This is a genomic window from Nonomuraea recticatena, from assembly GCF_039533245.1.
GTDB classification, from domain to species: domain Bacteria; phylum Actinomycetota; class Actinomycetes; order Streptosporangiales; family Streptosporangiaceae; genus Nonomuraea; species Nonomuraea roseola.
The window spans coordinates 109,096-337,260 of record NZ_BAAATE010000008.1; the positions used below are offsets into that span (position 1 = coordinate 109,096).

The window sequence follows — 228,165 nt, forward strand, 5'->3', positions numbered from 1 at the left end:
ACGCCGACACCATCCTCGACATCCAGCGCGTCACGGGCGTGCGGGAGATCGTGATCGACGCCGCAGGACCTGCCGCGGCAGCCGTTCCGATCGAGGATCTCCAGCGCTTCCTGGCATCCACACGGACTGGACCCCAGCCCGTGCTGTCAGGGGCGATGCCCACGGCGTACGCGACGGGCGCCATGGCCGCGGTCTCGCAGGGAGCGGCGGTGATGCACGGCGCGCCGCCGGCGCCGCCACCCGTGCGCTCCGTGCCTGCCGCGCCGCAGTCGTGGATCCCCGCGCCCCGTCCCCATCTGTCGGGCCCCATGCAGCAGGTGGATCCCGGCTACCGCCGCTGCACCCATCCGATCCTGCCCGCGCTGCGCGGGGCGATCGCGCTCCTGCTCGTCGACTATCCGCTGGTCCATCACGTGTGGATCTCCGAGGCGCGCACGGCCTCGGGGGCTCCAGGGATCATGCTGCACGTCAAGGTGCACATGTCGGCGGCCGAGGACGTGGTCCGCGACCTGCACCGAGGGGTCAGGGCCAGGCTGCCGCAGCTGGCGGCCAGCGAGGCGCCGATCCTCATGGCGAGGGTGGCCGACGCGCGCAGCGAGCGCAGGATGGTGGAGCTCGGCGCGCACGTGGTGTGCGCGGACGTCACCGACTGAGATCTGGGCCTGTCCGGACGGAGCACGCTCCGATTCAATGGGCCCATGATCGTCCCCAGGGGCGTGCGCCTCGGTTACGGTGTCGGCTCGTTCTGCACGGCGACGTTCGGCGCCGTGCCAGGACTGCTGCTGCTGTACTACATGACCAACTTCCTGGCCGTGCCCGCGTGGTTGGCAGGGGTGGTGGTGGCCGCGCCCAAGATCTGGGACCTGGTCGTCAACCCGCTGGTGGGCCGGTGGTCGGACCGTACGGTCTCCCGCATGGGCCCGCGCAGGCCGTGGATGCTGGCCGGGGCCTGCACGCTGCCGCTCGCCTTCGCCGCCCTGTTCGCGGGCCCACCCCTCACAGGGACACCCGCCGCGATCTACGTGGGCGTCGTCTTCCTGCTCGCCGCCACCGCCTACGCGCTGTTCGAGGTGCCCTACAAGGCGATGCCCGCCGAGATGACCGGCGACTACCACGAGCGGACCGCGCTGCTGCAGTGGCGCATGGTCTTCATCGGCGCCGCGACCGTGATCAGCGGCGTCGTCGCCCCCGCGATCGTCAACAGCCAGGGCGAGGGCGGCACGCTGTCCAGCTACCGGCTGATGGGCGTGACGATCGCGGTCGTGATGCTGGCCTCCATGCTGGGAGCCTTCTTCGGTACGGCCCGCGCCCCCATGACCGGCGCCCCCGACCCTGACGGCGGCACGCTGTGGTCGCAGTTCGCCGTGGTGCGCTCGAACCCGCCGTACATGTGGCTGCTGGCGCTGGGCTGCACCCAGTTCCTCGCGGTCGGCGTCATGCTGGCGGCGGCGCCGTACTTCGCCTCGTACGTCCTGGGTGACCCCAAGGCCACGAGCACGCTCTTCGCCGCGCTGATCGGCCCGATCCTGCTGACGATGCCGCTGTGGGTGAGGCTGTCCAAGCGCTACGAGAAGCGCGGCGCGATGCTCCTCGCGGGGCTGCTGTTCGGCGGCGGCACGGCCGCGGCGACGGCGACACCTCTCCTCGGCGCCCTCTACGCGCACCTCATGCTGTTCGTGGTGGGAGTCGGCTTCGCCGGCGTGCAGCTCCTGCAGTTCTCGATGCTCGCCGACGTGATCGCCCTCGACGCGGCCTCGACGGGCAAGCGGCGCGCCGGAGTGTTCACCGGGTTGTGGACCGCCATCGAGAGCGCGGTCAGCTCGTTCGGCGCGCTGACCTTCGGCGCCGTGCTCTCGATGGGCGGGTTCGTGTCGTCTGATCCGGGAAGGCCGGTGGTGCAGCCCGACTCGGCGATCACCGCCGTGCTGCTCGGTCAAACCGCCGTGCCCGCATTCATTATTTTTCTTGCCGTGCTCATGACGTTCCGTTACCGATTGACGGCGGAACATGTTCTGCATGACCCGCAACAGCCTTCTGCATCAGGCGAGATACGCCCTGCGGCACCCTGACAGAGTCATCCCCCACGCCCGGCGGCTCACCAGAGACCTGTGGTTCAGGCTCCAGACCCGCGACCACGTGGACTACTACCGGGCGGTGATGCGCTCCGACACCGAGCGCAACCCCGACCGTGCGGTCGGCTCCAAGAGCAGGGAGCGGTGGCTCAAGCTCGGCAAGACCCAGTTCGACTACCTCGTGAACCACGGCCTGCTCCCCGAGCACCGGATGCTCGAGATCGGCTGTGGCAACCTGCGGGCGGGGCGGCTGTTCATCGACTACCTCCACAGCGGCCACTACTACGGGATCGACATCTCCCCCGACATCCTCTTCGCCGCCCAGCAGACGCTGGCCGACTTCGACCTGCGCGACAAGCTCCCGCACCTGACCCCCGTCCACGACCTGCGCTTCGACTTCCTGCCCGACGAGTACTTCGACGTCGTGCACGCGCACAGCGTCTTCTCCCACTCGCCCCCACGAGTGATCGAGGAGTGCTTCGCGCACGTGGGCCGCGTCATGAAGCCCGGAGGCTGGTTCGACTTCACCTTCGACAGGACCCAGGGCAGGGAGCACCAGGTCCTGCGCGAAGACTTCTACTACCGCACCGAGACGCTCGCCGAGATGGCCGAGCGGCACGGGTTCAAGGCGATGTTCATGGACGACTGGGAGCGGCTGCCGCACAAGCAGTCCAAGATGCGCCTGGTCAAGTAAGGCGACGGGTGAGAGGGAGCGCTCGCGTCCGCGCGAACGCTCCCGCCACCAGGGCGGCCAGCAGCGGCAGTCCGACCACGATCGCGCCCACCAGCTCCCACGGCACCGCCACCGTCGTCGTCTCGATCCGGTCGGCCAGACCCACCGGATTCAACGTGGCGTAGTAGCCGGTCCTCGACGTCATGGCCCAGGCGAGCGCGACACCGGGGACCGCGCCCGCGATCGCGCCGACCAGCGCGCCGAGCCCCGCGATGTAGCCGGCCTGCCCTGCGAGGATCAGCCGCCCCGTCCTGGACGGCGCGCCCACCGCCGAGATCGTCGCCAGGTCGGGCCGCAGGTCGGCGGCGGCCAGGGCGGTGGCGACGAACGTACCGCCGAGCACCAGAATCAGCGCCCCACCCATCAGCACGAGCAGGACGCTTGCGATGTCCGTCTGGAAGCCGTCCTCCAACTGGACGCTCACCTGGGCGCTGGCCGCCTGGAGATCCTTTCGGAACAGCTCCACGTCCTGCGGCCAGTGCCGCGCGAAGATCAGGCGTTCCTTCAGCTTGAACCCCTTGGCCTTCATCGCGGCGGGTGAGAGCAGGATGCCGATCACCTGAGGGTCGGCCGCCTTCGCCACGACGGCCGGCACCTCGAACTTTCCGGCGTCAGAGGAGGATCCTTCGAAGCCGGCGCGGAGGGAGAGCCTGCCGTGCCGCACCATCGAGGGGTTGAAGACGACTGCCTTGCCCTCGGCGAGCGCCGCGGCCGCCCTGGGGTCGTTCCCGCCCTGTATCAGCGAGAGCAGCCGCTGGTCTCCGACGAGCACCTCGCTGAGGTGGTAGGTCGTCGGACCGCAGGAGGTGCACTCGAGCGTGACGTCGGGGAACAAGGGAATCATTCTGCCTCTGGAGTTCACCGGCACGAACCCCTCGACCGGCTGGACGCCGGGCAACCGCTCCTGGGCTGCCTGGCGGATCCGCGCCCATTCCGCGTCGCCCACTTCGCGCGCGCCGATCGACAGCGTGCCGATCGGCGTCAGGGAGCGGAAAGACTCGCGGGCCTCGACGTACTGGCTGTTGACCCCGATGCCGGCCGCGACCGCTCCGGCCGTCGCCGCCATCACGGCCGCGACGGCCGAGGCCGTACGCATCCGGTGGCGAACGGCGTCGCGGACGCCCAGCCGCGGCGCCAGCGGCAGCCGTACGGCGAGCCGCCCCGTGAGCGCGACCAGTAGGGGCACCAGCGCCACCAGCCCCAGCAGCCCGAGCACAGCGGCGGCGAAGATCCATACCTCCTGAGTTCTGGAGGCAAGCAGCGTGGCGACCACGCCCGCCACCACCAGCACCAGTCCCAGCACGGGCCGTCCAGGCCCGCCGCGGGCCGCACCCGAGCGTCCGGCCAGCACGGCGGCGGGATCCTGGCGTCCGGCCAGCACGGCAGGCGCCATGGCCGCCGCCACCCCGCTGACCAGCCCGAGCGCCATCACGCCGGCCACCGGCCACCACGGAACCTCGAGCGGTCCCATTGAGTCCGACAGCACCGGGACCAGCAACAACCCGCCAGAGACTCCCGCGACGGCGGCCACCAGCGCCGCGGCCCCACCCATCACGAGCCCGTCAGCCAGCACGATCATCCGCAGGTGCGCCTTCGATCCCCCCTGCGCGGCGATCACCGCCAGCTCCGTCGCGCGCCGCCGCAGCCCGATCGCGAACGCGGGCCCCGCCAGCAGGACCGTCTCCATCCCCACCATGAACACCGCGACACCGATGCCCACCACGGTGGTGGTGCTCATTGAGGTCGCGGGCTCGCGGGCGAGACTGGCAGCTGAGAGGCCGACCAGTCCCACCTGGTTGAGGCTGCGGGTGTCCTCCCACGTCGCGGGTGCGGGGGTGTCGGCCAGCCAGCCGGTGCCGCGGCCATCACGCTTGTCCTTCAGAAGGACGCCTCTGAAGCCGACGACCTCTTTGTACGCCGAGTCGAACGGGAACTCCACCACGCCGACCACCGTCACCCTGCGGTCGGCGCGGGTGACCTCGATCGTGTCGCCGGGGCCTCGGCCCATCCTGGGCGTCACGGCGACCTCGTCGGCGGCGGCGGGATAGCGGCCCTCGATCAGCGGCCGCATGCCCTTGGTCAGAGGATCTCGCAGGTCGATCTCGATGGCGCTGACGTGGTCGTAGCCGCGCTCGGTCCTGACGTCGACGCTGCCCTCGTCGAAGCCGATCAGCCTGGAGCCGGGCTGGAGCCGCGCGGCCGCCTCGGCTGTGGTGGTGGGGACTCCGTCATTGGCGCGTCCCTTGCCGCTTGGCACACCATGGTCGTCGTGCTGCTCGTCCACCTGGGCGTAATTGCTGGTCTTGATCCTCAGATCGGCCGCGCCCAGCTTCCTGACGAGACCTTCCCCGAACGTCACGTCGGCCGTCTCCCAGAAGGTGAGGACGCCCGTGATCACCAGCACCGGCAGGCCGATCATCATCATGATCAGCGCGGTGCGTCCCTTGGCCCTCAGGGCGTCGCGGCGGGAGATCCGCAGCAGCGCTCTCATCGGGCGCTCACCACCGGCGCGGTCGAGTCGACGATCTGCCCGTCGCGCAGGAACACCACCCTGTCCGCCCATCCCGCGTAGCGCGACTCGTGGGTGACGAGCAGCACCGCGGCGCCCGCCTCGCAGCGGCTTCTGAGCAGTTCGAGGATCTCGTCGCCCGTCGGGGTGTCCAGCGCGCCCGTCGGCTCGTCGGCCAGGATCAGCCTCCGCTCGCCCAGCAGCGACCTGGCGATCGCCACCCGCTGGCGCTGCCCTCCCGAGAGCTCGTCGGGGAACCTGTCGGCGACCGCCGCGAGCCCCATCTCCTCCAGGACGGCCAGCGCCTCGGCCCTGGCCTCGCGCGTCCGCACGCCGTCCAGCTCGCGGGGCAGCATGACGTTCTCCGCCCCGGTCAGCGAGGGGATCAGGTTGAGGTCCTGGAAGACGTAGCCGATGCTCCTTCGCCGCAGCGCGGCCAGATCCTTGACCGTCGAGAGGGGCACGCCCTCCACGGTGACCTCGCCGCTCGTGGGCCTGTCGAGGCCGCCTGCGAGGTTGAGCAGCGTGGACTTGCCCGAGCCCGAAGGACCCATCACGGCCACGAGCTCACCTGCCCGCACGTCGAGGCTGATCCCCCGCAGAGCGTGGACCGCCGCCTCACCCTCGCCGTGGACCCGCGCCACGTCCGTGAGTGTCACCACACTCGTCATTCCCCTGCCTCCTTGAGCACTGCCTCGCAGTGGTCGAGCCATCGCTGCTCGGCCTCCGCCTGAAAGATCATGGAATCCAGCACGAGGCGCTGCGCGGCGCCGTCGGTGCCGGTGCGCTTGGCCCTGGTCAGCTCCTGCAGGGCGCGCATCGTCGCGGTCCTCTGCCGCTGGATGACCGCGCCGACGTCGACGTCCTTCGCCGCGACGGCCATCGCCAACTTGATGACCAGCTCGTCCCTCGGCCGGTCGGACTGGGCGACGGGGGTGCTGAACCATCGCTCCACCTCCGCCCGACCGGCCTCGGTGATCGTGTAGCCGACCCTGCCCTGCTCGTCCTGCTCGCCCGAGGAGACCAGGCCGTCGCGCTCCATGCGGGAGAGCGTCGTGTAGACCTGGCCGATGTTCAGCGGCCAGGTCGCCCCTGTGGACGACTCGAACTCCGCGCGCAGCTGGTAGCCGTACCTGGTCCCCTTACTGAGCAAGGTCAACAGGCTCTGTCTGATCGACATGAATACTCAGTATGCATACTCAGTATGGTCGACTCAAGGGATTCGCGAATTCTGGACAGGAAACGCCGTTCGGGCCGATACTCAGGGGCATGAGCTCGACGCAACCCCCATTTCGTGCCTCCGATGGGGAACGTGATCGCGCCATCGACGAGCTCCGCGACCGCGCCGTCGAGGGGCGCCTGTCCCACGACACCTTCGTGGGCCGGGTCGACCAGGCACTACGCGCGCGCAGCCGCTACGAACTCGACGATCTGGTCGCCGACCTGCCGCCGCGCAACACGGTCCGCCAGAGGCTGACCGACATGGTCGCCTCCGTCTCGGAGTTCACCACCCGCGTACAGTCGGCATGGCGCAAGCCCCGGCTGCCCAGGCTGGCGCTGCCCAACGACAGCAGGCTCAGGTACGTCGTGGGCCGCGGCTCGGCCTGTGACCTGATCCTGGCCGACCTCACCGTCTCGCGGGTCCACGCCGAGCTGCGCAAGGAGGACGACGGCTCCTGGCTGCTGGTCGACCTCGGCTCGCTGAACGGCACCAGGCTGAACGGCTGGCGCCTGGTCGGTCCCGCGCGGGTCCGCTCAGGTGACGAGATCTCCTTCGGCGACGTGGGGTTCCTGGTCTCCGCCGGCGCGGCGCCTGCCTCCTGATCCGCCCGGCCCTCCCCTTTGCCAGGCGGTTGTGGAACGCTCCCGAGCAGGGGCTCGCGAAAGATACGGATATTTGCGGATTGCGGCGAGGGGTGGGCGCTCCCATGATCCCTCCGAGACCTCGTACGCACCCTGGAGACCTCCATGCGTCGCACACCAGCTTCACTCGTCGCGGGCGCGCTCGTCGTCGCCCTCGCGTGGGCGTCAAGTCCTGTCTCTCCCGCCACCGCCGCCGACCCCTCCCCCGGCATCGCCGACCTGACCCAGGATCTCAACCAGATCCTCAGCGACTCCCGCCTGACCATCGCCCGAGCGGGCGTCGTGGTGAAGAGCGCGGCCACCGGCGAGGAGCTCTACTCCATCGACTCGGGCAAGCTCATGACCCCCGCGTCCAACACCAAGCTGTTCACCTCCGCCGCCGCGGCCGAGGTGCTCGGGCTCGACTACCGCTTCACCACCAGCGCGCTGGCCGCCGGCCGTACGGTGGGGTCGATCCTGAAGGGTGACCTGGTGCTGCGCGGCACCGGCGACCCGACCATGCTCGCCGCCGACTACGACGCGCTGGCGGCGGCCGTCGCCGCCAAGGGCGTCAAGGTCGTCACAGGAAGGCTGGTCACCGACGACAGCTGGTTCGACACCGTACGGCTCGGCCAGGACTGGGCCTGGGACGACGAGACCGCCTACTACGCCGCACAGATCTCCGCACTGACCGCCTCGCCCGACAGGGACTACGACGCGGGCTCGGTGATCGTCTCGGTGGCCGCCGACGGGGACAAGGTCAAGGTCACGACCACCCCCGAGACCGACTACCTGAAGATCGTCAACAACGCGACGGTCGGCGCGTCGACCGACGTGCTCATCGAACGCCGCCACGGCACCAACACCGTGGTCATCACGGGCACCGTCGCGGGCCCCTACGACGAGTGGGTGGCCGTCGACGACCCCACCCGCTACGCCGCCTCGCTGTTCCGCAAGGCGCTGAACGCCCACGGCGTCAGGGTCCTCGGCTCCACCGTCTCGGGCGCTCCCGAGGGCGCGAGCGAGCTGGCCAAGCACGAGTCGATGCCGCTGAGCGAGCTGCTGGTGCCGTTCATGAAGCTCAGCAACAACATGCACGCCGAGATCCTCACCAAGGCCATGGGCCGCAAGGTGGCGGGCCAGGGCACCTGGGCCGCCGGGCTCAAGGCCACCTCCGACTTCGCCAAGGCCAACGGTGTCCAGATCCTGAACCTTCGCGACGGCTCAGGCCTGTCCCGCCGCGACGGCGTCACCGCGGGCTCCATCGCCCAGCTGCTGCTGTCGGTGCGGAGCAAGCCGTGGTTCACGACCTGGTACAACGCCCTGCCCATCGCCGGCAACGCCGACCGCTTCACCGGCGGCACGCTGCGCAGCCGCATGCGCGGCACCCCCGCCGCCAACAACGTCCACGCCAAGACCGGCTCGCTGACCAGCGTCACGTCCCTGTCGGGCTACGTCACCAGCGCCGAAGGGGAGCCGCTGGTCTTCTCCATCATGCTCAACCAGTACCTGTCAGGCTCTCCCAAGGACATCGAGGACAAGATCGCCGTACGGCTGGCGAAGTTCAGCCGCACCACGCCCGACGCCGCCGCCCAGCTCAGGAGCGACGGCCCCGCCTCCCAGGAGGGCGGCGACCTGGAGTGCTCGTGGCTCAAGCCTGTCCAGTGCTAGCGCTCTGACCTGCGCACACTCACGGCCCGCCCCGTCCAGGGGCGGGCCGTCCGCGTTCGCGGGGCGCATGTCTCGTATGGTGAATTTCAGTCGTAGTGACGGCGTGCCGCGCAGTCACGGATCACCCTGGTCCACTCGGCCAGCGCGGGGTCCGACGCCGTCGCCTCGTGCAGGTTCCGCCACAGCTCAGCCCTGCTCCAGCGGGCGAACCAGCGGTGAGCCGTGGGCACCGTGACGCCGAAGGAGTGCGGCAGGTGCTGCCAGGCGCAGCCGCTCGTGACCACGTAGACGACCGCCACCATGACCTGGCGCGCGTCGGCCGCGGCCCTGCCGCCGCCCTGGGGCCGGGGACGTGGCTCGGGCACGAGTGTGCTGGCCACCGCCCACAAGTCGTCGGGAACCAGTCGTCGCGCGAGCGCCTCCACGCATGTGATCCTCTCGCATGGGCTCTGACCTGCCAAATGAGACATCGGCCCATGTGCGGCGAGGGTCCCTGCGGGGTTAGCGTCGGCCCCTCACCGACGAAGGGAGAAGATCCATGAGGATCCTCGTAACCGGCGCGACGGGCGTGGTCGGCCGCATCGTGGTCGACCGCCTGCTCGAGGCGGGACAGCAGGTGCGGGCACTGACCAGGAACCCGGCCGCCGCGGGCCTGCCGGACGCCGCCGAGGTCGTCGCGGGCGACCTCACCATCCCCTCCACACTCGCCGGCGTGCTCGACGGCGTGGAGCGGGCCTACCTCCTGCCCGGCGTCCTCGATCCGGGCCGCGCCGCCGAGCAGGCCCAGTCCTTCGTGAAGCCGGCCGCCGAGGCAGGCGTCGACCGGGTCGTCGACATGTCGACCTCCGCAGTCACCGAACGCCGGCCCGGCAGCTACGAGATGTTCCTCGAGGTCGAGCAGGTCATCGAGGCGTCGGGGCTGGGGTGGACCCACGTGCGGCCAGGCGAGTTCGCCGTCAACAAGCTCGACATGTGGGGCGAGTCGATCCGCACTGAGGGCGTGGTGCGCAGCGCCTTCCCCGACGCGCTGGGGGTGCCCATCCACGAGGCCGACATCGCCGAGGTGATCGTGGCCGCCCTCCTTGAGGACGGCCACCAGGGGCGCGCCTACTCGCTGACCGGGCCGCAGGCCCTCAGCCACCGCCGGCAGGCCGAGGCCATCGGTGAGGGGCTGGGCAGGCGGCTGCGCTTCGAGGCGCTGACGTACGGGCAGGCGCGGACGGCCTACATCAGGGCCGGATTTCCTGGAGGCAGCGCGGAGTACATCCTCGGGTACCAGGCCGAGTACGCGGAGGAGCCGCCGCAGGTCTCGCCCGACGTGGAAAGGGTCCTCGGCAGACCTGGCCGCACCCTGTCCCGCTGGGCCGCCGACCACGCCGCGGACCTGACCTGACCAGGGGCGCCTCCACCCTCCCGCAGCGTCGCAGGGTCGGTCTCGATCGTGTCAGCCCCGTCGTACGGCTGTCCGCGGCGCGTCTCCGCCATCCTCTCCTCCTCCATCTGGACGGTGAACCGATCGCGCCCAGCCCGCCCTCGTAGACGGGTCCTGCCGTACCGCGCCGGGTCCTCAGGAGGCCCGGAGGCAGCGATGTTGATGGGGCGCAGACGCACAGGTGGGGATGGGGGTTTACATGGGGTCTAAGCGACCTATATTACGAATGGGACACATGGAGCCCCAGATTTCGCTGGTTTTTGCGTGACATGACCGTTGTGTGCAGACCAGAATGCGTGCTCGAACCAGCGTCTAAACCCCATCGGAGGACATCGTGCGCAGACAGCTCCAGGCACTCGCCTGCCTCGGAAGTCTGGCGGCATTGAGCACTCCGCTCGCCGCCGCGCATGCGGAGACCAAGCAGGACTCCTGTCGCGTGGTCGCGGCCAAGCCCTACCTCGACGCCAACGGCACGGTCAGGGGTGGCGCCACGCGGGCGGGCTGTGACGACCAGGCGCGGCTGCGCGTCCGCATTGTCCAGCTGCGTCCTGGTCCCGACCGCACCCTCAAGAGCGGGTCCAAGCTGATCGGCAACGGCAGCGTCGTGGCCGGGGTCCGGTGCACCGACATGCCGCGGCGGCTCTACGTCACGGCGACGGACTACCGGGGCAACCAGCACCGCTCAGGTGTGGTCGCCCTGTCCTGCGACACCGCTCCGACCCCCACCCCCACCCCCACGGCCACGCCCACCGCGACTCCTACGACGTCCGCGACCCCCACGCCGTCTCCTTCGGGTTCGCCCTCAGGTGGCTCGACCGTGGAGGAGGAGGTCGTCAAGCTGACGAACGAGGCACGGGCCACGTCTGGGTGCAAGCCGCTCACCCACGACCCGAAGCTGCACGCCGCCGCCGAGGGCCACTCGGCCGACATGGCCGCCAAGGGCTACTTCGACCACACCTCCCCCGACGGCCGTAACCCGGGCGACCGCATCAAGGCCTCGGGCTTCTCGCCCATCAGCGCGTGGGGCGAGAACATCGCCAAGGGCCAGCGCACTGCAGCCGATGTTGTGCGCGGCTGGCTGAACAGCCCCGGCCACAAGGCCAACATCATGAACTGCAACTACACCCACATCGGGGTCGGCCACGACGCCAGGGGCCCGGTCTGGACCCAGGTCTTCGCCCGCCACTGACACCAACCGGCTGGAGCCAACCCGCCGAAGCCAACCCGCTCAAGCTGGACCCGCTGAAGCCAACTCGCGTCGGGTACCCCCAACCGCCCCCACCCGGCGCTCCCCCGCGGGCCCGTCCGCGCCTCCTCCTCCGCACGGAGAGCCGCAGGACGGGCCCGCCCCTCAGCCCCATCCGATTCACCAACCCACACATACGGCCCCACGAGTCAGCGCTCCGCCGAGGTAGCCTCCTGAATCAGCGCCTCACCGAGGCTGTCTCGTGAACTCCGGGAAGCCCGCGCCGCTCACACCGCCACCGGCTGGGCGCTGCCCTGTGCGAACTCCTCGAGGAAGGCCGCCTCGTCGAGGGTCTGCCTGCACCGCGCGATGACGCGGTCGACATCGCCCCGCTCGGCCGCCGGGAGCGGCCTGCCCACCGACTCGCGGGCCGCCGAGGCCGCCCCCAGCAGCCGCGCCGCACCCCGGTGGTCGCCCGCAAGCGACACCGCCCCCGCCATCCCCTCGAGGGCGAGCGCCAGTGCCCGGGGGTCGGAGGTCGCCGCCGCATGGGCGTGCCCCTCCCTGTGCAGCGCCAGCGCCTGCTCGGCGTCGCCACGCAACTCGGCGATGAACCCCAGCTCGGCCAGCAGCAGCGCGGCCCCCGCCTCGCCCTCCATCTTCATGATCCAGTCGAGCCAGGTGCGCAGGTGCTTCTCCGCCGCCTCGAACCTGCCCTGCCGCCGCGCGCTCAGCGCCAGCCCGATCTCGGCGTACTGCTCGGCGTAGGGGTGCGCCTGCTCGGCCGCCAGCCGCCTGGCCCGTTCGTGCAGCTCGTCGGCCCTGGCGTAGTCGCCGGCCAGCAGCGCGATCCTGCCCAGCCCCGACAGGCTGCGGGAGACCTCGAACCACAGCTCGAGCTCCTCGGCCATGGCCAGCGCCCGCCGGTGGAAGCCCGCGGCCCTTTCGTAGTCGCCGTCGATCTCGGCCAGCATGGCCAGCGGCTCGACCGCCTGGAGCACGCCCCAGTGGTCGCCCAGCTCCTCGAAGAGCCTGAGGCTGCGCCCGCCCTCGCGTTCGACGGCGGCGAAGTCGCCTCTGATGGTGGCCTGGAAGGCCCTGCCGGTGAGCGCCGCCGCGGTGCCCCAGCGGTCGCCGAGCTCCTCGAAGGTGGCGAGTGACCGGCTGAGCAGCTCGGCGCTGGCCGACAGCTCGCCCTGGCCCCACTGGACGAAGCCGAGCAGCCACTGCGCCGTGGCCAGCTGCACGGCGTCGCCCTCCGCCTCGAGCACCGCGAGCGCGTTCCTGGCCTGGCCCACGACGTCGTCGCAGCCGCCCAGGCGGAGCGTGAGCCCCGCGTGCCAGATCTCGGCGACCGCCCTGAGGCTCCGCTTCGCCTCGCCTGGCACCGACAGCGCCGTGACCAGCGCTCTGCGGCCCTCGTCGAACCGGCATCGCAGCATGAGGTGCCAGGCCATCGCGCTGGCCAGGCGCAGCGCCGTGTCGGCCGCGCCCTGGTGGGCGGCTGTGTCGAGGGCGGTGCGGATGTTGGCGCTCTCGGCGTCGAGCATGGCCAGCCATCGCGTTTGGCCCGCGACCCGCAGGTCGGCCCGCTCAGCCAGAGCCAGGTAGTGGTGGGCGTGGCGCAGCTTCACGCAGTGGAGCTCGCCCGCCTCTGCGAGACGTTCGACGCAGTAGGCGGCCACCGACTCGAGCAGGCGGTAGCGGATGCCGCTCGCCCCCGCGACGGTGACAACCAGCGAGCGGTCGACCAGCCTGGCCAGCAGGTCGAGCACGTCGGCGGGGCGCACACCCTCTCCTGAACAGACCGCCTCGGCCGCCTCGAGCGTGCAGCCGTCGGCATGGACGGCCAGGCGGCGCAGCACGACGCGCTCGGCCTCGGTCAGCAGCTCCCAGCTCCAGTCGATCATCGCGCGCAGCGTCTGCTGCCTGGCCGGAGCGTCGCGCCTGCCGCCGGCCAGCAGGCGGAACCTGTCGTCGAGGCGCTCGGCGAGCTGGGCGGGGCTGAGCACCCGCATGCGGGAGGCCGCCAGCTCCAGCGCCAGCGGGATGCCGTCGAGCCGCCTGCAGATCGCGGCGACGGCCTCGGCGTTGCCGTCGTCGAGGGTGAAGCCGGGCGCGGCGGCCGTCGCCCTCGCGGCGAAGAGCTGGACCGCGCTGGAGGCGGTCGGCTCTCCAGCGCCGTCGGGCAGGTCGAGTGGCTGGACGGCGAACAGCATCTCGCCCTCGATGGCCAGCGCCTCCTGGCTGGTGGTCAGGACGCGCAGCGAAGGGGCGGCGCGCAGCAGGAGCTCGGCGACGGCCGCCACCTGCTCGACCACGTGCTCACAGTTGTCGAGCACCAGCAGCATCCGCTTGCCGCGCAGCACCTCGACCAGCCGCTCGTCCGCGCCCGCGCCCCGCCGTCCGGCCGCCCTGTCGTCGCGGACGCCCACGACGGCGGCGATGGCGTCGACCACGCAGCCCGCGGAGGGATGGGCGGCCAGCTCCACCAGATAGACCCCGTCGGGGCCGACCCCGTCGAGGCCGGCCGCCGCCTCGAGCGCCAGCCTGGTCTTGCCGACCCCGCCGGGCCCTGTCAGCGTGACCAGGCGGTGAGCGGCGACGAGCGAGCGCACCTCGGCCGCCGCCGCCTCCCTGCCGATCAGGCCGGTCATCGGCACGGGCAGGTTGGTGCGCGCCCTGGCGGGCGCGGGCGCGAGGGCGGGGTCCTGCTCCAGGATCGCCCTGTGCAGCGCGACCAGGTCGGGGCCTGGATCGACGCCGAGCTCCTCGCGCAGCCGGTCGCGCAGGTCGGCGTAGCTGTCGAGCGCCTCGCTCTGCCGCCCTGCCCCGTAGAGGGCGCGCAGGTGCGCCGCGCGCAGCCGCTCGCGCAGCGGATGGGCGGCCACCAGGTCGGCGAGCTCGGCCGCCAGCTGCCCGTGCTGGCCGAGCTCCAGCCTGGCCTCGGCGTGCTCCTCCAGCGCCACGAGCCGCTGTTCGGCCAGCCTGGCGATCACCGGCCTGACGAACTCCTCGTCGGCGACGTCGGCGTAGGGCGCGCCTCTCCACAGCTCGAGCGCCTCGGTCAGCAGCGCGCACCTCGTCGAGGGGTCGTCGCTCTCGCTCGCCCGCGCGACGAGCTCCTCGAACCTGTGGGTGTCGAGCGTGCCTGGATCCACCCGCAGCACGTAGCCCGAGGGGGCGAAGGCGAGCCGCTGCCTGCCGCCAGGCTCGGCCTCCTCCAGCACTCTGCGCAGCTGCGACACCTTGACCCGCAACGCGGCGGCCGGCTTGCCCGGCGGCGCGTCACCCCACAGGTCGTCGATGAGGCGGTCGGCGGAGACCGGCCGCCCCGCGTGGGCGAGCAGGTCGGCCAGCAGGGCGCGCACCTTCGCCTCGGGTATGCGCAGCGACCTTCCCTCCACCGACCAGACCGCCAGCGGGCCGAGCACCCCGAATCGCATGTCGCTCAAGCTAACAAAGGCCTCCGACAATTTCGCTGCCACCATAAGCGCTCCCAAATCCATCCATAACCACCCGCCAGCAGAGTGACTGCCCATGAGTAAGAACACCGGCGGGTCATGGTCGGGGGCGCGGTCATGACCACTGCCTCCACGAGCCGCTGGGCGCTGCCCGTCCTGCTCGTCGCCGCGTTCGTCACCACGCTCGACTTCTTCGTCGCCAACGTCGCCCTGCCCGCCATCAGGGCCGACCTGGGCGCGGGAGAGTCGGCGACCCAGTTGGTGATCGCGGGCTACGGCCTGGCCTACGCGGCGGGCGTCATCGTCGCGGGAAGGCTCGGCGACATCCACGGTCCTCGCAGGATCTTCGTCATCGGCCTCGCCCTGTTCACGCTGGCGTCCGCGGCCTGCGGCCTCGCGCCGGACCCGGTGTTCCTGGTCTCGGCGCGCGTGCTGCAGGGCTGCGCGGCGGCGCTCATGGCGCCGCAGGTGCTGACGCTGCTCACGGCTCTCTACTCAGGCCCCGAGCGGGCCAGGGCCTTCGGCTGGTACGGCACGGCGGTCGGCCTCGCGGGCGTCGGCGGCCAGGCGATCGGCGGCGCCGTGGTCGCGCTCGACCTCGCGGGCCTCGGATGGCGCGCCTGCTTCCTCATCAACGTCCCGGTCGGCCTGCTCGCCCTGGCCTTCGTCCACCGCCTCGTCCCCGACGCGGGAAGGACGGCCGGCCCTGGCGGTCGTTCCGCGGGCAGGCTCGACGTCCTGAGCGCCGCCCTTCTCGCCGCCGCCCTCGTGGCGGTCGTCTTCCCTCTCGCCCACGGCAGGCAGGCGGGCTGGCCCGCATGGGCGTGGGCGTCGCTGGCGGCCTCGGTCCCGCTCGTGACCGCCTTCGTCGCCAGGCAGCGGCGGCTGGAGGAGCCCCTTCTCGACCTGGGCGTCTTCCGCCAGCGCAGGTTCGTGACCGGCCTCGCCGCCGTGGCGCTGCTGTTCGGCGGCTCGTCGGGGCTGTCGTTCGTGCTGGCCCTCTACCTCCAGGACGGGCGCGGGCTCGGCCCGCTCGCCTCGGGCGCGGTGTTCACGGCCGTCAACGCCGGCTTCCTGGCCGCCTCGTTCGGCGCTCGGCGCGCCGCCGGCGAACGCCTGGGCGGGCGGCTCCCCTTCGCGGGCGCGCTGGCGCTGGCCGCCGGGCTGCTGTGGACCTTCATGGCGGTGGGCGGCGCGCCCGGCGCCCTGGTTCCCGGACTGCTCCTGGCGGGGGCCGGGATGGGGCTGGTGATGTCGCCGCTGCTGTCCATGGTCCTCGCCTCCGTACGGCAGGCGCACGCGGGCGCGGCGGCGGGCGTGCTCGGCACGGTGCAGGAGGTCGGCGGCGTGCTGGGTGTCACGGTCGTCGGGCCCATCGTCTTCGGCGTGCTCGACGCCGCCGACTGGACGGGCGCGGCGCGGGCCGGGCTCGCGGTGCTGGTGATCGCGGCGCTGGCGGCCTCGGTGCTGGTCTGGCGGCTGGCGCGGACAGGGGAGGCCGTCCGTGACGGCGAGCGGCCACGCGTCCCCGAGGAGCGTCCCCTGGACGGGGGCGCGCCGGTGACCGCGCAGGCGGGCGGAGCGGCGTGCCGTACGGGCGGGAGGACGGAGAGCGGCGCGCAACTGGTGGACGCGGCCCGGTGACCACGCGGGCCGGAGGAACAAGGCGGGACGCCCCGGACTGCGGGGCGCCCCTGAGGGATCAGCCCTCGGCCTTGAGCCAGCTCATCATCGGGCGCAGCTTGGCGCCGGTCTTCTCGATCGGGTGCTCGGCCAGCTCCTCGCGGTAGCGGGTGAACTCCTTCTGCCCGCCCTCGAACTCCTCGACCAGCTGGCGAGCGAAGGTGCCGTCCTGGATCTCGGCCAGGATGCGCTTCATCTCCTTCTTCGTCTCCTCGGTGACGACGCGCGGGCCGCGGGTGTAGCCGCCGTACTCGGCGGTGTCGGACACCGACCAGTACATCTTGGAGACGCCGCCCTCGTACATGAGGTCGACGATCAGCTTCATCTCGTGCAGGCACTCGAAGTAGGCGACCTCGGGCTGGTAACCGGCCTCGATCAGCGTCTCGAAACCGGCCTTGATCAGCTCGGACACGCCACCGCAGAGGACCGCCTGCTCACCGAACAGGTCGGTCTCGGTCTCCTCGGTGAAGGTGGTCTTCAGCGCGCCCGCGCGGGTGCCGCCGATGCCCTTGGCGTAGGACAGGGCCAGGTCCTGGGCCGTGCCCGAGGCGTCCTTCTCGACCGCGATGAGGCACGGCACGCCGCGACCCGCCTGGTACTGGCGGCGGACCAGGTGGCCGGGGCCCTTGGGGGCGACCATGGCGACGTCGACGCCCTCGGGCGCCTCGATGAGGCCGTAGCGGATGTTGAGGCCGTGGCCGAAGAAGAGCGCGTCGCCCTCCTGCAGGTTCGGCTGGATGTCCTTCTCGTAGATGCCGCGCTGGAGGTGGTCGGGCGCGAGGATCATGATCAGGTCGGCCTCGGCGGCGGCCTCGGCGGGGGTGACGACACGCAGGCCCTCGGCCTCGGCCAGCTCACGGCTCTTGGAGGTCTCGGGCAGGCCCACGCGGACGTCCACACCGGAGTCGCGCAGGGACAGAGCGTGGGCGTGGCCCTGGCTGCCGTACCCGATGACGGCCACGACCCGCCCCTGGATGATCGACAGGTCGGCGTGGTCGTCGTAGAAGATCTCGGTCACTTACATAAACCTTTCAGGCGGTACGGTCCAGTGCCCTGAGGGACCGGTCGGTAATGGAACGGGCTCCGCGGCCGATGGCCACCATGCCCGACTGGACGAGCTCCTTGATGCCGAAAGGCTCCAGCACCTTGATGAAGGCCTCGAGCTTGTCCGGCGTGCCGGTGACCTCGATGGTCACCGCGTCGGACGCCACGTCCACGCAGCGGGCCCTGAAGAGCTGGACCAGTTCGAGGACGTGCGAGCGGCTGTCGGCGTCGGCCTTCACCTTGATCAGCATCAGCTCGCGCTGCACCGACTGCGAGGTGTCGAGCTCGACGATCTTCAGGACGTTCACCAGCTTGTTGAGCTGCTTGGTCACCTGCTCGAGCGGGAGCTCCTCGACGCTGACGACGATGGTCATGCGGGAGATGTCGGCGTGCTCGGTCGGCCCGACCGCCAGCGAGTCGATGTTGAACCCGCGCCGGCTGAACAGCGAGGAGACCCGGGCGAGGACACCCGGCTTGTTCTCCACGAGCACCGACAGAGTGTGCTTGCTCATTCTTCGCTCTCCCACTTCGGCGCCATGTCCCGGGCGATCTTGATGTCGTCGTTGCTGGTCCCCGCGGCGACCATCGGCCACACCATGGCGTCCTGGTGGACCACGAAGTCGACGACCACGGGACGGTCGTTGATCTCCATGGCCTCCTTGATGACCGCGTCGACGTCCTCGGGCCGCTCGCAGCGCAGGCCCGCACAACCATAGGCCTCGGCCAGCTTGACGAAGTCGGGGATCCTGAGTTTCGCCTGCAGGTTGGTGTTGGAGTAGCGCTGGTCGTAGAAGAGCGTCTGCCACTGCCTGACCATGCCGAGGTTGCCGTTGTTGATGATCGCGATCTTGACGGGCACGCCCTCGATCGCGCAGGTGGCCAGCTCCTGGTTGGTCATCTGGAAGCAGCCGTCGCCGTCGATCGCCCACACCGTGGCGTCGGGGCGGCCCATCTTGGCGCCCATCGCGGCGGGGACGGCGAAGCCCATCGTGCCGAGACCGCCCGAGTTGATGAACGTGCCGGGGTTCTCGTAGTCGATGAACTGCGCGGCCCACATCTGGTGCTGGCCGACGCCCGCGACGAAGTAGGTGTCGGGTCCCGCGATGGCACTCAGCCGCTCCATGACGTACTGCGGGGCCAGCGAGCCGTCGGAGAACTCCTCGTAGCCGAGCGGGTAGGTCTCCTTGTAGCCGTTGAGCGTCTTCCACCAGTCGGTGTACTCGCCCTTGCGGGGCTCGGCCTCGACCGCGTTGATCATCTCGGCGATGACCTCGCGGCAGTCGCCGACGATCGGCACGTCCGCGTGGCGGTTCTTGGAGATCTCGGCGGGGTCGATGTCCGCGTGGACGATCTTGGCGTAGGGGGCGAAGCTGGCCAGCTGGCCGGTGACCCTGTCGTCGAACCGCACGCCCAGACCGATGATCAGGTCGGCCTGCTGGAGCGCGCCGACCGCCGAGACGCTGCCGTGCATGCCGGGCATGCCCATGTGCTGGGGGTGGCTGTCGGGAAAGGTGCCGCGGGCCATCAGCGTGGTGACGACGGGGATGCCGGTCAGCTCGGCCAGCCTCATCAGCTCACCCGACGCGCCCGACTTGTGGACACCGCCGCCGACGTAGAGGACGGGCCGCTTCGACTCGACGATGAGCTTGGCCGCCTCGCGGATCTGCTTGGAGTGCGGCCTGGTGACGGGGCGGTAGCCGGGCAGCTGCATGACAGGCGGCCAGACGAAGGTGGTGTCGGCCTGCAGCGCGTCCTTGGAGATGTCGACCAGAACGGGGCCCGGACGGCCGGTGGAGGCGATGTGGAAGGCCTCGGCGATCGTGCGGGGGATCTCTGCGGCGTCGGTGACCAGGAAGCTGTGCTTGGTGATCGGCATGGTGATGCCGGAGATGTCGGCCTCCTGGAAGGCGTCCGTGCCGATCAGGCTGCTCGTCACCTGCCCGGTGATCGCCACGATCGGCACAGAGTCCATGTAGGCGTCGGCGATGGGGGTCACCAGGTTCGTCGCGCCAGGGCCGCTGGTCGCCATGCACACCCCGACCTTGCCCGTCGCCTGGGCGTATCCCTCAGCGGCGTGACCGGCACCCTGCTCGTGCCGTACAAGCACGTGACGAACCTTGGTCGAGTCGTAGAGGGGATCGTAGGCGGGAAGGATGGCGCCGCCAGGGATCCCGAACACGGTGTCGACTCCGACGTGCTCCAGTGCCCTCACGAGGGCCTGTGCACCTGTCATCCGTTCGGTCATCGCTCGTTCCTTGCGTGGCTTTGAGCACTGAGGACATAAAAAATGCCCCTCTCCCACGGATCTGTGGGACTCGGGGCGGCGCGCAGGTCGAAGTGCTTCGCTTAACGGCCTGCGCGCCGGCGAAGTACTACGAGAATCTCACTGCGAAGCATGAGGTCCACCATAGCCGCTCCCGGGCAGTGCATGTCAACCTGGTGAAACGCGAGTCTCACGATCCGAGACTGGTCAGGTTGGTCCGCATGAGGGAGTCGACCCCGCGCGCCGCCATCGGCCTGGCCACGAGGTAGCCCTGACCTCGGGTGCAGCCCATCTCCCTCAGCAGCTCGAGCTGCTCGGGCCGCTCGATGCCCTCGGCCACCACGATCAACCCGAGATCGCCGCCGAGCCGCACGATGGTGCGGGTGAGCAGCGTGAGCGTCTCGTCGCGTCCGAGCCCTGAGACGAACGACGGATCTATCTTGATCATGTCCACGGGGAGCTGGCGGAGGAACGCCAGCGAGGCGTAGCCGGTGCCGAAGTCGTCGATGGCCAGCCGTACGCCGAGGGAGCGCAGCTCCGACAGCCTGCTGATCGTCTCCTCGGCGTCCTCGACCAGCATCTCCTCGATCACCTCGAGGGTGAGCGCCGAGGCGGGAAGGCCGCTCTCCTCCAGCGCCTCGGCGACCGTCTCGACGAACCTGGGCGCGGTGATCTGCCTGGCCGACAGGTTGAGCGAGAGCCCGATGTCCCAGGAGGAGGCGCGCCATGCGGCCACCTCGCGGCAGGCCTCGCGCAGGATCCACTCGCTCAGCGGCACGATCAGCCCGGTGTCCTCGGCGGGGCCGAGGAACTGCTCGGGCGGCACGAACACCGAACCGCGCCACCACCGCACCAGCGCCTCGACCGCGGTCACCCGCGAGGTGGCGAGGTCGACGACGGGCTGGTACTCGATGGCGAACTGGTTCTCCATGAGCGCCCGCTGCAGGTCGGCGGCCAGCTCCAGCCTGCGAACCACGTCGGCGTGCATGTGCGCGGCGAACACCTCGACCCTGCGGCCGCCGAGCTCCTTGGCCCTGGCCATCGCCACGTCGGCGTTGCGGATCAGGTCGCCGGCGGGGACGCCGTCCTCGGCGAAGGCCACGCCCACGCTGGCCGTCAGCGCCACGTCGCGGTCGGCCACCCTGAACGGCTCCTGCGAGACCGCCCGCACCAGCCGCTCGGCGACGTCGACCGCCACCTGGGCGGCCTCCGGCCCTGTCTCCACCAGCACGGCGAACTCGTCGCCGCCCCAGCGCGCCAGCGTGTCGTCGGGCCGTACGGCCCCGCGAAGCCGCCTGGCGGCCTGCCCGAGGAGGTAGTCGCCGCTGGCGTGGCCCACCGAGTCGTTGACCGAGGTGAAACCGTCGAGGTCCAGGAAGATGACCGCGGTGCGCCCGGACAGCCTGCCCTCGAGCACCTCGCGGGTGCGCTCCTCGAAGTAGGAGCGGTTGGGCAGCCCGGTGACGCCGTCGTGGAAGGTCAGGTGCGCGACCTGGTTGCGCAGCGCCTCCTGGTCGCTGATGTCGCGCGTGGTGACGAGCAGCAGCTCCTCGCCGCGGACGTGGCGGGTGGCCACGGACTCGGTCGGCCGCCAGGTGCCGTCGGCGGCCCTGACCCTGCAGGCGATCAGGCAGGCGCCGGGCGCGGCGGGGTCCTCGTCGAGGCCCATCTGGCGCAGCGCGAGCTGGATGCCCGGCACGTCCTCGGGGTGGATGTAGTCGAAGATCGAGCCGCCGACCAGCTCGTCGGGGTGGTAGCCGTAGGTCACCTCCACCCCGCTGCCGATCTCGTGGACCACGCCCTCGTAGTCGCACAGCAGGACCACGTCGCCCGTGCTCTCGGCCAGCTCTCTCAGCTGGCGGTCGCCCAGTGACACCAGGTGGCGCATGCGGGCGTTGGCGGTGATCAGCACGAACACGCGGATGACCAGGATGACCACCACGGAGGCGGCGACCAGCGCGACGCCCGTCACCGGCCTGCCGTGCAGGTTGACGACCAGCGCGCCGGCGGCGATCACCACCAGGACGAGCGGCACCGCGGAGATCAGGGTGGCGGTCACGTGGCCCGCGCGCGGCCTGGACTCCTCGGGGCTCGCGTGGACGACCCTGCTCGTCCTGCCGCTCCAGGGCAGGGCGGCGAGCAGGAGGAAGGCGACGGGCGCCAGCAGCAGGCTCCACCTCGGCGGATCGACGCCGCCGAGCCTCGCCACCGCCGCGGCCAGCTCGCCCGCCGAGGCGGCGGCCAGGACGGCGAAGCCGGCCAGGCCCAGCGGCCGGATCGGCGATCTGGCCGTGACGACCACGGGGCCGACCGCGCAGGTCACCATGAGGCTGACCAGCGCGGGCAACAGCACGATCATGAAGGTCGACGAGTCGCCGACGTCGGCGTAGAGCGGTCTGAGCGCCACCACCCAGCTGATCAGGAACAGGGCGGCGGCGCACAGGTAGGCGTCGGTGAGATGGCGCAGCACGGCGCGGGCGTGCAGGGGCCTGCCCGCCGCCAGCACGCATCCGCCGGCCAGCAGCACGATCGACACGAGCACGAGCAGGTCGGCGAAGTTGACCACCAGGCTGGAGCCCTCGGCGACGGGACGCAGCACCACGCCGAGGAGCCAGACGACCGCGCCCGAGCCGAGCCAGCGCGCGGCCGGCCGGTGCGCGGGCGCCGTCCTGACCGAGGCGAGCAGGAGCGAGAGCGCGGCAAGCAGCGCGGCGATCCCGCCCGCGACCGCGCCGGTCGCCAGGGCCGGCGCGCCCGCGAGGAGCGCAGCGGCGAGCCCCGCCACGCCTGTCGCGGCTGCGACGGCGAGCGGCGCCCGTGGATCACGCCAGCGGATCAATGTCGTTGCCCATCCCGTGTCGAGTCAGCTCACGTGACTGCCGGAGGTCGGCAGTCGCACATCGCCAGTGTGTGCGCTCCGGGGTACGCGGGTGGTGACAACCCGGGAGTCGTCACCGATCTGATAACCATGAGGACCACTTCACTCGAAGATCTCCTTGACAACGGGTCAGCGATTGCTGTCGTGGTTTCCTCGATGACGCCCACCGTACGCACCGAAGGTCACGGGGCAGACACGTTCCGGATTCCCTTTGTCCGTACTGGCGGGAAACGCGCGGCGCTCCCACCTGCGCGTTTCCGGTCAGTACGACTCGGTGATCACGTTGTTCAGCGGCTCGCCGGCCAGATGGCGCAGCAGCTGGGAGCGGATCAGCCGCAGCGACCTGCGGGTGGAGGCCGGCGTGCTGCCCGCCACGTGCGGGGTGATGAGCACTCCTGGCGCGTTCCACAACGGGTGTCCCTCGGGCAGCGGCTCTGGGTCACTCACGTCGAGGGCGGCGCGCAGCCGTCCCGACTCGAGCTCGGCCACCAGCGCGTCGGTGACGACCACCGCGCCCCTGGCGGCGTTGACCAGCAGCGCGCCGTCCTTCATCTTCTCCAGGAAGGCCGCGTCGACCATGCCCGTCGTCTCGGGGGTGGCGGGCACGAGCAGCACCACGACGTCGGCCTCGGGCAGCAGTCCTTCGAGCTCCTCCATCGGGTGGACGCCCTCGCGGGCCGTCCTGGCCACCCTGACCACCTCGACCTCGAACCCCTCGAGCCTGCGTTCGAGGGCGGCGCCGATGGAGCCGTACCCGACGATCAGCACCTTCGCGTCGGCCAGCACACCGGTGTGGTGGTAGGTCCACTCCCCCCTGCGCTGGGCGTCGACGAAGCCGGGGAACTCCCTCAGCACCGCGATCATCGCGCCGACCGCCCACTCGGCGGTTCCCGCGTCGTGCACGCCGCGGGCGTTGCACAGTGTCACACCGTGCGGCAGGTGCGGCCGGTACGGCTCCACGCCCGCGGTCACGGTCTGCACCAGCTTCAGCCGCTTCATCGCCGCCATCAGCCCGGGGATGTCGGGAACGGGGATCAGCGGCGGGATCCACACCTCGACCTCGTCGGCTCCGTCGGGGGCAGGACCCCTGCCGTCGTAGACGACGCACTCGACGTCGGGCAGGTCGGTCAGCACGTCGGCAGCCGCCTCGGAGGGCACCCAGATCTTCATACGCCGAACTTTATGGGCAGAGGGTCAGTATGGGACACATGAGGGTCTGGCTTGTGATCATGATGACGGTGGTCGTGACCGTGGGGTGCGCGGCGGCGCCCGTGGAGGTCGGCGGTGGCGCGAACCCCGTGGGCACGGCTCGGCCCGCGACCACGCCGGGTGGTCCCCGCACCGTCACCGAGGGGTTGTCGGTGCCGTGGGCGATCGCCTTCACCGAGGGCGGCGACGCGCTGGTGACCGAGCGCGACAGCGCGAGGCTGCTGAGGGTGACGGCCGCGGGGCGGGTCACCTCGCTGGGAGAGGTCGAAGGCGTCGAGCCCGACGGCGAGGGCGGCCTGATGGGCGTGGCCGTGCGGGGTGAGCAGGTCTTCCTCTACTACACCGCCGCCTCGGACAACAGGATCGTCCGTTACCGCCTGTCCGGTGAGAAGCTCTCGGACAGGAAGGTGATCGTAGACGGCATCCCGAAGGGCGGCATCCACAACGGCGGCAGGCTCGCCTTCGGCCCCGACGGCTTCCTCTACGCCACGACGGGCGAGACCGGCGAGAGTCGTCTGGCCCAGGACCGCGACTCGCTGGCGGGCAAGATCCTGAGGATGACCACCGACGGCGCGCCCGCGCCTGGCAACCCGTTCGGCTCCCTCGTCCACAGCTACGGTCACCGCAACGTGCAGGGCCTGGCGTGGGACGCCTCCGGGCGGCTGTACGCCTCGGAGTTCGGCGCCAACTCCTTCGACGAGGTCAACCTCATCAAGCCTGGAGGCAACTACGGCTGGCCCGAAGTGGAGGGCGTCGGCGACGACTCCCGCTACGTCGACCCGATCGTCACGTGGAGCACCTCGGAGGCCTCCCCCTCGGGCATGGCGTACGCGGAGGGCTCGCTGTGGGTGGGCGCGCTGCGGGGCGAGCGGCTGTGGCAGGTGCCGCTCGACGCCGACGGCTCGGCGGGCCGTCCCGCCGACCGTCTACAGGGGGAACATGGCAGGCTGCGCGCGGTCACCCTCGCCCCCGACGGCTCGCTCTGGGTCGGCACGAGCAACAAGGACGGCAGGGGCGACGCCCGTCAGGGCGACGACCGGATCATGTCGGTGCCCGTCGGCTGACTACTCGAGGTCGTCGGAGGGCGGCTTCACGCAGGTGATGAGCTTCTCCATGCGGTAGGTCGTGGTCTTCCTCTCCCGCCTGACCTCCGCGCCCTCGTCGGTGATCACGCGGGTCACGTCGATCGTGAACCCCTCGTGTCCCTCGGTCGGCTTGCAGTCGGGGCTGTCGTCCTGCTCACGGACCACCGGCACGACGTTCCGCTTCGGCCCCGTGATCGACTCGACCTTGTCGTAGCGCTTGGTGCTCCACAGCGTCACGGTGATCGACGAGCCCGTGTAGGAGGTCTTGACCAGCACGCCGTACTCGGAGTCGTTCTTCCACTTCAGGTCCACCGTGGGCCAGAAGACCGTGGCCTCGCGTCCCGGGGGGTATCGGGAGATCCAGAACATGTGCGCCAGGTGCTCGACGTCCTGGAAGCCGCCGAAGTAGGCCGCGTTGTACATCGTGGTCGCGAACTGTGAGACGCCGCCGCCGACGCCGTCCTCCATCTTGCCCGCGACGATCTGCCCTGCGGGCAGGTAGCCCTTGGCGGCGGTGCGCTCGCCCACGAGGCCGTTGATGGAGAAGGTCTCTCCTGGCTTGACGATGTGGCCGTCGACCGCGTCGGCCATCAGGTGGATGTTGGTCACCCTGTTCTGGCAGCAGGGGTGCTGGGTGGTGAAGGAGGCGACCTTCTCCTTGATGCCCATCTGGCGCAGCTCGCTGTCCGTCAGCCGCGGCGCGACGACCGCCAGCTCCACGGGGATCGTACGGCTGCCGCCCGACTGCAGCGCCTTGGCCACGTCCGTGGCGAGCCTCTTGTCGTCCACGCCCTTGCCCTTGCGCGCGGAGATGAGCTTGAGCTTGTCGCCGACCACGTCGTAGGTGGCGTCGCGCGGCGCCTGGGCCGCGTCGATCAGCTGGTTCTCGATGCCGCTCAGCGCCTTCCTGGCGTCGAAGCGGGGCTCGAGCCCGCCCTCTCCGTCGGAGACGAAGGTGAGGTTGGCGGCGATGACGGCGACGGGGATCTGCGCCTGCTTGCCGTCCCTGGTCAGGGTGATCGGCGCGGACACCGCCTCGGCGGCGGTGGCGGCGGCCGCCTTGACCGCGGCGGGCGTGGTCTTGGGCTGGTCGACCTTGACGGGGAGGGACACGGTCTCACGCGACTTGAGGAAGCCCTCGCTGATCAGCTTGACCGCGGCCTCCTGGTCGAGGACGACGCCGTCGCGCGGGGTCACCGAGACGGGCTGGGTCCCCTTGAAGGCGACGCGTCCCTCTCTGGCCTTCTGGTCGACCTTGGCGGCCAGCGTCTCGACGGTCCTGGCGAGCTGGGCGGACTCCACGGAGACCTTCGGGTCGATCTCGGTCGTGCCCGTCAGCGCCCGCCACACCTCGACGGGGTTGGGGAAGCCGCTGGGCGCCTGCTCGATCGTGCCGACGACGTCGAGCTCGACGCCCGCCTCGTCGGACTCGATGGTCTCCTTGCGGCCGTTCACCTCGACGGCGAGCGGCAGCTCGACCTTGGGAGCCAGTTCGTCCCTGAGCCTGTCGGCCGCCTCGGTCACGGTGAGGCCGCCGATGTCGACGCCGCCGACCTTGGTGCCGCGCAGCACGGAGCCCGACATGATCACCGCGGGGACGACGTAGGCCAGCACCACCAGCACGCCCAGCACGACGGCGATCGTGGGAAGCAGGCGGCGTCCCTGCCGCTGCCGCGGGGGCGGCGGCTCCGAAGGCCCGTCCTGGTGGCCGAAGACGGGAGGGGGAGGCGGCGGCGCGTCGTGGCGCTGCGTCTCGTTCATGGGCCACGGCTGGGGCGTGTGCGCCACGGGCGGCAGTGCGCCGGGCCCGAGAGGGGCCGGTCCGCGCTGGGCTCCCGGGCCGTAGATGTCGGGTGAGACGCCAGGCGGCAGCCCGCCCATCCTGGGCTTCCTGCCGTTACCCGGAGGTGGCGTGGGCACCGAGGCGAACGGGTCGGTCGGTGGATCGATCGGTCGGGCGTTCGCCACGCCTCAAACTCCTCCCCATCGCTGCTCTCCCAGAGGAAACAGTAAGGCACTCCTGGTGCGATATGTACCTTGAATCAGGACATCCAGCGGTAACGGTGTTCGGGGCGGCCCGTCGTGCCGTACCTGGGTCTGAGCTCGGCCCGGCCGGCCGCGCACAGGTATTCGAGGTAGCGGCGGGCGCTGACCCGCGACAGCCCGGTCAGCGTGGCGGCCTCGGTGGCCGAGAGATCGCCGGCCGCCTGGCGCAGCGCGTCGGCGACGAGGGCGCACGTGGCCGAGGACAGGCCCTTGGGCAGGGGCGCCCTGACCACGCCGAAGAGGCGGTCGATGTCGTCCTGCCGTACCTCGGGACCGATGGTGGTGAGCTGCCTGCGGGTGTCGGCGTACTGCGTGAGCCGCTCGGCCAGCGCGGCGGCGGTGAAGGGCTTGATCAGGTAGCTGATCGCGCCGCCGCGCATGGCCTCCCTGACCGTGGGCAGGTCGCGGGCCGCGCTGATCATGAGGACGTCCACGCCGCGCAGCCTGTTCAGCACCTCGAGCCCCGACATGTCAGGCAGGTAGATGTCGAGCAGCACCAGGTCGGGGCGCTGCTCGGCCACCGCCTCCAGGGCGGCGGCGCCGGTGTGGGCGGTGCCGACGACCTCGAAGCCCGGCACCTTGGCCACGTAGCCGCTGTGGATGCGGGCCACCATGAAGTCGTCGTCGACGACGAGCACGCGGAAGGTCATGGCAGCAACGCCGTGAACACGGCGCCCCCCGCGTTGTGGACGCGCACCCAGCCGCCCCTGCGCATGCACGCCTGCCTGGTGAGCGCCAGCCCGAGCCCGCGCGGCCCCGAGTGCGCCGCCTTGGTGGTGAACCCCTCCCTGAACACCTCTTCGACCAGGTCGGGGGTGATGCCGGGGCCGGAGTCGCCGACCCGCACGCTCAGCCCCTCCTCCGTCGCGCGCACCGAGACCTCGATCGTGCCCTGCGCGCCGTCGAGCGCGTCGAGCGCGTTGGCGACCAGGTTGCCGACCACGAGCACGGCGTCCTGCGGGTCGTCGATCACGCCCTCGGGAACACACGTGTCGTCGGACAGCACCAGGGTCGCCCCTCGCTCGGCGGCCTCCGCCGACTTGGCCAGCAGCAGCGCGGCCAGCGTGGGGTCGGCCACCCGGTCGCGGATGCCTGTCGCGTAGGTGTTGCGGGTGGTCCTGGTGATGAAGCTGACCGCGGCGTCGTGCTCGCCCAGCTCCAGCAGGCCGACCACGGTGTGCATGCGGTTGGCGAACTCGTGGGCCTGGGCGCGCAGCGCCTCGGTGGTGGAGCTGGCCGAGTCGAGTTCGCGGGCCAGCCGTACCAGCTCGGTGCGGTCGCGCAGGGTGATCACCCAGCCGCGCTGCTTCCCGCGCACGGACACGGGGGTGCGGTTGAGCACCAGCACCCGCTCGCCCTGCAGGACGATCCTGTCCTCGCCGGGGTCGGCCCCGCTCAGCACGTCGCGCATGCGCTCGGAGACCGGCATCGCGGTCAGGTCGGCGCCGACCCCGCCGAGCAGCTCGCGGGCGGCGTCGTTGACCAGCGTCACCCTGCCCTCCATGTCGAGGGCGAGCAGGCCCTCCTTGACCCCGTGCAGCACGCCCTCGCGCTGCTCCAGCAGTTTGGCGATCTCTCCCGGCTCGAGGCCGAAGGTCTGCCTGCGCACCCTGCGCACGATGAGCGCGGCCGCCGCCGAGCCCGCCACCAGGACGGCGAGCGCCGTGTAGAGCAGGGGTGCCAGCACCGCCCCCACCTGGGCGTCGACCTTCTCCACGAGCACGCCGACCGAGGTGAGGCCGATGACGGTGCCGTACTCGTCGTAGATCGGCGCCTTGCCCCTGACGGTGGTGCCGATCGTCCCCGTCTGCACGCCGACCCACTTCTGCCCCGTCAGCAACACCTCCGAGCCGTCGGTGGACAGCCGTTTGCCGATGAGCGAGGGATTGGGGTGGGCGTAGCGTTTCTGCTCCCTGTTGGCGATCACCACGTAGTCGGCGCCGGTCTCCAGCTGCACGCCCGCGGCGATGGGCTGCAGGAGCGCGGCCGGATCCTGGACGGCGAAGGCGGCGCGCACCTGAGGCATCCCCGCCACCGCCTCGGCGATCGCCAGCGCCCGCTGCTGGTACTGCGAATCGAGCTGGGTGCGGGTGTGCTGGGCCCACACGACAGCGGTGCCGCTGACGGCGAGGACGACGATCACCATCTGCAGCACGAAGAGTTGCGTGCCGAGTCTCACACGGCCCATGGAAGCACCAGGAGGTCACGCGGGGGTCGCGACCAATACGACCTTTACGACGGCAAACGCGTAAACACTCGACGTGGGGGGATGTCCGTTTCACCATCCAGTATTCGAGATTGTGACCCCCCGCTTTGGAGTGATCATGCAACTCCGCATACTTGCCACAATTGCCGCCCTCTCCATCGCGGCCCTGACCGGCTGCGGCGACCAGGGCACGGGCGGCAGTGGCGGAACAAGCGCGCTGCGCATCATGGCGCCCGCGGCGGTCGGCGGCGGCTGGGACCAGACCTCCCGTACGGCCGAGCAGGCGCTCAAGTCCGTCGACCCGCAGCGCAAGGTCGAGGTCTTCAACGTGCCCGGCGCCGGCGGCACGATCGGCCTGGCCCAGCTCGCGGGTGAGAAGGGCAACGGCAACATGCTCATGACCATGGGCCTGGTCATGGTCGGCGCGATCGAGCAGAACAAGTCCAAGGTCACACTGGCGGACACCACGCCCATCGCCAAGCTGACCGAGGAGTACGAGATCGTCGTCGTGCCCGCCGACTCGCCGCTGAAGACGCTGGCCGACCTGGTCGCGGCGTGGAAGGCCGACCCCGCCAAGGTGTCGGTCGCGGGCGGCTCTGCCGGAGGCACCGACCACATCCTGGCCGGGCTGATGGCCAAGGCAGGCGGCGTCGACCCCAAGCAGGTCAACTACATCGCCCACTCGGGCGGCGGAGAGGCGCTCAACGCGCTGCTCGGCAACAAGGTCACCATCGGCGTCTCGGGCGTCGGCGAGTTCGCCGAGCACGTGAAGTCCGGCAAGCTGCGGGCGCTGGGCGTCTCCTCGCCCTCCCGCATCGACTCGGTGGACGCGCCCACGCTGAAGGAGGGCGGCCTCAATGTCGAGCTGGCCAACTGGCGCGGGTTCGTCGCGCCCGGCGGGCTGAGCGACGCCGACAAGAAGTCGCTGACCGACCTGGTGACCAAGATGCACGACTCGCAGGCGTGGAAGGACGCGGTGGCCAAGAACGGCTGGATCGACGCCTTCCAGACCGGCCAGCAGTTCACCGACTACCTGAACGCCGAGCAGGCGCGCGTCAAGGCGGTCATCGCCGAGATGGGGCTCGTTTCCTGATGTCCTCGCCGTACGATGACGGCGCCGCTCCCGGCGGCGCCGTCCCTCCACCCGCAGGCGGCCCGTCCGCGGGCGGCCCAGGGGAGGCGAAGCGGCACGCCTGGTGGCGGCCCGAGCTCGGCCTCTCCCTGGTCGTCTTTGCCCTGGGCGTGCTCGTCATCGTCGGCACTCTCGACGTCAGCGCCGCCAGCTCGGCGCTCGGCCTCGGCCCGAGGTTCTTCCCGATCCTGGTCGGGAGCGCCCTCATCGTCATCGGCGCCTTCTACACCCTCGACGTCCTGCGCGGCGGCAGGGGCGACCCCGAGGAGAGCGAGGACATCGACGCCGACGCCCCCGCGGACTGGAGGAGTGTCGGCCTGGTCAGCGGCGTCTTCCTGGCCTTCACCGCGCTGCTCACCACCCTCGGCTGGATCATCGCCTCCTCGCTGCTCTTCTTCGGCCTCTCCGTCACCCTGGGCGCGGACAACAAGGTCAAGGCCGCGATCGTGGCCGTGGTCCTCGGCGTGGTCACCTACGTGGCCTTCGTCAGGGGCCTCGGCGTCACCCTGCCGGGCGGCCTCCTGCAGGGGGTGATCTGAGTGGAGTCGTTCCAGCTGCTCCTCGAGGGCTTCAGCACCGCGCTGACCCCCGTCAACCTGCTGTACGCGCTCGTCGGCGTCACGCTCGGCACGCTGGTCGGCGTCCTGCCAGGCATCGGCCCCGCCATGACCGTCGCCCTGCTGCTGCCGATCACCTTCACCGTGCCTCCCGCCAGCGCGTTCATCATGTTCGCCGGCATCTACTACGGCGGCATGTACGGCGGGTCCACCACCTCCATCCTGCTCAACACGCCCGGCGAGTCGTCCTCGATGATCACGGCGCTCGAGGGCAACAAGATGGCCAGGAGGGGCAGGGCGGCCCAGGCTCTCGCGACGGCCGCCATCGGCTCGTTCGTGGCGGGCACGATCGCCACGGCGCTGCTGGTCGTCGCCGCTCCGCTGGTGGTCGACTTCGCGATCTCCTTCGGCCCCGAGGACTATTTCGCGCTGGCGATCCTGGCCTTCACCGCGATCTCCTCCGTGCTGTCGCGCTCGATGGTCCGCGGCCTGGCCTCACTCGGCCTCGGCCTGGTCATCGGCCTGGTCGGCATCGACGAGCAGACCGGGCAGGCCCGCCTCACCCTCGGCATCGATCAGCTGCTCGACGGCATCGACGTGGTGGTCGTCGCGGTCGGCCTGTTCGCGCTGGGCGAGGCGCTCTACGTCGCCTCCAGGCTGCGTCACGCCACCCCCGAGGTGGTCCCCGTGGGCGCGGCGTGGATGGGCCGCTCGGACTGGGGCCGCTCGTGGAAGCCGTGGCTGCGCGGCACCGCGTTCGGCTTCCCCTTCGGCGCGCTGCCAGGCGGCGGCGCCGAGATCCCCACCTTCCTGTCCTACGCCACGGAGAAGAAGCTCGCCAAGGGCGTGGCCAAGGAGGAGTACGGCAAGGGCGCCATCGAGGGGGTGGCGGGCCCCGAGGCCGCCAACAACGCCTCGGCGGCGGGCACGCTGGTGCCGCTGCTCACCCTCGGCCTGCCCACCTCCGCCACCGCCGCGATCATGCTGGCCGCCTTCCAGCAGTACGGCCTGCAGCCGGGTCCCCAGCTGTTCGACCACAACCCCGCCCTGGTGTGGGGCATGATCGCCTCGCTCTTCATCGGCAACGCGATGCTGCTGGTGCTGAACCTGCCGCTGGCCCCGCTTTGGGCGAGGGTCCTGCGCATCCCGAGGCCCTACCTCTACGCGGGCATCGTCATGTTCGCCGCGCTGGGCGTCTACGCGCTGAAGAGCTCGATCGTGGACCTCGTGGTGCTGTTCGTGCTGGGCCTGCTCGGCTACGCCATGCGCCGCTTCGGTCTGCCGATCGCCCCCGCGGTGATCGGCATGATCCTCGGCCCGATGGCCGAGATCCAGCTGCGCCGCGCGCTGGCGATCGGCGCGGGTGACGTGACGGTCCTGGTGAAGAGCCCGATCGCGGCCACCCTGCTCGCCCTGGCGGCTCTCGCCCTGCTGACGCCGCTGTTCAGGCGGCTGTGGGCACGGCGTCACGTCGAAGCGGTCACACCTGGGTCACGGGTGGAGTAAAGGGAGGTCCGCCAGGGCATCTCCCCTGTGGTTCTTGGGACAAGACGTCGAGGCCCCGCCGGCCCGTCCATCCGGCGGGGCCTCCGTGACGTCCGGACCGCTTCGTCAGCGGATCCCCGAGGGGAAGGCCACCGAGCCGTCACGACTCCGGACGGTCACCGTCCCGCCGTCGCAGCTCACCCGCGCCCTTCCCGGCACGATCACCGTCAGCAGCGACCTGGCGGCGGGCGAGGTGATCGTGACGGTCTTGACCCGCTTGAGGTAGCCGGGCGAGATCTCCCCCACGCCCTCCCGCTGACCGCCGATCCGGCGGCACGTGGGCATCTCGAACTGGACCAGCGTGGGCCGCTGCCCCGGAGCCAGGTGCCACAGGTTGCGCAGCCGGTGGCCCTCGGGCACCTCGTCCAGGACGGCGAGCACGTCCGTGCCGTGGTTGACCAGCACCTTCCTGGTACGGCTCACGCCGTACGCGTCGTCGGTGAGCTCGTAGGTCTGCCTCGTGGGGGTGATGGAGGAGCCGGTGAGGCGCGTCGCCGTGCCCGGGCGGAAGGCGGCGCCCTCGACCACGGGGACGTTGTGCGCCTCGGGCGTGACGGTCCAGCGGGGGTAGGCCGCCCTCTCGTAGGAGTGGAAGCCTGCCTCCACCAGCACGTCGCGCCCCTTGGCCTGGTAGGTGACGCTCAGGTGGTCCTCGTGGCCGTGGTAGCGGCGCGGCGGGCCGAACCTGATCGAGTAGAAGGCGGCCTCGCGCGACCAGTCGCTCCTGCCGAAGACGTAGCCGCCGTCGAACACCCCGACCGTGGAGTCAGGACGGCGGAAGCCGCTGGGACGCATGTCGGCGGGGCCGTCCCCGATGGCGGTGAGGCGGCCGTCGGGCTGGATGGCGTGCCCCACGTACGACTCGAGCGCCCTCCGCCTGGTGGACAGCTCCTTCGGGATGCGCAGACCGCACTCCTTCATGGCGGCGAAGGCGACGCCCAGCCGCTGGTGGACGTAGACGCCGTAGCGCGGGGCCTGCTCCTGGAGGGTGCCCTGCCCGTCGATGGCGCGCCTGGCCGACTCCGTCATCCTGCGCAGCGCGAGGTCGCGCCACTTCGCCACGTCGAGCCTGCAGCCGATGCCCAGCAGCGCGATGTCCTGGTCGAGGCCGTGGTTGTGGCCGCCCTCGTAGAGTGAGGCGTCGGCCAGGACCACGGCGTGCTCGACCAGCGTGTCCGACAGCCATTCGGCCTTCACATGGGTGCTGAGGCAGACCAGCGCGGGGGCGCGCAGGGCGATGGGATGCTCGGCCCACGCCCACTCGCTGATCCCCGTCCCGCCGCGGGGGTTGTCGCGCACCCAGTCATGGGCGGTCCCCTCCGCGCGTCTGAGCGCGTCGGCGGCGCCCGTGGTCTCGTAGGCGACGACGAGGCGGCCGACCCAGCGCAACGCGTGCAGGTTCAGCGCCCAGGAGCGGTTGCGGTAGGGGTCCATCCGCCAGTCGACGTCCACGCCGAGTTCCACGGGCGGCAGGCCGACGAAGGAGATGGGCCCTCGCATCACGTCGGCGGCGGCGAACTGGGTTTTGTCGCACATCGGCCGTCCTCTCGCCGCCGCCAGGCTGGGTTCGTCCGGCCTGACCAGGCAGCCGACCGCGAGCACGCAAACAACGATCAACACGAGCGCGCGCTTCACGGCTTGACGTCCGTCCATCCCGCTTCGAGCACGGCCTCGGTGGCCTGGCCCGTGGTCGCGCGCAGGACCTGGCCGCTGCGCCGGTCGATGACCAGCTCGCGGCGCACCCCTCGCACGTCGTAGCTGAAGGTCCCCTTGCCCAGGTACCGCACGTTGGACAGACCGGCCAGGGCCCGGTAGGCGGCGGCGCGGACGTCGGGAGGGGCCGGCTTGCTCCACAGCAGGCCGGTGATCGCGTCGGCGACCACCCCTTCGCGCTCGTCCTCGGAGACGTCCCCGAGGATGGCGTGCACCTTCGCCAGCAGCGGCCCGACCTCGTCGGGCAGCGCCTCGATCTGGGCGATCGTCAGCTCGTGGCCGTCCATCGTGAAGGGGCCCTTGCCGGTGAAGGGGACGGGCCTGCCCGCCCCCTGGCTGGTCCAGGCGCGGCCGTCCCTCGCCACCCACAGGTGCCTGACGTCCGACCCGTTGAGCACCCGCTTGACGTGCCAGTAGGCGCCCTTCGTCGCGGGCCTGGTCTCCACCACGCCGGCGGCGGCCAGCAGGACGCTCTCCCCCTCGTCTGTCACGAGTCTGGGCCCGACGAAGGCCACCGCGGCCATGACGACGATCGCGGCCCCCGCCGCGATCGGCGCCCACCAGGACCTCGCCGCCCTGGCCGCCCGCCCGGTCCTGGCCGTCCCCGCCCTGCCGGGCGCGCGGTCGTCCCGTGGCCGGCCGGCGGGCGGCGCGGACCTGCGCCACCCTCTCCTCCTGGCGGGCGCGGCGCGCTCGGCGTCGAGCCTGGCGGCCACCCGCGCCCTGACGTCGGGATCCAGGGCCGGCTCCCCGTACAGCTCGCGCACCTTCTTCAGCTCATCCATGCTCGCCCTCCATCGGGTTGGTGCCGCCAAGGGCCTTGCGGAGCTTCTTCCTCGCGCGGTTCAGCCGGGAGCCGACCGTGCCGTAGGGAATGCCGAGCGCTGAGGCGATCTCCTCGTGGGAGAGCCCGGCGAGCGCGACGAGCAGCAGCACGTCCCTGTCGCCCTTGCCCAGCCTGGAGATCGCGCCTGCCAGGCTCGGCCCGAGGCTCTGCGCGCTCACCCGCACGGCCACGCCCTCCGCGAGCCCGTGCACGTCGCGGTCGCGGGGCAGGCGGTCGAGGGCTCTGAGCGCGCGTGTCTCCGAGCGCCTGTGCTTGCCGACGAGATTGGTGGCGATGCCGTACAGCCAGGTCCTCGCGCTGGCGCGGGAGGGGTCGTACTGGCCGCGTTTGCGGAAGGCGGTGAGAAAGGTCTCGGCGACCACGTCCTCGGCGTCATCGGGGCCGAGTCGCTGGGCGACGTACCGGTGGATCTCCCCGAAGTGGGCGTCGAAGATCTCGCCGAAGCCCTCGGGGTCGGCGAGATCCGGTTGGTGCACCGCGGCTGCGGTCATGGGTGGCCTTCCGTGTGCGAAGCGGTCGATAGGTATCACCCGATCAACCGGTTCACTTTCACGGTCTTTTCAGCGCGGATCGCGGGCCGGCCGCCTGCCCGTGTGCCGCTGGGCGACGGTGGCGATCGTCCCCCTCATCGCCCAGCGCATGGCGGAAATCATGACATATGAGCAACCGCCGGAGCGGCGACTCGTGCCGTCTGGAAGCGGGGCGCGACCCAGAGCCCGGCCAGCGCCATGAGCAGCGTGGCCGCGTAGACCGCCCAGTAGCCCGAGTCCGCCGCGACGAACAGCGCACTGGTGATCGCGACCGCCACTACCGAGAAGACCGACTCGCCGACCTGCAGGGCGGAGCTGTTCACGCCCTCCTCACCGGGGCTCGACAGTTCGAGTGTCAGCACCGACAGCGTCGGATAGACCAGTCCCATGCCGAATCCCGTGACGATCCACGCCGGGTAGGCGAGGGCGACGGGCACGCCGTCGAAGGTGACCGCGCCCATGAACATGATGCCGAGGGCGATGGCCACCGAGCCGCCGAACAGGTTCGTCCTCCTGCTGAACACCTCGCGGCCCTGCAGCCATGAGGCGAACGACCAGGTGAGCGCGCCGCCGGTCAGCGCGAACCCGGCCAGCAGAGGAGACAGGCCGCGCTCGTTGATCAGCATCAGCGGGATGATCACCTCGGCGGCGAAGAACGCGCCGGTGGCCAGGCCGCGCAGGGCCACGACCGAGGGCAGCCCCCTGGCGGCGCGCAGCGTGCCCGCGGGCAGCAGCCTCGGAAGCGCCACCAGCAGCACGACGAGCCCCACGACCAGGAGGAGGAACCTGCCGTCGCTGCCGTACTGCATGAGGCCCGCGCCCACGGCCGTCAGCATCGCCCAGCCGACCTTCCTCGCCAGCCCCGGCGCGGGCTCGGCCTGCCCGCCGGTGACCGGCTGCCCCGCCAGCCCGCGCAGCAGCATCAGCCCCGCGATCACGGTGAGCACCGGCACCGAGAGGAAGACCCACCGCCAGCCCAGCGTGTCGACCACGAGGCCGACGATCGCGGGGCCGACCATGGAGGGCACCACCCACGCCGTGGCGAACAGGGAGAAGATCTTCGGATGTGACTCCTCGGGATAGACCCTGGCCACCACCACGTAGAGCGCCACGCTGACCAGCGCTCCGCCGAAACCCTGGACGAGCCGGCCGGCGATCAACATCTCCATGGACTGAGCCGCCCCCGCCAGCACGAGGCCGGCGATGAAGGCGGCCGCTCCGGACCACAAAGGGGCGCTCGGCCCTCTCAGGTCGGCCCATCGGCCGCCGAGGACCGTGCCGACGACGGCGGCGGCCATCGCGCCGCTGAAGGCCAGGCCGTACAGGTGCAATCCGCCCAGCTCACGTGCCACGACCGGCATGGCGATGGCCACGGCGATGTACTCGAAGGCCACCAGCGACACCAGTGCCACCAGGCCTGCGGTCAAAGATGTACGCGTCATGGATGCGACGCTACGGCGGGGCGCCGCGAAGCACATCGGGCCGAAGTCCTAGGCACCGGCCTAGGACTTCGGCCCCCCGCTTCGCGACGGCGCCTACTCGGAGACGCCGAGCTTCTCCAGGATCAGCTCGCGGGCCCGCGCGGCGTCGGCCTTGCCTCGGCTGGCCTTCATGACGCCGCCGACCAGCGCGCCCACCGCGGCGATCTTGCCGGAGCGGACCTTCTCCACGGCGTCGGCGTTGCCGGCGAGCACCTGCTCGACGATCGTCGCCAGCTCGCCCTCGTCGGCGATCTGCAGCCCCCTGGAGGCGACGACCTCGTCGGGGCTGCCCTCGCCCGCCAGCACGCCGTCGAGCGCCTCACGGGCCAGCTTGTCGTTGAGCGTGCCGGAGGCCACCAGCTCGGTCACCCTGGCGACCTGCGCGGGGGTGATGGGCAGGTCGGCCAGGGCCTTGCCCGACTCGTTGGCCCTGCGGGCCAGCTCGCCCATCCACCACTTGCGGGCGTCGGCGGCGGGCGCGCCCGCCGCGATCGTGGCCTCCACGATCTCGATGGCGTCGGCGTTGTGCATCGACTCCATGTCGTGGTCGCTCACGCCCCACTCGGCCTGCAGCCGCTTACGCCGTACGGCGGGCAGCTCGGGCAGCGCGGACTTGAGCGTGGCCACCCACGCGGGGTCGGGCGCGATCGGCACCAGGTCGGGCTCGGGGAAGTAGCGGTAGTCCTGCGCCTCCTCCTTGGACCTGCCCGACGTGGTCATGCCGGTGTCCTCGTGGAAGTGGCGCGTCTCCTGGATGATCCTGCCGCCCTCGGCGAGGATCGCCGCCTGCCGCTGGATCTCGCTGCGCACCGAGCGCTCGACGCTGCGCAGCGAGTTGACGTTCTTGGTCTCGGTGCGGGTGCCCCACTCGGAGGAGCCGCGCGGCATGAGCGAGACGTTGACGTCGCAGCGCATGGAGCCCTCCTCCATGCGCACGTCGGAGACGCCGAGCGAGCGCATGAGCTCACGCAGCTCGGTGGCGTAGGCGCGGGCGACCTCGGGGGCGAGCCTGTCGGTGCCGGGGATCGGCTTGGTGACGATCTCGACCAGCGGGATGCCCGCGCGGTTGTAGTCGACGATGGAGTAGTCGGCGCCCTGGATGCGGCCCGTCGCGCCACCCACGTGGGTGGACTTGCCGGTGTCCTCCTCGAGGTGGACGCGCTCGATCTCGATGCGCACGGTCCTGCCGTCGACCTCGACGTCGAGGTAGCCGTCGAAGCAGAGCGGCTCGTCGTACTGCGAGATCTGGTAGTTCTTCGGCATGTCCGGATAGAAGTAGTTCTTCCGGGCGAAGCGGCACCACTCGGCGATCGAGCAGTTCAGCGCCAGGCCGATGCGGATCGTCGACTCGATCGCCATCTCGTTGGCCACCGGCAGGGAGCCGGGCAGCGCGAGGCAGGTCGGGCAGACATGGGTGTTGGGCGGCGCGCCGAAGGTGGTCGAGCAGCCGCAGAACATCTTCGAGTGGGTGCCCAACTCGACGTGGGTCTCCAGGCCGAGGACCGGCTCGTACCGCTCCAGGGCCTCGTCGTACGCCATGACGCTCACAGTGCGGGAGCCTCCTTCAGCAACGGGCCGCCCCAGCGGCTCTCCAGGGCCTTCTCAACGGCGGCGCCGACCCTGTAGCAGCGGTCGTCGCCGAGGACCGGGGCCATGATCTGCAGGCCGACCGGCAGGTTGTCCTCGTCGGCCAGGCCGATCGGGACCGACATGGCCGCGTTGCCCGACAGGTTGGACGGGATCGTGCACAGGTCGGCGAGGTACATCGCCATCGGGTCGTCGGCGCGCTCGCCGATCGGGAAGGCAGTGGTCGGCGTGGTCGGCGAGATCAGCACGTCGACCTGGTGGAAGGCGGCCTCGAAGTCGCGCGAGATGAGCGTGCGGACCTTCTGCGCCTGGCCGTAGTAGGCGTCGTAGTAGCCGCTCGACAGCGCGTAGGTGCCGAGCATGATGCGCCGCTTGACCTCGGGGCCGAAGCCCGCGGCCCTGGTGAGCGCCATGACCTCCTCGGCGCTCCTGGTGCCGTCGTCGCCGACGCGCAGGCCGTAGCGCATGGCGTCGAAGCGGGCCAGGTTCGAGGAGCACTCCGACGGCGCGATCAGGTAGTAGGCGGGCAGCGCCGTGGTGAAGGAGGGGCAGGAGAGCTCGACGACCTTCGCGCCCAGCGACTCGAGCAGCTCGACGGCGTCGTGGAAGCGGTTGAGCACGCCCTGCTGGTAGCCCTCGCCGCCGAACTCCTTGACGACGCCGATGCGCATGCCCGCGATGTCGGCGTTGCTCGCCGCCTCGACGACGTCGGGCACGGCCGCGTCGATGGAGGTGGAGTCCATCGGGTCGTGTCCTGAGAAGGCCGCGTGGAGCAGCGCCGCGTCCATGACGTTGCGGGCGAAGGGCCCGGGGGTGTCGAGGGAGCTGGCGAAGGCGATCAGGCCGTAGCGGGAGGAGCCGCCGTAGGTCGGCTTCATGCCCACGATGCCGGTGACGGCGGCCGGCTGCCTGATGGAGCCGCCGGTGTCGGTGCCCGTCGACAGCGGCGCCTGGTAGGCGGCGACCGCCGCGCTGGAGCCGCCGGAGGAGCCGCCGGGAACCCTGGTGAGGTCCCACGGGTTGTGCGTGGCGTGGTAGGCGGAGTTCTCCGTGGAGGAGCCCATCGCGAACTCGTCGAGGTTGGTCTTGCCGAGGATGACCAGCCCGGCCTTGCGCAGCCGCGCGGTGACGGTCGCGTCGTACGGCGGGCGCCACCCCTCGAGGATCTTCGAGGCGGCGGTGGTGGGCATGTCGCGCGTGGCGAAGATGTCCTTGTGCGCGATCGGCACCCCGGCCAGGGGGCCGAGCTTCTCACCCTGCCTGATGCGCTCGTCGACGGCGCGGGCCTGCTCCAGCGTGACCTCGCGGTCCACGTGGAGGAACGCGCGCACCTTGGGCTCGACCTGCTCGATGCGGTCGAGGTGGGCCTCGGCGACCTCGGCGGCGCTCGCCTGGCCCGAGGCGATCAGCGCGCCCAGCTCGGCGGCGGTCTTGTGGATCAGACTCATGCTTCCTCCCCGAGAATGCGCGGAACCCGGAAGCGGTCGTCCTCGACGGCCGGGGCGCCCGAGAGCGCCAGCTCGGGCGTGAGGGACTGTCGCACCTCGTCGGCACGGAAGACATTGGTCAGCGGGAGCGCGTGCGACGAAGGCGGAACGTCCTCGGCGGCGACCTCTGCCACCTTCGCGACCGCGGCGATGATGTCATCGAGCTGGGTCGCGTAGTGGTCGAGTTCGTCGTCGGAGATCGCCAGCCGGGACAACCGGGCCAGGTGCGCGACCTCGTCGCGGGTTATGGCGGACATGAGTCGTTGAACCCGTTTCGTGGATGGAGTTTGGACACTGTCATCCTAGGGCTCTTGACGGAGGGTGGCCGAACCATTAGCGCCGCCTCCAGGCATCGCTCTCAGATCTCGACGTACTCGGCTTCCTGCACGCCGACGCGCTCCCTGAGCCAGACGGTCGCGTCGGCGGGCGCCATCGGCCTGCCGAACAGCCAGCCCTGGCCCATGTCGCAGCCCATGCCGGTGAGCTTGAGCGCAACCTCCTCGGTCTCGACCCCCTCGGCCACCGACCGCAGGCCGAGAGAGCGGACCAGGTCGACGATCGAGCGGACGATGCGCTCGTCGTCCTCCGACGACGACAGCCGCTGCACGAACGAGGCGTCGATCTTCACCTCGGAGGCGGCCAGCCGCTGCAGGCGGATGAAGGAGGAGTAGCCGGTACCGAAGTCGTCGAGCGCCAGCGGCACGCCGAGCGCGGCCAGCGCCTTGATGGTCTCGTGGGTGTAGGCCTGGTCGCCCATCAGGATCCGCTCGGTGACCTCCAGCTGGATCGCCTCGGGCGGCAGCCTGAAGCGGGAGAGCCCGGCCTCCAGCTGGTCGGGGAGGGCGGAGTCGAGCAGGTCGCGGGCCGAGACGTTGACCGAGATCTGCACCTGCAGCCCGGTGTGCCACCAGCGGGCCGCCTGCTCCATCACCGCGTCGATGACGTACTCGGTCAGCTGCCGCATCAGGTAGGACTGCTCGGCCAGCGGGATGAAGTCGTCAGGGGGGATCGGCCCGCGCACCGGATGGCGCCAGCGCAGCAGCGCCTCCATCCCCCGCACCTCGCCGGTGGCGAGATCGACCTTGGGCTGGTAGTGCAGCCGCAGCTCGCGGTTGTCGACCGCGCGCCGCAGGTCGCCCAGCAGGCCGAGGCGCTCGGGCGAGTTGCGGTCCTTGTCCTGCTGGTAGAGCTCGACCCCCGTACGCCCCTCCTTGGCCAGGTACATCGCCACGTCCGCGCGCTGCAGCAGCAGCTCGAAGTCGGGGGCGTGGTCGGGGAAGAGCGCGATGCCGACCGAGCCGTCCATGTCGAACGTCATGCCCTCAAGGCGGACGGGCTCGGTCAGCGCGGCCCTGAGCCTGGCCGCGACCTCCCTCGCCGCGTGCGAGTCCCTGATGGACGGCAGCAGCACCGCGAACTCGTCGCCGCCGAGGCGTGCGACGACGTCGCCGGGCCGTACGGAGTGGGTGAGCCTGTGGGCGACCATCTGCAGCAGCCGGTCGCCGACCGGGTGCCCCATGGTGTCGTTGACCTCTTTGAACCTGTCGAGGTCGATGAGGAACAGCCCCACCCGCTCGTCGTGGCGCGCCTCGGCCAGCGCCTCCTCGGTGGAGACGATGAGCATCTTGCGGTTGGGCAGCCCCGTGAGCTCGTCGTGCATCGCCTGGTGGTCGCGGCGCATGGAGAGCGTGGCGGTGAAGTAGACCGCGGCCAGCGGCGCCACGAACAGCGGCACCAGCCCCGGTGAGTCCTCCATGACCACGACGACCAGCGGCGCGAGGCCGAGCAGCGCCGTGTAGACCAGCGCCTGCGGGCCCACGGTCGCCCGCAGCACCCTGCTCAGCGAGCGCCGCTCGTGCAGCGCCACGGCGCCGCAGACCAGCATCGCCCGCGCGGCGAAGTAGGCCAGGCCCGACAGCGCGACGGCCGTCAGGGTGGGCCCTGAGGGCACCCACGGCGACGACGGGCTCGGCACGATGCCGAACAGGCCGAGCACGACCGCCGCCGCGGTGAACGCCAGAGTGGCCTGGGCGACGTTGAAGCTCACCCTGTGCCAGGCCTTGCGGGTGACGACGCCGTTGACCACGATGCCGACGACCTGCATGAGCACCGCCACCGCGAGCCCGTAGTGCAGGAGCACGGCGAAGGTGAACATGGTCGCCGGATAGGTGCCGCCCACCGCGGTGGCCGACGACACCATCACGGGACGCAGCTCGCCGAGCACCACCAGGACGGCCAGCACCCAGAAGAGCGGCGCCCTGGCCAGCTCGGCCAGTTCGAACACGTCGAGGCGCAGCTCGGCCACGATCAGCGCGGTGCAGCCGATCACGGAGACGCCTGCGAGGAAGGCCCACAACGGGGTGCCTACGCGTGGTCCCGTGTCGCGCGTGTCATTCGGGTCGGTCATCGGTAACAGAACCCCCATGAGGTCACTATGGGAGGGTACGACCTTTACCCCACTTCCCGAAACCACCCGCCTACGTTCCGTCACCCCACTTGCCCACATTTCCCGGCAAAACGCGGCATTTATCCGTTTTGCCGGGAAGACTGATCTCAGCCGAGGAGACGGACGAACTCCTCGAAGGAGATCCGGCCGTCCCCGTCGGCGTCGGCGGTCTGCTCCAGCGACCCGAGCGCTTCGGCGGGCAGGCCGGGGAAGTGCTTCAGGAACTCCTCCTGGCTGATGAAACCGTCGCCGCTGACGTCGATCGAGGCGAAGGTCTGACGGAGCTCCGCCAACCGCTCACCGCTGAGCTCGGACATATGACCACCTTTCCGTAGGGAAGGCCTATTCTTCCGGCTTGACGGCGACCTCCGCAGCGGCTTCGGGGCCCTGATCCAGCAGCACCCCGAACCCGGCCTCGTTGAGGATGGGCACTCCCAGGCTGACCGCCTTGTCGTACTTGGAACCCGCGTTCTCGCCCACCACCACGAAGGCGGTCTTCTTCGAGACCGACCCCGCGACCTTGCCGCCGCGCGAGGTGATGGCCTCGGCGGCCGAATCGCGGGTGAAGCCCTCCAGGGTGCCTGTGACGACGAACGTGAGGCCCTCGAGGGTCTGCGGGCCCTTCTCCGGGGCGGGCTCGTCCTCCATGCGGACGCCCGCCGCCTTCCAGCGCTCGACGATCTCGCGGTGCCAGTCGACGGCGAACCACTCGCGGATCGTCGCGGCGACGCGAGGACCGATGCCCTCGACCGCGGCCAGCTCCTCCTCGGAGGCGTTCATGACCGCGTCGATCGAGCGCAGGGCGCCGGCCAGCTCCTGGGCGGTGGGCGGCCCCACGTGGCGGATGGAGAGCGCGACCAGCACCCGCCAGAGCGGCACCTTCTTGGCCTCCTCGAGCTCCGCCAGGAGCTTCAGCGCGTTCTGGCTCGGCGCGCCGCTGACGTTGGAGAAGAACGAGACCACCTTCGGCTCGCCGGTCTTCGGGTCGATCTTGGGCAGACCCGTCTCCTGGTCGCGCACCACCGACCTGATCGGGATGAGCTGCTCCAGCGTGAGGTCGAACAGGTCGGCCTCGGTGCGCAGCACCGGCTCCTGACCCTCGACCGGCTGGGTCAGCGCCGTGGCGGCGACGTAGCCGAGGCCCTCGATGTCGAGGGCGCGCCGCCCCGCCGCGAAGTAGAGGCGCTCACGGATCTGCGCGGGACACGAGCGGGCGTTGGGGCAGCGCAGGTCGGCGTCGCCCTCCTTCTCGTAGGCCAGCTCGGTGCCGCACTCGGGGCAGTGGGTCGGCATGACGAACTCGCGCTCGGAGCCGTCGCGCAGCGCCGTGACGGGGGCGACGATCTCGGGGATGACGTCGCCCGCCTTGCGCAGCACGACGGTGTCGCCGATGAGCACGCCCTTCTTGACGACGATCGCCGCGTTGTGGAGCGTGGCTCTCTCGACCGTGGACCCCGCCACGAGCACGGGCTCCATCACCGCGTAGGGCGTGACCCTGCCGGTGCGGCCGACGCCCACCTCGATGTCGAGGAGCTTGGTGTTGACCTCCTCGGGCGGGTACTTGAAGGCGATCGCCCAGCGTGGCGCCCTCGAGGTGGAGCCGAGCTCGCGCTGGGTCCTGATCTTGTCGACCTTGACGACCACGCCGTCGATCTCGTAGGCGGGGTCGTGGCGGTGGACCCTGTAGTGCTCGATGAAGTCGTTGATGCCGGTGAGGTCGGGCACGACCTGGTAGAGGTCGCTCACGGGCAGCCCGAACTCGCGCAGCCTGTCGTAGACCTGCGACTGGGTCCGCGGCTCGGCCGCGCCCTCCCAGACGCCGACCCCGTGGACCAGCATCCGCAGCGGCCGCTGCGCGGTGATGCGGGAGTCCTTCTGCCGCAGCGTGCCCGCCGCGGCGTTGCGCGGGTTGGCGAAGGGCGCCTTGCCCTGCTCGACCAGCTGCTCGTTGAGCTTCCCGAACTCCGCGACGGGGATGTAGACCTCGCCGCGCACCTCGACGAGCGAGGGCACGTCGTCGCCCTCGAGCTTGTGCGGGATGCCCTTGATGGTGCGGACGTTGGGCGTCACGTCGTCGCCGGTGCGCCCGTCGCCCCTGGTGGCGCCGCGTTCCAGCCTGCCGTTGCGGTAGACCAGCGCGATGGCGAGGCCGTCGATCTTCAGCTCGCACAGGTAGGGCCCAGGGTCGTGCTCGGCCAGGCGCTCGGCCCTGACCTGCCAGGCGGCCATGTCGGCGTCGTTGAAGGCGTTGTCGAGGCTCTCCATCTTCTGCAGGTGCTGCACCTTGGCGAAGTCGCCCCTGACGGGCGCGCCCACCTTCTGCGTCGGCGAGTCGGGCGTCTGCAGCGTGGGATGGGCCTGCTCGAGCTGGAGAAGCTCGTTGAACCACGCGTCGAACTGCGCGTCGCTCACGGTGGGCTCGTCGAGGACGTAGTAGCGCTCACGCGCCTCCTCGACCAGCTCGCTCAGCTCGGCGTGCCGCTTCAGCGCGTCCACCGGCACACCCTCGACCTCGGCGCTCATCAGGAAACTCCCTCCGTCAACCCTGGGAGAACGCTATCTCGCGGCACCGACAACCCGGTCCTCCCGGGGACGCCGTTCACCTGTTCAGACCAGCCTCGTCCACGACCTGGAGCACGGTCTCGTGGGCGCGGATCGTGAGACGCACAGCTGCGCCCATGCCCGGCTGACGTCGCCCCTGGTGAAGGTGGGCAGGCCGACCGTCCTGTTGGTGCAGTTGCGGTTGGTGGCCGATCTCCACTTGGGCACCGCCCTCCTGTGCCCGTCCGTACGGCGCACGAGCAGGACCACCCAGGTGCACCTGCTCCTGTGCCTGTCCGTGACCGAGGGAAGCAGGACCGTCAGCTTGTGGTGTCCGTCGATCGAGGCGCGGATCGTGGCCCTGTTGCCGTCCGGTCCTGTGACGAGCGTGGCCGCGTGCGCGGAAGCGGGGAGTAGGGCGGTGACGAGCAGGGCTGTGGCGGCGATTCTCATGATCATGGCTGTCTCCTCAAGGACACGAACGTCGGTAGGCGAGCCCCTCGGTCAGTCGCATCCACTCCTTCTCGTCGAGCCCTCCACGGGCGATCTCGCAGGCCGCCGCGACCGGGTCGCGCAGCACCCGTGCCGGCCGCGACAGGTCCCACACCACGGCCCCCGCCGGGTGGCCGTTGGCGAACATGCGCGTCCCGTCCGCGCTGAGCGTCACCTCGTCGGCTGAGGGGAGCGTCGCGTACCTGCGCGTCTCCCCCTCCCCCGTCACGTGCCACAGGCTCACCGGGCCCCCGCCCGCCCCCGTGTACGCCAGGGACGATCCCAGCGCGAACCCGACCGAGGCCACCACCCTGAAGTCGTTGTCCAGGTCAGCCAGGCGAACGGGTTTGGCAGGGTCGCCGACGTCCCACAGCCTGGCGAGCTTGTCGCTCCCGCCGACGAGCAGCCTGCGCCCGTCGGCGGACAGCGCGGCCGAGACGATCCCATCAAGAGCGGCGGGGAAGTCCGCCACCACCGCAGGGCGCCCGGGGTCGGCCAGGCTCCACAGCCGGACCCTGCCCGACGCGTCACCCGTCGCCGCGAGCCTGCCGTTCGCGCTGACGGCGACCGCGTCCACCGACCCGAGCGCGGGCGGCAGCCGTACCGGGTCCCGGGAGGAGAGCGGCCACAGCGCCGCGCTGCCGTCGGCGGCGCCGGCGAGCGCCCAGCCACCCGCCGAGGCGACCGCGGTGATCCGCGAGGACAGCCGCGCGGTCACCGAGGTGTCGTGCCGCGAGGGCCGCCACAGCGCGGCCGTGCCGTCCTCGCCGCCCGTGACGGCCACGCCGTCGCCTGCGGCGAGCGCGGAGACCTGGCCCGCGTCCTCGGCGAGGAGCGCGCGCCGCGGCAGGTCGCCGCCCAGCTCCCAGAGGGTGAGGGCGTGCTCGGCCGTCACCGTGACCAGCCGCCTGCCGTCCGCGGCCAGCGCGCCCCGCCCCACCGCCTCCTGCGGCACCTTCGTCAGTACGGCGGGCGGCCCCAGCCTGGAGGTCTCCCACAGCACGGTCCGGCCCCCGGCGTCAGCGGTCACGAGGTCTCCGGTGACGGGGTCGAACGAGACGGAGCGCATCTCCGCCGCCCGGCCGCCGACGACGGCCCGCTGGACGGGGGCGCCCTGCGACACCTCCCACACGATCGCCCGCCCGTCGGCCCCCGCCGTGGCCAGCAGCCGTCCGTCGCCGCTGAAGGCCACCGCCCTGATCGCCGAGGCGTGGCCCGCGAGGTCGGCCAGCAGCCTCGGCCTGGTCCCCTCGATGTTCCAGAGGTAGGCGCGTGACCTGTTCCCGCTGGTGGCGATCGTCCTGCCGTCGGGGCTGAGCGCGAGCGCCCAGGTGACGTGCGCCTGCTCCCCCTCCACGGTCGACGGCGTGGAGAAGCGCACGGCCGCCCCGCCTGACGGACTCCACAGCGCGCAGTCGGTGAACCTGCCGCACGTGACCACCCGCCGCCCGTCCACCGTGAAGGCCACGGACCGGACGGGGTCGTCCCGCCCCGTCCCGCGCACCGCCTCCGCCCGGTCGCCGCCCAGGGGCCACACCAGCGCGGCCGCGTCGGCGCCCACCGCGAGCCGCCTGCCGTCCGGGCTGAAGTCCAGCGCGTGGATCCCGCCGCGGCCCGGTTCGACGGTGGCGGTCCTGGCCCAGTCGGAGCTCCGCCAGACGATCACGCTGCCGTCCTCGCCGCCGGTGGCGAGGGTCGCGCCGTCCGGCGTGAACGCCGCGGCCCGCACGGCTCCTCCGTGGCCGTCGAGCACGGCGACCCGGGCGGGCGCGTGCCGGTCGGTGGTGTCCCAGACCTCGGCCGAGCCGTCGAGGCCGACGGCCGCCACCAGCCCGCCCCGAGGGCTGTGGGCCAGGGTCAGCGTCGCCTCGCCCACCACCGCGGCGGCGGCGTACAGCGAGCCCGCCAGCAGCCCGACCAGGGCGCCCCTGTGCCGCTCTCCCGGCTCGACGGCCAGGGCGGCCAGCGCCAGGCGGAGGGCGTGCGCGGGGTCGGCCTGGCTCTGGGCGCCGGCCTGCTGGACGAGGGCGCGGGCGGTGGCGCTCCTGCGGGCGGACTCGGCGCTGCCGTACAGGGTGAAGGCGACGCCGCCCGCGGCCAAGGACAGCAGCAACAGCACGCCAAGCACGCCGGACAGCAGGACCCTGCGCCTGGCGCGGCGGCGCGCGGCCCTCGCCCGCCCCTCCTCGTGCGCGATGGAGGCGGCGAGGAAGCGCTCGGCCGCCTGCGGCAACGGCCTGCCGAGCGCCCACTCTCTCGCCAGCGCCAGCCTGTGGCCCCGGTAGAGCCCTTCGGTCTCGCCCTCCCATGCCGCGGCGGCCTCCAGCAGGTGCTGCTCGACGAGCAGGCCCGCGCGATCGGAGTCGAGCCAGCCGCGCAGGACGGGCCAGGCCGTCAGCAGCGCCTCGTGGGTGATCGCGACCGCCTCCCCTTCGAGGGTGATCAGCCTGGCGGTGTCGGCGGCGAAGGCGTCGACCACCTCGCAGGCGGCCAACGGGTCGGGGACCTCGGCCAGCAGCCGGTCCAGCTCCACCCTCCGCCTGGTGTCGTCGCTGCCCTCCCCCACGTGGACCAGCCGCCTGAAGACCGCCCTCGCCGCCTCGTGCGAGGGCAGCGAGGCCAGCACGCCGTCGGCGGTGGCGGCCAGAGCGCCGTGGATGCCGCCTGTGGCCCGGTAGCCCGCCACGGTGAGCGTGGCGCCGCCGCGCCGCCGCCAGGTGACCAGCAGGGCGTGGGAGAGCAGGGGGAGCCGTCCCGGCTCGCTGCCCAGCTCGCTGAGCAGCAGCTCGACCAGGCCGGGTTCGAGGGTGAGCCCGGCCGCGAGCGCGGGCCGCTCGACGGCGGAGCGCAGTTCCGAGTGGCTCATCGGGCCGACGACGACGGGCCCGCGTTCGAGACCCGCCTGCAACGCGGGTACGGCGGCGCACCTGCCGAGGAAGTCGGCCCGCACGCCGATCACGGTCTGGCAGGGAAGGTCCGGGACGGCGCCGCCGGTGAACGCCTCCTCGAACTGGTCGAGCACCAGCACGTCCACGCCCTGGGGGATCGGCTCGCCCGGCGTGATCACCGCGACGGTGAGGCCGGCCGACCGCTGCCGCAGCGCGGGAACGAGCCCTGCGCGTAACAGCGAGGACTTCCCCGAGCCCGAGACCCCTGTGACGATCAGCGGCGCGGGGTCGTCCAGGCGCCGCACGAGGGTCTCCACCAGGCGCTCCCTGCCGAAGAACAGCGCCGCGTCCGCCGTGCCGAACGCCTCGAGCCCCTTGTAGGGCGGCCCTGCGAAGGCGGGAGCGGGCGGCGGCCGCACCTCGCCGTGGCCCGCGGAGGGGGCGCGGAGCAGCGCGAGCTCGCCCACCCTGCCCGTCGAGCGGACGCGGGGCCTCGGGAAGCCCGCGGCCGGGAGCGTCCTGCTCAGGTGGCGGTGCACGTCGGACAGCGTCAGCTCGGGCGGCCCCTCGGTCAGCAGCCGCAGCAGCGCCCCGCTGAAGGCGGTCTGCGCCATGCCGTCGGGCGCGAAGGAGGGCTCGCTGCGCCCCGCCGAGGTGAGCACGTACGCCCCCGAGATCTCCGCCACGTCCCACGGGTCGGACATGCCCTCGATGGCCCTGCCGGAGAAGCAGCAGTCGAGGACCACGACGAGCGGCCCGCCGGCGTTGTCGAGCAGGTAGCGGCGCATCAGGTCGTACGGCAGCGCCGTGTGCTCCAGCGCCAGCGGCCCCGAGACCGTCTCAGCCGCCGCCAGATGGAGCGCTCCACGCCTGCTGACCAGGCCGTGCCCGACGTAGTAGACGATCAGCGGCCCCTCCGTGGAGGCCGCGGAGGCGATCGCGTCACCCAGCTCGCGCGGCGAGGGAGGGTCGAGGACCGTCCGCACCCACGCGAGGCCGCACCTGTCGAGCAGCACGGAGCGCAGATCGTCGAGCGTGCGCGCGACGGACGGCAGGTCGGGCAGGTCGGAGCCCTGCGCGTGCGAGCCGGTGCCCAGCAGCAGCGCGCCGGCCCCCGCGAAGTCGCCCGCCGTCACGCGTCGAGTCCATCACTCCTGTCGCGGCCGTCAAGACCCGCGCGGGGAATCAGTCTCCGCGAAGCGCCTTCGCCGTCTCCCTGAGTCTGCCGAGCGCCGCCTTGGCGTAGGCGGGCGAGGCGCCGGCCAGCCCGCACGTGGGCGTGAGCACCACCCTGTTCTGGAGGTCCTCGGCGGCGAAGCCGAGCCGCTGCCACAGGTCGGTGGCGGTCTTGGCGATCATTTTCACGTCGGGCAGGCTGCTGTCGAGGCCGGGCAGCACGCCGAGGAAGAAGTTCACGCCCGCCTCGATCGCCTCGCCGATCGGCTCCTCGTCGCGTCTCGACAGCATCGAGGCGTCCAGCGAGACCGCCCGCACCCCCGCCCTGCGCAGCATGGCGATCGGCACCCTGGGGGCGCAGCAGTGGACGACGGGGTCGGGGAAGAGCCGCAGCGCCTCCTCCGCCCGCCACTCCTCCACAGGGGCGAGCCTGCCGAAGCCCGAGGCCGTCGGCACGGTGCCCGTCAGCACCCCCGGCAGCCCGGGCTCGTCGAGCTGAAGGACGATCTCGGTGACGCCTGGCACCCGCCTGCGCACCGACTCCACGTGGTCGGTCACCCCCTGCACGAGCGAGGCGGTCAGATCGCGCACGGCCCCCTGGTCGGAGAGCATCTTGTCGCCGTGGCGCAGCTCGATCGCGGCCGCCAGGGTCCACGGCCCGCACACCTGCAGCTTGAGCGGCCCCTCGTAGCCGTCGGCGACCTCCTCGAGCCCGTCGAGGTCGCGGGCGAGGTGGTCGACCGCCCTGCGGTGGTCGCGGCCCGGCCGCGAGGCCAGGCGCCAGCCTGAGGGCTGCACCTCCACAGGCAGCTCGACCAGCAGCGCCGCCGTCCTGCCGACCAGGTCGGCGCCGACGCCCCTCGCCGGGAGCTCCGGCAGGTACGGCAGGTCGGGCAGCTCGCCGAACACCACCCTGAGGGCCTCGAAGTGATCCTCGCCTGGATGTGATCCGACACCGCTCGCGCCAAAGGACATGGGCCTTAGCTTACTGATGAGAGACGTCCGCGAAGGATCGCGTCCATATGCCGTCTGACCTGGTCCGACAGCGTTTGTCATCAGTGGAGGGGCAGGCGGGCCACTATCTCCGTGCCGCCGCCCTCGCGCCGCCTGGCCGTGCAGGTGCCACCCGTCTCGGCCGCGCGCTCCCTCATGGAGGTCAGCCCCACGCCCGCGGGAGGGCGGGGCGGCAGGCCCACGCCGTCGTCGCAGACCGCCACGCGCAGCTCCTGGTCCGTGCGTGCCAGGCTCACCAGGCAGGCGGTGGCGCCCGCGTGCCTGCGGACGTTCGTCAGCGCCTCCTGGACGATCCGGTAGACCGCCACCTCCACCGCCGCGGGCAGCCCGTCGAGCGAGCCCTCGGCCACGACGTCCACGCGCGGCCCAGGGGCCTGGCCGAACAGGCGCAGCGCCCCTTCGAGTCCGAGGTCGTCGAGGGCGGGCGGGCGCAGGCCGTAGACCAGCTCGCGCACCGACACGATCGTCGAGGTCATCTCCTCGCGCACGCGCGCCAGCAGCGGCGCCACCGACTCGGGGTCGCGCGCGAGCCGCCTGCGAGCCTCGTCGATCGTCATCGTGACGCTGGTCAGCGCGGGGCCGAGCCCGTCGTGCAGCTCCCTGCCGAGCCGCCGCCGCTCCTCGTCGCGGGTGGTCCTGATGCTCTCGCGCGAGCGCCGCAGATCGGTGGTCAGGCGTACGGCGTGCGCCAGCTCGGCCAGGTGCTTGGCCAGCACGGCCAGCGGCTCCCTGCCCTGCCTGACGCCGTTGAGCAGCAGCCGTCCCACGGGCTCGCCGTGCCAGTCGAGCGGCACCGCCTTCGGCTCCTCGCCCAGCTCGCCGTCCACGATCGTGACCGTCCCCTCGATCTCGACGGCGGCTCCCCTCGCGCCGAGCGCCCACCTGACCACCGAGGTCGCGGTGGCCAGCGCCTCGGCGGGGTCGCCCGCCTCCTGCACGGTACGGCTGAGCCTGTCGGCCGCCCTGTAGGGGTCGCGCTCGACGTCGAACAGGCGGTCGGCGGCCTGCTGGAGGCGCAGCCTCACCGGATGGAAGAGCGCGCCCGCCAGCATCGCCGCCACCAGGCCCGCGACAGGGCCGTAGGAGCCGACCAGGTGGTCGCCCAGCCAGATCAGCGCGGCGTAGATGACGCCGACGACGACCGCGAGCCCGCCGTACACCAGGGTCCTGTTGAGGATGATCTGGATGCCGTAGAGCCGGTGGCGCAGCACGGCGGCGATGATCGAGATCGGGATGCCGCCGGCCAGGACCAGCTGCACGGCCCCCAGCACCGGGTCGTCGCCGCGCACCAGCCAGAAGCCGACGAACACGCCCATGGTGGCGGCGTACCAGGCGATCTGCCTGCGCAGCTCAGGACCGGCCGCCAGATAGCGGGAGACCAGCGAGAGCAGGCCGAGCACCGACAGGCCCATCATCGGCGGGGTGATCCACCTCTCGACGGTCTCGGGGATCGTGCCCAGCGCCTCGACGCCGAAGGGGTTGTCGAAGCCCTCCATCTCCAGCTCGAAGCCGGCGTCGGGGCTCAGCCCGAGCAGGAGCGAGTGGCCGACCATCAGGAACAGGTTGCCGTAGAGCACCCACCGCCACCGCCTGGACGGCAGGCGCCCGTCGGGGAAGAGCAGCGGCATGATCCCGATGAAGGTCGGCACCGCCCACAGCCACAGCCACAGCGCCAGCCAGCCCAGATAGGGGACGTACGGTCCTGGCGCGTGGGCGGTCAGCCAGTGCGTGCCGGAGAAGGCGAGGCTGTAGACCGCCCACACGACGCCGGTGCCCCACATGATCCACAGGAACGGCAGCCTGGGCCTGCGGTCGATCAGGAAGGCCGCGGCGACGGGGAAGAGCAGCGCGATGGGGTCGACGCCCTCCATCGAGGTGGGCCACGGCACCTGCTCGGTCATCCACCACGACAGCAACGCCGCCGCGGGCGAGAACACCGCGCCCGCCCACGCGATCCCGCGCATCACCGCGCCCCCTCCTCAGCCTTCAGCGGCAGCCGCACGACCACCTCGGTGCCTCCGCCGGGTCTGCCGGTGACCACGCAGTCGCCGCCCGCCTCCGCCGCGCGCTCACGCATCGAGGCCAGGCCCACGCCGTTGCGCCGCTCCTCCTGCAGCCCGATCCCGTCGTCCGAGACGGTCAGCCACAGCTCCTCCCGGCGTTCGAGCCTGATCAGGGCCGTGGTGGCGTGGGCGTGCCTGCGCACGTTCGTCACCGCCTCCTGCGCGATCCTGTACGCGGCCACGCCCACCTCAGGGGGAAGGTCCTTCAGCCGGCCTGTCACCACCACGACCACCCTCGGCCCAGGCCCTTCGGCCAGCGATCTCAGCGCGCCCTCCAGGCCCAGCTCGTCGAGCGCGGGCGGGCGCAGGCCGTAGACCAGGTCGCGCACGTCCCCTATCGCCGTGGCCATCTGGCTGCGCACCCTGTGCAGCAGCGGGTCGACCGCCGCCGGATCCTTCGAAAGGCGCAGCCGCGCCTCGTCGACGGTCATCGCCAGGCTGGCCAGCGTGGGGCCGAGCCCGTCGTGCAGGTCCCTGCGCAGCCTGCGGCGCTCCTCCTCGCGGGTGGCCAGGATGCGCTCCCTGGAACGCTGCAGATCGGCGGTCAGCCGTACGGCGTGGGCCACCTCGGCCAGATGCCTGACCAGCATGTCGAGCAGACCAGGATCGGGCGGCTCGCCCGCCAGCAGCAGCCGGCCCACCGGACGGCCGTGCCAGATCAGCGGCGTGGCCTGCTCGCCAGGCTCGCCGTCGCCCACCCTGCGCAGGCTGCCGTCGGACAGCAGCACCTCGACCGCCACCCCGTCGGCCTGGAGCGCCTGCCTGATCGCGGTCGCCGCCGACTCCAGCGCCTCGACGGGGCCGCTGGCCCGCTGGACGCTCTGGTTGAGCCGGTCGGCCACCCTGTAGGGGTCGCGCTCGACCTTGAACAGGCGGTCCGCGACCTCCTGGAGGCGTTGCCTCACTGGGTGGAACAGGGCCCCCGCCGCCAGCGCGGCGACCAGGCCGGCCCACGAGCCGAGGCCCGCCGCCACGGCGATGATCCCGAAGTAGACGGCTCCGACGACCGCGGTGAGGACGGCGTAGACGAGCGCGCGGTTGACGACCAGGGCGAGGTGCCTGCGACGGTCGCGCGGGAACGCTCCAAAGGAGAGGACGCCGGACCGGCCCGCCGCGACCCCCTGCGGCAGGCCCTGCGCCCCCAGTAATTTTCTCCCCATATGTCGCGGATCCTAGGGGCGAGATGTCCCGTCGTCACGGGACTCAGGCCCTGTCCTATCGTGGGACAGGTGAAGCTCACCAAATTCGGTCACGCCTGCGTCCGGCTCGAGAAGGACGGCAAGGTCCTGGTCATCGATCCTGGAACACTCACCGACGCGGCCGCCCTCGACGGCGCCGACGCCGTGCTGATCACGCACAACCACTTCGACCACGCCGACCGCGACAAGCTGCTGACCCTGTCCGCCGAGGTCGAGGTGTGGACCTGCCAGGGTGTCGCCTCCGGCGCCGCCGAGGGACTGCCCGCGAAGGTCCAGACCGTACGGCACGGCGACGCCTTCGACACGGCGGGCTTCGGCGTGAAGGTGTTCGGCGAATGGCACGCCGCCAACCACCCCGACATGCCGATCGTCGACAACGTCGGCTTCCTGCTGGACGAGGAGGTGTTCTACCCGGGCGACGCCTTCACCGTGCCCGACGCCTCCGTCGGGACGCTCATGGTGCCCACGGGCGCGCCCTGGCTGAAGATGTCGGAGGTCATCGGGTACCTGCGCACGGTGAAGCCCGCTCGCGCCTACTCCACCCACGACGCGCTCTACAGCGAGGCCGGCCTCGGCCTGGTGGACGGCTGGCTGCAGATGGAGTCGGAGAAGCAGGGCGCCGACATGCGCCGCATCGCCGTCGGCGACTCGGTCACGCTCGCCTGATCCCGCCCCTCGGCCGACCTGGTGGAGAGGGTCAGGCGGCGGTGGCGATGGTGGCCGAGCCGATCACGGTGTCACCGGAGTAGAGCACGGCCGCCTGACCCGCCGCCACGCCCGTGGCGGGCTGGTCGAGCGTGATGACGACCTCGCCGTCGCGCGTCTCGAAGCGGCAGCCGTAGACCTCGCCGTGGGCGCGCAGCTGCACCGACAGCTCCCCTGTGGCCTCGGGGCCGTTCCAGACGGGCCGGACGCAGGTGATCTCGGTGACCTGCAGCGCCTCGCGTGGGCCCACGGTCACCGTGTTGGAGACGGGCTCGATCGACAGCACGTAGCGCGGCCTGCCGTCGGCGGTCGGGCGGTCGATGTGCAGGCCCTTGCGCTGGCCGACGGTGAAGGCGTAGGCCCCGTGGTGGGAGCCGACGACCTCGCCCTCCTGGTCGACGATGCTGCCGGGCTCCTGGCCCAGGCGCTTGGCGAGGAAGCCCCTGGTGTCGCCGTCGGCGATGAAGCAGATGTCGTGGCTGTCGGGCTTGTCGGCGACGGTCAGGCCGCGCCTGGCCGCCTCCTCGCGCACCTCGGCCTTGGTGGAGTCGCCGAGCGGGAAGATCGCGTGGCTGAGCTGCTGCCTGGTGAGCACGCCCAGCACGTACGACTGGTCCTTGCCCTGGTCGACGCTCCTGGACAGCACGCCGTCGGTGAGCCTGGCGTGGTGACCCGTGGCCACCGCGTCGAAGCCCAGCGCCAGCGCCCTGTCGAGCACCGCCTCGAACTTGATCTTCTCGTTGCAGCGCAGGCAGGGGTTGGGCGTGCGGCCGGCGGCGTACTCGGCGACGAAGTCCTCCACCACGTCGCGCTGGAAGCGCTCGGCCATGTCCCAGATGTAGAACGGGATGCCGATGACGTCGGCGGCGCGGCGGGCGTCGCGGGAGTCCTCGATCGTGCAGCAGCCCCTGGCCCCCGTACGGTGGGATTGGGGATTGGCCGAGAGCGCCAGATGCACACCGGTGACATCGTGGCCCGCCTCGGCGATCCGAGCAGCGGCCACGGCGGAATCGACGCCGCCCGACATGGCGGCAAGCACACGCAGTCCCATGACGTTTCGAGACTACCGTCTCGCCGGCGCCCGCTCGGCCCTCAGGGCCGCCGGCGTGGGCCGCCTCACCACGCCGCCGCGCCCATGGGACGCGGAGCGGCTCGCCGTACGGGACGAGAACGGGGAGCCTCGCGCCCGCGCGGTGCGAGAATGCTGGGTTATGCGACTGTTCGGGCGCAAGGACGAAGAAGAAGAAGAGGTCGCCGAGGACACCGGCGACGGGCTGGCCGAGTTCTGGGAGTGGTGGCAGCAGGCCAGACCGGGGATCGACGCGATGGTCGAGGCGGGCGAGGCCGAGCGGCTCTCGGAGCTGATCGCGCCTGCCGTCAGCGCGGTCCATCCCGGCCTGGTCTGGGAGGTCGCGCCCGGGGGGAAGGCACAGCAGGCGCTGGTGGTGACCGCGGCGGGCGACCCCGAGCTGCGGTCGCTGGCGCACCGGTGGGCCAGGGCCGCGCCCGAGAGCGACGCGCTGTGGGAGTACCACCCCTCGCGCCAGGCCAACCCCGAGGCGATGGAGCTCACGCTGGACGTGGGCGGCTACGAGTTCGCCCTCGACAAGCTGCTGCTCGGCCTGCGCGTGCCCAGGGGCGTCCCGCGCATGGACATCGCCGCCTTCCACCCCGTCTTCGTCATGCTCGACGAGGAGACGAGGATGGAGGCGACGTTGCTCTCCCTCGACTGGCTGCTCGGCGAGGACGACGTGGCCAGATGGGTCGGCGAGATCACGCCTGCCACGTTCCAGCCGATCGACTCCGTCGAGGCCGTGCACCTGCCCTCGGTGATCGCCGACCTGGCCTCCGAGTACGCCGAGGAGCAGTGGGCGCTGCTGGAGGGCCAGACCGCGGGCGGCGCGCCGCTCGTCGCCACGGCCCGCTATCCGCTGAGGCCCGTCGACTACCCGCTCTACGACCAGCACATCCAGATCACGCTGCCCTACGCCCACGCCGACGAGAACGGCCTGCCCGTGGACGGGTCACTGGCCTCGCTCAGGGAGTTCGAGGAACGGCTGGCGGCCCGCCTGGGCAGGCTGCACGCCGACGGGGTGCTGGCCGCGCACCTCAGCGCCGAGGGCACGAGGGTCATCCATGTCTACGCCGACCCCACAGGCGAGGCGGCCATCCACGCCAAGGAGCTGATCGTGAGCTGGGAGGAGGGCCAGCCGCTCGTCGACGTGGTCAGCGATCCCGGCTGGACCTCGGTCGCGCCGTTCCTGTCCTAGCCCGGCCGGTCCGGCCCGCCGTGCGCTCAGCTGAGGCCCGCGCGGCGGGCTCGCTCGACGGCGGCGGGCAAAACCTCGATCAGGCGGTCGACGTCGTCCTGCGTGGAGGTGTGGCCCAGGGTGAAGCGGAGCGAGCCGCGGGCGGCCGCGGCGGGCGCGCCCATCGCCAGCAGCACGTGGGACGGCTGAGCCACCCCGGCCGAGCAGGCCGAGCCCGTCGAGCACTCCACACCCTTGGCGTCGAGAAGCATCAGCAGCGCGTCGCCCTCACAGCCGGGGAAGGAGAAGTGGGCGTTGCCGGGCAGCCGGTCGACGGGGTCGCCGTTGAGAATCACGTCGGGCACGGCCTGCCGTACGCGGCGGATGAGGTCGTCGCGCAGCGCGCTGAGGCGGATCGCCTGCGCCTGCTGACCCTTCGCCGCCGCCTCGACGGCCGCGGCCAGACCGGCGATGGCGGGAGCGTCGAGGGTGCCCGAGCGCACGTCGCGCTCCTGGCCTCCGCCGTGCAGGACGGAGACGGGCGTGACACCCCGCTCCAGCAGCAGCGCGCCCACCCCCATGGGCCCGCCGACCTTGTGGCCGCTCAGCGTTAGCGCCTGCGCGCCCGAGTCGGCGAAGGAGACCGGCAGCACGCCGACCGCCTGCACGGCGTCGGTGTGGAAGGGGATGCCGTGGTCGCGCGCGATCGACGCCAGGACGCGGATCGGCTGGACCGTGCCGACCTCGTTGTTCGCCCACATGACGCTGACCAGGGCCACGCTCTCGGGATCGCGCTCGATGGCGGCGCGCAGAGTGTCGGGGTGGACCCTGCCGTGGGAGTCGACCTCGAGCAGCTCGACCTCGGCGCCCTGCCGGTCGGCCAGCCACCTGGCGGGGTCGAGCGCGCCGTGGTGCTCGATCGCGCTGATCAGGATGCGCCTGCGCGGCTCGCGGGCCCAGTAGAGGCCCTTGATCGCGAGGTTGTCGGCCTCGGTGCCGCCCGCGGTGAAGACCACCTCGCTGGGCCGGGCGCCCATGGCGTCGGCGATCGCCTCACGCGACTCCTCGACCACCCGGCGGGCCTGCCGTCCGGCGGCGTGGAGCGACGATGCGTTTCCGACGCGGCCGAGCTGTTGGGTCATCGCCTCGATGGCCTCAGGAAGCATCGGAGTGGTCGCCGCGTGATCTAGGTAGGCCGGGCTCACCCGATCAGCGTATCTCGTTTGCCACTGTACCGTCCGGACGGTACAGTGGACCCTATGAGGCGAGACGAGTTGCTTGACGCCGCGGAGGAGCTCCTCTGCGACCAGGGCTCGGCCGCGCTCACCCTCGCCGCCGTCGCCGACAGGGCCGGCGTGAGCAAGGGCGGGCTCCTCTACCACTTCAGCAGCAAGGAAGCCCTGATCAAGGGCATGGTCGAGCGGCTCATCGGGGATTTCGACGACCTGATGGCGGCCCAGCCGCACGACACCTACACCAAACGCTACCTGGGCGCCACGCTCGCCGCCGTCCGCTCGGGCCGGCTGCGACGATGGGCCGTCGTGACGGGGGCCTCGGGCAACCTGTTCCTCCTCGCGCCGCTCCGCGACGCGATGACCAGGTGGCACCGTGAGGCCCTGGCCGAGGAGGCCGACCCCGTCGCCTCCCAGATCGTCCGGCTGGCGTGTGAAGGGCTGTGGGACGTGGCCAGCCACGACCCCGGGCTCCACTCGGAGAGCGACCTCGTCGCGCTCGAGGCCAGGCTCCTGGCTCTGCTCTAGCGCCCGCGGCACGCCTCCTTCCAGAAGAGCCGCACGCCGCGCGTGGTCGCCACGTTCCCGTTTCCCCCGTTTCCCCCGTTTCCCCCGTTTCCCGGACGAACAGCGCCCGACCGGGCGCCGCCGCTCCTGGCTGCCATTTCCCTGACCAGCGGCGCCCCCGTGGGGCGCCGTTCACTGACTGAGCGGCGCCCCACGAGGGCGCCCACCTGACGATCCGAGAGGTGTTGACGATGACCCGCGACCTGAGGACTGCCCGTTATGGGTCGATCCTCACTTTTGTCCTGGCTGGCTTGATGGTGGGCACGATGACCGTGCGCATCCCGGCACTGACCGACAAACTCGGCCTGTCCGAGGCGACGGTCGGCGTGATCCTGCTCGTGTGGGGTCTGGGTGCGCTCGTGACCATGCAGTCCATGCGCGGGATCATGCAGCGCGCGGGCAGCCGGACGGTCCTGCGGGTCGGTGGCCCTGCCACCGCGCTGTCGCTGCTCGGCATCGGCTGCGCGCCGAACCTGCCGTCGCTGCTGGTGGCTGTGGCCGTCTTCGGCATGGCCTTCGGCACCGTCGACATCGCCATGAACGCCCAGGGCTCGACGGTCGAGCAGGCCTACGGCAGGCCGCTGATGAACGGCATGCACGCGGGCTGGTGCGTCGGCGCCATCGCGGCAGGCGGCATCGGCAGCCTCGCGATCGCCCTCGGCCTGTCCTACACCGCCAACCTCTCGCTGGTAGCGCTGATCTCGCTTCCCCTCGTCATGGTCATCGGTCGTACCTACCTGCCCGAGCCTCCCGTCGTGCGGAACACGGCCAAGGCGCGCAAGAGGCTGCCCGCGGTCGTCTACCTGCTGGGCGCGATCATGTTCTTCGCGTTCATGGTGGAGGGCACCGTCGCCGACTGGAACGGCCTGTTCATGCGTGACGAGCTCGGCGCGCCCGAGGCGATCGCCGCGCTCGGCTACCCGGTCTTCGAGGTCGGCATGCTGCTGGCCAGGCTGGGCGGTGACCGGCTGCGCGGGCGGTTCGGCGTGCGAGGCATCATGACCGTCTCCGGTGTGGCCACGGCCGCGACGTTCGCGATCGTGCTGACCGCCGCCACTCCGCTGATCGCGGTCTTCGCGATGTTCTTCGTCGGGCTCGGCGTCGCCACCATTTCGCCGATGACGCTGTCGCTGGCAGGCACCGCCACCGACAACCCCGGCCCCGCGATCGCCCAGGCGGGCGCGATGGGCTACGCGGGTCTGCTGCTCGGCCCTGTGGCGATCGGCCTGATCAGCGACTTCACCTCGCTGCGCATGGCCCTCGGCATCGCGGTCGTGCTCGGCGTGCTCATCGCCGTCGCGGCACGGTTCCTGCCCCGCCACGAGACGACCACGATCACCCCCGCCCACGTCGAGGAGCGCACCCCCGCAGGAGTCGCCGCCTGACCCGGCGGCCCCTTGGGGGCCGCCCGCACGCGTGAGAGGCTCGGTCGATGACCGCCCGCTCCGAACGGATGGACCTGGACGCCTACGTCGAACGCGTCAGGAACGGCCCCTGCTTCGTCTGCGCCATCGTGTCAGGCGACCCCGCCCACGACCTCGAGGAGATCCTCTACGAGGACGACAGGCACCTGGCCTTCCTCGCCCGCTATCCCACCGTCCCCGGCTACGCGCTCGTCTGCCCGAAGGCGCACGTCGAGCACGCGGTCAGGGACCTGGACGAGGAGGACTACCTCGCGCTGATGGCCGTGGTGCGCAGGGTCGCGCTGGCCGTGGAGGCGGCGGTGCCCTCCGAGCGGACCTACCTGCTCACGCTGGGCAGTCAGCAGGGCAACGCGCACCTGCACTGGCACATCGCGCCGCTGCCGCCGGGCACGCCGTACCACGAGCAGCAGTTCTACGCGCTGATGAGCGAGAACGGCCTCATCCCGTGGGACACCGGGCGGGCGGCCGCCCTGGCCGCCCGCATCCGCGCCGCGCTCGCCGGCTGACCGTCCGCCACGACACGAGAACGGCGGCCCCCTGAGGCAGGGGGCCGCCGTTCTCGTGCTGTGCTACTTGCGCTTGCTGACCTCGTCCGCCAGCTGCGGGACGATCTGGTGCAGGTCGCCCACGACACCGAAGTCGGCGAGCTCGAAGATCGGCGCCTCCGGGTCCTTGTTGATCGCGACGATGGTCTTCGCCGTCTGCATGCCCGCCCGGTGCTGGATCGCACCCGAGATGCCCGCGGCGATGTAGAGCTGCGGCGAGACCGTCTTGCCCGTCTGGCCGACCTGGAACTGGTGCGGGTACCAGCCCGCGTCGGTGGCCGCGCGGGAGGCGCCGACAGCGGCGCCCAGGACGTCGGCCAGCCCCTCGATGATCGAGAAGTTCTCCGCCGAGCCCACGCCACGGCCGCCGGAGACGACGATCGCCGCCTCGGTGAGCTCGGGGCGAGCGCCCTTCTCCTGCTTGACGCGCTCGACGATCTTCGAGGCCTTCGCGGAGTCCGACAGCGCGACCGACACCTCCTCCTCGGCGCCCGCGGCGGGCGCGGGAGCGGGGGCGGTGGAGTTCGGGCGGACCGCGATGATCGGCGTGCCCTTGGTCACGCGCGAGTGGACGTTGACGCCGCCACCGAAGATGGACTGGTCGGCGACGAAGCCCTCGCCCAGGCCGACCGCGTCGGTGATGACGCCCGAGTCGGTCTTGACGGCCAGCCGACCGGCGACCTCCTTGCCCTCCGCCGTGGCGGCGACGAGGACGGCCGCGGGCGTGGCGGAGCCGACCAGCTGCGCCAGCAGCTCGGCCTTGGGGGCGACGACGTAGTCGACCACGTCGGCGGAGCCCGCGACGTAGATCTTCTCCGCGCCGTACTCGGCCAGCTTGGCCTTGGCGTCGGCGCCGAAGCCAGGCCCCGCCCACACGGCCGACGGGGTGCCGAGCGAACGGGCCAGGGTCAGCAGCTCGAGCGTGACCTTCTTGACCTCGCCGTCGACCTGCTCAACGAGAACGAGAATCTCCGACATATCTGCTGTTCTCTCCCGTGCTCAGATGAACTTCTTGGACGCGAGGAACTCGGCGGCCTTGACGCCACCGTCGCCCTCGTCCTTGACGATCGTGCCCGCCGCGCGCGGAGGGGCGGCGGCGAAGTCGACGACCTCGGACCAGGCGGCGCCGAGGCCGACCTGCGCGGCGTCGATGGAGGCGTCGCCCACGGAGAGGGTCTCGACCGGCTTCTTCTTGGCCGCCATGATGCCCTTGAAGGACGGGTAGCGCGGCTCGTTGATCTTCTCGACCACGGAGACGACGGCCGGCAGCGTGGCCTCGACCTTGTCGTAGCCGTAGTCGGTCAGACGCTGGATGGAGATCGAGGAGCCCTCGACGTCCACCTTGTTGGCCAGCGTCAGCTGGGCGGCGCCGAGGCGCTCGGCCAGCATGGCGGCCAGCACGCCGGTGCGCGCGTCGGTCGACTCCGAGCCGAGGATGACCAGGTCGAACCCGATCTTCTTCAGCGTCTGGGCCATCGCGTAGGAGGTCGAGAGGGCGTCCGAGCCGTGCAGGGCGTCGTCGCTCAGGTGGACCGCCTTGTCCGCGCCCATCGCCAGGGCCTTGCGGATGGTCTCGGTGGCCTTGCCGGGGCCCATGGTGAGGACGGTCACTTCACCGCCGTGGGCCTCCTTGAGCTTCAGGGCCTCCTCGACCGCGTACTCGTCAAGCTCGTTGACGACGCCGTCGGCGGCGTCGCGGTCGAGCGTCTTGTCATCGGACCGGAGCTTGCGCTCGGTCGCCGTGTCGGGGACCTGCTTCACGCAGACGACGATGTTCATGGCCGGTGGCCGACCTCCCGTAATCGCATGCTCGGATGAGTGCTGTCCAGACTGCCAGACTGCCCAGGGCCCCTACTCCACGGCCCTCGGGTCGCCATGTTACCCATGAGTAGCTTTGACGCAAACCCGCAGGTAGCCTCACCTTACCGAACTTTGTTCCGGAATCCTGCTATCACCCCCCTCGCACATCGCGATCAGGCGTTGAGCAGGAAGACCACTCCGACGACCAGCGCCGTGCCCGCGAAGAGCGCCAGCGTGAACGGGCTGAACAGCGTGCTGAGCACCAGCCACAGCGCCACGACCCCCGCCACGGACGACAGGTCGGTCACCATGCGGCGGCTCCTGAACAGGCCACGCGAGAGCAGCGCGACGCCCGCGTCGACGACCACGATGAGCGAGTAGGAGGCCAGCAGGAGCAGCGACGCCTCGGGCAACGGGGTCCTGGCCGCGGCCGCCAGCAGGGCGACGAAGATGCCCGAGCCGACCACCCACCGCCTGCGGATCTTCTCCCTGTGGCGGGCTCGCGCCTCGTCCACCGCCGCCACGCCTGGACGCCACTCGCGGGTGGACAGGTCGTGCAGGTCGGGCGGCTCCAGGCCGGCCCTCCTGCCCGTCGAGAAGACGGCGCCAGGCCCTGCCTCCGTGGAGCGGTAGCTGCCCTGCTCGTGGCCGGCCGAGCCCGGCACCCCCATCGCGCTCGGCGCGGGACGGCGGGCCGTACCGCTGAGGCCTCGCACGCCGTGGCGTCCGCGAGCGGGCGCGTCGACACCCAGCCTGGCGCAGACCTGGGCGGCCGTCGGCCGCGCGGCGGGGTCGCGCACCAGGCAGTCGCGCAGCAGGGGCTCCAGCCAGGCGGGCACGCCCTCCAGGTCGGGCTCGTGATGGACGACCCGGTAGGCGACCGCCGACAGCGGGCCCGTGCCGTACGGCTGGCGCCCCGTGGCCGCGTAGGCCAGCGTGGCGGCGAAGGAGAACACGTCGGCGGGGGCGCCGGCCTCCTGTCCCTCCAGCACCTCGGGCGCCAGATAGCCCGGCGTGCCGACCACCGCTCCTGAAGCGGTGACCGACAGCGAGTCGAGCGCCGAGGCGATGCCGAAGTCGATCACGACGGGCTCGCCGTCGGCCATCATGACGTTGGCGGGCTTGAGGTCCCTGTGCACCACGCCCGCCTCGTGGATGGACATCAGCGCCTGGGCCAGCCCCCTGGCCAGGCGGTGCAGATCGTCGACGGGCACCGGCACGACGCTGAGCGCCCGCCCCTGGACGTAACGGGTCACGAGGTAGGGGCTGTCGCCCGACATCGAGGCGTCCAGCACCTCGGCCACGTGCGCCCCCTCGACCAGGCGCATCGTCTCGACCTCGCGTTCGAGCCTGGTCAGGGCGGAGGCGTCGGCGGCGACGTGCGGGTGCAGCACCTTGACCGCCACCGTGCGGCCCTCGGGGTCGAGCGCGAGGTGGACCTCGCCGAACCCGCCGGACCCCAGAGGAGAGAGAAGGCGGTAGGGGCCCAGGTGCTCACCGTCAGGCTCGCTCATGTCTCCATAGTGCCCCGCGGAGGGGCGCCGGAGAACACGTCATGACCAGGGTGTGAGGAAGCCGAGACCGAGGCTCGTCATGAGGGAGTCGATGAGCCCTCCGATGAGCCCCGTCACGCTCTCCCTGGCGCTGCGGGTCAGCTCCCTCACCACGTCGGAGGGCTGCTCCCACGGGTGCCATGTGGGCGCCTGGCCCATCGCGAACAGCACCGCGAGCAGCGCCGCCGTGCCGACGACCAGCGCGACCACCAGCCCGGCTCCAGGGCTGCGGATGACGCCGGTCAGCGTGCGGGTGACGGCCTTGCGCGGCGCGCCCCCTCCAGGCAGCAGGAACAGCCCGGCCGCGAAGGCGCCTGCCGCGTAGGCCACCGCCTGGTCGCTCTCGATCTTCAACCCGTAGTGCAGCACGCCCCAGACGCACACGCCCCACAGGATCGACAGCGGCACCTGCACCAGCGACACCAGCGCCGCCTTGATCAGCGCCCATGGCGTGCCGAGCAGGATCAACGCGGGATCGGCCGCGCTGCTGCCGCGCAGCTGGCGGCGCGCGACCAGGTCACCGAAGAGGTACTCGCCCACGCGCAGCACCAACGCGATCACCACGGCGGCCGCGCCGACCATCACCGGCATCATGACCGCCAGCGCGACCAGCAGCGTCAGCAGCAGCGCCGCGATGAGCGGATGCCCCACGCGGTACTTCGGCCGGTCGGCCCGCGGCGGCGTGTAGGGCCTCGGCTGAGTGGCGGGCTGCGGCGGCCGCACGGCCGCCGCCTGCTGCGGCGCGGGGTAGCCCGCGACCCGCTGGTCGGGGTACGGCGCGGGCGGCCGGTAGGGCGGCACGTTCGCCGGCACGTACGGCGGCGGCTTCGGCTCCTTGCGGGGCTTGGCCTCCTTGCGCGGCTGCGGCGCGGGCCTCGGCGGCTTGGCGTACTCGACCGGCGGCAGCAGGTCGGAGTAGCTGTCGTCGCGCGCGAGCGTCTTGGTCCTGTTGACCGGCGGTGGCGGCGACGACTCCAGGACCCGCGTGCCGCTCGGCGGGGTCTCGTTGAAGGCCGTCACCGAGGGGTCGAGCCTGCGCGCCATGCGCAGCAGATCCTGCGCCGCGGGCCTTGCGCGGGGGTCGACCGCCAGCGCCTTGCCGAGCCAGCCGCGCAGCCACGCGGGCGCCTTGTCGAGCTGCGCCCGGCCTTCCATGATGTTGAAGCAGATGACCTCGAACGTCCCCGTGCCGAACGGCGGAGCGCCCACGGCGGCGAAGAACACCGTGGAGGCCAGCGCGTGCACGTCGGCCGCCTGGGTGATCTCCGTGTCGCGGATGATCTCGGGCGCGAGGTAGCCGGGCGTGCCGACGAACATGCCGGTCTGGGTCAACCTGGTGGCGTTGACCAGGTGCGCGATGCCGAAGTCGATGACCAGCGGCTCGCCGTCGACCAGCATGACGTTGGACGGCTTGAAGTCGCGGTGGATGACGTCGGCGGCGTGGATGGAGACCAGCGCCGAACACAGCCCCTGCGCCAGCCTGATCAGCTGCGCCGCCGGCAGCGGGCCCTCGGCGAGGACGGTCTCCTCGAGCGTGCGCCCCGGAGCGAACCTCGTCACGACGTACGGCTGCCCGCCGACGAGCTCGGCGTCGAGCACCTCGGCGACGTGCCGGCTGCGCACCCTGCGCATGGTCTCGACCTCGCGGGTCAGCCGGTCTCGCGCCTTGAGGTCGGCGGCGACGTGGGGGTGCAGCACCTTGATGGCGACCTCGCGCCCCTCTTCGTCGATCCCGAGGTGGACAACCCCCATGCCACCCTCGCCGATCTTCCTGACCAGTCTGTAGGGACCGAGACGCTCGGGCGCCTGGGTGTTGCCGGTGCTCATCTACTCATCCCCCTCCTTGGCCCGCCTTCCCCCGCAGGTCCGTCAGCCTGTCCGTGAGCGGACTCACGTCGACGGGCACCCATACCGACTTTCTACCCATTTCGGGCACTGTGCCGAGCGCCAGGACCAGCGAGAGCGCGGCTCCGACGGCGAGCACGCCGGCGGTCACCATGGCCACCGTACGCGACGGAACCAAGGAGGCGAGCGTCCTGCGCATCTGCCGTCCCGGAGCCTCGACGCCAGGACCCGCGCAGACGGTCCACAGGGCGATCGCTCCACCCCAGGCCAGCGCGTTGGCCAGCGGCATCGAGTGCACGAGCACGGTGAGCAGCAGGGTGACGGGCAGGCCCAGGATCAGCGCGTACGGCACCAGCGCGACCGTGATGCCGATCGACTTCAGCAGCGCGGCGGGCTGGGCGAACACGCGCAGCACGTCGGCAGCGGCCGAACCCGTCGAACGCCTGACGTTGAGCTGCGGCTGAGCCAGGTCGGCCGCGCGCAGCAGCACGGCGAACGGGATCGCCACCGCGCTGACGATCAGCGGCGCCAGCACGGCGAGCACGATCATGACGACGAGCAGCATGGCGCCCGCGACGCCGTACGCCTTGGAACGCTGCAGCGCCAGGCCGGGGCGCGCCCCGGGGATGCGCGGCTCGCGCCAGGTCTCGGGGTCGGGCGCGGGATGACCGGCCTGCGGGTACTGGTGGCCGTAGGGCTGCGGGGCACCGCGAGGGTAGTCGGGCGCGTCGGGGCGCACCCTGCGCGTGGGGATGTCACCGTCGCGCGGGTACGGCGGTGCGCCAGGATAGCCGCCTGCCTGCCCGCCCTGGGCGGGGAAGCCCGACGAAGGCCCGCCCTGCGCGGGGAAGGCAGGCGCCTGGCCGCTCTGTGCGGGGAAGCCCGGCGCCTGGCCTCCGGGCGCGGGGAAGGCGCCTGCGTGGCCCGCCGAAGGGAAGGCGCCGGGCGGGTTGGGCGCGCCAGGAGGGGTGTGCGGGGCGCTGTGGTCGGCCTGGTTGCCCGGCCATGGGCGGCTTGCGGGCGGCTCGGTGGAGGCCCTGGTCGCCACATCCCATGGGTGGGCGGGCACGCCGCCCTCCTCGCGCATCTGCCGCAACTCCTCGGGCGTCACGCGTCTGGTCGGCCACGGGTCGCCGCCGGTCGTGGCGTGCTCGCCCGCCTGCCCTGGACCCGAGGGCCCATGACCGCCCGAACCCGGGCCCGTCGCCCCGTGCCCGCCGGTGCCGGGACCCGTGGGGCCGCCGCCGGCGGGGCCCGCCTGGCCGTGACCGCCCGTCGAGGGACCCACGTGGCCGCCCGTCGAGGGCCCCACAGGGCCGTGGCCGCCGGTCGAGGGGCCCGAGGGGGCCTGGTTGCCGAGGAGGGAGACGAACTCCTGGCTGCCGGGGGCGCCGGCGCCGGACATGGGCGCGGCGCCGCCGTACGGGCCTGACAGGGACGGCTGACCGAGCGGAGGCCTGGCGGGCGGGATCGCCGGCGTGGGCACGTCGGCGGGGTCGGTCACAGGACGCGAGCCCGGACGGTCGGGCCTGGGCACGGTGGAGATCTCGTCGGCCACCCTGGCGGACTTGGGCAGCAGCCTGGCGGTCTGCTCGGCCAGGTCGGCCGCCTTGGGCCGCTTGGAGGGGTTGCGCTGGAAGGCCGCCTTGAGCAGCGGCTGCAGCTCGCGCGGCGCCGCCGACACCTCGGCCTTGCCCGCCGTGATGTTGTAGAAGATCATCTCCAGCGTGCCCTTGCCGAAGGGCGGCTGGCCGGTCGCGCCGAACAGCAGCGTGCCCGCCCACGCGTGGATGTCGACCTCGGGGCCCGCCTCGTGACCCTCGATGATCTCGGGCGCGAGGTAGCCGGGCGTGCCGATGAACATGCCGGTCTGGGTCAGCCTGGTCGCGTCGACCGCCTGGGCGATGCCGAAGTCGATCAGGACGGGGTCGCCGTCGAGGATCAGCACGTTGCCCGGCTTGAGGTCGCGATGGATCACCCCGACGGAGTGGACGGCGGCCAGCGCCGAGGCCACCCCGTGCGCGACCCTGACCAGCGCGGGCAGCTCGAGCGGACCGTCCTGCTTGACGACCTCGTCGAGCGGACGGCCTGCGACGTAGCGGGTGACGATGTACGGGCGGTGTCCCGTGACGTCGGCGTCGAGCACCTCGGCGATGTACTTGCTGCGCACCCGCCGCATCGTGTCGACCTCACGCGAGAGCCGCCGCCTGGCGACGTCGTCGCCGGCGACCTCGGCCCTGAGGACCTTGACCGCCACCTGCCGTCCCTGCGGGTCGACAGCGAGGTGGACAACGCCCATGCCCCCTTCACCGAGCCGCCTGAGCAGCCGGTAAGGGCCTAGTCGGTCATCGTTCATGGCATGAAGCACCATACCGGCTCAAACCCCGCCCACGAGATGAACCACAAGGTCACATTCCCACTCGTGTAACGTCTGAAGTGACCCCATAGGTTTCCCAATCATCGGTCTCGCATTGGTCTCAATTCGCCAGATCGAGGACCTCCGCGGTCTTCAATCCGGCCAGAGCGGCCCCCGGCAGGGCGAGCTTCGAACGCCGCACACCACTGCCGATGACCACCTCGGGATGGGCCGCCACCCTGCTGTCGACCAGAATCGGCCAGCCCTCGGGCAGGCCCAGCGGGGTGATGCCGCCGTACTCCATGCCGGTCAGCGAGACCGCGTCGTCCATGGAGGCGAAGCTGATCTTGCGTGCGTCGAGATGTCTCCTGATCACACCGTTGACGTCGGCCCTCGTCGTGGCCAGCACCATGCAGGCGGCGTAGCGCACCTCGCCGCCCCGCCTGCCCGCCACCACCACGCAGTTGGCGGAGGCGTCCATCGCCACGCCGTACCGGTCGCAGAAGGCGGCGGTGTCGGCCAGCTCGGCGTCGATCTCGGCCACGCGCACCTCCTCCTTCAGCTCACGTACGGCTCTCGCCACCGGTTCGGCGAGCAGGTCCATCCGGTCGAGGGCGGGCACCCATCTGAGGTCCATGCGCAGGACCCTACGCCGACGCTGTGACACGCCGGTGCAGCTGGGTGACCGTACTCCTCGCCGACTCCATGGCACCCGCCTGCCATGCGACTAGGTGGGTGAGCCAGTCGCCCGCGAAGTACACCCTCCCCGACGGACGTTGCAGGAGAGTGAAGGACGAATCAAAGGCCGGCCAGCGCACCCATCCGCCCTGGAGATGAGGCTGGCGCTCCCACGCGATCGAGACGCTCGACAGCAGCTCGGCGCGGTACTTCTCGCCGTGGATCTTCTTGCCCTGGGTGAGCGCGCGGCGCCTGCGGTCCTCGGGGGTGAGCGCCCCGTACAGCTCGGCGGGCTCGCCCGAGTTGTAGTAGCCGACGAGCAGGCCGCGCTCGGAGTGGTAGCCGTAGGAGGGATACCAGATGTGCGTGATGTCGAGATCGGCCTCGGTGACGCCGCCGTAGATACGGTCCTCGAGCTCCCACCAGCGCCTGCCGTACTCCAGGCCGATCTTGCCTGCGGCCACGGGGACGGGCGTGCGGAGCGCCGCGGTGACGGGGGCGCCCAGGTTGTGCGGGATCTTCGCCAGGATGTGCGGGGGCAGCGTGGCGACGCAGTAGTCGGCGGTGAGCTCGCCGCCTTCCCAGGCGACGGTGACGGACCCGGCCTGGTCGGTGATCTTCGTGACCCTGGCTCCGGTCCTGACGCGGTCGCGGCCGACCGCCTCGACCAGCCTGGTGACGATCGCGTCCATGCCGCCGACCGGCTGGAACATCGGGGTCGCCTGGTCGTAGCCGAAGTCGTTGGTGATCGCGCGGCCGACTCCCGCGGCGAGCACCTCGTGCAGGCCGGCGGGTGAGGTCAGCGCTGTTCCGCCGTCCATGCCCGGATATCTCGTGAAACCGCGGCGCTCGGAGCCTTCGTAGGTGAGCTTGGGCCCCAGGTCTCCGAACCTGCGCAGGAACTCCAGGAGGCGCTCGCGGTCCTCGCCCGTGAGCCTGCGGTCGAGCGCGCGGTTGTGGGTGGCCTTGGCCAGCAGCTCCGCGACATAGCCGTACATGTCGGCGCGGGCGGTCTTGTTGCGGACCGTCCTTCCCTCGGTGTGCACGTACGCCGAGGCGTTGGAGTTGACGAAGGTCTCGATGGGGACGCCGAGCTCGCGGCAGTAGTCCATCGTCACCATCCACGGCGCGATCCTGCCCGGGCCCGCGTTGAAGTAGACGCCCTCGCCGAAACGGGCGTCCTGGGCGGCCCCGTTGAGCTCGGTGAGCCTGTCGCCGCCGCGCAGGGTGAGGTTGCGCCCGCCGATCCTGTCGCTCGCCTCGAGCAGCGTGCAGTCGTAGCCCGCCTTGCCCAGCTCGTAGGCGACCGTCAGCCCCGCGACGCCCGCGCCGAGGATGACGACCTTGGCGGCGCCCCTGCCCTTGAGCGTGAAATCACCCTGCCTGGGCGGGGTGAACGTCTTGTCCTGCTCGGAGGGGGCCAGCCCCAGCGCGCCCATCGCCGCGTACATCGCGCCGGCGCCGCCGGCCGCTCCGATGCCGACCAGCAGTCCGCGCCTGGTCAGCGTGCCCCTGTCAGCCATAGGGCCCGCTGCCGCAGGCCACCTGCCCACCGATGGTCGCGAACAGCCCCATCAACGCCATGATCTGGGTGAAGTCGTCGGTGGCGAACTCGATCTCCCGCGCGCCCGTCTGCTTCACGCCCGGCACCAGCCCGCAGGCCGCCGCGATGGCCGTGGAGTTCCACTCCACGGCCAGCGTGTACGGCCGGTCCGTCTCGTAAGGTGTGAACGCGCTCAACCTGCCGAGCGCTCGCGCCGCCCCCTCACGGATCCGCGCCTGAGCCACGCTCGGCGGCAGCAGTTCGGCCGAGAACTTGTCGATGCCCTTCTTGACCGCGACGGTCTCGACCTCGCCCAGCAGCTCCGCCGCCTCCTGGCCGACCGCCTCGTCGCCGGTGACCAGCGCGACGGGCACGCCGTGGAAGCCCGCGCACGCCGCGACCAGCCGCGTCTCGCCGCAGGGCTCGCCGTTCAGGAAGACGTTCTGGATCTCCTTGCCCATCCACGTGTGGTTGAGCACGCCGTGCTGCACGCCCGCCCTCGCGTGGTAGCCGACGAACATCGCGGCGTCGAAGGAGGCGTCGAGCCCCTGGGCCATGCGCTGCGACTTGCCGGGGCCGCGGATCAGCGTCGCGCGGGGGTCGAGCAGGTCGATCCTGAGGTTCTTGGTGGAGCCGTGCGCGTCGTTGACCAGCACGCTGGTGGCGCCCGCGTCGAAGGCGCCCTCGATGGCGGCGTTGGCGTCGGCGGTCATGAGCTCGCAGCCGCGCTCGTAGCCGCGCTTGCCCGCGTGCATCTCCTCCGGGTCGGTCAACCCGGTCACGCCCTCCATGTCCACCGACAGGTAGACCTTCATGCCGCGCCACCCCATGTCTCGACTCGCCGCGCCTGGGCCTCGTCCATGAACCCGACGTTCTCCGCCATGAACCGCTCCGCCCGCTCCCGCCACGGCTCGGGGATCTCCTCGATCGCCGGCCTGTAGCAGTGGTCGAGCCAGGCGGTGGACTCCTCGGTGGCCTCGAGGTACCCGGCCGCCCTGGCGAAGGGCGTCTTCTCGATGCCGGGAACCCTCGCGCAGCCGTACTCGATCATCTCCTGCCCGCCGTACGGCGGGGGCTCCTGCCACTTGCGCGCCACGGGACGGTCCGCGGTGATCGGCGTGTCCATCGGACGCCGCTCCACCGCGGCCTGGATGAGCTCCTTGTACAGGCACTTGCCGCACGTACGGCAGGGCCCCGAGGTGCCGCGCAGGCACCAGCGCACCTGCGCCTTGAGCGGGGAGTCGAGCGCGATCCTCATCGTGATCGCCTCGCTCACGCCGCCCACGGGCAGCACGATCCGCAGCCCCGCTGCGGCGAACAGCCGCCCCCACATGCCGTGGGGCGCCCACATCGGGTTGTCGGGGGTGAAGCGGTGCACGTACCGCCCTCCGCCGAGCCAGCGCGAGCCGATCTCGTACCCGAGGCCGACGCCGCCCAGCCCCAGCCTGTCGGCGTTCAGCAGGGCCCCCACCATGACGGCGTGGTGCTCGGGATAGCCGGGACGCGGCTCGGCCAGCGTGAACTCCAGGTCCGACTCGACCGTGGTCACCTCGCGGCCGGTCTGCGCGGCCAGCTTGGCCAGCACGTCGGAGCGGTAGTGCGGCCAGCGGTTCGGCACCCTGCTGTGCGGTACCCGCCTGAAGTGCACGAACGGCGCGTCGGGGAAGACTGCCGCGGCGGCCACCGAGTCGGCGCCGCCGCTGTAGGAGATCGCCAGCGTGGGGCCGGGGTCGCGCGGCGGGCCTCCCACGGGGCCCGCCTCGATCCCCCAGCCGTCGTGGAGCGCGGCGGCCAGCGCGCTCGACACGGGACGGTCGAAGGTGATGCGCCTCCTGGTCCAGGGCGCGACGACCGTCCAGGCGGCGACGGCCCAGAGGTCGTTGTGCGCGTCGGAGGGGACGCCCTTGACCTCGCAGGAGTTGACCGCCAGCTTCACGGGGTAACCGTCGGACACGGTGCCGGTGATCTCGTCCTCGGGGTCGAGCCTGAAGGTGAGCTCGCCGCCCTTCCAGCTCACGCGCACGACTGCCCCCCGCCCACGGCGCCCTCGTTCGCGGCCCTGAGTTCGTCGACCGCCTGCCAGAGCAGGACCTCGTTCTGCAGGATCCTGTCGAGCGCCTGGGCCGTCTCGTGGGCCAGCCTGTGCGCCTCGGCCGCCTTCTCCGCGACCGCCGTGGCGGCCGCCGCCTGCGCCGCGGGCTGCGGGCCCTGCTGCCTGACCGCCCTGAGCCGCCTGACCTCCTCCTGCAGAGTGGTCACCTCACGGCGCAGCGTCTGAACCTCCCACAGCGCGTCCTTGATGTCCTGCCGATGGTCGGCGACCGAGATGTAACGGGAGTCGAACCACGAACGGACGGCCTTCTTCAGCCGCGCGGGGACGGGGACGCGCATCATGAAACGCCACGATAGCGGCAAACCACCTGCCTCCTGAGCCGCTCTCCGAACCCCGTCCCGGTCATCCCAGGATCCGCGAAAAGCGTGCGGCGCCGCTCCGGATAGGGTCCAGGACATGGTCGACTGGGTACGCCTCGAACTGCACGTGGACACCTTCGACGACGCGGCCTTCGAGCCCCGCCTCGATCGAGCCCGCGAGTCGGGCATCTCGTTCACGACCATGGCCGAACTCGGCGACACCCCCGCCCACCGGCGCGCCCTCTACGACCTCAACAGGACCTGCTCGGCAGACATCCCGAACAGGGGCGCGTTCTACACCTACGACGAGTACCTCGCCCAGCGCATCGAGGTGCCCACCTTCTCCGCCGAGGGCGTCGTGCTGGCGACCCTCGAAGGAGAGTGGATCGGCATGTCCACGACCTCCCTGCATCCGGACGAGGGGTACGCCTTCAGCGAGATGACCGGCGTCCTCGCGCCCCATCGCGGGCGGGGGCTGTCGCTGGCGCTGAAACTGCTGGCGATCCGGTTCGTGCGATCGGCCGGGTACGAGCGCCTGATCACCTTCCACCACCCCCGCAACACCTCCGCGATCGCCATGAACCGCCGCCTCGGCTTCGTCGACCCACCCGCCGAGCGGCAGCCCGGCTGACGATCGCCCGGCGCCGAGGCACAACGTCTGCCGTCGCGTCCGGGGTCAGCGACCGGTGAACTTGGGCTTGCTCTTCTCCGTGAAGGCGCGCATGCCGATCTTGGCGTCGTCCGTGGCGAACAGCCCGGAGAACTGCAGGCGCTCGACCTCGAGCCCTGTGTCCAGGTCCACCTCGAGCCCCTGGTCGATCGCCTGCTTGGCGGCGCGCAGCGCGACCGTGGGGCCGCCGACGAAGGTGGCCGCCCATTCCAGCGCCGCCGTGTAGACGTCGACGTCAGGCACGACCCTGTCGACCAGGCCGATCTCCAGCGCCTCGGCCGCGCTGACGTGCCGTCCGCTGAAGATGAGGTCCTTGGCCCTGGCGGGGCCGACCAGGCGGGACAGCCGCTGGGTGCCGCCGGCTCCGGGGATGATGCCGAGCTGGATCTCCGGCTGGCCGAGCTTGGCGCTCTCGCCCGCCACCCTGAAGTCCGCGCAGAGTGCGAGTTCGCAGCCGCCGCCCAGCGCGTAACCGGTGATCGCGGCGATGACCGGCTTGCCGACCCGGGCCAGCGCGGTGAAGCAGTCCTGCAGGGTCCTCGAGTGGGCGGCCATGTCCGCGTAGGACATGTCGGCCATTTCCTTGATGTCGGCGCCCGCCGCGAAGACGCGCTCCCCTCCGTAGACGACGACCGCGTGGACGTCCTGGTCGGCGTCCGCGGCTCGCGCGCACTCGGCGATCTCGCGCTGGACCTGCCCGTTGAGGGCGTTCATCTTCGGACGATCGAGCCTGATCGTGGCGATCTGGTCGGAAACCTCGACGCGTGCAAACTCACCCATGGAGCGACCCTATCCGCGAACAGGGCGAGAGCCGCTGTCCGAAACGGCGAGAATGTGGGCACACGGAAGGCGGACACGATGGACGCTCAAGCGTTAAGGCTCGCCCAACTGGTCGCCGTGGTGGCCAGCGCGGGCTTCTCCTTCGGCGGCTTCATCGGCGTCCTCTACTCCGAAGACCCTCCTGCCGCCAAGGCGGTGGCCTTCGCCCTGCTGGCCGTCCTGCTGGGGCTGCACCTGCGCAACTGCGTACGGCGGGCCGATGGGCGCAGGCCGCGAGGCTGGCGGTGGACGCTCGCCGTCCAGGCGGTCCTGACAGGGGCGGGCCTGGTGTGGTTCGCGAGCACCTGGTACGGCAACACCGGTTTCCTGGCCGCCGCCGTCCTGTTGCTGATCAGGAGGCCGGGGCCGAGGTGGGGCGCGTTCTCGCTGGTGCTGCTCGCCCAGTTCCTGTCAGGGCTCACCGTGCGGCCCACGGTGAGCGAGGCGCTCTACCTCGTGGTGGGGCAGGCCGCCTTCGTCGGGATCGCCCTGTACGGCGTGGTGCGGCTGGCCGACCTCATCGCCGACCTGCGCAGCACCCAGGCGAGCCTGGCGGCGGCCGAGGTGGCCCGTGAGCGGCTGGCCTTCGCCGAGCAGCTCAACGAGCGGGTGGGTTCGAGCCTGAAGCAGGTGGCCCTGGTGCTCCAGCGTCCTGGCCTGTCGCGGGACGAGCTCGAGGCGAGCCTCGCGACGGCGCGCACGGCCCTCACCGAGGTGCGGTCGGTCTCGCACGCCCACCGCGACGGGGTCACCGCCAGGCCGGTGGTGGCGGGAGACCTGACCACGAGGGTCGTGAACGTCCTCGTCGTCACGACGCTGCTGCTGATGATCGTGCCGCACGAGGTCCGCCACCTGTTCCAGATCGGCCTGTCCGGCCTCCCCCTGCTGGTCTTCGTCGTGGCGCTGCTCGGCTTCGTCGCGCTCTACCTGCGAGCGTGCCTGCCGGGCGGACGGCACGAGGGCTGGACGCTCGCGGGGCTGGTGCTGCTCACCTACGCGCCGACGGCGCTGCTCGGCGCGAAGCTCTGGTACGTCGCCACGCTGCTGCCAGGCGCCGTCGTCGTGCTGCTGCGCGGGCCGGTCCGGTGGGCCGCCGCGGGCGCGGTGCTGACGGTCGACGTCGTCTTCCACCTGACCCAGACCGGCCTGGCGGGCAACGTCCTGGACGCCGTCTACGGGGTGGTGTACGTGATCGAGCGGGCGATCATCGTCTACGCCCTGTGGCGCATGGCCAGGCTGACGGTCGAGCTGCGGGAGGCGCGGGCGGAGCTGGCCAGGGTCCAGGTGGCGCGTGAGCGGCTGCGCTTCGCCCGCGACCTGCACGACCTGCTGGGCTACGGCCTGTCGGTGGTGGTGCTCAAGGCCGAGCTGGCCTTCCGCCTGCTGGAGCGCGATCCCGACGCTGCCGCGCGGCAGCTCGGCGACGGCCTGGAGGCGGCCCGCCAGGTGCTCGCCGACATCGACTCGGTGGCCTCGGGCCGCACGGAGATCTCGCTGGCCGCCGAGGTCGAGTCGGCCCGCGCGGTGCTGGAGGCGATGGGCGTCGAGGTGAGCTGGTCCCGCACCGCGGCGGCGCTGCCCGCCGGCGTGGACGAGGCGCTGGCGGCGGTGCTGCGCGAGGGCGTGACCAACGTGCTCAGGCACAGCGCGGCCCGCCACTGCTCGCTGGAGATCGTGGCCGACGACAGGCAGGTACGGCTCAGCCTGACCAACGACGGCGTGACCGCCGCCTCACCCGATCACCGGCAGGGCTCGGGCGTCGGCAACCTCACCCACCGCCTGGACGCCCTGGGCGGGCGGCTGAGCGCCGAACGCACGGGTGAGACCCACACCCTCACCGCGACGGCTCCGCTAGAGCCAGCCCTCGTCGGCGGCGATGCGGATCGCGTCGACCCTGTTCCTCGCGTTGAGCTTCATGACCGCTGACGACAGGTAGTTGCGGACGGTGCCCCTGCTGAGCGAGAGCCGTACCGCGATCTCGTCGGCCTCGGCGCCCGTGGCGGCCATCCTGAGCACGTCGACCTCGCGGGCGGCCAGCGGGTTGTCGGCCTTGCGGAGGGCGGCCATGGCCAGCTGCGGATCGACGACCTGCTCTCCCGCGACCACCTTCCTGATGGCCTCGACGAGATCGCCGGGCGGTGAGTGCTTGAGCAGGAAGCCGCTCACCCCCGAGGCCATGGCGCGCCGCAGGTAGCCGGGCCTGGCGAAGCCGGTGAGCACCACGACGCGGCACTCGGGCAGGCGCTCGGTCAGCAGCGCGGCGGCGCTGAGGCCGTCCAGCCCTGGCAGTTCGATGTCCAGGACAGCCGCGTCGGGACGCGACTCCAGCGCGGCGGGCACGATCTGGTCGCCGCGCTCCACGGCGGCCACGACCTCGAGATCGTCCTCCAGCTCGAGCACGGCGGCCAGCGTCTCGCGCAGGATGCGCACATCCTCCGCGATCAGAACTCGGATCACTGTGAATCCTTCACACGGTGTTGGTGAACGAGGCACTACTGGCGGTCCAGCGGGATTGCGACTATAGCGAGCAGAGAGAGGAGCACATCATGCAGAAGATCACCACGTACCTCTGGTTCGACAACCAGGCGGAGGAGGCGGCCAACCACTACGTCTCCATCTTCCCGAACTCGCGCGTCGTCGAGGTCACTCCCATGATCGTGACGTTCGAGATCGAGGGGCAGCGCTTCATCGCGCTCAACGGCGGGCCGCAGTTCACCTTCACCGAGGCGATCTCGCTCTACGTCGACTGCGACACCCAGGAGGAGGTCGACGAGCTGTGGGCCAAGCTCGTCGAGGGCGGCGAGGAGAGCCAGTGCGGCTGGCTCAAGGACAAGTACGGACTGTCCTGGCAGATCATCCCCAAGGCGCTGCCGAAGCTGCTCAGCGACCCCGACCCGGCCAGGGCCGAGCGCGCCATGCAGGCGATGCTCAAGATGTCGAAGATCAACGTCAAGGAGCTTGAAGAGGCCGCCAACGGCTGACCGGACTCCGGGGAGGCGGGGGCCTCCCCGATGAAGTCCTGAAAAAATCCTTCTCAATCCTCTTCTAGAGGAAGGAAAATGTTGAGACGCTGACTCCTGAACGACCCCCCAGTCAAGGAGTCACCCATGCGCAGAGCGTTGGCGGTCGCCTGCTTCTTACCGCTGCTGATACCCACCGCGATCGCGCACGCCGAGGCCGCGCCCGAGGACAGGCAGCAGGCGTTCGCGAAGGCGGCCGAGACCTACCAGGTGCCGGAGAGCGTCCTGCTGGGCGTCTCCTACCTGGGGTCGAGGTGGGACTCCCACGCGGGCCAGCCCAGCAACGACGCGGGATTCGGGCCGATGCACCTGACCGACGCGGCCGCCTTCACCGGCTCCAACCACCACGCCGAGGGCGAGGAGGACCCGCGGGGCGACGAGACGCGCCCGCTGGCCCTGCCGTCCGAGGCGCCGGAGACGCCGGAGGAGATCCCCGTCTCGCTCAGGACGATGGAGAAGGCCGCGGCGCTGACGGGCGAGTCGCACGAGACGCTGAAGACCGACCCCGCGGCCAACATCCGCGGCGGCGCGGCGCTGCTGGCCGACTACCAGAAGCAGCTCGGCGCGCCGCTCAGCGACGATCCCGGCCAGTGGTACGGCGCGGTCGCGCGCTACTCCGGTGCCACCGAGTACGAGGCGGCCAAGTTCTTCGCCGACGAGGTCTTCTCGGTGATCGCCTCGGGGATGACGCGCACCACCGACGACGGGCAGCGGGTCACCCTGAAGCCGGTGCCCGACCTCGGCAAGATCGAGTCGTGGCTGGAGAAGCTCGGGCTCTCGCTGCCGCGCCGCGACGGCGTGGAGTGCCCGCGCTCGATCTCCTGCGAGTGGATCCCCGCGGGATACGCGCAGCTGCCGAACAACAACTACGGCCACTACGACCTGTCCGACAGGCCGAACAACCAGAAGATCGACTACATCGTCATCCACGACATGGAGGGCTACTGGGCGCCCTCCGTGCGGCTGAACCAGGACCCGAGGTGGCCCGGTAGCTGGCACTACTCGGTCAGGTCCAGCGACGGGCACATCGCCCAGCAGATCAAGACCAAGGACGTCGGCTGGCAGGCCGGCAACTGGTACATCAACGCCAAGTCCATCGGCATCGAGCACGAGGGCTTCCTGGCCGAGGGCAGCACCTGGTACACCGAGGCGATGTACCGCACGTCGGCCAAGCTCGTGCGCTACCTGGCCATGCGCCACGGCGTGCCGCTCGACCGCGCCCACATCATCGGCCACGACAACGTGCCAGGCACGCTGCCGACCACGGTCAGGGGCATGCACGAGGACCCCGGCCCCTTCTGGGACTGGGCGCACTACTTCGAACTCATGGGCGCTCCGCTGCACCAGTTCGGCGGCCCGAGGTCGGGCTCCATCATGATCAAGCCGGATTTTGAGACGAACAAGCCGTACTTCTACGGCTGTGACCGCAAGAACCCCTCGGCCGCGTGCCCGCCGCTGCCCGCCTCCACGGTGTGGCTGCGCACCGAGCCGCGCCCCGACGCTCCGCTGGTCAAGGACATCGGCAAGCACCCCACGGGCGACTCGCTCTACAGCGTCTACGACCACAGCGCCCGCGCCACCACCGGGCAGCGCTACGCCGTGGCCGACCGCGACGGCGACTGGACCGCGATCTGGTACCTCGGTCAGAAGGCGTGGTTCCACAACCCCGCCGCCAACCCGACCGCGGTGCCGTCCATGGGGCTCGTCGTGACCCCCCGTCCAGGGCTCAAGACCGTCCCCGTGTACGGCAGGGCCTACCCGGAGCAGGAGGCCTACCCCGCGGGCATCCCGTACCAGGCCGTGACGCCGCTGCAGTACACCTTCTCCGAAGGGGAGAAGTACACGCTGGCAGGGCCCGCGGCGGCCGAGTACTACAGGGCGGTGACCTTCGACCCCGCCCCGCACACCGTCGTGCGCGGCAAGACGAAGTACTGGCAGATCCAGTTCGGTCACCGGGTGATGTTCGTCAAGGCCGACGACGTGCGGGTGACCTTCCAGTAGGCGCTGTTCGACGGGACCTCGCCCTCACAGGGCGGGGTCCCTCAGCGTTTGCGGGTGAACTCGGCGACGGCGCGCCTGGTGCTCTGCAGCGCCTCCTGCGAGGAGTCGAAGGTGCGCTGGGCCACGCCCACGAAGACGCAGTCGACGACGAGCAGCTGGCTGATGCGGCTGGCCAGCGCGCCGGGGCGGAACTCGGTCTCCCTGCCCGCGGAGATCAGCACGTGCTCGGCCATCGCGGCGAGGGAGGAGCGCGGATTGTTGGTGATGGCGACCGTGGTGGCACCCGCCTCCCCCGCCAGGCGCAGCGGCTCGAGGACGTCGGGCGTCTCGCCCGAGGTGCTGATGCCGATCGCCACGTCGCCCGCCTTGAGCAGCACCGCGCTGGTGAGCGCCAGGTGCGCGTCCTGGAAGGCGTGGCTCGACAGGCCGATGCGCATGAGCTTCTGCGCCACGTCCTCGGCCACCAGCCCCGAGGCGCCCACGCCGTAGGAGTCGATCCTGCGGGCGCCCACGATGGCGTCCACGACCAGGCCGAGCCGCTCGGAGGTGAGCTGGGCGACGGTGTCGTTGATCGCCTCGGACTCGGCTCGCGAGACTTTGAGGATGACCTCCGACAGCGGGTCGTCGGGGGCCAGGTCGCCGGGCACCAGCCGGTCGGGCTGCGCGGCCGCGGCCGCGAGAGCCAGCCTGAGCTGTGGGTATCCGGCGAAGCCGAGCAGGCGGGCGGTGCGGACGATCGTCGCCTCGCTGGTGCCCGAGGCGGCCGAGAGCTCGGTGATGGTGCTGCGGGCGACGGTCGCGGGGTCCTCGAGTATCAGACGGGCGACGGTCTGCGCGGCGGGGGTGAGCGAAGGAAGGACACCGCGGACGGTGGCCACGAGTGTGTCTGCCCTCAGACCGTTCATGGTGTCTTCCACATACCGATTATGGGGCCTGGACGGGAGGAAGGACTGCTCCAGGGCGTCATGACCGCAAACCGGCATCTCTTCGGCGTCCCGAGGTCGACCACGGGTCGCGCGGCCGGAGGCCACGGGACGGGCCCCGGAGACGGCGCTCCGGGGCCCGCGTGGTCAGCGGAGGGTGCCGTTGGTCATTCCCACGGGCTCCTCCGGGAGGGCGAGCAGGCCGAGCTCGGCGGGAGCGGCCATGAGCGGGTGGTTGGGCACCACCCGCACCGTGTAGCCGAACGCCCCCGTACTGTCGAGCGGCACCTTGCCCACGTAGTGGGCCTTGCCGTCGTCGGTCGTCCCTTCGAGCGTCATGGCCAGGTAGCGGGGGCTCAGCAGCTCGTCGTGCGGGCCGACCTTGCCGTAGGCGGCCTGGACCAGCAGGTCGTGGGGCTCCAGCTCGCCCAGGGCGATAGTCGCGCGCAGGTCGAGCGCCGCGCCCACCTCCGGCGTGTCGCCGACGCCCGACGCCTCCACGTGCTCCACGCGCACGCCCGGCCACGCCTTGGTGACGCGCACCCGCCAGGCGGCGAACGCCTTGGCCGGGGCGTAGGAGTCGGTCGACAGGGCCCTCGCCGAGGCCGCGGCGGGCAGGTAGAGACCCACGACGTAGTCGCGCAGCATCCGGCCGGCCAGCACCTTGGGCCCGAGGGAGGTCAGCGTGTGGCGCACCATCTCCAGCCACCGCCTGGGCAGCCCGTCGGGCGCCCTGTCGTAGAAGCGGTCGGAGACCTCGTGCTCGATGAGGTCGTAGAGCGCGGCCGCCTCGAGCTCGTCGCGCCTGTCGGCGTCGGCGACACCGTCGGCGGTGGGGATGGCCCAGCCGTTGGTGCCGTCGTACCACTCGTCCCACCAGCCGTCGCGGATCGACAGGTTGAGCCCGCCGTTCAGCGCCGACTTCATGCCCGAGGTGCCCGACGCCTCGAGGGGACGCAGCGGGTTGTTCAGCCAGACGTCGCAGCCCTGGACGAGCAGCTGGCCGAGGGCCATGTCGTAGTCGGGCAGGAAGACGATGCGGTGCCGCACGTCCTCGGAGTCGGCGAACCTGACGATCTGCTGGATGAGCTTCTTGCCGCCCTCGTCGGCCGGGTGGGCCTTGCCCGCGATGAGGATCTGCACCGGCTTGTCGGGAGACAGCAGCAGCTCGCGCAGCCGCACGGGGTCGCGCAGCATCAGGGTGAGCCGCTTGTAGGACGGCACCCTGCGGGCGAAGCCGATCGTCAGCACGTCGGGGTCGAGGGCGTCGTCGACCCAGGTGAGCTCGGCGTCGGAGGCGCCGCGGTCGCGCCACGAGCGGCGCAGCCGTACTCTCGCCGCCTCGACCAGGCGCTCGCGCAGCCTGCCGCGGATGCCCCAGATCTCGGGGTCGGAGATCTTCTGGACGCCCTCCCAGCCCTGCCCCTTCTCGATGAGCTCGGGCAGCTCGCGACCGGCCAGCTCCATGATCTCGCGGCCCACCCAGGTGGGCGCGTGGACGCCGTTGGTGATCGAGCCGATCGGCACCTCGTGCAGGTCGAAGCCGGGCCACAGCTCCTGGAACATCCCCCTGCTGACCTCGCCGTGCAGCTCGGAGACGCCGTTGACGCGCTGGGCCAGGCGCATGCCCATGATGGCCATGTTGAAGCGCCCTGGCTCCTGCTCGGCGCCCAGCGCGAGGACGCGCTCGACAGGGACGGTCGGCCACGCGTTGTCGCCGCCGAACTGGCGCTCGATCATGTCCGAGGGGAAGCGGTCGATGCCCGCGGGGACCGGCGTGTGGGTGGTGAAGACGGTGCCGGCGCGAACCGCCTCGATCGCCTCGTCGAAGGAGAGCCGCGCCTCGGTGAGCTCGCGGATGCGCTCCAGGCCGAGGAAGCCCGCGTGGCCCTCGTTGGTGTGGAAGACCTCGGGCTCGGCGTGTCCCGTGATCCGGCAGTAGGCGCGGATGGCCCGCACGCCGCCGACGCCGAGCAGCAGCTCCTGCATGAGCCTGTGGTCGGTGCCCCCGCCGTACAGGCGGTCGGTGACGTCGCGGGCGGCGTTGTCGTTGTCGGCCACGTCGGAGTCGAGCAGCAGCAGCGGCACCCTGCCGACCTGCGCCACCCACACCTGCGCGTGCAGGGCGCGCTGGTTCGGCAGGCCGATCCTGATGTGTACGGGCGTGCCCTCCTCGTCCTTCAGCAGGCTCAGCGGAAGGCCGCCGGGGTCGAGGCTGGGGTAGTGCTCCAGCTGCCAGCCCTCTGGCGACAGCGACTGAGTGAAGTAGCCGTGGCGATAGAGCAGTCCGACCGCCAGGATCGGCACGCCGAGATCGCTGGCCGCCTTGAGGTGGTCACCCGCCAGGATGCCGAGGCCGCCGGAGTACTGCGGCAGCGCCGCGGCGATGCCGTACTCGGGCGAGAAGTAGGCGATCGCGCCCGCGGCCTCGGGCAACGTCTGATACCAGCGGGGCGCGGTCATGTACTCGCGCAGATCGTCGGCGGCGTCGGCGAGACGGCGCAGGAAGCGGCGGTCGGTGGCCAGCTCGCGCAACCTGGCGGGGTCGACGGCGCCCAGCAGCGCGACGGGATCGTGCCCGACTCGCTCCCAGACGGCCGGATCGACCTCGGCGAACAGGTCCGTGGTCTCTGGATGCCAGGACCATCGGAGGTTGTGCACAAGCTCGCCGAGGGCGGCCAGCTCCGTGGGCAGGACGGTGCGGACGGTAAACCTGCGGATAGCTCTCACGAATTCGACCCTAGGGGCTGAGGAGCGGTGTTCAGGCGGGAGTGGATCACTTCCGTTTCACAACCCTTCCATGTAGAGGCATCAAGAGGGACTATTAGGGCACTCCCCACATTGAGCTTTGACGCACCGTCGCGGGACGGTGCCAGCTGCTGCACGCGTGAAGGTGCGAGGATCGTCATTGCCACAGACGCCCGCTCGACACATGAGAACAGGACGCGATGATCGGTCGAATTCCCATCACGGACATCTACCCCGTCGTTGACGGTGGGCAGTGGCCCGCCAAGGCGGTCGCCGGAGAGACCTTCGAGATCGCGGCGACCGTGTTCAGAGAAGGGCACGACGCGGTCGCCGCCGGTGTCGTGCTCACCGCTCCCGACGGGCGGCGCGGCCACCTGAAACACATGCGAGAACAGGGCAAGGGCACCGACCGCTGGGCGGTGTCCGTGTGCCTGCCCGACGAGGGCGACTGGCAGTTCAGGATCGAGGCCTGGGGCGACCCGATCGGGACGTGGCTGCACGACGCGGAGATCAAGATCCCGCGCGGCATGGACGTGGAACTGATGTGCGAGGAGGGCGCCAGGCTCTTCGAGCGGGCCGCCCGCGCCGTCAGGGCGACCGACTGCCCCGCCCCCCACGCGGGTAACGGCACGACGCGCAACGGCAACGGCACGCTCAAGACAGGTCAGCAGAAGAACGGCCAGCTCATGACCGACACGGTCAAACCGGGCGCGCTCAAGGCCGGCACCGAGCTCAAGCCGTCGGAGACGTGCGGGCACAGGGCGGCGCTGCTGGCAGTGGCCTCCACGCTGCGCGACGACGCCCTCGACCCCCGTGCCAGGCTGTCGATCGCCCAGCTGCCCGAGACCACGGCGCTGCTGGAGGCGCATCCGCTACGCGACCTGCTGACCAGGAGCAAGCAGCAGAAGGTCAGGGTGGAGCGCCGCAGGGCCCTGTTCGGCTCGTGGTACGAGTTCTTCCCCAGGTCCGAGGGCGCGATCGTCGACGGCGAGGGCGTGTCGAAGTCGGGCAACTTCCAGACCGCCGCCAAGCGGCTGCCCGCCATCGCCCGCATGGGCTTCGACGTGGTCTACCTGCCGCCGATCCACCCGATCGGCACGACCTTCCGCAAGGGCCGTAACAACACGCTCACGCCCGGCCCCGACGACCCGGGCTCGCCCTGGGCGATCGGCTCCGAGGACGGCGGGCACGACGCCGTCCACCCCGACCTCGGCACGATCGACGACTTCGACGACTTCGTGGGCAGGACCAGGGAGCTGGGCATGGAGGTGGCGCTCGACTTCGCGCTGCAGTGCTCTCCCGACCACCCGTGGGTCACGGAGCACCCCGAGTGGTTCACGATCCGCGCCGACGGGAGCATCGCCTACGCGGAGAACCCGCCGAAGAAGTACCAGGACATCTACCCGCTCAACTTCGACAAGGATCCCGAGGGCATCTACGCCGAGGTCAAACGGGTCGTCAGGCACTGGATGGACCACGGTGTGCGGATTTTCAGGGTGGACAACCCGCACACCAAGCCGGTCGGCTTCTGGGAGCGCCTGCTGGCCGACATCCGCGCCACGGACCCGGATGTGATCTTCCTGGCCGAGGCGTTCACCAGGCCTCCGATGCTGCAGACCCTGGCGAAGATCGGTTATCACCAGTCATATACGTACTTCACATGGAAGAACTCCAAATATGACGTTGAAACGTACTTTTCGGAGCTATCTCATGAGACGTCGCACTTTCTGAGGCCGAACCTCTTCGTCAACACGCCCGACATCCTGCACGAATATCTTCAGCACGGCGGGGTCCCCGCCTTCAAGATCCGCGCGGTCCTGGCCGCGCTCACCTCCCCCACCTGGGGCGTCTACTCGGGCTACGAACTCGCCGAGCACGTCGCGGTACGCCCTGGCAGCGAGGAGTACCTCGACAGCGAGAAGTACCAGTACCGGCCGAGGGACTGGGTGGCCGCCGAGAGGGAAGGGCGGACTCTCGCCCCCTTCATCACCCACCTCAATTTGTTCCGAAGAGCTCACCCGGCCCTCCAGGAATTGCGTAACCTGAAGTTCCACAGGGTCGACCACCCGGACCTGGTCTGCTTCTCCAAGCGGCTCCCTGGCGCCTACGACACGGCCACACGACGGCACGGCCTCGGCGACGTGGTCCTGGCGGTCGTCAACTTGGACCCGCACAATACTCATGAGGCGACAGTCGATCTCGACCTGCCGGCCCTCGGTCTCGACTGGAATGCCGAGTTCGTCGTCGACGACGAGGTGTCGGGCGAGTCGTACCGCTGGCGGCAGAGCAACTACGTGCGCCTCGACCCACACATTCACCCGGCGCACGTCTTCACCGTGCGAGCGGCTCATCGGTAACACAGCGATCGGGGAGTCCAACTTTGTCCGACATCGTGAACTCCGCTGCCATCCCGAACACCTTTGACGAGGACAAACCCCGCGATCCCTACTGGTACAAGCGGGCGGTCTTCTACGAGGTGCTCATCAGGGGCTTCGCCGACTCAAACGGCGACGGCACCGGCGACATCAAGGGGCTCATCAGCAGGCTCGACTACCTGCAATGGCTCGGCGTCGACTGCCTGTGGCTGTTGCCGCTCTATGAGTCGCCGCTGCGTGACGGCGGCTACGACATCGCCGACTTCATGAAGATCCTTCCGGACTTCGGCGACCTCGGTGACTTCGTCAAGCTCGTCGACGAGGCGCACAAGCGCGGCATGCGGGTGATCGCCGACCTGGTGATGAACCACACCAGCGACGCCCACCCGTGGTTCCAGGCCTCGCGCCACGACCCCGAGGGGCCCTTCGGCGACTTCTACGTCTGGTCGGACACCGACGAGAAGTACAAGGACGCCAGGATCATCTTCATCGACACCGAGACCTCCAACTGGACCTACGACCCGGTCAGGGGCCAGTACTACTGGCACCGCTTCTTCCACCACCAGCCCGATCTCAACTACGAGAACCCGGCGGTACAGGAGGCCATGCTCGAGGTGCTGAGGTTCTGGCTCGACCTGGGCATCGACGGGTTCCGCATGGACGCCATCCCCTACCTGTTCGAGGAGGACGGCACCAACTGCGAGAACCTCCCCAGGACCCACGCCTACCTCAAGCGGGTCAGGGCCGAGGTCGACCGCCTCTTCCCCGACAGGGTGCTGCTGGCCGAGGCCAACCAGTGGCCGAGCGACGTGGTCGAGTACTTCGGCGACAGCGTGGGCGGCGGCGACGAGTGCCACATGGCCTTCCACTTCCCGCTCATGCCGCGCATCTTCATGGCCGTGCGCAGGGAGTCGCGCTACCCGATCTCCGAGATCCTGGCCCAGACGCCCAAGATCCCCGAGAACTGCCAGTGGGGCATCTTCCTGAGGAACCACGACGAGCTGACGCTCGAGATGGTCACCGACGAAGAGCGCGACTACATGTACTCCGAGTACGCCAAGGACCCGCGCATGCGCGCCAACGTCGGCATCCGCCGCCGGCTGGCGCCCCTGCTGGAGAACGACCGCAACCAGATCGAACTGTTCACCGCTCTGCTGCTGTCGCTGCCAGGCTCGCCGGTGCTCTACTACGGCGACGAGATCGGCATGGGCGACAACATCTGGCTGGGCGACCGCGACGGCGTCCGCACGCCCATGCAGTGGACCCCCGACCGCAACGCCGGGTTCTCCGACTGTGACCCCGGCCGCCTCTACCTGCCGATCATCATGGATCCGATTTACGGATATCAGGCGATCAACGTCGAGGCGCAGCAGAAAAACGCCGGATCTCTGCTTCACTGGACCAAGCGGATGATCGAGATTCGTAAGCGTCACCCGGTCTTCGGGCTGGGCGACTTCATCGAACTCAACTCGTCCAACCCCAGCGTGCTGGCATTCGTCCGCGAGCTGGGCGATGATCGCATGCTATGCGTCAACAACCTCTCGCGGTTCCCGCAGCCCGTGGAGCTGGACCTGAGGCGGTTCGTCGGCGTATCGCCCGTGGAGACGATGGGTGGGGTTCCATTTCCACCGATTGGCGAACTTCCGTATCTTTTGACGCTCCCGGGGCATGGGTTCTACTGGTTCACCCTTCCACCCGCCGCGCCACAGGAGGAGTAGGCCGTGCTTGAGGACCTCCTTGCCCGCTGGATCACCCACCAACGCTGGTTCGCGGGCAAGGGGCGTCCTCTCGACGGCCTTTCCATCGACTCCGACACCTCTCTCGGCGACGGACTGCGCCACCTGATCCTGTCGGTACGGCAGGCGGGCGCCCGCGACCGCTACCAGCTCCTGCTCGGCGTCAGCCCCGAGCTGCCCGACAGGCTCAAACACGCTCTCATCGGCGTGTCGGACGAAGGCCACCTCTTCGACGCCGCCCACGACTCCTCGCTCACCAGCCTCCTGCTGGAGGGCATGGCCACCGGCCGCGACCACGGGCCGATCAGGTTCCGCACCGCGCCAGGGGTGGAGATCGACACCTCGCAGCGCAGCCTGGTGCTGGGGGCCGAGCAGTCCAACACCTCCCTGGTGTTCGGCGACGCCTACATCTGCAAGCTGTTCCGCAGGCTCATCCCGGGGGTGAACCCCGAGCTCGAGGTGGTCACCGCGCTGGCCGCCCGAGGGGCCGCGCACATCGCCCAGCCGTACGGGTGGATCGAGACCGACGTCGACGGCATATCGACGACGCTGGCCTTCACCCAGGAGTATCTGACCACCTCCAACGACGGGTGGGACCTCGCCCTCGCCAGCGTCCGCGACCTCTACGGCTCGCTGCCCGAGGTCAGCGCGGCCGAGGCGGGCGGCGACTTCGCCGCCGAGGCCCATCGCCTCGGCATCGCCACCGCCGAGATCCACAGGGAGCTGGCCGCCGCCTTCCCGACGGACGTCGTGAGCCCGTCGGAGGTCAAGCGCATGGTGGAGGGCTTCCGCCGCCGCCTCGCCAGGGCCCTGGAGGAGGTGCCCGCGCTCGCCGAGCACGCCGACCTGGTCGAGCGCGCCTTCCACCAGGTGGAGGAGCTGACCGGCAAGGTGCGCGTGCAGCGCGTGCACGGCGACTACCACCTCGGCCAGGTCATGCGCACGCCCGTCGACTGGATCGTCCTCGACTTCGAGGGCGAGCCAGGACAGCCGATCGAGGAGCGCAGGGCGCTCGCCTCGCCCCTGAGGGACGTGGCGGGGATGCTGCGCTCCTTCGACTACGCGGCCGGTCACCTGCTGGCCGACCACCCCGACGGCGCCGCGCTGCGCCCCAGGGCGGCCGAGTGGGCCATCCGCAACCGCGCGGCGTTCCTGGACGGCTACGCCGACGTGTGCGGCGACGACGCGGCGCTGCTGAGGGCGCTGGAGTACGACAAGGCGGTCTACGAGGTGGTCTACGAGGCCCGCAACAGGCCGACCTGGCTGCCCATCCCACTGGCGGCCTTCCGCTGAGCCTCCGCGCAGGTCCACCCGAGCCGCCCTGAGTCCGCCGTTTCTCCACGGGCAGCGTAGCAAACGCATTACTCTTCGCATGCAAACATGAGCGAAGAGTAAAGGGGGCGGCATGCGGCGACGTCTTGTGATCGCGGCCGCGGGGTTGGGCGCCGTGCTCGTCAGCGGCACTCTCCTGCTGGCGACCAGTGGAGAGGCGCCCCAGGCCGCGCAGGGCGTGCGGGAGACTCCCTCTCAGGGAGACCCGCTGACGCCCGAGGAGATCGCCCGCGCGGGTGAGATCGCCACCGCCAAGAACCATCTCAAGTCGGGGCAGACCGAGCTCCTGTACGTCGAGCGCGACGACGACAAGGACGCCGAGCAGGCACGCAGGGCAGAGGCCTACATCTACGACTACTCGACCGACACGCTGATCGTCAGGACGGTCGACCTCGGCAGCAGCAAGGTGATCGAGGAGACCAAGGGCAGAGGGGTCCAGCCGCCGCCGTCCAAGCGGGAGGAGCTGCGCGCCGCCGAGCTGCTGCTGGCCGATCCGAAGCTGGGCGCAGGCGTGCGCCAGTCGTTCAGGAAGGCGGCGGGGCGCGAGCTGGCCTCCCCCTCCGACCTGGCGTTGCGCGGGCTGATCTTCTCCCCCGAGCGGGGCAGGTGCGCCCAGCACCGCTGCCTGCGGCTGTTCGTGCGGCTGCCCGACGGCACCTTCCTCGACACCAGCCGCATCGTCATCGACCTGTCCGCCAAGAGGGTTCACACGCTGGAGTGGTGAGTTTGTTCCTCCGTCTGATGCTCGCGGGGCTGCTCATCGCGCCCGCCGCTCCCCCCGCGCCGGCGCGGGCCGCCCAGGCGTGCAGCTCGCCCTACCTCATCGACAAGACGCTCCCCAACGGCGCGCGCTGGCGGCTGTGCTGGGAGATGCGCACGATCGAGGGCCTGACCGTCACCAAGGTCGCCTACACGCCGAAGGGCAACAGGCCGATCAGCGTGCTGCGCAGCGCCGCGCTGGCGCAGATCCACGTGCCCTACGACAGCGGCGAGCCGCGCTACCACGACATCGGCTCGCTGGGCTCGGCCGTGGTGGCGCTGACGGAGGCCGACTGTCCCGGCGGTGAGCGCGCCAAGGGCAAGGTGTGCGTGACGACGCGCCCGCGGGGCCACGCCTACCTCAAGGACGGCTGGGGCGACCCCGACGCCCGCGAGTCCGCCCAGGGGCAGGAGCTCGTCGTGCTGGCCGCCTATCAGGTCGGCTGGTACACCTACATCTCCGAATGGGTCTTCGGCGACGACGGCTCGATCTCCCCGAGGGTCGGGGCGACCGGCTCGCTGGCGGGCACCACGACGGCGCCGAAGCACGGCTGGCCGATCGGGGTGGGCCGCAAGCACTTCGAGGAGTCGCACAGCCACAACGTCTTCTGGCGGATGGACTTCGACATCCAGGGCAAGGCGCACGACGTGGTCGAGCAGTACGACTTCTCGGGCAGCGGCACCAAGAAGCGGTCGATGACCAAGCGCACGCTGAAGCGGGAGACGAAGGCGGTCAACGGGCGGATGCGCTGGTGGCGGGTGGTGGACCCGCGCGTGAGGAACGGCGACAGGCACCCGGTCTCCTGGGAGATCAACAACTCCGACAGCGCGGAGTACCGGGGCCCCTCCGACGAGGCGTTCACGCACGCCGACGTCTACGTGACGCAGTACCGCGCCTGCGAGCGGCTGGCCAGCGAGAACGTCTCCCCCAGGTGCAGGAGGTCCGTCGACCGCTACGCGAACGGCGAGCGGGTGACCGACCCCGTGCTGTGGGTCAACGTCGGCTTCCACCACGTCGCCAGGGACGAGGACGCCGACCCGATGCCGATCCACTGGCAGGGCTTCCGCATCACCCCCCGCGACGTCACCGCCACCAACCCGCACTGACCCCTCGAAACGGCCCGCCGTCCCGCGGCCCGGTCCCGGCCCCCTTGGCACGCGTCAGGGGGGCCGATTCACGCGGTGTGGGCGTGATGTAAAGCGATCGTGATAGTTAAGCCCGTATTTCCACATACCGCTCGTGTGAATTCGCATGGCGACAGCGGGCAAGGGCATGGGTTGGAAGGTCGCTATAGGGCAGGGTTAGGGGCATGCCGATGAGGACAGAGCTCGACCGACTCGCGGGTGGCGCACACCACGACCCGCACTCGATTCTCGGAGCGCACCTGGAGCCGCGCGGAGTCACGTTCAGGGCGTTGCGTCCACTGGCCGAACAGGTCGAGGTGGTCTTCGACGACGAGGCCCGCCCGTTGAAACACGTCGCGCACGGGGTGTTCGAGACGACGGTCGCGGGTCTGGACAAGGTGCCCGACTACCGGCTGCGCGTGCGCTACGCGGGCGGCGAGCCGTACGAGATGCAGGATCCCTACCGGCACTGGCCCACGCTCGGGGAGGTGGACCTGCACCTGATCGGCGAGGGCAGGCACGAGCGGCTGTGGGAGGCGCTGGGCGCCAGGGTGATGCGCCACGAGGACGTCGACGGCACGGCGTTCGCGGTGTGGGCGCCGAACGCGCGGGGCGTCAGGGTCGTCGGCGACTTCAACCACTGGGACGGCGTGGCCCACCCCATGCGCTCGCTCGGCAGGTCGGGGGTCTGGGAGCTGTTCGTGCCCGGCATGGGCGAGGGCGAGCGCTACAAGTACCAGGTCCTCGGCGCCGACGGGATGTGGCGCGACAAGGCCGACCCGATGGCCAGGCGCACCGAGGTGCCGCCGCAGACCGCCTCGGTGGTCGAGCGCTCCGACTACGCGTGGAACGACGCCGACTGGATGGACTCCCGCCACGCGACCGTGCCGCAGCAGGCGCCGATGAGCACCTACGAGGTGCACCTCGGGTCGTGGCGGCCGGGGCTCGGCTATCTGGAGCTGGCCGAGCAGCTGACCGACTACGTCAGCGAGATGGGATTCACCCACGTGGAGCTGCTGCCCGTGGCCGAGCACCCGTTCGGCGGCTCGTGGGGCTACCAGGTGACCTCCTACTACGCGCCGACCTCGCGTTTCGGCAAGCCCGACGAGTTCCGCCACCTCGTCGACGCCCTCCACCAGCGGGGCATCGGGGTGATCCTCGACTGGGTGCCTGCGCACTTCCCGATGGACGACTGGGCGCTTGCCCGCTTCGACGGCACCCCGCTCTACGAGCACGCCGACCCCGCGCGGGGCGAGCACCCCGACTGGGGCACCTACGTCTTCGACTTCGGCCGCAACGAGGTGCGCAACTTCCTGGTCGCCAACGCCCTCTACTGGATGAAGGAGTTCCACATCGACGGGCTGCGGGTCGACGCGGTCGCCTCGATGCTCTACCTCGACTACTCCAGGCGAGAGGGCGAGTGGACGCCCAACGTCTACGGCGGGCGCGAGAACCTCGACGCGGTGGAGTTCCTGAAGGAGATGAACTCCGTCTGCTACAGGGAGGAGCCGGGCATCATCACGATCGCCGAGGAGTCGACCGCGTGGCCGGGCGTCTCGCGGCCCGTGCACCTGGGCGGGCTGGGGTTCGGGTTCAAATGGAACATGGGCTGGATGCACGACACCCTGGCCTACCTGCGCCACGAGCCGATCTTCCGGCAGTACCACCACCACCAGATGACCTTCTCGCTGATGTACGCCTACAGCGAGAACTTCGTGCTGCCGCTCTCCCACGACGAGGTCGTCCACGGCAAGGGCTCGCTGCTGGGCAAGATGCCGGGTGACGAGTGGCAGCGCTTCGCGCAGCTCAGGGCGCTGTTCGCGTTCATGTGGGCGCATCCGGGCAAGCAGCTGCTGTTCATGGGAGGGGAGTTCGGCCAGGGCTCGGAGTGGTCGGAGGAGCGCGGGCTCGACTGGTGGGTGCTCGACTTCGACGGGCACCGCGGCGTGCAGAAGCTGGTGCGCGACCTCAACAGGATGTACCGCGAGACCCCGGCCCTGTGGGAGCTCGACAGCACCCCCGACGGCTTCAGGTGGATCGACGCCGACGACGCCCAGGGCAACGTCTTCTCCTTCCTCCGGGTGAGCGAGGACGGGTCCGCGGTGGCGTGCGTGGTCAACTTCAGCGGCGGTCCGCACGAGAACTTCAGGCTGGGCCTGCCGTACGGCGGGCGGTGGGAGGAGATGCTCAACACCGACGCCTACGACTACTGGGGCAGCGGGGTCGGCAATCTCGGAGCGGTGGAGGCGGTGGAGGAGTCGTGGCACGGCCTGCCGTACTCGACCACCCTGGTGGTGCCGCCGCTGGGCGCAGTCTGGCTCAAGGGGACGCCGCCCGCGACAACGTGAGCGTTTACTGAGAAACCCCGACAGCCCCTGTGCTGTCGGGACAAATCTCTCTACACTCCGAGATCATCACCCCTCGGAGGACGTGTGCGATTTCGACGCCTGATCGTGTGCTCGATCCTGCTGGCCTTATTGCCCGCCGCTCCGGCCCTCGCCGGAGAGCCTCCGTCGACACCGGCCCCCACCGCCTCCGCACCCCCCGAGAGCACGCCTCCGGCAGAACAGCCCTCCTCAGAGCAGCCCCCTCCAGAGCAGCCTTCCCCAGGCCGGCCTGAGGAGAAGCTCGAGGAGGGGCTGGCGGTCGCCGAGGGGACCAGCCGCGTCATCGTCGAGCTCACCGACGCCGCGCAGACCGCGCCCGTCGCCGCCCAGGCCGCCGCCCAGGACGCGCAGGTCGTGCTCCAGCCCGAGGCACAGCCGGCCGCGCAGCCCTTCATCGTCGTCGAGGGCACCGCGGAGGAGCTGGCCAAGCTGGCCGAGGACCCGAGGGTGGCCTCCATCCACCGCGACCGCGCCTACCCGCCGACCGCGATCTCCAGCCTCCCCGTGATCGGCGCCGACAAGGCGCACGCCGAGGGCAGGACGGGCGCGGGACAGGCCGTCGCCATCCTCGACACCGGCATCGACCGCGACCACCCCTTCTTCGGCGGCAGGATCGTCGCCGAGGCGTGCTTCTCCTCCACCGAGTACGACGGAGTGGAGTCCCTGTGCCCCAACGGCCAGAGCCAGATGACGGGCACGGGCGCGGCCGACTCCGAGTACGCCAAGTGCCTGGTCGGCGGCGAGAACCTCTGCGAGCACGGCACCCACGTGGCCGGCATCGCGGCGGGCCAGGGCGGCGTCGCGCCGGGCGCGAGCATCGTGGCCGTGCAGGTGTTCAGCCGGGTCAACGACGAGGACGCCTGCGGCGCCGCCGCCTGCCTGATGGCCTTCGAGTCGTCGCTGCGCCTGGCCGTCGACCACGTCGCCTCGCTGGCGCCCGCCACCCCCATCGCGGCCATGAACCTCAGCCTCGGCGGGCAGCTGTCCGACACCTCCTGCGACACCTCGGAGGAGGGGCAGGTCTTCAAGCCGAAGATCGACGACCTGCTGGCCAAGGGCGTGGCGACCGTGGTCGCCGCGGGCAACGAGTACTTCGAGGGCACCACGTTCCCCGCCTGCGTCTCCTCGGCCGTCGCCGTGGGCGCGAGCGACAACGGCGACCACATCGCCGACTTCTCCAACACCGGCCCGCTGCTGGACCTGTTCGCGCCGGGGGTGGACATCGAGTCCTCTGTGCCCGACGACGCCATGGCCACCCACAGCGGCACCTCGATGGCGGCCCCGCACGTCGCCGGGGCGCTGGCCGTGCTCAAGGCGGCCTTCCCCGACCAGGCGATCGGCGCGCTGGTCGAGAAGCTGAAGACCTCGGGCAGACCGTTCTCCTACCAGGCGGGAGGCGTCCAGGTGACCACGCCGCGCCTCGACCTGGCGGCCGCCGCGAGCGGCGCCGCGCCGCAGCCGACGGTCAGCCAGAGCGGGCCCGCGCCCGCGCCCTCGGAGAGCGGCCCCTCCCCCGAGCCCACGGACGAGGACCCCCAGTCCGAGGATCCCCGCTCCGAGGACCCGGGCGGGAGCGACGAGCCCGATCCGACCCCCATCCCCCTGCCGACCGTGACCGTGACGGTGACCGTCACCGCGACACCTCCCGCCGCTCCCTCGTCCGTGTGCACCCGCGGTACGGCCGGCACCCGCATGACGGCCAAGGAGTGGGCCGTGGAGGTCTACCGCGGCACGGGACAGCTGTCGGACGAGACGCTCACCTGCTACCTGAAGCTCGCCCACAAGACGAGCAAGGTCTTCCCCGAGCTGACCAAGGCCTCCTCGCTCGGCAAGGCCTACAGGGTGCTGAAGGCCCCCAAGGGCGCGCGGGCGAAGCTGGACCGCGCCCTGCTGGCCGCCTGGCTCAACTGGGCGCACGGGGCCACCTCCACACTGGCGCCGGTCCAGGCCGCGGAGAAGGTCCGGCTGACCGCCAAGGCAAGCAGCGCGAGCCTGAAGAAGGCCACCGCCGCACTCGGCAAGTAGCGCGCGGCACGCAGCCGAGAGGCCGGTCCCCCCACGGGACCGGCCTCCTTCGCGTTACCCAAAAGACACTTTGCTTCGCTTCTGACATCAAATTTCACATCTGTACACTCAGCCTCACAAATTGGATCACCCCCCTCGGAGGCACAGTGAGACTGCGGTCTCTCCTGGCCGGTGCGGCCACCCTCGCCGCCCTCTCGGCCGGGCTCGTCACAGCCCCCGCGCAAGCCGCCGCGGACGACCCGCTCAAGAAACTCGACCCCGCCGTGCGGATCAGCGGCACGCACAGGGCCATCGTCCAGGTGCAGAGCCCCGCGCAGGCCAAGTCCCTCGCCGCCACCGCCGAGGCGGTCACCCCAAGCGTCGAGAACGTCGCGCCCACCCCCGAAGCGCTCGCGGGCAAGCTCGACTTCTTCGTCTACGAGGGCACCGTCGAGGAGTTCAAGAAGATCGCGGGCCAGGCGAACGTCGTCTCCATCCGCGAGGACCGCCTCAACTCCCCCAACCTGGTCAGGAGCCTGCCGATCATCGGCGCCGACAAGGCGCAGGCCGCGGGCGTCACCGGGGCGGGCAAGGCCGTGGCCGTCCTCGACACGGGCATCGACGGCGACCACCCGTTCTTCGGCGGCCGCATCGCCGCCGAGGCGTGCTTCTCCGCCGAGAACGCCGCCGACACCGCCACCTCCCTGTGCCCGAGCGGCGCGCCGTTCCAGATCGGCGCGGGCGCGGCCAGCGCCACCACCGACGCCTGCATGAAGAACGTCGCCCCCGGCGACGCCACCTTCGGGATCTGCGCGCACGGCTCCCACGTCGCCGGCATCGTCGCGGGCAAGGCGCACTCCTCGCAGCGCGAGCCCTCCAACGGCGTCGCCCCCGGCGCGACCATCGTGCCGGTGCAGGTGTTCAGCAGGTTCACCAACCCCGAGTACTGCGGCGGGCCCGCCAACACGCCCTGCGCCCTGGCCTACGACTCCTCCATCCTCACCGGGATGTCGTACGTCAACCTGATCGCCAAGCAGTTCGGCATCGTCTCGGTCAACCTCAGCCTCGGCGGCGGCAAGTACGACACCGCCTGCGACACCGGCGACGGCGCCGACTTCAAGGCCCAGGTCGACCAGCTGATCGCACAGAACGTCGCCACCGTCGTCGCGGCGGGCAACGAGGCCTTCGACGCCTCGGTCTCCTGGCCCGCCTGCGTCTCCAACGTGGTGACCGTCGGCTCGACCGACGTGGAGTACCCGCAGGTCGGCACCCGTACCGACGACGTGTCGTCCTTCAGCAACCGCGGCGAGATGCTCGACCTGTTCGCCCCCGGCTGGCCGATCTTCTCCTCCGTGCCCGACGACAGGTACGCGGGCTTCGGCGGCACCTCGATGGCCGCCCCGCACGTCGCGGGCGCCTTCGCGCTGATGAGGGAGAAGCTGCCCGACGCCTCGGTGGAGGAGATCCTCGCCAGGTTCAAGGCCGCGGGCAAGCCGATCACCTACACCAGCGCGGGCAAGCAGCTGACCACGCCGCGCCTGGACGTCTGGAAGGCGCTGCCGCGCATCGAGTGCGCCGCCACCTACGCCACCAAGGCGTCGTGGCCCGGCGGGTTCCAGGCCTCGGTCACGGTGAAGAACACCGGCACGCTGCCGATCAAGAGCTGGAAGGTGACCTGGACCTTCCCCGACCGCCAGAGGGTGCAGACTCTCTGGAACGGCAGGGTCTCCCAGAGCGGCGCGGACGTCACGGTGACGAACGCCCGCTGGAACGGCTCCCTGGCTCCCGAGGCCTCGGCGCAGTTCGGGTTCAACGGGCAGCTGCGCGGCGGGGCGAACAACCCGCCTGCGACGCTGACCTGCACGGCCGCCTGACCTGTCAGTTCGCATCACGGCCACGCCCTCCTTCGGGCGTGGCCGTTTCGCTTGCGGGCGCCGTTGCGGCGGCCGGCCGGAGTCCCGCTGGGCGGCGCGCCTTCGGCGGAGGGGACCACGCGCCTGCGGAGGAGCATGGCGGGCTTGCCGTACGAGATGGTTGGGTTGGGGGCGCTCGCGGGCGCCGGGGCGTCGCTTAAGGTGACATTTATGGACGCGACCAAGGCGATCGTTGACACCGTTGACCGATTCCGCCAGCGGCGTACCGCCCCGCTGGTGCTGGAGCTGGACCTCACCGAGGGGCTGACCGCGGGTCCTCCCGCCGATCCGCTCAACGCGATTCTCACCATGCGCAAGCCGCGCCTGGCCGACGTCCTGTCGGGCCTCAAGCGCGCCAGGAAGGACTCCCGCGTCAAGGCTCTCATCGTCAAGATCGGCGGAAACCCGCTCGGACTGGCGATGGTGCAGGAGCTGCGCCAGGCCGTCACCCACTTCCGCGCCTCGGGCAGGCTGACGGTCGCCTACGGTGAGACGTTCGGCGAGTTCGGCCAGGGCACGATCCCCTACTACCTGGCCAGCGCCTTCGAACGCGTCTACCTCCAGCCCAGCGGCGACGTCGGCCTCACCGGCATCGCCCTCGAGCAGCGCTTCCTCAAGGGCGCGCTCGAGAAGCTCGACATCGCCTACGAGGTGGGGCAGCGGCACGAGTACAAGACCGCCGCCAACACCTTCACCCAGGACCACATGACCGACGCGCACAGGGAGTCGTACGGCAGGCTCGCCGAGTCGATCCTCGAGCACGTGGTCGCGGGCATCGCCGAAGGCAGGCGGCTCGACCCCGGCAAGGTTCGCGAGCTGGTCGACAGGGGTCCCTTCATCGGCGCCGAGGCCGTCGACGCGGGTCTCGTCGACAGGCTCGCCTACAGGGACGAGGTGTACGACGAGGTCAAGAAGGCCGCGGGCGACCACGCGCACCTGCAGTTCGTCTCCCGCTACGCGCGCGGCGCGGCCGTGAGGAAGCTGCCGAACCCGACGGCGGACAGCGTCGCCCTCATCCACGGCCACGGCATGATCAAGCTGGGCCGCAGCGGGCGCAGCCCGCTGGGCGGCGGCGGTTCGATGGGCTCCGACACGATCAGCGCCGCCATCCGCGCGGCCAGGCGCGACCCGCACGTCAAGGCCGTGGTGTTCAGGGTGGACAGCCCCGGAGGCTCCTATGTCGCCTCCGACACGGTGTGGCGCGAGGTCGTGCTCACCCGCAAGGTCAAGCCGGTCATCGTCTCCATGGGCGACGTCGCGGCCTCCGGCGGCTACTTCGTCGCGATGGCGGCCGACGTCATCATCGCCCAGCCCGGCACCCTGACCGGCTCCATCGGCGTGCTCGGCGGCAAGGCCGTGCTCGGCGGGCTGATGCAGAGGGCGGGCGTCACCACCGACATGATCACAGAGGGGGCCAACGCGGCGATGTTCTCCTCGGCTCGGTCCTTCTCCACGGAGGAGTGGGACAGGGTCAACGCCTGGCTCGACCGCATCTACGACGACTTCGTGGGCAAGGTCGCCGAGGGACGCCATCTGACCAGGGAGCGCGCGCACGAGCTGGCCCGCGGCCGCGTCTGGACCGGCGCCGACGCTCGCGAGCGCGGGCTCGTCGACGAGCTCGGCGGGCTGGAGGACGCGCTCGGCCTGGCCCGCAAGCGGGCAGGCCTCGCCGACGACGCTCCCGTGCGCACCTATCCGCGGCTCAACCCGCTGGAGCGGTTGAAGGGGCCCGAGTCGAGCGAGGACAAGGCGGCGGCCCTGGCCAGGGTGCGGCTGGAGGCCTGGGGCCCGTTCGCGAGGATCGCGGGCGAGCTCGGCCTTCCCTCCTACGGCCCGCTCCTGCTGCCGGGCGAGATCGTCATCCGCTAGGCGTCCTACTCACCGGTGACCCCGTCGATGCGCTCGCGCATCAGGTCGGCGTGGCCGTTGTGCCGGGCGTACTCCTCGATCATGTGGATGAGGATGTAGCGGTGCGAGTAGTGGGCTCCACGCCTGGCGACCTCGGCGAGAGCGTCGATGGGCGTGTTCGCCGAGACCTTGCGGCACTCGTCCACCTCGGCGCGCCACACGGCCAGCGCCTCGTCGGCCGGGACGTCCGCGACGTCGAACTCGACGTCGTCGACGTCACTCCAGTACAGGGCGGGCAGGTCGGCGCCTTCGAGGACGCGGCGGAACCAGTAGCGCTCGACGTCGGTGAGATGGCGGACCAGGCCGAGCAGCGACATGGCGGAGGGAGGGACCGCCCGCTCGCGCAACTGCTCGTCGGTCAGCGCCGCGCACTTGACGGCCAGGGTCTCGCGATGCCAGTCGAGGAAGGCGGTGAGGAGCTCACGCTCGTCACCGGCGGCCGGGGGATCGATTCTCGGATCAGTCACCCGGCCTATTCTCCTGGGTGATCCTTGTTCATGGTGAAATATGCCAGATGTGGCCCCAGCAGAGGCTGGTGGGCGAGATGCTCGTCTACTGCTTCGTCATCGTCCTGCTCACCGGCGCCTTTCTCACCTTCTTCTACACGCCGAGCGCCGAGGAGGTGGTCTACGACGGCTCCTACGACCTGCTCAAGGGCATCGCCATGAGCACGGCCTACGCCTCGGTGCTGGACCTCAGCTTCGACGTCCGCGGCGGCCTGTTCATCCGGCACCTCCACCAGTGGTCGTCGGTGATCTTCCTGGTGGGCGTCGCTCTGCGCCTGACGGCCTGCCGCGCCTTCCTCCAGGCGCTGCCGGTGATCGCACTCCTCGTGCTGGCCACGCTCAACGCGATCGTCGGCTACACGCTGACCGACGACCTGTTCGCGGGGAGGATCCTGGGCGAGGCGCCGATCGCCTGGTGGTACGGCGCGCACCTGCTGCTCGCCTTCGTCGTCGCGGCCGCCCTGGTGGTCGCGTGGCGGCGGGCGGGGGGCCGGCGGCCCAGAGCGCTCTACTTCGTGGTGATCTGCCTCAGCCTGACGCTGCTGGCGGTCCTCTTCCCCCTCAACCAGATCTGGCTGCACGGCCCCTCGATGTGACCGGCCCTGATGATCCTCATTCATGGTGAAATATTCGGAATGAGGCACTTGAACCGGCCGGCGGACGCGGTGCTCGTCACCTGCTTCGTGATCGTGGTGCTCACCGGCGCCTACCTCGCCTTCTTCGACACGACCGGCCAGGTGGTCTATGACGGCCCCTACGAGCCGCTGAGAGGCGTCGAGATGAGCGAGGCGTACGCCTCGGCGCTGGAGATCAGTTCCGAGACGCCCGGCGGCCTGCTCGTCCGGCACCTCCACCAGGTGGCGTCGTGGACCTTCCTGCTCGTGATCGTCCTGCGCCTGGTGGCCTGCCGCTCCCTCCTCCAGCTCCTGCCATGGGTCACGTTGCTCGGGCTCGGCGGTCTCAACGTGGCCGTCGGTCACAGGGTGGTCGACGGCCACGCGTGGAGCGGCTGGGAGGGTCTGTCGTGGCAGCACGGCGCGCACCTGCTGCTCGCGTCCGGCACAGCGGTCGTGCTGGTGGTCGCCTGGCGACGGGCGGGCATCCAGCGTCCAGGACCGCTCTCCTTCGCGGTGGTCTGCCTCGGCGTCACGCTGGCGGCTCTCCACACCCTCAGCCAGGTGGGACCGCACGGCCGCTGGATGTGAAGGCGACGGCGGTCAGCCGGTCGCTCGCGCGGTGAAGAAGGTCTTGGCCCTCGTCAGCGCGTCGTGGTCGGTCGCCATGTCGCCCGGACGGTTGGCGAAGCCGAGCAGCGCGCCGCCCCACCGTCCGCCGAAGTACTGCGCGCACAGCCGCAAGGTGCCCACCAGCGGCTCGGCCACCGCCATGTCGTCGTCACTCACGGCGCTGATCGCCCAGGTCGTCTTGCCGGCCATGCGCCTGCGGAAGTCGACGCCGGGCACGCGCATCCAGGCCGACCAGTAGTCGAGGTAGAGCTTGGTGGAGGCCGACACGCTGTACCAGTAGAGCGGCGAGGCGATCACCAGGTCGGTCGCGTCGAGCGTGGCCTCCAGGAGCACCCGCTCGTTCCCCACGGGCGCCCGGTAGACGCCGTCGTCGACGTGCCGTACGTCCCTGAACGGCGGGAGCGGCAGGTCGTCGAGGTGCAGCCAGCGCTGCTCCGCCCCTTCGGGCAGGTGCTCGGCGGCCGTCCTCGCCAGGGCCTCGGTGTTGCCACCCGGCCGCGCACTGCCCATCAGGAAGAGGAACCTACGCTCGGCCATTCGCTGTCTCCGATCGAGATGTATGCACGTGCATATTACACGTCATTTCTTGACCGGATGCGCCGTCTTCCTCCCGGCTGTCACTCGGAGAGCAGATCGTCCGGAGTCGAGCGGGCGAGGCCGGCGAGCGTGGCCAGGGCTCGGGCGAGGATGTCGGTGGGCGGGGAGGCCAGGCCCAGGCGGATGGCGTTCGGGGCGCGGTAGTGGCCCACGGCGAAGGCCGCCGCGGGGGTGACCGCGATGCCCTGGCGCGCGGCGGCGGCGACGAAGGTGTCGGCCCGCCACGGCGGCGGGAGCTCCCACCAGCAGTAGAAGGAATGCGGATCGCTGTGCACCGCGAACTCCCCCAGGTGCCGGGCGGCGAGCTCCTGCCGGGCGGCGGCCTCCGCCTGCTTGGCGCGGGTCACCTTGCCGACCACGCCGTCGCTCAGCCATCGGGTGGCGGCGTCCAGCGCGAAACGCATCGGCGTCCAACCACCGGAGCGCAGGGCGGTCGAGACGTTGGCCCCGAGGGCCTCGGGGACGACGGCGAACCCGAGCGTCAGGCCGGGAGCCAGCCGCTTGGAGAGGCTGTCGACGAGGATGGTGCGTTCGGGGGCGAGCGCGGCGAGAGGCGGCAGGTCGTGGCGCAGGAAGGACCAGATCGCGTCCTCGATCGCGTGCAGGTCCAGCCGCCTCAGCAGGCCTGCCAGCTCGATCCTGCGCTCCACCGGCATGGTCAGCGACAGCGGGTTGTGCAGCGTCGGCTGAAGGTAGACGGCGTCGAGCGGGGTCTTGCGCATGGCGGCCTCGACGGCTTCGGGAACCAGTCCTGCCGCGTCGACGGCCAGCGGCACGAGAGTGACCCCGAGGCGGCTCGCGATCGCCTTGACGACGGGATAGGTGAGCTCCTCCACGCCGATCCTGGCGCCGGGGGACGCCAGCGCGGTCATGGCCGCGGCGATCGCCTGACGACCGTTGCCCGCGAACAGCACCCGCTCCTGGTCCGGCCGCCAGTCCTCGCGGGCGAGCAGATCGGCGACGCTGCCGCGCGCAGGGAGCGTCCCCGCCGCGCCCACCGGGCGCATGGACGCCTCCAGCACGTCGGGACGCAACAGAGCGCCCATGCTCTCGGCCAGAAGGCTCGCCTGCTCGGGCACGAAGGCGTAGGTGAGCTCCAGATCGACCCTGCTGTCGGCCGGCTCGGCGAGAGCGGGCTGCGGGCGTGGAGCAGCGGCCCTGACGAACGTGCCGCGTCCGACCTCGCCGACCGTCAGACCACGCAGGACCAGTTCCTTGTAGACGCGGGCGGCGGTGGAGTTGGCGATGGCGCGCTGCCGCGCGAACTCCCGCTGCGGCGGCAGGCGATCGCCGGGCCGTAGCCGCCCAGCCGCGATGTCCGCCGCCACCTCGTCAGCCACCCGCCGGAAGTCGTCCATGGCCGTCTCCTCTCCGAGGGGAGTCAAGCACAGAATTGCTCCGAGTTCAATTTCTGATATTGCACTGACAATGAACTGAGCGATAGCTTCGCCATGTCGGCGCAATCGGTGGCCTGCGGCGATCCCATGGCTCGAACGCAGAAGGTGGACGGTGGCGATGATCGAACAGAGCGCACTGCTCGGCGTGGTGTCGATTGCGCTGGGCATGGTGCTGTCGCCGGGCCCGAACATGATGTACCTGGTGTCGAGAAGCATCAGCCAGGGACGCCGAGCTGGAATCATCTCCCTGGGCGGGGTCGCGGCCGGCTTCCTGGTCTACCTGGTGGGCGCGAACCTGGGGCTGGCGGTGCTGTTCGCCGCCGTGCCCGAACTGCTCACCGTCATCAGGATCGCCGGGGCGTGCTACCTGCTGTGGCTCGCCTGGAAGACCATCAAGCCCGGCGGCGTATCGGTCTTCACCGTTCAGGACGTGCCCGCCGACTCCCCCCGCCGGCTCTTCACCATGGGGCTGCTGACGAACCTGCTCAACCCGAAGATCGCCATCCTGTACGTCGCGATCATTCCGCAGTTCGTCGACCTCGCCAAGGGCGATGTGCTGCTCCAAGGCATCATCCTCGGCGGCTTCCAGATCATGGTGGCCGTCTCGGTGAACCTGTCGATCGTGCTGGCCGCCGGAGCCGTCGCGGGGTTTCTCGCCCGCCGTCCCTCCTGGCTGCGGACCCAGCGGATCACCATGGGGAGCCTGCTCGGAGTCCTGGCCGTCATGCTCGCCCTCGGCACCTCCGGGAACGTGACCACACCTCTGACATAGCGCACGTCCAGGCGCCCCTGACGGTGCCGCCCTACACCGGCCGGTAGCGTCCGCGCAGCCGTACCAGAGGGAGGGGCGCGGAGTCCACGTAATCGACGGCGAGCACCCCCGCCACGAACAGAGCATGGTCTCCCGCGGGCACGACCTGCGTCGTCTCCACCTCCAGCGCCGCCACCCCACCCTCGATGATCAGCGCGTCGGTGTGCGGGCCCCGGTGGTGCGGCGCGCCGGAGACCAGGTGACGGGCGCTCGGACGGCCGGCGACCGCGAACCTGCTGGCGATCGCCGCCTGCCCCGAGGAGAGCAGCGAGGCGGCCCAGCGATCCTGCCTGAGCAACACCTCGGCGAGATAGCCGCCGCTGGACAGACTGGCCAGGATGAGCGGCGGATCGACGGAGACGGACATCAGCGCGGACACCGTCACGCCCACGTCGTCACGGCCGTCCCTCACAGTGATCACGGCCACGCCCGCCGCCAGCTGTGCCATCGCCTCGGTGAACTCACTCACTCGATCACTCTGGCACATGACGGGACGTACACCCCACCCCGCCGAAACGACAGGACGACCTTCACACCCGACCCGCCCGAGGGTGTCGTCCCCCCCTTGGTGCGGGGCCGCCGCCATGATCGAGAAGCGTCGACGCTTCAGTCCAGGCACCACACCCGAGCGCCGACGCTCAGGTCCTGGCCACGAATCGGACTGGAGGCCGAGTTCGTGCGTGGGGTACTCGCCGAACCGGTTGACGGGAGTGCGCCAAGGGCTCAGCAGCAGCGCATGTCCGCCTCGGCCTCGCTGAAGTCCCCCGCCATGAACGCCTTCACCGGGATCGTGAAGTACATCGTGCCGGCGTCACCCCACCCCCATCCGAGCTCCGCGTCCTCTGCGAGCTGGAGCAGATGGATCGCCGAGCCGTCGGCGTCGCGGTTGGTCACACGGGACGCGTAGGAGGTGTCGGGCCAGCCGAAGGCACAGTGACTGCCAGCGGTGTTCGCGTCGAGGCCGTCCATCTTGTCGAGGATGAGCGCCGACGCGCCCCAGTATTCGTCCGTGTCGAACTCGACGTCGGTGTCCTCGACGTCCCAACAGTCCGGGAGCATGCTCACCTGAAGCGCGTGGACGGGTGTGGCCGGATAGCTCCTCGCCGGTTCGGGCGCGGCTGTCTCGACCGCCCGTGCCGGATCGGCGGGAATCACGCGGCACGCCTCGGGCCCGGACATGTCCAGCTCCCGATACTCCTCATATGGCACGTCGGGATCGAGGTAGAAGAAGTTGAGCAGGCCAGGTCGTGTGGGCAGGTCGTCCCCGAGCCACGGAGCGAGGGCGTCGGTGTCGAGCACGGCGTGCAGGGACAGGGGGAAGCCGCCCAGTTCGGGCCAGGAAGTGCCAGGTTCGAGCAGTGCGGGGCCGCCGAGTCGGCATCGGCCGGTGGCCTGGGCGGCGTCTGCCGAAGGGTCCAGCCGGAAGCCGCGGCGGGCCATGGCCGCGAACTGCCTGCCGGCCTTCTCTCCGAGTCGTTCGGTACACATGTGGAGCATGCTGGCTGGGTCGTTGAATTCCATGCCGAGATCTTCGCAACTGCCGCTTGCCGGCAAGGAGCCTGGAGTGCTGCGGCGCTGGAACGGGTCGAAGGACGTGCGTTACGACCGGGGAGTGCGAGGGGCCGGAAGGCCCCTCACCGGGGTTTCAGGGGCGTGGCCCCTGAAAAGCGCCGCCCGAGCCGCAGGCGAGGACCTTGCCTTTGGCTCGGGCATCGGGGTTTCCGTTACAGCAGGCCGTTGGTGGTCAGCCAGTCCTTGGCGACCGTGGCGGGGTCGTCCTTGTCGACGGAGATCTTCTGCATCATCTGCGTGAGGTTCTCGGTCGTCAGCTTGGCCGACACGGCGTTCAGAGTGGTCTTGATCGTCTCCGTCGTGGCCGCCTTGTTCACCAGCGGCGTGACGTTCTGGGCGCTGAAGACGTTCTTGGGGTCCTGCAGCGAGACCATGTTGTTGATGATGATCTTCGGGTCGGTCGTGAAGACGTTGCCCGCCTGGACCGTGCCGTCCTTGATCGCGTCCGCGGTGGTGTCGCCCGTCGGCTTCCACTCCTTGAACTCAAGGCCGTAGACGTCCTTGAACTGCTGCTCACGGCGCTTCTTGAACTCGGGAGGACCGCCGACCGCCATCTGCTTCGAGACCTTGGCCAGGTCCTCGATGGTCGTCAGCTTGTACTTCTCAGCGGTCTCCTTGGTGACCGTCAGAGAGTCGTTGTCCTGCGCGGGAGAGGACTCGAGGATCTCGAGCTCGGCCGGCAGCTTGCTGGCAAGCTCGCTGTTGACCTCCTCCTTCGAGGCGGCGGTCGACTTGGGGTCGACGAAGAACAGCAGCGCGCCGTTGTACTCGGGCAGGATGGTCAGCCCGCCGCTCTTGACCTGGTTGTAGATGACCTCGCGGCTGCCGATGTTCGGCTTCTCCTCGACCGTCACGCCCTTGGCCTTGAGCGCCTGGGCGTAGATGGAGCCCAGCAGCACGCTCTCGGGGAAGTTGAACGAACCGACGACGGCCGTGCCCCCGCCCGGCGCCGACGCGGACCCCGTGGGGGCCGCGCTCGCGGAGGTGGTGTCCAGCGGGTTGCTGCCGCTGCCGCCGCCACCGCAGGCCGACAGGGTGAGCATCGCCGAGAACAGGACCGCCGCGGTGCCGAATATGCGTCTCATGCTTATTTCCCTTCTAAACGGGGGGTAATGGAGAGATTAGCGGACCCTCAGTCGCTGGCTCACCCCCGGGGAGACCATCACCTTCTGCGCGAGGGTGAACAGACCCTGTACGGCGAGCGCGAAGCCCACGATCAGCACCGAGCCGCCGACCACGCTCTCGTAGTCCTGTGTCGCCAAACCGTCGATGATGTAACGTCCGAGCCCGCCGAGCCCGACGTAGGCGGCCACCGCCGCGGTCGCCACGACCTGCACCGCCGCCAGCCTGAGGCCGAGCATGACGAGCGGCAGCGCGACCGGCACGAGCACCTTGAACAGCACCTGCGGGCCGCGCAGTCCCATGCCGTAGGCCGCGTCGCGCAGCTCGGGATCGACCCCCCTGATGCCCTCGAAGGTGTTGACCAGGATCGGCGGCACGGCCAGCGCCACCAGGGGGATCAGCACGGGCCAGATCGAGGCGGTGCCGAGCAGCAGCACGATGAGCACCAGCAGGCCGAGAGTCGGCAGCGCCCTGGCCAGGTTGGCGCTGACCACCACGATCACCGAGCCCTTGCCCGTGTGCCCGATGAGCAGGCCGAGCGGGATCCCGATGAGCGCGGCCAGCACCAGCGCGGCGGCCGAGAAGCCGAGGTGTTCGAGGAGCCTGATGGGGATGGCGCCGGGGCCCGACCAGTTGTCCGGGTTCCCGAAGAAGTCGATCAACCAGTTCACGACGCCCTCCTCGCTCGCATCCAGGGCGTGAGCAGGCGCTGGGCGGCGAGCACGATCCCGTCGCCGACCAGCGCCAGCAGCACGATGAGCACGATGCCCGCGATGGCGGGGGTGTAGAAGTCGCGCTGGAAGGCGTCGGTGAACAGGTTGCCGAGGCCGCCCTGCCCGATGAGCGCGCCGACGCTGACCAGGCTGATGCTGGATACGGTGACGACGCGCAGCCCTGCCAGCACGACGGGAACCGCGATCGGCAGCTCCACCTGGACCAGGCGGCGCAGCGGCGTGAAGCCCATGGCCACCGCCGACTGCCTCACGTGGTCGGGCACCGAGCCCATGCCGTCGACGACGGCGGGCACCAGCACCGCGAGGGCGTAGAAGGTCAGCGGGATGATCACGGTCATCCTGGTGAGGCCGGTCTGGGGGATCAGCAGCATGAACAGCGGCAGCGACGGCAGCGCGTAGATCACGTTCATGACCGCGGAGGTCGGCTGGTAGAGGAAGCGCCACCGCACGCAGGCCAGCCCCAGCGGCAGCGAGACGAGCAGGCCGAGCACGACCGGGACGAGCGACATCACGACGTGCGCCTCGAGCAGGTTGACGATGCTGTTGGGCGAGTCGGAGTTCCAGTTGCTCTCGACCCAGCTCCATCTGAACAGCGGCTGCTCGTCATCCATCGGCGGCCTCCGAGAGAGCCTCGTCGAGGGCCTTCCTGGTGGCGACGCCGACGACCCTGCCCGACTCGTCGAGCGCCACGGCCTGCCCCGAGGAGGACAGCAGGGCCGCGTCGAGCGCCGCGCGCAGGGAGTCCTTGCCGTGGACGTAGGTGCCGAAGGGCTCGTCGCGATCGAGCCACCCGACCGGCTTGCCGTCCTCGGACACGACCATCAGCCACGCGTCGTCCGAGGGGCCGGCGGCGGAGGACGAGGTGACGGTCAGGTCCGTGCGGAGCTTCAGGTACGAGCTGGAGACGAACGACAGCCGCCTGATGCCGCGGTCCCTGCCAAGGAACTCCCGCACGAAGTCGTCGGCGGGCTCCGACAGCAGCGTCTTGGGGGCGGCGAACTGGGCCAGCTTGCCCCCGACCCGCAGCACCGCGACCTTGTCGCCGAGCTTGATCGCCTCGTCGATGTCGTGGGTGACGAAGACGATCGTCTTGTTCAGCTCGGCCTGCAGCCTGAGCAGCTCCTCCTGCAGCGAGGTGCGCACGATCGGGTCGACGGCGCTGAACGGCTCGTCCATCAGCAGGACGGGCGGGTCGGCGGCCAGCGCGCGGGCCACGCCGACGCGCTGCTGCTGCCCGCCCGAGAGCTGGAAGGGGTAGCGCTGGGCCATCTTGGGGTCGAGCCCGACCCGCTCCAGCAGCTCCATGGCGCGGTCGCGGGCCTTCTTCTTCTCCCAGCCCAGCAGGTACGGCACGGTCGCCACGTTGTCGACGATCTTGCGATGGGGGAAGAGACCCGCCTGCTGGATGACGTACCCGATGCCCCTGCGCAGCGTCGGCGGGTCGATCTGCCTGACGTCGGAGCCGTCGAGCAGGATCTGGCCCTCCGTGGCGTCGATCATCCTGTTGATCATCCTGAGCGTGGTGGTCTTGCCGCATCCCGACGGCCCCACCAGCACGGTGATCTGTCCCGTCTCCGCTTCGAGAGACAGGTTGTCCACGGCCACGAAGCCATCCGGATAGCGCTTCGTGACGGAGTCGAATGTGATCATGCGCGACCTCTCGCTCGAGCGGCGGGGCCGCGGCCCGCCCCATGATCTCTGCGAGACAGACTACGGCGACCGATCCCCGTCTGTCCCGTTGGCCCCCAGGTGAAACGGTTCACGGGGCTACCAAATGAGCATCCAGTGGTGCATTCCAAGACCACAACCGGCATGATTGCCTGCAACACTCCGACGCCGCCCCCTCATCCCCCGCGTCCGATCTTTCTGACAGAGGAATCCGGCCCCGTGACCCTTCCGCTCACCGATCAGCGCTCTCGCGAGGATCTGATCGCCGAGCTCTACGACCGTCACGCCGCCGGGCTGTTCGCCTACTGCGCGGACCAGCTCGGCGACACGGGCTCCGCCTCCGACGCGCTGGACGCCGTGCTGTCCAGCGCGCTCTCCGTGGAGCCGCCGCGTGCCGCGCTGTACGCGCTCGCGCGGCGGGAGATCTTCCGCCGCGACATCGTCTACGCGCCTCCCGTCATCGACCCTCTGGTCGACCCCGCCACCGCCCTGGTCGAGCGCGTCCTGCGCGAGCTGCGCCCGCACCAGCGCGAGGTGCTCGTGCTGTCCGTCGTCATCGGGCTCACCGACGCCGAGCTGGCCTGGGTGCTCGACGTGGCCAACGACACCGCCGTCGAGCTGATCCAGAACGCCGCGCTCCGTTTCCGCCAGTCGCTGCTGTCGGCGCTGGGCACCGCGGGGCCGCGGCTGTCCCAGCCGGTGGCCGAGGTGTACGGCGCGCTGGGCGTCGCGCCGCTGCGCGATGTGCTCGGCCGTCTGCCGTGGCGCCCTCCGCCGGCCGCGATCAGGATCCGCCTGCTCGGCCCGCGTCCCGCCGCCCCCGCTCCGGCCGCGCGCACGACCTCGCTGTTCGTGAGGCCGCTGTGGCCGACCGCGCCGTCCTGGCCGCAACCGCTGGGCGTCACCGACCCCGCGACCAGCACGGGCATCTTCCCGACCGAGCTGCTGACCCCTCCCGACCCTTCGCGCGTCTCACCGCACGAGGCGGCGACCGCGCCGATGCCGAAGCTGCGAGAGGGCCGCTCCCCCCGCCATCCCCTCATGCGCGACAGACCCCTGCCGCGCTCGTCGGCCGCGCGCGGGCCCGTGCTCTCGGCTCCGACGCCCGGCGACGTGCTCGACGCTCCCTCGGCGTGGGACGCCTTCAGCAAGCCCGCCGTCCAGGAGCGGCCCGCCGATCCGCCCGCCGGTGACATCCTCGACGACCACTGGACCGCGGCGCCCCCTGACCACACCCCCGACACGGCCGCCGACTCCACGGACGTGCCGATGCGAGCACGTGACCGGAGGGCGCTGGCCGACCTGCTCGTGCACAAGGGCGAGCCCCGCCCCGAGCCCTCCCTGTTCGCGCCGCGCCGTCCCCCCAGGGAGCCGGTCTACGTGCTGCCTCCCGACCCGGCCGGGACGCCGGTGCAGGAGGAGCCGAAGGCCGAGGAGCAGGTGCGGGAGGCCAGGGCGTCCACGGAGGCGACCTCGGCGCCGCTCGCCCCTGAGCCGGCGCGGCCCGGCCCGCCCGAGCAGCCGAAGAGACCCGCCCCGCAGAAGAGCACGTCCCCGAAGAGCGCGCCCCTGAAGAGCGCTCCGCAGAAGAGCCCTGCTCAGAAGCGCCCGGCCAAGAAGGCGGCCACGGGCAAGGCCGCCAAGGGGAAGGCCGCGGCGAAGAGGAAGGGCAAGCGGCGCAACCGTCACCACGACTGGGCGTGGGAGGTGGCAGGCTTCCTCATCTGCGTGGCGATCGCGATGCTGGTCTTCTTCTGGGTTCCGAGGTAGGCGAAGGCTTCCGGGTTCCGAGGTAGGAAGAAGACTTCCTGGTGCCGGGGCAGGGAGAAGGAGGCAGGCCTGCGGCCCGCTAGCCGCAGGGCCTCCTCAGCCCCGCGTCAGGACCAGGCCGCTGGTCGGCACCCCTGTCCCCGCGGTGACCAGGACGTTCTCGACACCGCCCACCTGGTTGACCGAGGTGCCCCTGATCTGCCGGACGGCCTCGGCGATGCCGTTCATCCCGTGGATGTAGGCCTCGCCGAGCTGGCCGCCGTGCGGGTTGACCGGCAGCCTGCCGCCGAGCTCGATGCCGCCGTCCTTGACGTAGTCCTTCGCCTCCCCCCTGCCGCAGAAGCCGAGCTCCTCCAGCTGGTTGAGGACGAAGGGCGTGAAGTGGTCGTACAGGATGGCGGTCTGGATGTCGGAGGGCGACAGTCCCGACATCTCCCACAGCCTCGTCCCGACCACTGACATCTCGGGCAGGCCCGCCATGTCGTCGCGGTAGTAGCTGGTCATCATCATCTGTCCCGCGCCCGAGCCCTGGGCCGCCGCGGCGATCACCGCGGGGGACCTGCGCAGGTCACGCGCGCGCTCGGCCGTGGTGACCACCAGCGCCACCCCGCCGTCGCTCTCCTGGCAGCAGTCGAGCAGGTGCAGCGGCTCCGCGATCCAGCGTGACGCCTGGTGCTCCTCCAGCGTGATCGGCCTGCCGTGGAACCACGCGGCGGGGTTGGTGGCGGCGTGCCTGCGCATCGCCACCGCGACCCTGCCGAAGTCCTCGGAGGTGGCCCCCGAGACGTGCATGTACCTGCGGGCGAACATCGCCACCCAGGCCGCGGGGGTCATCAGCCCGTACGGCACGTGCCAGCTCATCTCGAGCCCCTGGGAGGAAGGCTCGCCGCCCACCCTCGCGTCGGGCTGGCCGAACCTGCGTCCCGAGCGCTCGTTGAAGGCCCGGTAGCAGACCACGGTCCGCGCGGCCCCTGTGGCGACCGCCATGGCCGCGTGCATCACCGTGCCGCAGGCGGCGCCCCCGCCGTAGTGGACGCGGGAGAAGAAGGTGAGGTCGCCGATGCCCACCTCGCGGGCGACGGCGATCTCCTGGTTGGTGTCCTGGGTGTAGGTGACCATGCCGTCCACGTCGGAGGGGGTCAGGCCCGCGTCGTCGAGGGCGGCGAGCACCGCCTCCGCGGCCAGCCGCAGCTCCGAGCGTCCCGACTCCTTGCTGAACTCCGTGGCGCCGATCCCGGCGATCGCGGCCTCGGACCTCATGGCGCCGCCGTGCCGTCGCCGGGGGCGGGCAGGCGGAAGGCCACGGTGGCGGTGGCGTGGTCGCCGAGGCTGACCTTGCCGCGCACCTCCACGGTGTACTCCCCCTCCTCGCAGTCCACGACCGCGCCGGTGAAGGTCAGCCGGTCGCCCGCGTAGGCGGGGACCCCGAGCTTGACGTTGATCCGCTTGATCACGGCCTCGGGCCCGATCCAGTCGGTGACGTACCGCTCGACCAGCCCCATCGTGGTGAGGATGTTGAGGAAGATGTCCTTGGAGCCCTGGGCTCTGGCGCCCTCGACGTCGTGGTGGACGGGGGTGAAGTCCATGGTCGCCAGCGCCGTGGAGACGATCAGCGTAGGAGTGAGATCAATCGAGAGCTCGGGGAGAACCGAACCGATCTCGACCTGTCCTTCGGTCAGCGTACGCATCACAGCTCCCGCGGTGCCCACAGGGGAAGGGTCAGTTCGTCGTCCATCGAGCTGTACGTCACGCGCAACTCCATACCGATACCCACGTCCTCGACGGGACAGTCCACGATGTTGCCCACAATCCGCACCCCTTCCGGCAGTTCCACCACAGCCACCACAAAAGGCGTCTCTCTCCCCGGAACGGGCGGGTGGTGGTGCACCACGAAGCTGTAGAGCGTGCCGAGTCCGCTGGCGACCACGTGGTCGCGGTTGGCCGATCGGCAGGTAGGGCAGAGCGGGCCCGGCGGGTGCCGTAGCTCGCCGCAGTCGCCACAGCGCTGGATACGCAGCTCGCCCTGTTTCACACCCTCCCAGAAGAAGGCAGTGTCCTGATTGACCGCCGGTTTCAGCGGATACGGCTTCTTCCGCTCCTTGGGCCGGAATTTCAGGACTCTGAAGAGCATCTCGGCGACCGGGTCGTCCTCCGAGTACCAGGTGACGGTCCAGGTGGCGAAGTAGCCCTCACCGAGGGCTGTGCTCTTCGGGCCCTTCAGGTCGGAGAAGCGGGTGGCGGCGGTGACCCGCTCCCCCACGTGCAGCGGCCGATGGTAGGTGTGGTCGCAGTTGGTGGCGACGACGCCGGTGAAGCCCGCCTCGTTGAGCGCGGTCATGACCTCGTCCACGGGGGACGGCTGGCGGGGCCCGAGCCCCTGCATCGTCCACACCTGCGCCATCGCGGGCGGCGCGACGCCGTTGGCCAGGTAGGCGGGGTTGGCGTCGCCCATCGCGGCGAGCCAGTGCCTGATCATGGGCTCGTTCACGGGGTCGGCGGCGGGAGCCCCTCGCACCTCGCCGAGGGCGGCCTGCTTGGCGGCGAGCTCCATGAGCTCCTCGTGCGCGCCCGTCTCGCCGCGATCGTGGGTGCTCATCGCGGCGGCCTCGGCAGCGAGAGGCCCAGCATGGCGATGAGCTCGCGCTGCACCTCGTTGACCCCGCCGCCGAAGGTGAGCACGACCGCGCCCTTCACGCCGTGGTCCACGCGCTCCATCAGCTCGGCTGTCTCTGGATCGGCGGGGTCGCCGTACCTGGCCAGGACGTCGCAGACGAGCCTGCCGATCTCCTGCATCCGCTCGGAGCCGTAGACCTTGGTGGCGGAGGCGTCGGGCGCGCCCAGCCAGCCGAGGTCCATGCTGGCCGCGACCTGCCAGTTCAGCAGCTCGTTCGTGCGGTAGTAGGTGTAGACCCTGGCCAGCGCCCTGCGCACGTCGGGCTCGGCGAGCAGCCCCTTGCCGCGCGCCCACGACAGGAACCGGTCGTAGGTCTGGGCGAGGTTGCCCGCGGGGCCGAGCGTGACGCGTTCGTGGTTGAGCTGGTTGACGATGAGGTCCCAGCCCTTGTCCACCTCGCCGACCACCATGTCCTCGGGGACCCTGACGTCCTGGTAGTAGGTGGCGTTGGTGTGGTGGCGGCCGTCCATGGTGACGATCGGCGTCCACGAGAAGCCGGGGTCGGCGCAGTCCACGATCATCATCGTGATGCCCTTGTGCTTCTTGGCCTCGGGGTTGGTGCGGGCGGCCAGCCAGATGTACTGGGAGTAGTGCGCGCCGCTGGTGAAGATCTTCTGGCCGTTGACGATGTAGTGGTCGCCGTCCTTGACCGCCGTCGTGCGCAGCGAGGCCAGGTCGGTGCCGGCCTCGGGCTCGCTGTAGCCGATGGCGAAGTGGCACTCGCCCGCCAGGATGCGGGGCAGGAAGAAGTCCTTCTGCTTGCGCGTGCCGTACTGCATCAGCGTGGGGCCGACGGTCTGCAGCGTGATGATCGGGTACGGCACGCCCGCGCGCGCGATCTCGTTGGCGAAGATCTGCTGCTCCAGCGGGCCGTAGCCGCCTCCGCCGTACTCCTTGGGCCAGCCGAGCCCCAGCTTGCCGTCACGGCCGAGCCTGCGGCAGTGCTCCATGTAGGCGTCGCCGAAGGGATCCTCGGCGATCTTCCTGCGGTCCTCGGGGGTGAGGCAGGCGCGGAAGTACTCGCGCAGCTCGTCGCGGAGCGCGCGCTGTTCGGGGGTCAGGTCGATCAGCATCAGACGTGCGCTCCGATCAGGTCGAGCTGGGCGTCGGCGCCGCCGAGGAGATGGGTCAGGTGCTTGGCCTGGGCGAAGTAGCGGTGCAGGGGATAGGTCACGTCGAGGCCGAGCCCGCCGTGCAGGTGCTGGCAGGTGAACAGCGCCTTGAACGCCTCGCACACGTGGAACCCTGCGATGGCCACGTCGTCGCGGTCCATGCCCCACGCGGCCGACCACATCGCGACGTCGAGGGCGCGCGAGGCGATGTAGACGTCGGCGATCTGCATGGTGACGGCCTGGAACTCGGCCAGCGGGCGGCCGAACTGCCTGCGGGTCCTGATGTAGTCGGTGGTCAGTCTGAGCGCTCCGGCCAGAACGCCGCTGGCCTGGGCGGCGATGGCGACGGTGACGATCAGCCGCGGGTCGTCGCCGGGCCCCGCGAGGCGCTCGCCACCCCTGTCGCGGACCGTCCCCGAGGGCTCGCCCGTGGAGGTGAACTCGGGGGTCACCTCGAAGTCGTCGGTCAGGAACACGCCCTCGTCCGTGGCGTAGAGGACGTGCGTGGCCTGTTGCGCGTAGGGGGCGCTCATGCCCTTGACCGCGACGGTGGGCAGGCCGTCGACCTGCCTGCCGTACCGGGCGAGGGCGAGGGAGGCGGCGAGGACCGGCAGCGCGGGCACGGCGGCGGCGACGGCGCCCACCTCGCGCAGCACCACGGCCATCTCCACCGCGCCGAGCCCCTCCTCCGGCGTGCAGATGCCCGCCAGGCCCGCCTGCTCCATGGCCGGCCACTCGGGGTTCTTCGCCAGCAGGTCGGCGGTGAGGGTACGCAGGTCCTGTTGGGTCTCGTCCAGGGTGAAATCCACTCAGCTCTCCAGTAGGTGCGTGCGGCCGTGCCGGGCGAACTCTTCCTCGATCACGTCGATGTCCTCGCCTGTCAGCCTGGTGAACGCCGAGCCGGGGCGGAACCAGACGGGGTCGGAGGTGCGCCAGGCCTGTCCGGCCAGGACGCGTTTGACTACCTTGTGGGAGGCGGTCTGCGGCAGCTCCCCGCAGATCCGGATGTATCGGGGTACGGCCTTGGCGCCGAGCGTCTCGGTGAACGCGGCGAAGGCCCCGGGGTCGAACGGGCGGTCCATGACGAGCGCCGCCATCACCTGGTCGCCCGCCGCCGCGTCGGGCACCGGGTAGACCGCCGCCTCGACCACCCCTGGGAACTCCCTCAACGCCGACTCGATCGGCGCGACCGCCAGGTTCTCGCCGTCCACGCGCAGGCGCTCGGTGCCCCTGCCCGCGAAGAACACGAACCCCTGCGGGTCGGCGTAGGCCAGGTCGCCCGACCAGTAGGCGCCCTGCCTGACCCGCTCGGCGTCGGCCGCGGGGTCGTTGTAGTAGCCCTCGAACAGGCCGACGCCCCTGACGTTGACCAGCTCGCCGATCGCCTCGTCGGGGTTGGACGGCCTGCCGTCGACGACGATCGCGGGCGCGCAGCGCTCGCCCGTCGCCGGGTTCCTGATCTCGATCCCCTCGGGGAGCCTGCCGAGGGCGCCGCTGGGCCCCGACGGGTCGGGCGTGATCGACAGGGCCGTCTCCGTGGAGCCGAACGCGTCGATCACGTGGCAGCCGAACCGCTCACCGAAGCGTCTGATGGCGGTCGCGCTGCCCTCGTTCCCGAAAGCGATCCTCAGCGGGTTGTCGGCGTCGTCGGCACGCGCGGGCGTGGCCAGGACGTAGGACAGCGCCTTGCCGACATAGTGCAGGTAGGTGCAGCCGTGGCGGCGCACGTCGGGCAGCAGGCCCGAGGCCGAGAACCGCCTGCGCAGGACGAGCGTCGCGCCCGAGGCCGCCGCGGGCGCGAGGGCGGCCATGATCGCGCCCGAGTGGAAGAGCGGCATGGAGCAGTAGACGACGTCGTCGCGGGTGAGCATCGCGGCGAGGCTGACGCCGGGAACCGCGATCTTCCGCTGCGTGATCCGCACCGCCCTCGGCCTCCCCGAGGTGCCCGAGGTGAAGATCAGCATCACCAGCTCGTCCGGCGCTCCGTGGGGACCGAGGCCGTCACCGGCGGACGGCCCGCCGAGGTCGGTCAGGCGGAGCGAGGGAAGGGGCAGCGCCTGGGCGAGGTGCTCGTAGGGCTCGTCCCACAGGAGGAGGTCCACGTCGGTGGCGGCGGCGTCGTTCTCCAGTTCCTCGGCCGATCTGGTCGGGTTGAGCGCGACCACCACGGGACCGCCGAGCGCCGCGGCCCCGATGAGGAAGACCAGGTCGGGGATGTTGTCGCTGAGGACGCCCACGTGCCTGACCCCCGACAGGCGCCTGGCATGGGAACGGCAGCGGGCGACGACCGCGCGCCACGTCCACGAGGAGTCCTCGAAGAGCAGCCCCTGACGGTCGTCGTCGGCTCGTCGTTCGAGCAGGGCGGCGAGCGTGTCCTCGGTCATCCGGCCTCCCACCAAGCGCTCGGTCAACCGTTCCGCAAACTAGAACAGATTCTAGTATCTGTCCAGTGGCAGCCCACGAGACGGCTGGACCAGCGCCGGGTTCATCAGGGCCGGTCTGTGACTCACGAGTAACAAGCGGGGCCGAGGAGACTTCGGATAACGTGTTCTCATGCGCCCTCCGCATGCGACGATCCCCGCGCATGACAACCAGCCCGACGCCGGCGCCCGCACCAGGAGCCAGCGCCAGCGCCGCAAGCGCATCGTCCAGGCCGCCGCCGCGCTCGCCTCGCGAGGCGGGGTCGAGGCGATGCAGATGCGCACGGTCGCCGAGCGGGCGGGCGTCGCCCTCGGCACGCTCTACCGCTACTTCCCCTCCAAGATGGACCTGGTCGTCGCGGTGGTCGGCGAGGAGATCGACCTGCTGGAGAGCAGCATCGAGCGGCGCCCTCCGAGCGCCACGACCGCCCCTGGGCGGGCGGTCGACGTCCTCATGCGGGCCACCAGGGGGCTGATGCGCGAGCCCGAGCTCGCCGACGCCCTCATCAGGTCACTGATCCTCGCCGAGGTCGAGACCCCGTTCGGCGACAGGATGGCCGAGCTGCTGCTGCGGGTGGCAGGCGGCCCCGACGCCCCTGAGGAGCACCTGGTGCTGACCGGGCTGCTGTCGAGCGTGTGGGTGCAGGAACTGCTGGAGATGCTGCGGGGGCGGCGCACCCACGAGCAGATCCAGCGGCGCATCGAGATCGCCGCGGCCCGCCTGCTGTCCGACTTCTGACGACAGGGGCTCACGCCCTGACCGCGAAGGTGCGGCGGTAGGCGTGCGGCGAGACGCCGAGCACCGCGTGCAGGTGCTGGCGGAGGGAGGCGGCGGTGCCGAAGCCCGCGCGCTCGGCCACCTGGTCCACCGGCAGGTCGCTCGACTCCAGCAGGTGCCTGGCCAGCTCCACCCGCTGCCCGATGAGCCACTGGCCTGGACTCATGCCGACCTCCTCCCTGAAGCGCCTGGTGAAGGTGCGCCTGCTCATCCGCGCGTGAGCGGCCAGGTCGTCCAGCAGGAGCGGCTCGTGCAGCCGGGCCAGCGCCCACTGCCTGGTGTCCGCCGTGCCGGACGAGGCGGGCTCGGGCACCGGACGCTCGATGTACTGGGCCTGGCCACCGTCGCGCCACGGCGGCACCACGCACCGCCTGGCCACCTGGTTGGCGACCTGGCTGCCGTGGTCGCGCCTGATGAGGTGCAGGATCAGGTCGACGCCCGCAGCGGCGCCCGCCGAGGTGAGCACGTCGCCGTCGTCCACGAACAGCACCTCCGGAGCGACCCTGACCTCGGGGAAGTGCCGCTGGAACTCCTCGGCGTGCGCCCAGTGGGTGGTGGCGGGACGGCCGTCTAGCAAGCCCGTGGCGGCCAGGACGGAGGCGGCCAGGCAGATCGAGACCATGCGGGTGCCCCGGCGAATCGTCGAGAGCGCCTCGATCAGCGCGGGCGGCAGGTCGGCCGGCCCCCTGACCCCGCCGAACCACTCGGCGGCGGGCAGGATCACGGTGTCGGCCGTGGCCAGGACGCCCGCGTCGTGCTCTACCGCGATCGAGAAGTCGGCGTCCGTCCGCACGGGCCCGCCGTCGAGCGAGCAGGTGATCACCTCGTAGCGCCCTCTCGCCGTGCCGAAGATGCGCGAGGCGAGGCTGAGCTCGAACGGGATGACGCCGTCGAGCGCCAGGACGACCACACGGTGCATGGCCCAATCCTTACACATCTTGGCCAATGGGCCACTTGGCCCCGCACCCTGGCAGGCGACAGGGTGGAAGGCATGAGAGCAATCAGTCAAGACGTTCTGGGCGGACCCGAGGTCCTCAAGGAGATCGAGCTGCCGCGCCCCGAGCCGGGGCCGACCGAGGTGCTGGTGCGCGTGCACGCGGCGGGGCTCAATCCGACCGACTGGAAGCACCGCGCCCACGGCGGCCTGCTCGGCAAGCCTCCGTTCGTGCTGGGCTGGGACGTCTCCGGCGTCGTCGAGGAGGTCGGCTCCGGCGTCAGCCTCTACGAGCCGGGCGACGAGGTCTTCGGGATGCTGCGCTATCCGTTCGGGCACGGCGCCTTCGCCGAGTACGTCACCGCGCCGTCCAGGACCTTCGTCCCCAAACCCGCCGGCGTCGACTACATCCAGGCGGGCGCGCTGCCGCTGGCCGCGCTGACGGCGTGGCAGGCGCTGGTCGACACCGCGGGCGTGCGGTCGGGCCAGCGGGTGCTCGTGCACGCCGCCGCGGGCGGCGTCGGCCACCTCGCCGTCCAGATCGCCAAGGCGCGCGGCGCCCATGTCATCGGTACGGCCAGCGCCGCCAAGCACGACTTCCTGCGCTCGCTGGGCGCCGACGAGCTGATCGACTACCGGACCGAGGACTTCGCCGCGCTGAAGGACGTCGACGTGGTGCTCGACACGATCGGCGGCGACTACGGCCCCCGCTCGCTGGAGACGCTTCGGCCGGGCGGCTCTCTCGTCTCGATCGTCCTGTCGCGCGTGGACGAGGAGCTCGCCGCCAAGGCGCTCGGCCTGCGGGTGCGGGCGCGCAGCATGCTGGTCGAGCCCGACCACGCTGCCATGAAGGCCATCGCCGCGCTGGTCACGGCGGGCAGGTTGAGAGCGGAGGTCGCGGCGGTGCTGCCTCTGGAGGAAGCGGCCAAGGCGCATGAGCTCGGCGAGACGAACAGGACGACCGGCAAGATCGTCCTGGAAGTCGGGCCTTCCACGGCAAAGTAGAACGCGTTACTGTTTGCCTCCAGAGCATCATTCTGGAGGCTGCTGTGACCACACCGGTGATCGTCGAGGCCGTCAGGACCCCGATCGGCAAGCGTGGCGGCTGGCTGTCGGGGCTGAAGCCCCAGCAGGTGCTCGCCACGGCGCTGAACGGGCTGATCTCCCGGTCGGGGATCGACCCCCACCTGGTGGAGCAGGTGTTCGCCGGATGCGTGACACAGGCGGGCGAGCAGGGCGGCCACGTCGGACGGCACGCATGGCTGTACGCGGGCCTGCCGTACCGGACGGGGGTCACCACGATCGACGCGCAGTGCGGGTCGTCGCAGCAGGCCGTGCACCTGGTGGCGGCGATGATCCAGGCGGGGGTGATCGAGGTGGGCGTCGCCTGCGGGGTCGAGGTGATGAGCAGGGCGCCCCTCGGCAGCAACGTGTTACCGGCCAAGCCCCGGCCCGACGACTGGTCGATCGACCTGCCCGACCAGTTCACCGCCGCGGAGCGGATCGCCGGGCGGCGCGGGCTGACCAGGCAGCGGCTCGACTGGTTCGGCGCCAGGTCGCAGCGGCTGGCCGCCAAGGCGTGGGCCGACGGCAGGTTCGCCAGGGAGATCGTGCCCGTAGGCGAGGTCTCCAGGGACCAGGGCCTGCGCGAGACCACGGAGGAGAGCCTGTCGGCACTCAGACCGGTGCTCGGCGAGAACGGGTTGCACACCGCGGGAACCTCGTCGCAGATCTCCGACGGCGCGGCCGCGGTGCTGCTGATGAGCGAGTCGGCCGCCAGGCGGCACGGCCTGCGGCCGAGGGCCCGCATCCTCGCGCAGACGCTGGTGGGCTCGGAGCCCTACTACCACCTGGACGGCCCCGTGGACGCCACGGCCGCGGTCCTGCGGCGGGCGGGCATGACGATGGGCGATCTCGACAGGTTCGAGGTGAACGAGGCCTTCGCCGCGGTCGTGCTGTCGTGGGCCTCGGCGCACGAGCCCGACATGGACAGGGTGAACGTCAACGGGGGTGCGATCGCGCTCGGGCACCCCGTCGGGGCCACGGGAGCCCGCCTCGTCACGACGGCGCTGCACGAACTGGAGCGGGCGGACCTGTCGACCGCGCTGGTGACGATGTGCGCGGGCGGCGCCCTGGCCACCGCCACCATCCTGGAGCGCACGCTGTGACCTCGCGCGTGCCGTACGCCGGTCAGCGCCCGCGTGATCTGGGCGGCGGGGTGCGCAGCGTGCCCGTCCCGATCCCCGGCAGTCCGCTCGGCTACACGCTGGTCTACGCCATCGACTCGCCAGGGGGACCGCTGCTCGTGGACGCCGGGTGGAACCATCCCGACGCCTGGCAGGCGCTGAGCGCGGGCCTGTCCGAGCTGGGCACGGACGTCTCCGCCGTTAGAGGCGTGGTCGTCACCCACTTCCACCCCGACCACGCGGGCCTGGCGGGGCGGGTGCGCGAGGAGTCCGGCGCGTGGATCGCGATGCACGAGGAGGACGCGCGGCTGGTCAAGCTCATGCGCGGCTTCGGCGAGCGGGCGCACCGCGACTTCCAGTCCGAGATGCTGCGCCGCGCGGGCGCCCCCGCCCTGACCCTGGAGGACGGCGCGCGGCCTGAGCCGCCCGCCCAGCCCGACCTGGAGCTGCGCGACGGCGATCTGATCGACCTTCCGGGGCGCACGCTGCGCGCGATCCACACGCCCGGCCACACCCCTGGCCACGTGTGCCTGTTCCTCGAGGACGCCGCCCGACTGTTCACCGGCGACCACGTGCTCCCCGACATCACACCCCATATCGGGATTTATCCGTACGACAGGGATGACATTGACCCGCTCGACGACTTCCTCACCTCCCTGGACAAGGTCGCCGCCCTGGGCCGCACCGAGGCGCTGCCCGCCCACGAACGGATCTTCGACGACACCGCCGCCCGCGCCGCCGAGATCCGCGCCCACCACGAGGACAAGCTCGTCCGGCTGGCCGCCGTGCTCGCCGAGCCCCTCACCATCTGGGAGGCCGCGGCCCTGATGAGGTGGAACCGGTCATGGGAGGACCTCTCCCCCATGCTCAGGGGCATGGCGGCGGGCGAGGCCGCGGCCCATCTGCGCGCCCTGGAGGCTCGTGGCCTGATCCGGCGGCTTCCTGAGGTCGATCCCGTGCGCTTCGTGGCCGTAGACTCCTAGACATCCGATGTCTAGGGGGATTACGTGGCGGTCACGGACGCGGCCATCGACAAGATCAAGCAGATGATCCTCTCGGGCGAGCTCTCCCCGGGCGACAGGCTGCCCAAGGAGGCCGACCTGGCCGAACGCCTCGGCCTTTCGCGTAACTCGCTGCGCGAGGCCGTGCGGGCGCTGGCCCTCATCAACGTCCTCGACGTACGGCAGGGCGACGGCACCTACGTCACCAGCCTCGAGCCCAGGCTCCTGCTCGACACGATGTCCTTCGTGCTCGACCTGCACCGCGACGACACCGTGATCCAGTTCTTCGAGGTGCGCCGCATACTCGAACCCGCCGCCACGGCGATGGCCGCGACCGCGATGAGCGACGACGACGTCGCCGAGCTGAAGGCGGTCCTCGACTCCCTGCCCTCCGAGCCGACGATCGAGGAGCTGGTGGCCAACGACCTCACCTTCCACCAGCGCATCGCCCAGGGAGCGGGCAACGCCGTCCTGTGCTCGTTCATCGAGAGCCTGTCGGGCCCGACGACCCGTGCGCGCATCTGGCGCGGGCTGACACAGGAGGGCGCGATGGAGAAGACCCAGGAGCAGCACACGGCGATCTACGAGGCGATCGCCTCGCGGCAGCCCGAGGTGGCCCGCTCGTGGGCCATCGTCCACGTGGCGGGCGTCGAGGCCTGGCTGAGGAAGGCCCTCTGAGCGCTCGTCGGGCGAGAACCAGCGGACCGGCAGATATCGGACTCCGCGCCTGTCCCCGTTGTGGCAGGTTGATGTCGTGCTGATCCGTGACCTCGACCCCGACCAGGCGCTGCTTGACCTGCAGCGCGCCGCCTACGCCGTGGAGGCGGAGCTCATCGGCGACGACCGCATCCCGCCCCTGCACGAGTCGCTCGACGAGTTGCTCGCCGAACCCCTGCGCTGGAGGGGCGTCTTCGACGACGACGGCACGTGCGTGGGCGCCGTGGCCTGGGCGGAGACGCCTGAGGAGATCGACATCGACCGCCTGGTCGTGCACCCCCGAGCCCATCGCAGGGGAATCGGCAGGGCGCTGGTGGCCGAGCTGCTCGGCAGGGCGGCGGGCAGGCACGTGATCGTCTCCACCGGCCGCGACAACGGCCCCGCGAGGACGCTCTACGAGAAGCTTGGCTTCACCAAGGTCGAGGACGTCGAGGTGATCCCAGGACTGTGGACAACAAGGTACGAGATTAACGGGTAGGACCCGGGTGTGGCCGACAAGCTGGAGAGCTACCGAGGCAAGAGAGACCCTTCCAGGACCCCTGAGCCGGTCCCCGACCTGCCGCCCGAGCCCAGGGGCGACGACACGTTCGTGATCCAGGAGCACCACGCCAGGTCGCTGCACTGGGACCTGCGCCTCGAGCGCGACGGCGTGCTCGCCTCGTGGGCCATCCCCAAGGGGCTGCCCGAGGATCCCGCGATCAACCACCTGGCGGTGCACACCGAGGACCACCCGATGGAGTACGCGACGTTCGAGGGCGAGATCCCGCGCGGCGAGTACGGCGGCGGCGCGATGACGATCTGGGACCGCGGCACCTACGAGACGGAGAAGTGGTCCGACCGCGAGGTGAAGGTGGTCCTGCACGGCGAGCGGGCGCAGGGCAGGTTCGTGCTCTTCCAGACGCGCGGCAAGAACTGGATGATCCACCGCATGGATCCCCGCCTCAGGGACCCGCTGCCCGAGCTCGCCCCGATGACGCCCGTCACCAGGACCAGGCTCCCCAAGAACGCCGACGGCTACTCCTTCGAGTTCGCGTGGGGCGGACGCAGGACGCTGGTGCCGATCGAGGGAGGCCGCACCACCCTGCCGCTGCTCAGACCGCTGGCCGAGCGGTTCGGCAGCAGGACCGCGGTGCTCGACGGCGAGATCGTCACCATGGCGGGCGCCGAGATCTTCATCGCCTACGACCTGCTCTACGACGAGGGCAGATCGCTGGTCGCCGAGCCGTACCTGCGCAGGAGGGCGGCGCTGGAGGCGCTGGAGATCGCCGGCCCCCGCTGGCAGACCGCGCCCGCGTGGCCGGGTCAGCCCCAGCCGGTACGGCAGGCCGCCCGCGACCAGGGCCTGCCAGGAGTGGTGGGCAAGCTGATCGAATCCCCCTACGAGGAGGGCGAGTCGAGGTCCTGGGTCTTCGTGCCCTCGTCCTGACCTGCGCCCGGCAGCGCGGCGCAAGGCCGGAGGGTCACCCCTCCTCCCGAGCCGCGTGCCCGTTCACCCTGGTAGCCCGACCAGGCCCTCCGACGTCAGCTCCGTCCACACCTCCTCGGGCACCGGCCGCGCCGCGAGAGCGGCGTTGCGCCTCACCTCGCCGGCGTTGCGGGACCCCAGCACGATCGACGACACGGCGGGGTGCCGAAGGGGGAACGCGATCGCCGCCTGGGGCAGGCTCACGCCGTACCGCGCGCACACCGCGGCGATCTTCCTCGCCCGGTCCACCAGGCTCGCGGAGGCGGGGGCGTAGTCGAAGGTGCCGCCTGGCTCGTCGGTCGCCAGCATGCCGCTGTTGAAGACCCCCGCCGCGATCACCCGCACCCCTCGGGCGGCGCACTCCTCCAGCAGGGGCAGGCCCGACTGGTCGAGCAGCGTGTAGCGCCCCGCCAGCATGACGACGTCGATGTCGGTCTCCCTGACGAACCTCAGCGGCAGCCGCCACTGGTTCATCCCGAGCCCGATCGCCCGCACCACTCCCTCCTCGCGCAGGGCGGCCAGCGCCGGGTAGGCCTCTGCGAGGGCCTGCTCGGCGTGGTCGTCGGGGTCGTGGACGAGGGCGAGGTCGACCGAGGGCAGGCCGAGCCGTACGAGCGAGTCGTCGAGGGAGCGGCGCACTCCCGAGGCGGAGAAGTCCCACTTCCTGTGCAGGTCGGTGGTGACGGCGAACCCCTCGGTGTCGGGCGCGGGCTCACCCCGCTCCAGCACCCTGCCGACCTTGGTCGACAACACGTAGCCCGACCGTCCGGCCAGGGCCGAGCCGAGGCGGCGCTCGGACAGGCCCAGGCCGTAGTGGGGAGCGGTGTCGAACAGGCGCACCCCGGCCTGCCACGCGGCCTCGACGGCGTCGAAAGCCTCCTGATCGCTCACGGGGCTGAACAGGTTGCCGATGGGCGCGCCGCCGAAGCCGAGGGCGGGCAGTGCGAGGCTCATGCCATCTCCCAGACCAGGGCGAGCCCGCCGGAGTCCTTGTCGAAGTCGCCGTCGAGCAGGCGGTTCATCCGGGCCTGCCACGCCTTGTCGGCGGGGTGGTCCTTCATCGCCGCCTGCAGGGCCGCGTAGTCGTCGACCTCCACGAAGTGGAACAGGTCGAGACCGTCCCTCCAGATCCGCCAGGAGTGGACGCCGTTCTCGCGCATGGCCTGCTCGAGCTCGGCGGGAACGGTGGCGTGCTCCCTGTCGTAGATCTCCTCGCAGCCCGCCTTGAGCCTGGTGCGGAGCGCCAGCCGCTGCATCTCAGTCCTGCGCCTTCCCGCCGGCCACCCGGCTGATCATGAGAGCCACCAGGATGATCACGCCGTAGACGAGCTGCTTCCACTCACCCGGCACGCCCTTCAGCGTGAGGATGTTCTCCACCAGGCCGATCACCAGCACGCCGGTGAGGGCGCCGAAGATCGTGCCCTTGCCGCCGTCCATGCTGACGCCGCCGATGACCGCCGCGGCGAACACCATGAAGATCCACCCCACGCCCTGGTTGGCGCTGATGCCGCCCAGGCGTCCGGTCTCCAGGATGCCCGCGAGCGCGGCGAGGGCGCCGCCGATGATGAACACCGTCCACACCACGCGCTCGACGCGGATGCCCGCCGCCCGGGCGGCGTCGGCGTTGCCGCCGATGGCGTACAGCGAGCGCCCCACGCGGAAGTAGCCGAGCGTCACGATGCCGACCGCGAACAGCACGCCCGCGATCCAGATCGCGGCCGGCAGGCCGAGCCAGGTGGCGCTGCCCAGGTAGAGCAGGGACTCGGGCAGCTCGAACAGGCTCTTGCCGCCGGTCAGGCCCAGGTGCAGGCCGTGCACGACGATCAGCATGGCCAGCGTCACGACGAACGCCGACAGCTGGAACTTCAGGATCAGGAAGCCGTTGAACGCCCCGATCGCCGCGCCGATGAGCAGGCAGATCGGGATCGCCAGCAGGCCCATGCCGCCCGAGGCGGCGGGGATCAGCAGCACCGTGATCGCCGGCGCCATGCCGACCGTCGACTCCAGCGACAGGTCGAACTTGCCGGCGATCAGGATCAGCGCCTCGGCCAGCACGACCAGCGCGAGCGCCGACTGCTGCTGCAGCACGTTGGTCAGGTTGCCGGGGGTGAGGAACACCGGATCGACGAACGCGCCCACGACCAGCAGCAGGACGATCACCGGCACCAGCGTCAGGTCCCTGAACCTGGTCAGCCTCAGCCTGGGTCCCGCCGCGCTCACCGCGGTGGGCGCGGACGGGGTGGTCGATGTGGTCACTGTTCGATACCTTCCATCACGGCCACGAGCTCGTGGTCACTCCAGCCACGCGGCACGTCCTTCACGACCCTGCCGTGGAACATCACCAGCACCCTGTCGCAGACGCGCAGGTCGTCCAGTTCGTCGGAGACCAGGACGGCTCCCGCTCCCCTCTCGACGGCGTCCTCGACGGCGCCGAGCAGCGACTGCTTGGCCTTGACGTCCACCCCGGCGGTCGGGTTGATCACCACCAGCGCCTTGGGGTCGTCGGCCAGCGCTCTGGCCAGCACGACCTTCTGCGCGTTGCCCCCCGACAGGTCGCCGACGGGCTGGTCGGGCCCCTCGGTCTTGATGTCGAGGTCCTTGATCATCTCTACGGCCCGCGCGCGCCTGCTCGCGGGGGACACGAAGCCGAACCTGCCGAGCTTGTGCGCGATCGGGATCGTGGCGTTCTCCGCGATCGACAGCAACGGGACGAAGCCCTCGTGGTGACGGTCCTGCGGCACGAAGCCGAGCCCCGCCTTCAGCGCGGACGGCACGTCCTTGATCGGGGTGCCGTTCACGCTCACCACGCCCTTGTCGGGCCTGCGCAGGCCCACCAGCGTCTCGGCCAGCCCGACCTTGCCGCTGCTGCCCGAGCCCGCCAGGCCGACGATCTCGCCGGAGCGCACGGTGAGGTCGACCGCCTCGTAGCGGCCGGTCAGCGACAGGCCCTTCGCGGCGAGCACGACGCCGGTGCCTGCCGTACGCGATCGGTAGGTGTAGGTGGCGGTGGCCTCGCCTGTCATGGCGGAGACCAGCTCGTCGTGCGGCAGGTCGTCGATCTCGGCGGTCCTGATGTGCCTGGCGTCGCGGAAGACCGACACGCTCTGGCAGATCTCGTAGACCTCGTCGAGGTGGTGCGAGATGAACATCATCGTGACGCCCTGCTCGCGCAGCGCGCGCATCCGCTCGAAGAGCCGCTCGATGGCGGGGCCGTCGAGCTGGGCGGTGGGCTCGTCCAGGATGATGAACGTCGCGCCGAAGGAGAGGGCGCGGGCGATCTCGACGAGCTGGCGCTGCTCGACGCCGAGGTCGCCGGCGAGCACGTCGGCGTCGATGTCGACCTGGTAGGTCTCGAGCACCTCGCGGGCGCGGGCGCGCAACGCCTTCCACTTGATCGGGCCGCCGGCGGTCTGCCTGTTGAGGAAGAGGTTCTCCGCGACGGACAGCTCGGGGATGATCGTCGACTTCTGGTAGACGCAGGCGACCCGCCGGCGCCAGGCGTCCCTGTCGGCGAGAGGGGGCGCCGCCTCTCCCGAGAACAGCACCTCGCCCTCGTCGGGACGCTGGAGCCCGGTCAGGATCGACACGAGCGTGGACTTGCCCGCGCCGTTCCTGCCGACGAGGGCGTGGGTGTCGCCCTCTTTGATGGAGATGCCGGCTCCGTTGAGCGCCACGGTCGGGCCGAAGCGCTTGACGATGTTCCGGGCTTCAACGTGATTTTTCATTACTTGACCTGGTTACCCCAGAGATTCGGGTCGTCCACGTTCTCCTTGGTCACCAGCGGGGCGGGAAGCTGGTCCTCGAGACCGTTCGGCAGCTGGATGATCGTGGAGTCGTGGTCGGTCGGGCCCGGCTTGAAGGTCTTGCCCTCCGCGGCGGCCTTGGCGTAGTAGAGCGCGTACTTGGCGTACAGGTCGGCCGGCTGGGAGACCGTGGCGTCGATCTCGCCCTTGCGGATCGCCTCGAACTCCTGCGGGATGCCGTCGTTGGACACCACGAAGACGTGCTTGGCGTCCTCGGGGGCGACGAGCATGTTCTTGGCCTTCAGCACCTGCAGCGTGGGGGCCAGGTGGACCCCGCCCGCGTGCATGTAGATGCCCTTGACGTCGGGGTTCTGCTCCAGACGGGTCTGCAGCATCGAGGCGGCCTTGCCGCCGTCCCACTCGGTCGGCTCCTCGAAGACGGTGATCCCGGGGAACTTGGTCTTCATGCACTCGCGGAAGGCCTCGGCCCTGTCACGGCCGTTGACCGACGACAGCGCGCCCATCAGCTCGACGACCTTGCCCTTGCCGCCCAGCTTCTCGCCGAGGAACTCGCAGGCCTTGGTGCCGTAGGCGCGGTTGTCGGCGCGCACGACCATGTAGACCTTGCCCTTGTCGGGCCTGGTGTCCACGGTCACGACCGGGATCTTCTTGTTCTCCAGCTGCTGGAGCGTGGAGGCGATCGCGCCGGTGTCCTGCGGGGCCATGACCATGACCTTGGCGCCCTGGCTGACCAGCGCCTGCGTGTTGGCCACCAGCTTGGCGACGTCGTTCTGCGAGTTGGTCGAGTTCATCAGGTCGACCTTGAGCTCGGTCGCCATCTGCGGGATGTACTTGATGTAGGAGTTCCAGAAGTCGGAGTCGGCCCGCGGGTGGTCGATACCGATCTTTCCGCCGGTCGCGCCGCTCGCGGCGGCGCTCGGGCTGCTGCCGCTCTCTGTGGAGCCGCACGCGGTGATGAGAGCCAGAAGGGCCGCGCTCGCGACCACGGGGCCGAACTTCATGATTTCGCCTCTTTATGGGGGGTGGATTCCTAGTTGCTCGGACGCAGGCGCAGACCCTGCATGCCGCCGTCGACGGCGAGTGACGTGCCGGTGGTGGCGCCGGCCTCGGGCCCCGCCAGATAGCTGATGGCCGCCGCCACCTCCTGCGCCGAGACCAGGCGGCCCATCGGCTGGCGGGCGTTGAGCGCCGCCCGCTCGGCCTCGGGGTCGTCGGCCGCGTCGAGGAGCCTGCCGACCCATGGGGTGTCGGCGGTGCCGGGGTTGACGCAGTTGACCCTGATGCCCTCGCGGACGTGGTCGGCCGCCATCGCCAGTGTCAGCGACAGGACCGCGCCCTTGGTGGCGCTGTACAGGGCCCTGTTGGGCAGTCCCGCGGTGGCCGCGATGGAGCAGGTGTTCACGATCGAGGCGTGCTCCGACTGCCTGAGGTACGGCAGCGCCGCCCTCGACACCCTCACCAGGCCGAGGACGTTGACGTCGTAGACCCGGCGCCACTCCTCGTCGGGGTTGGCCTCGATCGTGCCCTGGGCGCCGATGCCGGCGTTGTTCACCAGGACGTCGAGCCCGCCGATGCGGTCGACGGCCTCGGCGACGGCCGCACGGACCTGGTCGTCGTCCGTGACGTCGGCCTTGACGCCGACGAACGGCTCGCCGGGCGGGTTGACGTCCAGGCAGGCGACCTGCCAGCCGCGCGCGGCGAACGCCTCCGCGGTGGCCAGCCCGATGCCGGACCCGCCGCCGGTGACCAGAGCTCTGATGACGGTCATGAGTTCCTCCAGACCTCTCCGTCGGGGAAGGAATGGGCGGCGATCGACTCGGGACGCATCTCCGCGCTGAAGCCCGGCCTGCTCGGGGCGACGTAGCGGCCCTGCTCGATCACCACGGGGTCGACGAAGTGCTCGTGGAGATGGTCCACGTACTCGATGACCCTGCCCTCCATCGTTCCCGCGACCGCGACGAAGTCGAACATGGACAGGTGCTGGACCAGCTCGCAGAGGCCGACGCCGCCCGCGTGCGGGCAGACGGGCACGCCGAACCTGGCGGCCAGCAGCAGGATCGCGATGTTCTCGTTGACGCCGCCGACCCTGGCGGAGTCGAGCTGCAGGTACGACAGCGAGCCCGCCTGGAGCATCTGCTTGAAGATCATGCGGTTCTGCACGTGCTCGCCGGTGGCCACCTTGATCGGGGCGATGGCCCTGGCGATCGTGGCGTGCCCGAGCACGTCGTCGGGGCTGGTCGGCTCCTCCACCCAGTGGGGGCCGAACTCCGACAGCGCGTGGATCCAGCGGATGGCGGCGCCGACGTCCCAGCGCTGGTTGGCGTCGATCGCGATGGGGAAGTCGGGGCCGCAGACCTCTCGGGCGACCTTGAAGCGGCGGACGTCGTCCGCGAGGTCGGCGCCGACCTTCAGCTTGATCTGGGTGAAGCCGTCGTCGAGCGCCTCCTTGCACAGGCGGCGCAGCTTGTCGTCGTCGTAGCCGAGCCAGCCAGGCGAGGTGGTGTAGGCGGGGTAGCCGCTCTCCTTCAGCCTGGCGATGCGCTCGGCCTTGCCGACGGCGCCCCTGCGCAGGATGGCCAGCGCCTCGTCACGCGTCAGCGCGTCGCTCAGGTAGCTGAAGTCGACCAGCTCGACGATCTCCTCGGGGGACATCTCGCCCAGCAGCAGCCACAGCGGCTTGCCCTCGCGCTTGGCCTTGAGATCCCAGAGGGCGTTGACCACGGCGGAGACCGCCATGTGCATGACGCCCTTCTCGGGGCCGAGCCAGCGCAGCTGGGAGTCCCAGACCATCTCCTTGTACAGCGCGCCGAGGTCCTCGGCGTCCCTGCCGATCACGTACGGCTCCAGCGCCTTGATCGCGGCGGTCTGCACGTCGTTGCCGCGCCCGATCGTGAAGGCGAAGCCGTGCCCCTCGAAGCCGTCGTCGGTCCTGAGCACGACGTAGGCGGCGGAGTAGTCGGGGTCGGGGTTCATCGCGTCGGAGCCGTCGAGCTCCAGCGAGGTGGGGAAGCGGATGTCGTGGGTCTCCACCGCCACGATGCGGTAGTCACTCATGCCTGACCCACCGTCTGCCGCTGGCGCCCGAGGCCGTCGATTTCCAGCTCGATCACGTCGCCGCTCTTCAGGTACGGCTGTCCCGGCAGGCCCAGCGCCACGCCCGCGGGCGTGCCCGTGTTGATGACGTCACCGGGCTCCAGGACCATGAACCTGCTGAGGTAGCGGACGACCTCTGCCACGTCGAAGATCATGTTCTTGCTGTTGCCGTCCTGGCGGAGCTCCCCGTTGACCCACAGCCGCATGCCGAGGTCCTGCGGATCGCCGACCTCGTCGGCGGTGACCAGCCAGGGGCCCAGCGGGTTGAAGGTCTCGCACGACTTGCCCTTGTCCCACTGGCCGCCGCGCTCGAGCTGGAACTCCCGCTCAGAGACGTCGTTGGAGATCGCGTAGCCGGCGATCTTCGTCAGCGCCTCCTCCCTCGACTCCAGGTAGCGGCAGGTCTCGCCGATGACCACGGCGAGCTCGACCTCCCAGTCGGTCTTTACGCTGTCACGCGGGATCAGGACCTCGTCGTCGGGCCCGATCACCGTGTTGGGCGCCTTCATGAAGACGACGGGCTCGGTGGGCGGGGTCGCGCCCGTCTCCGCCGCGTGGTCGCTGTAGTTGAGGCCAATGCACACGATCTTGCCGGGCCTGGCGATCGGCGGGCCGACCCGCAGGCCCTCGGCGTCGATCACGGGCAGGTCGCCGCGCTCCAGCGCGTCGCGGACGCGCGCCACTCCCCCTGAAGCGAGGAAAGCCCCGTCGATCTCGGGCTCTCCGATGTCGTACAGGTTTCCTGCGGCGTCCATCACCGCCGGGCGTTCCTGACCGACATGTCCTACTCGCAGCAGCTTCACACCGCATCCCTCGGCTATACATCGGATGTCTCGCTTCCTGATGCTCGTGCGCCGTCGAGTCGCTGTCAAGTAGTCCTCTGCAGATACATCCGATCCGTGACCTGGCCAGATGGTGTTCTTTGTCGTATGTGAACGATCACCCAGGCCAAACATCGGAGCTGAACCCTTGTTACCACCGCGTTTCAGGTGCTACCTAGTTGGCGGACACCCCCGATTCACCGGAGGATTCGTTGGCCGTACCCCGCGCCTTAGTTCTGCTCTCCGCCCTCCTGATCGGAGCCTTCCCCGTGCCAGCCGCCCAGGCCGCCGCCGCCGGCCCACCCGACGACCTGACCCTCTGGTACGACCAACCGGCCACCGACTGGGAGAGGCAGTCGCTGCCCATCGGCAACGGCGCGCTCGGCGCGACGGTGTTCGGCGGCGTGGCAGGCGAGCAGCTGCAGTTCAACGAGAAGACCCTGTGGACCGGCGGCCCCGGCTCCAAGGGCGGCTACGACTTCGGCAACTGGACCAGCCCGAGGCCGGGCGCGATCGCCGAGGTCCAGGCGCAGATCGACCGCGACGGCAGGATGTCGCCCGACGCGGTGGCCAGGAAGCTCGGCCAGCCCAAGAGCGGTTTCGGCGCCTACCAGACCTTCGGCGACCTCTGGCTGGACACCGGCCACACGGCCGCCACCGGCTATCGGAGGGAGCTGAGCCTGCGCGAGGCCGTCGCCAGGGTCGGTTACACCTCGGGCGGCGTCACCTACGCCCGCGAGTACTTCGCCAGCCATCCCGGCAACGTGATCGTCGGCAGGCTCAGCGCGTCGGAGGCGGGCAAGGTCTCCTTCACGCTGCGGACCTCGTCGCCGCGCGACGACAAGACGGTCTCCGTCAAGGACGGCAGGCTGACCGTTCGCGGCGCGCTGGCCGACAACGGCATGGTGTTCGAGTCGCAGGTCCAGGTCATCACGACCGGCGGCAGCCGTACCGACGGCGCCGACCAGATCACCGTCACGGGCGCCGACAGCGCCGTCTTCGTGCTGTCGGCGGGCACCAACTACGCCAGCTCCTACCCCACCTACCGGGGCGAGGACCCGCACGCGAAGGTCACCGCCACGGTCGACGCCGCCGTCGCGAAGGGCTACGACGGGCTCAGGCGGGCGCACCTCGAGGACTACACCGATCTCTTCGACCGCGTGAAGCTCGACATCGGGCAGAAGGCACCCTCCGTGCCGACCGACAGGCTGCGCGCCGGCTACACGGGCGGCTCCTCCGCCGACGACAGGGCGCTGGAGGCGTTGTTCTTCGCCTACGGCCGCTACCTGCTCATCGCCTCCTCGCGGGACGGCTCGCTGCCCGCCAACCTGCAGGGCGTGTGGAACAACTCCACCAATCCGCCGTGGTCGGCCGACTACCACGTCAACATCAACCTGCAGATGAACTACTGGCTGGCCGAGCAGACCAACCTGGCGGAGACCACCACGTCCTACGACGACTACATCAAGGCGCTGGTCGCCCCGGGGCAGCGGACCGCCAAGGAGATGTTCGGCTCGCGCGGCTGGGTGGTCCACAACGAGACCAACCCGTTCGGCTTCACCGGCGTGCACGACTGGTCGACCGCCTTCTGGTTCCCCGAGGCCGCGGCCTGGACCACCCAGCAGATGTACGACCACTACCTGTTCGGCAAGGACCTCGACTACCTGCGCTCGGTCTACCCGGTCATGCGCGAGGCCGCGCTGTTCTGGGTGGACAACCTGCACACCGACCCGAGGGACGGCAAGCTCGTCGTCTCCCCCAGCTACTCCCCCGAGCACGGCGACTTCTCGGCCGGCGCGTCCATGTCGCAGCAGATCGTCCGCGACCTGTTCGGCAACGTGCTGGAGGCCGCCGCCGCACTCGGCACCGACGAGCCCGAGGTACGGCAGGCGATGGAGCGGCTCGACCCCGGCCTGCGCATCGGCCGCTGGGGCCAGCTCCAGGAGTGGAAGTCCGACTGGGACGACCCGAACAACACCCACAGGCACGTCTCCCACCTGTTCGCCCTGCACCCCGGCCGCCAGATCGCCCCTGGCTCCAAGGAGGCGAAGGCGGCCGAGGTCTCGCTGACCGCGCGCGGCGACGGCGGCACCGGCTGGTCCAAGGCCTGGAAGATCAACTTCTGGGCGCGCCTGCTCGACGGCGACCACGCGCACAAGATGCTGGGCGAGCAGCTCAAGGGCAGCACCCTGGACAACCTCTGGGACACCCACCCGCCCTTCCAGATCGACGGCAACTTCGGCGCCACCTCCGGCATGTCCGAGATGCTGCTGCAGTCGCAGTCGGGCGTGGTCGACGTGCTGCCCGCGCTGCCGTCGGCATGGGCCACGGGCTCCGTCCAGGGACTGCGCGCTCGTGGCGACGTGACCGTGGACGCCACCTGGAAGAACGGCGCGACCAGCGAGATCGCGCTGCACGCGGGGTCGGCGGGGCCGCTGACCGTGCGCAACCAGATCTTCGCCGGACGGTTCAGGCTTCTCGACCCCGCCGGCAGGGCCGTCCCTCTGACCAGAAACGGCGACACGGTCACCTTCACCGCCGAGGCGGGGAAGACCTACCGCGCCAAGGGAGAGGTCCGCGTCGCCCTGGAGGCGCCCGCAGAGACGGGCGCGGGACAGTCGTTCCCCGTCAAGGTCACCGTCACCGCCACGGGCGGCCGCGCGGTCCCCGCGGGCGACGTGACGCTTCAGCTGCCCCAGGGCTGGACGGCCACGCCGGGCTCGGTCCACCTGCCCGCCACGACGCAGGGCAGGACGAGCAGCGCGGCTTTCACCGTCGCCTCGGGTCCCGCCGACGGCTCGCGCAGCGCCCGGATCACCGCGACCGTGAAGGGTGACGCATGGTCGGGCCGCGCCTCCGCCTCGCTCGCCGTCGCCCCCTGCGCGGTCCCATCGGCCGCCGAACCGCTGGTCGCATGGGACCCCTCCGCCGGCACGACCGTCGCCGACGGCTCGGGCAACGGCAGGGACGCGACCGTCACGGGCACGGCGGCCTACGACGGCGACGGCGGTCTGGTGCTCGACGGCGCCACCTACCTGACCACCGCGCCCACCACCCTCGGCTTCCTGAAGGAGGCCTCCTTCGCGGCCGAGGTCAAGGTCGCGGGCAGCGGCTACCGCCGCCTGTTCGACTCCCAGCCCTCGGGCGACCCCGGCAACGACGGGGTGCTGATCGACCTGACACCCGACAACAGGGTCCGCTTCATCGGCGCGGGCCTCAACGTCACCACCGACGCCAGGGTGCCCACCGGCCGCTACGTCGACCTGGTCGTCACCATGGGCCGCGACGGCACGGTCACCGTCTACGCCGACGGGGCGCGCATCGGCGGCGCGAAGGTTCCTGCCGACGGGATCACCGGCTGCGCCACCAGGCCGCTGCGCTTCGCGGCCGACCAGGGCGGCGGCCAGCGTCTCAGCGGCGCCGTGGACCGCGTCGCGATCTTCGCCCGCGCGCTGACCCCCGCCGAAGTCCCCACCTGGCAGCGGCTCGCCTTCTGAAGAATCCCCCGTGGACGACTCGTTCCACCCGTCCCGCCGGGCCGTGCTCGGCGGGACGGCGGGCGCCCTCGCGCTCGCCATGATGGGCGCGCTGCCCGCACATGCTCAGGCGCCGCGCCGGGCGCATCGGGACCCGACGCGTTCGTCCGGAACCCGTACGCGCATCCGGATCTGTCACCTTCATCCGGGCCAGGCACGCGAATCGGGACCCGTCGCCCTCATCCGGACCTGTCGCGCCTTCGGGCCTGGAACCAGAGCGATCCGAGGGCGACCAGCGCGCCGCCGGCCGCCCCCGCGAGCAGACCGACCACGAACCCGGCGCCTCCGCCGGACACATTGATCATCAGCGTCAGCGAACCCACCAGGCACACCGCCGCGAACCCGACCAGCAGGAAGAACCGCCTGCTGAGGAAGACGCCCTTCCCCGGCGCGCGGGGAGGGGCTCCCAGCTGCGCCTCCGGCCCGAGGCTCGCCGCCTTCGGCCGCTTGAAGTACTCGTAGTAGAACCAGGTGCCGCACGGCTCCCAGCCGTCGGGGGCGAGCTCCTCGACGAGGGCCTTCCTGCCCTTCCTGGTGACCACCTCGCGGCGGTACTCCCAGCGCTGGGGGTTGTCCTCGTCGCGGTGGCTGACGAACCGGCCTGTCGCGTCGACCCTGTCGACCTCCCAGCCCTGGTCGCCGAACTCGTTCAGGTGGCGCTCGTCCACGAAGATGTCGGCCGTCCAGCGCCAGGTGCTCGACTCGGCGGCACTCTCACTCGCAGGCGCGGCCCCGAGCTGCTGCGCGAAGTCGGCGGCGGGGCCGAACTCCTCCTCGGGGTCGCCCCCGCTCTCCGCCAGGTACGCGGTGAGGTCGGCGACGGTGGCCGTCACCGTCTCCTCGGGCACGCCGCGCTCGCGCAGCCGTACGGCCAGCTCGTCGAAGTAGGTGCTCACTGGATGCCTCCCTTGGCCAGCACCGACCGCACCGACCTGTCGAAGGCGACCCACAGGTCGCCCTGTTCGGCCAGGGTGCTTCTGCCCTGCTCGGTCAGCCGGTAGTAGCGCCTGCCCGGCCCCCGCTCGGTGACCCTGAACTCGGCCGCGACCAGCCCCGCCTCTTCCAGGCGGTTGAGCACCGGGTAGAGCGTGCCGCCCTTGATCTGGCCGAGGCCTGACTCGGCCAGGCTCTTGGCGATCTCGTAGCCGTAGTTCTCACCCTCGGTGAGACTGGCCAGGACGAGCAGGTCGAGCACGCCCTTGAGCCAGCTCGCCCGGCGGTCGGCGCTCATGCCGTACCTCTTTCCATAGTAGCGATGCTACCTACGCCGCTCCCCCACCTACGACCTCGCGCACCGGAGGCTGCGGGCGCGCGGCGGGCCTGGCCATCAGCAGGGAGCGGATGTCGACGAGGATGTGGATCACGATGGGCAGCACCAGCGAGCCGCTGGAGAAGTAGACCATGGTGAGCGAGAAGCCGGCGAGCGTGACCATGATCATGCCCTTCCACCCCTGATAGAGGTGGCCCGCCACGAACAGCGCCAGCGCGAGGCCGGCGGCCACGGGCCTGGGGGCGCCCATCGAGGTGAACATCGCGATCAGCAGCCCCCTGAAGACGATCTCCTCGCAGACGCCCGCGCTGACGGACATGGCGACCGCCATCCACCTCTCGCCGCCGCTCCTGGGGACGAGCGCCTCGAACGCCGCCTGACCCGGCATCGCCGCGCCCGACTTCCGCATGACGAGGGCGACCACCACGGAGGCGATGACCAGGCCGGTGATCATGCCGAGGAACGTGGACAAGTCGGTGGGAACCGTCAGGCCCAGGTCGACGAGGTCGAGGTCGGGCGACAGACCGACGATCAGCAGCGCAACCGCGGCCATGCCCCACAGCTCGGCGATCCAGGCGAGGAAGGTCCGCGTGTAGCGGCTCCGGTCGGCCTGGAGAGCGGCATAGGTCCGGCGGCCGAGCAGCGGGCTCACCACCGCGAGGTGGACCACAAGGGCGACGAACAGGACGAGCGACATGGGGTGAACCTCCTGAGTTCCGGTACGAGCTAGACGGTAGAACAAGCTAGTTAGGAATGCAACCTAGCTAGAAGCGCCGCACTACTTGACGGCCGTACAGGACTCGCATACAAAGGCAGGGACCGCCAGCGCTTGAGCGAGTCAGGAGTCGCGCATGATCGAGCTTTACGACCCGGCCGCCCACGAGCGCGGCGTGCCATACGAGGGTCGGGGTAGACCCCGCGAGAGCCGACACCGGAACCGGTGGCCACGCCGGGCCACCCGAGAGAACCCGTCCCCACGAGGAGCACGCTTGCCGCGGATCATCACCACCAGCGTGGGCGCCCCGCACCACGGCGGAGGGCTTGCCCTCCTCGCGCTGGTTTCATACCCTGGCACCTACCAAGCGCTTGACCAAGCCCGAGGTGACGGCTCGTGAACATCGACCTCGTCGATCAGGACCACTACGCGACCTTCGGCCCCCCGCACGAGCAGATGCGCTGGCTGAGAGAGCACGCTCCCGTCTACTGGCACGAGGGCGAGCCGGGATTCTGGGCCGTCACCCGCCACGAGGACGTCGTCCACGTCTCCCGCCACTCCGACCTGTTCTCCTCCGCGCGCAGGCTCGCCCTGTTCAACGAGATGCCGGAGGAGCAGCGGGAGCTGCAGCGGATGATGATGCTCAACCAGGACCCGCCCGAGCACACCAGAAGGCGCTCCCTGGTCAACCGCGGCTTCACCCCGCGCACCATCCGCGCGCTGGAGCAGCACATCCGCGACATCTGCGACGACCTGCTCGACCAGTGCTCAGGCGAAGGAGACTTCGTCACCGACCTCGCCGCGCCCCTCCCGCTCTACGTGATCTGCGAGCTGCTCGGCGCGCCCGTCGCCGACCGCGACAAGATCTTCGCCTGGTCCAACCGCATGATCGGCGCCCAGGACCCCGACTACGCCGCCTCACCGGAGGAGGGCGGCGCCGCGGCCATGGAGGTCTACGCCTACGCCTCCGAACTGGCCGCCCAGCGTCGCGCCGCCCCGCGCGACGACATCGTCACCAAGCTCCTGCAGTCCGACGAGAACGGCGAGAGCCTGACGGAGAACGAGTTCGAGCTCTTCGTGCTGCTCCTCGTGGTCGCGGGCAACGAGACCACCCGCAACGCCGCCTCCGGCGGCATGCTCACCCTCTTCGAGCATCCGGACCAGTGGGACAGGCTGGTCGCCGACCCCTCCCTCGCCGCCACGGCCGCCGACGAGATCGTCCGCTGGGTCTCGCCGGTGAACCTCTTCCGCCGTACGGCGACAGCCGACCTCACCCTGGGCGGACAGCAGGTCAAGGCCGACGACAAGGTCGTGGTCTTCTACTCCTCTGCCAACAGGGACGCGTCGGTCTTCTCCGACCCGGAGGTCTTCGACATCGGACGGTCTCCCAACCCGCACATCGGGTTCGGAGGCGGAGGCGCGCACTTCTGCCTGGGCAACCATCTGGCCAAGCTCGAGCTGCGCGTGCTCTTCGAGCAGCTGGCCAGAAGGTTCCCGCGGATGCGGCAGACCTGCGAGGCCCGCCGGTTGCGCTCGAACTTCATCAACGGCATCAAGACCCTCCCCGTCACCCTCGGCTGAACCCTCACCCCGGCCGACCCCTCCCTCGGGCTCGGTCGGGGCCCAGCCGGCAGCATCCCCCGTCCTCGCAACTCGAACGCCGCCTGCGACCAGCGTTCGAGGGGGGATCACCCACTCGCGGCTCGGATCCGCCAGGGCATTCGTCGTCGGGTCACTGGTTGATCTGGCCGAACTCGCCGAACGAAGGCCGGCGCGGAAGCCGATGTGGATCTCGTCGCCGCCCATGAGGCTCGCCGGCTCGCAGCGGCCGGTGGTAGGGCCTGCCCTACCGTGACGCACCGGCGCACGTCACCCCAAAGATGCTAGTCAGTGCCATGGGAGGCGCGGTCGCGTCGCCGTACTGTCGTCGATGCATGGATCTGACCGCGAGGTCTGAGTCCTTCTCGAATGACAATAGGCAAGTGAAGAGGTAATCAGCATGGCTAGGGACCGGAAGCACATCAGCCGTCGGGGACTGGTGGCGACGGCTGTGATCGCGATGGGAGCGGTCCTCGCCCCCGTGGCGGCTCAGGCGGCCCTGTCCGACACGGTCGGCGGGAGGCAGAACCCGGTCCGCGCACTGGAGCAGGCGGCGCACCAGCTGCGCTCGACCGAGCCAGGGAGGAACACGGCCGACCTGCGAGCTCTGGGTGCGATGATCGGCGACGCCAAGGTGGTCGGCCTCGGTGAGGCCACCCACGGCTCGCACGAGTTCTTCACCATGAAGGAGCGGGTCTTCCGCTACCTCGTCGAGGAGAAGGGCTTCACCACCTTCGCCCTGGAGCTGAGCTGGTCTGCGGGGCTCGAGATCGACGAGTACCTCCAGACCGGCAAGGGCGACGCACGCAAGATCGCGAAAGCGGCGCTGGCCGGCTCGCCGTGGGACCGAGAGGAGTTCGTGAGCCTCATCGAGTGGATGCGGGAGCACAACCGCCGCCACCCTGGCCGCACGGTCCATTTCATGGGTGACGACATCGGCGCCCCCAAGCTGAGCGACGACTTCTTCAACCGGGTGACCAGCTACGTGCAGCGGACCCACCCGGAGTCGCTGCCGCACCTCACGCAGCTCTACGCGGGTCTGCGCCCGATCGACGACGTGTTCGCCTATCTGGGCAAGCCCCTCGCGGAACGGCAACGGCTCGCCACCAAGGCACGGCAGGCCCTGGATCTGATCAGCAGCCAGAAGGGCCCGGACGAGCGCGAGTTCGAGCTCGCGGTCCAGAACGCCCGATCCATCGCCCAGACGGCCACGTTCCTCGCCTTCGACCTCACCGACAAGGCCACGCTGCCCGTCGCGCAGCGCTACCGCGACCAGGTGATGGCCGAGAACACCGCCTGGTGGCAGCGGCGCACCGGCGACAAGATGCTGCTGTCGGCGCAGAACGACCACGTCGGGTACGCCGCCGGCGAGCCCACGCTGTACCCCAAGACGCAAGGGTCGTACCTGCGCGACACACTGGGCAGGAAGTACCTCCCCATCGGCTTCACTTTCAACCAGGGCTCCTTCCTGTCGAAGGACGCCGCGCTCAGCGGCGACTGGAAGAAGTTCACCGTGGGCGCGGCCGAGCCCGGCATGAACGAGTACACCCTCGACAAGGTCCGTTACCGGGACTACTACCTCGACATCCGCGACGCTCCGGCCGCGGCGCGCACCTGGCTGGACGTCACCCGCCCCACGCGCAATATCGGCACGCAGTACCCCTTCCCGCACGCCAACCTCGCGATCGCCCGCTCCTTCGACGTCCTCATCCACCTCCACGACGTCCGGGAGGCCGACCAGCCGAAGCCGTGACGGCCCGGCTCCAGCGGGAGCCGCCCTGGCGCCCGGCCGGCCCTCGGCGTCGCGGGGCGCCGTCGAACTCTCCTGCCCTGGTGGAGGACGGCCACGAAGCCGGCCTCCACCAGGGTCGGCCGGGGCTCGCCTGCGGCATCATCCGCCTCCGGTGACCTCGCGAAAGGGTTCCGGATGGGCGGCTTCTCGGTAGGCGCCGGGAGTGACGCCGTACGTTCGCGTGAACCAGCGGGTCAGGTGGCTCTGGTCGGCGAAACCCGCCTGCGCCGCGACCTCCCCCAACGGGAGACCCTCGGCGATCAGGCGGCGGGCCGTACGGAGTCTGAGCTGGCGTTGGTAGTCGCTCGGGGCCATCCCGTACACGGCGTGGAAGGCCCTGTAGACGGTGAAACGGCTGCATCCCGCCGACTCCGCCAGGTCGGTGGCGGTGAGGTCGTCGAGGTGGGAGTCGTTCAGGCGGCTCCTTACCCGTTCGGCGATCAGCGCGGTGCCGCCGGCAGCCGGACGGCGGGCGTCCACGGTGCCGGAAGACCTGCTGCCCCTGCGTGCCATCGCCGCGAGCGTCGCCCTGAGCAGCTCGTCGCGGCGGAGGGCCGAGGCGCCGCCGAGCAGGGCGAGATGGAGGGCGTGCAGTGACCGGGCGAGCAGCGGATCGTCCAGGACGGGCTCGGCGAAGAGGGGAAGCCCGGTACGGCGGCCCGTGGTGTCCTCCAACGCGTCGGCCACCAGCTCCGTGCCGATGTGGAGGATCCGGTAGGTGAACCCGAGCTGGTCGGCGGCGTGTCCGTCGTGCGGGTCGTCGGGGTTGAACGCCATGACCATGCCCGCGGCGCTGGTGTGCGCCGAGCCCCTGCACTTGAAGGCCTGGGCGCCGTCCTCGGTGACGCCGAAGCTGTAGGTGTCGTGGCTGTGGCGGTGGTAGACGTGGCGCACGAAGTGGGCGTGCATGGCTTCCAACGGCCTGTCGGGAGAGCGCCAGTAGCGGGACCAGTCATGCGTCACCCTCCCATTCTCACCATCCCGGCAACCGGTCAGCGCTTCGCACGGGCAGTGCAGCCGAAAGACAGCCAGGCCAGGTGGTCGAACCCGCACGCCGGGAGAGGTGTCAGCGGAGCGGGAGGAGTTGGTCGAGGGCGGATTTGACGCGGTCGACGGTCACCCCGCAGGTGCGCAGGCGGTGGGCCAGAAGGGAAGCCGCCAGCGGCGCCAGCAGTTGGTCGGCCAGGACATAGGCGTCGGCCGTCGGATCCGCCTGGCCGATGAGCATCGACAGGTGCGCGTGGTAGCCGTCGTACGCGCCGCCGAACCGGGCGAAAGGGCTCGCCGTCTCGGCCATCAGCAGCAGGTCGAGCTGCTCGACCGTGCGGTCCGTCAGCGCGTGCAGGAAGGCGCGGATCCTGGTCACCGGGTCGGCTCCCGGGCCGAGCGGTGGCGGGCCCTGGATGAAGGCCGACTGGAACTCGCGCTCCCTCTCGTCGATCAGCGCGTACGCCAGCCCCGAGCGGTCGCCGAACCTGCGGTACAGCGTGCCGACGCCCACCCCCGCAGCGGCGGCGACCTCGGCCATCGCCAGTCCCTCCACGCCGTGGACGGAGACGATTTCGGCCGCCGCGGCCAGGATCTTCGCCCGGTTGCGCGCGGCGTCGACGCGCTCGCGTCGCGGGTTGGTCACAGCCTCCACGGAGACAGCCTACTGAAAGCCTTGCAACCGGAACGCGTTCCGGTTATCGTGCAAGCGGAACCTATTCCGTATATGGAGGACGTCATGACACGCAGAGTCGCGCTGGTCACCGGAGGAAGCCGCGGCATCGGGGCCGCCATCGCCCTCAGGCTGGCCGCCGAGGGCGCCGATGTGGTGATCACCTATGCGCGTGCGGCCGACCGTGCCGCGACGGTCGTCAAGGAGATCGAGGCCGCGGGCGTTCGCGGGCTGGCCGTGGCGGCGGAGGCGTCCGACGCGAGCCAGGTCGTCGCGGCGGTCGAAAGGACGGTCGCCGAGTTCGGCCGGATCGACGTGGTGGTCAGCAACGCGGGCGTCGCGCCATACGGGCCGCTGGAGGACGTGACACTCGAGGAGGTCGACAGCACGCTGGCGATCCACGCGCGCGCCTCGTTCGTGCTGGCCCAGGCGGCCGCCGCGCACATGGGCAGGGGCGGCAGGATCATCTGCATCGGCAGCAGCCTCGCCGAGCGGGTGCCGTATCCGGGCTGGACCCTCTACTCGATGAGCAAGTCCGCGCTGATCGGGCTGACCAAGGGGCTGGCCAGGGATCTCGGCCCGAGGGGCATCACCGCCAACCTGGTGCATCCCGGCTCGACCGACACCGAGATGAACCCTGCCGACAGCCAGGACGCGGCGGAGGAGCGGCGCTACACCGCCCTCGACACCTACTGCAGCCCCGAGGACATCGCGGCCACCGTCGCCCATCTGGCCGGTGAGGGCGGCAGGCACATCACCGGCGCCGCCGTCACCGTCGACGCGGGCACCACGGCCTGACGTCATGGCATGGCTGCTGCTCGTCGTCGCCGCAGGGCTGGAACTCGTCTGGGCCACCGCGCTCGAGCGTTCGGACGGGTTCACCAGGCCATGGCCCGCCCTCCTCGGGGTGTCGGCGGCGGCGCTGAGCCTCGTGCTGCTCACCTTCGCGCTCAGATCGCTGCCGATGGGCACGGCGTACGCCGTCTGGGTGGGCCTCGGCGCCGTGGGGGTCGCCGTGGCGGGCATCGTCGCCCTCGGGGAGAGCGCGGCCCCGGCCAGGCTGGCCTGCCTGGCCCTCATCGTGCTCGGGGTCGTCGGGCTGAGGCTGCTCGACGGCTGAACCCCGCACCAGCGTTCAAGACGGGGAGCGGAGGGGCGGGCAGGGTGGACGGCATGCGGTTCGATACGAAGATAGGCATCGTGGTCCGTGAGGACCTCGCCACCTGGCAGAAGCTGAACGTCACCGCCTTCCTGGCCTCCGCCGTCGCGGGCGGGGAGCCCGAGACGGTCGGCCGGCCGTACGAGGACGGCTCGGGGAACGAGTACCTGCCGATGTTCAGGCAGCCGGTGCTCGTCTACGCCACCGACGGCGAGGGGCTGGCCGGAGTGAGGGAGCGGGCCGTGGCCCGCGGGCTGCGGGTGGCCGTCTACACCGAGGAGCTGTTCAAGACCGGCAACGACGACGACAACAGGGCCGCGGTGCGGGCCGTGATGGAGGAGGACCTGCGTCTGGTCGGGCTGGCCCTCTACGGCCCGCGCAACGCGGTCGACAAGACGACGAAGGGGTTGCCGCTCCATCCGTGATCACCGCCTCCGGCGTCGGGCGGCGCGCAGCCTGCCGAGGATGCGGGTGACCTGGCCCGACGTGGGCTGCCATCCGCACTCGATCAGGGCGTTGGCCACCTGCTCGAGGACGTCGGCGCCGCGCCCAGGGATCACGTCGCGGCGCACGGCGATGACGCGCCATCCCGCGGTGCGCAGGGCGGCGCGGCGGCCGAGATCGCGGCGGTGGTCGGCGGCAGAGGTGTGGTGCTCGTGCCCGTCATACTCGACGGCGAGCAGGAACGCGGGCCAGCCGAGATCGAGGTAGGCGAGCCTGCCGCCGGCCAGGTCTACGCGGATCTGGGTGGCGGGGCGCGCAGCCCGCCCTCGACGAGGATGACCCTGAGCCAGCTCTCCCGAGGGGAGGCGGCGCCCCTGTCGGCCATCGCGAACGTCTCCCGGAGGCCGCGCGAGCCCGTGGCCCTGCGCAGGAGGCGATCGTGGTCGACGCCGCGGCGCAGGAACTGGTCGACGATGGCGACACCCTCGGGACGGGGCAGCCGCCGCGCGCAGTCGAAGGCGGTGCGTTCGGGCGTGGTCACGCGGACGGACCTGTGGCGGGTCACGTCGGCCGACGGCAGCGCGGCGACGTGGACGTCGCAGCCGGGAACCTCCACAGGATGCGGGACGGCGAGCTCGACGGGCCAGCCGTCCTCGCTCTCGCTCAGGGCGTTGAGGCCCCAGACATGAGCGGCCGTGCGCAGACAGGCGATGGCGCCGGGGACCGCGGCGGTGAACAGGCGGGCCCTGTCGAGGAGGGAGGCGTGCACCGGGCCAGCCTGGCCAGGGGGCGCGCGGCCGTGGCCGTCCGAACGGGGTTCTGTGGACGCGCGAGCGCTGTCCACAGAACAGCTGAACCTCAGGGCCAGGAGGAGTCCTGGTCGGGGTCTCCACCGTCGGTGAGCAGCCGCAGGTCCGACTCCACCATCATCGCCACGAGCTCCTCGAAGGCCACCGTGGGCTCCCAACCCAGCTGGGTGCGCGCCTTCTTGGGGTCGGCGCACAGCAGGTCCACCTCGGCGGGCCTGTGCAGGCTCTGGTCGTCGACGACGTACTGCTCCCAGTCGAGCCCCGCCGCCACGAAGGCCGCCTCGACCAGCTCCCTGACCGAGTGCGTGCGTCCCGTGCCGATCACGTAGTCCTCGGGCGTGTCGGCCTGGAGCATGAGGTGCATGGCCCGCACGTAGTCACCGGCGAAGCCCCAGTCGCGGCGCGCCTCCAGGTTGCCCAGCTTCAGCTCCGAGGCGAGCCCGAGCTTGATCCTCGCCACGCCGAGCGACACCTTGCGCGTCACGAACTCGGCTCCGCGCCTGGGCGACTCGTGGTTGAACAGGATCCCCGACACCGCGAACATCCCGTAGGACTCGCGGTAGTTCTGGGTGAGGAAGTGACCGTAGGCCTTGGCCACGCCGTAGGGCGAGCGGGGGTGGAAGGACGTGCGCTCGTTCTGCGGCGTCTCGCTGACCTGCCCGAACATCTCCGAGGAGGAGGCCTGGTAGAAGCGGATGGAGGCGCCGCGCGAGGAGCACACCCTGATCGCCTCGAGCATGCGCAGCACGCCCATGCCCGTGACCTCGGCCGTCAGCTCGGCCTGCTCCCACGACATCGGGACGAAGGAGATCGCCCCCAGGTTGTAGACCTCGTCGGGCTGGACCTTCTCCACGGCGGAGATCAGCGACCCCTGGTCGAGCAGATCGCCTCTGACGACCTGGACGTCGGCCAGCAGCTTGCGCATCCTCGACACCCGCGGGTTGGCCTGCCCCCTTGCCAGCCCCCACACCTCGTACCCCGAAGCGAGCAGGTGCTCGGCCAGATAGGAACCGTCCTGCCCGGTGATGCCGGTGATCAGTGCGCGCCTGGCCAACGAGGCCCTCCATCAATAGTCCTTGGGACGGGAATGTACAGCTACGCCCGTCAATGAAGCATCAGCCCCCGTAGAACGCGTTCCACCGAATGACGTTCGGTACGGCTAACTTCCCAGTTCGCGCCCTGTGAAAGCCATACGAGGAACAATTCCACAAGAGGATCCCCATACCTACCCAATGGTAAGGTGCGCAGACTAAGGTCATCTTTCACGGTACCGGGCGGAGAAAGGGGTGCCAGTGGGCGACTCTCTGCGGATCGCACTGCTGTCCTACCGGAGTAAGCCCACCTGCGGGGGTCAAGGCGTCTACCTCCGCCACCTGAGCAGGGAACTGGTCGCCCTCGGCCACCACGTCGAGGTCTTCTCCGGCCAGCCGTACCCCGAGCTCGACGAGGGCGTGATCCTCAACAAGGTCCCGAGCCTCGACCTCTACCGCGACGAGGACCCCTTCCGCACGCCGAAGCTCCACGAGTACCGCGACTGGATCGACCTGCTCGAGGTCGGCACGATGTGGACGGCGGGCTTCCCCGAGCCGCTGACCTTCACGCTGCGCGCCTACCGTGAGATGAAGAGGCGCCGCAAGGACTTCGACGTCGTCCAGGACAACCAGACCCTCGGCTACGGCCTGCTCGGCATCCAGAAGCTGCTGCCCGTGGTCGGCACGATCCACCACCCGATCAGCGTCGACAGGCGCATCGAGCTGGAGGCGGCCAAGGGCGTCAAGAAGCTCACCATGCGCAGGTGGTACGGCTTCGTGAAGATGCAGGCCAAGGTCGCCCCGAGGCTGAGCCCGATCCTCACGGTGAGCGAGTCGAGCCTGGCCGACATCCACCGCGACTTCAACGTGCCCCAGGCCAACATGCGCCTGATCCCGCTGGGCGTGGACACCCGCTACTTCCACCCGCGTCCCGACAAGCCCCGCAGGAAGGGCTCGATCGTCGCGGTGGCGAGCGCGGACTCCCCCATGAAGGGCGTCTCCACGCTGCTGAGGGCGGTCGCCAAGCTGGCCACCGAGCGCGACGTGAACCTCACCGTGGTCAGCAAGCCCACCCCCGGCGGCCCGACCGAGCAGCTGGTCCAGGAGCTCTCCCTGCACGACAGGGTCAGGTTCGTGCACGGCATCTCCGACGACGAGCTCGGCGAGCTGATCGCCACCTCGGAGATCTCCGTGGTCCCGAGCCTCTACGAGGGCTTCTCGCTGCCCGCCGTCGAGCACATGGCCTGCGCCACCCCGCTGGTCGCCAGCCGTACGGGCGCGCTGCCCGAGGTGGTCGGGGACGCCGCGGTGCAGGTGACGCCGGGCGACGCCGAGGAACTGGCCGCAGTGCTGCGCCGCCTGCACGACGACCCCGAGGAGCGCGAGCGGGTCGGCAGGGCGGGCTACGACCGCGTGATGGAGCGCTACACCTGGAACGTCGTCGCCAAGAAGACCGTTGAGGCCTACCGAGAGGCCATTGAGGAGTTCGGCACGTGCTGACCGTCGACTTCGCCCGGCTGCCTGTCGGGCCGGGCATTCGTGTGCTCGACCTCGGGTGCGGCGGAGGCCGCCACGCCTTCGAGGCGCTGCGCAGGGGCGCGGACGTGGTCGCCTTCGACATGGACCAGTCCGAGCTCGACGGCGTCAAGTCGATGTTCGCGGCGATGGAGGAGACCGGCGAGGCCGCGGGCACCGGCGAGACGGTGCAGGGCACCGCGCTGGACATGCCGTTCGAGGACAACAGCTTCGACCGGGTCATCGCCGCCGAGGTGCTGGAGCACATCCACGAGGACACCACCGCCATGCGGGAGATCCTGCGGGTGCTCAAGCCCGGTGGGCTGGCCGCGGTCACCGTGCCGGCCTTCCTGCCCGAGCGCATCTCGTGGGCGCTGAGCGAGGACTACCACACCGCTCCAGGCGGGCACATCCGCATCTACACGCTGGCCGAGCTCAAGGCCAAGCTGAAGGCCACCGGCTTCAAGGTCGGGCCGCACCACTTCGCGCACGGCCTGCACGCCCCGTACTGGTGGATCAAGTGCGCCGTCGGCGTCGACAACGACGAGCACCCGCTGGTCAAGGCCTACCACCAGCTCCTTGTCTGGGACATCATGAAGCGCCCCAGGACGACCAGGATCGCCGAGGCGGTGCTGAACCAGCTCATCGGCAAGAGCGTGGTGGTCTACCTCAGGAAACCCGCGTGATCTCCAGCGGCCAGGTCCTCCAGACGGCGCAGAGCATCGCCGACATCCAGGAGGACGACGGCGGCGTGCCGTGGCCCGAAGGTCACGTCGACGCGTGGAACCACGTCGAGTGCCTGATGGCCATGTCGGTGGCGGGCCTCACCGGCAACGTCGAGCGCGGCTACGCCTGGCTGGAGCGCCACCAGCGCGACGACGGCTCCTGGCCCATGAAGCTGGTCAGGGGCGAGCCCACCGAGCTGGGCGGCGAGTCCAACCACGCCGCGTACGTCGCCGTCGGCGTGTGGCACGACCTCCTGATCACCGGCGAGCTCGACACGGCGCGCGAGCGCTGGCCCATGGTCAAGAGGGCCCTCGACTACGTCGTCGACCTCCAGACCCCGCGCGGCGAGATCGTCTGGGAGCGCGACGCCCACGGCCGCGCCGCGGGGTACGCCCTGCTGACCGGCTGCTCCTCCATCCACCAGGCGCTGCGCAGCGGCGTCCTGCTCGCCGACCGCCTCGACGACCCGCAGCCGCACTGGGAGCTGGCCGCCGACCGCCTGGCCAACGCGCTGCAGAACCTCCCCGACGCGTTCGCCGACAAGAGCCGCTTCTCGATGGACTGGTACTACCCGGTCCTCGGCGGCGCCGTCCGCGGCGACCAGGGGCTCGAACTGCTGGACAAGGAGTGGGACACCTTCGTGGTGGAGGGCCTCGGCATCCGCTGCGTCTCCGACCAGCCGTGGGTGACGGGCGCGGAGACCTGCGAGCTGGTCCTGGCCCTCGACGCCCTGGGCGACCGCAGGCGCGCCGAGCGGCTGTTCACCGACATGCAGCACCTGCGCCACGAGGACGGCTCGTACTGGACGGGCTGGCAGTTCGCCAACCGCAAGCACTTCCCGCACGAGCGGTCGGGCTACACGGCCGCCGCCGTGGTGCTCGCCGCCGACGCCCTGCTGGGGCTCACCCCTGGCGCGGCCCTCTTCCGTGACATCCCCTCCCCCGTACGGCAGGCGGGTCTGACGCCACCGCGCCCGCGTGGCTGAGGTCCGTCCAAGCACGCCACTCCAGCGCGACTTCGGCTGATCGCCGTCACATCACCCCCGAAGCAAGCCGTTTTGCCGGTTCTTTGCCACGAAAAGCGGAGCGCCGTCGAGGAGCGACGCAAGGCCGTCACTAGGTTCGTGGCTGGCCGTACGATGCGTCTTCGGGGGAAGAGTGGGCGACACGGGCACATTGCCGTTCTTGAACCAGCTCAGGATCGAGCCGATCAACTCCCCCGCGCAGGGTCTGCGCCGCCTCCTGAGCAAGGATCCGGCCGAGGCCGATCTGGGCAGGCGGCGCTTCCGGCTCAGAGCAGGACAGGCCCGCGCCACGCTGGAACGCGCCGAGCGTTCCCACATCTTCGGCTACAACGCCGTCCTGTCCCACGAGACGGGCAAGATCGACGATCTGCCCGCCGAGCAGCGCGGGTTCGCCTACGAGGGCGCGGCCATGGCGTGCGCCACGCTCGACCTGCTGACCATGAGCAGGGGCAGACGGGCGCACGAGCTGCTGGCCGGCCTCGCCGTACGCCATCAGCACGCCGCGCACCTCGGCATCGGCCGCGCCTACGCCAGGCTGCGCCTGCGACCGCTCTGGGGGTTCGGCGCCTGCCATCCGCTGCTGCGGTGGCTGGCGGTCGACGGGTTCGGCTTCCAGCGCTCGCTCACCCACGCCGACCGCATGGTGGGCGAGCGGTCCATGCCCGACCTGCTGACCAGGGCGCATCGGGCCATCTTCGACCAGGGGCTGGGCCGCCTGCTGTGGTTCCACGACTGCGCCTGCCCCGAGGACGTCGCGGCCCGCGTCGCGGAGTTCCCCGCGGGGCGCAGAGCCGACCTGTGGAGCGGGGTGGCGTTCGCGGCCACCTACGTGGGCGGCGCGGAGCCCGACGAGCTGTGCGGGCTGGCGGCGCACGCCTCGGCCGACGGCTTCAGGGCCCATGTGTCGCAGGGCGCGGCCTTCGCGATCGCCACGCGGCTGCAGGAGGGACACGTGTCCGAGCAGGCGGCGCACGCCGTCCAGCTGCTGACGGGGGCCGAGCCCGAGCAGGCGGCGGCGTGGACGGACACGGCGCTGATCGCGCTCGGCCACGATCCCCACACCCATGAGGACTTCCAGGCCTGGCACGCCCACACCCGCCGCGCGCTGACCCGCCGCCGCTAGAGGCGCGCGAGGACCCTGAGGGAGCCCGTCACCGAGACCTCCTTGAAGGCCCCGGACTCCAGCGCGCGCAGATAGACGCGGTAGGGCGCCTGGCCGCCGTCGGCGGGGTCGGGATAGATGTCGTGGAAGACCAGCGCGCCGCCGGGGGCGACGTGCGGGGCCCAGCCCTCGTAGTCGCGGGTCACCGGCTCCTCGGAGTGGCCGCCGTCGATGAACAGCATGCCGAGCGGCGTGTTCCACAGCCGCGCCACCTGCTCGGACCTGCCGACGATCGCGATGACCTCGTCCTCGAGCCCCGCGGCGGCGATCGTCTCGCGGAAGGCGGGAAGGGAGTCCATCTTGCCGAAGCGCGGGTCGACCAGCGTCGGGTCGTGGTGCTCCCAGCCCGGCTGGATCTCCTCCGAGCCCCTGTGGTGGTCGACCGTCACCACGACCGAGCCGATCTGCCTGGCGGCGGCGCCGAGGTAGACGGCCGACTTGCCGCAGTAGGTGCCGATCTCGCAGATGGGGCCCTGCCTGCCGTACTGGAGGGCCGCCTCGTAGAGCGCCCGCCCCTCGTCCCGGGGCATGAAGCCCTTGGCGCGCTCGGCGGCCTGCAGCAGTTCGGGCGGCATCTCCATGACGAGCACCCTACTGGAGGACGTCGAACCGAACATTCCTCTTGAACCGTATTCTGGAACCTGTTCTACTTGGCACGTGAATCAGCGCGCCAGCATCACGATGTCCGACGACGACGTCAGCGCCCTCCTCAGGGAGTCGCGCAAGCTGCAGCTCGCGACCATCAACCCGGACGGCACGCCGCACCTGGTCACCATGTTCTACGCGCTCGACAGCGAGGGCAGAGTCGCCTTCTGGACCTACGGCAAGGCCCAGAAGACACGCAACCTCGAGCGCGACCCCCGCGTCAGCTGCCTGATCGAGACCGGCGACGACTACGCCGAACTGCGCGGCATCCTGCTGTACGGCGTGGCCGAGCAGGTCGAGAGGACGCTCGACATCGGCATGGAGATCGCCAGGAGGATGACCCCCGGAGTGCCCGACGAGCTGCTTCGCGAGTACGTGGAGCACACGGGGAGAAAGCGAGTCGCCTTCGTCGTGGAGCCCACCAAAGTGGTGTCATGGGACCACAGGAGGCTGTCATGAAAATCAAGGTTGACTATCTGGTGTGCGAGGCCAACGCGGTGTGCATGGGACTCGCCCCCGAGGTGTTCGAAGTGGACGACGAGGACCAGCTGCACGTCCTGCTGCCCGAGCCGCCGCCCGAGATGGTGGACCGCGTCCGCCACGCGGTGCGGTCATGTCCGAAAGCCGCCCTCTCTCTCGAGGAGTAACCCCCATGCGCGCTGCGCTGCTCCACACCGTAGGAGACGACAAGCTCGACATCCGCGACGACGTCACGCTGGCTCCGGTCGGCCCGACGCAGGTGCGCGTGAAGATCAGGGCGACCGGCGTCTGCCACTCCGACCTGTCGGCGATGAGCGGCGTGGTGCCCCAGCCGGTGCCGCTGGTCCTGGGTCACGAGGGAGCCGGCGAGGTCGTCGAGGTGGGCGACCACGTCACCTCGGTCCAGCTCGGCGACCACGTCATCATCAACTGGCGGCCCTCCTGCCAGGAGTGCGCGCTGTGCGTGGGCGGCCAGCCGTACCTGTGCATGAAGTACATCGTCGAGTCCTTCACGACCGGCAACTTCAGGATCGGCGACACCATGGCGTACGGCATGGCCGGGTGCGGCACCTGGGCCGAGGAGATCGTCGTGCCGTGGCAGGGCGCCATCAAGGTCGACCCCTCCCTCCCGTGGGAGGCGGCCGCCCTGATCGGCTGCGGCATCACCACCGGCGTCGGCGCGGCCATCAACACCGCCCGCGTCAGGCCCGGCAGCACCGTCGCCGTCATCGGCTGCGGCGGCGTCGGCCTGTCGGTCATCCAGGGCGCGCGCATCTCAGGCGCCCGCACCATCCTCGCCGTCGACCCGCTCGCCGCCAAGCACGAGCTCGCGCTCAAGGTCGGCGCCACCCACGCCGTCACCCCCGACGACCTGCCGGGGGCCCTGCAGGAGCTCACCGGCGGCGCGGGCTTCGACTACGGCTTCGAGGTGGTCGGCAAGTCCGCCACCATCCAGTCCGCCTGGCAGCTCACCCGCCAGGGCGGCGACGTGATCGTGGTCGGCGCGGGCGCCATGGACGACATGGTGCAGATCTCCGCGTTCAGCCTGCTGTTCGAGGGCAAGAACCTGCTCTCCTCGCTGTACGGCGAGGCGGACGTGCGGCACGACTTCCCGTACTTCGCCGAGCTGTACAAGGCGGGGCAGCTCGACCTCGACTCGATGATCAGCGCCCGCATCAAGCTGACCGACCTGAACGAGGCGGTCGCCGCCCTGCGCAGCGGCGAGGCCCTCCGCCAGATCGTCCTCATCGACTGACGGCGTCGTCCCCCGTCGGGGGCGCTACGCACGGGAAGACGGCAGGCCGCCGGTGGCCCGTTCCGTCGTCAGGCCGTCCGGGTCTGGCGGCGGTAGCCGCCGGGGGCCATGCTGTACTCGCGTTTGAAGGCCTTCGCGAAGGCGAACTCCGAGCCGTATCCCGCCTGCGCGGCGACCGCGGTCAGCGGGGTGTCGGACTCACGCAGCAGCCGCGCCGCGGTCGTCATGCGCCAGCGGGTCAGATAGGCCATGGGCGGCTCCCCGACCAGAGCCGTGAACCGCCGGGCGAAGGCCGCGCGCGAGAGCCCTGCCCGCTCGGCCAGCGACTCGACGGTCCACGGGGCCGACGGGTTGTCATGGATGGCCGCCAGCGCCGGTGCGACCGCCGAGTCACCGAGCGCGGCGGCCCAGCCCTTCGCCGCCGCCGGGGGCTGGGCCTCCAGCCAGGCCCGCAGGACGTAGAGCAGCAGCGAGTCGATCAGCGTGGGGACGATGCCGTCCGACCCGATCCGTGGGTTCTCCAGCTCCGCGCCGAGCAGTTGGACCGCGGCGCTCAACTCGGGGTGGTGACCGTGCCGCGTCCGCAGATGGATCACCTCGGGCAGCTGCCGTACCAGCGGATGCGGCCGCCCCTGGTCCAGGTGGTAGTTGCCGCACAACAGGCTGGTCAGCGCGCCGTCGCCGCCCAGCCTCACCGTGCCGATCGGCGAGCCTGGCTGGAACTGCTCGGGCCTTTCCACCTCGGCCGGTGTGGACGGATGGTCGGCGAGGATGTGGCCACGACCGTCGCGCAGGAAGACCACGTCCCCCGGGCTCAGCGCGATCGGCTCCACCTGGTCGCCGGCGTCCTCCAGGGGCACCAGCCAGCACGTGCCGTACAGCACCACGTGGAAGCCCGCCCCCGCGACGGGCGGAAGCCGGAGGCCCCAGGGGGCGCGGCCGTCGGTGCGGACGGACGTCGGCCGCCCGGTCCGCATCGAGCTCAGAGCCTCGGTCAGGATGTCCACGCACTCACCCTACGATCAGGACGACCTTGCCCTGAACCTGCCCGGAACCGACCAGTTCGTGAGCCTTGCCCGCCTCTTCGAGCGGGAACGTCTCCTGCACGTGAGGCCGGATCCGTCCGGCGTCGATCAGCTCGGCGATCGCCTCCAGCGACGCGTAGTCAGGCTCGACCGACACCCCCGCGAAGTGCCGGCCCGCCGCCTCGGCCTCGGCCTCCAGCTCCCGGTTCCAGTGCTCCATGATGGTCACGAGCGTGCCGCCCCTTCGCAGCACGCGCAGCGAACGTGAGCCATGGGCGTTCGAGTCGAGGACGACGTCCAGATCACGCACCACGTCCGCGTAGTCGGTGACCCGGTAGTCGATCACCTCGTCCGCCCCGAGGCTCCGCACGAACTCGTGCCGCGCCTCGCTCGCCAACGCGATCACGTGCGCCCCACGCGCCTTGGCGATCTGCACCGCGAAGTGCCCGACGCCACCGGCGGCGCGGTGGATCAGCACCCGGTCGCCGGCCTTCACCCGAGCCGCGTCCACCAGCCCCTGCCAGGCCGTCAGCGCGGCCAGCGGCACAGCGGCGGCCTCCACGTGGCCGATCGAGGCGGGCTTACGAGCGACCTGCCTCGAGGGTGCGGCGACGTACTCGGCGTACCCTGTCGCGGCACGGGGGAAGAACGGCATGCCGAAGACCTCGTCGCCCACCTTGAACCGGGCGCCTGGACCGGCCTCCTCCACGACGCCGGAGATGTCCCACCCCACCCCGAAAGGGGGCTCGCCCAGCAGCGGATAGGCCCCCGACCTGACGGCGACGTCCACGGGGTTCACGCCACTCGCCATGACCCTGATGAGCACCTCACCGCCGAGGGGTTCAGGCCGGGCGATGTCGACGGTCTCCAGGACCTCAGGACCGCCAAAGGACTTCTGGACTACAGCACGCATGGGAGCTCTCCTTGTCGTTCAGGTTGACGCCCCCAACGTTAGGGAGGTCCGATGAGCGGCGTAATGGTCTGCCGTCTCGGAAACATGTCCGATCGTCTTCCAACCGGACGCTCTCAGCCGTGACCGTTCGTACTTCCCCGTCGCCCTTCCCGCCCGCCCGTCCGGCCTGCCGCCGTCTCGTCGCGGCCCGGCGACCGATCGCCGAGACGGCACCCCTAGCCTGAGACCGCGGCGTCCACGGTCTCCGGTCATCCAGGCGAAGCCCGGCGGACGAGTTCGGACCGGCGCCGCGCCCCTGAACACAGCACCCGCATCAGGGCGCGCGACCGACCTCGCGGCCGCCCCGGACCGAGAGGCGCGCCACGTGCATCCACCGACCGACGACCCGGCGCTCCCCCAGATGGTCCACGTCCCCGGTGGAGCCGTGGATCTTCGGGACGACAGACGCGGCACCCGCTGGCGGGTCGAGATCGCGCCCTTCCTGCTCGGCAGGTATCCCGTGACGGCGAGCCTCCACCGCGCCGCGACAGGGGCGGACCCCGACCCCTCCGCGAGCGCCGGCTCCCCCGTGACGAACGTCAGCTGGCTCGACGCGATCGACGCGTGCAACCGGCTCTCGGTGCTGTCCGGGCTGGAGGAGGCCTACGCCGTCGACGCGCGCAGCGGGGAGGTGACCTGCGACTGGGCCTCCAACGGCTACCGCCTGCCGACCGAGGCGGAGTGGCAGTACGCCTGCAAGGCGGACACCACCGGCTACCGGTACGGGGAGATCGACGACATCGCCTGGTTCGCCGACAACTCGGATGGCCGCGTCCACGACGTCGGCGGCAAGGCGCCCAACCCGTGGGGGCTGTTCGACATGCTGGGCAACGTCTGGGAGTGGTGCTGGGACCTCTACGACGAGGAGGTCTACGGCTCCTACCGCATCTTCAGGGGTGGGAGCTGGGCCGAGCCCGCGCGGGGCTGCGGAGCCTCCGTGCGCCGCCGCAGTCACCCCACGTTCGCCATCGACGACCTCGGCTTCCGGCTCGCTCGAACCATGTGACCCGAAGCATGTCCTGGCGGTGAGCCCGGCGAGTTGGTTGAGCTCACGCGAGGTCTGCTCCATGCGCCGCCGTGCAGCTTCATGCACCATCGCTGCATGTTGTTCGCTTCATTACCGTCTGTCCCTCCGACATCCTTCAGTTCCGAAGGCACGATCGAAGGAGTTGTCCGTGGGGACCCTTGACGACCGGTTTGAGATCATCGACACGTGCACGCGGATGGCATGGCACGCCGACCAGCGTGAGTGGCAGAGCCTGGCCTCGGTCTTCGCCGAGAAGGTGACGCTCGACTACACCAGCCTCAACGGCGGCGAAGCCGTGACGCTCACTCCCGACCAGATCGTGGGTGCCTGGTCGCAGCTGCTCGGGGCCTTCGACGCCACGCAGCACCTGCTCGGCAACCACCTGGTCTCCTTCGGCGAGGGCACCGCGGTGTGCACCGCCTCCTTCCAGGCCACGCACCGGCTGGCCAACCCGTTCGGCTCGCCGCTGTGGACGCTGGGCGGCACCTACCGCTTCGACCTCGTCCGCACCCAGGACGGCTGGCGGATCTCCGGAGTGGTGATGACCGCGACCTGGGCCGAAGGGAACAGGGACCTCATGAACCTGGCCGGTTCGCAATGAGACGCCGAACGGCCCTTCTGCTGGGCGGCGCCGCCGTCCTGGTGATCGCGGGTGGCGTGTCCATGGCGGCCGTCGACCGGCAGGGACCCGCCGCGCAGACCCTGGCCACCACGACCGCGCCGACCCAGGCCACCACCGCGCAGCCCCAGGCCGCGACCACCGCTCAGCCCCAGGCCGCCACAACCGCGCAGGCGCCGGCCGACCTGGATCCCGCCGCCCGGCGCTACGTCGACGCGGTCGCCGCGGAGGACCTCGACGCCCTCGTCGCCTCCTTCACGCCGGACGCCCTCATCGTCGACGTCGGCCGGGAGATCCGCGGTCACGACGCCATCCGCCACTGGGCCGACACCGAGGTCATCGGCGGCCGCCTCACCGTGCTCGGCAACACGCCGAGACGGGGCGGCACCACCATGCTGGTCACCTTCGCCCCCGGCGGCACGGGCGGCTTCCGCGCCTCCTACAGCTTCGACATCTCCGGTGGCCTGATCACCAGGGCCACCCTCCAGTACGCCTGAATCGACCAGTCATCGAAGGACTGCAATGACACATCGTGAAAAGGTCACCTTCTCCGGCCAGGACGGGACGCTGACCGGCAACCTGTTCCTTCCCGGCGGTGCCGCTCCCGCGCCCGGCGTCGTCGTGGCAGGCACCTGGACCAGCGTCAAGGAACTCATGGCCGACCGCTACGCAGAAAGGCTCGCCGAGCGCGGCTACGCGGCGCTCTCGTTCGACTTCACCGGCTTCGGCGAGTCCGAGGGACAGCCGCGCGACGTCGAGTCGCCCGCCAGGAAGGTGCGCGACATCCACGACGCCCTGACCTTCCTCGAGGGCCATCCGGCCGTCGACGGCGGCCGTCTCGGCGCGCTCGGGATCTGCGCGGCGGCGATGTACATGTCGGCCAACGCCGCCGACGACCCCCGCGTGAAGTCGCTCGCGCTGGTGGCTCCGTGGCTGCACGACGCCGCCATCTGCGAGAGCGCGTACGGCGGCGCCGAGGCCGTCGCCCAGAAGATCAAGGCGGGAGAGGAGGCGCGCGCGGCGTTCGAGGCGACGGGCGAGGTCGACTACGTCCCCGTGGTCAGCACGACCGACCCTCGGGCGGCGATGCCGTACGACATCGACTTCTATCTCAACCCCGAGCGCGGCGGGATCCCGGCCTGGCCCAACAGGTTCGCGGTCATGGCCTGGCGGGACTGGCTGACCTACGACTCCATCGTCCTCGCCCCGCGCATCACCCAGCCCACGCTGATCGTCCACAGCGAGGACGCGGCCATCCCTGAGGGGGCGCGCCGCTTCCACGGGGGTCTGGCGGGCGCCAAGAGCATCCTCTGGACGCAGGGCACGCAGTTCGACTTCTACGACCAGGAACCCCAGGTGACGCTGGCGGCCGACACGACGGCCTCCCACTTCGCCGCCACCCTGCGCTGAGCCGCGGCACCCGCGCGGCCCCGAGCCATCCGCCGGCTCGGGGTCAGCTCCGGCGCCGCGCCCGGATCTCGCGGAGAAGGGCGATCTCCGCGCCGTGGTGGAGCCACTCGCGGATGATGTGCAGGACGAGCGGGGCCGCCTCTCCCGTTCAGGTCGAGGCGGCCGTGACCGCTTCGGCTACTCCGAGGAGAAGGCGGCGTCGAAGGCGGCGGTGGGCGGCGTGATGGCGTTCATCCTGCGGATGTAGTCGAGCGCCTCGGGAGCGCCGTCGAGCCTGTCCATGCCCGCGTCCTCCCACTCGATCGAGATGGGGCCCGTGTAGCCGATCGAGTTGAGCGCCCTGAAGCACTCCTCCCACGGCACGTCGCCGCGCCCCGTCGAGACGAAGTCCCAGCCGCGTCGCATGTCGGCCCACGCCAGGTGGGACGACAGACGGCCGCGGCGGCCGTCGCCGACGCGCACGCGGGTGTCCTTGCAGTCGACGTGGTAGATGCGGTCGGCGAAGTCGAGGATGAACCCGACGGGGTCGAGGTCCTGCCACACCATGTGCGAGGGGTCCCAGTTGAGGCCGAAGGCCGGACGGTGCCCGATCGCCTCCAGCGTCTTCTGGGTGGTCACGTAGTCGTAGGCGATCTCCGAGGGGTGGACCTCGTGCGCGAAGCGGACCCCCACCTCGTCGAAGACGTCGAGGATGGGGTTCCAGCGGTCGGCGAAGTCCTGGTAACCGGCCTCGATCATCGACGCGGGAACCGGCGGGAACATCGCCACCGTGTGCCAGATGGACGATCCCGTGAACCCGACGACGGTGTCGACGCCCAGCAGGGCGGCGGCACGGGCGGTGTTCTTCAGCTCCTCGGCCGCCGCCTGCCGTACCGACTCGGGGTCGCCCGAGCCCCAGATGCGCGCGGGCAGGATCGCCTGGTGCCTGGCGTCGATGGGGTGGTCGCAGACGGCCTGGCCGACGAGGTGGTTGGAGATGGCCCACACCTTGAGGCCGTGCTTGTCCAGCTGCGCCCTCTTGCCCTGGACGTAGGAGGGGTCGGAGACCGCCTGCTCGACGTCGAAGTGGTCGCCCCAGCAGGCGATCTCGAGGCCGTCGTAGCCCCATTCGGCCGCCAGCCTGCACACCTCGTCGAAGGGCAGGTCGGCCCACTGCCCGGTGAACAGCGTGATGGGTCTCATGCGATCTCCTTGTAACTGCCGGAGGCGGCGCTCTCCTCGACGGCCGCCAGCACCCGCTGCACCCTGAGGCCGTCGGCGAACGAGGGCGAAGGGTCGCTCCCCGTTCCGACGGCCTCCAGGAAGTCCTTGATCTCGTGCGTGAAGGTGTGCTCGTACCCGAGGCCGTGCCCCGGCGGCCACCACGCGCCCACGTAGGGGTGGTCGGGCTCGGTGACGAGCACCCGCCGAAAGCCCGAGCCGCCCGACGACACCCACAGCTCGTTCATGGCCTCGAAGTCGAAGGCCAGGCTGCCGAGCGAGCCGTTGATCTCCAGGCGCAGCGCGTTCTTGCGCCCGGTGGCGAACCTGGTGGCCTCGAAGGAGGCCAGCGCCCCCGCCGACATCCGCCCGATGAACAGCGCCGCGTCGTCGACGGTGACCGTCCCCTTCTCCGAGGTACGGCTGCCGCCGAGCCCCGAGGAGGCCGACGCCAGCGGCCGTTCCTTGACGAAGGTCTCGGTCAGCGCCGAGACGCCCACGATCGTCTGCCCCGTGACGAACTGAGCGGTGTCGATGATGTGCGCCCCGATGTCGCCGAGCGCCCCCGAGCCCGCCTTGTCCTTCTGCAGCCGCCACACTAGGGGGAAGTCGGGATCGACGATCCAGTCCTGCAGGTACTGCGCCCTGACGTGCCTGATCTGCCCGAGCTCGCCTGCCGCCACCATGCGCTGCGCCAGCGCGACGGCGGGCACGCGCCGGTAGTTGAAGGCGACCATCGACCTGCCCTGCGAGGCGGCTGCCGCCGCGACCATCGCCTCGGCCTCGGCCACGGTGTTGGCCAGCGGCTTCTCGCAGATGACGTGCTTGCCCGCCTGGAGCGCCGCGATCGCGATCTCGGCGTGGGAGTCGCCCGGCGTGCAGATGTCCACGATCTGCACGTCGTCGCGGTTGACCAGCTCCTTCCAGTCGGTCTCGACCGCGGCCCACCCCATCCTGGCCGCCGCGTCGGTGGCGGCCGAGCGCGACCTGCCGGACAGCGCCGCCATCACTGGCGTCACCGGCAGGTCGAAGAAGGCCGCCACGTTGCGCCAGGCCTGAGAGTGGACGCGTCCCATGAACGCGTAGCCCACCAGGCCGACGCCGATGGTCGTCTGTGTCATCAGGATTCGAACCCCAGAGGTAGATAGGTCTGCACGTTCTCCTTCGTGATGGTCTCCGAAGCGAGCGTGATCGACTGCGGAACCTGGTTCTCCACGAGGTCGCTCATGCCCTTTCCCTGGGCGATCAACCGTGCCAGCTTGATGGCCGAGGAGGCCATCGTCGGGCTGTAGGTGACGGTCGCCTCCAGCACCGAGCCGCCCGACTGGATCTCACGCATGGCGTTGGCCGAGCCCGCGCCGCCGACCATGAAGAACTCCTTGCGGCCCGCCTCGTTGATCGCGGCGAGCACGCCCACGCCCTGGTCGTCGTCGTGGTTCCACATGGCGTCGATCTTCTTGTGCGCCTGCAGCAGGTTGGCCGCGACCTTGTTGCCCGTCTCGACGGTGAACTGCGCGTCCTGCTTGGCCGTGACGCTGAAGCCGTAGGTCTTGAGCGCGTCGGCGAAGCCCTTGCTGCGGTCCTGGGTCAGCGGCAGCGTCGCGATGCCCTGGATCTCGACGATCACCGGGTTGGCCACGCCCTTGTCCTTGAGCTTCTTGCCGACGTAGTGGCCCGCGGCCACGCCCATGCCGTAGTTGTCGCCGCCGATCCAGGTCCTGTAGGCGAGCTTGTCGGGGAAGACCCTGTCGAGGTTGACCACGGGGATGCCCGCGGCGGTGGCCTGCAGCGCGATCTGGTTCAGCTGCTGGCCGTCGTTGGGCAGGATGACCAGGGCGTTCACCTTCGCCGCGATCAGCGACTCGACGGCCGAGATCTGCGCGTTGATGTCGTTGGTCGGCTCGACGGGCTTGAACTCCACGTCGGAGTACTGCTTCGCGGCGGCCTCGGCGTTCTTGGCGATGGCCGCGATCCAGCCGTGGTCGGCGGCGGGCGCGGAGAAGCCGATGACGACCTTCTCGCCCGGCTGGTCGTTGCCGCTGGCGGCAGGGGCGGGCGCGGGGGCCGAACCCTGCGCGGAAGGCTCGGCTGCGGGCTGGTTGCTGGTGCAGGCGGCGGTGGCCAGCAGGACGGCTCCGCCCACTCCGCCGGCAAGGAACCCTCTGCGCGCGACGTTCTCGGTCATTGAATCTCCTCAACCGTGGAGACCCCCGCCTTCCGGCGTGGGGAGGATACGCGGCACGATGCCGCACAAGGGAATCGAACGAAGACATGAACACTGTGTGAGCACTCGATAGTGTTTGAGTCATGGCAATGAGCGTGAAGCGGGCCTACAAGTACCGCTTTCGGCCTACCCCGGAGCAGGCGACCGAGCTCGCCCGGACATTCGGGTGCGTCCGCCTGGTCTACAACAAAGCGTTGGAGGAGCGGTCCCGCGCTTACGCCGAGGGCCACCGAGTTTCCTATGGGGAGTCCTCCGCCGCGCTCACCCGCTGGAAGCGAACCAAGGAGACGGAGTTCCTGAACGAGGTCTCCTCGGTCCCGTTGCAGCAGGCGCTTCGCCATCTGCAGGCGGCGTTCGCGAATTTCTTCGCCAAACGGGCGATGTACCCGACCTTCAAGTCCCGCAAGAAGTCGAGAGCGTCGGCGGAATACACCCGCTCCGCCTTCCGATGGAAGGACGGGCGGCTCATCCTGGCGAAGATGACGACGCCGCTCGAGATTGTGTGGTCGCGACCCCTGCCCGAGGGTGCGAGACCGTCGACCGTAACGGTGAGCAGAGACGCGGCGGGCCGCTGGTTCGTCTCGCTCCAAGTGGAGGAGGAGATCGCTCCTCTGCCGCCGGTGCAGTCCACGATCGGCGTGGACGTGGGCCTCATTGCCCTGGCGACCCTCTCCACCGGAGAGAAGATCGCCAACCCCCGCCACGAGCGGACCGATCGTCGCAAGCTGGCCAAGGCACAGCGGGCGCTCGCCCGTAAAGCCAAGGGCAGCAGTAACCGGGACAAAGCCCGACTTCGCGTGGCTAGGGTCTACGCACGCATTTCTGACCGTAGGCGCGATCACCTGCACCAGCTCACCACTCGTCTCGTCCGTGAGAACCAAACGGTCGTGATCGAGGACCTCGTCGTCCACAACATGGCGAAGAACCACTCGCTGGCGCGGGCCATCTCCGACGCGGCCTGGCGGGAACTCCGCTCGATGCTGGAGTACAAGACGGCCTGGTACGGCAGGAAACTGGTCGTGATCGACCGCTGGCACCCGTCCTCGAAACTGTGCTCGGCGTGCGGTGCGCTCGAGCCGTCCATGTCGTTGAACGTCCGCACCTGGCAGTGCGTCTGCGGCATTCGTCATGACAGGGACATCAACGCCGCGAAGAACATTCTCGCCGCCGGGCTGGTGGAGAGATGAAACGCCTGTGGAGCCGGTGTGAGACCCCGAGGGCGCAAGCCTGGTGGGCAACTGGCCGTGAAGCAGGAACCCCGGCTTGTGAGGGCCGGATCTCCTCGGCTTCGTCCGTGGAGAGGCGGTCAAGTGGCTCTCTCCTTGAGATTCCGCCGCTGGAGAAGGACGGCGACGACGATGATCAGGCCCTTGGCGACCAGCTGGTCGCTGGTGTTGAGCCCGTTGAGGATGAACAGGTTGGTGATCAGCGTGAAGATGAGCAGGCCGAGGATGGAGCCGATGATCGTGCCCCTTCCCCCGGTGAGCAGGGTGCCGCCGATGATGACCGCGGCGATCGCGTCCAGCTCGTAGAGGTCTCCATGGGTGGAGGAGCCCGTGGTGGTCCTCGCCATGATCAGGATGGCGGCGACCCCGCAGCAGAAGCCGGACAGGGCGTACAGCAGCATCGTGTGCCTGCGCACGTCGATCCCCGCGAGCCTCGCGGCCTCCGGGTTGCCGCCGACCGCGTAGGTGCGGCGGCCGAAGGTCGTGCGGTTGAGCACGATCCAGCCGACCGCGACGACCAGCGCGAAGATGTAGACCAGCAGCGGGATGCCGAGCACCCTGGTGGTCGACAGGGCGACGATCGCCTCGTTGCCCTGCTGGATGAGCTGGGTCTTGCGGTCCGACATCCGTTGCGCGAGGCCGCGCGCGGCGACCAGCATGGCGAGCGTGGCGATGAACGGCACCATCCGCCCGTAGGCGATCAGCAGGCCGTTGACCAGGCCGGCGCCGGTGCCGACGAGGATCGCGCAGACCGCCATGATGAAGGGGCCGAACGCCTGGGTGGCGAGCGTGGTCGCCCACACCGAGGCCAGCGCCATGATCGCGCCGACGGACAGGTCGATGCCACCACCGATGATCACGAAGGTCATGCCGACCGTGATCACGCCGATGGTGGCGGCCAGCGACAGGATGCTGACCAGGTTCGAGGCGGTGGCGAAGTTCTCAGGTACGGTCACCAGCCCGACGACGGCCAGCAGCACCAGAGCGATCACCAGCCCGAGATGCCTGGCCTCGCCGAAGCGCCGCCCTGTCAGCGAAAGGACCCCGTTCATCAGGCCGCACTACCTTCCATGATCATGTCCAGGACGGCGTGCTCGTCCAGGTCTGTGGCGGCGCCCTCGTGGATGACGCGGCCCTCGCGGATCACCAGCACCCTGTCGGCCAGGCCGAGCACCTCGGGCACCTCGCTGGAGACCAGCAGCACCCCGATCCCGTCGTCGGCCAGCTTCCTGATGACCGCGTAGAGCTCGGCCCTCGCGCCGACGTCCACCCCTCGGGTGGGTTCGTCGAGCAGGAGCAGCTTGCGCCCGTTCAGCAGCCAGCGGGCCAGCACCGCCTTCTGCTGGTTGCCGCCCGAGAGGGTCTTGATCGGCCGCTGCGGGTCGGGCGGCCTGATGTCGAGGGTCTCGACGAGCTGCCTGGCCTCGACGTCCTCGCGGGCCCTGTCGAGCCAGCCGTACCTGGCGTAGCGGCTGAGGCTGCCCAGCGTGATGTTGGCCGTCACGCTCTGGTCCAGCAGGAGCGCCTGGGCCTTGCGCTCCTCGGGAGCCAGGCCCATGCCGTGCCGTACCGCCTTGGTGGTGGATCTGGACACGGACGCGCCTTCCAGCAGGACCTGGCCTGAGGCGCGGCGCGCGCCGTACACCGCTTCGAGGATCTCGGACCTGCCCGAGCCGACCAGACCTGCCAGCCCGACGATCTCCCCCGCCCGCACCGCGAAGGAGATGTCGGTGAAGACGCCGGGGGCGGTGAGGTTCTCCACGCGCAGGACCTCCGCCCCGGGCGCGACGCCCGAGCGGGGAGGGAAGACGTACTCCACGTTGCGGCCGGTCATGAGCGAGACGACCTGCGAGGTGGGGGTGTCGCGGGCGGGCAGGCCGACCGCGACCGTCCTGCCGTCCTTGAGGACGGTGACCCTGTCGCCGATCTCCCTGATCTCCTCGAGGCGGTGGGAGATGTAGACGACGGCCACGTCCTGGGAGGTGAGCTCCCTGATGATGCGGAACAGGTTGGCCACCTCGTCGTGGGCCAGCGCCGCGGACGGCTCGTCCATGACGATCACGCGGGCCTCGTGGGAGAGGGCCCTGGCCATCGAGACCACCTGCTTGGCGGCCGGTGAGAGCCTGCCGACCTCGGTGGACGGCTTGATCTCCCCGTGCCCGAGCCTGGTGAGGATCTCGGTGGCGGTGCTCTTCAACGCCCTGCGGCGGGTGAAGCCGAGGCGGGTGGGCTCGTGCCCGAGCAGGATGTTCTCGGCCACGCTGAGCCCGTCGACGAGGTCGAGCTCCTGGTACATGGTGGCCACGCCGAGCCTGATGGCGTCGACGGGGCTGCTCGGCCTGATGGCCTCGCCGTTGAGTTCGATGGTCCCCTCGTCGGGCTGGTGGACGCCGGCGAGCACCTTGATGAGCGTGGACTTGCCCGCGCCGTTCTGGCCGAGCAGGCAGTGCACCTCGCCCGCGCGCACGTCGAGGTCCACCCCGTCCAACGCCCGTACGCCGGGGAACTGCTTGACGATGCCACTCATGATCAGCATGTGACGATCCGATTGATGTTGTCGGGAGCGAGGTAGTGCTCGATGGCCAGCGTCCCCGCACCCAGCGCGGCGGCGTTGACCCCTGTACGGCTGGGCACGATGACCAGGTCGTGGGTGGCCAGCGGGAGCGAGCGCCGGTAGACGGTCTCGCGGACGCCCGCCAGGAGGTGCTCGTGCACCCTGGCCAGCACCCCGCCGATCACGATGACCTCGGGGTTGAAGAAGTTGACCAGCCCGGCGAGCACCTCGCCGATGAGCCGGCCCGCCTCCCTGACCAGGCGGAGCGCCTGGGTGTTGCCGTTCTGGACGAGGGTGACCACGTCGGAGCCGGTCTCGGCGGAGAAGCCCAGGTCGGTGAGCCTGCGCGCGAGGGCCTCTCCTCCGGCCACCGCCTCCAGGCACGCGGTGTTGCCGCAGTGGCAGAAGGCCTGGTCGTGGCCGCTCACCCTGATGTGCCCGATGTCGCCCGCCGAGCCCTGCGCGCCCCTGTGCAGCGCGCCCCCGGCGACGATCCCGCAGCCGATGCCGGTGCCCACCTTGACGAACAGCAGGTGCGCCACCTCGGGGAAGGCGTTCCTGTGCTCGCCCAGCGCCATCACGTTGACGTCGTTGTCGACCAGGATCATGGTGGTGAAGCGGTCGGGGATGGGGTAGCCGTTCCAGCCCGGCATGATCGGCGGATTGTTCGGCCTGCCGGTGGCGAACTCCACGGGCCCCGGCACGCCGAGCCCCATCGCCCTCAGCGCGGTCGGCGGACGGCCCGCGTCTTCGAGCAGCGCGTGGATGCGCCGTTCCACGTGGTCGAGGACGGTTTCGGGCCCCTCGGAGATGCGCATCGGGTCCTCGGCCGCTGCCAGGAGGCGCCCCGTGAGGTCCATGAGCGCGATCCTGCAGTGGGTCGCGCCCAGGTCGACGCCCGCCACCGCGTGGTCCTCGGCGTGCAGGCGCAGCTGCCGCGCCGGTCGGCCGCCCGTGGAGTCGCCGCCCTGGGTCTCCTCGACGAGCCCGCGCTCGATGAGCGCGTCGACCCGCTGGGAGATCGTGGACCTGGCCAGGCCAGTGATCCTCGCGAGGTCGGACCGTGTGGTGGCCGACCCGCTGCCGATCAGCGTCAGAACATCGCCCGGCGAGCCGGGGACGTCACCCGTCATGCCGCGACCATAAGAGCGTACTTATGCCGAAATCAAGAGATCATCGTCACGTAATTGGACTGATACGTGAGCCCCTTCGGACGATCATCGAACAAAGTGCGGTCTTGACCGGCACAACGAGCACGCCGGAGGCCGCCCACGCGGAGGCGGCCTCGCGGGGCTCCGTCAGAGCATGGCCTTCATCGAGTCGGCGGCCGACAGCACGTAGGGCTGCTCGGCCATGATCGAGTCCCAGTTGGCGGCGATCGTCTCGGGTGACAGGTCGTCGGTCTTCCAGCCGGGGCCCTCGGCCACGAACACCCTCGCCACCTTCCCGCCGCCGACGCTGAACACCTCGCCCGTGACCTCGCACGACTCGTGCGTCAGGAAGGCCACCAGCGCGCTGACGCGCTCGGCGGTGAACTTCGCCTCGAACTCGGCGGGAAGCAGCGCCTCGGTCATGCGCGTCCAGGCGATGGGCGCGATGGCGTTGGCCTTGATCCCGCTGCGCGCGCCCTCGATGGCCAGGGTCTTGGTCAGCCCGACCAGGCCCATCTTGGCCGTGGAGTAGTTCGCCTGGCCGAAGTTGCCGAACAGGCCGGCGGGTGAGGAGGTGTTGACGATCCTGCCGTAGCCCTGCTCCTTGAGATAGGGGTAGGCGGCCTGGCTGACCAGGTAGGACCCGCGTACGTGCACCGCGAGCACCGTGTCGAACTCCTCGACCGTCATCTTCCCGAACGACTTGTCGCGCAGGATGCCCGCGTTGTTGACGACGATGTCGACCTTGCCGAACGCGTCGACGGCGGAGCGCACGATGGCCTTGGCGCCCTCGGGGGTGGCGACGTTGTCGGTGTTCGCGACCGCCTGGCCGCCGTTCTTGGTGATCAGCTCGACGACCTCGGCCGCGGGGCCCGTCGACGCGCCCGTGCCGTCCAGCGCCCCGCCGAGGTCGTTGACCAGGACGTGGGCGCCGCGCTCGGCCAGGAGAAGCGCGTGCGAGCGACCGAGACCGTGCCCGGCGCCCGTGATGATGGCGACCTTGCCGTCGAACCGGAGCATGCGAACCCTCCACGCTAGGAGAACAACATTCTAGTAAGGGCACAATATCCCGATGATGCTGTTGCGGACAGTGATCAGTCGGACGGATTTCTGCTAGAGTTCTTGACCCCGCTAGGGCGGCGGTCAACGACGACACCCCTCCCTGTAACGGCCCCGCCCACCATCCGGGCTGGAGGCTCTGCATGCCCACACAGCCGCCCCTCCGCGTGGTCCAGTGGGCCACTGGCGCCGTCGGCCGCTACGCGTTGCGCAGCGTGCTGAGTAGAGCGGAGTTCGAGCTCGCGGGCGTCCTGGTCTACGACCCCGACAAGGTGGGCATGGACGCGGGCGAGCTGGTCGGCATGCCGCCCGCGGGCGTCTGCTGCACCGACGACGTCGAGCGGATCATGGCGCTCGACGCCGACTGCGTGCTGCACATGCCGCTGCCCGCCTCCTACTTCGGGCGCGACCAGACCTCCGACGTCGAGACGATCTGCGCGCTGCTCGCCTCGGGCAAGAACGTGATCACCACGACGGGCTTCGTCTACCCGCGCTCCTACGGCCCCGGCGTCGTCGAGCGGCTCGAACAGGCCTGCAAGAAGGGTGGCAGCTCCCTCCACGGCACCGGCATCAACCCCGGCTTCATGAGCGACTTCCTGCCCCTGGCGCTGACCGGGCTGTCGAGCAGGGTCGACCACATCTACGTGCGCGAGTCGTCCGACTTCCGCGGCCATCCCTCCAGGCAGATCGTGGTCGACCTGGTCGGCTTCACCCGCTCGGCCAAGGACTACACCGCGGCGATCAGGCCGTACAGAGCCTTCCAGCGTTCGCTCTTCGCCGAGAGCGTGCAGCTGGTGGCCGACGCCCTCGACGTGCGTCTCGACGAGGTGGAGGAGAGCGACGAGTTCGAACTGGCGACGGAGGAGTTCGAGATCTCGGCCGGGCTGGTGCGCGAGGGCACGGTCTGCGCCTCGCGCTGGGTCTTCTCAGGACTGGTGCGCGGACGCCCCTTCATGACCGTCGAGTGCGTCTACAAGGCCGACTCCACCAGGGTGCGACGCTGGCCCGATCCCGGCTTCGCCATCCACATCGAGGGCGTGCCGCAGATGACCGTGACCGTGGACGAGGTCTCGCACGGGCTGGCCGCGGCGGCCGCCCGCGTGGTCAACAACGTCCCCGCGCTGTGCGCGGCCCCTCCCGGCATCCGTACCATGCTCGACCTGCCCGTCGCCACCGGCCGTCACACCGTCACCCGCCACTGATCCCGGCGCCGCGTCCTCACGGATGGGGCTGGAAACGGCCGTAGCGGCCGTGGTGGTAGAGCAGAGGGGCCGCGCGGGTGGTGGAGGCGGAGGTCACCAGGCCGACCACGAGGATGTGGTCGCCGATCGCCATCGTGGAGTGCGGCGCGCAGATCAGGTGGGCGGCGACGTCCTCCAGCAGCGGCGTCCCCGAGGGCCCTGGACGCCAGCGGGTGGGCTCGGCGAAGCGGTCGACGTCCTTGCGGGCGAAGCGCCCCGCCACGTCGTGCTGGTCGCCTGCCAGCACGTTGACGGCGAACGTGCCGGCCAGCCGCAGCCGCGGCCAGGTGGCCGACGACTGGGCGACGTAGAAGGACACCAGCGGAGGGGCGAGGCTGACCGAGGAGAACGAGGTCGCGGTGAGCCCCACGGGAACGCCCCGCGAGTTGGCGGTGACGACCACGACGCCCGCCGCGTGTCTGGCCAGCGCGCTGCGGAAGCGCTCGCCGTCCACTCCTGTCTCGTCCGTGATCGTCATCGCAGGGCCTCCTCGCCCAGAGGGATCTGCGGGACGACGAGGTCGGCCCACGCCGACAGGGCCGGCCCGCCGGGAAGGTCGGACTCCAGCAGCGCGAGCCCCGGGGTCGGCACGGACGCGCCGAGTTCCAGCAGAAGCGGCCTGAAGTGGACCTCCACGGCGAGGGCGTGCCTGGGGTCGCCCATGACCAGCACGGGCAGCGCCGTCCTGCCCGCGAGCGCCCCGGGCGGGAGCCTGTCGAGGAAGGCCTTGAGCAGGCCGGTGTAGGTGGCCTTGTAGGTGGGGCTGGCGATGACCGCCAGGTGGGCCCCTCGCACCAGCTCCAGCGCCACTTCCAGGCCCGCGTGGGCTCTCGTGTCGAGGAGGACGGACCCGAGGGCGGACAGGTCGACGACGTCTGTCTGACAGTCCTGGCCGAGTCTCGCGGCGACGGCCTCGGTGGCCGCCACCGCCGCTGCGAGAGTTCTGGATCCGGTTCTCGGGTTTCCGACGACGGTGACGATGTTCATCGCTCTCCTCTCGTCGCCGACGCTACGCAGGCCCCCCATTAAAGTCAACTTTTCCTACTAGTTTTGCATGGAATGCCAGAGATCCGCCTCTCCGGGGGTCCTGCGCACCCGCCCCTTGGCCTCCAGCCAGGCCAGGTGGGCGAGGGTCTCATTGTTGGCCGCGCGCCGCATGAACGGCTGGATCGACTCCCACGGCCGTGACCAGGTGAGCCTGGTGGCGATGTCCCAGCAGGTGATGCCGTCGTGCGCGCCGATCACCTCGGCGATCTCCTCGAGCCTGTCCTCGTGGTGGCCGATCACGTAGTCGACGCGCTCGGCCAGCTCCTTGAAGCGGTACTCGTGCGCGGGCAGCACCTCGTCCACCTCGAACTTGCGCACCGCGACCAGCGCCTCGAGATAGTCGGCCAGCGGGTTGGGCGTGGACTGCGGGTGCACGGCCACCATCGGAGTGATCTTGGCGAGCACGTGGTCGCCAGAGAACAGCACCCTGCGCGACTCCGAGAGGAAGCACAGGTGCCCTGGCGAGTGCCCCGGCGTCCACACCGCGCGCAGGTCCCAGCCCCGCAGGTCCAGGCGGTCGCCGTCCTCGACCAGGCGGTCGGGCCTGGCCATGGTCACCATGTGCCTGATCATCATCGACGCGCCCGCCAGGGTGTCGAGCACGGTCTGCGGCACGCCCGACCTGACAAGGAGCGCCTTCTCCTGCTCCACCAGCGTCTCGACGTAGTCGTCGTCGTACCGGTCGCGCAGCAGGCGGGCGTCGGCGGGATGGAGGGCGATCCACGCGCCCGAGACCTCCCTGACCCGCCCCGCGAGGCCGTAGTGGTCGGGGTGGATGTGGGTGACCAGCACGGCCCTGACGTCGGTGATCGAGTAACCCGCGACGGCCAGCCCCGCCACGAGCGCGTCGTAGGCCTCGTCGGTGTTCCATCCCGCGTCGACGATCGCCACCCCGTCAGGCAGTTCGAGGGCGTAGACGAGGACGTAACGCAGGGGGTTGATCGGAATGGGCACCGGGATGGACCACAGGCCCGGCCTGACCTTCTCGACCTCGGGGAGCGTTCCACCGAGCCAGGCGGCCCGCTGGGCCTCGTTCGCCGCCGTCACCACAAACTTCGACATTTCGCCATTGTTCCAGAACCATATTCTGTCGGCCTCACCGGCCGGAGCGCGCCCGCCTAGAATTGCGCGCGTGCTGCGCTGGGCCAGGCTCGCGACCCTGGCGACCCTGGGCATGACCGTGCTGACGAGCCTCGTCATGCCCGGCGTCGGCCTGCTGCGCGAGCCCGATCCCCTGCTGGTCGTCCTGGGCGCGCTCGGCATCGTCCTGTTCGCCGCCGCCCTGGCGGGCGTGCTGCACGCCGCGGTCACCCCTTCGGTGGACCCCGGTGTCCGGCGCCGCGTCTTCACGGCCGCGACCGTGGCCTCGATCCCGCTGGCGGGGCCGCTGGCCGTACCCGACTGGCAGACCTGGGCGTGGATCGGCGGCTCGGTCTTCGCGACCGCGCCGATGCTGACCACACGGCGGTGGCCCGCGCTCGCCGTCATGGCGGCGGCCACCGCCGCCTCCGCGGGCGTCGCGCTGTGGGCGGGCGACCAGGTCCGCCCGTATGTCGCGATCACGGTCATCCTCGGGCTGTCCACGCTCACGATCAGCGGCCTGCAGGTCTGGCTGTGGAACCTGCTGATCGAGGCGCAGGAGGGCCGCGCCGCCCAGGCCGGGCTGGCGGCGGTGGAGGAGCGGCTGCGCTTCGCGCGTGACGTGCACGACGTCCTGGGCCACGATCTCTCGGTGATCGCGCTCAAGGCCGAGCTGGCCGAACGGCTGGTCTTCCTCGCGCCGGACAAGGCCGCGCAGGAGGCCGCCGACCTGCGCCGCGTGGCCGCCGACGCGCTCACGAACCTGCGCGCGGCCGTCCACGGCTATCGCGAGGTCGACCTGGCCGCCCAGCTCACCGCCGTCGCGCAGGTGCTGCGCTCCTCGGGCGTGCGCTGCACGGTCACGGGCCCCGACCGCGAGCTGCCGCGCGAGGTCGCCGTCCAGCTCGCCACGGTGCTGCGGGAGGCCACCACCAACATCCTCAGGCACAGTACGGCCGGCTGGTGCGAGATCGCGATCAGCGGCACCAGGATGACCGTGACCAACGACGGCGCGGGGCAGGCCGCCCCCGACCGCCACAGCTCGGGCCTGCACGGCCTGCGTGAACGCCTGGCCGAGGTCGGCGGCGCGCTGCGCACCTCGGTCGAGGGCGACGTGTTCCACCTGGAGGTGACGCTGTGATCAAGGTGCTGCTCGCCGACGACGAGGAGCTCATCAGGACGGCACTGGCCGCGCTGCTCGGCCTGGAGCCCGACCTCCAGGTCGTCGCCCAGGCCGCCGACGGCAGAGCGGCCGTCGACACCGCGCTGGCCCACAGGCCGGACGTGGCCGTGGTCGACCTGGAGATGCCCGCCCTCGACGGGCTGGAGGTCAGCGCCGCGCTGGCCGCCGCGCTCCCTTCCTGCAAGGTGGTCATCCTCACCGGGTACGGCAAGCCGCCGCTGCTCAAGCGGGCCCTCGACGCGGGGGCGAAGGGCTTCCTGCCCAAGGGCTCCCCCGGCGGCGCGCTGGCCGAGGTGATCAGGCGTGTCCACGCGGGTGGGCGCTACGTCGACCCCGCGCTGGCCGCCGACGCGCTGACCGCGCCCGAGTGCCCGCTGACGCCGCGCGAGCTCGAGGTGCTGCGGCTGGCCGAGTCCGACACGCCGGTGGCGGTGATCGCCCGCCGTACCCACCTGTCGGGCGGGACCGTCCGCAACTACCTGGCTGCCGCGGTCGCCAAGCTCGGCGTCTCGAGCAGGGGCGAGGCGTTCAGGCTGGCCCGCGAGCACGGCTGGCTGTAGGAAAAACCTCCCGGCGAGGGCGCGTGAAAGTTTCATGGCCCGTTGACGGCCCGGTGAGCGGGCGACAGGCTGGGAGCGCTCCCACAAGTCCCTCCCGAGGAATGCGATGATGCGACATTGGGCTGCGGCCTTATCCCTGCTCACCGCGGTCGCGCTCGGTCCCGCCACGGCGCACGCCGACGAGGGCCCCGAGCAGATCGTCAACGGCACCTTCGAGACCGGCACCGCCCCGTGGTGGAGCACGGCCAACACCAGCATCGCGGTGTCCGAAGGGCGGCTGTGCGCCGACATCCCCGGCGGTACCGCCAACCCCTGGGATGTGATCATCGGCCTCGACGGCGTGCCGCTCGTCGCGGGCGAGACCTACGCCTACAGGTACTCCGCCTCAGCCGGACCCGCCAGGGTCGCGAGGGCGCTGATCCAACTCCCCGTCGACCCCTGGACGCAGTACCTGTCGGCCTCCCCCGAGCTCGGACCCGAGCCAGGGGCCCACCACCACGTCTTCACCGCGCCCGTGAGCCTGCCGAACGCCCAGGTGGCCTTCCAGCTCGGGGGAAGCGCCGACCCATGGAGGTTCTGCTTGGACGACGTGTCACTCAAGGGCGGCGCCGACCCCGACGTCCACCAGCCCGACACAGGGCCCAGGGTTCGCGTCAACATGGTCGGATACCTCACCAAGGGCCCGAAGAACGCCACCGTGGTCACCGACCTGACCACGCCCTTCGCCTGGCAGCTCAGGAACGCAGGGGGCGACACGGTGGCCGAGGGCTCCAGCAGGCCGCGCGGCCTCGACGCCAGCTCGGGCCAGAACGTCCACTCCATCGACTTCGGCTCCTACGCCAGGCCCGGCCAGGGCTACACCCTGACCGCCGACGGCGAGACCAGCCGCCCCTTCGACATCGGCGACGACCTCTACGACGAGCTCCGCGTGGACGCGCTGAAGTTCTACTACACCCAGCGCAGCGGCATCGAGATCCGCGACGACCTGCGGCCCGGCTACGGCAGACCGGCGGGCCACCTGGACGTCGCCCCCAACAAGGGCGACACCGAGGTCCCCTACGGCGACGCCTACACCCTCGACGTGCGCGGCGGCTGGTACGACGCCGGCGACCACGGCAAGTACGTCGTCAACGGCGGCATCTCGGTCCACCAGCTCATGTCGGCCTACGAACGGGACAAGACCGCCTTCGCCGACGGCCGGCTCACCATCCCGGAGAGCGGGAACGGGGTGCCCGACATCCTCGACGAGGCCAGGTGGGAGCTGGAGTTCCTGCTGTCCATGCAGGTGCCCGACGGCAGGCAGCAGGCGGGGATGGCGCATCACAAGATCCACGACGTCGCCTGGACCGGCCTGCCCCTGCTGCCCCATCTCGACCCGCAGCAGCGCACCCTGCACCCGCCGTCCACGGCTGCCACGCTCAACCTGGCCGCCACCGCCGCGCAGGCCGCACGGATCTTCGCCCCCTACGACGCGGCCTTCGCCGCCCGGGCCATGACCGCCGCGCGCAAGGCGTGGGCGGCGGCCGTGGCCAACCCCTCCGTCCTGGCCGATCCCGCCGACAACGTCGGCGGCGGACCGTACGACGACAAGGACGTCTCGGACGAGTTCTACTGGGCCGCCGCCGAGCTGTTCATCACGACGGGAGACAAGCCGTTCGCCGACTTCGTCATGGCCTCGCCGCATCACAGGGGCGATGTCTGGCTCGAGCGCGGCTTCGACTGGGGCCACACCGCCCAGCTCGGCCGCCTGCAGCTCGCGGCGGTGCCGAACGCGCTGCCCGACCGCGCCAGGGTGCGCGCGTCGGTGCTCAAGGGGGCCGACACCTACCTCGCCACGCTCAGGTCGCACCCGTACGGCGTGCCGTACGGGCCGCCCGACTACGACTGGGGCTCCAACAATCTGATCCTCAACAACATGGTCGTCATGGCCGTCGCCCACGACCTCAGCGGAAAGGAGAAGTACAGAGCGGGTGTGCGCGAGGGCATGGACTACGTCCTCGGCCGCAACGCGCTCAACCAGTCGTACGTCACCGGCTACGGCGAGGTCGCCGCCAAGAACCAGCACAGCCGCTGGTACGCCCGCCAGCTCGACGCCTCGCTGCCGAACCCGCCCAGGGGGACGCTGGCCGGTGGCCCCAACTCCGCCATCCAGGACCCCGTCGCCCAGCGGCTGCTGAAGGGGTGCGCGCCGCAGTTCTGTTACATCGACGACATCGAGTCGTGGTCGACCAACGAGCTGACCATCAACTGGAACTCCCCGCTGGCCTGGATCGCCTCGTTCCTCGCCGACAGGGGGAAGCGGGCCTCGTGCACGGTGTCGTACGCCGCGCACGGGCCCGCAGGGCAGATCAGGCTGACCAACACGGGGAAGAAGACCATCGAGGGCTGGAGCCTGCGCTGGTGGTTCCCCGACGGCCGGCGCGTGGCACGTGACTGGGGAGCGGAGCTCTCGCAGTCAGGTCCCGTGGTGACGGCCCGCGGCCCGGCCGTCAGACCGGGCGGGTCGGTGGTCTTCGGGTTCCTGAGCGACAGGGCGAAGGGCGCCTCCCCCGAGGTGTTCCTGCTCGACGGCGCCCGTTGCGCCTGAGGCCATGAAGCGGCGCGGGCCCTGCCTCCTCCAGGGCCCGCGCGTTGGTCCTACGCTGGTCACATGCTTGACGACATCACCGTTGACCCTGCGGTCACCGCGCTGCGGCCCGACTTCGCCGTCCTCGCCATCACCGCGCACGGGCTGCGCAACGGCCCCACCGACGACAGGTCACGCGGCTGGCTGGCCGAGGCGAGGCCGGTGCCGAACGACCACGAGAAGCTCGAGTCGTGGAGGGAGGCCTACCGGGCGTTCGGCGCGAAGCCGTCGCGCACCAGGCCCTCGGTGGACGCGCTCTCGCGCAGGCTGCCGCTTCCCGAGATCAACCAGGTCGTCGACGGCTACAACGCCATCAGCGTGAAGCACGTGCTGCCCATCGGCGGCGAGGACCTCACCCGCTACCAGGGCCCCGCGCGCCTGGTGCGGGCTGTGGGCGACGAGCCGTCGGAGGAGGCGCTCGGCGTGCCCGAGCCCGGCGAGGTCGTCTGGCGCGACGACCTCGGCGTCACCTGCCGCAGGTGGAACTGGCGTCAGGTGGCGCGCACCAGGATCACGGAGGAGACCACGGACGCGCTGTTCCTCCTGGAGCGCCTCGAGCCGTTCTCGCTCGACGAGCTCAAGGTGGCCGGCGAGGAGCTGGCCGAACTGCTGTCGGAGATCACTCCTGGAGTGCGCATCGCGACGAGACTCATCGTTAGCGGGACGTAAAACCCCCGCCGAAGTGTTGATACCGAATGGTAACAATGACTGCACCCCCAGGATTGACTAGGGAGGCGTGACCACTTTGGACAGTCCTGAGAGGATCAGACGGAGTGGCCTCGCCTCAAGGGCGCACGTTGCCGGTCTGGGCGAGTAGCCTTGGACAGGTTCTCTATCATCAACGCCGATCTGCGGAAGAGGGCGATTTCCGCCGTGTCGTCTGAGTCGTCGCGGACAAACCCGCTGGCAAGCTTCGGTCAGAACGAATGGCTTGTCGACGAGCTGTACCAGAAATACCTCCAGGATCCCGAGTCTGTGGACAAGGCCTGGTGGAACTTCTTCGCTGACTACAACCCTGACTATGGACCGGGCCGAACCCCGGCCAGGGAGGCGGCGAACGGCACAGCGACCGCGCCCGCCCCCACCGCTCCGAAGGCCGCCGTGACTACCACCGCAACCGAGAAGCCCACCGAGAAGCCCAAGGTCTCCACCCCCGTGCCCGCAGGCGCCGAAGAGGTCAAGCTGCGCGGCGCCGCAGCGCGCACGGCGGCCAACATGGATTCCTCGCTCACCGTGCCCACCGCCACCAGCGTCAGGGCCATCCCCGCCAAGCTGCTCATCGACAACCGCATCGTGATCAACAATCACCTCGCGCGCGGTCGTGGCGGCAAGGTCTCCTTCACGCACCTGATCGGCTACGCGATCGTCAAGGCGCTGAAGGCCATGCCGGAGATGAACTACTCCTACACCGAGGTCGAGGGCAAGCCGACGCTGGTCAAGCCCGAGCACATCGGCTTCGGCCTGGCGATCGACGTGCAGAAGAGCAGCGGCGAGCGCCAGCTGCTCGTGCCCTCCATCAAGGCCGCCGAAGGCATGGACTTCCGGCAGTTCTGGATGGCCTACGAGGACATCGTCCGCAAGGCCCGCTCCGGCAAGCTCGGGGTCGACGACTTCTCCGGCACCACGATCTCGCTGACCAACCCGGGCACGATCGGCACGGTCCACTCCGTGCCGCGTCTCATGCCGGGGCAGGGCACGATTATCGGCGTCGGCGCGATGGAGTACCCGGCCGAGTACCAGGGCGCCTCGCCCGACACGCTCTCGCGCCTGGCCGTCTCCAAGGTCATGACGCTCACCAGCACCTACGACCACCGGATCATCCAGGGCGCCCAGTCGGGCGACTTCCTGCGCACGATCCACCGGCTGCTGCTGGGCGAGGACGGCTTCTACGACGAGATCTTCGAGGCGCTGAGGATCCCCTACGAGCCGGTTCGCTGGACGCAGGACGTCTCGGCCTCCCACGACGACGACGTGGCCAAGTCCGCTCGCGTGATCGAGCTGATCCACGCCTACCGCGTCCGTGGCCACCTCATGGCCGAGACCGACCCGCTGGAGTACAAGCAGCGCAAGCACCCCGACCTCGACATCCAGTCGCACGGCCTCACGCTGTGGGACCTGGAGCGCGAGTTCGCCACCGGCGGCTTCGGCGGCCGCCCCCTGATGAAGCTGCGCGAGATCCTGGGCGTGCTGCGCGACTCCTACTGCCGCACGGTCGGCATCGAGTACATGCACATCCAGAACCCCGAGGAGCGGGCCTGGATTCAGGAGCGGGTGGAGAAGGCGCACGCCAAGCCCGACCGCGAGGAGCAGTTGCACGTCCTCGCGCGCCTCAACACGGCGGAGGCGTTCGAGACCTTCCTGCAGACGAAGTTCGTCGGCCAGAAGAGGTTCTCCCTGGAGGGCGGCGAGTCCCTCATCCCGCTGCTCGACTCGGTCATCAGCGAGGCGGCAGGCGAGGGCCTCGACGAGGTCGTCATCGGCATGGCCCACCGCGGCAGGCTCAACGTGCTGGCCAACATCGTGGGCAAGTCCTACGGCCAGATCTTCGGCGAGTTCGAGGGCAACATCGACCCGCGCACGGCGCACGGCTCCGGTGACGTGAAGTACCACCTGGGCGCCACCGGCACCTTCACCGCGCCGACGGGCAAGACCATCGTCTCCTCCGTGGTCGCCAACCCCTCGCACCTCGAGGCGGTCGACCCGGTCCTCGAAGGCGTCGTGCGCGCCAAGCAGGACCTTCTGGAGCGCGGCGAGGAGGGCTTCTCGGTCCTGCCCGTGCTCGTCCACGGCGACGCGGCCTTCGCGGGCCAGGGCGTGGTGGCCGAGACGCTCAACCTGTCGCAGCTGCGCGGCTACCGCACCGGCGGAACCGTGCACATCGTGGTCAACAACCAGGTCGGCTTCACCACCTCGCCCGCCTCCTCCAGGAGCTCGGTCTACGCGACCGACGTGGCGCGGATGATCCAGGCGCCGATCTTCCACGTCAACGGCGACGACCCCGAGGCCGTCGTCCGCGTCGGCAGGCTGGCCTACGAGTACCGCCAGACCTTCCGCAAGGACGTCGTCATCGACATGGTCTGCTACCGCCGTCGCGGCCACAACGAGGGCGACAACCCGGCCTACACGCAGCCGCTGATGTACGACATCATCGACGCCAAGCGTTCGACCAGGAAGCTCTACACCGAGGCCCTGATCGGCCGCGGCGACATCACGGTCGAGGAGGCCGAGTCGGCGCTGCGCGACTACCAGGCCAAGCTGGAGCAGGCCTTCACCGAGGTCCGCGAGGCGGCCAAGCGCCCCGCCGACTCCGGCGAGCTGCAGGTGCCCGCCACCGAGGTGGTCAAGTGGTCGCACGCCGACACGCCGACGGCGATCACCGACGAGACGCTCAAGCGCGTCGTCGACACCCAGCTCAACCTGCCCGACGGCTTCACCGCGCACCCGCGGCTGGCGCCGATCATCCAGCGCCGCGGCCAGATGGTCGAGCAGGACGCCATCGACTGGGGCATGGGCGAGACCATCGCCTTCGGCTCGCTGCTGATCGACGGTCACCCTGTCCGCCTCGTCGGTCAGGACTCCCGCCGAGGCACCTTCGTCCAGCGCCACGCGGTGCTGGTCGACAGGCTCACCGGTGAGGACCACACCCCGCTCAAGGCCTTCAACCAGGGCACCACGAAGTTCTACGTCTACGACTCGCTGCTGAGCGAGTACGCGGCGCTGGGCTTCGAGTACGGCTACAGCGTGGTCAGGCCCGACGCGCTGGTGGCGTGGGAGGCCCAGTTCGGCGACTTCGTCAACGGCGCACAGACGATCATCGACGAGTTCATCTCGTCCGGTGAGCAGAAGTGGGGCCAGAAGTCCGGCGTCGTGCTGCTGCTGCCGCACGGCTACGAGGGGCAGGGCCCCGACCACTCCTCGGCCCGTATCGAGCGCTTCCTGCAGGTCTGCGCGCTCGACAACATGACCGTCGTCCAGCCGACGACCCCTGCCAACTACTTCCACCTGCTGCGCTGGCAGGTTCAGTCGGGCAGGCACAAGCCGCTGGTGGTCTTCACGCCGAAGTCGCTGCTTCGGCACAAGAAGGCCACGTCGAAGGCGGCCGAGTTCACCTCGGGCACCTTCCAGCCGGTCATCGGCGACACCACGGTCGACCCCGGCAAGGTCACCAAGGTCGTGCTGTGCTCGGGCAAGGTCTACTACGACCTGGTCGCGGCCCGCGAGAAGTCTCCGGCGGCGGAGAACACCGCGGTCATCCGTCTCGAGCGGCTCTACCCGTTCCCCGAGGACGAGCTCAACGCCGAGCTCGCCCGCTACGGCTCCACGGCGGAGCTGGTCTGGGCGCAGGACGAGCCGGTCAACATGGGCCCGTGGCCGTACCTCACGCTGAAGCTGGCGGAGAACCCCGACATGTTCGGCGGCCGCCGCCTGCGCAGGGTCTCCCGCACACCCAACAGCTCTCCCGCGACCGGCTCGCACGCCGCTCACGACAGGGAGCTGGAGGAGATCCAGCACGCGCTGTTCGGCTGACACAGCCACGAACGCCCCGGTCCTCTGCGGGCCGGGGCGTTCGGCGTTCTCTGCCCTCATCGGGCTCGACCGGCCGTCCGGTGATCTCCACCGGAGGGGGGCGGGCGTAGGCTCGACAGCGGACGCCTGACACGAGCGCCGGTCGGCTCGGCGGCGCTCCCAGGGGCCGCGGAACGAGGAATCTTTCCGCTGCGGACATCCCGCACGCCTGTACCCGCCGGCTCGCCCGCCCGAGGTTCACGACGTGCGGCGCACTAGAGTGACGCAGCGGCATCGGCGCGAGGAACAGGAGAGAGATGTACTTCACCGACAGGGGGATCGAGGAGCTCGTCGAGCGGCGCGGGGAGGAGGAGGTCAGCCTCCTGTGGCTCGGTGAGCGGCTGCGCGAGTTCGTGGACCTCAACCCCGAGTTCGAGACCCCGATCGAGCGGCTGGCGACCTGGCTGGCCCGCCACGACTCCGACGACGAGGAGTGAGACACGATACATCTTGAGATTTCCGACAACGCGACATATCGTGTCTTGTGTCGGACGCGTCGGGAACGAAGGACGGAACCATGTCGCAGTGGACGATCGAGCGGCCCCAGCAGCTCACGTTCGACGCCGTGAGCGCGCTCAACGTGCGCATCGTCGCGGGCAGGCTGGCCGTCCTGGCCAGCGAGGGGCCTCCGGCTCTTGAGGTCACCGAGATCGACTCCACCCCGCTCATCGTCACCCACGACGACGACGGCACGCTCACGATCGCCTACAAGGACCTCACCTGGGACGGCCTGCTCGGCTGGCTCAAGCGGTCGGGCAAGCGCTCCAGCACCCTGACGATCACCGTCCCCAAGGACTGCCGCCTCAGCGTCGGCGTCGTCTCCGCCTCGGCCGTGGTCGCGGGCTTCGAGCGGCGCACCAATGTCCGCAGCGTCTCGGGCGAGATCGTCCTGGACGGTGTGAGCGGCGACGTCAACGCCGAGACCGTCTCCGGCGACGTAGAGAGCCGCGCGATGGAGGGTGACCTGGCGTTCAAGAGCGTATCGGGCGACCTGGCCGTCGCCGGAGGCGTCCCGAGGCGGCTGAGAGCCGGCACGATCTCCGGCAGGATCACCGCCGACCTGGCACTGCGCCCCACCGGGCACGTCACGCTGTCCAGCGTCTCCGGCGACATCCTGGTCCGCCTGCCGCACGACGCGGAGAGCGACGTCACGATCCGCTCGACCTCGGGCCGCCTCGACTCGGCCTTCGACGAGCTGCGCCCACGTGACCGTCCAGCGGTCAAGTCGCTGTCGGGGCGGCTGGGTGGTGGAATGGCCTCTCTCACGGCCAACACCGTCTCGGCCGACGTCACGCTGCTCAAGGGGGAGAAGGAATGAGCCCGGTCTTCGGCCACGGCAGGCTCCGGCTGTATCTGCTCAAGCTCCTGGAGGAGAGTCCGCGCCACGGCTACGAGGTGATCAGGCTGCTCCAGGACCGCTTCCTGGGCGTCTACTCCCCCTCGCCCGGCACGATCTACCCGCGACTGGCCCGCCTGGAGGAGGAGGGCCTGGTCACGCACGAGGTCGTCGACGGCAAGAAGGTCTTCTCGATCACAGACAAGGGCCGCGAGGAGCTCAACTCCCGCCTCGACGAGCTGGCCGACCTGGAGCAGGAGATCACCGACTCCGTCCGCGACATCGCCCGCGAGGTCAAGGAGGACGTCCGCGAGACGGTCAAGTCGCTGCGCGAGGAGCTGACGGCGATGGCCAGGGACGTCAAGCGCAACAGCCGCGAGCAGCAGGCCGCCGATCTCAAGCGGCTGAAGGACCAGCAGAAGCGGCAGTGGATGGACCACGCCGCGCACTGGCAGGACGAGGGCGAGCGCCTGAGCAGGCAGTGGCGCAGCGTCTGGAGCGAGGTCTGGAGCGATCTGGGCGGGGCCACCGACAACCGCGCCGAGCTCGACGCCGAGCTGGGCGAGCTGCTGGCCGACTTCGTCGCCACGGTCCGCGAGCAGGCCTCCGACAGCCGCCTCACCCGCGAGACGCTCGAGCAGTGCCGCGCCGCGCTCGACGAGGCGACCGCCAGGATCCGCGACTCACTGCGCGGGTGACAGCTCCCGCCGCCGGCGCGCCGCCCGCCTGGCCCGGTAGGCGACCGGCAGGTAGCGCGCCCGCTCGGGCAGGTGCGGGGTGAGCGCCGCCACCGCCCGCCCGAGCCTGCGCAGCCGCCGCTCGTCCCGCGCCGACCACGACAGACCCAGCACCTCCCGTACGGCCGGCGGCAGCGTCCCGACGGTGACGAAGTGGTTGAACTCCCCCGACCCCATCCCCACAGGGGCCCACAGCCTGCGCAGCACCCTGGGCACCATGGGAGGGGCGGGGGTGCCGCGCATGGTGGCCAGCACCTCGAGCGCGGTCGGATGGGGCTCGAGCCGCTCGGCGATCATCTCGTCGAAGTAGGGCCAGAACTCCTCGATCGTGGGCGGCACCTCCCGCCCGGGCACCCGCAGGATCTCCCCCAGCTGCTGCGACTCGGCGTAGAGCGCGCGCTCCTGCTCGGCGGAGTAGGGCGTGCCGAAGTAGCGGTGCAGGGTGATGTAGCGCTCGAACAGGGTCAGGTGCACCCACGCGTAGGCTTCGCCGTTCAGCGCGTGGTACGAGCGGCCCTGTTCGTCGGTGCCGCTGATCGGGGCGTGGATCTCGCGCAGGCGGCGCCCCTCCTCGATGCCCTCGGCTCCGCCGTACACCCATTTCTGGACGGAGGTGAGCGTGCGGTTGAGCCGCCCCCACGGGTCCTGCTTGTAGGTGGAGTGCTCGGCGACGGCCGCGCCGACGGCGGGATGCATCGTCTGCAGGACCAGCGCGCTGCCGGCCACGAGCAGGTTGCGGTACTCGCCTGCGGTGTCCCAGTGGATCGTGCCCGGATGGAACGCTTCCATGGGTCATGACCTCCCGAGTGATACATCTTCCTTCTCTTTGTATCACCCGGGAGGGTGCGAAGTAACCCAACACTTATTCAGCGGGTGAAGACCACCTTGCCGAACAGCTCGCCCTCGTGCATGGCGGCGAACCCGTCGCGCGCCTGCGTCATGGGCATCGTCCTGTCGATGAGCGGCCTGACCCCGGTCTGCTCGAGGAAGACCGCCAGGCGCCCGAGCTGGTCGCGGGTGCCCATCGTCGAGCCGACGATCGAGAGTTGCAGGAAGAAGACCCTGTTCAGGTCGGCGGGGGGCACCGCGCCGCTGGTCGCGCCCGACACGACGATCCGCCCTCCGGGGCGCAGCGACTTCAGCGAGTGATCCCACGTGGCCTGGCCGACCGTCTCCATCACCGCGTCGACCCGCTCCGGCAGCCTGGCCCCCGGCTCGAAGACCTGGTCGGCGCCGAGTTCGAGCGCCCTGTCGCGCTTGTCCTGCGACCTCGAGGTGGCCCACACCCTGAACCCCGCCGCCCTGCCGAGCGCTATCACCGCCGTCGCGACGCCGCCGCCCGCCCCCTGCACCAGGACGGTCGAGCCGGGCTCGAGACCCGCCTTGTCGAACAGCATCCGGTAGGCGGTCAGCCACGCCGTGGGCAGGCACGCCGCCTCCTCGAACGTCAGAGCGGCGGGCTTGGGCACCAGGTTGCGGCGCGGCACCGCGACCCGCTCGGCGAAGGTGCCGTCGTGCACCTCCGACAACAGCGACCGCTTCGGGTCGAGCGTCTCGTCGGCGCCGGAGCCGATCACGGAGTGGACGATGACCTCGTTGCCCTCCTCGTCGACGCCTGCCGCGTCGCAGCCGAGCACGATGGGCAGCCGGTCCTGGCGGATGCCGACGCCCTTGAGCGTCCAGAGGTCGTGGTGGTTGAGCGCGGCCGCCTTCACGGACACCGTGGTCCAGCCGTCGGGCGCCTCGGGCTCCGGGTGCTCACCCAGCGTCAGCCCTGCGAGCGGGTTGTCGGGATCGGTCTGTGTAGCGGTTACGGCGAACATGGCCGCACCTTACTGCTTGAGCTTGACCTTGATCCCCTTCAACGCCGACTTCACGAAGGGCGCCTCTCCCGAGGCGGAGACGAAGACGTCGCCCTTGCACGTGCCGTCGGCTCCCCTGCCGTTCTGCCGGACCTCGGGGGGAATGCCGCCGTTGCGTGGGCAGTTCTTCGTCAGCACCAGCGAGACCATCTGACTGAGCCCGCCGCCGAACAGCAGTCCAGGCCCCGCCGGTTCGCCGCCCAGCCGGTCGCCTGGCCCGGACAGGTGCACGGGCTTGCTCGCCGACAGCACCAGGTAGCCGCCGGACGTCACCCTGCCCTTGAGCGCACGCGCCCATTCCATGCGCTGCTCGAAGGTGAGCGGGTCGGGCCTGTCGAGCAGCGCGATGCGCCAGTCGCCGAACTCGTAGATCAGCAACTGCCCGCTCGGGAAGGTCCACAGCGACACGTTGGAGGTCAGGCCCCTGATCCGCCTGCCGTTCAGCGGCTGGCCGCCCAGCGGCGCGTAGAGCTTGCGAAACCTCAGGGCCGGGCCCTCGCTCCACACCCCCTGCGTGGGCCTGGAGCCCTTCCTGCCCAGTTGCAGCCGCGCGGGATAGCGCACCTCGGCCTCCGTGCCGTCGGGGAAGACCACGTCGATGGCCTCCTCCTCGCCCTCCCTCCTGGGCTCGGCGCGCAGCACGTTGGGCGTGCTCTCGTACTGGTAGGTCGAGGGGCGCGGGGTGCCGGACAACGCCATGTCCGGCCGCGCGGGCCCCGGCGGTTCGTCGGGGTTCCTGCTGATCAGCAGGCCCGCGGCGGGGACGGCGAGCACGCCGACGAGGACCGCGATGCCGATCCAGCGCCTGCGGTGGGGGGTGCCTGCCTCTATGACGTCGTGCACACCTCAATTCAGTTGCCGGGCCCTTCCCCATGCAAGACCCGCGGGGCTCTCGCAGGTCACAAGTTCACAACCGTGCGTCACCAGACCGCGACGTTGACCTTGCCGTCGGTGGTGAGCGTCACCCGCTCCCCGATCAGCTCTCTCTCCATCGCGTCGGCCATGAGCTCCGGCCTCAGCACCCACGCGTGGGTGCGCCCGCCTTCGGGCAGGTCCAGCACGAGCAGGCCCTTCGAGGGCGAGCCGTCACGCTCGTGCGCGACGGTGTAGCCGGCCACCGTGGCCCGCCCCGCGCAGGAGGAGACGATCGGCACGGGCTCGGCGGTGTGGACGGGCCGGCCGTCTCCGAGCGTGCCGCCTGGCTCGCTCGACCACACCGCGTAGGTGTGCTTGGTCAGGTGCATGCCCACCCCGCTGACCAGCCCGTGCCCGCCGTCCCTCAGCAGCCCCGCCATCGTCGCCGTCGAGTGCAGCACGTACCCGCTGGCCGGCCCGCCCGCGTACGGCAGGCCGCCCGTGACGGTGAGCCCGCGCCGGTCCAGCGGGTCCAGCCCCAGCGCGTCGCAGGCCATCCTGACGGCGACGGCGAAACAGCTGTAGATGTCCATGGCCGCCATGTCGTCGAGACCGAGGCCCGCCCGCTCGAACGCGGTGGAGGCCGCCGCGCCGAGGGCCGCGGAGGAGCCGAGCGAGGGCCTGGCCGCCACCTCCCACGTGTCCTCGGCGTAGGCCCAGCCGCGCAGGTAGATCCGCCGGTCGAGGGGGATGCCGAGCCGGTCGGCGAGCCCGCTGGAGACCAGCGCCAGCGCCGCCGCCTGGTCCACCTCCATGACCGCCACCGTCTTCTTGGTGTACGGCCAGCCGACGAAGCGGTTGCCCGGCCCCGGCGTCACCAGCTCCGACGGGGTGTGCGCCGTCCGGTGCCAGGCATGGGGGTTGACCGCCGCGACCTCGGTGAAGGGGGCGAACAGCTCCCCCCTGGAGGCCCGCTCCTCGGCGATCCCGAGCCGCAGGGCGGTCTCCATGATCGCGTAGGTGTGCACGGGCAGGAAGAGTTCGTGCGCCAGCGCGGCGGGGTCGGGCTCCCGCTCCCAGCCGTAGGGCGGCTTGGGGTCGGCGGGATGGCTCCACGCGACGCGCTCGCCCGCCCTCCGCAAGGCCCGCCTGGTCGCCAGCGCCTCGGCGCCCACGATCAGCGCCGCCTCCATCTGCCCCGCCGCGATCCTGCCCGCCGCCGCCCCGATGAGCTGCTGCGGGGCTGTGCCGCCGACTCTGGAGTAGGTCCTGTGGCGAGGGGCGGCGCCCAGTCTCTCCGCCAGCCGTCCGATCGGGTCGTCGTACTGCCAGGAGTCGGTGTAGACGATCTGGACGGAGTCGAGCCGCGCGGCGGGCAGCCGCGCCTCTGCCAGCGCCTGCCTCGCCACCGTCTCCCAGAGGGACAGCGGCTCGGGGCCCGGCTGGTCACGGACGGTGAGCTGAGCGGCTCCGACGAGGCAGGGGGTGCGTGGATCCATGACGCGATATAACCAGAGCAATGTTCGGTATGTAAAGGGAGAGGCCGCTGTTAATAGTGTTGCGGTGGTTATTTGATTCCCGCTCCGACCTGCGCGGATACCTTTCTTGAATACATGCAGAATGGTTATTTCAATAACGGAATGGAACCGGGCCAGACTTTTTCACGTCGTTTCCTGGTTTCCGACTCGGGCTATTCAGTAGCGTCCTCAACGTTTTCCTGGCCCACCGGGGCACAGTTCCCCGCTCTGGGCCGCCGAGAACCGGAAGGAGCACTATGTTTTCCCGAGCAAGGCGCCTCACGGTCGGCGTCGCGGCCTTCGGAATGGCCGCGGGTCTGATCAGCGCCACCGCGGCCCAGGCCGCGGCCCCTGGCGACGTCGTCTCGAAGAACGCGGAAACCTCAGCAGCCAACGCCATCGCGTTCTGGACGCCGGACAAGATCCGCGCGGCCACCGACATCAACGACGACCTGGCCATGGACGTCAAGGGAGCCAAGGGCAGCGCCTCGGCCCCTGACGGCCCGCCCGGATCGGTCCCGCCGATCGGCGCGGAGAAGGCCAAGGCCATCAAGACCAAGCAGGTCAACCTGCCCAACACGGTCGGCCGCATCTTCTTCACGCTGCCCGGCGCCAACCAGAACGACAGGAAGAGCTGGAAGTACTGCTCAGGCACCTCGGTCCAGGGCAAGTACCGCAACGTGGTCGCCACGTCCGCCCACTGCGTCTACGACGTCAAGCACAACGTCTTCTACGACAACTGGGTCTTCATCCCGTCGTACTGGGACGGCAACAACAAGTGGGACGGCAAGGCCCCCTACGGCATGTACGCCGCCAAGACCTTCAACGCCCACGACGACTTCGTGGTCAAGGAGGACTACGACTACGACTACGCCTTCGTCAACGTCTACAACGGCACCAAGCCGGTGTGGGAGAAGGACGACAAGGGCAACTGGCACGCCAAGAAGAAGAACGTCGGCAGGCTCGGCGACAACGTCGGCGGCCAGGGCTTCACCTGGAACCGCAGCACCAAGGCCACCGTCTTCTCCTTCGGCTACCCGGCCGGCGATCACCCTGACGGCGACAAGCCGTACACCGGCAAGACCATGAAGTGGTGCTACGGCACGACGGCAGCCATGCCGCCCGCGCCGAAGTTCCGCATCGAGGAGCACATCGGATTCAGGTGCGCCTTCACCGCGGGCGCCAGCGGTGGACCGTTCCTCTACAACTACAAGAACTCCAGCCGCACCGGCTACCTGATCGGCGTCAACAGCGTCGCGTGGGACACCGACGGCAACGACCGCTACGACCGCATCTCCTCGCCGTACTTCAACGGCGACACCTACAAGGTCTACAAGGTGGCCGCCAACCGCTGGAGCGGCAACCAGCCCTCCTGATCCGACGGCCCGACCCGAGACCCCGGTCCACTAGGACCGGGGTCTTCCCCTTTCCTCCAGGTAGCGCCGCTCGGGCAGGCTGCTGGTCAGCTCGGCCGCCCTGAGGTAGGCCGCGCCGGCCTCCTCGTGCCTGCCCGCCATCTCCAGCAGATGAGCCCGTACGGCATGCAGCCGATGGTGGTCGGCCAGCTCGGCCTCGAGCGTGCCGAGCAGCGCCAGGCCCTCCAGCGGCCCGCGCACCATCGCCACGGCCACCGCCTGGTTCAGCGTCACCATGGGTCCTGGCGCGATGCGCGCCAGCAGCTCGTAGAGGGCCAGGATCTGCGGCCAGTCGGTCTCGCCCTCCTCCGAGTGCACCGCCGCGATCGCCGCCTGGAGCTGGTAGGCCCCCAGCGGCCCCGCCGACAGCGCCCCCGTCACCAGCTCCACGCCTTCGGCGATGAGGTCCTTGTCCCACAGGCTCCTGTCCTGCTCGGCCAGCGGCACCAGCGAGCCGCCAGGCCCCGCGCGCGCCGTACGGCGGGCGTCGGTCAGCAGCATGAGCGCCAGCAGCCCCGCGACCTCCCCGTCGTCGGGCAGCAGCCTGCGCACCGTCCTGGTCAGCCTGATCGCCTCGCTGGTCAGATCGGCGCGCTGCAGGTCGGGGCCCGAGGTGGCGGTGTAGCCCTCGTTGAAGATCAGGTAGAGCACGTGCAGGACCACGTCGAGCCTGTTGGGCGTCAGCTCGAAGGTGGCGCCCGCCTTCTTGATCGTCGCCTTGGCCCTGCTGATGCGCTGAGCCATCGTCGGCTCGGGCACCAGGAACGCTCCCGCGATCTCCGCGGTGGTCAGTCCGCCGACCGCGCGCAGCGTCAGCGCGATCTGGGAGGCGGGCGTCAGCGAGGGGTGGCAGCACATGAACAGCAGCGTGAGCGTGTCGTCCTGGTCGGGGACGGCGGGCGGCTCCTCCAGCGCCTGCTCCGCCTCCCTGCGGCGCCGCGCCTCCTCGCTGCGGATCTCGTCGATCATCCGGCGCGAAGCGACCGTGACCAGCCAGCCCTTCGGGTTGTCCGGCACCCCCTCCTTCGGCCACTGCGTCGCGGCGGCGAGCAGCGCCTCCTGCACCGCGTCCTCGCAGGCGTCGAACTGCCCGTAGCGCCTGACGAGCGCACCGAGCACCCGGGGAGCGAGCTCCCTCAGCAGCTCCTCGCTCATTACCCGACGACCGGGCGCAGCTCGAGCGCGCCGCCGTAACAGGCGTCAGGCCAGCGCTCGGCGATCTCGGCCGCCCGCTCCGGCGTCGCGCAGTCGATGATGCAGTAGCCCGCCAGGTACTCCTTCGACTCCAGGAACGGGCCGTCCGTCACCGCGGGGACGCCGTTGATCACCCTGATCGTCCGCGACGCCGAGGGGTCGGCCAGAGCCTCGCCGCCGACCCACTCGCCGTTCGCGGTGAGCTCGGCGATGAGCTCGTCCACCTGCGCGACGACCCGGTCGAAGTCCTTGGAGATGGCCTGCGACGCGGCGGCGTTCGTGTAGATCATCAACATGTATTTCACGGATTCGACGCTACATGTCGAGGCGTGTCAGCCGGCTCCGACCCAGGAGCGTGAACACGAAATGGATCGGCCTCGCCGTACTGGCCCTGCCCACCCTTCTCATCTCGATCGACGTCTTCGTCCTGCTGCTGGCGCTGCCCCATCTGAGCGCGGAGCTCGGCGCCGGCAGCACCGAGCAGCTGTGGATCATGGACATCTACGGGTTCATGCTCGCGGGCTTCCTCATCACGATGGGCACGCTCGGTGACAGGATCGGCCGCAGGCGCCTGCTGCTCATCGGCGCCACGGCCTTCGGCCTCGCCTCCGTCCTGGCCGCCTTCTCCACCAGCCCCGCGATGCTCATCGCGGCCCGCGCCCTGCTGGGCGTGGCGGGGGCGACGATCGCGCCCTCCACGCTGGCGCTGATCAGCAACATGTTCACCGATCCCAGGCAGCGCGCGACGGCGATCAGCGTCTGGCTGGTCTGCTTCATGTCGGGCGCGGTGGTCGGCCCGCTGGTCGGCGGCCTGCTGCTGGAGCACTTCTGGTGGGGAGCGGTCTTCCTGCTCGGCGTGCCCGTCATGGCGCTGCTGCTCGCGCTCGGCCCCGCCCTGCTGCCCGAATACCGCGACACCGCCGCGGGACGGCTCGACCTGGCCAGCGTCGCGCTCTCGCTCGCCGCGATCCTGCCGGTCATCTACGGGCTCAAGGAGCTGGCCAAGGACGGACTGCGCGCGGCGCCCCTCCTCGCGATCGGCCTGGGGCTGGCCTTCGGCCTCGCCTTCGTCCGCCGCCAGCGCCTGCTGCCCGACCCGCTGCTCGACCTGCGCCTGTTCGCCAGCCGCGCCTTCACCGCCTCGCTCGGCGCGATGATGTCGGGCACGCTGCTCATGGGCGCTCTCATGATGTTCATCACGCAGTACTTTCAGCTCGTCGGCGGGCTGTCGCCGTTCGTCGCGGGGCTGTGGATGCTGCCAGCCGTGGCCGCCTCGGGCGTGGCCTTCCTGCTCTCACCGATCGTGGCGCGCAGGGTCCGCCCCGCCTACGCCATCGCCGGCGGCATGATGGTCTCGATCGCGGGCCTGCTGCTCATCTCGCAGGCCGAGGGACTGGTGGCGGTGGCGGCCGGCTTCGCCCTCATCAACCTGGGCGCGGGGCCGATGGTCGTGCTCGGCACCGACCTGGTCGTCGGCTCGGCCCCGCCGAGCAGGGCGGGCTCGGCCGCCGCGCTGAACGAGACCAGCGGTGAGTTCGGCTTCGCGCTCGGCATCGCCGTCCTGGGCAGCATCGGCACCGCCGTCTACCGCGCGGCGCTGCCGGCCGACGCGGGCGAGGCCGTCCGGGAGAGCCTGGCCGCGGCTGTCGCGACCGGGCTCGACCCCGTACGGCTCGAGCCCGGTCGCGCGGCGTTCACCACCGGGATGCACACGGTGGCGGGGATCAGCGCCGTCCTGCTGCTCGGCGTCGCCGTCCTGACCGCGGTCCTGCTCAGGCAGGTCGATCCCCTGCGGGAGAAGACACCCGAGCAGGTGGCCTGAGCGCGGTCCTTCCCGCTCAGAAGTCGAAGACAGGGCCGGTCGAGACGCCCAGCTCGCAGCGGTTCCCGTAGGTGCGCATGTGCATGGACAGCCTTCCGTCCCACGTGCCGATCGCGGAGACGGGCACGGGGTCGCTCTCCATGGTGCACATGATCGTGCCGGCCTGCTTGAGCCTGCCGGGCACGCCGTCGACCGCGGCGAGGGCGTCGCAGGCCTGCCTCGCCTTCGGGTGCGTGGAGCGGTGGACCTGGCCGGGGTCGCAGATGAGGACCGTGAAACGCTTGTCGGCGACGAGGAGCAGCATCCGCCGCAGTCTGGGGTCATTCGGCGGTGCGGCCTCGACCCCGGAGGCGGACACGGACTCGGGCGAAGAAGCGGTGGCCGCAAGGGCCGGAGTGGCAGCGAAAGCCGTACCGCACAGCACGGCCAGACATGCGAGTCTCTTCATGATCAAAAGACTGTCTTGGCGTTCTGAGCTGCGACAACGATCGACACGCTGGATATACAGTACCTATTGGGTTTCTTGATCAGATAACGATCCCCTATCCAGGCTGCAATTACGCCGACGATCTGGAAAAATCACCCGTTACGGCGCAAGGAAGGCAATTCATGATCCCCCGCATGAGGCAACTCGCGATCGCCGCCAGCAGCGGCGTTCTGCTGATGCTGCCCATGTTCACCGGGACCTCCCACGCCGTCGCCGCCCCTCCCGACTACGTCTACGCCGAGCCGCTGGCCAAGTCCGACGCCGAGATGCGCAAGGTCGCGGAGTACTGGAAGCCCGAGCGGCTGAAGGACGCCGACAGCTACTCCCCCGCCACCCCCGGCACCAAGTCCTCGGCCCCTTCCTCCTCGCCCTCCTCCTCCGCCGGCTCGGTGCTGACCAACGGCGTGTCCAGACGGGCGGCCGCGCGTGACATCCAGCCGACCGCCCCGGCCAAGGGCGGCGCCGCCAAGACCATCGGCAAGGTCTTCTTCCAGCTCGGCGGCAAGGAGTACTGGTGCTCGGCCAGCGCCGTGGCCGCCAAGAACCGCAGCCTGGTCGCCACCGCCGGCCACTGCGCGTGGGACCCCCGTCTCGGCAAGAGCGCCAACTGGATCTTCGTCCCCAGCCCCGGCAAGGACGGCGACGCGCCGCACGGCATCTACGTCGGCTCCACCCTCCACATGCACGAGGACTGGGCGGCCATCGGCGACTACGACTACGACTACGCCTTCGTCTCGGTCCACCACGGCTTCCGCTGGGTGACCGAGGACGGCAAGGCGGTCATGAAGGACGTCGGCCGCCTGGAGGACAACGTCGGCGGCCAGGGCCTCACCGTAGGCAAGAAGACGGGCAACCAGGTCGCCGCCTTCGGCTACCCGGCCGGCGTCCAGCCCGACGGCTCGCAGCCCTTCAACGGCCGCACGCTCAAGTCGTGCGAGGGCAAGACCAAGCGGACCGTCAACCCCACCCGCAACCTGCAGTACGGCGTGCTGTTGTCGGGATGCGACTTCAGCGCGGGCGCGAGCGGCGGCCCGTGGATGCTCGGCTACCGGGCCTCGACGGGGCTCGGCTTCCTCAACGGGATCAACAGCCTCACGTGGAACCTCGACGCGGCGGCGAAGTACGATGCGGTGTCCTCGCCGTACTTCACGCCGACGACGTTCGAGGTCTACGACCAGGCCGCCAACGACGCCACCACCTGACTCCCCGCACCCTCCCGGCCACGGTGCGATCATGGAATCAGTGAAATGTGACTTATGTCACATGAAACACTGGCAACCATTTGATCACTCCCGCGTCATAGGCATGCTGATCAGCACAGACCATCCGCCGTCCGCTGATCTCGGACAGGTCACAGTGCGAGCGGTACGCCCGACTTGTCCCTTGGCCTGATCGTCGGGAAATTCACAGGACCAAACCCCTGCCTGTAGGTTCCTGCCTGTCCGTTTGCTGACTCTTGGGGCGCAAGAGGCGTCACGGTCAGCGCAAAGGAATCCAGGAGTTATACCTTGAAGCGCATCTTCCTCCCGGCTGGTGGCGCGATCCTTGCCACCGGTCTCCTGGCCGCTGGCCTCTCCGCCGGCTCCGCCCAGGCCGCCAGCGACATCGCCTCCGACCCCATGGCCAGGAACTCCGGCGAGGCCGCCTCCATCGCGACCTTCTGGTGGAAGTCGAACGGCGCCGCCCTTCGCCAGGCCAGCGCCTACCACTGGGACTCGAGCGAGGTCAAGAAGCTCGTCAGCAAGGGTGGTTACACCCCCGACGGCAGCCCCGGCATGGTCGCTCCCACCGGCAACGCCGTGAGCTCCGGCACCGGCCAGAACATCAACATCCCCAGGACCGTCGGCAAGGTGTTCTTCCTCGACGCCAGCGGCCAGCCCCGCTGGTGCACGGCCACCTCGATCCAGGCCAACTACAAGAACCTGGTCGCCACCGCGGGCCACTGCGTGTACGACACCGACGGCAACGCCGACACCATGTCCAAGTGGGTCTTCGTCCCCGGCTACTACCAGGGCAAGGCGCCGTTCGGCATCTACGTCGGCAAGCAGGCCTTCACGCACTACGACTTCGACGTCTACGAGGACTACGACCGCGACTACGCGTTCGTCACCGTCTACAACGGCATCCGCTTCACCGGCGTGAAGCAGGTCGACAGCCGCGACTACAACCGCTTCGTCGGCCCGAAGTGGGGCGGCAAGTACATCCTGCTGTCCGAGGACGCGGGCCGCCTGGGCGACAACGTCGGCGGTCAGGGCTTCGCCTACAACCAGCCCACCGGCAAGTACGTGCGCACCTTCGGCTACCCGTACGCGCCGCACCCGGACGGCAGCAAGCCGTACACCGGCGTCACCCCGAAGAACTGCTACGGCAGGACCTCGGCCAAGACGGTCGGCTCGGCCGCGAAGAAGATCGAGGAGCACGTGGCGCTGAAGTGCCCGGTGACCCCCGGTTACGACGGCGGCCCCTGGCTGCTGCAGTACAGCAACGCCAAGCGTCTCGGCTACGTGAACGGTGTCACCAGCACCTTCAACGACCAGGACGGCAACGACCGCGTCGACTACATCTCCAGCCCGTACTTCGACAGCGAGACGGCCGCCGTGTACAACGCCGCCAAGAACCGCTGGTCGGGCAAGATCGTCGGCAAGGACGGCGAGCTCTACAAGTAGGCCCTCCCCCCGGTAGGCGTTCACGCGCTTCGGGGCTCGGCCAGTGCCACAGTGGGAGGCTTCGCGCCCCCCACTGTGGCTGCTTCGTTTTCGGGCCCGGGGCGCTTGACGTATCGCCCGGATGGTGATGAGATCCCGCGTCAGCGTCGCAGTGCACCCGGCAAAGAGACCGTCGTGGGCGCGGAGGCGTCGAAAACACGGGAAACCTGTGCAACCACGCATTGAACCGACCGGACGCCTCGCCGCGTTCGGCACCCAGCTCTTCGAAGTACACCACTGGCTCCGCGAGGAGCTGTCCCGGCTTCGCGACAACGTCGACGCCTTCCTCGACGGGGAGGGCGGGCGCCCACGCGAACTGCGGGCCCACTGCCTGACCTTCTGCGCGGCGCTCGAACGGCACCACACGGGCGAGGACCAGAACGCCTTCCCCACCCTGGCCGAGGAGTTCCCCGCCCTGCGGCCCACGCTGGAAAAGCTGCAGGAGGATCACCACCTGGTGGCGGGCATCCTGCGCAGGATCGAGGCCCTGGTCGGCGACCTCGACGCCGACCTCGACGAGACCGAGGCGGAGCGGGTGCGCCGGGAGCTCGACGGCCTGTCCGCCATCGTGGAGTCGCACTTCTCCTTCGAGGAGAGACAGATCGTGGAGGCGCTCAACGCGCTGAAGGATCCGGGGTGGGAGCAGTCGAAACCGGACTTCCTGAAGATGCCCGGCAGCGCCCCTGCCTGAATGACCGTGGGCCGTCCTTTGGGACGGCCCACAGCCATGTTCACTCAGATCACGAACTGTGCGTCATCAAACGACAACTCTCGGTAAAGTCGTCGCGTGCCGTCAATAGTTCACGAGACCGTGATCGATCTCTTCCGAAAGCGGCCCACACTCGCGGCGACCCTGATCCGCGAGCAGGGCGTGGCTCTGGCCACCCACGACGAGGTGCGTCTGGAGTCGGAGAGCCTCGCCGACTGCAAGCCCGCCGAGTATCGAGCCGACGCCGTGATCGTGCACAGGGCCGAGAGCAAACCGGTCCTCGGCGTGATCGTGGAGGTGCAGCTGCGGCCCGACGAGGACAAGCGATGGAGCTGGCCGGTCTACCTGGCCACCCTTCGCGCCCGCCTGCAGTGCGACACCGCGCTGCTGGTGATGTGTCTGAGCAGCAAGACGGCCAGGGAATGCGCCACCCCCATCGACATGGGGCACCCAGGATGGACACTCGCCCCTCTGGTCATGGGTCCTGACCACCTGCCGCGAATCACGGACGTCGCGCAGGCCATCGCGGAGCCTGAGCTCGCCGCGCTGTCCGTGGTCGCGCATGGGCGCGACCCCGGACCTGCGGGACAGGAGGCCATGGACGTCTTCTACAAGGCGGCGCCGCTCATGGCCGACGGACTGGGCAAGACATATGCTGATGTCGTACTGGCACTGCTACCCAAGGTAGCCGCGCGGAAATTCGTGGAGGGACTCATGGCGCTCGGAACCCACGAGTACAAGAGCGACTACGTCCGCCAATGGGTCGCCCAGGGCAAGGCGGAGGGCAAGGCGGAGGACATTATCCTCGCTTTCCGCACCCGAGGCATCGACGTCTCACCCGAGGCGGAGAGGCGCATCCTCGACTGCTCCGACGCCGACCAGCTGAGTGCGTGGTTCCCGAAGTCGATCACAGCTGACAGCGTTGAAGAGTTGTTCGACAGCGAGTGATGTCGTTCCGCACCCTCGGCTACTCGAGGCCGGTTCGTCCTCACGACTTCAGGTCGGAGACGAGCGGCAGGTGATGGCGCGCACCGCCGGGGCCGAGACGATCTGGGTGTGGTCGACGCCCGGCACCCTGATGTTCATGAAGCCGCCCTCGATCGCGAACAGCACGTCGCTGAGATCGCCCTCGAGGCTGTAGCCGTCCACCAGCTCGACGGAGCCTGTCCTCCACTCGCGGTTCACGCGCTCACCTCCGGGAAGTCGAGCTCGGGCTCGGCCACGTGGTTGAAGTAGTTGGACAGCGTGTTGAGCCCGACGTGCGCGACGATCTCGGCGATCGCCGCGTCCGTCACCCCTGCCGCTCTGGCGGCGGTCAGTTCCGTGGAGTCGATGCGGCCCGCCGTACGGACGACGGCCTGAGTGAGCGCCAGGACGGCGCCGGCGTGAGGGTCGGCGTCATGGGCGGCGCGGGTGGAGAGGAGTTCCTCGTCCGTCAGCCCCATGCGGCTGCCGCGCAGGGTGTGGGCGCTCACGCAGTACGTGCAGCCGTTCTCCTGCGCCACCAGCAGCGCGATCTGCTCCCTGAGCCTGGCGCTCAACACCCCCTTGGACAGCTGGTCGCGCATGGCCAGGTAGCCCGACAGGGCGGCGGAGCTGTTGGCGAGGGTGGCATACAGGTTCGGCACCCGTCCGAGCTGGCGGCGGGTCTCCTCCAGCAGGCCGTCAGGATCCTCGGCGAGTTGCGGCAGGCGTGGCATGTCATCTCCAAACGGTACTGATCGGTTCCGTTAGGACGGTACCGATCGGTTCCATTTGTGGCAAGACCCGCATAACCTGGCACCATGCCCACGAACGCCCGCGAGCGCCTGCTGACCACCGCCGACGACCTCTTCTACGCCGAAGGCATCCGCGCCGTCGGCGTCGAACGCATCCTGAGTGTCTCCGGCGTCGGCCGCGCCTCCTTCTACCGCCACTTCCCCAGCAAGGACGACCTGGTCGTCGCGGTACTGCGGCGACGCGACGAGGCGTGGCGCGCATGGCTGACCGAGAGGGTGGACGCGCTCGGCGGGCAGCCCCTCAACGTCTTCGACGCCCTGGCCGAGCGTTTCGCCCGCGCCGACTTCCGCGGCTGCGCCTTCATCAACACCATGGTCGAGACCGCCGACCCGGCCAGCGCCGCCCACCGAGCCGCCGCCGAGCACAAGGAACGCGTCACGGACTACGTCGCCGACCTGCTGGACGACCGCGCCGAACTGGCCGGCTCCTTCGTGCTGTTGATGGACGGGGCCATCGTCACCGCCGTACGGGAGCGCTCGACGGCGCCCGCACACCACGCCCGAGCCGTCGCCGAAGCTCTCCTGAGCACCTTCCAGGACGCGAAATCAGGGCTTTCCTGAACGTTTCCTGGCAAGATCGAGAGATATTAGACGGTGTGAGACCGATTTCGGTGCCATCAAGTTCCTGTGATCTGCGTCACACGCAGCACATCACAGAGAGTGCTGCCTCACTCACTGCACTTTTGTCCCATTCGCCACAACCCCTTGGGGCCCTGCGGAAACGTGGCTTACCGGATACCGGGCGCGATCATGTCTGACAGATAACGGAAAGGTCACGCAGGTTGGGGCTCCCGACGAAGGGCCCACAACGGCTTTCACCTGCGAAGATCACCGGGTTATGGTCCTTGCTATCCCTTTACTGACGCATGGGACGCATGTTGCGTCTCACGACAGAGCAAGGAGCAGTTCCCTTGAAGCGCATCCTCATTCCCGCCAGCGGCGCCGTCCTGGCCACCGGTCTGCTGGCTGCCGGTCTCGCCGGTACCGCCCAGGCGACCAGTGACGTCGCGAGCGACCCGATGGCGAAGAACGCCGCGGTCGCCCAGTCCATCGCCCAGTACTGGGCCGAGTCGAACGGTGCCGCTCTCAGGGCCGCCACCGAGTCGAACATCTGGGACAGCAAGGACGTCGCCAAGCTCAAGAGCACGGGCGGCTACAGCGCCGACACCAAGCCGGGCGTCGTCGCCCCGATCGGCGAAGAGAAGAAGACCGCGACCAAGTCGCAGAACGTCAACATGCCGAAGACCATCGGCAAGGTCTTCTTCATCAACTCCAAGGGCGAGCGCAAGTGGTGCTCGGCCACCTCGATCCAGTCGCGCTACCGCAACCTGGTCTCGACGGCCGGTCACTGCGTGTACGACACGGCCGGCAACGCTGACACGATGTCGAAGTGGGTCTTCGTCCCGGGTTACTACCAGGGCAAGGCGCCGTTCGGCATCTACGTCGGCAAGCAGGCCTTCACGCACTACGACTTCGACGTCTACGAGGACTTCGACCGCGACTACGCGTTCGTGACGGTCTACAACGGCATCAAGATCGACGCCTCGAAGGCCAGCCAGGTCACCAAGAGCGAGTTCGAGAAGCACGTCGGCCCCAAGTGGGTCGACGAGAAGACCATCACCCGCGACGAGTGGGCCGCCGGCGTCGAGAAGTACGGCGTCAACGGCCCGTTCCAGTCGAAGGCCGTCGACCCTAAGGTCGAGGCCGTCGCCAAGCCGGCTGACGCCGCCAAGCACATCGAGGACTACATCCTCGGCAAGGGCCCGACCGCCGGCGTCCAGCTGACGGGTGTCGAGGTCGTCAAGTCGGTCTACACCAACGCCGGCAAGGGTCTCGACAACGGCAACCAGTTCGAGCGTCTCAGCACGAAGCTGCCGATCAGCGCCGAGGAGTACGCGGAGCTGAACAAGGCCAAGGCTGACGGCAAGTTCCTGGGCGAGCTGACCGTTGACCTCGACAACAACAAGCAGCCCAAGGCTTGGTACAAGCAGCAGTTCTTCATCAAGAAGTGGATCAAGACCAGCGAGCAGTTCCGCTACTGGGTCGAGACCTACTACGTGCAGGACGTGAAGGCGGCTGACGCCGGTCGTCTCGGCGACGCCGTCGGCGGTCAGGGCTTCGCCTACAACCAGCCCACCGGCAAGTACGTCCGCGTGTTCGGTTACCCGGCCGCAGCGCACCCCGACGGTCACAAGAACTTCACCGGCATCACCCCCAAGTGGTGCTACGGCAAGACCACGGCCAAGACCGTCGGTTCTGCCGCCAAGAAGATCGAGGAGCACATCGCGCTGAAGTGCTCCATGACCGAGGGCGCCGACGGTGGCCCCTGGCTGCTCAAGTACAGCAACTCCAAGCGTCTCGGCTACGTGAACGGTGTCACCAGCACCTTCAACGACCAGGACGGCAACGACCGCGTCGACTACATCTCCAGCCCCTACTTCGATGGTGAGACCAACACCGTCTACAAGGCCGCTGCGAACGTGTGGTCCGGCAAGATCGTCGGCTAAGGCCGAGCTGCACGACCCGCGCTGAGAGGTGACTCTCCGCTCGGTTGCAACACCAGAGGGGGCCCGACATCGTCGGGCCCCCTCTGCGTTTCGAGCGGTCTGATCGAAATTTGCTGGCCCCTTCGACGCACCGGAGCCCGAAACGGTGCCATCTGGACAATGTGATCTGTGTCACATCAGCAACTCACGCCGCGTGACGCCAGCACTCCAACCTCATTCGCCACACTAACAACATCTTTATGGTGATCTGCGGAAACATCACCAAGGAACCCACCGGCACCGTACCTGCGCTTCAGCCACTCAAACATCACAGAACGATCACGCCCGACTTGGGCGGCCTTTTCCCTCCAAAGCGGCTTCCTGTTTCCAAGATCGGCACTGTATGTTCCTGGCTATCCCTTTACTGACGACTGGGGCGCAAGAGGCGCCCCACGACAGCGCAAGGAGTTACCTTGAAGCGCATCCTCCTCCCCGCTGGTGGTGCCGTTCTGGCCACCGGTCTGCTGGCTGCCGGCCTCGCTGGCACCGCCTCGGCCACCCCGGCTCCGACTGACGAGTACCTCGCCAAGAGCGCTCAGCAGGTCGCGGACATCATCGACTTCTGGACGAAGTCCGACAACGCCGCCCTGAAGTCGGCCACGGCCTACCACTGGGACTACAAGGAAGTTAAGAAGCTCGTCCAGAAGGGCGGGTACGTCGCCGACACCAAGCCGGGCGTCGTCGCCCCGATTGGCGAGGAGAAGAAGGTCGCGGCCAAGGTTCACAACGTGAACGTGCCGAAGACCATCGGCAAGGTCTTCTTCGAGACCCGCGACGGCAAGCTGCAGTGGTGCACCGGTTCGTCGATCCAGAGCAACTACAAGAACCTGGTCGCCACCGCCGGTCACTGCGTCTACGACCTGGCTGCCAACAACGAGGTTGTTTCTCGTTGGGTCTTCGTCCCGGCTTACTACCAGGGCAAGGCTCCTTACGGCATCTACGTCGGCAAGCAGGCCTTCACGCACTACGACTTCTCGATCTACGAGGACTTCGACCGCGACTACGCGTTCGTGACCGTCTACAACGGCATTGGCGGCGGCGCCGGCAAGGCCGCTCAGGTCACCAAGAGCGAGTTCGACAAGCACGTCGGTCCGAAGTGGGTTGACGAGAAGGACATCACGGCTGCGGAGTACACCGCGGGTCGCGACAAGTACGGCGAGAACGGCCCGTTCAAGTCGAAGGCTGTCGACCCCAAGGTCGAGACCGTCGCCAAGCCGGCCGACGTCAACTCCGGTGCCGACGCCCAGAAGTACATGGACGCGGACGGCCACAACGGCGTCAAGCTGACCGGCGTCGAGGTCACCAAGGGTCAGTACACCGCTGCCCCCGACGGCCTGGACAACAACGCCAAGTTCCTTGGCATGAGCGATGCGCAGCCGGTCGCGATCAGCAAGGAAGAGTACGACAAGCTGTCGGCCGACAAGGCTGACGGCAAGTACCTGGGCGATCTGACGGTCTCGAAGGACGCCAACGGCAACGTCACTGCCTGGTTCAAGCAGCAGTTCTACATCAAGAAGTGGGTCAAGAGCACCGCTCAGACCCGCTACTGGGTGGAGACCTACTACGTCGTGGACGTCAAGTTCGTCGACAACGGCCGCCTCGGCGACGTCGTCGGTGGCCAGGGCTTCGCGTACAACCAGCCCACCGGCAAGTACGTCCGTACCTTCGGCTACCCCTACGCCGAGCACCCCGACGGCTCCAAGCCGTACACCGGTGTCACGGTGAAGAACTGCTACGGCAAGACCAGCGCCAAGCTGGTCGGCTCGGCCGCCAAGAAGATCGAGGAGCACGTGGCGCTGAAGTGCGCCATGACCCCCGGTGCTGACGGTGGCCCGTGGCTGCTGAAGTACAGCAACGCCAAGCGTCTCGGCTACGTGAACGGTGTCACCAGCACCTTCAACGACCAGGACAGCAACGACCGCGTTGACTACATCTCCAGCCCGTACTTCGACGGTGAGACCAACACCGTTTACAAGGCGGCTGCGAACACGGCTTCGGGCCCGATGTTCCCGTTCCCCAAGCCGTAACACGTCAACGTTGAGCTGGGGGTCCAAACCCCAACTCATCTGCTTCATCCGAAGGGCTCGGCATCTGCCGGGCCCTTCGGCCTTTTCCGGGGACACAGCGCGATGCCTGGAGCAAACCCTCAGGAAAGATCCCTTACGGGAGAGACACGAGGGTCGGTAGGGTCTTAACACCCCTTTTGCTGATTTGTGGAGCCCCCCGTTGAAGCGCCTGCTCATCCCCCTTGCCGCAGCCGGTCTGACCGCCGCCGCGCTGGCCGCACCCGCCGCCGCCGCTCCCAGCTGGGTCACCGACCCGCTGGCCCCCAAGCCCGCTGACGCCTACAGCACCGCCAAGTTCTGGCTGAACGCCAACGGCGCCGCGCTCAGGAAGGCCACGCAGTACCACTGGGACTCCAAGGACGTAACCAAGCTGGTCAAGGTCAGCGCCGACCAGCCCGATGACGGCAAGCCCGGCATCGTCGCCCCCATCGGAGCTGCCAAGACCGGCGGCAAGGTGAAGAACGTCAACCTGCCCAGAACCCTCGGCAAGGTCTTCTTCGTCGACCGCAAGGGCGAGTACCGCTGGTGCTCGGCCACCTCGATCCAGTCGAGGCACCGCAACCTCGTGGCCACCGCCGGGCACTGCGTCTACGAGCACGGGCGTGACGTCTTCGCCAAGTGGGTCTTCGTCCCCGGCTACTACCAGGGCAAGGCGCCCTTCGGCGTCTTCTCCGGCGCGTACGCCTTCACCGCCTACGATCTCGACACCTACGACGACTACGACGGGGACTTCGCCTTCGTCGCGGTCCACAACGGGTTCTCCCTCACCGGCAGCCGCGAGGTCCCCAAGGGAGAGTTCACCGACTGGGCCGGCGACAAGTGGGTCGAGCACGAGGAGATCAAGGAAGACGAGTACAAGACCGGCTTCGAGAAGTACGGCGCCGCGGGGCCGTACTGGTCGAAGGACTTCGACGTCACCCCCGAGAAGGTCGGCCACGACTACAAGGGCGAGAAGACCCTCACCAAGGTCGAGGTGACCGAGAAGGAGTACGGCGACGCCGCCCCCAGCACCACGGCCAACGTCAACGGCGAGCAGTACGAGAAGGTCGGCCCGACGCCCATCAGCAAGGAGAAGTACCAGGAGCTGACCAAGCTCAAGGCCGACGGCAAGTTCCCCGGCAAGCTCCACGCCGAGGTCAGCAACGGCGCCGAGATCGCCTGGTACGAGAGCCACTACTACATCAAGCAGTGGGTGAAGTCGGGCAAGACCGTCCGGTACTTCCGCGACCACTACATCATCGGCATGGCCAAAGACGCGGGGAAGCTCGGTGACGCCGTGGGTGGGCAGGGCATCGCGTGGAACCAGCCGACCGGGCAGCCCGTCTTCGTCTTCGGCTACCCCGCCGACCCGCACCCCGACGGCGACAAGCCGTACACCGGGGTCACCCCCAAGTACTGCTACGGCAAGACGGGCACGAAGACCTACCAGGTCAACTCGTTCAGGGTGGAGACCCACCAGGCCCTGAAGTGCTCGCTGACCGGCGGCTCGGACGGCGGGCCCTGGCTGCTGAAGTACAACAACAGCAAGCGCCTCGGCTACGTCAACGGCGTGACCAGCCTCTTCCACGACCAGGACGGCAACGACCGCGTGGACATGATCAGCTCGGCGTACTTCGACGGTGAGACCGCCGACGTCTACAACAAGGCGCAGTACGCGGAGACCAAGGCCGTCGTCGGCCCCAAGGGCGAGATTCTGCAGTAGAAACGCGCGACTCCGGCCCGGCTCGTCACGAGCCGGGCCGCTGTCATCTCGATCCGGGTGCGGCCTGGGGGAGAAGCGCCTACAGCCACCCGGTCGCATGCGTCGTGGGACCCGCATGCGCTTCGGGGACCAACGGCTTCACAGACCGATCTCTGCCACGCCTTCGATCGCGTTCAGACCGGCATCAGGTCCTTGGCGCGTTCGTTCAGCTCCATCACCGAGGGCTCCGAGCGGTAGGGCTCCAGCCTGCGGCGTAGGTCCGAGGCGTACGAGCGGGTGCGGACCGACTGCAGCTCGCCCGCCAACGCCAGCGCCTCCGTGGCCGTACTGCAGGCCTCCTCCAGCTCCCCACACTGCAGCAGCCCGGCCGCCAGCAGCGAGAGGTTGAACATCCGCCCGCGCACGTAGCGCCCGTCCATCTCCAGCGATCTGCGGGCCTGCCGGACGGTTCGCTCGCCCTCGCCCAGGTCTCTGAAGCAGTGGGCGAACTTCGCCGACAAGTACGCCTCGTCGAAGTAGGACAGCCAGCTCGGCTCGTTGCCCTCGCTCCTGCGCTCGAAGGCGCGTTCGGCGGCGTTGAGCGAGCTCGCGCAGGAGGTCGTGTCGCCGAGCCCCGCGTGGGCGTGGGCCTCCAGGACGTGGCAGGAGGCCATGAGGGTGTCGATGCCCGACCTGCGGGCCGACTGCTGGGCCGCGCGCGCCAGATCGAGGGCGTGGGCCGGCTGGCCCATGTAGAGGGCCTGGTGGCTCATCCCAGCCAGGATCTCGCCGCCCAGGCCGTCGTCGCCGCCGCCGCGGGCCAGGCGCAGCGCCTGGATGAGGTAGCGCTGGGCCAGACCGTGCTGCTCGAGGTCGTAGGCCATCCAGCCGGCCAGCCTGGTGAGCTCGGCGGCGGCTGAGGCCAGGCGCCTGCCGGTGGCATCGCTGTACGAGCCGTCTCTGAGCAGCGGTGTGACCGCGGTGTCGAGGTACTTGACGACGGCGGAGCGCACGCGGCCGCCGCCGAACCTGTTGTCGAGCTCCCCGAAGGAGCGGGTGACCTCGTGGATGGCGGCGATGTCGGACAAGCCGACCCTGCGCCCGCCCTTCCCTGTCGGCTCACTCTCCTGGGGGAACGTCAGCCAGCGGATGGCCCCTACCGACCCTGCCCCTATCGCGAAGGTGGAGTCGAGCAGAAACCTGCGTCGTTCCACGTCCGCCCGCCACAGTGCAGTCACTGTCGCGACTCCCTCCCGCCACGTGTGAGTGAACTCCTGCCCGAGGTGGAGGGGAGTAGTGATGGCCGGCATGCCGAGATCCTCCGGCGAAACCCTGCGGCCGAGACGGAGCGCGAAGATCTCCGTGAGTAGGCAGGGAACCGGGTCCCTGGGCCGCTGACCACCGATCCAGCGCAGCACGGAACTGTGGTCGTACTTCAGGCCCGGAGTGCCGCGGGCGGCACCCAGATCATTCAGCCTGCGGGCCAGCCCCTTGTGGGAGAAGCCCGCCTCGGCGATGAGGGCCTGAAGCGGCCGGTTGACCTCACGTTCCATGGGCTCCCCCTCAGCGGAGAGTCGCACGTCATTACAGAGCGTTCCAGTTCTAGCACGCAAGGTAACCCGTGCGGTGCCGTTCCACAAAGGAAGGGCAAACTCCGCCGCTGAGAGATCGCCACACGGGTGGTGGCTAGAGCCTGGCGACGCCGTCCATCCGCGCCTGCTCCGACACCGCGGCGATGACGGCGGGAGCGACACGGGGATCGAACGGGCTGGGGATGACGTAGTCCTCGCTCAGCGCCTCACCGACCACGTCGGCCAGCGCCGAGGCCGCGGCCACCTTCATGTTCTCGGTGATGGTCGTGGCGCGGACGTCGAGCGCCCCTCTGAAGACGCCGGGGAAGGCGAGCACGTTGTTGATCTGGTTGGGGAAGTCGGAGCGTCCCGTGGCCACGACCCGCGCGTAACGGGCGGCCACGGCCGGGTGCACCTCGGGGTCGGGGTTGGACAGCGCGAACACGATCGAGTCGGGCGCCATCGAGGCGATCGCCTCCTCGGGCACCGTCGAGCCCGACAACCCGACGAACACATCGGCGCCCTCGAGCGCGGCGGCGGTCGAGCCGGTGAAGCCCGCCCTGTTGGTGTCGGCCGCCAGGGCCTCCTTGTAGAGGTTGAGCCCTGAGCGCCCCGAATAGATCATGCCCTTGGAGTCGGACACCGCGATGTCGCCGATGCCCGCGTTCAGCAGCATGCGGGTGACGGCGACGCCCGAGGCGCCCGCCCCCGCGACGACCGCCCGCAGCGCGGACAGCGGCCGTCCCGTGAGCCTCGCGGCGTTCTTGAGCGCGGCGAGGACGACGATCGCCGTGCCGTGCTGGTCGTCGTGGAAGACGGGGATGTCGAGGAGGGCGCGCAGCCTGTCCTCGACCTCGAAGCAGCGCGGCGCGCTGATGTCCTCGAGGTTGATGCCGCCGAAGGACGGCGCGAGCCTGGCGACCGTCTCGACGATCGCGTCGACGTCGGTGCAGTCGATGCAGAGGGGCACCGCGTCGACGCCGGCGAACTCCTTGAACAGCAGCGCCTTGCCCTCCATCACGGGCATGGCCGCCGCGGGGCCGATGTCGCCGAGGCCGAGGACGGCGGTGCCGTCGGAGACGACGGCCACCACGTTGGAGACCCAGGTGTAGTCCCTGGCCAGCTCGGGGGATTCGGCGATGGCCGAGCAGACCTTGGCGACCCCCGGTGTGTAGGCGAGGGAGAGGTCGTCGGCGTTGCGGACGGGGATGGTGGAGCGGACTTCGAGCTTGCCACCGCGGTGGAGGGCGAAGGCCGGATCCAGATCGAGGGATTCGAGAGATGCAGAAGCGGGCGTGACAGCCACAGCGACCCCAGTAGTTCATCGGAAACGGACACGAACCAGACGCGGCACGAGAGGTGTCGTACGCAGGGCGTCTTCGTGAGGGGGTACGGGGGTCACCCGTTTTTTGATTCTGCCACATACTGAGACGCGGCCATGTGTAAGGAGTGTTAACAGGTTGGATCTGACCTCATACGCGGAGTTGGCCGTCCTGCTGGTCAACGGCGAGCTGCCGGACGAGGGCGACCTGCGCGCCGAGCTGACGACCGTCTTCGCGCACGCCGCGGCCGGCAGGGAGCGGGAGGCCGTCGAGCTGCTCAACGACCTGCTCGCGCGCCATCCGGTCAGTCCGCAGATCTCGGGGCACGACGGGCAGCGCTGGCACCTGCACCTGGCGGAGGGCGGCGTGGTGATGGGCCTGGCCGCGGTGGTGACCGAGCTCGGCGTGGACAGGCTGGGCGTCTGCCAGGCCGCGCGATGCTCGCGGGTGTTCGTCGACACCTCGTCCAACCGCTCGCGCCGCTACTGCTCCGAGCGCTGCGCCAGCAGGGCGAACGTGGCCGCCTACCGGGCCCGGCGCAGGAGCGGCCAGTAGCGCAGCACGACCGTGCCGACGATGTCGGCGACGGGCCCGAAGTCCCAGCTGTCCCTGCGTCCTGCGGCGCGCTGGTTGTCGCTCTCCAGCCACCAGCCCTCGGCGCCGTGCCACCGGGCCCTCTTGACGATCAGCTGGGCCGGGTCGCCGGGCAGCCTGGCCACGACGAGGTCGCCCGGCTGAACCCTTGCGCCACGCCGTACCAGGAGCCAGTCCCCCGGCAGGAGTGCGGGACGCATGGAGTCGCCTTCGACACGTACCCTCATGGGCTTGATCTCCCCACGCGATTGACGTCCTCCCCGGCTTAAGCGCCGAGGACTACCCCACGTCGCCGTGAGGTTCTTACTGCTTCCGCTACGCCGCTGAAGCGTCGTAGGTTTCGGGCGGTGCCGGGCTCGGAGTTGCCTCACCCGGGCTTACCCGCCCTCCACAGTCGTTTATGCCGTGTCCAGCCAGCCCGGCGGCCACGCTCGTACGGGTCATGCGCTGCCCTTCGAGCAGGATGGTGATCGCCGCGGCGACGTCGCGATCATGGTGCTCGCCGCAGGACGGACAGTCCCACTCCCGCACGTGAAGGGCAAGTTTTCCGATCTTCCAGCCGCAACACGGGCACAACTGGGAAGAGGGATGCCAGCGGCCGATCTGGACGAGGACGCGTCCACGCCTGGTGGACTTGTCCGCGAGCATGGCCAGGAATGTGCCCCAGCCCGCGTCGTGCACCGACTTGGCGTGGCGGCCGCGCGCCATGCCTCGCACCGACAGCGTCTCGACGTGCACCGTTTGGTTATCACGGATGATCGAGGAGCTCGTCTGGTGGAGGAAGTCGCGGCGCGCGTCGGCCACCCTGGCATGCTGGCGGGCCACCTTCACCCTGGCCCTGTCTCGGTTCTTCGACCCCTTCCGCTTGCGAGCGAGCGAGCGCTGCAGGCGGGCGAGCTTCCTCTCCCGCCGCCGCAACCACCGCGGATTGACGATCTTGGTTCCGTCGCTCAGGGTCGCGTAGTGAGTCAGTCCGAGATCGATCCCGCTCTCGGCGTCGATCTCCGGAAGGCTCTGGGAGCCCTCCTCCACCTCGACGACGAATGAGGCGAAGTAGCGCCCCGCGGCATCCAGGGTGACCGTGACCGACGACGGAGCGACAGGTAGCGCACGAGACCAGCGGACCTCCACATTCCCGATCTTCGCCAGGTACAGCGAGCCGTCCGCATGAAGCCGGAAGGCGTTGGTCGTGAATCGGACGGCTTGCCGGTGGTCGTGGCGCGACTTGAACCGGGGCAGACCCATCTTCGGCCCTTTGCGTCTGCCGCTGAGGGAGTCGAAGAAGTGCTGGTAGGCAGCGTTGAGATCACGGACCGCCTGCTGAAGCGCCACGGAGGACACCTCTCGCAACCACACACGCTCAGGGCGCTTCTTGGCGGCGGTGAGCACCAAGCGCTGAATCTCGGCGTCACCGATGAATAGCAGACCGGCTTTGCGCGCGGTCCTGCGAGCGGTCAGGGCGTCGTTCCACACCACCCGGGCACAGCCGAACGTCCTGGCCAGCATCTGACATTGGGCGGCGTCGGGGTAGAGCCGGAAGTTGTAACGCAGCCTCACCCTTGATCACCCCAGGCTCACGATATCGCTCTCACCCTTAACCATGAGGCTGAATGGACCAGGCCTTCGAGCCGACCTGCGGCACGTGACCCGTCCGCCCCGTGCGGCCGGGGACGCTCAAAGCCACTCCGGTAAGGTCGGTAACCGGACCAAGCTGATACAGCATCAAGGAAGGACTTTCTGATGCTCGCACGACTGCTACGACCCAAGCACGTCGCTTCCGCGCACTGCGACCTGCCCTGCGGTGTCTACGACCCCGCCCAGGCGCGGATCGAGGCCGAGTCGGTCAAGGCGATCATGGAGAAGTACGCAGGCAACGAGGACCCGGTCTTCCGCTCCCGCGCCCTCACCATCAAGGAGGAGCGCGCCGAGCTGGTCAAGCACCACCTGTGGGTGCTCTGGACCGACTACTTCAAGCCCCCGCACCTGGAGACCTACCCGCAGCTGCACCAGCTGTTCTGGGAGGCCACCAAGCTCGCGGGCGCTGCCGGCGGCAAGGGCACGGTCGACGTGAACAAGGCCGACGAGCTGCTCGGTAAGATCGACGAGATCTCCAAGATCTTCTGGGAGACGAAGGCGGCCTGAACCGTCAAGGAAGGGCCCCGCGGTCGCGGGGCCTTTTTCGTTGGTTGGCGCGTCTGAATCCGCCAATCGGGTCCCGGTGGCGGTAAGTTGCAGAGAGCGTCCTATACGCGAGGAGGAACGTGACCGAGGACACCGAGGCGCGCGTGATTCGTGATGTGGTGAGCGTCCGACTGCCCGCCGCGAGCGCGTATCTGTCCGTGCTCCGTACGGCTACTGCCGGCCTGGCCGCACGGCTTGACTTCACGCTCGACGAGATCGAGGACCTGCGCATCGCCGTCGACGAGGCCTGCGCCATGCTGCTGAACGAAGCCGTGCCCGGCACCGACCTGACGGCCGAGTTCGAGCTGACAGGGCAGGAGATGCAGGTCAGGGTGGAGGTCGCGACCGTGGGCAGCTCCGCGCCCAAACGCGATGACTTCGCGTGGATGGTGCTGACGGCCTTGGCCGACGACGTGGACGCGGTGACCGACTCCCCCGACCGCATGGCGATCGTCCTGCGTAAGCGCCGAGGCGCGGCGAGGCCGGCGTGACGGAAAGGACTGGAGCCATGGCCGCCAGCGACCACGCCGTGCCCGACAGGGTGCGCGCCCGCATGCTCTTCGCCGAGCTGGCCGAGCTGGGCCCGGAAGAGCCGCGCAGGCAGCGCATCAGGGACGAACTGGTCGAGCTTCATCTTCCCCTGGTGGAATACCTGGCCCGGCGCTTCCGCAACAGGGGCGAGTGGCTCGACGACCTGACCCAGGTCGCCACCATCGGCCTGATCAAGTCGATCGACAGGTTCGACCTGGCGCGCGGGGTGGAGTTCTCCACCTACGCGACGCCGACCATCGTCGGCGAGATCAAGCGGCACTTCCGTGACAAGGGCTGGGCCGTGCGCGTGCCGCGCAGGCTGCAGGAGCTCAAGCTGTCGCTGACCAAGGCGATCAGCGAGCTGTCGCAGCGTGAGGGGCGCGCGCCGACCGTGGCCGAGCTGGCGGCGTTCCTGAAGATGACCGAGGAAGAGGTGCTCGAGGGTCTGGAGTCGGCCAACGCCTACTCCACGGTCTCCCTCGACGCCCCCGACTCGGGCGACGACGACGCGCCCGCCGTGTCCGACTCGCTGGGCATCGTCGACGAGTCGCTCGAGGGGGTGGAGTACCGCGAGTCGCTCAAGCCGCTGCTCGAACGGCTGCCTCCGCGCGAGAAGCGCATCCTGCTGCTGCGCTTCTTCGGCAACATGACGCAGTCGCAGATCGCCACCGAGCTCGGCATCTCGCAGATGCACGTCTCACGCCTGCTGGCCCGCACGCTCGCGCAGCTGCGCGAGGGGCTGACGGCCGAGGACTAGTCGCCGTACAACGCCTTGGTGGTCGGCGGCGCCAGCAGCGTGCCGAGGCCCGCGATCGCGGCCGCCAGCAGTGGCACGCCGATCGCGGGCCAGCCCGACTGCATCACCGTGATCGACACGGGGATCAGGAAGATCTGGGTCAGCACGCCGGGCGCCCTGCCCCACCGTTCGGCCCTGAGCAGGCCGCCCACGGCGACCCAGATCAACCCCGCCCCGACGAGCAGCCCGAACGCGGCCTCGGCGAGCGCGGCGGTGGTCTCCGTGGCCTCACCGGCCAGCGTGCCGACCAGGGCGTAGACCCCGAGCCCGAGCGCCACCAGTCCCTCTGCCGCCACGATCGCGGCGGCGGCCACCAAGCTCCAAGGGCGCATGCTTCTTCATTCCTCTTGTACGGCATAAGCGGGCTCAAGGCCACCGTCGTTCACCGGTGACCGACCGTCCTCCACGCTACTCCAGCAGGACTCCGGCCGGTCGCCGTCACGTCAGGGCGCCCCCATCATCCCGGCCCCTGCCCTCGCCCTCTCCACCGGGCGGCCAAGACGGACCAAGACCCAAAAATGCGACACGCACCCCTCTAAGCCGCTATACGGACAAGACGGACATGGATCATTGGCTACGCTGGCCGTATGCGCGCGATGCTCCTGGTCAACCCCAAGGCGACGACGACGAATCGCCGCACGCGTGACGTGCTCATCCGCGCGCTGGGTGCCGCCGTCGACCTGACCGTCGAGGAGACGCGCTACAGGGGGCACGCCGCGGCGCTGGCCCGCACCGCCCATGCCAAGGGCTACGACACCGTCGCGGTGCTCGGCGGCGACGGCACCGTGAACGAGACCGTCAACGGCCTGCTCAACGCCGGCGGCAGGGCCGAACGCCCGGCGCTCATCGTGATCCCCGGCGGCAGCGCGAACGTCTTCGCCCGCGCCCTGGGTCTGCCCAACGACCCCATCGAGGCCACGGGCGCGACCCTGGAGGCCCTGCGCGAGGATCGCCGCAGGTCCGTCGGCCTGGGCCAGGCCCTCTGGGAGGGTGAGAGCCGCTACTTCACCTTCTGCGCGGGCATGGGCTACGACGCCGAGGTCATCCGCGCGGTGGAGGGCCTGCGCGGCGCGGGCCGCAAGGCGACCCCCGCACGCTACGTGAACACCGCTGTGCGCCACTATCTGGCCACCGACAAACGCCACGCCGCAATGACCGTGAAGGGGCCAGGCATCCCCGCGGCGGAGGGCGTCTTCATGGCGATCATCTCCAACACCTCGCCGTGGACCTACGTGGGCTCGCGCCCGGTCGAGCCGACCCCGTGGGCGAGCTTCGAGACCGGGCTCGACCTGCTCGGGCTCCAGCGCATGGGGCTGCCCTCGATGACCTCGATCATCCGGCAGATTCTCACGGAGCGTGACACCCTTCCACGGGGCAGGCACCTCGTACAGCTCCACGACGAGGCCGAGTTCACCCTCTCGGCAGAGCGCCCCGTCGCCTTTCAGCTCGACGGTGACTACCTGGGCGAACGTGAGTCCGTAACGTTCCGGTCTGTCCCGGACGCGTTACAAGTCCTGGTCTAGACGGTTACATTCGGTCATTGTGTGATGCATCCGACATCCATATCCACCAAAACTTAGCGCCAAACCTCTTGCGTGTACTCAGCGTGGCTGGAAGTCTCATCATTGACGTCGGAACGTAGGACCTTTAACTACCCCGAGGCCCTACCGGCGGGGCGCGGGCACTCCCCCCGGATCCAAACAGGATCACGGGTACATGCTCGCGCTAGTTAGTGAAACTCTTCACAAAGTAGACCCGCACGGAGCCGGGCACAGCGGCTCCATCTACGAAGGAGTGGACGCATGGACTGGCGCCACCGAGCTGCCTGCCGTGACGTGGACCCTGAGCTGTTCTTCCCGATCGGCAACACGGGCCCCGCGCTCATGCAGATCGAAGAGGCCAAGCAGGTCTGCCGTTCCTGTTCGGCCGTCGACTCGTGCCTGAAGTGGGCCCTGGAGTCCGGCCAGGACGCCGGCGTCTGGGGCGGTCTCAGCGAGGACGAGCGCCGCGCCCTCAAGCGCCGCAACGCTCGTGCCCGCGCCCGCGCCACCGCCTGACCGCACCACCCGACGACGCCTGGCGAGGGAGCCGTTCCCGCCAGGCAGGTGACCCCGCGGGGTCACCGCACCGCCGCGGTCACGAGGTGGGCAGCGGGATCGACAGCGTGACCTCGGTCCCGCCCCCGTGACGCGGCTCGATGGCCAGCTTGCCCGACAGCTCTCCCTCCACGAGTGTGCGCACGATCTGCAGGCCGAGACTGGTGGTGCTGTCGAGATCGAAGTCGGCGGGCAGTCCGCGCCCGTCGTCCCACACCACGACGCTCAACCTGTCGCCTCTGGCCTCGACGACGACCTGCAGCCGCCGGGGCCTGCCGTGTTGCAGCGCGTTCTGCAGCAGCTCGGTCAGCGCCATCGCCAGCGGGGTCGCGACGATCGAGGGAAGCACCCCGAACGTGCCGACCCTTCGCGGCGTCACCGCCGCCTCGGGGGCCGACACCTCCCCCGCCATCGCGATGACCCTGTCGGCGATCTCGTCGAAGTCGGCGAACTCCTCCGGCGCCATCGACAGCGTCTCGTGCACGATGGCGATCGAGCCGACCCGCCGTACGGCCTCTTCGAGCGCCTCGCGTCCCTCGGGGACCTGCAGGCGGCGCGCCTGCAGGCGCAGCAGGGCCGCGACGGTCTGCAGGTTGTTCTTGACGCGGTGGTGGATCTCGCGGATCGTGGCGTCCTTGGTCATCAGCTCGCGCTCGCGCCTGCGCAGCTCGGTGACGTCGCGGATGAGTACCAGCGCGCCGATGCGCCCGCCGCCGACGATCAGCGGGATCGCCCTGAGCTGCACGATCGTGCCGCCCGACTCGACCTCGGTCTCCTTGGCCGCCCGCCCGCTCGCCACGATCATGAGGTCTTCGTTGATCGGCTCGTCCGAGTAGCAGAGAGCGGCGGTCAGCCTGCCGAGCTCGGCGCCCACCAGGTCGGCGTGCAGGCCGAGTCGCCGGTAGGCCGACAGCGCGTTCGGCGAGGCGTAGGTCACCCTGCCGGCGCGGTCGAGTCTGAGCAGGCCGTCGCCGACCCGGGGCGAGCGGACCAGGATCGGCTCCTCGCCCGAGAAGGGGAAGCGCCCCTCCGCCACCATCTGGGCCAGGTCGGAGGCGCTCTGCAGGTAGGTGAGCTCCAGGCGGGAGGGTGTGCGGGCCGACGACAGGTTGGTCGAACGCTGGATGACGCCCAGGAAGCGGCCTTCGCCGTTGGGCAGCGCCCGCCGTACCGGGATGGTCTCCTCGCGGACCGGCACCCCTGTCGACCAGTCGGGGTCGCCCTCGCGGCAGATGCGCCGCTCGTTCCACGCGGTGTCGATGAGGTGCCGCTCCCCCTTGGCCGCGACGGTGCCGACGATGTCGTCGTGATAGACGGTCGGGCCGGTGGTGGGACGCATCTGCGCGATCGCGATCCAGCCCTGGTCCCCGCCCGCGCCCGGTTCGTCGAGAACCTTCGGGCCCCTGCGCTCCAGCAGCGGCGCCCAGAGGATGAGGTCGGCGAACGACAGGTCGGCCAGCAGCTGCCAGTCGGAGACGAGCGAGTGCAGCCAGTCGAGGTCCGCCGCGTCGAGCGCGGTGTGGCGGACGACCAGGTCGCTGAGAGTCGGCACGAGTGCATCATGCGTGCTTTCCGCCCTAACAACCAACTCGCAGGCCGCGCGAAGGTACGACAGGGCGGGTTTTGGGGCATCTCACATTGTGAGAACCGTCACACCGCACGGCGGTCCCCGCGCCCAGGAGGTGGTCGCCACGGCCCTCACAGCGGCCTCGGTTGCCGTCGCACGTGCGGCGATGGATATCCTTCACAATCAGCCCGAGCTGCCCGGATACGCGCGCGATGGGACGAGCACGCCCTGCGGGCTCGACCGGCACGCCCGCATACCCGCGCACCGCACTTGCCTGCGGTTGACCGCTCGGGCCAATCTGAGTTCCGATGATCTCGCGGTGATCAGACACGCCCTCACCGCCGTGCTGGAGTGAAGGTGAGAGCGTGACAGAAGAACCCCCTCGCGTACCCAAGTACTACGACGTCAAACGGAGCCTGCTGGAGCTCACCAAGAGCCTGACGCCCGGCAGTTCGCTGCCGCCCGAGCGCGCGCTGGCCGTGCGCTTCGAGACGTCGCGTACCACCGTCCGCCAGGCGCTGACGGAGCTGGTGGTCGAGGGCAGGCTGGTACGCATCCAGGGGAAGGGCACCTTCGTCGCCCAGCCGAAGGTCGCCCAGGTGCTGCAGCTCACCTCCTACATCGGCGACCTGCGCACCGCGGGCCTGGAGCCGGACACCAAGATCCTCGACATCAGCTACATCACGGCCGACGAGGCGCTGGCGCGACGGCTGGCGATCAACCCGGGCGGCAGGGTGCTGCGCATCCACCGGCTCAGGCTGGCCAACGGCGAGCCCGTCTCGATCGACACCACGCATCTGTCGGCCAGGCGCTTCCCCAGGCTGCGGCGCGAGCTCGAGGTGCACTCCTCCCTCTACGAGACGCTGCACAACGCCTACAGCGTGCGGCTGACGGACGCCGAGGAGGTCATCGAGACCGTGCTGGCGACGCCGTACGACGCCCAGATGCTCGGCGTCGACGTCGGCCTGCCCATGCTCCTGCTCACCCGGCACGCCTTCGACGCCGACGGCAACCCGGTCGAGTGGGCGCAGTCCCTCTACAGGGGCGACAGGTACAAGTTCGTCACCAGGCTGCGCCGCCCCTAGCGGATCAGGTGTTCTGGCACTGGGCCTCGGGCAGCCAGCACACCTTCCTGGACATCTCCCTGGCGTCCTTGAGCAGTGTCTTGAACTCGCCCATCGGCAGCGAAGGGGTCGGCCACGCGGTCTCGGTGTAGACCATGATCGCCGCACCCCTGCGCACCGCCACCTGCCGCAGGCCGCCCTCCCAGTAGCGGGCCCCCGCCCGCACGGCCTCGTCGCCCAGCGCGAGCGGCTTGCTGTAGTAGCTGATGCGCTCGATGCCGTCGCCGCGCGAGGCGCAGCGCTTCAGCTCGGCCCGCATGGCGTCCATCGCCGCGCGAGCGCCCGACTCGTCCTGGTAGATGGCGACCTGCTCGCCGCCGATCTCGATCTCCTGCTGCCGGTAGACGGTCCTGGCCGCCACGCGGCCCTTCTCGACGCCCCCGCGCTTGGACCAGTAGCTGTCGTGGCAGGCGTCGAGCATGAGCGGAGTCGAGGCCCTGTCCGACACCTCCCAGATGTCCCAGCCGCTCGATCGGCCCTCCCACAGCAGGAAGCCCTTCGGCAGGCTGGTCGTGGCGCCGCCGAGCAGCGTGGCCGCGGCGGTCATCAGCGCCGCCCCCGTTGTCATCATCCCCATGCCTAGTAGACGCGACGATCCTTCAGGAAGTTGGCGGCGTACCGTCACCGTCACTAGATCGCTAGGTTGTCCGCATGAGCGACATCGACACCAGCGTGCCGCATTCCGCCAGGATCTGGAACTACTGGCTCGGCGGCAAGGACAACTACGAGGTCGACAGGATCGCGGGCGAGGAGTTCCTGAAGATCTTCCCAGGGATGGCCATGGGCGCGCGCGCCTCCAGGGCCTTCCTGCGCAGGACGATCGCCTGGCTGGCCGCCGAGGCCGGCGTCAGGCAGTTCCTCGACATCGGCACCGGGCTGCCCACCGCCGACAACACCCACGAGATCGCCCAGCGGATCGCGCCGGAGTCGCGCGTCGTCTACGTCGACAACGACCCCCTCGTGCTGACCCACGCCCGCGCGCTGCTGGTGGGCACGCCCGAGGGCGCCACCGACTACATCGACGCCGACGTCCGCGAGCCGGAGGTGATCCTCACCGCGGCCGCCAAGACGCTCGACTTCTCGCGGCCTATCGCGCTCAACCTGAGCGGCATCATGGGCCACGTGGCCGACGACGAGAGCGCGCTGTCGATCGTCCGCAGGCTGCTCGACGCGCTGCCCTCGGGCAGCTACCTGGCGCTCAACGACGGCACGAACGTGCACAGCGAGGCCAACAGGCAGGCGCACCAGCAGTACAACGAGAGCGGCGCGCTGCCCTACATCCAGCGCAGCCCCGAGCAGATCGCCCGCTTCTTCGAGGGCCTGGAACTCGTGGAGCCCGGGCTGGTCTCGGTGACGCGGTGGCGGCCCGAGGGCATCACCCCTCCGGAGGTGGACGGCTACGGAGCGGTCGGACGCAAGCCGTGACGCCTCCCTGTTTGGAACGCTGAGCGGCTGGTAGGTTCCGGGCCATGGACTCCGCGAAGCACGCAGGTGACGCCGCTGTCGCCGTCGCCAAGGCCTATGGCATCGAGACCATGTTCACCCTCTCGGGCGGGCACGTCTTCCCCCTCTACGACGGCGCGGTCCACGAGGGCGTGCGCATCCTCGATGTCAGGCACGAGCAGAGCGCCGTCTTCGCCGCCGAGGCGACGGCCCGGCTGACCAGGAAGCCCGGCCTGGCCGTGCTCACCGCGGGCCCCGGCATCACCAACGGCGTCAGCGGCGTCGCCACGGCGCACTTCAACGGCTCGCCCGTCGTCGTCATGGGCGGCCGTGCGCCGCAGTCGCGCTGGGGCAGCGGCGCGCTGCAGGAGATGGACCACCCGCCCCTGCTCGAGCCGATCACCAAGCTCGCCTTCACCTCCTCGGGCGCCGACTCGATCGGCCAGGACGTCGAGATGGCCTTCCGCACGGCCGTCGCGCCGCACAGGGGCCCGGTCTTCGTGGACTTCTTCATGGACCACCTCTTCGCGCCCGCGCAGATGCACCAGGCCGAGACGCAGACGCCCTCGCCGTACGAGCCCGACCCCGACTCCCTGGCCCGCGTCGCCGGGCTGCTGGCCGAGGCCGAGCGACCCGTGGTCGTTCTCGGCTCCGACGTCTGGATGGACCGCGCGGAGGAGGCCGCCCGCGACTTCGTCGAGGCGTGGCGCCTGCCGGTCATCCCCAACGGCCAGGGCCGCGGCATCCTGCCCGCCGGCCACGAACTGCTCGTCACCCGCGCCCGCGGCCTCGCCTTCGGCCAGGCCGACCTGGTGATCGTCGTCGGCACCCCGCTCGACTTCCGCCTCGGCTACGGCTGGTTCGGCGGCAAGGAGGGCGCTCCGCTGGCGCACGTCGTCCATCTCGCCGACGCGCCGTCCCAGCTGGCCACCCACATGCAGCCCGCCGCCTCCGCCGCGGGCGACCTGTCCCTGGTCTTCTGGAGCCTCGCCACCGCCTGCGGCGACGCGGGCGTGAAGCCGTCGCGCTACGCCTCGTGGCTCTCCACGCTCTCTGAGGCGGCCGCTGCGGCCGTTTCAGGCGACGCCGACCTGTTGAGTGCCGACAGCGATCCCATCCACCCCATGCGCGTCTACGGCGAGCTGGGCAAGGTGCTCGCCGACGACGCGGTCGTGATCGGCGACGGCGGCGACTTCGTCTCCTACGCGGGCAAGTACGTCGAGCCGCGCCAGCCGGGCAACTGGCTCGACCCCGGGCCCTACGGCTGCCTCGGCACCGGCCTCGGCTACTCCATCGCCGCCCGGCTGGCCAGGCCGTCCTCACAGGTGGTGCTGCTGCTGGGCGACGGGGCCGCGGGCTTCTCGCTGATGGACGTCGACACGCTCGTACGCCACAACCTGCCGGTGGTCATGGTGTGCGGCAACAACGGCATGTGGGGGCTGGAGAAGCACCCCATGCAGATGCTGTACGGCTACGACGTGGCCGCGGAGCTGCGGCCAGGAACGCGCTACGACCAGGTCGTGACCGCGCTCGGCGGCGGCGGCGAGCTGGTCACCAAGCCGTCGGAGATCGGCCCCGCGCTGAAGAGGGCGTTCGACTCGGGCGTGCCGTACATGGTGAACATCGCGACGGACCCGCAGGTCGCCTACCCCCGCAACACCACAGGGGTGTAGCAGGGGAAGGCTGTCCCTACGGCTTAGCGGTGATCGTCGGCGAGGGCGAGGTGCTCGGCGTCGGGCTGGTCGAGGGCGACGGGCTCGGCGACTTGCCCGGCGGGCAGATGTCGCCCACCACCGAGACGACCACCGTCTTGCCCTTCGCCAGCGGCTTGCCCGCCTCGGGCACCTGGCTGGACACCTTCTTGCAGCTGTCGGGCTCCATCACCATCACGGCCTTGACCCTGATCGTGTATCCGGAGGCCTGGAGCCTCTTGGTCGCTTCCTCGATGAACATGTCCTTCACGTTGGGCACGAGCGGCTGCCTCTGTGGGGTCTTCGAGGGCGTGGGCGAGGTCGTCGGCGTGACGGAGGGCTTCGGCGTCGTCACCCTGACGGTCGGCTCGGCGGTCTCGTCCTCGGTGGGGGAAGGCTCCTCCGTGGGCTCGGCGGGCTTCGGCTTCGGTGGCCTGGTCGTCTTGGGCGCGGACGGCTTCTCGCTGGCGCCACCCACCGGTGAGATCGTCGCCTCCGGGACCCGCTGAGCGTTCATGCCGGTCAGCGCCACCGCGCCAGCGCCCACGCCGAGCACGGCCACCGCCGCGATGCCCGCCACCAGCACGCCCCTGCCGCCGGTCGCCTTGGCCGCCCTGCGCGTGCCACGGCGCGACCCCGGCGTGGTGACCGTGGTGTTCTCGGGCGGCTGCACGACCCCTGTCGACGGTGAGGGCGCCATCGTGGCCCCCGTGACGGGCGCCAGGTCGGTGAGCGAGGGAGGCGAGCCCGCCTGCGCGGACTGCACGGCCTGCCTGGCCGCGGCCGCCATCGCCGAGGCGCTCGGGAAGCGGCGCAGGGGGTCCTTGGACAGCGCCCGCTCGACGACCGCCCTGACCGAGGGCGGGATCTCGGCGGGCAGCGGCGGCGGAGCCTCGCGGATGTGCTTGAGCGCGATGGTGACAGGGCTGTCGCCGTCGAAGGGGCGCACGCCCACCAGGCACTCGTAGGCCACCACGCCGAGGGCGTAGATGTCGACGGCGGGCGTCACGGGGGCGCCCTCCGCCTGCTCGGGCGCGCAGTAGGCCGCGGTGCCGAGCACCATGCCCGCGTCGGTGAGCCTGTTGGCCACGTCCTGCCGGGCGATGCCGAAGTCGGTGATGACCAGCGTGCCGTCGCGCTGCACGAGCAGGTTGCCCGGCTTCACGTCGCGGTGCACGATCCCCTGGTCGTGGACGGCCTGCAACGCGGCGGCCGCCTGGGCGATCAGCTCCATGGCCGGTTCGGGCGCGATGCGCCCGAGGCGTTGCAGCAGTCTGTCGAGCGCCTCGCCGTCGACGAACTTCATCACCAGGTAGACGGTCGCCCCCGCGCCCGCCACCTGATGCACACCGTAGTCGTAGACGTCGACGACGCCCGGATGGTTGACCGTCGCCATCGCTCGGGCCTCGCCCTGGAAGCGGGCGACGAATCCGGGGTCGTCCGTGCGGCCCGGAAGCAGCACCTTGACGGCGACGGTGCGGGCAAGGACGATGTCCTCGCCACGCCACACCTCGCCCATGCCGCCGGCGCCGATGCGGGTATCCAGGCGATATCGCCCCGCCAGCGTCGTCCCTTGGGCCACCATGTCTCCCCCGTTACCCCCTGTCGTCTGGAACCTCTCCCACCCCAGGGTTCTCCAACAAAGCGGATTTGTATCGCGGCGAGGTAACGCAGAGGTCACGGAATTCTGGAAGTGTAAGGCTTGTCCCAGTTTTCTCACCACAAAATTGGCGCAAGCCGTACAAACCTATCCTGGTGCCTCGCGGCCTTTCCTGTCCGTCCGATGGGCGAGATCCGATCAAGTAGCCTGGCGTCATGACGCTCGAGCCCGGACTCCGATCCTCGATGCTCATCATGGTCGAGCGGTCGGACACCGCCGCCAAGGTGGGCAGCGGTGACGTGCCCGTGCTGGCGACGCCCAGGCTGCTGGCGCTGGCGGAGATGGTGACCACGCAGGCCGTCAGGAAGCACCTGGCGCCCGGCGAGACGTCTGTCGGCACCCGCGTCGAGCTCGACCACCTGGCCGCCAGCCCCGTCGGCACGCACGTCGAGATCAGCGCCGAGCTGACCGCGGTGGACGGCAGGCGCCTGGTCTTCAGCTTCACCGCCCGCGATCGCGCCAAGCTCGTGGGCAAGGGCACGATCGAGCGGGTGGTCGTCGATCGGGAGAAGTTCCTCGGCCGGCTCTCCTGAGGCGAACGCTCAGGAGATGACGGCGATCAGGTCGCCTTCCTGCACGACGTCGCCTTCGGCCACCTTCAGCTGCGACACCACACCGTCGTCCTCGGCCAGGACGGGGATCTCCATCTTCATGGACTCCAGGATGACGAGCGTGTCGCCCTCCTCGACCGTGTCGCCCTCGGCGACGACGACCTTCCACACGTTCGCCACCATCTCGGCGTGCACCTCAGCCACGGGAACTCCCCTCTTTCAATGCCTCAACTGTGTCACGGTCACGTGGCGCGCATGCGGCCGACCAGGCCCGTGTCGTACTCGCCGCTGACGAACTCGGCGTTGCCGAGCAGCTCGGCGCAGAACGGCAGATTGTTCTTCGGCCCTTCGACCCTGAACGCGTCCACCGCCTTCCTGCCCAGCTCGAGCGCTTCGGCGCGGCTCTGGCCGTACACGCAGAGCTTGGCCATCAGCGGGTCGTAGAACGGCGTGACCGTGGTGCCCGCAGCGTAGCCGGAATCGACGCGGACGCCGTCACCGGAGGGCTCCTCCCACACCGTGATCGCTCCGGGCCCTGGGAAGAAGCGCTTGGGGTCCTCCGCGTAGACGCGGAACTCGATCGCATGGCCCTCCACCTCGGGCCGCACCTCGGGGTTCTCCCCCGCGGCGACCCTGAGCTGCAGCTCGACCAGGTCGAGCCCGGTGACCAACTCGGTGACGGGGTGCTCGACCTGCAGGCGGGTGTTCATCTCCAGGAAGACGAAGTCCTGCTTGTCGGCGTCGACGAGGCACTCGACCGTGCCCGCGCCGAGATAGCCGACCGCCTCGCCCGCCTTGACGGCGGCGGCGAGCATGCGCTCGCGCAGCTCCGGCGTGACACCGGGCGACGGCGACTCCTCCACGACCTTCTGGTGGCGGCGCTGCACCGAGCAGTCGCGCTCGCCCAGCGCCAGGACGGTGCCGTCGGGCAGGCCGAGGATCTGCACCTCGACGTGGCGGGCGCGCTCGATGTAGCGCTCGAGAAGGACGGCGGGCCCGTCGAGAACGTCGCCGCTGGCGAAGCGCGCGGCGGCTCTCGCGGCCTGCTCGAACGCCTTGGTCAGCCCTTCGGCGTCGTGGGCGACGCTCATGCCGATGCCACCGCCGCCGCCCGCGGTCTTGACCATGACCGGGTAGCCGATCTCCTCGGCTCGCGCCCGCGCCTGCTCCAGGTCGGTGACGGGCTCGCGGGTGCCCGCGGCGACGGGCACGCCCGCCCGCTCCATCAGGTTTCGGGCGTTGATCTTGTCGCCCATCCGCTCGATCGCCTCGGGGGCGGGACCGATCCAGATCAGACCGGCCTTCACGACGGCCCTGGCGAAGGCGGCGTTCTCCGCGAGGAAGCCGTAGCCGGGGTGGATGGCCTTCGCTCCGGTCGCGCGCGCCGCCTCGAGCACCTTGTCGACGTCGAGGTAGCTCTGCGCGGGGTTGGCGGGGCCGAGCAGCACGGCCTCGTCGGCCTCGGTGACGAAGGGCAGATCGGCGTCGGCCTCGGAGTGGACCGCGACGGCTCGCAGCCCCAGCCGCTGGACCGTGCGGATGATCCGCCTGGCGATCTCGCCTCGGTTGGCGATCAGGACGGTTCCGAGCGTCTCATTAAGCACGACGCCCACCCTATGATCGCCGGCTGTCCGACCCTTTCCCTCGAAACCACCGATCCGGACAGTTCGTCTTGTAGGAAGTCCACAAAAGTGAGCGGGGAAACGCCGTGCGGAGCGCCCCCCGCCTAGAGCCGATGCACCGGGGCGAGCCTGTCGACGACGCGGGCCATCGCCTCGATCACCGCCGGGTCGTACTCGCCGCCGATGCCGAGCCTCAGCCGCTCCAGAGCCGCCCCCGCCCTGTCGCGGTCGGTGGACCCGCCGACGAGGTCGTCGTAGGCGTTGGCGGCCTTGATGATCCTGCTCGACATCGGCGGGTCCTCGGCGATCGAGTCGCACTGCCTCCTGACCAGCTCGGCGACCCTGTCGAGCACGCCCGTCTGCCTGATCACGGCAGCGCCCAGCTCGGCGATGCGCCGCGCCTGCTCGGGATCGGTGAGGACGGTCGCCCCTCCGGGGATGGGATCGCGCAGCGACAGCTGGCCGATGTCGTGCATCAGCGCCGCGTACTCGAGCTCCAGCAGCTCGGGCTCGGCCATGCCGAGCTCCCTGCCGATCGCCACGGCCAGCCTGCTCACCCTGCGCGAGTGGCCAGGCTCGACGTATCCCCCGACCTCGGTCACCCTCGACAGGGCGCGCACGGTCTGCAGGTAGGTCGCGCGGATGCCCGCGTACTTGCGGAAGGCGACCTGGGTGACCAGCAGCGGCGCGGCGAACACCAGCAGCGCCATCAGGTCCATGCTGTGGCAGGCGAGCGCGAGCAGCACCCCGGAGGCGGCCACGGCCGCGCCCAGCGGGAACGCCATCCTGATCTCGTCCCTGACCGCGACCTTGAACGCGGTGCGCACCTGCTCGGCTCGCAGCATCGCCGCGATGAGCACGTCGGCCAGCAGGGCGATCGCGATCAGCGCCACCATGACGACCAGCGCGGGCCACCAGGTCTTCGTCGGCTCCTGGGTCAGGGTGTAGAGAGCGCCGGCCAGCGGCCTGAAGGCGAATGCCAGCAGCGCGCCGGTGAGCAGCCTCCTGGCCATCGCGTCGAGCCTGGGCGGGCGGCCCACGGCCAGATGCGGCAGCGCCCCCGCGATCATCCCGACCGCGATCACGGCGACCACCTGCAGCGCGGTGTGTTCGAGCTGGACGTCGCTGAGGTCGAGCAGCAGCGTGTAGCCGAGCGCGGCGGCCGCGCCGATGGGCGCGACCTCCCTGTTGCCCGGCATCGTGAGCCGCGCGAGCTCCCCGATCGCGATGAGCGCGCCGAAGCCCACCGCGATGTCGGGCCTGACCAGGCCGACGGCGGCGGTGTGGGCCACGCCGGCGACGGCCACCAGCCCCGCCGCGGCGATCAGCAGCAGCTGCCCCGAGTCGAGCCCCTGGAAGACCCGGTTCACCGCCGCACGCCCTCGGCGCGGGGGGTGCTCGGCGCCGCCTCGGGCACCGGCCTGCCGATCGGGGTCGTCATGAGCCGCCCACCACTTCGATCGGCATCGTCGGGTCGTCGTGGTCCTTGGTCGTGGTCTCGGTCTCGTCGGAAGGCGGCGGCGAGGCCTTGCGCGGCGGCTGCCACGGCTCGCGCTCCAGCGCGCGCACGAAGGCCGCCACCATCTCGGGGTCGAACTGGGAGCCGGCCCCCTTGTGCAGCTCGGCCACCGCCACCTCGACGGGGCGCGCCCCCCTGTAGGAGCGGTCGGAGGTCATCGAGTCGAAGGCGTCGGCGACCGCGATGACACGCGCGAACTCGGGGATCTCGTCGCCCGCCAGCCCCATCGGATAGCCCCTGCCGTCGTGGCGCTCGTGGTGGTGCATGATGCCCGCGAAGGCCTCGTCGAGGAAGTCGATGCCGCGCACGATCTCCAGGCCCCGCATCGGGTGCAGCTGGATCGCCGCGAACTCCTCCTCGGTGAGCGGCCCGTCCTTCTGCAGCACCTTCGTGGGCACGCCGAGCTTGCCCACGTCGTGCAGCATGCCCGCGTAGCGGATGGCCCTCAGCCGCTCCGCGCCCATGCCGATCTCCTGGGCGATCATCGTGGAGGCCAGCGACACCCTCGTGCAGTGGCCGCGGGTGTAGTAGTCCTTGGTCTCGACCGCCTGGCAGAGCGCGGCGATGGTGGCGTCGTAGGAGCGCTGCTGCGCGTGGTACTGCCCGAAGGCCCAGCGGGCGATGAAGAGCGGCAGCAGCACCAGCACGGCCGAGATCGAGGCCACGGTCGCCCACAGCCCCGCCACCAGCAGCCCGAAGGTGGCGTAGCCGAAGTAGGACAGCAGGAACTGCGCCATGCCCCTGGCGGGCATCCGCTCGGCGCGCTCGGTGCTCGCCAGGCGCACCATGGTCAGCGTCAGGACGATGTTGAGCGGGACGAACAGCGCGGCCGCCACCGCGTAGGGGCCGACGAGCGCCTCGAAGTCGTTGACCTGCGGCACGCCCGTGACGCCGCCGAAGAACTCGTAGACCTTGCCCGAGGCGTAACCGCAGATCGCGAACTGGGCCCCGTTGAAGAGCCTTTTCACCAGCGGCAGGCCCGGCCGTACGCTCACGACGGCGGTCAGGCCGACGATCGCGGCGCCCTCGGGCCCCACCAGCACCACGGCGGCGAGCGCGGCCGAGAAGCTGACGGAGACGGCGAACTGCTCCACGTTGAGCAGCGTCGGCATCGACTCGCAGACCAGGAACAGCAGTGCGAGAACGAGCAGCGTGCCGTACTCGCCGACACCGGCGAGCTGTCCTGGCACGACGACGATGTTGCCGACCAGAGCGGCCGCCGCGCCGATGACGACGACCAGGTAGGCCTTCGCAGGCCACGGCAGTCCACGCATGGCGCCCTCGCGACCCTCAGGTCCAGGAGACGCCTGGAGGGGCGGCGTCAACGCCCTCGACCAGGGGAATCACCGGAACGGCCAGTGCTTTCAACGTGCGCATGGGGCTCACGCTACAGAAGACGTCCGGGAACAGGGGGCCGACGCGGGAATCGCAAGCAAAGCGTAATCAAGCAACTACCTGCGGCGACTCCGGACCCACTCCACTGTCGCCTTCAGGCCAGTTGACAGCTCGGTCTGCGGCCGCCAGCCGAGACCCTCCCACGCGGGAGCCGGATCGACGGCCATCGCCGGCAGGTCGCCGAGCCGCGCGGGCGCGAATCCGGGGTCGTCGGGCACCCCCGCCGCCTCGGCGACGAGCGTGTGCAGCTCGCGGTCGGTGGTCTGGAGGCCGGTGCCGAGGTTGAACCGCCGCCCGCCGCCCGCCTCGCCGCACGCCCTGACGAAGCCGTCCACGACGTCGGCGACGTAGACGTAGTCGCGGGTCTGGTCGCCCTCGCCGTACAGCACGGTCGGCGCGCCCGACAGCAGCGCGTCGGTGAAGATGGCCACTACGCCCGCCTCGCCGGCCGGCGACTGGCGCGGGCCGTAGACGTTGGAGAGCACCAGCGTGGTGTAGTCGATGCCGTGCAGCGCCCTGAAGGCGGCCAGGTAGGTCTCGCCGCTGAGCTTGGAGGCCGCGTACGGCGAGCGGGGGTCGGTGGCCGCGTCGCCCGGCACGGGGATGACGCCAGGCCTGCCGTACACCGCGACGGAGGAGGCGAAGACCACCTTGCGCGCGCCGGCGCTGTGGGCGGCGGTCAGCACCGAGGCGGTGCCCTCGACGTTGACCCGGGCGTCGTGCACCGGGTCGGCCACGCTGGCGCGGACGCTGATCTGCGCGGCCAGGTGACAGACGACCTCGGGCCGCCACTCGGCGGCCAGGCCGATGAGCGCGCGATCGCGGATGTCGAGGACGTGGAGCTCGAAGCGGTCGCTGCGGGCCGCTTCTGCCAGGTTGTCCCTGTCGCCTGAGGACAGGTCGTCGACGACGACCACCTCGTGACCCTCGCCGATCAGTCGATCGACGAGGTTTGACCCGATGAAACCGGCTCCCCCGGTCACCAGCACGCGCATGGGCGCCATGCTAGCCGTGCGGGCCGGCAGGGCGGGCTAGTCGGACAGGTCGGCCCTTACGCGGGCGATGCGGTCGAGGACCTTCGCGCGCAGGTCGTCGGGTACGGGGTCGCATCCGCAGTGCTTGGCGACCAGCGCCTTCACCGCCTTGTCGAGGTCGTACTCCTGCAGGCAGGGGCCGCACTCGTCGAGGTGCACCCTGATGTCGACGCACTCGCCCTCGCCGAGCTCGCCGTCGAGGTAGGCGTAGACCTTGTCGAGCACCTCGCGACAGTCCGTGTCGTGCGGCTCACCACAGCTCATTTGGATCCCTCCGCCGGGACCAGGCCACGCTCGCGAGCGTAGTCCTCGAGATGCGTCCGCAACTGCCTGCGGCCGCGGTGGAGTCTCGACATCACCGTGCCGATCGGGGTGCCCATGATGTCGGCGATTTCCTTGTAGGGAAAGCCTTCGACGTCAGCCAGGTAGACGGCGATCCTGAACTCCTCGGGCAGCGCCGCGAGAGCTTCCTTGATGTCGCCGTCGGGCAGGTGCTCGAGCGCCTCGATCTCGGCGGACTTCAGCCCGCTCGAGGTGTGCGACTCGGCGCGCGCCAGCTGCCAGTCCTCGATCTCCTCGGTGCCCGACTGCTTCGGCTCCCGCTGCTTCTTGCGGTAGCTGTTGATGAAGGTGTTCGTCAGGATCCGGTAGAGCCAGGCCTTGAGGTTCGTGCCCTCCTGGAACTGGTGGAAGGAGGCGAACGCCTTGGCGAAGGTCTCCTGGAGGAGGTCCTCGGCATCGGCCGGGTTCCGGGTCATCCGGAGCGCGGCGGAGTAGAGCTGCTCGAGGTACGGCATGACGTCACGCTCGAACCGCTCGCTGCGCTGCTCCAGAGTCTCCGTGCCTGTCGCGGGCACCGGACCCACCCCCCTAAGATCGCCGGTGGCCTGCTGTGGCGGAACACCGTACTCAGGGGAGGATACCCGCTCGTCAGTGACCGACAGGCCACCGGGGAGGGGTTCGGGAAGGGCGAGGCTGCGACCGGCGGTGCGGTCGCGGCCCTCGGCGACTGCGAGCATGCTTGTCTGCAACACACCCGCGCGCGCGTCTGTTCCCGCAAGATAGAAGGTGACGAACGACCTGGTACGGGGAAAAACCAACGTACCTTTTCCGGAACACAGGAGTCGCGTGTGCTGCCCATTCCGGCCGAGGAACTGAACGGCTCAGGGACGCTCGGACCGTACTGGACCTTTTATCGTGCGGTCGTCGCCGAGCAGTTGAGCCGCTGGCTTCCCGGCCGTCCCTCCGTGGTCCTCGATCTGTCCGGCGGCAGGGGCCGCTGGTCCTCCCAGGCCGCCAAGGCCGGGCACAAGGTGATCGAGGTGGTCGACTTCCGCCGCGCCGTCGAGGGGCAGCCGCAGCTGCGCGATGCCGACCGGGTGCGCCAGGTTCGCGCCGACGATCTGGCGTTCCTGCCCGACGGGTGCGTGGACGCGGTGGTGGCCGAGGAGCGCGCGCTGTCGATCGAGCTGATGGCCGAGTCGGCGATGGAGGACGTGGTCCGCGTGCTGCGTCCGGGCGGGCGCGCCCTGGTCTGCGTCGACTCCCTGGTCCTCGGCATGGCGATACTGGCCGAGCAGAACTACTGGGCACACCTGCGCCAGACCGGCGAGGTCATGCTCGTGCCGTGGCCCGACGGCAGCATCACCCGCTGCTTCAGCAGCGGCCAGCTGCGCGAGCTGCTCACCGGCGCGGGCCTGGAGGTCGAGTGGGTACGGCCGCGCACCGTGCTGTCGCCCTCCACCGTCGACCACGTGCTCGCCACCGACACCAGGGCGCTGACCTGGCTGGTGCGCACCGAGCTCGACGCCCATCCCAACGACGACGACACCGTCGGCATCCATCTCGTGGCGAGCGCGGTCAAGAAGGAGACGCGCTAGCGCCTTCTCTCCTGCCTCGACTGGCACTGCACACATCTGGCGGCCTCGGGACGCGCTTCCAGCCTGCCCTCGGGCACCTGCTTGCCGCAGTCGACGCACTCGCCGTAGGAGCCCTCGTCGAGGCGCTTGAGCGCGGCCACCACCGCGCCGCGCTGCGCGGTGGCCACGGTCAGCATGGCCTGCGCGCGGTCGGTGTCGGTCAGGTCGGATCCGGCGTCGGCCGCTGAGCGGTCCCTGACGGCCACCGGATCCCCGCGCAGCACGCCGATGGACCTGTCGAGCTCGGCGAGCATGCTCTCCAGTCGCTCACGAGCGGTCGTGTCGTCCACGGTCCGCACCTCCGGGTAGGCGGGAGCGGCCGGCCGCGGGACTCCCCGGAGGTCCCGCCCGGCGCAGTGGGGGGCAAACAACGCGGTGACTCCGAGTAAACGGATGGCATCGCTTTCCTCACCGGATGCCCACTACGAACGCTTCTTACACTTTTAGAAGAGCGCGCCCTCTTCCTCCGGTTCCTGCGGCTCGATCAGGTGAGGGCCGTTGTTGCGCACGCTGTTGACGTCGGTGGAGACGGGGTAGGCGACCAGCCGTCCCGCGTCGGCGGGCACCAGCAGCCGCGACGCCTGCCCGGTGTCGGTCAGCGTGGGGTCGAGCCACTCCGCCCAGCGCTCACGCTCGATCATCATGGGCATCCTGTCGTGGATGTGCCCGAGATCGTCCTCCGCCTGCGTGGTGATGACCGTGCAGGTCACGAGCCATTTGAGCGGGTCATCTTCGGCCCTGGTCGGGTCCTTCCAGAACTCGTAGAGCCCGGCCATGGCCAGCACGCCGTCGTCCTCGGGATGGATGTAGAAGGGCTGCTTCTTCTTCTTCTCGCCCTCGACCGGCATCCACTCGAAGTAGCCGTCAGCGGGCAGCAGACACCTGCGCGAGGCGAAGGCCCTCTTGAAGGCGGGCTTCTCCGCGACAGTCTCCAGCCTGGCGTTGATCATGCGGGAGCCGATCGAGGGGTCCTTCGCCCAGACGGGCACCAGCCCCCATCGCATGACCCTCAGCTGCCTCACCGCTCGCTCGGCCTCCTTCGGCACCCTGCTGAGCACCGCGTAGACCTGCTTGGTGGGGGCGACGTTGTAGTCGGGCTGCAGTTCCTCATCGGGAGAGGCGTCCTGCTCGACCTCGAACTCCTCCAGGAGCTCGTGCTTCTTGCGCGCCGAGGCGTATCTGCCGCACATGCGTCCAGCCTGCCACGGGTTCGGTCCCCCCGCCCAGTAGGTTGACTGGACATGAAGGCATTTCAGCTGGTCAGCCCAGGCAAGACCGAACTTCGCGACGTCGACGTGCCCGAGCCGGGTCCCGGTCAGGTTCTGCTGAAAGTGACCGGATCGGGCGTGTGCCACTCCGATCTGCACCTGCTTCACGCCCAGCAGCTGCCCTTCCCCATGACGCTCGGCCACGAGCCCGCGGGTCAGATCGTCGCGCTCGGCCCCCAGGTGAACGGATGGGCGACGGGACAGCACGCCATCTGCTACATCGTGTGGGGCTGCGGCGTGTGCCGCCGGTGCGCCACAGGGGCGGAGAACGCCTGCGAGCGCTTCCCCCGCGGCCTGGTCCCGGGGCCCGGCCTCGGCTACCCGGGCGCGATGGCAGAGTACATGCTGGCCCCCGCCAGGTCGCTGGTGCCGCTCGGCGATCTCGACCCCGTCGACTCCGCGCCGCTGGCGGACGCGGGGCTCACGCCGTACCACGCCATCGACCGCTCGCGCGAGCTGCTCACCCCGACCTCCACGGCCGTGGTGATCGGCGTCGGGGGGCTCGGCCATCTGGCGGTGCAGATCCTGCGCGCCATCACGGAGAGCACGGTCATCGCCGTCGACCTCGACCAGGAGAAGCTCACGGCGGCGCGCGGCCACGGCGCCGACCACGCCGTGCTGTCGGGGCCCGAGGCGGTTCCCGAGATCCTGGAGCTCACGCACGGCAGGGGCGCGGACGTGGTGCTCGACTTCGTCGGCGTGACGCCCACGCTGTCCGTCGGCGCTGGGGTCGTCTCCTCCTACGGGCACCTGACGGTGCTCGGGCTCGGCGGCGGGTCCGTCGACTTCTCGGCCTCCGGTCCGCCGCAGGGGCTGCCGTGGGGCGCCACGGTCAGCAGGCCGTACGGCGGGACGCGCAGAGACCTGCACGAGGTGCTCTCGCTGGCCCAGCGCGGGCTCATCAAGGTGCAGGTGGAGCGGCACCCGCTGGCCGCCGCCGACGACGTCCTGGCCAGGCTG

General features: G+C 70.3%; 204 protein-coding genes and 1 pseudogene (2 of these 205 cut by a window edge). 90 read left to right on the forward strand and 115 right to left on the reverse strand.

Annotated elements, in window-relative coordinates:
• The 3 genes in view from ABFX50_RS17960 to ABFX50_RS17970 are tightly spaced (at most 45 nt apart) and all read left to right on the forward strand, a layout consistent with a single transcriptional unit that may run on beyond the window.
• Positions 1–653, forward strand: partial view of a hypothetical protein gene (locus tag ABFX50_RS17960; RefSeq protein WP_183656277.1) — the 3' portion only. The gene continues 220 nt to the left of window position 1, outside the view; only the last 653 of its 873 coding nucleotides appear in the window; the start codon falls outside the window, past its left edge; its stop codon occupies positions 651–653.
• Between the two features lie 45 nt (positions 654–698).
• A complete protein-coding gene (locus tag ABFX50_RS17965; RefSeq protein ID WP_346147749.1) occupies positions 699–2,069 on the forward strand; it encodes an MFS transporter in 1,371 nt (456 codons plus the stop codon).
• Complete coding sequence (locus ABFX50_RS17970; RefSeq protein WP_183656274.1) at positions 2,017–2,766, forward strand: class I SAM-dependent methyltransferase; 750 nt, start codon at positions 2,017–2,019, stop codon at positions 2,764–2,766. The genes ABFX50_RS17965 and ABFX50_RS17970 overlap by 53 nt, the downstream gene beginning before the upstream one ends.
• Here ABFX50_RS17970 and ABFX50_RS17975 read toward each other — a convergent pair.
• From ABFX50_RS17975 to ABFX50_RS17985, 3 genes are read right to left on the reverse strand one after another with little or no spacing between them, the layout of a single operon-like run.
• Complete coding sequence (locus tag ABFX50_RS17975) at positions 2,759–5,296, reverse strand: FtsX-like permease family protein (RefSeq protein WP_346147752.1); 2,538 nt, start codon at positions 5,294–5,296, stop codon at positions 2,759–2,761. The two genes, ABFX50_RS17970 and ABFX50_RS17975, sit on opposite strands and share 8 nt — an antisense overlap.
• A complete protein-coding gene (locus ABFX50_RS17980) occupies positions 5,293–5,985 on the reverse strand; it encodes an ABC transporter ATP-binding protein (protein WP_346147754.1) in 693 nt (230 codons plus the stop codon). Before ABFX50_RS17980 ends, ABFX50_RS17975 begins: the two co-directional genes overlap by 4 nt.
• Positions 5,982–6,494, reverse strand: coding sequence for a PadR family transcriptional regulator (locus ABFX50_RS17985; RefSeq protein ID WP_183656265.1), 513 nt, complete (start codon positions 6,492–6,494; stop codon positions 5,982–5,984). The genes ABFX50_RS17980 and ABFX50_RS17985 overlap by 4 nt, the downstream gene beginning before the upstream one ends.
• Before the next feature lie 89 nt (positions 6,495–6,583).
• On the opposite strand from ABFX50_RS17985, the gene ABFX50_RS17990 reads away from it, so the two are divergent.
• Positions 6,584–7,138, forward strand: coding sequence for an FHA domain-containing protein (locus ABFX50_RS17990; protein WP_346147756.1), 555 nt, complete (start codon positions 6,584–6,586; stop codon positions 7,136–7,138).
• Positions 7,139–7,282: 144 nt separating this feature from the next.
• Positions 7,283–8,827, forward strand: coding sequence for a D-alanyl-D-alanine carboxypeptidase/D-alanyl-D-alanine endopeptidase (dacB, locus tag ABFX50_RS17995; RefSeq protein ID WP_346147758.1), 1,545 nt, complete (start codon positions 7,283–7,285; stop codon positions 8,825–8,827).
• An 86-nt stretch (positions 8,828–8,913) separates the two neighbouring features.
• On the opposite strand, the gene ABFX50_RS18000 is transcribed toward dacB, so the two are convergent.
• Positions 8,914–9,252 (reverse strand): transposase, encoded by a 339-nt coding sequence (locus ABFX50_RS18000; protein ID WP_183656256.1) that lies wholly within the window; start codon positions 9,250–9,252, stop codon positions 8,914–8,916.
• Between the two features lie 113 nt (positions 9,253–9,365).
• Here ABFX50_RS18000 and ABFX50_RS18005 point away from each other — a divergent pair, with 113 nt between their 5' ends.
• A complete protein-coding gene (locus ABFX50_RS18005; protein WP_346147761.1) occupies positions 9,366–10,220 on the forward strand; it encodes an NAD(P)H-binding protein in 855 nt (284 codons plus the stop codon).
• 421 nt (positions 10,221–10,641) lie between these two features.
• Positions 10,642–11,448: a CAP domain-containing protein gene (locus ABFX50_RS18010; RefSeq protein ID WP_346147763.1), complete on the forward strand. Its 807-nt coding sequence runs from the start codon at positions 10,642–10,644 to the stop codon at positions 11,446–11,448.
• Positions 11,449–11,732: 284 nt separating this feature from the next.
• Here ABFX50_RS18010 and ABFX50_RS18015 read toward each other — a convergent pair whose 3' ends face one another.
• Entirely contained in the window at positions 11,733–14,891 is a 3,159-nt protein-coding gene (locus ABFX50_RS18015) for an AfsR/SARP family transcriptional regulator (RefSeq protein ID WP_346147765.1), read from the reverse strand.
• Between the two features lie 135 nt (positions 14,892–15,026).
• On the opposite strand from ABFX50_RS18015, the gene ABFX50_RS18020 reads away from it, so the two are divergent.
• Positions 15,027–16,553: an MFS transporter gene (locus ABFX50_RS18020; protein ID WP_346147767.1), complete on the forward strand. Its 1,527-nt coding sequence runs from the start codon at positions 15,027–15,029 to the stop codon at positions 16,551–16,553.
• Between the two features lie 58 nt (positions 16,554–16,611).
• Here the strand turns inward: ABFX50_RS18020 and ilvC are convergent, their stop codons facing one another.
• The 5 genes from ilvC to ABFX50_RS18045 form a co-directional block, all read right to left on the reverse strand.
• Positions 16,612–17,601 (reverse strand): ketol-acid reductoisomerase, encoded by a 990-nt coding sequence (ilvC, locus tag ABFX50_RS18025; RefSeq protein WP_183660450.1) that lies wholly within the window; start codon positions 17,599–17,601, stop codon positions 16,612–16,614.
• A gap of 22 nt (positions 17,602–17,623) precedes the next feature.
• On the reverse strand, positions 17,624–18,148 hold the full coding sequence (gene ilvN / locus ABFX50_RS18030) for an acetolactate synthase small subunit (RefSeq protein WP_183656248.1): 525 nt from the start codon (positions 18,146–18,148) through the stop codon (positions 17,624–17,626).
• Entirely contained in the window at positions 18,145–19,881 is a 1,737-nt protein-coding gene (locus tag ABFX50_RS18035; RefSeq protein ID WP_183656239.1) for an acetolactate synthase large subunit, read from the reverse strand. The genes ilvN and ABFX50_RS18035 overlap by 4 nt, the downstream gene beginning before the upstream one ends.
• 208 nt (positions 19,882–20,089) lie before the next feature.
• Positions 20,090–22,738 (reverse strand): putative bifunctional diguanylate cyclase/phosphodiesterase, encoded by a 2,649-nt coding sequence (locus tag ABFX50_RS18040; protein WP_346147770.1) that lies wholly within the window; start codon positions 22,736–22,738, stop codon positions 20,090–20,092.
• 300 nt (positions 22,739–23,038) lie between these two features.
• On the reverse strand, positions 23,039–23,947 hold the full coding sequence (locus ABFX50_RS18045) for a 2-hydroxyacid dehydrogenase (RefSeq protein WP_346147772.1): 909 nt from the start codon (positions 23,945–23,947) through the stop codon (positions 23,039–23,041).
• A gap of 38 nt (positions 23,948–23,985) precedes the next feature.
• Here ABFX50_RS18045 and ABFX50_RS18050 point away from each other — a divergent pair, with 38 nt between their 5' ends.
• Positions 23,986–25,050, forward strand: coding sequence for a PQQ-dependent sugar dehydrogenase (locus ABFX50_RS18050; protein WP_346147774.1), 1,065 nt, complete (start codon positions 23,986–23,988; stop codon positions 25,048–25,050).
• On the opposite strand, the gene ABFX50_RS18055 is transcribed toward ABFX50_RS18050, so the two are convergent.
• From ABFX50_RS18055 to ABFX50_RS18065, 3 genes are all read right to left on the reverse strand, one after another.
• The gene (locus tag ABFX50_RS18055) at positions 25,051–27,039 is read right to left on the reverse strand and encodes a VanW family protein (RefSeq protein ID WP_346147776.1); all 1,989 of its coding nucleotides are present in this window, start codon (positions 27,037–27,039) and stop codon (positions 25,051–25,053) included.
• A 74-nt stretch (positions 27,040–27,113) separates the two neighbouring features.
• Positions 27,114–27,767, reverse strand: a complete 654-nt coding sequence (locus ABFX50_RS18060; protein WP_183656228.1) for a response regulator — start codon at positions 27,765–27,767, stop codon at positions 27,114–27,116.
• Entirely contained in the window at positions 27,764–29,305 is a 1,542-nt protein-coding gene (locus tag ABFX50_RS18065) for an ATP-binding protein (RefSeq protein ID WP_346147779.1), read from the reverse strand. Before ABFX50_RS18065 ends, ABFX50_RS18060 begins: the two co-directional genes overlap by 4 nt.
• A gap of 136 nt (positions 29,306–29,441) precedes the next feature.
• On the opposite strand from ABFX50_RS18065, the gene ABFX50_RS18070 reads away from it, so the two are divergent.
• From ABFX50_RS18070 to ABFX50_RS18080, 3 genes are read left to right on the forward strand one after another with little or no spacing between them, the layout of a single operon-like run.
• Positions 29,442–30,416, forward strand: a complete 975-nt coding sequence (locus ABFX50_RS18070) for a Bug family tripartite tricarboxylate transporter substrate binding protein (RefSeq protein WP_183656222.1) — start codon at positions 29,442–29,444, stop codon at positions 30,414–30,416.
• Positions 30,416–30,994, forward strand: coding sequence for a tripartite tricarboxylate transporter TctB family protein (locus ABFX50_RS18075; RefSeq protein WP_346147781.1), 579 nt, complete (start codon positions 30,416–30,418; stop codon positions 30,992–30,994). The genes ABFX50_RS18070 and ABFX50_RS18075 overlap by 1 nt, the downstream gene beginning before the upstream one ends.
• Positions 30,995–32,518, forward strand: a complete 1,524-nt coding sequence (locus ABFX50_RS18080; protein ID WP_183656216.1) for a tripartite tricarboxylate transporter permease — start codon at positions 30,995–30,997, stop codon at positions 32,516–32,518.
• A gap of 105 nt (positions 32,519–32,623) precedes the next feature.
• On the opposite strand, the gene ABFX50_RS18085 is transcribed toward ABFX50_RS18080, so the two are convergent.
• The 15 genes from ABFX50_RS18085 to ABFX50_RS18155 form a co-directional block, all read right to left on the reverse strand.
• A complete protein-coding gene (locus ABFX50_RS18085) occupies positions 32,624–34,177 on the reverse strand; it encodes a heparinase II/III domain-containing protein (protein WP_346147784.1) in 1,554 nt (517 codons plus the stop codon).
• A gap of 11 nt (positions 34,178–34,188) precedes the next feature.
• Positions 34,189–35,055: a hypothetical protein gene (locus tag ABFX50_RS18090; protein ID WP_346147786.1), complete on the reverse strand. Its 867-nt coding sequence runs from the start codon at positions 35,053–35,055 to the stop codon at positions 34,189–34,191.
• On the reverse strand, positions 35,048–35,608 hold the full coding sequence (locus ABFX50_RS18095; protein ID WP_346147788.1) for an RNA polymerase sigma factor: 561 nt from the start codon (positions 35,606–35,608) through the stop codon (positions 35,048–35,050). Before ABFX50_RS18095 ends, ABFX50_RS18090 begins: the two co-directional genes overlap by 8 nt.
• Positions 35,609–35,766: 158 nt before the next feature.
• Positions 35,767–37,089: an MFS transporter gene (locus tag ABFX50_RS18100; protein WP_346147790.1), complete on the reverse strand. Its 1,323-nt coding sequence runs from the start codon at positions 37,087–37,089 to the stop codon at positions 35,767–35,769.
• Positions 37,090–37,182: 93 nt separating this feature from the next.
• Positions 37,183–38,667, reverse strand: a complete 1,485-nt coding sequence (gatB, locus tag ABFX50_RS18105) for an Asp-tRNA(Asn)/Glu-tRNA(Gln) amidotransferase subunit GatB (protein WP_346148074.1) — start codon at positions 38,665–38,667, stop codon at positions 37,183–37,185.
• A 5-nt stretch (positions 38,668–38,672) separates the two neighbouring features.
• Positions 38,673–40,163: an Asp-tRNA(Asn)/Glu-tRNA(Gln) amidotransferase subunit GatA gene (gene gatA, locus ABFX50_RS18110; protein WP_183656204.1), complete on the reverse strand. Its 1,491-nt coding sequence runs from the start codon at positions 40,161–40,163 to the stop codon at positions 38,673–38,675.
• A complete protein-coding gene (gene gatC / locus ABFX50_RS18115; protein ID WP_183656201.1) occupies positions 40,160–40,459 on the reverse strand; it encodes an Asp-tRNA(Asn)/Glu-tRNA(Gln) amidotransferase subunit GatC in 300 nt (99 codons plus the stop codon). The genes gatA and gatC overlap by 4 nt, the downstream gene beginning before the upstream one ends.
• Before the next feature lie 101 nt (positions 40,460–40,560).
• A complete protein-coding gene (locus ABFX50_RS18120; protein ID WP_376773262.1) occupies positions 40,561–42,627 on the reverse strand; it encodes a putative bifunctional diguanylate cyclase/phosphodiesterase in 2,067 nt (688 codons plus the stop codon).
• A 128-nt stretch (positions 42,628–42,755) separates the two neighbouring features.
• Entirely contained in the window at positions 42,756–42,965 is a 210-nt protein-coding gene (locus tag ABFX50_RS18125; protein ID WP_346129572.1) for an EF-hand domain-containing protein, read from the reverse strand.
• 25 nt (positions 42,966–42,990) lie between these two features.
• A complete protein-coding gene (ligA, locus tag ABFX50_RS18130) occupies positions 42,991–45,171 on the reverse strand; it encodes an NAD-dependent DNA ligase LigA (RefSeq protein WP_183656195.1) in 2,181 nt (726 codons plus the stop codon).
• Between the two features lie 84 nt (positions 45,172–45,255).
• The gene (locus ABFX50_RS18135) at positions 45,256–45,648 is read right to left on the reverse strand and encodes a hypothetical protein (RefSeq protein WP_346147794.1); all 393 of its coding nucleotides are present in this window, start codon (positions 45,646–45,648) and stop codon (positions 45,256–45,258) included.
• Positions 45,649–45,658: 10 nt separating this feature from the next.
• Complete coding sequence (locus tag ABFX50_RS18140; RefSeq protein WP_346147796.1) at positions 45,659–49,705, reverse strand: caspase, EACC1-associated type; 4,047 nt, start codon at positions 49,703–49,705, stop codon at positions 45,659–45,661.
• A 49-nt stretch (positions 49,706–49,754) separates the two neighbouring features.
• Complete coding sequence (locus tag ABFX50_RS18145; protein WP_346147798.1) at positions 49,755–50,720, reverse strand: methionine synthase; 966 nt, start codon at positions 50,718–50,720, stop codon at positions 49,755–49,757.
• Between the two features lie 80 nt (positions 50,721–50,800).
• Positions 50,801–52,723, reverse strand: a complete 1,923-nt coding sequence (locus ABFX50_RS18150; protein ID WP_346148076.1) for a sensor histidine kinase — start codon at positions 52,721–52,723, stop codon at positions 50,801–50,803.
• Positions 52,723–53,982 carry a sensor histidine kinase gene (locus ABFX50_RS18155; protein WP_346147800.1) on the reverse strand — a complete coding sequence of 420 codons (1,260 nt, stop codon included), beginning with the start codon at positions 53,980–53,982 and terminating at the stop codon, positions 52,723–52,725. The genes ABFX50_RS18150 and ABFX50_RS18155 overlap by 1 nt, the downstream gene beginning before the upstream one ends.
• 69 nt (positions 53,983–54,051) lie before the next feature.
• Between ABFX50_RS18155 and ABFX50_RS18160 the strand changes: the two genes are divergently transcribed.
• Entirely contained in the window at positions 54,052–54,687 is a 636-nt protein-coding gene (locus tag ABFX50_RS18160) for an MBL fold metallo-hydrolase (protein WP_346147802.1), read from the forward strand.
• 31 nt (positions 54,688–54,718) lie between these two features.
• Here ABFX50_RS18160 and mnmA read toward each other — a convergent pair whose 3' ends face one another.
• On the reverse strand, positions 54,719–55,777 hold the full coding sequence (gene mnmA, locus ABFX50_RS18165; RefSeq protein ID WP_346147804.1) for a tRNA 2-thiouridine(34) synthase MnmA: 1,059 nt from the start codon (positions 55,775–55,777) through the stop codon (positions 54,719–54,721).
• On the opposite strand from mnmA, the gene ABFX50_RS18170 reads away from it, so the two are divergent.
• On the forward strand, positions 55,776–56,996 hold the full coding sequence (locus ABFX50_RS18170) for a DUF695 domain-containing protein (protein WP_346147806.1): 1,221 nt from the start codon (positions 55,776–55,778) through the stop codon (positions 56,994–56,996). The two genes, mnmA and ABFX50_RS18170, sit on opposite strands and share 2 nt — an antisense overlap.
• Before the next feature lie 26 nt (positions 56,997–57,022).
• On the opposite strand, the gene ABFX50_RS18175 is transcribed toward ABFX50_RS18170, so the two are convergent.
• On the reverse strand, positions 57,023–58,180 hold the full coding sequence (locus ABFX50_RS18175; RefSeq protein WP_346147808.1) for a cysteine desulfurase family protein: 1,158 nt from the start codon (positions 58,178–58,180) through the stop codon (positions 57,023–57,025).
• Between the two features lie 54 nt (positions 58,181–58,234).
• Between ABFX50_RS18175 and ABFX50_RS18180 the strand changes: the two genes are divergently transcribed.
• From ABFX50_RS18180 to ABFX50_RS18190, 3 genes are all read left to right on the forward strand, one after another.
• Positions 58,235–58,735: a TetR/AcrR family transcriptional regulator gene (locus tag ABFX50_RS18180; protein WP_183656159.1), complete on the forward strand. Its 501-nt coding sequence runs from the start codon at positions 58,235–58,237 to the stop codon at positions 58,733–58,735.
• Positions 58,736–59,040: 305 nt separating this feature from the next.
• Positions 59,041–60,159 carry an MFS transporter gene (locus ABFX50_RS18185; protein WP_346147810.1) on the forward strand — a complete coding sequence of 373 codons (1,119 nt, stop codon included), beginning with the start codon at positions 59,041–59,043 and terminating at the stop codon, positions 60,157–60,159.
• A gap of 47 nt (positions 60,160–60,206) precedes the next feature.
• Complete coding sequence (locus ABFX50_RS18190) at positions 60,207–60,704, forward strand: HIT family protein (RefSeq protein WP_346147812.1); 498 nt, start codon at positions 60,207–60,209, stop codon at positions 60,702–60,704.
• 63 nt (positions 60,705–60,767) lie between these two features.
• Here the strand turns inward: ABFX50_RS18190 and ABFX50_RS18195 are convergent, their stop codons facing one another.
• From ABFX50_RS18195 to ABFX50_RS18240, 10 genes are all read right to left on the reverse strand, one after another.
• Complete coding sequence (locus tag ABFX50_RS18195) at positions 60,768–61,721, reverse strand: electron transfer flavoprotein subunit alpha/FixB family protein (RefSeq protein ID WP_346147815.1); 954 nt, start codon at positions 61,719–61,721, stop codon at positions 60,768–60,770.
• Positions 61,722–61,742: 21 nt separating this feature from the next.
• Positions 61,743–62,522: an electron transfer flavoprotein subunit beta/FixA family protein gene (locus ABFX50_RS18200; RefSeq protein WP_183656153.1), complete on the reverse strand. Its 780-nt coding sequence runs from the start codon at positions 62,520–62,522 to the stop codon at positions 61,743–61,745.
• A 194-nt stretch (positions 62,523–62,716) separates the two neighbouring features.
• Positions 62,717–64,057, reverse strand: coding sequence for a serine/threonine-protein kinase (locus ABFX50_RS18205; protein WP_346147817.1), 1,341 nt, complete (start codon positions 64,055–64,057; stop codon positions 62,717–62,719).
• Between the two features lie 39 nt (positions 64,058–64,096).
• Positions 64,097–65,923 (reverse strand): protein kinase domain-containing protein, encoded by a 1,827-nt coding sequence (locus tag ABFX50_RS18210; protein ID WP_346147819.1) that lies wholly within the window; start codon positions 65,921–65,923, stop codon positions 64,097–64,099.
• A gap of 4 nt (positions 65,924–65,927) precedes the next feature.
• Positions 65,928–68,297, reverse strand: a complete 2,370-nt coding sequence (locus ABFX50_RS18215; RefSeq protein ID WP_346147821.1) for a serine/threonine-protein kinase — start codon at positions 68,295–68,297, stop codon at positions 65,928–65,930.
• Positions 68,298–68,418: 121 nt separating this feature from the next.
• Positions 68,419–68,934, reverse strand: a complete 516-nt coding sequence (locus ABFX50_RS18220) for a YbaK/EbsC family protein (RefSeq protein ID WP_183656145.1) — start codon at positions 68,932–68,934, stop codon at positions 68,419–68,421.
• A 10-nt stretch (positions 68,935–68,944) separates the two neighbouring features.
• Positions 68,945–70,498 carry a flavin monoamine oxidase family protein gene (locus tag ABFX50_RS18225; RefSeq protein ID WP_346147824.1) on the reverse strand — a complete coding sequence of 518 codons (1,554 nt, stop codon included), beginning with the start codon at positions 70,496–70,498 and terminating at the stop codon, positions 68,945–68,947.
• Positions 70,491–71,333 (reverse strand): M55 family metallopeptidase, encoded by an 843-nt coding sequence (locus ABFX50_RS18230; protein ID WP_346147826.1) that lies wholly within the window; start codon positions 71,331–71,333, stop codon positions 70,491–70,493. Before ABFX50_RS18230 ends, ABFX50_RS18225 begins: the two co-directional genes overlap by 8 nt.
• Positions 71,330–72,541 carry a DUF6395 domain-containing protein gene (locus ABFX50_RS18235; RefSeq protein WP_346147828.1) on the reverse strand — a complete coding sequence of 404 codons (1,212 nt, stop codon included), beginning with the start codon at positions 72,539–72,541 and terminating at the stop codon, positions 71,330–71,332. Before ABFX50_RS18235 ends, ABFX50_RS18230 begins: the two co-directional genes overlap by 4 nt.
• Complete coding sequence (locus ABFX50_RS18240; RefSeq protein WP_346147830.1) at positions 72,532–72,912, reverse strand: hypothetical protein; 381 nt, start codon at positions 72,910–72,912, stop codon at positions 72,532–72,534. Before ABFX50_RS18240 ends, ABFX50_RS18235 begins: the two co-directional genes overlap by 10 nt.
• Before the next feature lie 115 nt (positions 72,913–73,027).
• Here ABFX50_RS18240 and ABFX50_RS18245 point away from each other — a divergent pair, with 115 nt between their 5' ends.
• Entirely contained in the window at positions 73,028–73,561 is a 534-nt protein-coding gene (locus ABFX50_RS18245) for a GNAT family N-acetyltransferase (protein WP_346147832.1), read from the forward strand.
• A gap of 45 nt (positions 73,562–73,606) precedes the next feature.
• On the opposite strand, the gene ABFX50_RS18250 is transcribed toward ABFX50_RS18245, so the two are convergent.
• On the reverse strand, positions 73,607–74,380 hold the full coding sequence (locus tag ABFX50_RS18250; RefSeq protein ID WP_346147834.1) for an enoyl-CoA hydratase/isomerase family protein: 774 nt from the start codon (positions 74,378–74,380) through the stop codon (positions 73,607–73,609).
• Positions 74,381–74,458: 78 nt separating this feature from the next.
• Here ABFX50_RS18250 and ABFX50_RS18255 point away from each other — a divergent pair, with 78 nt between their 5' ends.
• Positions 74,459–76,345 (forward strand): sensor histidine kinase, encoded by a 1,887-nt coding sequence (locus ABFX50_RS18255; protein WP_346147836.1) that lies wholly within the window; start codon positions 74,459–74,461, stop codon positions 76,343–76,345.
• Here ABFX50_RS18255 and ABFX50_RS18260 read toward each other — a convergent pair.
• Positions 76,271–76,876, reverse strand: coding sequence for a response regulator transcription factor (locus ABFX50_RS18260; protein WP_183656132.1), 606 nt, complete (start codon positions 76,874–76,876; stop codon positions 76,271–76,273). The genes ABFX50_RS18255 and ABFX50_RS18260 overlap by 75 nt on opposite strands.
• A gap of 89 nt (positions 76,877–76,965) precedes the next feature.
• Here ABFX50_RS18260 and ABFX50_RS18265 point away from each other — a divergent pair, with 89 nt between their 5' ends.
• Both ABFX50_RS18265 and ABFX50_RS18270 read left to right on the forward strand, forming a co-directional pair.
• On the forward strand, positions 76,966–77,400 hold the full coding sequence (locus ABFX50_RS18265; RefSeq protein WP_346147838.1) for a VOC family protein: 435 nt from the start codon (positions 76,966–76,968) through the stop codon (positions 77,398–77,400).
• A gap of 126 nt (positions 77,401–77,526) precedes the next feature.
• Complete coding sequence (locus ABFX50_RS18270; protein ID WP_346147840.1) at positions 77,527–79,440, forward strand: N-acetylmuramoyl-L-alanine amidase; 1,914 nt, start codon at positions 77,527–77,529, stop codon at positions 79,438–79,440.
• Between the two features lie 41 nt (positions 79,441–79,481).
• On the opposite strand, the gene ABFX50_RS18275 is transcribed toward ABFX50_RS18270, so the two are convergent.
• Both ABFX50_RS18275 and glgP read right to left on the reverse strand, forming a co-directional pair.
• A complete protein-coding gene (locus tag ABFX50_RS18275; protein WP_312895831.1) occupies positions 79,482–80,357 on the reverse strand; it encodes a MurR/RpiR family transcriptional regulator in 876 nt (291 codons plus the stop codon).
• Positions 80,358–80,510: 153 nt separating this feature from the next.
• On the reverse strand, positions 80,511–83,093 hold the full coding sequence (gene glgP, locus ABFX50_RS18280; protein ID WP_346147843.1) for an alpha-glucan family phosphorylase: 2,583 nt from the start codon (positions 83,091–83,093) through the stop codon (positions 80,511–80,513).
• Positions 83,094–83,311: 218 nt separating this feature from the next.
• Here glgP and ABFX50_RS18285 point away from each other — a divergent pair, with 218 nt between their 5' ends.
• The 9 genes from ABFX50_RS18285 to sppA all read left to right on the forward strand — a co-directional run bounded on the left by ABFX50_RS18285 (position 83,312) and on the right by sppA (position 98,611).
• Entirely contained in the window at positions 83,312–85,468 is a 2,157-nt protein-coding gene (locus ABFX50_RS18285; protein WP_346147845.1) for an alpha-1,4-glucan--maltose-1-phosphate maltosyltransferase, read from the forward strand.
• Between the two features lie 23 nt (positions 85,469–85,491).
• A complete protein-coding gene (gene treS, locus ABFX50_RS18290) occupies positions 85,492–87,204 on the forward strand; it encodes a maltose alpha-D-glucosyltransferase (RefSeq protein ID WP_221241351.1) in 1,713 nt (570 codons plus the stop codon).
• Positions 87,205–87,207: 3 nt separating this feature from the next.
• The gene (locus tag ABFX50_RS18295) at positions 87,208–88,515 is read left to right on the forward strand and encodes a maltokinase N-terminal cap-like domain-containing protein (RefSeq protein WP_346147847.1); all 1,308 of its coding nucleotides are present in this window, start codon (positions 87,208–87,210) and stop codon (positions 88,513–88,515) included.
• Between the two features lie 112 nt (positions 88,516–88,627).
• Entirely contained in the window at positions 88,628–89,278 is a 651-nt protein-coding gene (locus tag ABFX50_RS18300) for a hypothetical protein (RefSeq protein ID WP_346147849.1), read from the forward strand.
• The gene (locus tag ABFX50_RS18305; RefSeq protein ID WP_346147851.1) at positions 89,275–90,420 is read left to right on the forward strand and encodes a copper amine oxidase; all 1,146 of its coding nucleotides are present in this window, start codon (positions 89,275–89,277) and stop codon (positions 90,418–90,420) included. The genes ABFX50_RS18300 and ABFX50_RS18305 overlap by 4 nt, the downstream gene beginning before the upstream one ends.
• Positions 90,421–90,629: 209 nt before the next feature.
• A complete protein-coding gene (gene glgB / locus ABFX50_RS18310; RefSeq protein ID WP_346148078.1) occupies positions 90,630–92,786 on the forward strand; it encodes a 1,4-alpha-glucan branching protein GlgB in 2,157 nt (718 codons plus the stop codon).
• Positions 92,787–92,870: 84 nt separating this feature from the next.
• On the forward strand, positions 92,871–94,850 hold the full coding sequence (locus ABFX50_RS18315) for a S8 family peptidase (RefSeq protein WP_346147853.1): 1,980 nt from the start codon (positions 92,871–92,873) through the stop codon (positions 94,848–94,850).
• 146 nt (positions 94,851–94,996) lie between these two features.
• Complete coding sequence (locus ABFX50_RS18320; RefSeq protein ID WP_346147855.1) at positions 94,997–96,703, forward strand: S8 family peptidase; 1,707 nt, start codon at positions 94,997–94,999, stop codon at positions 96,701–96,703.
• Positions 96,704–96,913: 210 nt separating this feature from the next.
• On the forward strand, positions 96,914–98,611 hold the full coding sequence (sppA, locus tag ABFX50_RS18325; protein ID WP_346147857.1) for a signal peptide peptidase SppA: 1,698 nt from the start codon (positions 96,914–96,916) through the stop codon (positions 98,609–98,611).
• Positions 98,612–98,616: 5 nt separating this feature from the next.
• Here sppA and ABFX50_RS18330 read toward each other — a convergent pair whose 3' ends face one another.
• The gene (locus ABFX50_RS18330) at positions 98,617–99,117 is read right to left on the reverse strand and encodes a DinB family protein (protein WP_346147859.1); all 501 of its coding nucleotides are present in this window, start codon (positions 99,115–99,117) and stop codon (positions 98,617–98,619) included.
• A gap of 47 nt (positions 99,118–99,164) precedes the next feature.
• Between ABFX50_RS18330 and ABFX50_RS18335 the strand changes: the two genes are divergently transcribed.
• Positions 99,165–99,752, forward strand: coding sequence for a cytochrome b family protein (locus ABFX50_RS18335; RefSeq protein ID WP_346147861.1), 588 nt, complete (start codon positions 99,165–99,167; stop codon positions 99,750–99,752).
• 39 nt (positions 99,753–99,791) lie between these two features.
• Positions 99,792–100,361 (forward strand): hypothetical protein, encoded by a 570-nt coding sequence (locus tag ABFX50_RS18340; RefSeq protein WP_346147863.1) that lies wholly within the window; start codon positions 99,792–99,794, stop codon positions 100,359–100,361.
• Positions 100,362–100,373: 12 nt separating this feature from the next.
• On the opposite strand, the gene ABFX50_RS18345 is transcribed toward ABFX50_RS18340, so the two are convergent.
• A complete protein-coding gene (locus ABFX50_RS18345) occupies positions 100,374–100,940 on the reverse strand; it encodes a flavodoxin family protein (RefSeq protein WP_346147864.1) in 567 nt (188 codons plus the stop codon).
• 80 nt (positions 100,941–101,020) lie between these two features.
• The gene (locus tag ABFX50_RS18350) at positions 101,021–102,358 is read right to left on the reverse strand and encodes an aminotransferase-like domain-containing protein (RefSeq protein WP_346147865.1); all 1,338 of its coding nucleotides are present in this window, start codon (positions 102,356–102,358) and stop codon (positions 101,021–101,023) included.
• 157 nt (positions 102,359–102,515) lie between these two features.
• Here ABFX50_RS18350 and ABFX50_RS18355 point away from each other — a divergent pair, with 157 nt between their 5' ends.
• Positions 102,516–103,169, forward strand: a complete 654-nt coding sequence (locus ABFX50_RS18355; protein WP_346147867.1) for a LysE family translocator — start codon at positions 102,516–102,518, stop codon at positions 103,167–103,169.
• Positions 103,170–103,200: 31 nt separating this feature from the next.
• On the opposite strand, the gene ABFX50_RS18360 is transcribed toward ABFX50_RS18355, so the two are convergent.
• From ABFX50_RS18360 to ABFX50_RS18385, 6 genes are all read right to left on the reverse strand, one after another.
• On the reverse strand, positions 103,201–103,677 hold the full coding sequence (locus tag ABFX50_RS18360; RefSeq protein ID WP_346147869.1) for a flavin reductase family protein: 477 nt from the start codon (positions 103,675–103,677) through the stop codon (positions 103,201–103,203).
• Positions 103,678–103,931: 254 nt separating this feature from the next.
• Entirely contained in the window at positions 103,932–104,696 is a 765-nt protein-coding gene (locus ABFX50_RS18365; protein WP_346147871.1) for a DUF1963 domain-containing protein, read from the reverse strand.
• A 236-nt stretch (positions 104,697–104,932) separates the two neighbouring features.
• Positions 104,933–105,865, reverse strand: coding sequence for an ABC transporter substrate-binding protein (locus tag ABFX50_RS18370; RefSeq protein ID WP_183656089.1), 933 nt, complete (start codon positions 105,863–105,865; stop codon positions 104,933–104,935).
• Positions 105,866–105,901: 36 nt separating this feature from the next.
• On the reverse strand, positions 105,902–106,573 hold the full coding sequence (locus ABFX50_RS18375) for an ABC transporter permease (protein WP_346147873.1): 672 nt from the start codon (positions 106,571–106,573) through the stop codon (positions 105,902–105,904).
• Complete coding sequence (locus ABFX50_RS18380) at positions 106,570–107,247, reverse strand: ABC transporter permease (RefSeq protein WP_246452252.1); 678 nt, start codon at positions 107,245–107,247, stop codon at positions 106,570–106,572. Before ABFX50_RS18380 ends, ABFX50_RS18375 begins: the two co-directional genes overlap by 4 nt.
• Positions 107,240–108,286, reverse strand: coding sequence for an ABC transporter ATP-binding protein (locus tag ABFX50_RS18385; RefSeq protein ID WP_346147875.1), 1,047 nt, complete (start codon positions 108,284–108,286; stop codon positions 107,240–107,242). The genes ABFX50_RS18380 and ABFX50_RS18385 overlap by 8 nt, the downstream gene beginning before the upstream one ends.
• A gap of 237 nt (positions 108,287–108,523) precedes the next feature.
• On the opposite strand from ABFX50_RS18385, the gene ABFX50_RS18390 reads away from it, so the two are divergent.
• Positions 108,524–110,074, forward strand: coding sequence for an RNA polymerase sigma factor (locus tag ABFX50_RS18390; RefSeq protein WP_346147877.1), 1,551 nt, complete (start codon positions 108,524–108,526; stop codon positions 110,072–110,074).
• 96 nt (positions 110,075–110,170) lie between these two features.
• Here the strand turns inward: ABFX50_RS18390 and ABFX50_RS18395 are convergent, their stop codons facing one another.
• From ABFX50_RS18395 to ABFX50_RS18420, 6 genes are read right to left on the reverse strand one after another with little or no spacing between them, the layout of a single operon-like run.
• Positions 110,171–111,334 (reverse strand): lipid-transfer protein, encoded by a 1,164-nt coding sequence (locus ABFX50_RS18395; RefSeq protein ID WP_346147878.1) that lies wholly within the window; start codon positions 111,332–111,334, stop codon positions 110,171–110,173.
• On the reverse strand, positions 111,331–111,762 hold the full coding sequence (locus tag ABFX50_RS18400; RefSeq protein ID WP_183656077.1) for a MaoC family dehydratase: 432 nt from the start codon (positions 111,760–111,762) through the stop codon (positions 111,331–111,333). The genes ABFX50_RS18395 and ABFX50_RS18400 overlap by 4 nt, the downstream gene beginning before the upstream one ends.
• Positions 111,762–112,670 (reverse strand): bifunctional MaoC family dehydratase N-terminal/OB-fold nucleic acid binding domain-containing protein, encoded by a 909-nt coding sequence (locus ABFX50_RS18405; protein ID WP_346147881.1) that lies wholly within the window; start codon positions 112,668–112,670, stop codon positions 111,762–111,764. Before ABFX50_RS18405 ends, ABFX50_RS18400 begins: the two co-directional genes overlap by 1 nt.
• Positions 112,667–113,821: an acyl-CoA dehydrogenase family protein gene (locus tag ABFX50_RS18410; RefSeq protein ID WP_183656073.1), complete on the reverse strand. Its 1,155-nt coding sequence runs from the start codon at positions 113,819–113,821 to the stop codon at positions 112,667–112,669. The genes ABFX50_RS18405 and ABFX50_RS18410 overlap by 4 nt, the downstream gene beginning before the upstream one ends.
• Positions 113,821–114,669 (reverse strand): acyl-CoA dehydrogenase family protein, encoded by an 849-nt coding sequence (locus tag ABFX50_RS18415; protein WP_346147883.1) that lies wholly within the window; start codon positions 114,667–114,669, stop codon positions 113,821–113,823. The genes ABFX50_RS18410 and ABFX50_RS18415 overlap by 1 nt, the downstream gene beginning before the upstream one ends.
• Positions 114,670–116,244: an AMP-binding protein gene (locus tag ABFX50_RS18420; RefSeq protein WP_346147885.1), complete on the reverse strand. Its 1,575-nt coding sequence runs from the start codon at positions 116,242–116,244 to the stop codon at positions 114,670–114,672.
• 169 nt (positions 116,245–116,413) lie between these two features.
• On the opposite strand from ABFX50_RS18420, the gene ABFX50_RS18425 reads away from it, so the two are divergent.
• The gene (locus ABFX50_RS18425; RefSeq protein ID WP_346147887.1) at positions 116,414–117,019 is read left to right on the forward strand and encodes a TetR family transcriptional regulator; all 606 of its coding nucleotides are present in this window, start codon (positions 116,414–116,416) and stop codon (positions 117,017–117,019) included.
• A gap of 10 nt (positions 117,020–117,029) precedes the next feature.
• On the opposite strand, the gene ABFX50_RS18430 is transcribed toward ABFX50_RS18425, so the two are convergent.
• The gene (locus tag ABFX50_RS18430) at positions 117,030–117,977 is read right to left on the reverse strand and encodes a GlxA family transcriptional regulator (protein WP_346147889.1); all 948 of its coding nucleotides are present in this window, start codon (positions 117,975–117,977) and stop codon (positions 117,030–117,032) included.
• Positions 117,978–118,049: 72 nt separating this feature from the next.
• Between ABFX50_RS18430 and ABFX50_RS18435 the strand changes: the two genes are divergently transcribed.
• The 6 genes from ABFX50_RS18435 to ABFX50_RS18460 all read left to right on the forward strand — a co-directional run bounded on the left by ABFX50_RS18435 (position 118,050) and on the right by ABFX50_RS18460 (position 123,322).
• Positions 118,050–118,997: an NADP-dependent oxidoreductase gene (locus ABFX50_RS18435; RefSeq protein ID WP_346147891.1), complete on the forward strand. Its 948-nt coding sequence runs from the start codon at positions 118,050–118,052 to the stop codon at positions 118,995–118,997.
• Positions 118,998–119,041: 44 nt separating this feature from the next.
• Positions 119,042–120,160, forward strand: a complete 1,119-nt coding sequence (locus tag ABFX50_RS18440; RefSeq protein ID WP_346147893.1) for a steroid 3-ketoacyl-CoA thiolase — start codon at positions 119,042–119,044, stop codon at positions 120,158–120,160.
• Complete coding sequence (locus tag ABFX50_RS18445; RefSeq protein WP_346147895.1) at positions 120,157–121,161, forward strand: MBL fold metallo-hydrolase; 1,005 nt, start codon at positions 120,157–120,159, stop codon at positions 121,159–121,161. Before ABFX50_RS18440 ends, ABFX50_RS18445 begins: the two co-directional genes overlap by 4 nt.
• A gap of 24 nt (positions 121,162–121,185) precedes the next feature.
• The gene (locus tag ABFX50_RS18450; protein WP_183656057.1) at positions 121,186–121,857 is read left to right on the forward strand and encodes a FadR/GntR family transcriptional regulator; all 672 of its coding nucleotides are present in this window, start codon (positions 121,186–121,188) and stop codon (positions 121,855–121,857) included.
• Between the two features lie 76 nt (positions 121,858–121,933).
• Positions 121,934–122,374: a GNAT family N-acetyltransferase gene (locus ABFX50_RS18455; protein ID WP_183656055.1), complete on the forward strand. Its 441-nt coding sequence runs from the start codon at positions 121,934–121,936 to the stop codon at positions 122,372–122,374.
• Positions 122,375–122,383: 9 nt separating this feature from the next.
• A complete protein-coding gene (locus ABFX50_RS18460) occupies positions 122,384–123,322 on the forward strand; it encodes a DNA polymerase ligase N-terminal domain-containing protein (RefSeq protein ID WP_346147898.1) in 939 nt (312 codons plus the stop codon).
• Between the two features lie 63 nt (positions 123,323–123,385).
• Here the strand turns inward: ABFX50_RS18460 and ABFX50_RS18465 are convergent, their stop codons facing one another.
• The 8 genes from ABFX50_RS18465 to ABFX50_RS18500 are packed head-to-tail and all read right to left on the reverse strand — an operon-like array spanning position 123,386 to position 131,021.
• The gene (locus tag ABFX50_RS18465) at positions 123,386–124,315 is read right to left on the reverse strand and encodes an aldo/keto reductase (protein ID WP_346147900.1); all 930 of its coding nucleotides are present in this window, start codon (positions 124,313–124,315) and stop codon (positions 123,386–123,388) included.
• Positions 124,312–124,617, reverse strand: coding sequence for an L-rhamnose mutarotase (locus tag ABFX50_RS18470; RefSeq protein ID WP_346147902.1), 306 nt, complete (start codon positions 124,615–124,617; stop codon positions 124,312–124,314). The genes ABFX50_RS18465 and ABFX50_RS18470 overlap by 4 nt, the downstream gene beginning before the upstream one ends.
• Position 124,618: 1 nt before the next feature.
• Positions 124,619–125,617, reverse strand: coding sequence for an ABC transporter permease (locus ABFX50_RS18475; protein WP_312895826.1), 999 nt, complete (start codon positions 125,615–125,617; stop codon positions 124,619–124,621).
• Positions 125,614–127,086, reverse strand: a complete 1,473-nt coding sequence (locus ABFX50_RS18480; RefSeq protein ID WP_346147904.1) for a sugar ABC transporter ATP-binding protein — start codon at positions 127,084–127,086, stop codon at positions 125,614–125,616. Before ABFX50_RS18480 ends, ABFX50_RS18475 begins: the two co-directional genes overlap by 4 nt.
• A complete protein-coding gene (locus ABFX50_RS18485; RefSeq protein WP_183656045.1) occupies positions 127,086–128,126 on the reverse strand; it encodes a sugar ABC transporter substrate-binding protein in 1,041 nt (346 codons plus the stop codon). The genes ABFX50_RS18480 and ABFX50_RS18485 overlap by 1 nt, the downstream gene beginning before the upstream one ends.
• Before the next feature lie 29 nt (positions 128,127–128,155).
• Positions 128,156–128,893: an SDR family NAD(P)-dependent oxidoreductase gene (locus ABFX50_RS18490; protein ID WP_346147907.1), complete on the reverse strand. Its 738-nt coding sequence runs from the start codon at positions 128,891–128,893 to the stop codon at positions 128,156–128,158.
• The gene (locus tag ABFX50_RS18495; RefSeq protein ID WP_346147909.1) at positions 128,890–130,179 is read right to left on the reverse strand and encodes an L-fuconate dehydratase; all 1,290 of its coding nucleotides are present in this window, start codon (positions 130,177–130,179) and stop codon (positions 128,890–128,892) included. Before ABFX50_RS18495 ends, ABFX50_RS18490 begins: the two co-directional genes overlap by 4 nt.
• Positions 130,176–131,021: a fumarylacetoacetate hydrolase family protein gene (locus ABFX50_RS18500; RefSeq protein ID WP_346147911.1), complete on the reverse strand. Its 846-nt coding sequence runs from the start codon at positions 131,019–131,021 to the stop codon at positions 130,176–130,178. The genes ABFX50_RS18495 and ABFX50_RS18500 overlap by 4 nt, the downstream gene beginning before the upstream one ends.
• Positions 131,022–131,308: 287 nt before the next feature.
• On the opposite strand from ABFX50_RS18500, the gene ABFX50_RS18505 reads away from it, so the two are divergent.
• On the forward strand, positions 131,309–134,536 hold the full coding sequence (locus ABFX50_RS18505) for a glycosyl hydrolase family 95 catalytic domain-containing protein (protein ID WP_346147913.1): 3,228 nt from the start codon (positions 131,309–131,311) through the stop codon (positions 134,534–134,536).
• A 218-nt stretch (positions 134,537–134,754) separates the two neighbouring features.
• On the opposite strand, the gene ABFX50_RS18510 is transcribed toward ABFX50_RS18505, so the two are convergent.
• Genes ABFX50_RS18510 through ABFX50_RS18520 form a run of 3 tightly spaced genes read right to left on the reverse strand, consistent with a single transcriptional unit; the run spans position 134,755 to position 136,542 of the window.
• Complete coding sequence (locus tag ABFX50_RS18510; protein WP_346147915.1) at positions 134,755–135,471, reverse strand: hypothetical protein; 717 nt, start codon at positions 135,469–135,471, stop codon at positions 134,755–134,757.
• Positions 135,468–135,806 carry a PadR family transcriptional regulator gene (locus ABFX50_RS18515; RefSeq protein WP_183656030.1) on the reverse strand — a complete coding sequence of 113 codons (339 nt, stop codon included), beginning with the start codon at positions 135,804–135,806 and terminating at the stop codon, positions 135,468–135,470. Before ABFX50_RS18515 ends, ABFX50_RS18510 begins: the two co-directional genes overlap by 4 nt.
• 31 nt (positions 135,807–135,837) lie before the next feature.
• A complete protein-coding gene (locus ABFX50_RS18520; RefSeq protein WP_346147918.1) occupies positions 135,838–136,542 on the reverse strand; it encodes a CPBP family intramembrane glutamic endopeptidase in 705 nt (234 codons plus the stop codon).
• Positions 136,543–136,956: 414 nt separating this feature from the next.
• Between ABFX50_RS18520 and ABFX50_RS18525 the strand changes: the two genes are divergently transcribed.
• Together ABFX50_RS18525 and ABFX50_RS18530 are read left to right on the forward strand one after the other, a co-directional pair.
• Positions 136,957–138,141 (forward strand): cytochrome P450, encoded by a 1,185-nt coding sequence (locus ABFX50_RS18525; protein WP_346147920.1) that lies wholly within the window; start codon positions 136,957–136,959, stop codon positions 138,139–138,141.
• 418 nt (positions 138,142–138,559) lie between these two features.
• Entirely contained in the window at positions 138,560–139,912 is a 1,353-nt protein-coding gene (locus ABFX50_RS18530) for an erythromycin esterase family protein (protein WP_346147922.1), read from the forward strand.
• 138 nt (positions 139,913–140,050) lie between these two features.
• Here ABFX50_RS18530 and ABFX50_RS18535 read toward each other — a convergent pair whose 3' ends face one another.
• Together ABFX50_RS18535 and ABFX50_RS18540 are read right to left on the reverse strand one after the other, a co-directional pair.
• Positions 140,051–140,914, reverse strand: a complete 864-nt coding sequence (locus ABFX50_RS18535) for a helix-turn-helix transcriptional regulator (RefSeq protein WP_346147924.1) — start codon at positions 140,912–140,914, stop codon at positions 140,051–140,053.
• 103 nt (positions 140,915–141,017) lie between these two features.
• Positions 141,018–141,593 (reverse strand): TetR/AcrR family transcriptional regulator, encoded by a 576-nt coding sequence (locus tag ABFX50_RS18540; RefSeq protein WP_346147926.1) that lies wholly within the window; start codon positions 141,591–141,593, stop codon positions 141,018–141,020.
• 84 nt (positions 141,594–141,677) lie between these two features.
• On the opposite strand from ABFX50_RS18540, the gene ABFX50_RS18545 reads away from it, so the two are divergent.
• Genes ABFX50_RS18545 through ABFX50_RS18555 form a run of 3 tightly spaced genes read left to right on the forward strand, consistent with a single transcriptional unit; the run spans position 141,678 to position 143,195 of the window.
• Positions 141,678–142,409 carry an SDR family NAD(P)-dependent oxidoreductase gene (locus tag ABFX50_RS18545; protein WP_346147928.1) on the forward strand — a complete coding sequence of 244 codons (732 nt, stop codon included), beginning with the start codon at positions 141,678–141,680 and terminating at the stop codon, positions 142,407–142,409.
• Positions 142,410–142,413: 4 nt separating this feature from the next.
• Entirely contained in the window at positions 142,414–142,731 is a 318-nt protein-coding gene (locus tag ABFX50_RS18550) for a DMT family transporter (RefSeq protein ID WP_183656015.1), read from the forward strand.
• A gap of 53 nt (positions 142,732–142,784) precedes the next feature.
• A complete protein-coding gene (locus ABFX50_RS18555) occupies positions 142,785–143,195 on the forward strand; it encodes a DUF2000 family protein (protein ID WP_346147930.1) in 411 nt (136 codons plus the stop codon).
• On the opposite strand, the gene ABFX50_RS18560 is transcribed toward ABFX50_RS18555, so the two are convergent.
• The 3 genes from ABFX50_RS18560 to ABFX50_RS18570 form a co-directional block, all read right to left on the reverse strand.
• Positions 143,196–143,342: a hypothetical protein gene (locus tag ABFX50_RS18560; RefSeq protein WP_346147931.1), complete on the reverse strand. Its 147-nt coding sequence runs from the start codon at positions 143,340–143,342 to the stop codon at positions 143,196–143,198.
• A gap of 161 nt (positions 143,343–143,503) precedes the next feature.
• Positions 143,504–143,983, reverse strand: coding sequence for a type IV toxin-antitoxin system AbiEi family antitoxin (locus tag ABFX50_RS18565; protein ID WP_346147933.1), 480 nt, complete (start codon positions 143,981–143,983; stop codon positions 143,504–143,506).
• An 89-nt stretch (positions 143,984–144,072) separates the two neighbouring features.
• On the reverse strand, positions 144,073–145,077 hold the full coding sequence (locus ABFX50_RS18570) for a GDP-mannose 4,6-dehydratase (protein ID WP_346147934.1): 1,005 nt from the start codon (positions 145,075–145,077) through the stop codon (positions 144,073–144,075).
• A 232-nt stretch (positions 145,078–145,309) separates the two neighbouring features.
• On the opposite strand from ABFX50_RS18570, the gene ABFX50_RS18575 reads away from it, so the two are divergent.
• The 4 genes from ABFX50_RS18575 to ABFX50_RS18590 all read left to right on the forward strand — a co-directional run bounded on the left by ABFX50_RS18575 (position 145,310) and on the right by ABFX50_RS18590 (position 149,442).
• The gene (locus ABFX50_RS18575; protein ID WP_183656006.1) at positions 145,310–146,554 is read left to right on the forward strand and encodes a glycosyltransferase family 4 protein; all 1,245 of its coding nucleotides are present in this window, start codon (positions 145,310–145,312) and stop codon (positions 146,552–146,554) included.
• Positions 146,548–147,255, forward strand: coding sequence for a class I SAM-dependent methyltransferase (locus tag ABFX50_RS18580; RefSeq protein ID WP_346147936.1), 708 nt, complete (start codon positions 146,548–146,550; stop codon positions 147,253–147,255). The genes ABFX50_RS18575 and ABFX50_RS18580 overlap by 7 nt, the downstream gene beginning before the upstream one ends.
• Positions 147,252–148,280, forward strand: a complete 1,029-nt coding sequence (locus ABFX50_RS18585; RefSeq protein WP_346147938.1) for a prenyltransferase/squalene oxidase repeat-containing protein — start codon at positions 147,252–147,254, stop codon at positions 148,278–148,280. Before ABFX50_RS18580 ends, ABFX50_RS18585 begins: the two co-directional genes overlap by 4 nt.
• Positions 148,281–148,479: 199 nt before the next feature.
• Positions 148,480–149,442: a DUF1702 family protein gene (locus ABFX50_RS18590; RefSeq protein WP_346147940.1), complete on the forward strand. Its 963-nt coding sequence runs from the start codon at positions 148,480–148,482 to the stop codon at positions 149,440–149,442.
• Here the strand turns inward: ABFX50_RS18590 and ABFX50_RS18595 are convergent.
• Positions 149,439–150,056, reverse strand: a complete 618-nt coding sequence (locus ABFX50_RS18595; RefSeq protein ID WP_346148080.1) for a class I SAM-dependent methyltransferase — start codon at positions 150,054–150,056, stop codon at positions 149,439–149,441. The two genes, ABFX50_RS18590 and ABFX50_RS18595, sit on opposite strands and share 4 nt — an antisense overlap.
• 82 nt (positions 150,057–150,138) lie before the next feature.
• On the opposite strand from ABFX50_RS18595, the gene ABFX50_RS18600 reads away from it, so the two are divergent.
• From ABFX50_RS18600 to ABFX50_RS18610, 3 genes are read left to right on the forward strand one after another with little or no spacing between them, the layout of a single operon-like run.
• Positions 150,139–150,585, forward strand: coding sequence for a pyridoxamine 5'-phosphate oxidase family protein (locus ABFX50_RS18600; RefSeq protein ID WP_183656001.1), 447 nt, complete (start codon positions 150,139–150,141; stop codon positions 150,583–150,585).
• A complete protein-coding gene (locus ABFX50_RS18605) occupies positions 150,582–150,773 on the forward strand; it encodes a ferredoxin (protein ID WP_183656000.1) in 192 nt (63 codons plus the stop codon). The genes ABFX50_RS18600 and ABFX50_RS18605 overlap by 4 nt, the downstream gene beginning before the upstream one ends.
• Positions 150,774–150,778: 5 nt before the next feature.
• A complete protein-coding gene (locus ABFX50_RS18610) occupies positions 150,779–151,861 on the forward strand; it encodes a Zn-dependent alcohol dehydrogenase (RefSeq protein ID WP_346147942.1) in 1,083 nt (360 codons plus the stop codon).
• A gap of 68 nt (positions 151,862–151,929) precedes the next feature.
• On the opposite strand, the gene ABFX50_RS18615 is transcribed toward ABFX50_RS18610, so the two are convergent.
• Both ABFX50_RS18615 and ABFX50_RS18620 read right to left on the reverse strand, forming a co-directional pair.
• A complete protein-coding gene (locus tag ABFX50_RS18615; protein WP_346147944.1) occupies positions 151,930–152,868 on the reverse strand; it encodes an AraC family transcriptional regulator in 939 nt (312 codons plus the stop codon).
• 4 nt (positions 152,869–152,872) lie between these two features.
• Positions 152,873–153,799, reverse strand: coding sequence for an NADP-dependent oxidoreductase (locus ABFX50_RS18620; protein ID WP_346147946.1), 927 nt, complete (start codon positions 153,797–153,799; stop codon positions 152,873–152,875).
• 364 nt (positions 153,800–154,163) lie between these two features.
• Here ABFX50_RS18620 and ABFX50_RS18625 point away from each other — a divergent pair, with 364 nt between their 5' ends.
• The 4 genes from ABFX50_RS18625 to ABFX50_RS18640 all read left to right on the forward strand — a co-directional run bounded on the left by ABFX50_RS18625 (position 154,164) and on the right by ABFX50_RS18640 (position 156,894).
• Positions 154,164–154,844, forward strand: coding sequence for a formylglycine-generating enzyme family protein (locus ABFX50_RS18625; RefSeq protein ID WP_346147948.1), 681 nt, complete (start codon positions 154,164–154,166; stop codon positions 154,842–154,844).
• A 169-nt stretch (positions 154,845–155,013) separates the two neighbouring features.
• Positions 155,014–155,466 carry a nuclear transport factor 2 family protein gene (locus ABFX50_RS18630; protein WP_221241350.1) on the forward strand — a complete coding sequence of 151 codons (453 nt, stop codon included), beginning with the start codon at positions 155,014–155,016 and terminating at the stop codon, positions 155,464–155,466.
• The gene (locus ABFX50_RS18635; RefSeq protein ID WP_346147951.1) at positions 155,463–155,981 is read left to right on the forward strand and encodes a nuclear transport factor 2 family protein; all 519 of its coding nucleotides are present in this window, start codon (positions 155,463–155,465) and stop codon (positions 155,979–155,981) included. The genes ABFX50_RS18630 and ABFX50_RS18635 overlap by 4 nt, the downstream gene beginning before the upstream one ends.
• Positions 155,982–156,006: 25 nt before the next feature.
• The gene (locus ABFX50_RS18640) at positions 156,007–156,894 is read left to right on the forward strand and encodes an alpha/beta hydrolase (RefSeq protein ID WP_346147953.1); all 888 of its coding nucleotides are present in this window, start codon (positions 156,007–156,009) and stop codon (positions 156,892–156,894) included.
• Positions 156,895–157,071: 177 nt separating this feature from the next.
• Here the strand turns inward: ABFX50_RS18640 and ABFX50_RS18645 are convergent, their stop codons facing one another.
• Genes ABFX50_RS18645 through ABFX50_RS18655 form a run of 3 tightly spaced genes read right to left on the reverse strand, consistent with a single transcriptional unit; the run spans position 157,072 to position 160,279 of the window.
• Positions 157,072–158,076, reverse strand: coding sequence for a sugar phosphate isomerase/epimerase family protein (locus ABFX50_RS18645; RefSeq protein ID WP_346147955.1), 1,005 nt, complete (start codon positions 158,074–158,076; stop codon positions 157,072–157,074).
• Entirely contained in the window at positions 158,073–159,215 is a 1,143-nt protein-coding gene (locus tag ABFX50_RS18650; RefSeq protein ID WP_346147957.1) for a Gfo/Idh/MocA family protein, read from the reverse strand. Before ABFX50_RS18650 ends, ABFX50_RS18645 begins: the two co-directional genes overlap by 4 nt.
• Entirely contained in the window at positions 159,215–160,279 is a 1,065-nt protein-coding gene (locus ABFX50_RS18655) for a substrate-binding domain-containing protein (RefSeq protein ID WP_346129417.1), read from the reverse strand. Before ABFX50_RS18655 ends, ABFX50_RS18650 begins: the two co-directional genes overlap by 1 nt.
• A 122-nt stretch (positions 160,280–160,401) precedes the next feature.
• Here ABFX50_RS18655 and ABFX50_RS18660 point away from each other — a divergent pair.
• Positions 160,402–161,580: pseudogene (locus ABFX50_RS18660) on the forward strand (RNA-guided endonuclease InsQ/TnpB family protein); the annotation flags it as partial.
• A gap of 44 nt (positions 161,581–161,624) precedes the next feature.
• Here the strand turns inward: ABFX50_RS18660 and ABFX50_RS18665 are convergent.
• The 4 genes from ABFX50_RS18665 to ABFX50_RS18680 form a co-directional block, all read right to left on the reverse strand.
• Entirely contained in the window at positions 161,625–162,596 is a 972-nt protein-coding gene (locus tag ABFX50_RS18665; RefSeq protein ID WP_183655978.1) for an ABC transporter permease, read from the reverse strand.
• A complete protein-coding gene (locus tag ABFX50_RS18670; protein WP_346147962.1) occupies positions 162,596–164,080 on the reverse strand; it encodes a sugar ABC transporter ATP-binding protein in 1,485 nt (494 codons plus the stop codon). Before ABFX50_RS18670 ends, ABFX50_RS18665 begins: the two co-directional genes overlap by 1 nt.
• Positions 164,074–165,231: an ROK family transcriptional regulator gene (locus ABFX50_RS18675; RefSeq protein WP_183655972.1), complete on the reverse strand. Its 1,158-nt coding sequence runs from the start codon at positions 165,229–165,231 to the stop codon at positions 164,074–164,076. Before ABFX50_RS18675 ends, ABFX50_RS18670 begins: the two co-directional genes overlap by 7 nt.
• Positions 165,232–165,396: 165 nt before the next feature.
• On the reverse strand, positions 165,397–166,269 hold the full coding sequence (locus tag ABFX50_RS18680; RefSeq protein ID WP_346147965.1) for an SDR family oxidoreductase: 873 nt from the start codon (positions 166,267–166,269) through the stop codon (positions 165,397–165,399).
• Positions 166,270–166,451: 182 nt separating this feature from the next.
• Between ABFX50_RS18680 and ABFX50_RS18685 the strand changes: the two genes are divergently transcribed.
• On the forward strand, positions 166,452–167,510 hold the full coding sequence (locus ABFX50_RS18685) for an NAD(P)H-dependent amine dehydrogenase family protein (protein ID WP_346147967.1): 1,059 nt from the start codon (positions 166,452–166,454) through the stop codon (positions 167,508–167,510).
• A 16-nt stretch (positions 167,511–167,526) separates the two neighbouring features.
• On the opposite strand, the gene ABFX50_RS18690 is transcribed toward ABFX50_RS18685, so the two are convergent.
• The 3 genes from ABFX50_RS18690 to ABFX50_RS18700 are packed head-to-tail and all read right to left on the reverse strand — an operon-like array spanning position 167,527 to position 169,658.
• On the reverse strand, positions 167,527–168,027 hold the full coding sequence (locus ABFX50_RS18690; RefSeq protein ID WP_346147969.1) for a flavin reductase family protein: 501 nt from the start codon (positions 168,025–168,027) through the stop codon (positions 167,527–167,529).
• A complete protein-coding gene (locus ABFX50_RS18695; protein ID WP_346147971.1) occupies positions 168,024–168,536 on the reverse strand; it encodes an NADPH-dependent FMN reductase in 513 nt (170 codons plus the stop codon). Before ABFX50_RS18695 ends, ABFX50_RS18690 begins: the two co-directional genes overlap by 4 nt.
• Before the next feature lie 57 nt (positions 168,537–168,593).
• A complete protein-coding gene (locus ABFX50_RS18700) occupies positions 168,594–169,658 on the reverse strand; it encodes an MBL fold metallo-hydrolase (RefSeq protein ID WP_346147973.1) in 1,065 nt (354 codons plus the stop codon).
• Between the two features lie 70 nt (positions 169,659–169,728).
• Between ABFX50_RS18700 and ABFX50_RS18705 the strand changes: the two genes are divergently transcribed.
• From ABFX50_RS18705 to ABFX50_RS18740, 8 genes are all read left to right on the forward strand, one after another.
• The gene (locus ABFX50_RS18705) at positions 169,729–170,817 is read left to right on the forward strand and encodes a sensor histidine kinase (protein ID WP_346147975.1); all 1,089 of its coding nucleotides are present in this window, start codon (positions 169,729–169,731) and stop codon (positions 170,815–170,817) included.
• Complete coding sequence (locus tag ABFX50_RS18710) at positions 170,814–171,419, forward strand: response regulator transcription factor (protein ID WP_346147977.1); 606 nt, start codon at positions 170,814–170,816, stop codon at positions 171,417–171,419. Before ABFX50_RS18705 ends, ABFX50_RS18710 begins: the two co-directional genes overlap by 4 nt.
• A 106-nt stretch (positions 171,420–171,525) precedes the next feature.
• Entirely contained in the window at positions 171,526–174,006 is a 2,481-nt protein-coding gene (locus ABFX50_RS18715) for a glycoside hydrolase family 9 protein (protein WP_346147979.1), read from the forward strand.
• Positions 174,007–174,069: 63 nt separating this feature from the next.
• Positions 174,070–174,714, forward strand: coding sequence for a B3/B4 domain-containing protein (locus ABFX50_RS18720; RefSeq protein WP_346147981.1), 645 nt, complete (start codon positions 174,070–174,072; stop codon positions 174,712–174,714).
• A 204-nt stretch (positions 174,715–174,918) separates the two neighbouring features.
• Positions 174,919–178,572: a multifunctional oxoglutarate decarboxylase/oxoglutarate dehydrogenase thiamine pyrophosphate-binding subunit/dihydrolipoyllysine-residue succinyltransferase subunit gene (locus ABFX50_RS18725; RefSeq protein ID WP_346147983.1), complete on the forward strand. Its 3,654-nt coding sequence runs from the start codon at positions 174,919–174,921 to the stop codon at positions 178,570–178,572.
• Positions 178,573–178,868: 296 nt separating this feature from the next.
• Positions 178,869–179,048, forward strand: a complete 180-nt coding sequence (locus ABFX50_RS18730) for a DUF6104 family protein (RefSeq protein WP_346147985.1) — start codon at positions 178,869–178,871, stop codon at positions 179,046–179,048.
• A gap of 80 nt (positions 179,049–179,128) precedes the next feature.
• Positions 179,129–179,929: a DUF4097 family beta strand repeat-containing protein gene (locus tag ABFX50_RS18735; RefSeq protein ID WP_346147987.1), complete on the forward strand. Its 801-nt coding sequence runs from the start codon at positions 179,129–179,131 to the stop codon at positions 179,927–179,929.
• Positions 179,926–180,645, forward strand: coding sequence for a helix-turn-helix transcriptional regulator (locus ABFX50_RS18740; protein WP_346147989.1), 720 nt, complete (start codon positions 179,926–179,928; stop codon positions 180,643–180,645). The genes ABFX50_RS18735 and ABFX50_RS18740 overlap by 4 nt, the downstream gene beginning before the upstream one ends.
• Here ABFX50_RS18740 and ABFX50_RS18745 read toward each other — a convergent pair.
• The 4 genes from ABFX50_RS18745 to ABFX50_RS18760 all read right to left on the reverse strand — a co-directional run bounded on the left by ABFX50_RS18745 (position 180,631) and on the right by ABFX50_RS18760 (position 184,900).
• On the reverse strand, positions 180,631–181,473 hold the full coding sequence (locus tag ABFX50_RS18745; protein WP_346147990.1) for an oxygenase MpaB family protein: 843 nt from the start codon (positions 181,471–181,473) through the stop codon (positions 180,631–180,633). The two genes, ABFX50_RS18740 and ABFX50_RS18745, sit on opposite strands and share 15 nt — an antisense overlap.
• Before the next feature lie 77 nt (positions 181,474–181,550).
• Positions 181,551–182,507 carry a zinc-binding dehydrogenase gene (locus ABFX50_RS18750; RefSeq protein ID WP_346147992.1) on the reverse strand — a complete coding sequence of 319 codons (957 nt, stop codon included), beginning with the start codon at positions 182,505–182,507 and terminating at the stop codon, positions 181,551–181,553.
• Between the two features lie 9 nt (positions 182,508–182,516).
• The gene (locus tag ABFX50_RS18755; RefSeq protein ID WP_346147994.1) at positions 182,517–183,389 is read right to left on the reverse strand and encodes a hypothetical protein; all 873 of its coding nucleotides are present in this window, start codon (positions 183,387–183,389) and stop codon (positions 182,517–182,519) included.
• Between the two features lie 77 nt (positions 183,390–183,466).
• On the reverse strand, positions 183,467–184,900 hold the full coding sequence (locus ABFX50_RS18760) for an acetyl-CoA synthetase (protein WP_346147996.1): 1,434 nt from the start codon (positions 184,898–184,900) through the stop codon (positions 183,467–183,469).
• A gap of 275 nt (positions 184,901–185,175) precedes the next feature.
• Between ABFX50_RS18760 and ABFX50_RS18765 the strand changes: the two genes are divergently transcribed.
• A complete protein-coding gene (locus ABFX50_RS18765; RefSeq protein WP_346129380.1) occupies positions 185,176–186,294 on the forward strand; it encodes a trypsin-like serine peptidase in 1,119 nt (372 codons plus the stop codon).
• A 30-nt stretch (positions 186,295–186,324) separates the two neighbouring features.
• Here the strand turns inward: ABFX50_RS18765 and ABFX50_RS18770 are convergent, their stop codons facing one another.
• Positions 186,325–187,488, reverse strand: coding sequence for an RNA polymerase sigma factor (locus ABFX50_RS18770; protein ID WP_346147998.1), 1,164 nt, complete (start codon positions 187,486–187,488; stop codon positions 186,325–186,327).
• Positions 187,488–187,823, reverse strand: coding sequence for a YciI family protein (locus ABFX50_RS18775; protein WP_346148082.1), 336 nt, complete (start codon positions 187,821–187,823; stop codon positions 187,488–187,490). The genes ABFX50_RS18770 and ABFX50_RS18775 overlap by 1 nt, the downstream gene beginning before the upstream one ends.
• A 23-nt stretch (positions 187,824–187,846) precedes the next feature.
• Between ABFX50_RS18775 and ABFX50_RS18780 the strand changes: the two genes are divergently transcribed.
• The gene (locus tag ABFX50_RS18780) at positions 187,847–189,349 is read left to right on the forward strand and encodes an MFS transporter (protein WP_379505328.1); all 1,503 of its coding nucleotides are present in this window, start codon (positions 187,847–187,849) and stop codon (positions 189,347–189,349) included.
• 16 nt (positions 189,350–189,365) lie between these two features.
• On the opposite strand, the gene ABFX50_RS18785 is transcribed toward ABFX50_RS18780, so the two are convergent.
• Positions 189,366–189,653 carry an SSI family serine proteinase inhibitor gene (locus tag ABFX50_RS18785; RefSeq protein WP_346148002.1) on the reverse strand — a complete coding sequence of 96 codons (288 nt, stop codon included), beginning with the start codon at positions 189,651–189,653 and terminating at the stop codon, positions 189,366–189,368.
• Positions 189,654–189,970: 317 nt separating this feature from the next.
• On the opposite strand from ABFX50_RS18785, the gene ABFX50_RS18790 reads away from it, so the two are divergent.
• The 4 genes from ABFX50_RS18790 (at position 189,971) to ABFX50_RS18805 (ending at position 194,198) form a co-directional block, all read left to right on the forward strand.
• Positions 189,971–191,038, forward strand: coding sequence for a trypsin-like serine peptidase (locus tag ABFX50_RS18790; RefSeq protein WP_346148004.1), 1,068 nt, complete (start codon positions 189,971–189,973; stop codon positions 191,036–191,038).
• A 306-nt stretch (positions 191,039–191,344) separates the two neighbouring features.
• A complete protein-coding gene (locus tag ABFX50_RS18795) occupies positions 191,345–192,502 on the forward strand; it encodes a trypsin-like serine peptidase (protein WP_183655912.1) in 1,158 nt (385 codons plus the stop codon).
• 208 nt (positions 192,503–192,710) lie between these two features.
• Positions 192,711–193,232 (forward strand): hemerythrin domain-containing protein, encoded by a 522-nt coding sequence (locus ABFX50_RS18800; protein ID WP_346148006.1) that lies wholly within the window; start codon positions 192,711–192,713, stop codon positions 193,230–193,232.
• A 96-nt stretch (positions 193,233–193,328) separates the two neighbouring features.
• Positions 193,329–194,198, forward strand: coding sequence for a hypothetical protein (locus tag ABFX50_RS18805; RefSeq protein ID WP_346148008.1), 870 nt, complete (start codon positions 193,329–193,331; stop codon positions 194,196–194,198).
• A 48-nt stretch (positions 194,199–194,246) separates the two neighbouring features.
• Here the strand turns inward: ABFX50_RS18805 and ABFX50_RS18810 are convergent, their stop codons facing one another.
• Together ABFX50_RS18810 and ABFX50_RS18815 are read right to left on the reverse strand one after the other, a co-directional pair.
• Positions 194,247–194,435, reverse strand: coding sequence for a hypothetical protein (locus tag ABFX50_RS18810; protein WP_346148009.1), 189 nt, complete (start codon positions 194,433–194,435; stop codon positions 194,247–194,249).
• Positions 194,432–194,950, reverse strand: coding sequence for a carboxymuconolactone decarboxylase family protein (locus ABFX50_RS18815; protein WP_346148011.1), 519 nt, complete (start codon positions 194,948–194,950; stop codon positions 194,432–194,434). The genes ABFX50_RS18810 and ABFX50_RS18815 overlap by 4 nt, the downstream gene beginning before the upstream one ends.
• A gap of 84 nt (positions 194,951–195,034) precedes the next feature.
• On the opposite strand from ABFX50_RS18815, the gene ABFX50_RS18820 reads away from it, so the two are divergent.
• The 4 genes from ABFX50_RS18820 to ABFX50_RS18835 all read left to right on the forward strand — a co-directional run bounded on the left by ABFX50_RS18820 (position 195,035) and on the right by ABFX50_RS18835 (position 201,342).
• The gene (locus tag ABFX50_RS18820; protein WP_183655902.1) at positions 195,035–195,589 is read left to right on the forward strand and encodes a TetR/AcrR family transcriptional regulator; all 555 of its coding nucleotides are present in this window, start codon (positions 195,035–195,037) and stop codon (positions 195,587–195,589) included.
• A 350-nt stretch (positions 195,590–195,939) separates the two neighbouring features.
• Positions 195,940–197,535, forward strand: coding sequence for a trypsin-like serine peptidase (locus tag ABFX50_RS18825; protein ID WP_346148013.1), 1,596 nt, complete (start codon positions 195,940–195,942; stop codon positions 197,533–197,535).
• Positions 197,536–197,987: 452 nt separating this feature from the next.
• Positions 197,988–199,601, forward strand: coding sequence for a trypsin-like serine peptidase (locus ABFX50_RS18830; protein ID WP_346148015.1), 1,614 nt, complete (start codon positions 197,988–197,990; stop codon positions 199,599–199,601).
• A gap of 199 nt (positions 199,602–199,800) precedes the next feature.
• Positions 199,801–201,342 (forward strand): trypsin-like serine peptidase, encoded by a 1,542-nt coding sequence (locus tag ABFX50_RS18835; protein ID WP_346148017.1) that lies wholly within the window; start codon positions 199,801–199,803, stop codon positions 201,340–201,342.
• Positions 201,343–201,515: 173 nt separating this feature from the next.
• Here the strand turns inward: ABFX50_RS18835 and ABFX50_RS18840 are convergent, their stop codons facing one another.
• Positions 201,516–202,874, reverse strand: a complete 1,359-nt coding sequence (locus tag ABFX50_RS18840; RefSeq protein ID WP_346148019.1) for an NsdA family TPR-like regulatory protein — start codon at positions 202,872–202,874, stop codon at positions 201,516–201,518.
• A gap of 133 nt (positions 202,875–203,007) precedes the next feature.
• Positions 203,008–204,198, reverse strand: coding sequence for an NAD(P)-dependent malic enzyme (locus ABFX50_RS18845; RefSeq protein WP_346148021.1), 1,191 nt, complete (start codon positions 204,196–204,198; stop codon positions 203,008–203,010).
• A gap of 154 nt (positions 204,199–204,352) precedes the next feature.
• On the opposite strand from ABFX50_RS18845, the gene ABFX50_RS18850 reads away from it, so the two are divergent.
• Positions 204,353–204,769, forward strand: coding sequence for a CGNR zinc finger domain-containing protein (locus ABFX50_RS18850; protein ID WP_183655883.1), 417 nt, complete (start codon positions 204,353–204,355; stop codon positions 204,767–204,769).
• Here the strand turns inward: ABFX50_RS18850 and ABFX50_RS18855 are convergent.
• Together ABFX50_RS18855 and ABFX50_RS18860 are read right to left on the reverse strand one after the other, a co-directional pair.
• Positions 204,739–205,035: a S24 family peptidase gene (locus ABFX50_RS18855; RefSeq protein WP_183655878.1), complete on the reverse strand. Its 297-nt coding sequence runs from the start codon at positions 205,033–205,035 to the stop codon at positions 204,739–204,741. The genes ABFX50_RS18850 and ABFX50_RS18855 overlap by 31 nt on opposite strands.
• Before the next feature lie 88 nt (positions 205,036–205,123).
• Positions 205,124–206,365, reverse strand: a complete 1,242-nt coding sequence (locus ABFX50_RS18860; protein WP_346148024.1) for an RNA-guided endonuclease InsQ/TnpB family protein — start codon at positions 206,363–206,365, stop codon at positions 205,124–205,126.
• Positions 206,366–206,548: 183 nt separating this feature from the next.
• On the opposite strand from ABFX50_RS18860, the gene sodN reads away from it, so the two are divergent.
• The 3 genes from sodN to ABFX50_RS18875 all read left to right on the forward strand — a co-directional run bounded on the left by sodN (position 206,549) and on the right by ABFX50_RS18875 (position 208,277).
• Complete coding sequence (gene sodN, locus ABFX50_RS18865; protein ID WP_221241347.1) at positions 206,549–206,950, forward strand: superoxide dismutase, Ni; 402 nt, start codon at positions 206,549–206,551, stop codon at positions 206,948–206,950.
• A gap of 119 nt (positions 206,951–207,069) precedes the next feature.
• A complete protein-coding gene (locus tag ABFX50_RS18870; RefSeq protein WP_183655876.1) occupies positions 207,070–207,480 on the forward strand; it encodes an ATP-binding protein in 411 nt (136 codons plus the stop codon).
• Positions 207,481–207,497: 17 nt separating this feature from the next.
• On the forward strand, positions 207,498–208,277 hold the full coding sequence (locus tag ABFX50_RS18875) for an RNA polymerase sigma factor SigF (RefSeq protein ID WP_183655874.1): 780 nt from the start codon (positions 207,498–207,500) through the stop codon (positions 208,275–208,277).
• Here the strand turns inward: ABFX50_RS18875 and ABFX50_RS18880 are convergent.
• Entirely contained in the window at positions 208,274–208,648 is a 375-nt protein-coding gene (locus tag ABFX50_RS18880; RefSeq protein WP_183655872.1) for a hypothetical protein, read from the reverse strand. The two genes, ABFX50_RS18875 and ABFX50_RS18880, sit on opposite strands and share 4 nt — an antisense overlap.
• A gap of 255 nt (positions 208,649–208,903) precedes the next feature.
• On the opposite strand from ABFX50_RS18880, the gene ABFX50_RS18885 reads away from it, so the two are divergent.
• A complete protein-coding gene (locus tag ABFX50_RS18885) occupies positions 208,904–209,839 on the forward strand; it encodes a diacylglycerol/lipid kinase family protein (protein WP_183655870.1) in 936 nt (311 codons plus the stop codon).
• A gap of 279 nt (positions 209,840–210,118) precedes the next feature.
• Complete coding sequence (locus ABFX50_RS18890; protein WP_183655868.1) at positions 210,119–210,373, forward strand: WhiB family transcriptional regulator; 255 nt, start codon at positions 210,119–210,121, stop codon at positions 210,371–210,373.
• Positions 210,374–210,452: 79 nt separating this feature from the next.
• On the opposite strand, the gene ABFX50_RS18895 is transcribed toward ABFX50_RS18890, so the two are convergent.
• Positions 210,453–211,964: a sensor histidine kinase gene (locus ABFX50_RS18895; RefSeq protein ID WP_346148028.1), complete on the reverse strand. Its 1,512-nt coding sequence runs from the start codon at positions 211,962–211,964 to the stop codon at positions 210,453–210,455.
• Between the two features lie 380 nt (positions 211,965–212,344).
• On the opposite strand from ABFX50_RS18895, the gene ABFX50_RS18900 reads away from it, so the two are divergent.
• Positions 212,345–213,064, forward strand: a complete 720-nt coding sequence (locus ABFX50_RS18900) for a GntR family transcriptional regulator (protein WP_183655862.1) — start codon at positions 212,345–212,347, stop codon at positions 213,062–213,064.
• A gap of 4 nt (positions 213,065–213,068) precedes the next feature.
• On the opposite strand, the gene ABFX50_RS18905 is transcribed toward ABFX50_RS18900, so the two are convergent.
• A complete protein-coding gene (locus ABFX50_RS18905) occupies positions 213,069–213,680 on the reverse strand; it encodes a hypothetical protein (protein ID WP_183655859.1) in 612 nt (203 codons plus the stop codon).
• A 74-nt stretch (positions 213,681–213,754) separates the two neighbouring features.
• On the opposite strand from ABFX50_RS18905, the gene ABFX50_RS18910 reads away from it, so the two are divergent.
• Together ABFX50_RS18910 and ABFX50_RS18915 are read left to right on the forward strand one after the other, a co-directional pair.
• Entirely contained in the window at positions 213,755–214,528 is a 774-nt protein-coding gene (locus tag ABFX50_RS18910; RefSeq protein WP_346148031.1) for an SAM-dependent methyltransferase, read from the forward strand.
• 44 nt (positions 214,529–214,572) lie between these two features.
• A complete protein-coding gene (locus ABFX50_RS18915; protein ID WP_346148033.1) occupies positions 214,573–216,219 on the forward strand; it encodes an acetolactate synthase in 1,647 nt (548 codons plus the stop codon).
• Between the two features lie 16 nt (positions 216,220–216,235).
• On the opposite strand, the gene ABFX50_RS18920 is transcribed toward ABFX50_RS18915, so the two are convergent.
• Positions 216,236–217,822, reverse strand: a complete 1,587-nt coding sequence (locus tag ABFX50_RS18920) for a protein kinase domain-containing protein (RefSeq protein WP_346148035.1) — start codon at positions 217,820–217,822, stop codon at positions 216,236–216,238.
• 230 nt (positions 217,823–218,052) lie between these two features.
• Between ABFX50_RS18920 and ABFX50_RS18925 the strand changes: the two genes are divergently transcribed.
• Positions 218,053–218,430 carry a thioesterase family protein gene (locus ABFX50_RS18925; protein ID WP_346148037.1) on the forward strand — a complete coding sequence of 126 codons (378 nt, stop codon included), beginning with the start codon at positions 218,053–218,055 and terminating at the stop codon, positions 218,428–218,430.
• A gap of 9 nt (positions 218,431–218,439) precedes the next feature.
• On the opposite strand, the gene ABFX50_RS18930 is transcribed toward ABFX50_RS18925, so the two are convergent.
• The 7 genes from ABFX50_RS18930 to ABFX50_RS18960 all read right to left on the reverse strand — a co-directional run bounded on the left by ABFX50_RS18930 (position 218,440) and on the right by ABFX50_RS18960 (position 224,884).
• Complete coding sequence (locus tag ABFX50_RS18930; protein WP_183655844.1) at positions 218,440–218,652, reverse strand: biotin/lipoyl-binding carrier protein; 213 nt, start codon at positions 218,650–218,652, stop codon at positions 218,440–218,442.
• Between the two features lie 38 nt (positions 218,653–218,690).
• Entirely contained in the window at positions 218,691–220,052 is a 1,362-nt protein-coding gene (locus ABFX50_RS18935; protein ID WP_346148039.1) for an acetyl-CoA carboxylase biotin carboxylase subunit, read from the reverse strand.
• Positions 220,053–220,174: 122 nt separating this feature from the next.
• Positions 220,175–221,440, reverse strand: a complete 1,266-nt coding sequence (locus ABFX50_RS18940; protein ID WP_346148041.1) for an HD-GYP domain-containing protein — start codon at positions 221,438–221,440, stop codon at positions 220,175–220,177.
• A gap of 67 nt (positions 221,441–221,507) precedes the next feature.
• Positions 221,508–222,863 (reverse strand): HD-GYP domain-containing protein, encoded by a 1,356-nt coding sequence (locus ABFX50_RS18945; RefSeq protein WP_346148044.1) that lies wholly within the window; start codon positions 222,861–222,863, stop codon positions 221,508–221,510.
• Positions 222,864–223,040: 177 nt separating this feature from the next.
• Complete coding sequence (locus ABFX50_RS18950; protein WP_346148046.1) at positions 223,041–223,979, reverse strand: NAD-dependent epimerase/dehydratase family protein; 939 nt, start codon at positions 223,977–223,979, stop codon at positions 223,041–223,043.
• 36 nt (positions 223,980–224,015) lie between these two features.
• Positions 224,016–224,282, reverse strand: coding sequence for a mycothiol system anti-sigma-R factor (gene rsrA, locus ABFX50_RS18955; RefSeq protein WP_183655832.1), 267 nt, complete (start codon positions 224,280–224,282; stop codon positions 224,016–224,018).
• The gene (locus ABFX50_RS18960; RefSeq protein ID WP_192777809.1) at positions 224,279–224,884 is read right to left on the reverse strand and encodes a sigma-70 family RNA polymerase sigma factor; all 606 of its coding nucleotides are present in this window, start codon (positions 224,882–224,884) and stop codon (positions 224,279–224,281) included. Before ABFX50_RS18960 ends, rsrA begins: the two co-directional genes overlap by 4 nt.
• A 264-nt stretch (positions 224,885–225,148) precedes the next feature.
• On the opposite strand from ABFX50_RS18960, the gene ABFX50_RS18965 reads away from it, so the two are divergent.
• On the forward strand, positions 225,149–225,898 hold the full coding sequence (locus ABFX50_RS18965) for a class I SAM-dependent methyltransferase (RefSeq protein ID WP_183655829.1): 750 nt from the start codon (positions 225,149–225,151) through the stop codon (positions 225,896–225,898).
• Here ABFX50_RS18965 and ABFX50_RS18970 read toward each other — a convergent pair.
• Positions 225,895–226,227, reverse strand: a complete 333-nt coding sequence (locus tag ABFX50_RS18970) for a TraR/DksA family transcriptional regulator (protein ID WP_346129324.1) — start codon at positions 226,225–226,227, stop codon at positions 225,895–225,897. The two genes, ABFX50_RS18965 and ABFX50_RS18970, sit on opposite strands and share 4 nt — an antisense overlap.
• Positions 226,228–226,380: 153 nt before the next feature.
• Positions 226,381–227,127 carry an SOS response-associated peptidase gene (locus ABFX50_RS18975; RefSeq protein ID WP_183655823.1) on the reverse strand — a complete coding sequence of 249 codons (747 nt, stop codon included), beginning with the start codon at positions 227,125–227,127 and terminating at the stop codon, positions 226,381–226,383.
• Between the two features lie 51 nt (positions 227,128–227,178).
• Here ABFX50_RS18975 and ABFX50_RS18980 point away from each other — a divergent pair, with 51 nt between their 5' ends.
• Positions 227,179–228,165, forward strand: the 5' portion of a protein-coding gene (locus ABFX50_RS18980; protein ID WP_183655821.1) for an NAD(P)-dependent alcohol dehydrogenase. The gene runs 42 nt beyond the window's last position; 987 of the gene's 1,029 nt are visible here — the first part of the coding sequence; the start codon lies at positions 227,179–227,181; its stop codon lies beyond the right edge, outside the window.

Coding starts and splice junctions, on each gene's coding strand:
- ABFX50_RS18215 (WP_346147821.1), bottom strand. CDS start 68,297: ATGAACGATGACCGACTAGGCCCTTACCGGCTGCTCAGGCGGCTCGGT.
- ABFX50_RS18760 (WP_346147996.1), bottom strand. CDS start 184,900: ATGGATCCACGCACCCCCTGCCTCGTCGGAGCCGCTCAGCTCACCGTC.
- ABFX50_RS18675 (WP_183655972.1), bottom strand. CDS start 165,231: ATGACGGGTGACGTCCCCGGCTCGCCGGGCGATGTTCTGACGCTGATC.
- ABFX50_RS18430 (WP_346147889.1), bottom strand. CDS start 117,977: ATGCACCGTGTGGTCGTCCTGGCGCTCGACGGCGTCATCCCGTTCGAG.
- ABFX50_RS18715 (WP_346147979.1), top strand. CDS start 171,526: ATGATGCGACATTGGGCTGCGGCCTTATCCCTGCTCACCGCGGTCGCG.
- sppA (WP_346147857.1), top strand. CDS start 96,914: ATGGACGCGACCAAGGCGATCGTTGACACCGTTGACCGATTCCGCCAG.
- ABFX50_RS18495 (WP_346147909.1), bottom strand. CDS start 130,179: ATGAGTGACTACCGCATCGTGGCGGTGGAGACCCACGACATCCGCTTC.
- ABFX50_RS18185 (WP_346147810.1), top strand. CDS start 59,041: ATGACCGTGCGCATCCCGGCACTGACCGACAAACTCGGCCTGTCCGAG.
- ABFX50_RS18670 (WP_346147962.1), bottom strand. CDS start 164,080: ATGCTGATCATGAGTGGCATCGTCAAGCAGTTCCCCGGCGTACGGGCG.
- ABFX50_RS18595 (WP_346148080.1), bottom strand. CDS start 150,056: ATGCCGCCCGAACTGCTGCAGGCCGCCGAGCGCGCCAAGGGCTTCATG.
- ABFX50_RS18480 (WP_346147904.1), bottom strand. CDS start 127,086: ATGAAAAATCACGTTGAAGCCCGGAACATCGTCAAGCGCTTCGGCCCG.
- ABFX50_RS18765 (WP_346129380.1), top strand. CDS start 185,176: ATGTTTTCCCGAGCAAGGCGCCTCACGGTCGGCGTCGCGGCCTTCGGA.
- ABFX50_RS18230 (WP_346147826.1), bottom strand. CDS start 71,333: ATGAAGGTCTACCTGTCGGTGGACATGGAGGGCGTGACCGGGTTGACC.
- ABFX50_RS18880 (WP_183655872.1), bottom strand. CDS start 208,648: ATGCGCCCTTGGAGCTTGGTGGCCGCCGCCGCGATCGTGGCGGCAGAG.
- dacB (WP_346147758.1), top strand. CDS start 7,283: ATGCGTCGCACACCAGCTTCACTCGTCGCGGGCGCGCTCGTCGTCGCC.
- ABFX50_RS18410 (WP_183656073.1), bottom strand. CDS start 113,821: ATGCTGATCGACCTGACCCCCGAACAGCGCGCGCTCCGCGACGAGCTG.
- ABFX50_RS18270 (WP_346147840.1), top strand. CDS start 77,527: ATGCGCAGAGCGTTGGCGGTCGCCTGCTTCTTACCGCTGCTGATACCC.
- ABFX50_RS18395 (WP_346147878.1), bottom strand. CDS start 111,334: ATGAGGTCCGAGGCCGCGATCGCCGGGATCGGCGCCACGGAGTTCAGC.
- ABFX50_RS18075 (WP_346147781.1), top strand. CDS start 30,416: ATGTCCTCGCCGTACGATGACGGCGCCGCTCCCGGCGGCGCCGTCCCT.
- gatB (WP_346148074.1), bottom strand. CDS start 38,667: ATGGCGTACGACGAGGCCCTGGAGCGGTACGAGCCGGTCCTCGGCCTG.
- ABFX50_RS18545 (WP_346147928.1), top strand. CDS start 141,678: ATGACACGCAGAGTCGCGCTGGTCACCGGAGGAAGCCGCGGCATCGGG.
- ABFX50_RS18700 (WP_346147973.1), bottom strand. CDS start 169,658: ATGTCGAAGTTTGTGGTGACGGCGGCGAACGAGGCCCAGCGGGCCGCC.
- ABFX50_RS18005 (WP_346147761.1), top strand. CDS start 9,366: ATGAGGATCCTCGTAACCGGCGCGACGGGCGTGGTCGGCCGCATCGTG.
- ABFX50_RS18485 (WP_183656045.1), bottom strand. CDS start 128,126: ATGAAGTTCGGCCCCGTGGTCGCGAGCGCGGCCCTTCTGGCTCTCATC.
- ABFX50_RS18745 (WP_346147990.1), bottom strand. CDS start 181,473: ATGGAAGCGTTCCATCCGGGCACGATCCACTGGGACACCGCAGGCGAG.
- ABFX50_RS18135 (WP_346147794.1), bottom strand. CDS start 45,648: ATGATCATGAGAATCGCCGCCACAGCCCTGCTCGTCACCGCCCTACTC.
- ABFX50_RS18610 (WP_346147942.1), top strand. CDS start 150,779: ATGCGCGCTGCGCTGCTCCACACCGTAGGAGACGACAAGCTCGACATC.
- ABFX50_RS18245 (WP_346147832.1), top strand. CDS start 73,028: ATGGTCGACTGGGTACGCCTCGAACTGCACGTGGACACCTTCGACGAC.
- ABFX50_RS18730 (WP_346147985.1), top strand. CDS start 178,869: ATGTACTTCACCGACAGGGGGATCGAGGAGCTCGTCGAGCGGCGCGGG.
- ABFX50_RS18465 (WP_346147900.1), bottom strand. CDS start 124,315: ATGAGCCTCGCACTGCCCGCCCTCGGCTTCGGCGGCGCGCCCATCGGC.
- ABFX50_RS18420 (WP_346147885.1), bottom strand. CDS start 116,244: ATGACCGAGGACACGCTCGCCGCCCTGCTCGAACGACGAGCCGACGAC.
- ABFX50_RS18490 (WP_346147907.1), bottom strand. CDS start 128,893: ATGACCGTCATCAGAGCTCTGGTCACCGGCGGCGGGTCCGGCATCGGG.
- ABFX50_RS18070 (WP_183656222.1), top strand. CDS start 29,442: ATGCAACTCCGCATACTTGCCACAATTGCCGCCCTCTCCATCGCGGCC.
- ABFX50_RS18635 (WP_346147951.1), top strand. CDS start 155,463: ATGAGACGCCGAACGGCCCTTCTGCTGGGCGGCGCCGCCGTCCTGGTG.
- ABFX50_RS18035 (WP_183656239.1), bottom strand. CDS start 19,881: ATGACCGAACGGATGACAGGTGCACAGGCCCTCGTGAGGGCACTGGAG.
- ABFX50_RS18470 (WP_346147902.1), bottom strand. CDS start 124,617: ATGCAGCGGCTGGCGCTCCGCACCAGGCTCAAGGCGGGCTGCGAGGAG.
- ABFX50_RS18120 (WP_376773262.1), bottom strand. CDS start 42,627: ATGGGGGTTCTGTTACCGATGACCGACCCGAATGACACGCGCGACACG.
- ABFX50_RS18250 (WP_346147834.1), bottom strand. CDS start 74,380: ATGGGTGAGTTTGCACGCGTCGAGGTTTCCGACCAGATCGCCACGATC.
- ABFX50_RS18020 (WP_346147767.1), top strand. CDS start 15,027: ATGACCACTGCCTCCACGAGCCGCTGGGCGCTGCCCGTCCTGCTCGTC.
- ABFX50_RS18090 (WP_346147786.1), bottom strand. CDS start 35,055: ATGGATGAGCTGAAGAAGGTGCGCGAGCTGTACGGGGAGCCGGCCCTG.
- ABFX50_RS18925 (WP_346148037.1), top strand. CDS start 218,053: ATGACGCTCGAGCCCGGACTCCGATCCTCGATGCTCATCATGGTCGAG.
- ABFX50_RS18095 (WP_346147788.1), bottom strand. CDS start 35,608: ATGACCGCAGCCGCGGTGCACCAACCGGATCTCGCCGACCCCGAGGGC.
- ABFX50_RS18885 (WP_183655870.1), top strand. CDS start 208,904: ATGCGCGCGATGCTCCTGGTCAACCCCAAGGCGACGACGACGAATCGC.
- ABFX50_RS18100 (WP_346147790.1), bottom strand. CDS start 37,089: ATGACGCGTACATCTTTGACCGCAGGCCTGGTGGCACTGGTGTCGCTG.
- ABFX50_RS18180 (WP_183656159.1), top strand. CDS start 58,235: ATGAGGCGAGACGAGTTGCTTGACGCCGCGGAGGAGCTCCTCTGCGAC.
- ABFX50_RS18740 (WP_346147989.1), top strand. CDS start 179,926: ATGAGCCCGGTCTTCGGCCACGGCAGGCTCCGGCTGTATCTGCTCAAG.
- ABFX50_RS18255 (WP_346147836.1), top strand. CDS start 74,459: ATGGACGCTCAAGCGTTAAGGCTCGCCCAACTGGTCGCCGTGGTGGCC.
- gatC (WP_183656201.1), bottom strand. CDS start 40,459: ATGTCCGCCATAACCCGCGACGAGGTCGCGCACCTGGCCCGGTTGTCC.
- ABFX50_RS17975 (WP_346147752.1), bottom strand. CDS start 5,296: ATGAGAGCGCTGCTGCGGATCTCCCGCCGCGACGCCCTGAGGGCCAAG.
- ligA (WP_183656195.1), bottom strand. CDS start 45,171: ATGAGCGCCGAGGTCGAGGGTGTGCCGGTGGACGCGCTGAAGCGGCAC.
- ABFX50_RS18370 (WP_183656089.1), bottom strand. CDS start 105,865: ATGAGACGCATATTCGGCACCGCGGCGGTCCTGTTCTCGGCGATGCTC.
- ABFX50_RS18340 (WP_346147863.1), top strand. CDS start 99,792: ATGAGGCACTTGAACCGGCCGGCGGACGCGGTGCTCGTCACCTGCTTC.
- ABFX50_RS18790 (WP_346148004.1), top strand. CDS start 189,971: ATGAGGCAACTCGCGATCGCCGCCAGCAGCGGCGTTCTGCTGATGCTG.
- ABFX50_RS18555 (WP_346147930.1), top strand. CDS start 142,785: ATGCGGTTCGATACGAAGATAGGCATCGTGGTCCGTGAGGACCTCGCC.
- ABFX50_RS18285 (WP_346147845.1), top strand. CDS start 83,312: ATGATCGGTCGAATTCCCATCACGGACATCTACCCCGTCGTTGACGGT.
- ABFX50_RS17980 (WP_346147754.1), bottom strand. CDS start 5,985: ATGACGAGTGTGGTGACACTCACGGACGTGGCGCGGGTCCACGGCGAG.
- ABFX50_RS17990 (WP_346147756.1), top strand. CDS start 6,584: ATGAGCTCGACGCAACCCCCATTTCGTGCCTCCGATGGGGAACGTGAT.
- ABFX50_RS18050 (WP_346147774.1), top strand. CDS start 23,986: ATGAGGGTCTGGCTTGTGATCATGATGACGGTGGTCGTGACCGTGGGG.
- ABFX50_RS18890 (WP_183655868.1), top strand. CDS start 210,119: ATGGACTGGCGCCACCGAGCTGCCTGCCGTGACGTGGACCCTGAGCTG.
- ABFX50_RS18875 (WP_183655874.1), top strand. CDS start 207,498: ATGGCCGCCAGCGACCACGCCGTGCCCGACAGGGTGCGCGCCCGCATG.
- ABFX50_RS18225 (WP_346147824.1), bottom strand. CDS start 70,498: ATGGCTGACAGGGGCACGCTGACCAGGCGCGGACTGCTGGTCGGCATC.
- ABFX50_RS18350 (WP_346147865.1), bottom strand. CDS start 102,358: ATGGACGACTTCCGGCGGGTGGCTGACGAGGTGGCGGCGGACATCGCG.
- ABFX50_RS18265 (WP_346147838.1), top strand. CDS start 76,966: ATGCAGAAGATCACCACGTACCTCTGGTTCGACAACCAGGCGGAGGAG.
- ABFX50_RS18640 (WP_346147953.1), top strand. CDS start 156,007: ATGACACATCGTGAAAAGGTCACCTTCTCCGGCCAGGACGGGACGCTG.
- ABFX50_RS18300 (WP_346147849.1), top strand. CDS start 88,628: ATGCGGCGACGTCTTGTGATCGCGGCCGCGGGGTTGGGCGCCGTGCTC.
- ABFX50_RS18620 (WP_346147946.1), bottom strand. CDS start 153,799: ATGCGTGCTGTAGTCCAGAAGTCCTTTGGCGGTCCTGAGGTCCTGGAG.
- ABFX50_RS18335 (WP_346147861.1), top strand. CDS start 99,165: ATGTGGCCCCAGCAGAGGCTGGTGGGCGAGATGCTCGTCTACTGCTTC.
- ABFX50_RS18520 (WP_346147918.1), bottom strand. CDS start 136,542: ATGTCGCTCGTCCTGTTCGTCGCCCTTGTGGTCCACCTCGCGGTGGTG.
- ABFX50_RS18735 (WP_346147987.1), top strand. CDS start 179,129: ATGTCGCAGTGGACGATCGAGCGGCCCCAGCAGCTCACGTTCGACGCC.
- ABFX50_RS18150 (WP_346148076.1), bottom strand. CDS start 52,723: ATGCGCGGGATCGCGTGGGCGGGCGCGGTGTTCTCGCCCGCGGCGGCG.
- ABFX50_RS18780 (WP_379505328.1), top strand. CDS start 187,847: ATGTCGAGGCGTGTCAGCCGGCTCCGACCCAGGAGCGTGAACACGAAA.
- ABFX50_RS18355 (WP_346147867.1), top strand. CDS start 102,516: ATGATCGAACAGAGCGCACTGCTCGGCGTGGTGTCGATTGCGCTGGGC.
- ABFX50_RS18820 (WP_183655902.1), top strand. CDS start 195,035: ATGCCCACGAACGCCCGCGAGCGCCTGCTGACCACCGCCGACGACCTC.
- ABFX50_RS18240 (WP_346147830.1), bottom strand. CDS start 72,912: ATGATGCGCGTCCCCGTCCCCGCGCGGCTGAAGAAGGCCGTCCGTTCG.
- ABFX50_RS18840 (WP_346148019.1), bottom strand. CDS start 202,874: ATGGAACGTGAGGTCAACCGGCCGCTTCAGGCCCTCATCGCCGAGGCG.
- ABFX50_RS18045 (WP_346147772.1), bottom strand. CDS start 23,947: ATGAAGATCTGGGTGCCCTCCGAGGCGGCTGCCGACGTGCTGACCGAC.
- ABFX50_RS17965 (WP_346147749.1), top strand. CDS start 699: ATGATCGTCCCCAGGGGCGTGCGCCTCGGTTACGGTGTCGGCTCGTTC.
- ABFX50_RS18145 (WP_346147798.1), bottom strand. CDS start 50,720: ATGTCCTTTGGCGCGAGCGGTGTCGGATCACATCCAGGCGAGGATCAC.
- ABFX50_RS18975 (WP_183655823.1), bottom strand. CDS start 227,127: ATGTGCGGCAGATACGCCTCGGCGCGCAAGAAGCACGAGCTCCTGGAG.
- ABFX50_RS18905 (WP_183655859.1), bottom strand. CDS start 213,680: ATGGGGATGATGACAACGGGGGCGGCGCTGATGACCGCCGCGGCCACG.
- ABFX50_RS18945 (WP_346148044.1), bottom strand. CDS start 222,863: ATGCGTGGACTGCCGTGGCCTGCGAAGGCCTACCTGGTCGTCGTCATC.
- rsrA (WP_183655832.1), bottom strand. CDS start 224,282: ATGAGCTGTGGTGAGCCGCACGACACGGACTGTCGCGAGGTGCTCGAC.
- ABFX50_RS18345 (WP_346147864.1), bottom strand. CDS start 100,940: ATGGCCGAGCGTAGGTTCCTCTTCCTGATGGGCAGTGCGCGGCCGGGT.
- ABFX50_RS18380 (WP_246452252.1), bottom strand. CDS start 107,247: ATGGATGACGAGCAGCCGCTGTTCAGATGGAGCTGGGTCGAGAGCAAC.
- ABFX50_RS18155 (WP_346147800.1), bottom strand. CDS start 53,982: ATGGGGAGAAAATTACTGGGGGCGCAGGGCCTGCCGCAGGGGGTCGCG.
- ABFX50_RS18220 (WP_183656145.1), bottom strand. CDS start 68,934: ATGGACCTCAGATGGGTGCCCGCCCTCGACCGGATGGACCTGCTCGCC.
- ABFX50_RS18775 (WP_346148082.1), bottom strand. CDS start 187,823: ATGTTGATGATCTACACGAACGCCGCCGCGTCGCAGGCCATCTCCAAG.
- gatA (WP_183656204.1), bottom strand. CDS start 40,163: ATGAGTCTGATCCACAAGACCGCCGCCGAGCTGGGCGCGCTGATCGCC.
- ABFX50_RS18950 (WP_346148046.1), bottom strand. CDS start 223,979: ATGCGCGTGCTGGTGACCGGGGGAGCCGGTTTCATCGGGTCAAACCTC.
- ABFX50_RS18720 (WP_346147981.1), top strand. CDS start 174,070: ATGCTTGACGACATCACCGTTGACCCTGCGGTCACCGCGCTGCGGCCC.
- ABFX50_RS18915 (WP_346148033.1), top strand. CDS start 214,573: ATGGACTCCGCGAAGCACGCAGGTGACGCCGCTGTCGCCGTCGCCAAG.
- ABFX50_RS18920 (WP_346148035.1), bottom strand. CDS start 217,822: ATGGTGGCCCAAGGGACGACGCTGGCGGGGCGATATCGCCTGGATACC.
- ABFX50_RS18125 (WP_346129572.1), bottom strand. CDS start 42,965: ATGTCCGAGCTCAGCGGTGAGCGGTTGGCGGAGCTCCGTCAGACCTTC.
- ABFX50_RS18210 (WP_346147819.1), bottom strand. CDS start 65,923: ATGAGCACCGGCAACACCCAGGCGCCCGAGCGTCTCGGTCCCTACAGA.
- ABFX50_RS18650 (WP_346147957.1), bottom strand. CDS start 159,215: ATGACACAGACGACCATCGGCGTCGGCCTGGTGGGCTACGCGTTCATG.
- ABFX50_RS18190 (WP_346147812.1), top strand. CDS start 60,207: ATGACCGCCCGCTCCGAACGGATGGACCTGGACGCCTACGTCGAACGC.
- ABFX50_RS18200 (WP_183656153.1), bottom strand. CDS start 62,522: ATGAACATCGTCGTCTGCGTGAAGCAGGTCCCCGACACGGCGACCGAG.
- ABFX50_RS18530 (WP_346147922.1), top strand. CDS start 138,560: ATGGCTAGGGACCGGAAGCACATCAGCCGTCGGGGACTGGTGGCGACG.
- glgB (WP_346148078.1), top strand. CDS start 90,630: ATGAGGACAGAGCTCGACCGACTCGCGGGTGGCGCACACCACGACCCG.
- ABFX50_RS17985 (WP_183656265.1), bottom strand. CDS start 6,494: ATGTCGATCAGACAGAGCCTGTTGACCTTGCTCAGTAAGGGGACCAGG.
- ABFX50_RS17970 (WP_183656274.1), top strand. CDS start 2,017: ATGACCCGCAACAGCCTTCTGCATCAGGCGAGATACGCCCTGCGGCAC.
- ABFX50_RS18205 (WP_346147817.1), bottom strand. CDS start 64,057: ATGAGCGAGCCTGACGGTGAGCACCTGGGCCCCTACCGCCTTCTCTCT.
- ABFX50_RS18605 (WP_183656000.1), top strand. CDS start 150,582: ATGAAAATCAAGGTTGACTATCTGGTGTGCGAGGCCAACGCGGTGTGC.
- ABFX50_RS18515 (WP_183656030.1), bottom strand. CDS start 135,806: ATGAGCGCCGACCGCCGGGCGAGCTGGCTCAAGGGCGTGCTCGACCTG.
- ilvN (WP_183656248.1), bottom strand. CDS start 18,148: ATGAGCAAGCACACTCTGTCGGTGCTCGTGGAGAACAAGCCGGGTGTC.
- ABFX50_RS18645 (WP_346147955.1), bottom strand. CDS start 158,076: ATGAGACCCATCACGCTGTTCACCGGGCAGTGGGCCGACCTGCCCTTC.
- ABFX50_RS18750 (WP_346147992.1), bottom strand. CDS start 182,507: ATGTTCGCCGTAACCGCTACACAGACCGATCCCGACAACCCGCTCGCA.
- ABFX50_RS18770 (WP_346147998.1), bottom strand. CDS start 187,488: ATGAGCGAGGAGCTGCTGAGGGAGCTCGCTCCCCGGGTGCTCGGTGCG.
- ABFX50_RS18170 (WP_346147806.1), top strand. CDS start 55,776: ATGACGTTTCGAGACTACCGTCTCGCCGGCGCCCGCTCGGCCCTCAGG.
- ABFX50_RS18550 (WP_183656015.1), top strand. CDS start 142,414: ATGGCATGGCTGCTGCTCGTCGTCGCCGCAGGGCTGGAACTCGTCTGG.
- ABFX50_RS18060 (WP_183656228.1), bottom strand. CDS start 27,767: ATGACCTTCCGCGTGCTCGTCGTCGACGACGACTTCATGGTGGCCCGC.
- ABFX50_RS18435 (WP_346147891.1), top strand. CDS start 118,050: ATGAGAGCAATCAGTCAAGACGTTCTGGGCGGACCCGAGGTCCTCAAG.
- ABFX50_RS18065 (WP_346147779.1), bottom strand. CDS start 29,305: ATGGGCCGTGTGAGACTCGGCACGCAACTCTTCGTGCTGCAGATGGTG.
- ABFX50_RS18855 (WP_183655878.1), bottom strand. CDS start 205,035: ATGAGGGTACGTGTCGAAGGCGACTCCATGCGTCCCGCACTCCTGCCG.
- ABFX50_RS18365 (WP_346147871.1), bottom strand. CDS start 104,696: ATGTGTACCGAACGACTCGGAGAGAAGGCCGGCAGGCAGTTCGCGGCC.
- ABFX50_RS18405 (WP_346147881.1), bottom strand. CDS start 112,670: ATGAGCACCCACGATCGCGGCGAGACGGGCGCGCACGAGGAGCTCATG.
- ABFX50_RS18385 (WP_346147875.1), bottom strand. CDS start 108,286: ATGATCACATTCGACTCCGTCACGAAGCGCTATCCGGATGGCTTCGTG.
- ABFX50_RS18695 (WP_346147971.1), bottom strand. CDS start 168,536: ATGAACATCGTCACCGTCGTCGGAAACCCGAGAACCGGATCCAGAACT.
- ABFX50_RS18680 (WP_346147965.1), bottom strand. CDS start 166,269: ATGCTCCGGTTCGACGGCAAGGTCGCCATCATCACGGGCGCCGGGCAC.
- sodN (WP_221241347.1), top strand. CDS start 206,549: ATGCTCGCACGACTGCTACGACCCAAGCACGTCGCTTCCGCGCACTGC.
- ABFX50_RS18685 (WP_346147967.1), top strand. CDS start 166,452: ATGCCCACACAGCCGCCCCTCCGCGTGGTCCAGTGGGCCACTGGCGCC.
- ABFX50_RS18425 (WP_346147887.1), top strand. CDS start 116,414: ATGCGCCCTCCGCATGCGACGATCCCCGCGCATGACAACCAGCCCGAC.
- ABFX50_RS18400 (WP_183656077.1), bottom strand. CDS start 111,762: ATGCGTACGCTGACCGAAGGACAGGTCGAGATCGGTTCGGTTCTCCCC.
- ABFX50_RS18665 (WP_183655978.1), bottom strand. CDS start 162,596: ATGAACGGGGTCCTTTCGCTGACAGGGCGGCGCTTCGGCGAGGCCAGG.
- ABFX50_RS18910 (WP_346148031.1), top strand. CDS start 213,755: ATGAGCGACATCGACACCAGCGTGCCGCATTCCGCCAGGATCTGGAAC.
- ABFX50_RS18015 (WP_346147765.1), bottom strand. CDS start 14,891: ATGCGATTCGGGGTGCTCGGCCCGCTGGCGGTCTGGTCGGTGGAGGGA.
- mnmA (WP_346147804.1), bottom strand. CDS start 55,777: ATGGGACTGCGTGTGCTTGCCGCCATGTCGGGCGGCGTCGATTCCGCC.
- ABFX50_RS18195 (WP_346147815.1), bottom strand. CDS start 61,721: ATGTCGGAGATTCTCGTTCTCGTTGAGCAGGTCGACGGCGAGGTCAAG.
- ABFX50_RS18655 (WP_346129417.1), bottom strand. CDS start 160,279: ATGACCGAGAACGTCGCGCGCAGAGGGTTCCTTGCCGGCGGAGTGGGC.
- ABFX50_RS18690 (WP_346147969.1), bottom strand. CDS start 168,027: ATGACGATCACGGACGAGACAGGAGTGGACGGCGAGCGCTTCCGCAGC.
- ABFX50_RS18815 (WP_346148011.1), bottom strand. CDS start 194,950: ATGCCACGCCTGCCGCAACTCGCCGAGGATCCTGACGGCCTGCTGGAG.
- ABFX50_RS18785 (WP_346148002.1), bottom strand. CDS start 189,653: ATGCTGCTCCTCGTCGCCGACAAGCGTTTCACGGTCCTCATCTGCGAC.